The following is a 230,686-nucleotide window of genomic DNA, read 5'->3' as shown; positions in this document are numbered from 1 at the left end:
CAGGCTACAACATTAAAGAGCATTCAGATTACAAATTAAAATCATTTACTTATAAAGATATGACTTACAACTACCTGTCTAAAACATTTGACACAAAGAAAAAACTAAACAGCTATCTATCTCAAGTTTTCACAAAAGATGCCATTACTCACGGTTTAAAAGACTATCAGTTCATCGTTCATAAAGGAAAAATGGCTGTGCCAGTTGGTGACGGAGACAATATGCTTAATTGGGATAAGGCAACACCTAAACTCGTCTCTAAGAAAAGTACAATCCGCACATACGAATTCACAGTTCCAACACTTGATGGACGCAAAGTAAAACGTACTGTCACTTTCGAGAAAGTACAAAACGATTGGAAAGTAACAAAAATTGACGCTGTGATCTAAATAAAAACCAGGCCGTTTACTAGGCCTGGTTTTTATATGGATGAAAATTCAGTCATACGATCTAAAGCGTGAGCAAGTGATGAAGCCGTTTGAAATTCATTAAAAGGAAGTCCAAGCTGTACAGCCGTTTGAGCAATTTCTGGTCTAATCCCTGAAATGGTCGTATCAACCCCAATTAATCGAAGTGACGTGACAAGATCAAAGATTTGATGTGCTACCATCGTATCAATGATGACGACACCTGATAAATCAATACATAAATGTTGAACACCTTTTTGCGAACACTGTTTTAATGTATTTTCTAAGATAATCTTTGCTCGCGCAGTGTCAATATCTCCAACTAAAGGCAATAAGGCAACATGACTTTTTAACACAATGACTGGAGAACTCAGCTCATAAATCATGTCTCTTTGTGCAACGAGTTTTTTGGTGGTATTTTTCACATATTGCTGAATAAAGACATGAATTGAAATGTTAAATGCCTCAGATATCAAATCATACCAATAAAATATTCGATCAATGTCAATATCACCTTGATGCTGTTTTATAAACTCTTTTAAGTAATGAAGAACCACTCTTTGATTGGACATATATTCTCTCACGACGTAATCTAATGGCGTGTTCAAGTGCTTCGGATCACTTGCTAAGTCTTCAGACCATTTTTTAAATTTCGTATGTAAATACGTCTTGTCTTCAATAAGTGCGCGGATAAAATGCTGATAATAATCTTGATTTTGCCGTTTAAGCTCTGCTATGATGCTAGAATCTGTTGAACGATAAATGGATTCTGGATCATCATCCTCAATTGATTCATACCATGTTTCAGTCAGTTTCTCTGCATGTTGCATGAAAAAATCGTATAATGCACGGTTCTTTTCCATAAGCATATGTCCCTTCACATTTTCTACTTGTCAGTCTTTGTACCTGATGGATTGATTGTACCATTGAATCTTTTGTACCTGCTAGCTCGAATACGCTCCTGTTGAACAAAAAGAGCCCCTCTCAAGGAGCCTCTTGTCTATGTTTATTTAACAATAAATAAAATTCGTTTCCCGTCAGGATACCCGCTGATTTGATGCCCGACCCATGAACCAGCGCCTCTATTATCTGATGGACTGACATATTGAACGCTTGCCCCCTTTCCTCCTTCAAGACACACCGCCATCGGCCATTCATCCCGGTCAAAACCAGGTTTTGTGGGAATTCCTTTTAATGATTCTTGCCTGCGGGCATCTGCCCCATTTCGGTCAATGGTACACACGTCTGAGTGCCCTTTTCGAATAGCTTCTTGAATATGACTGCCTGTTTCAGGATACCGTTCCTTAGGAAATTGAATCACATGATCATAACGATCTGCTCCTTTTGCGGAACGATCCTCTCCAAAACCACCTAATAACGCACCCATCCAAATGACAAAACAAAGAACGACAACAGCGATCCAGCCTTTTCTCATCTTCAAAAGCTCGTGACCTCCTCATACTTTTGATGAAATGATGTTGACTTGAAGGGAATGAGTCATTTTTAATGTATGAGTGGCTGAGTGATGACATGTGAAAAACATGAGCTGAATCTTCCTGGATACTGATCCATAAGAAAAAACGAATGATCTCTTCATCATTCGCCTTGTTCTACTTAAGATATTTCATCTACTCTATATAATGTTTCGTTTTGTGAAGACATCTCGGATGGCATCCCCTCTTCAGCTGATGTGGATCGTTTATATTCTTCAGATGAGATGACTGTACCATGTGATTTAATCCAGCTAACCAATTTGCTGTTAGCTGATGACTGATTGTCTGGTAATAAAAAGTATTTCACCTTTCCTTGTTGAATAAGTGCTTTTAATTTGTTGACAGTCAAAATAGGATCTGTCCCATTAAAACCGCCTAAAGCCATGACATTCTCATCTTCATCAATGATATATGGCGCTGCGGTAACAGTCGTAAGCGTTGCAAATAAATACGTTTCACCTGTTTGATGAGCCTTTAAATAAGTGAGTAAGCCTTGATCGACACTAGATGTAAACATGTTCCCACCTCGTGAACTAGCCAGCTGTACACCTGCCTCTGGAAGAACAGCATTTCCACCATATATGATTGGGGTGGCGGACCAAAAGCCTGGAAACAGTAACAGCGTTGTCAAAGCCGTGATGAGCAGTCGTTTCATGATCAATTGTTTTTCTCTGTACATCAACAATAGGATAGCGATACTTGTTCCCGCAATGGCAATGGCATACATCCAAATACTACTGATTTGAGTCGTATAGTTACTCAAAATATACCCTTGGAAGATGCCTGTAACAGCGATTGCTGCTGGAAGCAAATACGCAGATACTCCTTTGTTTGCCTTAAATAACTCTCCCATCTTCTTAGCTCCTATGCCACATAGTGCTGCAATAGGCGGGGCAAGCATAATGAGATAGTAATGGTGAAAGAAACCCGCAATACTAAAGAATCCGGCAGCAGGAATCAGCCATGCTGTCCAAAACATCGTTTGTTTCCATTCATTTAATTGAGCTTTTCTCTCCTTCCACCAGCTGATGATCATCCCTAAAAGCCCAAACAAAGCAAACGGCAGCATCCAACTGATTTGACCTGACAATGCAGATTGAAATAAACGAAATATACCGGGATTCCCAGTGCCATACATATTCATACTTTGTTGACCTACAGCACTTCCAGGCGGAGAACCACCACCTGGACCATGTTGAGGTGGCATCATTTGATTTTGGGATGGAGGCGGCTGATTTCTGTTTGACTGATCCTCTGACGAATTCCCTAATCCAGAATTGTCTGGCATCATCATACCTGCTTGCTGGTTCATGTCACCAAAAGATTTCCCTGTCGTCTGACCAAGCAGCCGTTCCGTGCCGTTATACCCAAAGGCAAGTTCTAACACTGAATTTGTTTGGCTGCTTCCCACATAAGGGCGCTCACTTTCAGCTGTCATATCTACAGCAACTGCCCACGATAGAGATAAGCAGACTAATACGACGATCGAGCATAAAAGAGAGAAAATTTTCTTTTTTAACGGTACGCGAGCAGCAATGAAATAGTAGAAAATAAATGCTGGAACGACCATAAACGCTTGCAGCATCTTCATATTAAATCCTACCGCTACCAAAGCGAATGCAATAAGAAGCCAGCTCAACTTCCCTCTTTTTACAGCACGCATCAAGAAATACGTACCCGCAAGTAATGTGAAGACGAGCATACTGTCGATATTGTTCGTTCTACTTACAGCTGCGGCAATTGGTGTGAGAGCCATAACGGCCGCTGACACCCTTGCAGCACCTTGACCGAAAGCCGGTTTTATCATGAGATAAAGAAGAAGAACAGACCCCACTCCAGCAAGTGCCTGCGGCAATATCACACTCCATGTATGAAAGCCAAAAATAAGTGCACTGATGGTTTGAATCCATAAAACGACGGGTGGTTTATCAATTGATACGAATCCAGCTGCATCAAATGAGGCATAAAAAAAGTGATGGAAGCTTTTGGACATACTTTTGACTGCAGCTAAATAATATTGATTGGCACTGTCATTCTGCCAAATTTGATAAGTGTAGAGAAAAGCTGCAATCAATAAAATCAACAACAATATCATATCTATTTTTTTATTTTTCACTCATATCTCTTCTTTCTTTTTCATTTATTTCATTCAGCATAGCTTGTAAATATGAAATAGTGATGAACAAAAAAAGAAACTTTTCTGCATTTGACGATAAAAAAAGCCTGTCCCCTGTAAAGGAAACAAGCTGATTGCTCTATTTTTTATTGCGCCTTCGCATAGTTGATAAATTCAACAAAGGCAGCAGTCGCTTTTGGTCCGCCGTTGATCGTTCCGTTTGAATAACCCGCATTATGGACCCCGACAATTTGTTGGTTCTGATCTAGCATCGCAGAGCCAGAGTTTCCGCTAAATGTATCGATCGTATAGTATGCGAGATTCGTATCTTCTCTCGTGACTGGACCTGACATTTCCCATTGTGACACTTTGCCAGTCGATCTCATTTTATCACCTGGATATCCAGAAATTTTAATCGTTGTACCTGTTAGATTTGTCACTTGACGAATAGAGCGGTAGCCGACCGTATTCCCGATGTTCGTATCTGTTTTAATGACGGCAAAATCATATTGACTCGCCCCCGTGTTGATATATCCGCTTGGTACATAGAATTCGGTCATGTTTGCTGAGCCGTTCACAGCCGTGCTGTCATTCATGCCTGGGTAGACAGACCCTTTTGCACTATAGCTTCTTGTGGCTGTATTGTAGACGCAGTGTCCGTTTGTCAATATTTTGTTTGGAGCAATGAGTGTTCCGGTGCAGCTAGATCCACCAAATGTAATATAAGCAATAGAATTATAGGGTGCTACTCTTGTATTCGTCACTTTTGTTCTACCATCGTCTCCAATGACTACTTTTGTTTGAAAGTCTTTTAAATATTTTGTGAGTGGTTTTACTTTTTCGCCAATAGTAGAAGAGAGATCATCCACTTTGTCAAAGGATGAGGGGGTTTTCATATCGTTGTGGAAGTCAGCTGAAGAAATCACCTTTCCGTCAGAAGTCACCATGTCATAATCAGACGTAAGTACTGAATCAGATGCTGCATGGGCAAAACTAGGCACACTTAAAGCACCAAAAACGAGTAGAGAAGGGATTAATTTTTTCACCTTTTTCATCATATTCCTCCTTTATGTCCTATATCAAAAATGATACGATTGTTTCATATTGGAGTAAATGAGAGAATATTCTTATTTTTTACAAAATATTTCATTTGTAAATTAGGTGTTTTGTATCTTCCAAATATTTATTCTAGCGATCTCTCTATGAAAAAAGAAAAAACCGCCATTTTGGCGGTTTCAAGATTGTTGACGAAGGGCTAAAATGAACTTTATTTTAGCCCTTTGACTTCTTTTCAACATGATCAGCTCCATACATCTTTTACATATCTGTTGTCATTGGCTAGAGATGTCAGCCATTGTTCAGCTGTTTCTTTCGCACACTGTTTCTCAGTCTGATACAGTTCAATAAGTGTTGCCTCGACATCTGGTGCCATGACCTTTCCATCCCCGCAAATATACAGGTAGGCGCCTTTGTCGAGCAATTCAATGAGCTTGGCTCCATCATTTTTAATGAAGTGCTGGACATACACTTTTTGCTCCTCGTAGCGAGAGTAAGCACGGTGGATGGTGACGACTCCTTTTTCTTGTGCAAGCTGCATTTCGTCATAATACAGATCATCTTCATGCGGGTGGCGGCAGCCAAAATAAAGATGGGCTTCACCTAACGGCTTCCCTTCATTTTGCCATGCTTCCCTTGCCTGAATGAACCCTCTAAACGGGGCGATACCTGTTCCTGGTCCAATCATGATCATTGGTATTTCAGGAGAAGGCGGCAATTCGAATCCTGCTTGAGCTTCATGAAGGAAGCAGGCCACTTCATCTCCTTCTTGCAGTCCGCATAAATAGTTTGATGCGACGCCTGCGTATTCACCGCGTCCGCTCCATGATTTTCCTTTCACAACAGCTACTGTGATACTAAGCCTCTTTTCATCCACCTTTGGCGAACTGGAGATCGAGTAATAACGAGGCTTCAATCCTGGTAAAAGGGCTAAAAAATGATCAAATGGCAGTTCACATGCTTCGTACTGTTCTAGTAAATCAAGCATGGTCACACGCTTCTTTAATACAGCTTCTTGATAAATTTCTCCCGCCATTTGTTCAAGTTCAATACGATGAGGTGGGCATACCGTATATTTTGCAAGATCTCTTAGCTGAGTACGTGTCACAGGCTCTTGCAGCTCTACATGTGACGCCAGCAATTCTCCGACTTGAATTGGCTGATTTAATGGTAAATGACTTGCTTCTTTTTCCGAAGAGAGTATCATGTGCTGCTCTGGATCCAGCTTAAAACGATCGGTCACTCGCTGAACGAGTGTTGCACTATTTTTTGGCACGATTCCGATATGATCTCCTTCTTTATAGTGCTTGCCTTCAGGTAATTGAAGTTCGATATGCCTTGTTTGTCGGGTACTTTTTTCAGATTGTAATTCTTGATTTTTCAATACAACAGCTGAAAAGGCACCGTATGTTTTAGCAACAGGACGTTCCACTAGCTCATTCGTATATGCAATGGATAGGTTTGGCTTTTCTTGACGTTTCTCCTGCAAGGTTAATTTGAATTCTTTTGCAAGCTCATTGAAGACTGTCTTCTGGAATGTTTCTTTATCTTCATCCATATCACCGCCCGCATCGCCTTCACCAATATCCGTTACACGCTTCGCCCCTTTTCTTTCAAGTGCTTCATCAATCAGACGAGGAATACGCTGATACGTGCTCGCCCAATTTCGATCCCCACACCCAAAGACTGCAAATGTCACGTTTGATAGATCCTGCTCCTCATCCTGCGTCACCCAATCCACAAACTGTTTCGCATGGTCAGGCGGATGACCGTTGTATGAAGCCGTTACAATTAAAACTGCGCCTGACTCTGGTAACTTTCGAGTATAATCATCAAGCGGTGCCGTTGTCACGTCAAACCCTTTTGCTTTCCCGTCTTCAGCAAATTCGTTTGCCATCTGTTTTGCTGTGCCCAGATTTGATCCGTACAAGACCAATAGCGGTGTTTCATGACTCGCTATTTTCACTTCAGCAGATGCCGTGCTTTTTGTTGGTTCTTCTTTCGGAGGCGCCATAAAGAATTGCTGCTTTCTTGGCCGCACTTTGATTTTAAAATCATTCGGCTTAATCGTCAGAGATTCTTTTAAATCCAGTTCATACGACGTATGGTCAATCAGTTCAAGGTTGTGCAGAACCATCGCCAGAACCATCGTGGCTTCATGAAGGGCAAATTGCATCCCAATACACGCACGCTGTCCATTTCCGAACGGTTTATAGGCATGCTGTGGAATCTTTTCAGGATGCATAAAACGTTCAGGCTTGAATTCTTCTGCATCCTCCCCCCAAACCGCTTGATCCCGATGTATTTTAGGAAGTAGCACACTGACACTTTGGTTTTTTTTGATCGGATATTTCCCTCCAATGACTGTATCCTCTTTCGCATAAAGAGAGAACGTAGGCGCCGTCGGCCAGAGGCGAAGTGCTTCGTTTAAGACCATACGCGTATAACTTAGTTTTTGAACCTGCTTAAATGTCGGCAGTCCGCCTTGTAGTACGTCGTCTGCTTCTTGTACGGCTTTTTTTAATTTGTCTGGATTCTTTAGTAAAAAATAAATCGCAAATGACAACAATCCACTTGTTGTTTCATGACCTGCTATTAAGAAGGTAATGATTTGATAACGGATATTTTCATCTGACAGGCGTTCACCTGTTTCAGGATCCTTTGCATGTAGCATGAGAGAAAGTAAATCATTGCCCGTTTTATCTTGTTTTTTCCGTTCTTGAATAATGTCATCTACTAATTGCTTCATAAAATCAACATTTTGTTCAAATTCTTTTCTTCTTTTGATCATTAATTTATCTGCGACCGGCAATCTACTTGCTTGATCCATCGCTTCATTTAAGCCATTCAGCATGCTTTCAATAAATGGATGTTGATTTTCTTTGTAAAAGCTGTTAAATCGAAAATCAAAACCGCATAGCCCGATCGTATCTAAAGTGAGCTTTGTCATATCCTCTGCTACTTCAATTTCTTCATCACGGCCCGTTCTTTGCCATTTTTGTACAAGCTGTGTGGCAATATCGAGCATCATCTCATGATAGCCCTTCATGGCCTGCTGGCTAAACGCCGGCATCAAGATGTGATGAGCCTTTCTCCAATTCGGCTCTTCTGTCCAACTTGTGAATAACCCATCCCCTGAAAATGTTCTCACTTTATTGAGACTGCTTCCAATGAATTTATCAAAACGCCTCTCATCAAATACTTCTTTGGCCAGTTCATGGCTGGAAACAAAAATACTTGTTGCTTTTGAAAATTCAAACTGAAAGATCGGCCCTAATTCATCTGCCAGCCGCCAAAAGGTTTGAGAAAGCTCTCCTTTTTTGATATGAGGAATATTTTTAAAAGGTCCGTATGTTTTTGGTTTTGGAATGATTGATGTTTGTTGCATGTGCCCACTCCCTTTATTTCTTTATGATGCAACGCTAATGGCACGCCATAAGCATTGCTCAATATCTTCTAAAAATTCAATCGTTGGCTCAATTTCCTCTGCTAAAATCTGTTTATGAAGCTGAACGAACGCTCCAAATACAATGGATAAAATCGTTCTCCCTGAAAGATTTGGATGAATTCCATCCTTTTTGCCTTCTTCAAAAATATGAAATAGCTCATTTAATAGCTGCTGCATCTTCTCTTTACTTGTCTCATCTAAATAGTGTGAGCGTTTGTCAATTTCTAAGAAGTACAGACCACTTGGATTCTCTTTTGTAAAGAGCACTAAGCAGTAAAAGACATGTTTGAAATAAGCCCTGATACTTGCTTTAGGGTCTGGACTGTTTGTATTCACCTTGTCGATAAATGCAATCAGGCTTCGCTGGTATAAAATGTTCACAAGAGCCTCTTTACTATCAAAATAACGATAAATGGTTCCTGCTCCAACATTGGCTCTTTTCGAAATCATCGGCATCGTTGTACCGTCAAAACCCCGTTCAATAAATAAGTCCAGAGAAGCCTTCATAATCTGCTCCTGTTTATCAGTAGTTGCTGCGGGCATTTCATCCTCTCCTTTCGTTTAAATAGGAATGAATGTTCATTCCGCTTGATGTATATTATATTGATATTTTAAATTCTTCTATTTATACTTAAACATACTTATTTTTCTCCGTCACTACATTTTCTGAAAATAATAATAATTGAGAAATGATACCTAGATAGATGACATCCAAACGACTTATAAATATTGGCAGTTCTGTGACGCGTGGGTGTCGTCTGAACTATATGTTCATTCTTGGTCAATTGGAGAATGGATGTGATCGTCATATGTATCAATATATAAACTGCCATTACTTGAACGAACCGCATAAACAATGTCTTTTAAAGACAGTTGCCTTTTTTGAAGTTCTTCATAGATCCACTGCTCCGTTAATTGGTTTTCATGAAGGTTTTTCAAAATGAGCTTTCCGTCCATAATGACTTCAATGGGCATGTAACGCTCTGCCTGCACCCACAGGTTAAGATCTTTTCGCGTGACATAATCAAATGAAGGGTATTTTTTCACTGACATATGCCCATCTGTTTCAATCATTGCAAATTCAACTTCACTAATGTCAAACACATTCTTTTCTCTGAGCTGTTGATTTAAATAATCAAGTGTATACCTCATTCCTTTCATATTCTCTTCAAGGATTTTGCCATTTTGAATCACAAGCGTTGGTTTACCGGCCATAAATCCTCTCATCTTCCGGCTTCTTAAAGCAAGCAAAGAAATGACATAAATGATGATCACAAGTGACACAAAAGATATGGTTGTGTGATGAAGCGGAAGCGTAGTATTAAAAGCCAGGTTCGCCGCAATTGAACCTAGACTGATCGCTGCAATGAAATCAAAAATATTCATTTGCGCAATGGTTTGCTTTCCAAGAAGACGGGCACCGCCGAATAAAATAGCAAAAGCAAATATGGTTCGAAGAATGACTTCAATATGATCTGGCATTTCAGCTTCCACCTTTCGATTTCATGAAAAAAAGCCTTTTCTTTAGAAAAGACTCTTTGTTAGACTATGCATTTATTCCGTCATTATTCAAATGGCCCGCTTCCGTTTGCTCAAATTGTGAACGCAGCTCAATGATTGAGCAGTTTCTCACGTTTACTGGATCTTGCTCGAGCAGCCATGTATAAAATCTTGCTTGCTCTGCTGTTTGCAAAGCCTGCATATATTTTTGGGTGGAGCGCTTATCTGCAACACGCTGTTTAATGGATCGCATTTGCTTCCAAAATTGATAATAAGGAAGCTTTAACTTGGTCATAAAGCCGCTGTTATCCTCAATGACATAGCCTTCTTCTTTGATTGTGTCATCATATGATACAGATTGATACCATTTATAGAAAGAGGTCCAATCATGAAACACTGCCACTTGCTGTTTGCACCGCATGCCAAGCTGTTCACTGAGCCTTTTCACTTCAGCAAATGGTTCTTTTTCATAGCTCAGCTGACGCTTCACGATATCAAGTAAAATGAGTTGATCATGATCATATGTGATAATATGCGGGTCTTTCTCTGACAAAATGACTTCAAATACAAGGGATACATGGTTGTCGCGTACATATGATTTGATGTAATCGACCTGCACATCGTCAAAGGTCGCATAAAATAGCTCTTCGACCCAAGCAGCATGCTGATTTTGCTTCACATGTGACGTATACGATTTGGACGTAAACACCAGTTCATCTTTTATGTCGTTAAACCCAACCGTACCTAAGTATCCATTTGCTTTATCATAGACCGTCACAGGAAATTGAAGATGATTCACTAGATGCTGCATTCTGGTTTCAGGACGTTCATCAATATTAAAGAACTTATTATAACTTCTAGACACAATCTGTTTTGAAGTCATATTGATAAACAACCCTCTTGCTTTGACATTTATTTCATCCCATTGTCTTTCACTAAATGCTTTTTTGGTGAAATTAAAAGATGAAATATCGTGTGGCAGCTTTAATTCCTGTACATATTCATGCTGATCTAAATGGGCTAAAAAATCATCCAGCGTCAAATTGGGCTGAACAAAGACCGGTTGCTTGTTTTCAGAAGCTCTGTAGACAGGATTGTCAATTTCATGTGTCTCAATCCCGCCTGCTGTGATTTTTAACACACGCAGCTGTCCGCCAAATTCAACCTGACCTTCGAGATTATAAGATCTATCCGCCGCTTGGATAGGCAGTCTATATAAATTGCGATGACCATGAATTTGAATGATATCTAATCCAGAAGTGTTTTGGACAAATAAGTGGTCAATGTCATCTGAATATTCACCTACTCCGTGAATAAGCTGCTGCGATGAGACATGCAGAAGCTCTTCTGGCAAATGAGCAAGCCCACCATGGGTGACAAGAAATGTCTGACCATGATACGTAAAATAGGTGAGCTGATGAAATGTTCTGACAAACTTCCTTAATTCTTTTAGGTCAAAACCTGCTTCCGCAATTTCAGGCGCAGTATGACGGTTAAACATATTACTTCTCACTTTTTCTTCATGTGCATATTTGTAAAGATGCTGATCATGATTTCCTTCAATGACGATCACATTGCGGCATTCTCTATGTGCCAGCATCCATTCTAAAACTTCCTTGTTTTCTATTCCTCTATCAAGCAAATCACCTGCAAAGATATAAAGCTCGTTTTCTTTCAAGTCTCCTTGCAAATAAGTATTTAGAGCTGTGTAACAGCCGTGAATATCACCGAATACGTGAATGGCCTCATACTGATCAAAAGATCTGGGCTGATAAGTCATAATGGCTGGATATTCCTCAGGCGTCAAAACGGTTACCCATGAAGGCACCTTCTCTGTCTTTAACCGTTCATTCATTTGATATAACACAGATTCCTTCACTACTTTGTGCGGCTCTCGACCGCGATTTTGCAGCAGGGATGTTTCAAGAGGCACTTGCGTAAAATCGACGACATACACTCTATAGCGGTATGAAGTAGCTAATGATTTATACTGCGAAATGGACTTACTTGTGACATGTGTTGCATCAATGACAGTAAAGTCTCCTCGTTCCATTCGGGCTGTGAGGAGTTCAAATAATAAAGACCAGACTTTATGATCATGTTTGCTTGAAATTTCCGGTTTCCCATTGACTGATAACTGCGGAGGCTGGGTTAACAGACGGATTTGATCCGCTGATAATGTATATGGTTCTAAGCCTTGTTCTTTGATCCAAGTTGATTTACCTGCACCTGGGAGACCTCGTAAAAGGACTAAAGTTCTCATAATGGTTCTCCTTTAATGAGTGATATTTTACCTATTATAGATAAATTATGGATAAATCTCAATCTTTTATTGATTATGGTAATATATAGATATAAGGAGGGTTACACATGCCTAATGAAGCGAATACTGCATTCAACATTGGGGATATCGTATTCCAAGTATTTTCTCTTCTATTCATTGCATTGATCGTGACCATCGTTGTCATCACGATTCGAATGATAAGAAGAAAACAAGTGGAATTGAAGAAAGTCGAGGCTAGATTAAACAAAGTAATTGAAAAAAATCATTTAAAAGAGTAAAAAAATCCGGGAGTTAACCGGATTTTTTTGTTTTCATCACGATTCCTTGTCGCTGCTGCATCAAAAAGAAAAAGACACCTAAAAGGACAAGAAGACCACCGAACATTTGCAGCAGCGTGACTTTCTCTCCAAGCAGTAAAACAGCGAGTATCGTTGCCCCAACAGGTTCGCCTAGAATACTCATTGAAATAGTTGTCGCATTCACATAGGTTAACAGCCAGTTGTTAATGACATGGGACATGGTAGGGATAATGGCGAGCAGTAAGAAAATCCCCCATTCTTTACCCGAATAGCCTACAAAAGGCGTTTGCTGTATAAGGTTAAATAAAATTAAAAAAAGGCCGGCAAAACCAAATACACAAAAACTATAAATCCAATGAGATATCTTTCTCACAGCTTGTTGACCGATTAATAAATAACAAACAACAGCGATTACACTGAAAAAGGATAAAATGTCTCCTATAATGGCGTCTTGACTATGGCCGACATCCCCCCATCCGATCATGAGCGCACCAACAATCGCCGCACACATTGTGAAAATGGCTGACTTCGTTGTTCGTTCACGAAAAATGAGAAATCCGCCTAATAATGACACCATCGGCTGAAGTGCAATGATGATTGTAGAGCTCGCCACTGTGGTGAGCTTCAATGAGCCGAACCACAAAACAAAATGGAGCCCTAAAAAGAAACCTGACATACATAAGAAAAACCAGTCTCTCCGCTTTAACGAGACAAGCTCTTTTTGACGCGGCAGAATAAACGGAAGCATCAAAACCGCCGCAAATATCATTCGATACATACTTAAAATAGCAGCAGGCGCACTTGACCACTTCACAATAATGGCCGAAAACGAAATCGCAATGATGGAGATCACAAGCGGCACCGCAATCGACTTCTTTGGAGCATTTGTCTTCATTTCCATTAGCAGCTTCCTTTACATCAGCAGTAGATGAGCTTCTCATCTTGTATGACGTCATCTTACTATGACTATTCGCCTAGAGGCAAGATGAATTTTAAGAATGTTTACATAAAAAAGGCTTTCTTCACGAAAGCCCTCATTCATCATCTATTAATACATACACAGCCCGCACCGGCCCATGAACACCAACGACTAAATTCATTTCAATATCGGCAGAATTACTTGGACCTGATATAAAATGAATGGCGCCTTTCGTCTGCTCTCCTTCTTCTACTAAGCGATGAAGAGCTGAAGCAGCATGAATCATCCGCGGGACAATTGTGCTTTTTTCAATACATACGATATACATCATCGGTAAAAAATGAAGTGCTCTCCCTTGACCTTGATGGGAGGAAAGAACAACCGTTCCGGATTCTGCAAGTGTGTAATCACTGAATACCACTGCATATTTCGCTTGTTCTGCCTGCCTTATATTTTCTTCTCTTGATGTATCTGCATTCCAGCTAGTGACTGAGATTCCTTCTTTCTGCAAAGCTTGAAACATAGGATGACATTCATATTGTGCAAAACGTCTATCGCTCGAAGTCATCACAGGACCTTCTCCATACTCTTTCATCAATAATCGTAACGTTGAGGGTGCTTCTTTTGGCGTTGTTTCTACCACTCTCGTATGAATTTGCTGACATTGCACCTTCAATTGCTCTACCAACTCTTCTTTCGACAGACCTTCATTTGTTTCCCAATTGACTCGATGCTTCCAAACCGGACGCCGAATAGATGCAGGCTTGGAGGAGCTTTTGCCTAATTGTTGCTGGATATGTGCTAAAAATGGATCCCGATGAGAAATGGTTCCTTTCATTGCCGCTCCTCCTTTTGTTTCTTTTTAAACCAATCACGAAACCTTTCTTTGCTTGGCGCTGGGAGGTCACGAATTTCTGTCCAATTCTTTAAAGGACCCGCACCTTTTGAAATCTGTCCGTTTGAAGCCATATGTTTCAAGAGCACAGGGGCTGCTTTTGTTCCAAATCGATACATTCTAGGAGTGGATGCGCCCATTCCGAACATTTTCATTGCCATCATTTCCGCTTTAGGCGCTCTCCCCTCTTTTTCAACGATGGCTTGTCGATGTTTGATTAATAATTCGTGAAGTGGAATTTTCACTGGACAAGCATCTGTACAGGCTGCGCATAAACTTGAGGCGAAAGGAAGCTCTTGGTAGTCGTCATATCCTCCAAGTAGCGGCGAAAGAACAGCGCCAATCGGACCCGGGTAAATTGATCCGTACGAATGACCGCCAACATGCCGGTAAACGGGGCACACATTAATACAGGCTGCACACCGAATACATTGCAAAACTGGCTGAAATTCCGTCCCTAATATATTTGACCGTCCGTTATCCACAATGACCAAATGAAACTCTTCTGGTCCATCGACCTCTCCTTCTCCTTTTGGTCCCACGACAGAGATATAGCTTGTTAACTTTTGACCGACTGCGCTTCTGCACAATAGACCGACAAGGACATCGAGCTCCTCCATCGTTGGTACAAGCCGCTCCATTCCCATGACTGCGATATGTGTCTTTGGAATGGACGTGACAAGATCCGCATTCCCTTCATTCGTCACAAGACAAATCGATCCTGTGTCAGCCACAGCAAAGTTACAGCCCGTCACACCAATATCTGCTTCAAGAAATTTTTCTCGTAACAAAGCTCTTACAAATTTGGTCATTTCTTCAGGAGTCTCTGACATATCATATCCAAGCTTTTCGTGAAAAACTTCCCGTATTTGTTCTTTCGTCATATGAAGGGCTGGTGCCACGATATGTGAAGGTGGTTCATGGTCATCAACTTGAAGAATATATTCTCCAAGATCGCTTTCAACTACCTCGCAGCCAATCTCTTCTAGCGCTTCATTCATTTCAATTTCTTCTGTGACCATTGATTTTGATTTCACGATTTTTTTTGCTGCTTTTTTTTGTGCTACATCTTGAATGTACGCCGATGCCTCTTCCTTTGTTTTTGCAAAAAACACATGACCTCCACGTCTACTCACGTTCTCACTTAATTGATATAAGTAGTCATCAAGATGGGCAAGTGTATGCTGCCTGATGTCCTCTCCAAGTTCACGCCACTTTTCCCAGTTTCCAAGCTCTTCACTTGCGGTCATCCGCCTTTTATACAGACGCTCCTGTGCTGAGGAAACAGCTCCTCTCATCACAGCGTCTTCTAATCCTTCGCCGATCCGCTCTTTAAAAGCCTTCTCTCCAATTTTCATACTCATGTGCCGTTCCCCCTCTTAGCTTCAGCGGCTATTCAACACTTCTGCGATATGCATTACTTTAACTGGCTTATGAAGACGATTCAGCCTTCCTCCGATATTGAGCAGACATCCACAGTCAGCACCGATGATATATTCAGCGCCTGCCTCCTCTATGCTTTGTACTTTTTCATCAACCATCTGCTCAGAAATGGGTGTCATTTTGATTGAAAAAGTTCCTCCAAATCCGCAGCAATTTTCAGCGCGAGGCAATGGTTCCATCACCAAATCTTTGACATTTGACAACAGTGTGAAAGGCGCTTCCTTAATTCTAAGCAGTCTCGTCATATGGCAGGAGGTATGATAGGTGGCTTTTCCTTTCAAACTCGCTCCTACATCTGTTACATGTAATATATCAACAATAAATTCCGTTAATTCATATGTTTTCGCAGCAAGTGCCTGAGCACGGGCGAACCACGCTCGGTCTTCTTTAAAAAGGTGCGGATATTCTAAAAACATGGCCTTACAAGAACCTGATGGTGTGACGACATATTCAGCTGATTCAAAGGCTTTCATCATATTTTTGGCCGCTTTGATTGTTTCTTTTGTATAGCCGCTGTTAAAGGCAGGCTGCCCGCAACACACTTGTGCTTCAGGGAATTCTACTTCAACACCGAGCCGCTCTAATACCTCAACAGTCGCCTTTCCTACATGTGGCTGCATCGTGTCAATTAAACAGGTGACAAATAAACTGACTCTCATCGGCGAACTTCCTTTCTTTTGCTGCACCTTGATTTATATCTGGTCATCTGATGACTAAATAATGGACCTTCATTTCATTTTAATCCCAAATTTCTGAAATTTCAACGAACGGATTTGTTTAAAATTTGGATATCGTGCTTGTGAAGGTACATGAAAAAAACGCCCTTTTTACAGGGCGTTTGGCGTTTGAGAACATTCATGTTTTTATTTCTTCATACTACCGAAGGAAGTGTCGTCATTCACACAAACCGCCTTCACTTCATGATTTTCTTTATGTGATGAATTCGTTTTTCAAAAGAAGGATGACTTTCACGCCATTCAGATTTTCTTTCATCATCTCCATCTTCTTCAATCAAATGACTTAATTTTATCAAAGTATTGAGATATAGAGTTTGATTCTCAAGATGGTGAACAGCAAAGCGATCCGCCTGAATCTCAAATAACCGACTCATTTTCTTTGGCAGCCACTCCGTCATAAATATCATGATCAATATCCCTGCTGGGAACAACAAAATATATTGCCACCAACCATTGGCAAGCATCACCTGTCTGGCATAATACATACTGATTCCCATAAGTAAGGTGACAATCATAGTGAGGTAAATGGTGAAATGCGCATGTTTTAATTTTACATGTCCCATTTCATGGAATAAGATCGCACGAATTTCCTCTGTATCAAACTTATCTAATAACCCTTCCGTCACATATAGATTGACTTTTCTTCTAAATGGAAGTTGAAATGAATATATCCAGGCATTCACATCATGTCGTGAGTCTTTTTTTACCCATATTTTTACCTTTTGGTTCGTTTGATGCTCAATATCTGTGCAAATATTTATGAATTCGTCCGTCCGTAAGACTTCATACTTATTTATCATTTTTTGAATGAATGAGTAACCCATAATAAATAAGATGACTAGGGCGAAATACCAAGCACAAAATAGAAAAAGATGATCCATAACCTTCGCTTGAAACGCCAAAGGCATGACTAAATAAGAGCCGAAATATATCAAGGATAATGTGATAGCACCAAATAAAACGGCTTGCTCCCTAACGTTCAGGAAGAATGAATTTCCTAAAGTGTCTTCATTTTCTCCTAAAACATCAGAAGAATCTTTTGTCATAAACTCAAATGAATAAGCTGTCAATAAGACTGACAGGAAACTAGGCACAAGTATAGAGAGAATCATACTCAACACATAAGATCCTGTAACTGATAGTACATATCCCATTAAAAAATAATAATTTAATCCCAAGGGAAGAAAAATGGCTAGAACAAAGGGAATGAATAATGTGAATAGGTTTTTCATCGATTCATGAAGGTTAAAAAGGAAAAATAACAAAGCGGGCAAAAGAATTCCCATTAAAGTCATGAATGTAACAAATGTGATGCTATACTTAAAGTTTGTGTTGATCTTAGTTGTTTCTGTTAGATTCGTTAGATTGTATGTAGAAAAGAAGGGATTTTGCGTTTCCTGTTCCATCATGATCGTATCATCATGGATAGGTACAAAACCTTTTCTTAGAAAAACCAATGCCTTATCATTCATTATTTTGTCTGTTTCAATCATACTGATTCCATTCGCAGATGGGATCTGTGTGAGATTTATGTTCTTTCCACTTAATTGAAGGGATGCTTCTGAAGGGCCATTGAAAGAACCGTCTTGATAGGTTAATAAAACGTCACCCTGATATAGCGAATGAGCAACGAATACTTTTGGGTTGCTCTCTTTGTTCGAATCAAGTAAAACAAATGGTGAAACAACGGCTGAACGAAAACCGAGTTCAATCATAATGACGATGATTGTGATCATACTGGCAGTCAAATAAGAGAGGAAGGCTTTGCGTAACATGTCATCACATCCTGCTGTTTAATAGGATTAAAACAAAATGAATATCTTGAATAATGTATTTCATAATAAAGTAAGCATCATTCATTTGCTGGAATCATCTCATAAAATTCTAACATCTACATACAAGAATATGTACGACAAAATGGACATTACACCTATTTTTTCAAAATAACGGATCAACAAGGATAGAAAAAACGCCCTTTTACAGGGCGTTTTTAATTGTTTAGTTTGATATCATTTCTCGTATTCTATCTTCAATAGGTGTTAAAGAACGGCCTAATAGTTTTTCGAAATCATGGCTTTCGACTGCTAATGCCCCATCGCGAATTCCGCTTTGCATCGCTTTGACAAATGGAACAGCTTCTTTCGGTACACCATTTGACGCTAAAAATTCTCCAAATGTTTCTACATCCATGTGTTCTACTTTGATTTCTTTCCCGCTCACTTTGCTGACCATTTGTGCAAGTTCAGTGTGTGTGCGAAGCGGTCCTGACAATTCATAGATTTCCTGATCATGTGCCGGCAGTGTTAACGCATTTGCTGCTGCTTCTGCATAGTCATTTCTTGTTGCCCAGCCGACTTTACCTTCACCAATTGGGCTAATAAACGGCGCTCCGTTGACTGATGCCAAAATCGTATCTTTTTCATTTTCCACATACCAATTGTTTCTTAAAAAAACATGAGGAATGCCAGAAGCCAAAATCGCTTCTTCTGTTTTTGCATGGTCATGTGCTAGGTTAAGCTGACTTTCTCTTGCATTGACAACACTTGTATAAGCAATAAATGACACATTCGCTGCTTTCGCTGCTTCGATGGCATTGATATGCTGCTTCACGCGGTCTCCATCCCCGGACGAAATGATCAAAAGGCGATCAACCCCTTGAAACGCTGTTTGAAGTGTATCCGGCTGTGTGAAGTCTCCCTTGCGCACATCCACCCCAGCTTCCTTTAGATGTACTGCTTTTTGCGGATCTCGAACACTGACCGCCAATTGTTCAGCTGGTACTTTTGCGAGCAAATGTTTGACGACGAGCGATCCAAGTTGTCCTGTTGCACCTGTCACTAATAATGTCATTGATTTGACCTCCTCATTTTTCGTTCAACGGTGATGTTTCATGTATGAAGCAGCTAGTTTCTTACATTAGATCATTCGTTATAATCAAAATGGTTACAACGAAGGGGTAAAAAAAGCTCTATGTATGAGCTTTTTCTACTCCGCCTCTATTAATAATTGCTTAATTGTCACTTGTTTAAGGTGATGCTCAAGTGCGGACTGTGCTTCTTTAAGTTCTTGCCGCAGTCTCGTATCCATGGCTTGACCAATTGGACATGCAATGACTGGTTGATGAAAGTTAAATAACTCTTCATCTGCGCTTACATCCACAGCCCGGTACACATCTAGTAGAGTAATGTCCTCTGCCGGCCTTTTTAAGGAAGCACCGCCAACTCCTCGGCGAATCTCAATGAGATCCGCCTTTTTGAGCATAGCCATCATTTTTCTGATAATGACTGGATTTGAATTGACACTTTCTGCAATAAAATCTCCTGTGCACTCTTTTGAAACACCCGCAATAAAAGATAAGATATGAACAGCAATGGTATACCTGCTGCTAATTTGTTTCACATTCCTTCACCACCGTTGTAATCAATATAGTTACAATGAATGGATTTGTCAATCAATAAACGGATTTTTCTTTCTTTCCCAATCTTCAAATGTCATCATCTCATGATGTTCTGCTGCATCAATTTCTAGCGGTGCAATACATTCAAGCAGATTCCCATCGGGATCAAGAAAATAAATGGCGGCATGAAATTGTGGTGGATTATCAAGTACTAAAGGCTGTTGCTCTTCCGAAAAACCAAACATCGGATGAATGCTGATCCCTTTTTCTATCAGCCATTCTTTGATCTGGTCAATGCTGGATGTTTCTATTTGGAAGGCCACATGTCGCGTCGCTGGGTGATATGGAACAGTGGACATATCAACCTTCCAAAGGCCGATCCAGCTCTTTCCTTTCTCAATCCATAAAAAGGCCACTCGTTCATTTTCATGAGCAAGCGTTAATTCCAATTTTTCAAAAAAAGAAATGGATGCCTTCAAATCACTCACAGGTAAATGTGCTTCATACAAGCCTTTCATCATCATTTCAATCACTCCTTTACTATCTTCTATTGTGCAGGAATTGAAAACATTCTTCCTCAGCAAAACGATGTATTTCAACCAAGCCATTGGATTGAGATGGTTAAATGTTTGATCCATTGCATATGGGGGAAGGTGTTCAAATAAAAGAAAGGAGCGTTCAATATGCCTTGGACAATGGAAGATTATCCAGCTTCATTCCAATCGCTAGACAAAGTCATTCGAAAAAAAGCACTTGAGATTGCCAACAAAATGGTGCAGGAAGGCTATGAAGAAGGTAGAGCGATTCCAATTGCGATCAATCAAGCAAAAAAGTGGAAAAAGAATGCGACGGAAAAAGAAATGGAGGACTTTCACTCTCATGGTTCTGTGACTCCTTCTAAGAAAAGCAGCTCTGCACGACCTGAGCTCATGGATCATGCGCAGCATGTCGTGAAACATGATGAAGGCTGGGCGGTTCAAACTGAAAAAGCGAAGCGTGCAAGTGAGGTAAAAGAAACGAAACAGGAAGCCATCGACCGCGCGAAAGAGATTTCATCTAAAAAAGGAACAGCAGTTGTCATCCACCGAACAGACGGGACGATTCAGGATGTGGTGAAGCCAAAATAAGACCGCCCTTTGGCGAGCGGTCTTTTCTTTATGCATTCTTTTCTTTTTTAGCGGGTGCTTTTCTTTTCTTAGGTGCTGCTTTTTTCGTTTTTTCTGGTTTTGATCGATCGATAGAAGCCTGCAAAGCGGCCATCAAATCGGTGACATTGGATGAAGCCTCTTTTTTACCTGTCGTTGCTGGTTGAACGGTATGTTCTCCAGAGATTTTGTCTCCAATTACATTCATCAGCTGCTCTCTGTATTCATCGCGATAAGCGGCTGGATCGAATGTGGTGGTCAGCTGCTCAATTAAAAGGAGTGCCGTATCTAACTCTTTCTTCACGATGTTTTCCTCTTGCGGGATATTCGGGACGTCTGATACTTGCCTAATTTCGTCAGGGAAATGAATGGTTTCCATTAGTAAAATATGTTCGTAGCACCTAACAATCGCTAATTGCTCCTTTGAGCGAATCATGATCTTGGCTACACCGATTTTCCCTGATTCTTGTAACGCTTTTCTTAATAATGAATAAGCCTTTGCTCCGCCGGTATCTGGAGATAGAAAATAACTTCTTTCATAATAGATGGGGTCGATCTCTTCTATCTTCACAAAATCAATAATTTCGACGGCTTTTTCTTCATTTTCTTTTCTCAACCTCTCGAGTTCTTCCTCATCCAATTCAATGAATTTATTTTTGGCATACTCGTACGCTTTTACAATTTGCTCTGGCGCTACCTCCTCGCCGCAGTTAGCACAAACCTTTTTGTAGTTAATCGGCGTATGGCATTCTTTATGAAGCTGTCTTAATTTAATATCTTTGTTTTCTGTAGCGGTAAACAGCTTGACTGGAATATTCACCAGTCCGAAGCTAATGCCACCCTTCCATACTGTATGCATCGTAACGCCTCCGTTCTTTTCTCCTTACTATGTAATGTTTTCATCTGAGTTATGTATGTTTATGAAAATTTCATCCCACTCTAAGAACACATGATGTAAGGAAGTGAAAAACACAATGAAACCGATGCGTTTAACGTCTGCACATGATATTCCTGTTGGAGCAGACTGGCTGTATGAATTAAAATATGACGGCTTCAGGGCCATTCTTATTTGGGAAAAAGACACCATCCATTTAGAGAGCAGAGCCGGAAAGCGATTAAATGAACAATTTCCTGAAGTCATTGATCAGTGCCAGCAACTAACAAAGCAGCTTGCACCTTTTTTACCGCTGACCCTAGATGGAGAATTGGTCTTTTTACTGAGTGAACAAGAAAGCGACTTTACAAAGGTTCAGCAAAGAGGCCGCCTGAAAAACAAAGAAACCATTCAACGCCAGGCTAAGCGGTTTCCATGTCATTTGATTGCATTTGATCTATTGAGATGCAAAGGGAAATCCCTCGTTGATTTACCGTTGATTGAGAGAAAAGATGAGCTGCATGAGGTATTCCAAGCAGCAAACCTTCCTCCCTCCGTTCAGCTGAATCACCCCTCTCTTCTTCAAATCATCCAAACCGATAGCAGCCCTGATGACATGAAAAAAATCATGACGACATATTTAGCGGAAGGATTAGTTGCTAAAAAGAAGATGAGTAAATGGCAGGAGCATACCCGCTCGAAAGAATGGCTCAAAATCAAAAATTGGCGGTATGTATCTGTCATCGTGACTCGTTTTGATAAAGACAATGGCTATTTTCAAGGATGTCTTTATCAAGAAACGAATCTCATAGAGGTTGTCCAATTTAAGCATGGTTTTTCTAAAGAAGAAGAACAAACCCTGCGCACCTTATTTCTAACCAAAGGTCAAATGACTGGAGCATCACATTATGAAATCCCACCATCCATTGTCGCAAAGATTGCCTGTATCTCTTTTGATGGATCAGCCTTACGAGAGCCCCGGTTTTCTTCGTTTTTATTCGATGCAGATCCAGCAACGTGTACCTTTCAACACATGCTCAAACAACTTTATCCGCTCCCAGCTATGATTGACGTCACCCACCCAGAGAAACCGGTTGTACCTGCCCTTCATATCACAAAGGCAGATTACTTACTTTATTTGAGGCAAGCCGCTCCCTATTTATTACCCTTTTTACGTGAAAGACGTCTTACGTTAATACGCTTTCCTCATGGCACTGGTGGAGAATCTTTTTATCAAAAGGCAACGCCCGATTATGCGCCTGATTTTGTTGAGACAGATCAAGCGCACGATATTTCTTACACAATCTGTAATGATCCTGACACGTTGCTTTGGCTTGGTAACCAGCTGGCGATGGAATTTCATATTCCTTTTGAAACGAGAGATACAGATCGGCCTGTAGAAATTGTATTTGATTTAGATCCGCCCTCTGTTAAAGAGTTTCACCTAGCAATAGAAGCAGCCATACGAATCAAGGCCATTTTAGATGGACTCTTTCTCACCGCATTTATTAAAACAAGTGGTGGGAAAGGGCTACAAGTTTATATCCCATTGAAGAAAAATGCCTTCACATATGAGCAAACTAGACAATTCACTGCGTTCATCTGCCAATTTTTATGTGAACAAGCACCCGAGCTGTTTACGCTAGAGCGTCTAAAGAAAAACCGCGGCAACCGTTTATATTTAGACTACCTTCAACATGATGCTGGAAAAACAATCATCTCCCCGTATTCCCCGAGAGGAAACGAGCTCGGACTTGTTGCAACACCGATTGAATGGGAAGAATTAAATAGCGAAGAATGTCACCCTTCTTTATTTACGATGCCGGCTGTTATGAAACGTCTAAAGGAAAAAGGCGACCCATTCCGGCAAATGAGGCACTATGTGAATGATGATTCTTTTCGACAAGTTTTATATCAGTTGCAGGACATGTTACCAGCTCATAAAATGGACATACGCGGTCATTAAGCGTTACACTTATTCATTAGAGAGAAAGAAAGGGATGACCATTTTGACCGCACACTCAATACGAAACATTGCCCTGATGTTCTTATGTCTTACCGCAGGAATAGTGGATGTTATTGGCTATTTAAGCTTAGGGCATGTGTTTACAGCAAATATGACGGGAAATATTGTACTGCTTGGCATTGCAGCAGGCAGTTCATTGCAGTTAACTGCTCTTCATTCCATCACGGCACTGAGCGGATTTGTTCTAGGTGTTTTACTAGCTGTTGTCATAGGTGGAAAACAAGAAAAAACATTTTGGCCAAAAGCCGTTACACGCATCTTTATCATAGAAGTCATCATCTTGCTTCTATTTGCTCTTATGACCATTTTTCCTTATACGCAAGGTGCTTATTTTATGCTGATTATCCTTTTAAGTATGGCGATGGGCATGCAAACGGCGGCCGCACGCAAATTAAATGTCGCTGGCATTTCTACAACAGTTTTAACGAGTACACTTGCTAACTTATTTGAAGATTTGGCGCAGCGCTTATCAAATCGGGAAAAAAGAAAAGCTCCTATTCAACATGTGAGCTTGCTGCGAATCGGTTCTATTGTCTTTTACTGCCTAGGAGCTGCTTTAGCTGCATATACAGATGCTTACGATCCGTTTATCATCATTTGGCTGCCTATTTGCATCCTAGGGGTTATTGTGATCACAGCTACATTTAAGCACTTTCACCAATTGAAATAGCCAATCTTAGATGGCTATTTCAATCACTGTGATGAAACATTAATAACTTCTTACATAAAAACCAGGAGGACGCCCCATAATGAATGTGGAGCCATATGGAGAATATCCAGAAAACGTCCCGAACCCCCCATATCCAGGGTAACCTCCTAAGCCTGAGAACACGCCAGGGCTCACATAATACCCGCCAAAGCCAATATGAGGTCCCACTGCTCCGCCGCTAAAACCGCCGCCATGAAAGCCTCCATACACCCGAGGATCCATACAATCACCTGCCTTCAACTTACACCTCATCTCATCATATGCGTGACAAATGGAGCGGTGTTCCCTCTTTTGTAAAAATTTCTATGTACAATAGACCAATTTGATGAAATTTGAATGAAAAGTCCTGCAAAAAATTAAATTAAGCAAAGAAAGGTGACCTTTTTAACTTGTTGCTCTGCCCTATGTTTATTTAGAATAATGGAGCAGGTAACAAATTTGCACACCCCCTTTGTTGCGAATTCTTCTTATTAAACGTTCTTGCAGCGTTTAATAAGAAGAGCCTATTTTCACCCATATAAAAAACCCTTGCTGATCATCATCAACAAGGGCGAGATATGATTGGGTGATTAACCACCAATGATTTTTTCTGCTACTTCGAAAGAACCCGCTACATTTTCAGTTAAAACAGCCGCAGCGACCGCTAAACCTACAACGAATAATACTTTTAATCCTGTTTTCATCTTATATCAACCCCATTCTTTTCATATGTAAATCCGCTTCTAAACTTTTATTCAAGTAAAAAACAGACTGCTCATAAAGTGCTTGCTTTTCACAATACTTTGCAGCAAAGTGAGAAAGCTCTTTCACTTCATGATATTCATTCTTTTCTTCTAACTTTCTTAATTTCTCATTAATTTGCTGAAATCTTTGTGGCACATTCGTTAAGTAAAGATCATGTACGATGCCTATTTTGAGCTGAAACACTTCATGAGAAGCTTCTTTCATTCGGGCATATGCAGCCTCTATATACTGACTTGCACGCTGCTTTTCACCAATCACACAGAGTTCCCGGCTGATCAGATACGTAGAATGGAAAAAGAAATCTGAATCATAATACTCTTGATGAGACAATGCTTTTTCAAGATGTCGTATAGATTCTTTCGGTTTATTCCAAAATGAATATAAAATGGCCACATTATGGTGGTGCTGAGCCAGCATAAAATCATCCTGTTCGCTAGTCAACACCTCTTCCGCTAAACGATAATTCTCAAGCGCTTCTTCGTACCTGCCAATCTCTGTAAGGTTGGCTGCAATAAGAGAATATGAAAGTGCAGTTCTTCTTTCATAGTGCTTGTGACGTTTATAGACGTGTAGAGCCCTACGAATATAACTTAATGAAAGCATAATATGACTCAGGCGATAGTAAAGCCACGCGACCTTAAAATCAAAATCAGCGCGTTCGATTTCACTTGGAATTTTATCTAAGAGCTTTTCCGCACTTTGATACATCTGTAATGCAACCTCATAATTCCCCTGATGCTGTTCATACACACCCTCATAAAAATCAAAATAATAAGCAAGACGATTAGACAAATCATCATCTTTTTTCCCATAATGGCCTTCTATACTTTTCGTTGAAACATTGCCTTTTTGCCCTCTTAAATTGTACATCAGAATATGATGCCTTTTCTCTAGAAGAGAATAATACATGAGGATGTCATTATCATCAATTTCCTCTACTGCCTGTTTCGCTTTAGCAAATAGCCGTTCTGCCTCATCTGCATGATCTTTTTTGATTTCCATGTTCCAGTCATTTAATAGTGATGCCAATTCCGCCACAGGAACTTTGCTCATTCTACACCCCCAATCACCTTCAGCTACACCACATGATTTCACTAAATATGGAACTTCTATTAGCAATTGCTAATTCGGCCATTTGACATCATTTTAATATGAATCACTTGAATCTTCAATAACCGATTCCTTTGTTATTGCGTTTCTTTCTCCTAGTCAATGATGTATACACTAAAAATTCCGTCTTTTTTCTATTAAAGGACACGGTTGAATTGAAAAAAAGCCCTTATTGGGCTTTTTGGATTTATTCCAATCTGATAATGGTTAATGCCGCTCCAACAGATCCCCCGCCAAGTAATACTACGGTTGCGACTAAACCGAATATTTGAAGAGAAATTTGATTCCCTGCTGCAAGTGTTGTAATGAGAGATACATTGTAGGTAGATGTAGATAAAGCAGGTGTTAAAATAGACCCTGCTATGGGTGTTCCGTTGTTAATCACCCTTGTTCCTGCCAGAAGTGCAGCGCTTGTATTTACTTGATACGTGATAAAATACCGCCCTGAAACAGGTACAGTAAACACCGTATTACCACCACTTACGGTAAATCCATCTAAACTTTGGTTATTAGGCAGCGTCACTGCCGTTCCGCCTAAAACAACCAGCACCGTACTTCCCGACGTATTGGATGCGTACATCGAGTTAGTTGTTAAACTAGTACCGGTTGGACCTGTGTCACCTGTTGCTCCGGTTGAGCCAGTTACTCCCGTTGGACCTGTGGCTCCCGTTGGGCCAGTTACTCCTGTTGAACCTGTGGCTCCCGTTGGGCCAGTTACTCCAGTTGAACCCGTGGCTCCCGTTGGACCAGTTACTCCTGTTGAGCCAGTTACTCCCGTTGGACCAGTGGCTCCAGTTGCACCGGTCGCGCCAGTTACTCCCGTTGGACCAGTGGCTCCAGTCGGGCCGGTTATTCCTCCACACATATTAAGTTGGGCGCACATGTCTCTCACTACTTTCAAACTGTGGAATCTTCAAGACATACACACTAATACTGATAATTGAGAGAAAACGAAACGACAATACTTCCAGTCGAGGTTCCACCAGTAGCTAAAATCCCAATCGAGTTCAGATCACTGAGCGTAATGGATCGACTCTCTCCTGGAGGTACCGTGAAATCAGGAACAGCTGTACCGTTTACCTCTAAAGCCACAGTAGGTGCTACAGCCACAATCCCATTGTTTTCCACCATGATGGTTCCGTTTATGACATAAGGTGTTCCATCTGTCCAGACGACAACTGCATCAGCTGCTGCTGCTAAATCAAGTGTGAAGCATACTGCATCATTTACAAAGCCCGCTTGTTCATTACTACATCCGCCTAAAATAGCCATTTTAACCCTCCTTCAACCTAGTCTTGATAGACTATGATCCATTGATATTGGATGATTGTGCGATTATCACAGCTTCAAAGCTTTATTTTTCTTCTTTGCACCATGTTGATTTGCATGTCTAATCGTGCTTGCACATTTTCAGTTGATGGAGATTTCAAGATAAATTTCACATCTTTCACAGTAATCGCACGACTTTCTCCTTTTTGGACAAGAAGATCATAACAAAATGTACCAGTGTGAATCCTAATTGCGACTGGTACATCCTGATGATCTTGATGATGCAACACAACAGTTGCCGTATTGAGAAATTTTGTTCCATTCCGCCATACTTCCACCGAACTGGGCGTTGTGGAAAAACAAAGAAAGATGTGGTGAGATTCTATGTTTTTTAAAATAAGCGCATCATATACAGGAAGCTCTACTTCAATGATTCCACATAAAAAAGAAAGATCTACAAGAATTTTCGAACTGGATCGATACAAAACTTTTTGACAGCATGTTGATCTATTGCAACACGGTACAAGAAGTTCCAACACCACACAATTCTGCTTTTCATTGATAGAACTCAAAGAAAAATAGCAAGTCTTAAACACACTTCTTTCAAAAAACACCCATGAGTAAAAAGGTTCCCCATCTTCCATGGTGAGCAAAAAGGGAGAACTCATCGAACGTTTGTGAGTAAAGCCTTCTAATTTTGTTTGATTGTTTATCTCTTTTAGTTTACTCATCAACAGGTTTGTCACTTACAATCAGCCCAATTCCATGCTGTATACATAACTATATGGTCTTTTATCATATGTGCCTTTGACTATTTTGTGCGATTGGATTAGATGATGAGCATAGCTTTTCATTTTTCAAGTTTCTCTATATAATATGAACAAGAACTTTCCGTGCCTCAGTAGCTCTAGAAGGGAAGAGCGCCGTAAAACAATTGTAGCTAGCGGGTCGCAAGGCAAGGGTTTCAGAAGCACCGAAAAGCAAATGAGCTGAGACAGGTGAAACTCCTGTCGGTGAAATTCCGTAGGGAAGCGTGTTGCCCCCTAGCCTATGCTTACGAAAGGAGTGCGGGTTCGAATCCCGTCTGAGGCTTGATGAATATGGAGGGTGAAAACAATGCAGGTTTTTGAAGAATATGTAAGCAATATCGGTCATCCAGAGCTGAAACAGCGCATGCAAGACATCTTACAATGGATTTCAGACACATTCCCTCAATTAGAGCCAAGAATTGCTTGGAATCAGCCCATGTTCACAGATCATGGCACATTTATTATCGGATTTAGCGTCGCAAAACACCACATTTCTGTCGCACCAGAAGGAAAAGGGATTGATCACTTTTCAGCAGATATTGTACAAGCTGGTTATGACCATGGAAAAAAGATGTTTCGGATGAAAGAAAGCTTACCGATTGACTATCCTCTGCTAAAAAAAATCATCGAATTTAACATTGAAGACAAAGCAGATTGTACTACATTTTGGCGAAAGTAATAAACACCCCGATCTGATGTCATAACAGATTGGGGTGTTTTTTCGTGGGATTTACATTCTATTTGGTTCTCTCTCCTGCCCATTTCTGCTCCACCCATTCATAGCACGACAGAAGCAGGCTAACGCCCTTTTGGAATAGCGGCAAATAAACAACGGTTACCGCCGTTAAACAGGCGATCATAGCACCTACCAACACATCAAATGGATAATGAACACCTACCCAAATCCTTGAAAAGCCTACAGCGCAGGCAATGAAAAGCCAATAAATACGACGCTTGTGGAAAAGCCAAAAGACTATACAAATGGAAAAAATAAAAATGGTGTGATCACTCGGAAAAGAGTTGTTCACTTCCTTTTCGATTAAAAGATTGACTTGATTCAATTCTGCAAAGGGCTGTTGATTGGAATAAAAGAGCCCAGCGACTTTCCCTAACATCTCTGCCAAGATAAAGGTCAACCCAGCAGATATCATCATCCATCTGTTTCTTCTGCTCCGATTTTGAAACCACATGATCAAAAACATGATCGCAATGAACATCACTGAATATTCAGCCAATCCAATAAGAACTGGATTTAAGATATCGTGATTCATACTAAGTTGATTAATCGACCGAAATACCCGTTCATTAAACTCCTGCATCTCATTTCATTCCTTTTGCTTCGTTTAGGAAAAGGATAAATGAAAAAAGAAGCCCGTGACATCGATCGAGCGAACAAAATAAAGGGATCATCTCACATTTTTGTCACTTCGTTGTCATCCGGATACAAAGAAACAAAGCACTATTTAGAATGAAACTGCTCCCATTCTTTTTTCAGCAAAGCATATTGATAGGTGTTGTCATATTTAGGGGTGCCATCCTCATTTGTAGTAAATGAAACAAACTCAAGAAAGAGGCCTTCTTTCCTCATGCCTAAACGCTCACATAATGTTTGAGATCGATCATTGTCATCTTCTACATATGCATATAAGCGCCTTGCTCCTTGATTGACAAATAGATATGACAAGAGAGCTTCTGCACTTTCACGGGCATATCCCTTCCCTTCATATAACGCATGAAAATTCCAGCCAATTGAATACGTGTCAGGCTCATCTTTTAAATGAAACAGTTCACCGATAATCAACTGACTTTCTTTTAAACAAATCGCCATATAAGAGTGATCTGCTTTTCTTTTTTGCACCTTAGCGACCGCTTCTTCTAATGTAGAGATTTGATCATCCAGAAAACAATTTACTCTTGGATGAGATAAGTATGCAAGCATTCCAGGTGCATCTTCATCGCGAAATGGTCTAAGAATTAACCGTTTTGTTTCTATTTTATCCATAAGGGTCTCCTTACTATTTCTTCTTTATCTTTCACTATTTTAGATGTCATGGACTGTTTTTGATCATTTGATCGCATGGACGTATCCATTTTTTAAACTCCAAGCGCTTTTTGTAATGAAATAATGTCATCAAAACCGATATAATAGAACATAAGTTTGCATTTTATTGAAAAGGGATGACTTGAAATGATCAAAACGGTAGAAGGCAATATCTTAGACGCAGAAGAAGATATCATCTGTCACCAAGTGAATTGTAAGGGTGTCATGGGAGCAGGATTAGCAAAGCAAATCAAAAGCAAATACCCAAATGTGTATAAAGACTATAAACGTTTATGTGCAGAACAAGGAGATGACTTATTAAGCTCCGTCCAGTTCATCACAACGAGCGACGGAAAAACCATTGCCAACTTATTCGCCCAAGTTGGATACGGAAGAAAAACAAAACAAACAGATGACGACGCATTACGCAGCTGCTTTGAACATCTAAAACAGACAGTAACAAACCCAAATGAAGAGAACTCCCTTCATTCTATCGCCATTCCTTATGGGATCGGCTGCGGCTTGGCAGGTGGCGATTGGACGGTTGTTCGAGAGATGATGGAAGAGGTCCTTGGTGAGTGTGAAGTGACGGTTTATCGGTTTAAATAAGTAGAGCGATAATTCTTATGAAACAAGTATTACAAAAACCCTCCTTCATTCATTTGGAGGGTCATTTACTATTTGTTATTTGCTATTTTCTTCTTTATTTTTCAAATAATTTAGCACAGCTTCTTTATCTTTCTCGTCTTCTGGTAAAAACCCGAACGTTTTATACTCCCATACGGCTCTTCTCTGGATACCATAAAGCCCTATAGATAAAATATCTTCATAGCCATAATCAATCGAGAGTTTCCCTGTTTTATCTAATTGTAGGGTAGCTGTTGTCCAAGCACCTAAATCATTTTGTATATATGCTTTTTTCAATTCTTCAAAAGTTTTACTTAGTTCGTATAATAAATGAATGTATGTTGATTTACTTACATTATATTTAAGTGGAATTTCATGTCCATAAACATACTCTTCACTATTAGTCTCGTTGAAACAAAATGTAATTCCAGCCGAATCATCAAGGATTTCTGCATACATCCAAACTTTATCCCACTCATATGGTATTAACTCATTAATTGATTCTGCTATCTTTTTATAATAGTGTTCTATTGATTCCATTATCATTAACCTCCAGGTTGATTCTTGATAAATTCTTGAACATAACTTTTTCCTACTTTATATTCCACAAAAAAACTATCAGGTCTTAGCAAATCACCTTGATAAATAGGTTCAATACTTACCTCTACATGTTTAGGTGGAATCTCTTTGAGTGCAGCCAACCATTCCTGCTCCATGTTATACCATTTCCCGCCACTACGATTAATCTGTGAATTCATCGGAAGTAGGTTATCAATATCCCCAGACCCTTTAAAAATAGATGCAATTAAATGCCCTCCATCATCATCCAGTAATCGATCCGGCTTTCCTGAATTAGATTGAGCATATTGGTTTCTTTTCATCTCTCCATATTTTAAATCACTTGCTTCGACTTTGACAATGCGGCCATAGTGATCTGTTGTGTAGGTGTAACCTTGCTTTGTTGAATAAACGACATTCGGTTTTAATACCTTTTTGCGTTTCCAGCGCACATAGTGCTCTCCGTAACTGACAACGGTCGGTGGTGATTTGGGTGCTGGTAATCTTCTGCCTGTCTGAGAGATTCCGTATCCTGAGTTGTTGTCTAGACGCTTTGCCATGGAGAGGAGTTTATTTTTGAGATTTTCTCCGTCAAACACGTTATAAGGGAGTTTCCCTCCACCTGCTAGTTGAAACTTTGGTGAATATGGCAATAGATTCGGAATAGAGACTCTATCTAATGATTTTGCCCCTTGTTCAAGCCCTTTCTTCACTGTTGTTTTGGCAGCTGTTGTGCCTGTTTTTGTGATGGCTCCTGCACCTTTAGAACCAAAGACAATTTCTGCAAGTGAACCAGTCGCATAGGCGAACCAGTGTGACCGCGAATACGCGTCACCATTTATGACTTCTTTTTGGAATGAGTCTGAAATCGATTTTCCAATCGCTTTCGACGTTTCAATTGGATGAGAAACAGCCGTTACGACCGATTCAACGGCACCTCCAGGATCTGTCACAAGATCGTAGATACCAACTACTGTATCTTTTGCTACATCATATAGACCCACTGCAGCACCTTTTACACTATCAACGAATACCTCCGATGCTTCTTCCTGTGCTTTGATTTGGAGAAGCTGGCTGTAATACATTTTTTGATCATATGTGAGATTCTCATAACCGATCTCATCTACAATCTCAAAGTACTTCGCTTCTGATAGACACGAAGGATCATTGAGCTTTTCTTTCAGTTCTTTGATTCTTCGTTTTTCTTTTTCATCTTTTTTCACCTTTAAATAGGCTTTCACTTGAGCATCAATCTGATCATGGTCCTTGTACACGTCTGTCTTATGAAATGCTTTTGCATCATAATACATTGGCTGCGCATTCTTTCCTTTTCCAGTAGCAGCCATCATCTTTGCATAAAAAGTGTTGAGGTGGTTCTCAACCGCTTCTGACTTTGCGTATTCCGTTTTTAAATCATTGTCTATTTGATGTAAAACTTCAATGGTCTCTTTTCTTTTTTTGTTCGCATCGTCTAAATGTTCATTGACCTCTTTACTTGAAAATGTATGTAATTCAATTAAATCACTAATATCATCAAAAATAGTGGAAAGTGCCTCTTTTTGTTCTTTGACCATATCTTTATTGTTCTGAATCCCTTGTTTCAATTGAGTGTCTAAAAAGTGCTCATCAATAAAAGTACTCCCGCCTAATGATTCATCATCAAGCTTTCCTTTGACTCCATCTAAAAAAGCCTTTTGCATATCGATAAAATCAAGATAAGCGTCTGTGTACAGCGCAAGGTCCTCATAAAAAGATTTGATATTGTCTGCACCTTTTCCAGTAAATTCATCACCTAACCCTGACACACTTTTTAATGCTTTTTTCACAAGTTTCATTTCTTCTTGAAGCTCATGATAGGCCTTTGATCTCTGTTCTACAGCTGATAGTAAAGATGGAGCATCTAATATTTTCATATAAAAAAGACTCCTTTTATGGAATATTCTTTTACCAGAATACCATAAGGAGCCTGACACTTTAATCCACTTTATCGTTTTTTAACCAATTAACCTCCAGAGCTACCTCTTGATGCAACTGTTTGGACATCTTCATGTAGAGGTTGAGTCAAACCGTTTGTAAAGAAAAGTGTACCTAGAGCTACCACAGCTAGTGAAAATGTAATAAAAACCGACTTCTTCAATTAATTCACTCCTTTTCCTACATACTGGCTTGCGAGTAAGGCTCTTTTATAGTAATTTAATGACTGTTTCAGCAAGCCCCTCCCCTCTAAATATTTCGCCACATCAACCAGAATTTCCTCTAAATCAACCCATACTCTTTTCTCTTCAAGCTCTAAACACAGATTGTTTATATTGTTCAATTGAGATTGATTTTTTTCATACAATAGTTCTTTTAACAATTTAAATTTTATTTGAAAAACGTTATGGTTGACTTGTTCTGATAAAGAAATGCCTAGATCAATCCATTCAATCGCGTCATTACTTTTACTGGAGATTTCTATTCTAGAAAGTTCATATAAACATCTCATCTTCAATAAATCTTGATTTTCGATCTCTTTATAACTCAACGTGCGCCTAAATAGTGCTGATGCTTCTTCTAAATTTTCTTTTTTGCTTTCTAGAAAACCCATATTGTAATATAGATGAATGATTAAATGATTGTCATTAATACTTTCGATCATATTCTCAGCTTCACTAAAAAGAGCTCTTGCTTTATCATATTCAAATTGATCAATTAAGTTTAACGCATGTAGCATCCTACAGTTAATCTGTCTTTTGATATATGTTTCATGCGCATTAAATGTGTCACACGCAATTTGTGCATGATATTTTGATAAAAAGGTCATTTTCAAATCATAAAATAGAACTGCGATTTTATAATGAAATTCAGCTTTTTCTATTTCATCATCAACATAAGCCAACTTTTTTTCAGCTATTCTGAAGTAACTTAATGCCTTATCATAATCTTGCAAGTAGTCATGATAGATCCCATTATAAAAGTAGAAGTAATATGACATGAGTTTATTTGTTTTTTCTTCTTTTTCGTCTGGAGCATTCCGCTGAAAGAATGGCTTATCTAAATTTCTGCTAATATTCTGAAGTTTCAGCTTAAGCCTAAAGCTCAAAAGTTGATAGTACAAAAGAATATCTTGATTTTCTTCCATTAAATCAATTGCCCTGTCTATGTCATCTTGCATTTCTATAGCTGCCGATAAATCCCCTTTTTGTATCGCAAGATTCCAAGTGTTTAACATGTTCCCTACCTCCTGAGAGGCAATTAATCCTGACATTCCTTTACCCCCTTCTAAACAAATCCCTAGTATAATTCTAACACGCATTTTACAACATATGTAAAGTGAATCTGCTCATAATAGAAATTTTCGGTATCCCGCAAATATGATAATAATTGAATGGTATGCAATTATAAGAGTTGGTTAAAAGAGAGAGTAGCCAGAAAGGACTTGATACTTATTTCTTTTATTGACCACCTTCATTTTTTAAAAAGAAATTCACAAAATATTGTTTTGAAATTGATATAAAAAGACCTGACTGAGTTTCAGCCAGGTTCACGAAGGGGTCAATCTAAATTATATTATAATGAAATCAAAACAGATAATTAAACATCCGTTCTCATTCACTCTTTGAAAATTCAACCTATACAGTATACTCTACATGCTCTAATTTTACCTTAATCTAAAAAATCAATATTAACAGCGAAATTTCCAGCTGTTACAGTTATCTGAGGAATTTTAGTTTTTTCAAAAATGTATACAATTTCAAATAATGTCTTTTTTATAATATCGTTACTTGGCATTGTATATACTCTTAATATAAGGATTGTTTCAATGCTTCTAGCTACTTCAAAAAGAACGTCTTCATCTTTAACAGATTCAATGTAACTTTTTATTCTTTTAAAGAACCACTCTACTTCTTCTAAATCTTGTAACGGATATTTAGTAATTTGATGAATATCGGCTGGATTAGCTGCTTCTTTCTCTAAGATCGCTTCAAGTTCTGCTTTAGTTATATATTCCTCCTCTTCTTCTTCGTATTCACCCTCTGCTGCTTCCTCATCAACACTGTACTCAGCTGTATAAAGCCCCTCAATGAATTCATCAAAGGAATCTGCTAACTTAAAGTCTTCTTCCATCTCAACATCAAAATAATGAATTACAGGATTCTCTTTCGTCTTTCGATAATCCATCGCTACCCAAGTATGGCCATCGCCGTTAATCAAAACAAGCCCTTCTGGCAGCTCCCACTCTTTTATTAAGTAGGCACTATCCATAATTCCTTCACCTTCGGCGATACCCATCAGGTGATTAAATTGAATATGATCCTCAGCCCATGAATTAGAGTAAGTGGTTGGAAAAGCATTATGAACGGTATAACCACCATTCTGTTTTAATATAAGCTTTTTATATGTATCTGGTAAAATGACTCCAAGTTTCTTTTCAGCTTTAGCTATTTCTGCTTCGTTGATCTTTTTTAACGTATAGTAACCTTCCTCGTCTATTTCCCAAAATAATTTCAAGGTGATGCCTCCTAGTAAAATATGCACATAAGTATACCATCTTGATGAGTATATTTGACAATTTAGTCAAAATAAAAGAAGAATATTTGTTACTTAGTCATTCGCAATGTCTATTTTTGTCGAAACGATAGTAAAAAGAAGGTACTTCATGTAAAATTTCCTTTGCACCTAAAAATCAGGAGGATCCAATATGAAGAAATTATCTATATTCATTTTTATTTGTTTAATGATGCTAACAGCTTGCAGAAGCGCAGCATCAAATGAAAAACAGCTCACGACAGCCAATATTATTGAAGCTTTTAAAAGTGCTGGGCTTGAAGCAGAAAAACCATCTGATCTTAAACAAAAAGAGTTTGGAAATATAAGAGAAGAAGGAAAAAGAATTCTTATTCCTTCCTTAGGTGAAAATGCTGGTGGAAGGATTTTTAAATTCGGAAATGAAACTGATTTACAGCAGGCGAAATCTTATTATGATGAGTTAGGCAATGCTGGATCTATGTTCTTCTCTCACACCTATTCAAAAGGAAACTTTTTATTACAAATGAACGGTGAAATGAAAGATTCTGAATTTGAAAAGTATAAGAAAGTAATGGATGAGGAAATAAAATAATTTCATATATTTTTAAAAGAAGGAAGGTCAATAAATGTCATCATTTTGGCTGCTAACAGTTATCCTTACGATTGTTATATTGGGTGTTTCTTTGATCTTTAAAAGAAAGAATGCACCTTTACAGTATGGAATACCATCGATTCTCATTCTCATCAGTATTATCTTATTATTAATAAGTTTTTTCGTAGGAAAGTGGGAAGGTTTAGGACTGGGTGCAATCAGTATATCTTTACTGATTGCATCTGTGATCACCTTAATTATTAATAGTACCTTGAGTTATTTTAGTCATAAATAACATAGAGCCACTTCTGCATAAGAAGTGGCTCTTTCGATTATTAAAAGTGAAATATGCATGAAAATATCACAAGACCAACTAATTAAATAAAAACCCCCTGAAGCCAATGGCTCCAAGGGGTTTTCTTTATTAATACTGAGACATATACTGATCGCGTTCCCATGGGTGTACTTGGGTTCTAAACATATCCCATTCGATTTCTTTTGATTCGATGAAGTGCTCGAATAAGTGATCGCCTAGTGCGTTGATCATGACTTCGTTTGACTTGAGCAGCTCAAGTGCTTCTGCAAGTGTTGCAGGTAAGTCAGCGATGCCGTTTTCAAGGCGCTCTTCTTTGTCCATGACATAGATGTTTCTGTCGATTGGCGCTGGTGCGTCTAGTTTGTTTTTGATTCCGTCTAGACCTGCTGCAAGTAATACGCTTAGTGCAAGGTATGGGTTTGCAGATGGGTCTACACTGCGTACTTCTACACGTGTGCTAATGCCGCGTGATGCTGGAATACGAATCAATGGGCTGCGGTTTTGTGCACTCCATGCTACGTAGCAAGGTGCTTCATAGCCAGGAACAAGACGTTTGTAAGAGTTCACCGTCGGGTTTGTGACCGCTGTGAAGCTTGTTGCGTGCTTCACAATACCTGCGATAAAGTGTCTAGCCGTCTCGCTTAATTGTAAGTCTGCTTTCTCATCAAAGAATGCGTTTTTACCATTTTTAAATAATGATAGGTTACAGTGCATACCAGATCCGTTTACACCGAACAATGGTTTTGGCATGAATGTCGCATGAAGTCCGTGCTTTCTAGCGATTGTTTTCACAACAAGCTTGAACGTTTGAATGTCATCACAAGAACGGATGGCGCCTGCATATTTGAAATCAATTTCATGCTGACCAGGTGCTACTTCATGGTGAGAAGCTTCAATTTCAAAGCCCATTTCTTCAAGCTCAAGCACGATGTCACGGCGGCAGTTTTCACCTAAATCTGTTGGTGCAAGGTCAAAGTATCCACCTTTATCGTTTAGTTCGAGCGTTGGCTCGCCTTTTTCGTCTAATTTAAATAAGAAGAATTCTGGCTCAGGTCCAAGGTTGAAATCACTAAATCCTAGTTCTTCCATTTCCTTTAAGATACGCTTTAAGTTGTTACGAGGGTCTCCATCAAATGGTGTTCCGTCTGGCTTATAAATGTCACAAATAAAGCGTGCAACTTTACCTTTTTCTGCTGTCCAAGGGAAAATAACAAACGTGTTTAGATCTGGATATAGGTACATATCTGATTCTTCAATACGTACAAACCCTTCAATAGATGAACCATCAAACATACATTTGTTATCGAGAGCTTTTTCTAACTGGCTCACAGGAATCTCAACATTTTTAATTGTTCCGAGAATGTCTGTAAATTGCAGACGGATGTACTTTACGTTTTCCTCATTTACTAATTTTACGATATCTTCTCTTGTGTACTTTGCCATTTCGTAAAACTCCTCCCCTACAAAAGGTAAAATGTGTATAGCAATGCTTTTGCTAATTGGTTAACGGAAGAACCTTGACATATCCCCCTGCCTAAAGGTCGTTCCTTGTTGGAAACGTCCAGCCTGAATGAGTTCCTTCTTCAGTAGCTTCCTGAGTTCATCATCTGTCAAGTTGTGCTTCGCTGTGGTTTGCTCCTCTGTCTTTGTTTCAGACGATGGATTTTCTGCCTCAGCTTTGGCAAAAAGTTTTTTGATTCCTGCCATGTTTACACCTTGTTCGATGAGGTTTTTGATTTCTAGTAATTTATCAACATCATGGAAAGAAAATAATCGGCGATTCCCATCACTTCTAGCTGGAAATACTAAACCATTTTCCTCATAATAGCGAATTTGTCTTGCAGATAATTCTGTTAGCTGCATGACAATCCCAATTGGGAATAAAGGCATTGAGCGGCGAATGTTATCACTCATCTCAACTGTCTCCTCCTCTTTGCTTAAATTTATTATATGTCATGTTATATTATGTGTCAACGAAATGTTAGGAATATTAACATGGATTTTTTTATCGAGCAGGCACTTCAATAAAACCTTGCTCTAGTAAGGCATCTACAGCACTGCAAATGGCATTTTTCACATGGGCGTACGTGAGACCACCCTGAACATAGGCTGTGTAAGGCGGTCTAATTGGACCATCAGCTGATAATTCAATGCTGGCTCCTTGGACAAATGTGCCCGCTGCCATAATAACATCGTCCTCGTATCCAGGCATATAGCTCGCATGAGGTGTGACATGACTGTTAATCGGTGATGCATATTGAATGGCCTGACAAAATGCAATCATTTTTTTAGGGTCTCCAAATTCTACAGATTGAATCAAGTCGGTTCTTTTCGCATTCCACGACGGGTTTGTTTGGAACCCGAGTTTTTCAAGAAAACGCGCTGTAAACACGGCACCTTTTAAACTTTGTGCAACAACATGCGGTGCTAAGAAAAATCCTTGATACATTTCCTGGAGCGCATACAGCGATGCACCCGCTTCACTGCCGATGCCTGGAGATGTCATTCGATAAGAACAAGCTTCTACCCATTTTTCTTTTCCAATAATGTAGCCGCCCGTTTTGGCAAGGCCGCCGCCTGGGTTTTTAATGAGCGAACCTGCCATAAGGTCTGCACCCACATGACACGGCTCTTGTAATTCAGTAAATTCACCATAACAGTTGTCAACAAATACAATGATGTCCTCATTGATGTCTTTCACAAATGAAATCATTTGTTCAATTTCTTCTATTGTAAAGGATGGTCTTGACGCATAGCCTTTAGAACGCTGAATCCCGATGACTTTTGTTTTTTGGGAAATAGATTCTTTGACTTTGTCGAAATCGACAGATCCATCTTGACGCAAATCAATGGCTTTGTAATCGATCTGAAAATCTTTTAATGAGCCTGTCCCTTCTTTGCCGCGAATCCCAACAATCTCTTCTAGGGTATCGTAAGGTTTCCCCGTCATGTAGATTAATTCATCACCAGGTCTTAGCACACCAAATAAGGCGATGGAAATGGCATGTGTTCCAGAAATGATCTGCGGGCGTACAAGAGCGCTTTCCCCTCCAAATACATCCGCATAGATCTTTTCTAACGTGTCTCTTCCCATATCATCGTAGCCATAACCAGTTGTCGGGTTAAAATGAGAGTCACTGACTTTATGTTTCCGGTAGCTTTCAAGAACCCGCCACTCATTTTGTTCGCTCTTTCGATCAATTTGCTGATGTATTTGTGAAATGTCTTGTTCTGCTTCTGCTGCTATTTTTTCTAAAATGGTGCCATGTTTTAAAGTGTGAAACATCGTGATTTAATTCCTTTCCTACAACATATACTTCTTGATTTGTCCTAATATGGTTTGCTCCTCACCACTAAATCCAGTGATGTCATAAAGCTCTGCTTCCTTTTGAAATTCCAGTGATTCCACCAAGGTTTCTGACTTTAAGGCAGATATGAGTTTCCCTTCATATGCCGGAATCCTTACATGATATGGCTTTAAAAAATCTTTTTTCAGTTCAGCCATGATATCCGCTTTTAACCGCTTCACATCTTCCTCGCGCCTAGCACTGATTAAAATGTGGCGCTGCTTTGAGGAAGGGATAAAATCCGGCCGGATTTGGTCTTTTTTGTTATAGACTGTCAGCATCGGAATACGGTCAGCTTCTAATTCTTCTAAAAGCTTATGAACCGTTCGTTCATGCCCTTCATAATCCTCATTCGAAGAATCGATCACATGAAGCAAATAGTCTGCTTCTTTTACTTCTTCAAGAGTGGAACGAAATGCTGCAATCAGTGTGGTTGGAAGGTCTTGAATAAAACCAACTGTATCGGAAATCAGTACACTGTAGCCAGATTCAAGTGTCATTTTACGCGTCATTGGGTCAAGTGTGGCAAACAGCAAATCTTCTTCATGGCTATCCGCTTCTGTTAACTGGTTAAACAATGTTGATTTCCCGGCATTTGTGTACCCGACAATAGCGATTTGGAATACGCCATTTTTCTTCCGTCGTTCCCGGTATCTCGTGCGATGTTCTTTGACTGCAGACAGTTGTCCGTGAATTTCGTGTATGCGGTTTCGAATATGACGTCTGTCTGTTTCAAGTTTTGTTTCACCTGGACCTCTTGCGCCAATTCCGCCGCCTTGTCTTGAAAGGCTGATCCCTTGTCCACTCAGTCTCGGCAAGGCATACTGAAGCTGGGCAAGCTCTATTTGCAGCTTCCCCTCTCTTGTACGGGCTCTTTTGGCAAAGATGTCTAGAATCAATTGCGTACGGTCAATAATTTTCACATCTAAGGCAGTCGCCAAAGCTTTTAACTGGCTAGGCGAAAGCTCGTCGTTAAAAATAATAACGTCACAGTCTAACTCGTCGGAAAGCACTTCAAGCTCTTCCACCTTCCCTTTCCCGATGTAAGTCGCGCTGTCTTGTCTATTTCTTTTTTGCGTCATGATGCTGACAGCTTCACCGCCAGCTGTTTTGGTTAAGGAAGCTAATTCTTCCATAGAATATTGAAAGCGTTCATCCGTTATATGCGGCAGTTGACAGCCGACAAGGATCGCTTTTTCGATCATTTCATGTTCATTCAACGTCAGTTGTTTCCTTTCTGTACTTAAGTTTCAGTAGTACCATCATACCAAACACACCACACGTATACCACCATTCGGAAGGTTTAATTTCTTGTCTCTTTACAAAAAGGATACGCCATTTCAAGAAGGCGTATCCTCTTTCATTTGCAGATCATGGCTTTTAATCGTAAGTAAGTCTTTTTTATCATAATGATCCACAAGAAGCAGCCTCATCGCCTGAGTTCGAATCGCTTTTTCAATGGTGTTTCGCACAAAACGGCCGTTGCTGAATTTAGCAGGACTCGTTGTGCTCTTGATGTGCATTAAATAGTCTCGCAGTTTCCATTCTGCCTCTTGGGTAAAGACATATTCCCGATCGGCCATCATTCGTTTTGCAATATCCATCAGCTGATCGACCGTATAATCAGGGAAGTTGATATTGATCGGAAATCTCGATTGCAGACCAGGATTTAGAGAAAGAAAATGATCCATTTCCTTGGAGTATCCAGCTAAGATGAGGATGAATTCATGCTGCTTATCCTCCATATGTTTTACAAGGGTATCAATCGCTTCTTTCCCGAAATCCTTCTCTCCTCCGCGGGCAAGAGAATAGGCTTCATCGATGAACAAAATGCCGCCTAGTGATTTTTTAATCAAATCTCTTGTTTTTTGAGCTGTATGTCCAATGTACTCTCCAACCAGATCTCCTCGTTCTGCTTCAATTAAGTGCCCCTTTGAAAGAACATTCATTTCAAAGAAAAGCTTCCCGACAAGCCGTGCAACCGTTGTCTTCCCTGTGCCAGGATTTCCTTTAAACATCATATGAAGCGCTTGTTTTCCTACTTTTAATCCTTGTTCTTGTCTTTTTTGATTGACAAAAATCCAAGCATAAATTTCTTTTATGTTTCGTTTCATTTCATCCATCCCGACAAGGCTGTTCATTTCTCGTTCTATTTCTCGTAAGATGCTGTGTTTGGCCTCATTTTTTTGCAAGGCCTCTAGGTATTCTGCCTCTGAATCTGCATCAACCAATACTTGCTTCTGTCCATTAAGTATAATGTTGATTTGGCCGTTATTTTTATATGTGACAGCTCGCTCCAACGTATTCACCTCTCGCTCTTCTCTCTTTAATCTATTCGGGTGGAGCTGTAATCGTGACAATCGCCCGCACTAGCATCGGTTTACTGTCAAAATGACCCGAGATACCGGTTATTGTAGGGGATTGTGCGGTTTCCCAGGAAATGATGTGCTATTTCCATTGTATTCATCCATTTCGGGCGGACAAACCAACAATTTGTTTTTTCTTAGAAAAATGGCGCTTTTTCATCACAAATTGTGCAGAAAAGAGTCTCAATGATTTCCGCATTTTGTACAGGCAATTTTTCTATTTCCTCATAAAATAAAGACGAGGTGATGAATAGATGGTGAAAATTTTTATTGATCCTGGCCACGGAGGAACAGATTCTGGAGCTGCTGCTAATGGACTTTTGGAGAAAAATATCACACTGCAAATTGCGCTTTTTCTGAGAGATATGTTGATTAGTGAATATGATGGGGTTTCCGTCCGCTTAAGTCGTTCAATTGACCAATCCGTCACGTTATCCCAGCGTACGAATGCGGCAAACAGCTGGGGAGCTGACTATTTCGTGTCTATTCATATTAATGCTGGCGGAGGCACAGGTTTTGAAAGTTATGTGTACCCTGGCGTTTCAGCACCAACCACCACGTATCGCAATGCCCTTCATGATGAGATTGTCCGCTCCGTTGATTTTGCCGACCGCGGCAAGAAAACGGCGAACTTCCACGTTCTGCGGGAAACTTCTATGTCTGCCATTTTAACTGAAAACGGTTTCATTGATACGGTAGCTGATGCAAATAAGCTCCGTAACGCTACTTTCCTTCAAGGGATCGCTCGTGCTCATGCCACTGGATTAGAAAAAGCCCTTCAATTGAAAAAAAAAGCAAGTAACCTATATAAAGTGCAAGCAGGGGCTTTCAAGGTCAAAGCCAATGCGGATGAACTAGCAGCTACACTCAGATCCAAAGGATTTGAAGCGCTGGTCGTACTGGATAGCGGCATGTACCGAGTCCAAGCTGGCGCTTTCCGTTCAAAGCAAAATGCAGATGACCTCGTCGCTCGATTAAAGCAGGCCGGTCACGACGCATTCGTTTTTCAATAATTTAAAAAACAAACCGGCTCAAGTCATCTTTAGAGCCGGTTTGTTGTCTATCCAATTATGCCAAAATGTTCACGACAAATTGAGACCATGTTTCAAGGCGATCGAAATACTCAGGCTTTTTCAAATCTGTTACTTTCATCCATTTACCTGAGATTTGATCTGTTTCTTTTACTTCTACATGAGCACCCGGCGATAATTCAAGGGCTGATAACAGTCCGATGTGCACACGGCCGACACTGTTGTCATCATCATTAATGAGTCCAAGGGTTTTCATCTCAAGTTTGTCTTCTTCTTGGATTGAAAGTTCCTCGTCCAGTTCACGATCGGTATTTTCTTTTAGAATCTCAGCAAATTTTTTTCCTTCAATGAAATTCATATGACCCCCAAAGCCAAGAGATAACTTATGATGTAAGCGCGTCTCTCCCCCGCCTTGAAGTCTTTCATATACATACACTTCGTCCTCACGCTTAATCACGACATAAGGTATCGGCTGTTTGAAGTCAGGATTTTCTTCTGCATCGCCTCTTCGCATCTGCTCGAAGTGCTCTTCGATTTCTTTCATAATGGTGCTGATTGTTTTCTCTTCACTATTCACACCATTAAACGCAAGTGTTTCATTTTGGAACACGCGTGCGCGCGGTGCAACTAAAATCATTTCGTCCATTTTTCCCATGTTCGGTAACCTCCAGTATGTAACACATTGTTAGAAATGGCAAAAAGCCAAAACGAGTGATGCGTTTTGACTTTTATGCTTTCCTTATGATTCATCTCCAAAGAAGAAATCGTCATCTTTTAACGGCTCAACTGTTGCCTTTTTGTAGCCGTTCCCTTTCATTGAGAAGAAGTCATGTGACTTTGTTTTTGTATTGAGTCCGTTCAATACAATTGGGTTGATCTCTTCTTCTTCAAAGTAAGGGGCAAATCCAAGGTTCATTAACGCTTTATTGGCATTGTAACGAATGAACTTTTTCACATCATGCGATAAATTGACTTGGTCATAAATATCCTCAGTGTAATGAAGTTCATTTTCATAAAGCTCATTAAGCAGATCGATAGAGAAATCATAAAGCTCTTTTTGCACGTCAGGTGTTTGTTTGTTATAAATTTCTTGTGCTAATAATCCAACATACACACCGTGAATCGCTTCATCGCGCAAAATCAAGTTAATGATTTCACCACTTTGCATGAGCTTTCCTTGACCGTAGAAATATAGCGGGTAGTAAAAGCCGCTATAGAATAGGAAGCTTTCTAAATACACTGAAGCAACCATTGCTTTAAATAAGGAAATTGGGTCATCCTTTTGAATGGAACGGTACAGACCTACAATCATATCTGCTTTCTTTTGCAAGAATTTATTTTTCTTGACCCATTCAAATACTTCACTAATCGTTTCAGTCGGTGCTAGCGTCATGAAGATATTTGAGTATGATTTTGCATGCACTGCATTTTCCATCATGGCCATAAAGTTTAACACGGCTTTACGCTGATGACCGTCCACATGTTCAGCCACTATCGGCATTCCTGTATTTCCTTGTTCTGTATCAAGTAACGTCAGTCCAGCCAGTACCTTCATGTACGTATCCTGCTCTTTTTCACCTAAATATTTCCATGTTAAGAGATCCCCGTTTAAGGAAATCTCCTCTGGAAGCCAGAATTGCTTGACGTTTTGGTTGTAAAACATTTGTGTAAAATCGTCTTCGTGTTTTGACCAGTTGGCTGCATCATAAATTTTTGTCACGTTAAACTCTCCTTTAATCAAACAACACAAGAAAGACAGCCTTCCTGCCCTGTATCCTTCGTTCTTGCATAATAAAGTGTCTTAATGCCTTTATGGTGTGCATAAAGATCGATGCGATTTAAGTCACGCGTTGTCATCGTATCTTTTAGGAATAATGTAAAGCTGATTCCTTGATCGACGTGCTGCTGAATGGTTGCGATCATATCGACCACTTTAAACATGTCCATATCGTATGCTTCTTTATAGAAGAACCAGTTTTGTGCTGAAAGTCCTGGCATTGGATAATACGTTTTGCTGTTTCCGTATGTTCTTTCTTCGATACGTTCCATAATTGGCATCACAGACGCTGTTGCCGATTGAACATACGAAATAGAACCTGTTGGCGCAATACATAATCGATAGCTATGATACATGCCATTTTCCGCTACAAAATCTTTAAGTGCTGCCCAATCTTCTTTTGTTGGAATGTGCATCCCTTCAAATAGCGCAGCAGCTTTTTCTGTTTTTGGAGTGAAATCATTTTCTACGTATTTATTGAAGTACTCACCTGTTGCATAACCAGAGCCCTCATAACGGTGGAATGTTTCCCCTTTTTCTTTTGCAAGCTCACTTGAACGCTTAATGGAGTAATAGTTCACCATCATAAAGAACGTATTAGCGAAATCTCTTGCTTCTTCACTTTCATAAGCGATTTGGTTTTGAGCTAAATACCCGTGAAGGTTCATCGCACCAAGTCCAATCGACTTCATCGCTTTGTTCGCTTTTCTAACAGCTGGTGCATTGCGGATATCTGTTGTTTCAGACACAAGTGTAAGTGAGTCCGTTGCAAGCTTGACTGTTTTTTCAATGGATTTGTTTTTCATCACGTTCATGATATTTAAAGAACCAAGGTTACAAGAAATATCAAGTCCGATCTCATCATCTTGATCATAGTCCGTGTAAGAAGAGACTTCTGAAGCTTGAAGTACTTCTGAGCAAAGGTTTGAGAATTTCACACGTGAAATATGGTTCAGAGCGTGCTCTCTATTCACATTATCTTGGAACATGATATATGGATAGCCTGATTCTGAGCGCAGAACAGCTAATTTTTCAAGAAGTTTTCTCGGATTGACTTTTTCTTTTTTGACTTTCGGGTTTTCTACAAGCTCGTCATACATTTCTTCCATATCCATCTCATCAAGGTGCTGTCCATAAGCTTTATAAACTGTATGAGGATAGAATGTGTAAGCTGTTTTATCTTCTCTAGCAAGCTCGATAAATTTATCTGGGATGACGACACCGATCGAAAGTGTTTTCACACGAACATCTTCATCCGCAGAGATTTTTTTCGTATCTAAGAAATCATTAATATCTCTGTGGAAAATATTCAGGTAGGCACTGCCTGAACCTTGTCTTTGTCCCATTTGATCTGCATATCGGAATGCATTATCAAGAAGTTTCATGACGCCTACGACACCTTTGGTCGCATTTTCAACATCTTTGATTGCTTCACCTTTCGCACGAAGCTTTGAAAGGTTCAAGCTGACGCCGCCGCCTAATTTAGACAGCTGCATGGAAATATCAATGGCTCTTGAGATATCGTTTAATGAGTCATTCACTTCAAGCAAGAAGCAGCTCACCAGCTCACCACGTCTTTTACGGCCTGCGTTTAAGAATGTTGGTGTACTTGGCTGATACTCTTGGTTGATCATCAGTTCCACAAACTCAAGTGCTTTCTTTTTGTCTCCGCCCGCAAAGAAAAGAGCCACAACTGAAATGCGGTCTTCATAGCGTTCAAGGATTTTCTTTTTGTCATTTGTTTTCAGTGCATAGTCATTGTAAAACTTAAACGCACTCATAAATGATGGGAATCTAAATTTCTTGGCATATGCAGCTTCAAATACTTCTTTAATATCTGACATGCTGTATTGTCTTAAAAATTCTTCCTCATAGTAGTCGTTTTCTATTAAGTAATCAATCTTCTCTTCTAGATTATGAAAGAAGACCGTGTTTTGATTAATATAATCTACGAAATAACTATGTACAGCTTCTTTGTCCTTGTCGAACTGAAACTTTCCTTCTTTTTGAATCATAATCTCGTTATTTAATTGTATCCACTTTGGAACCTGATTTTGTGACAATTCTTTCTACCTCCTGTGTAAACAATTCAACATCCCTTTTTGTTCCGCTTAGTTCAAAGGTGTGCAAAATAGGAACTTGATATTGTTTAGAAATCGTATCGGCGCTTTTGGCAAAGTTATCTCCCCACACTTTGTTCCCACTCACCGCTACACCTAGTAAAAGGTGCGCATTTTTCTCTAAAAATGACTGAGTGGTACCAGGGACTTGTCCAAATCCTGTCGTAAAGGTGACGAGAATAAACGGCGTATCCAAAAACTCTTCTCCAGTCAATTTTCGTTTGTCTGTAAAAGGGGTCTTGTCCAAAAAGCGTTGAACATTTCCTGTTTTTGAATCAAATACGATTTGAATCAATTCCATCACGACCTAGTTTTTAGTATTGTTGATCATTTCGTTATTCACTATATATAGTATACTATGTTTTTTCAAAACACAACATATAGATACTCGAAACGAAAAAAATCAACCAACCCGGCCGAACATTCATAGCCGAACTCGTACGTTCAAATAAATAGAGCAGAGCAGGTTCTAAAAATAGACTGCCCTACTCCCTATTCAACTGAAACCGAAATCTATCATAACACGAAAAAAAATCGCTTAGTAGACTAGACTTTTTGTTTTATTTTTTGTAGGCATCGCACTGTAAATCTTCTGACACTTCTGTTATTTCCACTTCAACACCTAATTCTTTGAGCACCGCTTCAAGCGCAGAGACGATCGAGGCTTCTCTTACTAACTCTTTCCCGTTTACAGAAACGCTTGTTCCATATTCGAAACAGGAGTCATCTTCACAAGTTTGTTCCCAATGATTAATTTTAATTTTGTGTGTCATGAACTCATCCTTTTCTGTCTAGATGTCTGATGCATGTTTATAGTGTAGCGACTTCACATTCATTTGTAAATTTACGTGCTTACTCTTCATCAAAGTCTTCACTATCACCATCATCTTCATCCCATTCCTCTATGTACTTTGTCGTAATGAGCGTCAGCTCTCCTTCTTTTTCATCAAACCGGTATACATGTACTTCATCATCTTTCACAACAGCAATGTGATTATTTTTTAGCGCAACAGATGATGGTAAAAGACCATCAACATGACTCCCATCATGCTCACCAGAATGGTTATGCCAACTTTCTTGTCTCGTTTCGATGTTCGAGATGGCGCATGATCCAAATAAGACAACGATTCCAATCAAAAGAAGGATCACTCGAATCCTTCTCAATTCAAGCTCTGCATTTTCCATATAAATCCCCTCACCTTTTAAATGTCCAATAAGGGATTTATACGCAACTTGGACAGAAAAGTTTCATGGCATACAAAATAGCCCCTCTGCACTGACAAAAAACGTAGCGGGTTTCGGCCGGTTTATTCGCAGCTGCATGGGGCTATTGGTGAAAACGGGTGTTTATTCTAATTCAAGATTTACATTTTTTTGAGGTGCAAATGTTGAAATCGCATGTTTATAAATAAGCTGCTGCTTCCCTTCTGTCTCAAGCAGCACCGTGAAATTGTCAAATCCCTTTACTTGACCGCGAAGCTGAAAGCCATTCAGTAAAAATACTGTGACAAATGTATTGTCTTTGCGGATCTGATTCAAAAATTGGTCCTGAATATTAATCGGTTTCATGTTTCGTCCTCCTTGATTCTGATAACTACAGTTTCGCTTTAAGTCCAAGCTTTCCTGCTATATATGCGAAAATTTCCTCTTTTTTGTCCGAAAAGTGGCAAGGTGGTGTCATATCAAACCAGGTGACATCCATTTTATTACGGAACCACGTAAACTGACGCTTCGCATATCTGCGGGAATTTTGTTTTAATTGCTGGATGGCTTCATCAAGTGAGCAGTCGCCTTGAAAATAGGCATACAACTCTTTATAACCAATCGCTTGAACAGACTGACAATCTTTCAAACCAGATTGATAAAGTGCGCTCACTTCTTCAATTAAGCCTTCATCTAACATCATATCAATTCTTTGATGAATGCGCTCGTACAAAAGCTCTCGGTCCATTTTCAGCCCAATGAAGGCAGTGTCATAAAGAGGAACTTCTTGATGCCCGTTTTGCATATCAGACATTTTCTGACCTGTTGTATGGATGATTTCAAGCGCCCTTATCACGCGGCGGACGTTATTCGGATGAATCGCTTTTGCAGCGTCAGGATCGGCTTCTTTTAGCTTTTCATACAGTTTGATCGGTCCATGCTGCTGCTCAAACAGCGTCATCTCTTCTCTAAAAGCAGGATCACTTTTCTCATCAGTAAACGTGTAATCATATAAAACAGACTGAATATATAGCCCAGTTCCACCAACAATCATGGGCGTTTTCCCTCTCGCAGCTATCTCTTTAATTTTTAAGCGGACAAGCTGCTGAAATTCAGCTGTAGAAAACGATTCATCCGGTTGTTTAATATCGATTAAATGGTGCGGTACGCCATTCATTTCTTCAGGGGTGATTTTCGCTGTTCCAATATCCATCCCTTTATAGATCTGCATGGAATCCCCGCTGATAATTTCTCCATTAAATGCTTTCGCTATATCAATGCTCAGCTTTGTTTTTCCGACAGCCGTCGGACCTACTAATACAATCACTGGTTGTTTTTTCATAACATCACTCTCTTTTACAAACTGCCTACAGTATAGCATAACTTCTCTTTCTCTCCTATATACTCCTTGTCACCAGCCAAGTGGTTCATTCCCGACCACTTCATATGTCTTTCCTTTTAAACGGTGCTTATGCGTTGGCCTTTCTTCATCTGGACTGTAAACGACTCCCCCATATGGAATCGGGACAGAGTCGGTATAGGCAGAAAACGTGACTTCCTCAATTTCATGGTAGTGCGTCCCGTCCACTCTTGGGATAGCAGGTCCAGTGACGCCATAATATCTATGAAAATGCCCTCTTTCAAATGACGTGATCCCCCGGTAATAATGAGTATGTCTGTCAGTACTGCTTCCATTCACAGGCTGAGAAATACCTTCTATTAAATGATAATGTTCTTCGGTTACATCCGTTCGCGCTTTATAAGCATGTGCATGAGGTGGACATTTAGCCCAATCAGACGGATACAGGCCCATTTTTTACATTCCTCCTTATTTTAGGCATTCACCCAAACACAAGTGGGCCACTCGAATACACTGATGTCAGTTACAGTGATTTTATGTGAAAGGAGTCTTTTTTTATGAATTATTTTGACGCACCGTTTGTTCAAGATGAGATGAGAAGACCTTTTGGATTTGGTCGCCCTGGATTTGGTTTTGGAAGACCTGGGTTTGGGTTTGGGCGCCCTGGTTTTGGCTATGGGAGACCTGGATTTTTTGGACCGCCATTTTTAGGTGGTTTTGCTGGAGGGCTTTTAGCTGGGTCGCTTCTTGCTCCAGGATATGGCTATGGTTATCCTTATCCACCGCCATACCCGCCATATGGACCATACCCTTATTATTAAATATGACGATTTAGTGAAAACATCCTCTTATAAAATGAATCGATTGACACATTTGTTTTTCATAGGTTAACATTTACTTTACCGACCGTTCAGTAAAGTAGGTGTTTTTTTTTATGTCTAAAACGAAAAAAGAACAAATTTTTGAGGCAGCAGCTCACACCATTCTAAAAGAAGGATTGAGTCAGCTCACCCTTCAGCAGGTGGCAGAACATGCAAATATGACCAAAGCCGGGCTACTGTATCATTTTTCGAGCAAGGAAGACCTGATCCAGCAAATGAATGAGCATGCGGTTGCCTCTTTTCGTCAGCAGCTTGACACGTATCAGGAAACATACAAAAACGAAAAGGCACCTTATGTACGTGCCTATATATTGGCCACATTAAATGACCTTGATAGACAAAACACCACACAGCTATGTACAAGCATGCTGGCTACCATGTCATTTGATGAAGCATTATTAAATCCTTGGCGTCATTTTTATGCGGAATTTAAAGAAAAAGCAACCGAGGAAATCAATGACCCTGCACTTAGCCAGCTGATCCGTCTTGCCTGTGATGGTATATGGTTTTCAGAAATGTTTCAGCTTGAACCATTGAATCGAGAGGAAAAAACCCTTTTACTTCATCGGATTTTACACATTTTAGAGGAGGGATGATGATGATCCTCGGATATCTTTTTTTGGCTATCGCCATTTTTTCAGAAGCAATCGGGGCAGCGATGCTGAAACTATCAAATGGTTTCACACGCTTTAAACCTAGCGCTGTCGTTGTCGCTGGCTACACACTTGCTTTTTACATGTTGTCATTGACCCTTAATATCATTCCACTTAGCATGTCTTACGCCACTTGGTCTGGGGTCGGTACCGTCCTCACGGCTTTTTTTGGCGTGCTCTTTTTCAAAGAAACCTTGAACCGTCAAGCACTTATTGGAATGGCGATGCTTGTTTCAGGGGTCGTACTATTAAATATGTCTTAAAGGATGTGAAGTGATATGAAAGGAATGCTTTATTTAACAGGAGCCATTTTGACAGAGGTTTTTGGCAGTACGATGCTGAAGCTTTCGCAAGGTTTTACACAGGTGCTGCCGAGTATGGGGGTGATGATCGGATTTGGATGCGCCTTTACCTTTCTCAGTTTGGCACTCAAAACAATTGATCTGTCATCTGCATATGCCACTTGGTCTGGGGTCGGTACAGCACTTACTGCTCTTGTGGGCCTCGTGCTATTTAACGAAACCATTCATATGAAAGGATTCATTGGTCTTGCACTTGTCATATGCGGCGTCATTGTCTTAAATCAATCCAAAAAACAAAAGGAAGAAAAGAAAGAACCATTCGATCAAACCGAATGGACGTCATAAAAAAAGTCATTTTCTCCATTAATCAAGAGAAAATGACTTTTTTGTCTTAATGACCAGCTTTGATGGTTTCTTCTAAGGAAATATGGACATTCCCTTGCACAGCTCTAGAGATCATACATGAGCTTTCCGCTTTATGTGCAAGCTTACGAGCTCGTTCTATGTCCTGTGCTGTAGCCGACTCTTTGAGAATGATGACAGGACGGTGAATGATTTTCTCATATGTAAACACACCGTTTGTCACATCGACAACTGCCTCAGAGCTCATCGATAAATCCTCTTTCTCTAATTGACTCCGCTCCATCATGGCTGCAAGTGTAATGATATAACATGTGGCCGCTGCACCTAGGAGCATCTCATCTGGATTTGTTCCAATACCCGGTCCATCCATTTCTTTTGGAATGGAAATCTCCGTCTTTAACTGTTCACATTCGATTGTCCCCACATCGTTACGCAGACCAGGCCAGCTTGCCTGAAGATGAAAATGATGACGCACCATATCTGTCTCTCCTTTTGTTATCACTTTTTATAGTGTAACAAGAATTCATCTTGCTGTCTTAAGATGTGCACCATCCTTACGTATATTCTTCATCCAGCACCGTTCGAATCGCCCTGACATACCGGTAGAACGTCTCGTTTTTTGTACTCGACCGTTGCCGAAAATCGAAACTGTCAAATAACGCTTCCCGTTGACTTCTACTAATCTCAAGCTGTACACTTTGCCCTGTTTTTGTAAGATTATTAATATTATGATTGCTCGTTCCGCTTAGGGTTGCGTGTGCAACTGCAAGTTCAGCAGAAAAACCGTTGCGCTCTAATGAGTTCACAATTTTTTCAGCACGGTCATAGTCTGTTCCGCCAACAAGGGTGTGGTCAATTCCCGGCTCCCCTTTATATCCATGAACAGCTAATACATAATCATGTGCTTTTGCCTGTGCGACTCCGATTGGTTCATCGAAGTTTGTACTTGTAATATGAAGTTCTGATGCATTTTCTCTCAAACCTTCAAATAAGTACGTAGAAAAATCGTTATCAAAAAAATGGACAATCTCACTAACGCCGCCTTCGATTCTCCCGCCATGAGGCGACATCACTAGAAGACGGCTGCCGGGCACTGGATTGGATGTAATTTGATAATGATCTGTTGATTCATTCTCTTCCAGTTCTTTAAAATTGCGATACATATCATTTGAACCGCTTTCGTCTTCTCCACCTGATGACACTGGCTCATCATGTTCCTGTGCTTGCATGGTATAATAGACGCCCCATCCGATGACAAGCAGGAGAAGCAAAGCAAAAAACTTCTTCATTCCCGTTCTCCTTTAACAGATTTCTAAGCCGTTTCTATGATTAATATTGAATCATCATTTCTTTTCATTTTTTCCACATTTTCTCTTCAAATTTGATCATAACACTCTAGATCATGAGATTCCTCAAAAATAAGATAATTGCATTTATATACACAGAAACGCCTCTCCTGATTGAAAACAGAGTTAGAATAGTATGACAAACAAATGAAGTTATGTTTAAAATGACCTAGTCCTACCCAGTCTGTTTTCTTTAATTCGTCTTTTTTTATGCGAATTTGATTTTTTTCATCTGGAATGAATCACATTTGTATGAGCATTGACCCTGTCTAGAACCCCCTTTTTTCTGCAGAATCCTCTGTTTTACTGGTTCTCTAAGAAGAACTCTCCCACCTATCATCGGCAGTTTTGATATGATTTCCACCTTTTTCTATTATTTTACAAAATGTAAGCGCTTTTCTTTTTAAAGGGAATGAGTCAGCCGCCAATATGAACAAAAGAAGGGACAAGAATCCGAACAAAGATGCTGTCATGTTCATAACGTAAGAGTGTACGAGAATGGATAGCTAGAATGGAGGGCATCACATGTTTGGATTTTCCATGGTACAAATGGTCAGAACACATGCTAGTAAATTGGATCAGCCTTTAAGAGAAACCGTCCTTCACCTCTATAAGCCTTTTAAGTGGACGCCTTGTTTTCTTCATCGTTTTTTTGAAGGAAGGTTAAAGAAGAGCAAGAAGCTTCGGGTCATCATTGAATTTAAAGAAGATGCAGTTGAAGCAGGTATTCAAAGCACAAAGCAGCTAATGAAAAAAAGCAGAAAAACAAACATCAAAAAACATTTTTCACATATTAACTGCTGCGCTGCTGATCTTACCCCTGCTGCTTTAGAGGAACTCTTAGCAAATGGGGAGCATATTCGCAAAATATATTTAGACAGACAGGTACATGCACTGCTGGATGTGGCGACACAATCAAGTCATGCGGATGAAGTCGTCCGAAATGGCACGACCTTAACCGGTGAAGGCATTACGGTTGCGGTCGTTGACACAGGCGTATACCCACATGAGGACTTAGATGGAAGAATTCGCGACTTTGTAGATTTAGTCAAACAAAAAACGAAACCTTATGATGATAACGGTCATGGAACGCATTGCGCTGGGGATGTGGCTGGAGACGGAGCTGCCTCAGACGGCTTATACAAAGGACCCGCTCCAAAAGCCAATATCATTGGGGTAAAAGTGTTAAATAAACAAGGCGCTGGATCACTTTCTACTATTATAGAAGGTGTTGAGTGGTGCATACAGTTCAACGAAGACCATCCTGATGACCCAATTCACATCATCAGTATGTCACTAGGCGGCGATGCACAGCGTTATGATGACGAACAAGACGATCCGATGGTGCGCGCTGTTAATGCAGCTTGGGATCAAGGGATTGTCGTATGCGTTGCTGCCGGGAACTCCGGTCCTAACAGTCAAACGATCGCAAGCCCTGCCGTGAGTCAAAAAGTCATTACAGTCGGAGCCTATGACGATCGAAATACGCCAGAATCAAGTGACGATGTCGTGGCACCATTTTCGAGCAGAGGTCCAACGGTCTACGGTGAAACAAAGCCCGACCTCCTCGCACCAGGAGTCAATATCGTCTCTCTTAGATCACCAAGATCATTCCTAGATAAACTAGATAAATCAAGTAGAGTCGATGATGATTATACGACGTTATCTGGCACTTCGATGGCGACACCCATTTGTGCCGGTATCTGCGCACTATTATTAGAGCATTCACCAGATTTAACACCTGATGAAGTCAAAGCCTTATTAAAAGAAAATACAAGCAAGTGGTCTGGAGAGGACCCAATGATTTACGGAGCAGGTGCCATCAACGCAGAAAAAGCAATCCAAGAATAAATAAAAAAGCCCTTTACGTTTTTCGTAAAGGGTGTTGTTTTGTCTGTTTTTATGTGTGAAGTCTTTCTTCTACTTGAGCAGCTGACATGTTATGCTTCGTTCTCATACATCTCATCTCCTTTTTGAATGTGCGTACGCGCTTCGATCACAATTTCAAAAAAAGTGGAAGATTCCTTGTACATGTCGCGTTCCTTATAATAATTAGCCGCATCAAGTGCCAATTCCTCTAAATCAGCAAACATTTTTTTGTTTCGTAGTCCCAAAAGGGCTGATCTCAATTGTTCAGAGCTGTCTGTTTCTATATAGAGTGCCTGTAAAAATTGGAATTTCAATTGATAAATTTCATCTCCCAATATAGAGGCCTGATTCATGCCTTCCTTTATAGCCTCACTCGCTCGCTCCATATCTTCGAGTTTAAAACAAGTAAGAGCCAGTGAAAACAATGATTTGATCATCGTTGCAGCTTGATCTTTTTGATAAAGTGAAATGGCTTGTTCAAAGAAGACAGTGGCTGTATGATAGGTTCCCATACTATAATGACAAGTTCCTAAGTTATTGAGGGCCATCGCCTTAAAATAAGATGTGCATTCTTTTCTTTCCATTGCTTCACACACTTTTAAAGCTTTTTCTAAATACGGGAGCGCTTTTTGATGCTGATTTACATCAATCCAATTACCTGCCATCACAAAATCGCATTGAATGCTTCTTTTTCCATAAAGCTGATGTTTCTTATAGATGTCTCTCGCTTTTTTCGCATAATGCATAGAAAAATAGGTTTGTTTCATATGATAGTATACTTCAGCAATTTTATAATAAAATTCCGCTTTTTCGATCTCATCTGTCACTAAGATCAGCTGATGTTCCGCATGCTTATAATAAGAAATGGCTTCGATATACCGGTGCTGGGTAAATGCATACATTCCATGGAAAAAATGAAAGTAATAGCCCAATAAACCCGTCATCTCATCTTCTGCCTCTTCAATTTCTTTTGGAAAAGAGACCGCTTGAAGCGATTCATTCCCTGCATGGACTGGCGTTAAGTGCTGAAGCATCATTTGATGGCGAAAATCCATGAGAGAATAATAGAGTAATAAATCTTGATCTTCTTCCATCTCATGAATGTCTTCTTCAACAAGGCGCTTCATATCGTTTGCCTGATCAACTTCAAATTTGCAAATATGTGTGTACCATTGATTGATTTTTACACCTACTTCGGAAGATGGTATTTTGTGTGCCATCCACTTCAGCCCCATTCTATCATATCAAACTGATAACTATTATTTTACATAATTTATGATTTTAAGGCAAATTGTCTTTTATTTCATATTTTATGTTGATTTTGCACATTTCTATCTTTTTTACCAAGTTTAAAGAGAGTACTTTTGCCCATCAAAACCTTTTTTCTACGAAGAAGGGTCGAATTCTCTAAGCACTTCTTTTAAACCACTGACATAGCGACTAAATGCTTTTTTCTTTCCTTTTCTCGTATCAAAGTTGTCAAAAAAGGCTTTTCTCTGCGCCGTACTAATTTCTAACTGGACACTTTCTCCACTTGCATTTTGATTATTAATGTTGTTTGGATCCGTTCCAGAGAGGCGCTCGCCTTTTTGCACGAGCTCTGCGGAGAAGCCCCGGTCTTTTAGTTCTCGCACAACCGCTTCTTGCATTTTTTCGTTTGTCCCGCCCACAAGTGTATGTCTTCTATCACTTTTATAGCCGTGAATGGATATAGAAAAGGGATATGTTTTAATCATTTGAACCAAAATCGGTTCATCGAATTTTGTACTAGTGATATGCAAGTCACGATTGTTGTCTTGTTTTGTCCCTTCAAATAAATACGTAGAGTACTTCTTTTCAAATGCTTCTACAATTTCACTTGTTCCTGGTTCAATTTCGCCGCCATGAGGAGAAAAGACAAGTAAGTCACTTCCCCCTTTTTCATGAAACTCTATCTCATATCCGTCTCTTTCATGCCGTATAAGCTGTTTAAAACTTTCATATTGATCCCCTTTTTTTCGCTCTTTCTTATACTTTTCTACTTCTTCATGATGTTGTTTTTGCTCTTTATTTTCTTGGATAGAATGGCTGCATTTCACCATTAAAAGAGCACACAGGATGAGAAAGATGAATCCACATATGAGTAGTCTTTTCATTTCACCGCTCCTTTTCATTCTCTTCGATGTCATCTTATCGCATTATTTTACTATCAATCGCTAAAAGAATTCAAAGAATGTCCGGCTCCTTTTCATGAATCAGGAGAACTTACCTGTTTTTTTATGTTGCCCTAGGTATTTTCGGCTTCTTTAAAACGGTTCATGTGCAAGTAAAAACTAAATCCTATGACCTCATTTTAGTTTTAGTCAAAAACACCTACAAAATTGGGAATTTTCATCTTTTTTCAAATAAAAAAGCTGTAAACAAAAGGAATATCTCCTTCTGTTTACAGCCAGTCTCTGTATATCCAGCATTAAACTCTTAATTCATTCTCTAATGCTGTCAGCACTTCATCTTGCGACATGCCTTGTGCCAGTGAAATTTCGCTCACTAACATGCCCCGTGCATCTTCAAGCATCTTCTTTTCACTAGAATTTAAGGCTTTTTTCTGATTACGTCTCATCAGATCTTTGACAACGTCTGCGCCATCTTCAATCGAACCTGTTTTTAGCTTTTTCAGATTTTCATCATATCTTTGCTTCCAAGTAAGCGTGTCGTCGTTTGTTTCTTCTGCAAAATTGTTCATCACAACTTTCAGCGTAGCTTGATCAGCTACCGGACGTATACCTAGTTGATTGATTCTGCCTTTTGGGACCATCATCTGCATATTCGGCATTTGAATCAGAAAATATTCCTGCGTCTTACCTAAAATCTCTTTTTCTTCCATTCCTTCAATCACACCGGCTCCATGCATTGGATAAACAATTTTATCACCTATTTGAAACAAATCCGCCACCTCCGAAAGTATTCACAATATCATTATAACACATTTCAGCAGAGGATAAAAATTTATATTTTATCATGTTAATTTAGCACTAGTCAATTCTTTTTATTTGAGTTTTTAAAGAATTAGCCTTTTTTTACAAAAGGAGCGCCACCATCCAGTCCTCGTACACCTTTCTTGCATATACTAGCATTGAGTCACATTTAGGAGGGATGACAATGTGCAAATGCAAGAGCAAACATTCCCACTCAAAATGCTATAAAAAGCATGACGATCATCACCATATTGATCCGTGTGAAAAAAAGAAGTTTTATCATAAAAAAGATGATTGGTTTGAGAGCGATTTTTGGGATACGTCAAGAAGCTACGATCCCCATTATTTTCCTAAAAGTGTCTGCAGCAGATGTAAGAAGCGTCGCAGAAAAAGACATAGCTTCTCATTTTAGTGTTTGACGCTGCACCTGCTTTTTGTTTTCCCGGCTGAAAAGCCGGTTTTTTTGTTACATGTCGTTCTTTTCTTTCATATGGATAGGCTCATGAAACAGGTGCAACTCATAAGATATGGCAACCTGAAAAAAAGGATGAGATACAAAATGAATAATATGAATAACCAAACCAACCATTACCATCAAGGAAACCCCTATCACACGTTTGAAAATGTGTATACAGCCAATCATGAGCATATGATCGCACCAAACATGCATGACCATATGAATATGCCAAATCATTATCATACCGGTAAAAAAGATGCTTATAGCGGACACCACCCGCATCATCATTCAGCCTATTCCCCTTTTACGAAGCAGTATGAACCCTATTCAAATGTACAGATGAACGATCACCATCACTTCGGTCACTACGGCGGTTATGGTATGGCTCCCTACCATCCATACGGCTATCATGATATGCAAATGATGATGCCTGCAAATCATCATATGACAGGAAATGCTTACGGAATGAACCAACCAAATGCATTCCTACCACGTTATTACTAAAAAACAAGCAAAATAAGGGTATAAAATACCATTTAATGACATATAGGAATATGGTAACCTTATAGGTAAATAATGGATGTAATCATCTATTATTTACCTATAATCAACCAAGGGGGAAGGAAGAAATGAAGAAAACATGGACAATGATTATGATGGGGATGCTTACATTGGTCATGGCACTCTCAGTACCGCTAGCCGCATCAGCTGAAGGGGCTAAAACAGAGGAAAGCAAAGCTTCAACGAATGCAAGGCCAGCTGCCCTTTATGCAAAAATCACAGGAGCAAGTAAACAAGAATGGTCTTTTTCTGACATTGACCTGACTTACCGTCCAAATTCTGTTCTAAGTATTGGTGCAGTTGAATTTACTTTACCAGCAGGTTTTCAAGCCACAACAAAGGATATTATCAATGGAAAAGCTTTAAAAGACAGTTACATCTTGAACAATGGAAAAACTGTCCGCATTCCAGCTCGTTTCGATTTATTCGGAAGTTCCCAATATACATTACAACTTTCTCATAAAGTACTTCCTGCTGCAGGTACATATACGTTCCGCGCAGAAAATCGTGCGATCAGCATCGGTTCCACATTTTATGCAGAGGATACGATTGATATTAATAAACGGCCAGTTGTCGTCACACCGCCAAATCCTTGCGGATGCTAAACAAAAAAGCGCTCTTAGAGCGCTCAGGCTGTCGAGAAAATCTCGACAGCTTTATTTTTTTCCTTAAAATTTACATCTCCTCATTTTATAATAGAGAAAAGCCCACTAAAGGAAGGTGTTTTTCTCATGTTCCACACTAGAAATTCTTCTCAGCACGAAGCTGAATTTGTATTGCTAGATCAACTGGTCGAAGAGGATCACCTGCTTCGTAAAATTGATCAGTACATTGATTTTTCATTTATCGTAGATAAAGTAAGACCGTATTATAGCGAGAATAAAGGTCGTCCTTCTCTTGATCCACTTATTTTGTTCAAAATGATGTTTATCGGATACCTGTACGGTATCCGTTCTGAAAGACAACTTGAAAAAGAAATTTACTATAACATGGCGTATAGATGGTTTTTAGGTTTGAACATCAATGACCCCGTTCCTCATCACTCGACCATTAGCTGGAATCGTCGTACTCGATTCAAAGATACAACGATTTTTCAAGACATTTTCGACGAGATTGTGCTTCAAGCTATCAATCATGATATGGTAGGAGGCCGCGTTCTTTTTACTGATTCAACTCATCTTAAAGCCAATGCCAATAAACATAAATATATGAGAAAAACGATTGAACAAGATACCCAGAACTATATAAATGATTTAGAAGAAGCGATCCAAGAAGATCGGGTGGCACACGGAAAAAAGCCCTTAAAGGTAAAAGAGGAGGTGAAAACGGAAAAAGACATTCGTCAAAGTACGACTGATCCTGAAAGTGGCTATCTTTATCGTGAAAACAAACCGGAAGGCTTTTTCTACCTAGACCACCGTACAACGGATATGAAGTACAATATCATCACGGATGCCCACATCACGCCCGGTAATGTCCATGATTCTGTTCCGTATCTTGATCGGTTGGATCACCAAATCGCACGATTTGGTTTTCAAGTAGAAGCTGTTGCCCTTGATTCTGGTTATTTGACGACCCCAATCTGTAAAGGTTTATCAGATCGCCGTATTTTTGGTGTCATCGCACATAGACGCTTTCATCCAACAAGAGGTTTATTTGAGAAGTGGAAATTCAAGTATGACTCTGAACATGATCATTACATATGCCCAAATGGTGAGAAGCTATTATATACAACAACTGATCGAAAGGGTTATCGATTCTACAAATCAGATCCTAAAAAATGTGCATCGTGTTCTTTCCTTGAAAGATGCACAAGGTCGAAAAATCATCAAAAAGTCATCTCAAGACACATATGGGAAGAACATAAAGAAAAGATCAGACAAAATCGTCTATCTGTCTCTGGAAAAGAGCTATATAAAAAAAGAAAAGAAAAAATAGAGCGAAGCTTTGCAGATTCAAAACAACTGCACGGGCTTCGCTACTGCCGGTTGAGGGGAAAACAAAATGTGAGTGAGCAAGTTCTTCTCACAGCTGCCTGTCAGAACATGAAGAAGATTGCCACACATCTAGCGAAGCTAGGTTAGGTGTGTGGGAGGCCTTTTTCATTCAATCTCATCCATCATCATTACGATGAAAATAAAAAAGATTGTAGAAAAACATGAGTTTCTCTACAATCTGAGCGCTCTTAGAGCGCTTTTTCTCATTTATCACAACTATCGCCGCTGTGTTTACTGCATTTTATATAATTGTTACACCATATCTCATGATGGTCTGTCATCATTTATTTGGCAAAACCACATATGGCGTTTTTTATTATTATTTTTGCTCTTTTAGTTTTTTAAAAATCACAAATTGATATACGCCAAATAGTAAGGTTACGATCATAATTGCGGTAAATAGTTGATCGACTGGAAGCAAAAAATATACGACAAAAAAAGATAAAAGCAAAACAAAGTAACCTATATTGAACGCTTTTTTAAATGTCATCATATTCCCTCCTTTTTACATTCATATCACGCTTCACTTAATCGTATAACCAAATAACAAAAACCCCTATCCATTTGAGGAAAGGGGTTATCCTTACAACATGACAGCGGATGTTTATCTTCACATCACAACAACACGAAACAGACTATCGGGTTAAAAAATTAATTAGTGGGCAAACCGATTCACCCACCAGCTAAAATCCTGCTACATCACCCGTTTAAACATCTTCTCCATTTCATATGTGGAATGATGAATTATAATCGGCCGGCCATGCGGACATGTAAATGGGTCTTGTGTTTGCCGGAGTTCATCTAATAAGGCTTTGATTTCATCGTGACGCAAATGACGATTTGCTTTAATCGAGCCTTTACAGCTCATCATAATCGCCGCTTCTTCTCTCAGTTTCTTGATATCCACACGCTTTTCATCAAGTACTTGCTGAATGATTTCTTCGATGAGTTCAGCCTCTTCTCCTTTAGGAAACCACTGCGGATGCGATCGAACGATATAGCTGCCTGATCCGAATGGCTCTAAGAAGACCCCTACTTTTGCTAAAATATCGATATGCTCTTCAATAATCAACATATCGTTTTTTGAGTAGTGAAAAGTTAATGGAACAAGCATTTCTTGCACTTCCTGTTCAATGTCTCCTACCTTTTCACGAAAGTACTCATACTTGATTCGCTCTTGGGCAGCGTGCTGATCGATGATATAAAGACCGCGTTCATTTTGAGCCAAAATATACGTTCCGTGCATTTGTCCAATCGGATACATCACAGGGACACGTTCACTTTCAGCCTGATGCTGGGCTGCACTGTCTTCCAGTATCACTTCGTCATGTTGTTCATGCGAAGCTGCAGATTCCTCTACATATACATGATCAAACGTTTCTTCAGACGATGCTGGTAAAGTCGCTTCCGTACTTTCCGGTTCACGCACCCCGTATGTGTCGTTCTGACTGGTCTCGTATACAGCCGATTCGAGCGAGTCCGGCTCATAGGAAACAGGTGTTTCCATTCGGCTTTTCATTGTTTGTTTAGAATCAAAAGATAAAGACTGCTGCTCATTTTTTACTGCTGGCATTGGTGCTTTTTTTGGCACTGAAGCACTTGGAATAAGCTGCTGCTTTTGAAAGACGTCCTTAATCCCTTGTTTGATCAACTCATGAAGTTCTTGCTCTTTACTTAGTCTTACTTCAAGTTTAGAAGGATGTACGTTCACATCCACTAAAATTGGGTCCATCTTCATCTCAATAAATGTAATCGGATGGCGTCCGATCGGGAGCAGTGTATGGTATCCTTCATGAATGGCTTTCACCAGCGGGAAATGCTTGACATATCTACCGTTGACAACAGAAGACATATAATTACGTGATGCCCTTGTCACTTCTGGTAAGGAAATATAGCCTTTCACTTCAAAATCAAGTGATTGTACATGTAGTGGCAGCATTTTTTTGGCCACTGCCGTTCCATAAATGGCCGCAAGCACATGCCGCACATCCCCGTTTCCATTTGTTTGAAGCAGCACTTTTCCTTGATGTCGCAAACGAATCGACACTTCTGGATGAGCAAGTGCAATTCGGTTCACAACATCAGAAATGTTGCCAAGCTCCGTATGAACAGTTTTCATGTATTTTAGACGAGCTGGCGTATTATAAAATAAATTGGTGACCACAATTTCGGTGCCGCGACGGCCAGAGGTTTTTTTCTCCGAAATGATCTTCCCGCCTTGGAGAGCTAAGTGTGTTCCAGCACCTTCACCGGTACTTGTCTTCATTTCTAAGTGAGAGACGGAGGCAATACTTGGGAGCGCCTCCCCCCTGAAACCGAGCGTCCTGACACGAAACAGATCATTTTCATCTTTGATTTTACTCGTCGCATGACGCTGAAAGGCGAGCTTACAATCTTCAGCATCGATTCCCACCCCATTATCAATAATTCTAATAGAAGAAAGTCCTGCTTCTTCTACATCGATTTCAATGACAGTACTACTAGCATCGATTGCATTTTCCACGAGCTCCTTCACAACAGAAGCCGGACGTTCGACCACTTCACCAGCTGCAATTTTATTTGATAGGTCATCGGATAACTGAATAATCTTTGCCATTTCTTGCTCACCTCACCTTACATTATAATTTCTTTTGCAATTCATATAGCTTTGTCATCGCTTCAAGCGGTGTCATATCCATTAAATTAAATGACTTCAATTCTTCGATCACTGCTTGATCTTTGTTTTTCAGCACAGGTTTTGTTTGCGGTTTTTCTTCCACATCAAAGAAAGATAGCTGCTGTTTTTCCTCAGCCACTTCTTTTTTCGGGGCTTTAGAGACGCGCGGAATCACTTCATGTGATCCGCTCTCAAGCTCCGTTAAGATGGTCTGGGCTCGATCAATGATCGCATCAGGCAGTTCAGCAAGCTGCGCTACATGGATGCCATAGCTTTTATCCGCTGCTCCTTCTTTGATTTGATGTAAAAAAACAACTGTCCCTTCATGTTCTTCAGCTCGTACGTGGACATTTTTCAGTTCGCTTAATTGGGATTCAAGTACCGTCAGTTCATGATAATGAGTGGAGAAAAGGGTTTTGGCACCAATATGATCATGCACAAATTCAATGATTGCCTGTGCAAGAGCCATTCCATCATAAGTGCTTGTCCCGCGTCCAATTTCATCAAATAAAATCAAGCTGTTCTTTGTCGCATGTACCATCGCATTTTTTGCTTCGAGCATCTCTACCATAAAAGTACTTTGACCAGAAATCAAATCATCTGCCGCCCCAATACGTGTAAAGATTTGATCAAAAATCGGAAGGGTTGCCTTTGATGCTGGCACAAAACAGCCAATTTGCGCAAGAATCGAGATCAATGCCATTTGTCTCATATATGTGCTTTTCCCTGACATATTCGGACCAGTAATGAGCAAGGTTTGTCTCCCTTTGCCCATTTGGCAGTCATTCGGCACATACTCTTGATGATCCATCACTTTTTCAACAACAGGATGACGACCATCAATGACTTCCACTTCATCTTGTGAAAATTCAGGGCGGACATAACGCCGCTTTTCACTCACAGTCGCAAAGCATTGCAGCGCATCAAGCTCACTCATTTGTTTTGCGAGCAACTGTAATCTAGGAATATACGCTTTTACTTGTTCCCGAAGCGCAGAAAATATTTCATATTCCAATTCACTAATATTTGATTCCGCCTCAAGAATAAGGGCTTCTTTTTCTTTCAATTCAGGTGTAATATACCGCTCTGCATTGGCAAGGGTTTGTTTTCTTTCATAACGGCCTTCTTCTAATAAATGCGTATTTGCACGGGTCACTTCGATATAGTAGCCAAACACTTTATTAAAGCCGACTTTCAACGATCGAATGCCTGTATATTCTCTTTCTTGCTGTTCAAGACGAGCGATCCAATCTTTCCCGTTCCGGCTCGCATCACGATATTCATCTAATTTTGCATTGTAGCCGTCTTTAATCACATTGCCTTCTTTTAACGTCATCGGCGGATTCTCATAAAGAGCATCTTCTAATAAATCAAGTAAATCACCGCATGGGTCAATGTCATTTGCTCTAGATTTCGCCATATCCTCTGGGAGAGAATGGACAAGCTCTTTAATAGCCGGCACTTGCTTGAGAGATTCTTTCAATTGAATAAGATCACGGGCATTCACATTTCCAAATGCCACACGGCCTGCTAGACGTTCAAGATCATACACTTGCTTTAAACGTTCTCGCAGATCCTCTCGCTCAAAGAAATGTTCCATCAAAATTTGCACCATTTCCTGGCGTTCTTTGATTTGTGAAAGGCGGATGAGCGGACGATCGATCCATTGCTTCAGCAATCTTCCACCCATTGCCGTTTTTGTTTCATCTAAGAGCCATAACAAAGAACCCTTCTTGCTTTTTGAACGGATGGTTTCTGTTAATTCAAGGTTTCTTTTTGAGTAAAGATCAATTTTCATCGTTTGTTCAAGCTGAAACACTTGAACTTGCTGAAGATGATCAAGACTCCTTTTTTGCGTTCTTCTTAAGTATGCATAGAGTGTTAAAAATGCTATTTTCAGATGTTCGTCAAGGTGAGCAACGAGTCGTTCAGCTTCATCTATTAATTCAGCGCTATCTTCGTATGAGATGGTCGCTTGGCAGCGTTCCTTCAGGGTTTTCACCGTTTCTTCATCGAGCTGCTTTGATACCACAATCTCTTTTGCACCGACAGAATAAATTTCAGACACAACTTCATCTAACCGTTCAATGAAAGCCGCCATGTTTTCACCTGTTGATAAATCGGAAAGCGCAAGACCGTAGCCATTTTGAAAGCTGGAAACAGACGCGATAAAGTTATTTTCGTTTTCATTCAGTCCTTTGCCGTCCATGACCGTACCTGGTGTAATCAGTTGAACGACCTCTCTTTTGACCACACCTTTTGCTGTTTTAGGGTCTTCCACCTGCTCACAAATGGCGACTTTATAGCCTTTTTCAATCAGTTGTTCTATGTATGCAGACGCAGAATGATATGGAACACCACACATTGGAATCGTGCCGCCATCCCTGCTTGTTAACGTAATTTCTAATTCTTGTGCTGCTTCTTTTGCATCATCAAAAAACATTTCATAAAAATCGCCTAAGCGAAAAAATAAAAAGGCATCTTGGTAATCTGCCTTGATCTTTAAATATTGCTGTATCATGGGCGTATAACTTGCCATATTTCTAATCCCTCACTATATTACTTTCGAATTCATACCATCTTTCATTATAGCATAAAAATTCACCTTTTTTCCCTAGATCAAGGCACAAAAAAACTAGGGGGATATGCGCCCTAGTCATCAATTACTCTTCTGGATCACCTGCGAGGAATTCTGGATGAATATCTTCTAATTCCTCATCCACTTCTTCTTCCCATTCGTGATCATCTTTTTCTTTCCAGCTTGAATTGACTTCTACAACAATTTTGGTTTCCCCTACTACTTCAGCAATGAATTCACGCTCTGCTTGAACGACAATTTTATTGCCATTTGGAGAAATGGTGACTTCTAAACAATTGGGCTGCTGTAAGACTTTCGCAATCACTTCGTGCTCATCATCAAGGAAATTTTTATCTTTATATCTCAGTTTGATGATATCTACATATTTTACACGTTCTGTGACCACTTCGGTTTTCGTGTTGTCTGCGTAAGAATACCACACGTTAATATCAAATGTACCTTCAATCTCAACTGTTTTACCGACCTTTTCAGCATCATACTTATGATTAATGATCCAACCGCCTAGGATGCTGGTTGGTTTTTGCGATGGAGAAATGGTGTGTGTGCTTTGGGTAAATTTCCTCCCTTTTGCAACCACCGCTTTTGTAATAATTTCTCTGTATTCAGACATTCCGGCATGCCTCCTTGTTCTTGATCGTTTTATCTTATGCTGGGCATTCGTCTAGTGTGTCACGATTTTGAGTCTCATGTTCAATTAAATTCATTTCTGTTTCAGTGTATGCATGGTCGCCCATAAACTTGCCTTTAAAATTGGAAAAGTTGGAGAGTGAGAGATTGAGGTTGATGGAAGCTGAAAGATGTGATTTAATAATGAAGTCACAGTCCCTTTAGGAGTGGCTATATATAAAAATTAATATAAATTTTCGTTTAGAATTAAAGATTAAAATGAATATCAAAAAATTTTTACTTCTTTTAACTCGTATTAGGTATTTCATAAAGAAATAAACTAACCATATAAAATAAAATAGGGGCTGTGGCGTCAACAAATTGTTGATGTCACAGCCTTTAAACTACAAATAACAAATATAGATAAGAATACACAAACAAAAAACCCCGCATCTGCGGGGTTTTCTCATTTAATGGAGCAACTTGGGGATGAGTTTTTCACTTTTGAACCGGTTTCTCCTAATAAGAGGTCACCGCCGGTTGAAAGAATGATTTCATCCGTTACTTGATTAGAAATTGTGTGCGCTACAAGCTGAAGCAGGGAATTAACCTCTGTTTGTGATTCTTTGAATTCTTGAATCACTGGGATCTCATCCAGTTCTTCTTGCAGGGCATCAATTTTTTCTTCCACTTGTTTTAAGGCTTCATGTTTGCCATAATGCTTTAAATTCACAGCTTGCTTTTGAAGCGCCTTAATTTGATTAATGATCGCTGCAATTTTTGTATTTTCATTGATTTGCGCTTCTGCTTTTTTGAAGAAATCAACTTCTTCTGTTTCAGAAATCATTTTTGCGAGCTCTCTTGCGCGCTCGACAATCTCTTTCTTTGAATAAAGCGTCATTTTAATTCACCTCGATAGCTTCTCCAACCATTTCTCCGTCAAGAGACCAAGTTTTGGCTTGTGTGATTTTCACTTTGACGATGTTGCCAATCGCTTCTTTTGGTGCTTTAAAATTCACAAGCTTGCTTTTACTTGTATATCCGGCTAGGATCTCAGGGTTGTTTTTACTTTCACCCTCTACTAATACTTCGACAGTCTGCCCTTCATATTCCTTCATTTTTTTCGCAGAAATTTCATTTACGAGTGCATTCAGGCGCTGCAGACGTTCTTTTTTTACACGCATTGGCACGTTGTCTTTCATATTGGCTGCTGGTGTTCCTTCTCTTGGAGAGTAAATGAACGTATAAGCCGCATCAAACTCAACCTCACGATAGAGGGAAAGCGTCTCTTCAAACTGCTCATCTGTTTCATTTGGGAATCCAACGATAATGTCCGTTGTTAATGAAGCATTTGGCATTGCCTCTTTGATTTTGCGCACTAGGTCAAGGTAACGTTCACGGTCGTATTTTCTTGCCATGAGTTTCAGCACAGAAGAACTTCCTGATTGAACCGGCAAATGAATATGGTCGAGAAGGTTTCCGCCTTTGGCAAGCACTTCAATTAAGTGATCATCAAAGTCACGCGGGTGGCTTGTTGTAAAACGGATACGTGGAATATCGATTTTACGCAGCTCATCCATTAGGTGACCAAGACCATATTCCATGTCTTCAAAATCTTTTCCATACGCATTCACGTTTTGACCAAGTAGGGTAATTTCTTTATATCCTTCTGCTGCTAAACGTCTGACCTCTTGAATAATTTCATCCGGACGGCGGCTTCTTTCCTTACCGCGCGTGTAAGGGACGATACAGTATGTACAGAATTTATCACAACCGTACATAATATTCACCCAGCCCTTAATTTTTCCTTGGCGGGCTCTCGGAAGATTTTCAATCACATCGCCTTCTTTAGACCAAACCTCAATGACCATTTCTTTTGAAAGGTAGCATTCAGATAATAGCTCTGGCAGGCGGTGAATGTTGTGGGTACCGAAAATCAAGTCAACAAATGGGTGTTTCTTTAAAATACGGTTAACGACAGATTCTTCTTGCGACATGCATCCGCAGACGCCTAAGATTAAATCTGGCTTTTCACGCTTTAATGCTTTTAAATGACCAAGCTCTCCAAACACTTTGTTTTCTGCATTCTCACGAATGGCACAAGTGTTTAATAAGATGACATTCGCATCTTCAGTCGAATTTGTTGGTTCATAACCAAGCGCCATAAAAATACCAGCCATCACTTCTGTGTCATGCTCATTCATTTGACAGCCATATGTGCGAATATAAAACTTGCGGCCGTTCCCTAACCCTTGAAACCGCTCGTCAATTTGAAATTGATTGTATTCGACTTCTTCTTTACCCCGTTTTTTTGCATCTTTTAAGGAAGGCGGAATGTACACAGCTTCAAAATATTGGCTGTAGTCCTTCTCGGATTTTTTGTCCGATGAACTTACTTGTCCGCTCGCTTTTCTCTGCTCTTCATTCATGAATTTGTACTCCTTTCAAACCAAGCTCCACCCTACAGTATAGACTATTTTGTCGTGAATTGAAAATAAATTCATATGTGTTTTTTCTATGAAAAATGTCTATTCATCTGGACAGTCATCAATACTCTTGATCAAAAGAAAAGAGAGCCTCAGCTCTCTCAATCAAGTATATTCAGTTTTTTTGCTTCTTCTTCGATGATTGTCAGTGCACGGTCAAGCTCTTCTTTTGTGTGCTCTGCTGTGATGATGGCTCTAATTCTCGCTTTTCCTTTCGCTACAGTTGGAAAAGCAATGCCTTGAGCGAAAACGCCGCGCTCGATTAATGCTTTTGAAAAACGGAAAGTGAGTGCCTCGTCTCCAATCATCATCGGAATAATAGGCGTTTCTGTTGGTGCCACCTCAAATCCAAGACCGATGACTTTTTCTTTAAAATAGACCGCGTTCTCCCAAAGTGTTTCAATGCGCTCCGGTTCGTCTAACAGCACTTCAATGGCTTCTTCACAGGCTCTTGTGACAGCCGGCGGATGTGAGGTGCTGAATAAAAACGGTCTTGCTTTATGCTTTAAATAGTCGATTAAAACGGCAGAACCAGCGACGTAACCGCCTAGCACACCAACTGCCTTACTAAGTGTGCCAACTTGAATATGCACTCTGCCGTCAAGTTGAAAATGATTCACTGTTCCGCGCCCATTTTCACCAAGTACTCCAGACGCATGGGCATCGTCTACCATCACAAAGGCATCATATGCTTCTGCAAGTCTTACAATCTCAGGAAGCGGTGCAATATCTCCATCCATTGAGAACACACCATCTGTCACGATAAGACGGACGCGGTAATTCATCGATTTCTTTAAAATTTTCTCAAGCTCTTCCATATTAGAATGAGCATATACTTTTTTATCTGCCTTTGTTAAGCGAATCCCATCGATGATTGAGGCATGGTTCAGCTCATCTGAAATGACAATATCATCTTTTGTGAGAATACTGGATAAGACTCCTTGGTTGGTCGTAAAGCCTGATTGGAATACAAGGGCTGCCTCTGTCTTTTTAAAAGCTGCGAGCTTTTTTTCAAGCCGTTCATGCATTGTCATCGTTCCAGCAATGGTTCGTACAGATCCTGTTCCAGCACCGAATTCATCAATCGCCTCTTTTGCCGCTTTCATCAGCCTTGGATGTGAGGTGAGACCTAAGTAGTTATTTGAAGAGAGTTGTATGACGGATTGTTCATTTAATGTCACCGTGGAAGATTGTTTGGAATCGATTTCTTTCAGTGTTTGATGGGTGCCTTGCTGCTTCATTGTGTCCAATTCATCTTGTAAATACGTAAATTCTTTCATCATTTCGTCCCCCTTTGATATGATGGCATGATCAGTACGACCTTCCCGCACGTACCATTTCTCATGAGTTCAAATCCCTTTTCAAAATCTTCAAATGGCAGCGTATGGGTGACAACCGGCTGTACATCAATGGTATTCGTTCTTAAAAGTTCAGATACTTGACGCCACGTCTCAAACATTTTTCTCCCCGTGATCCCTTGCACGGTTAATCCCCTAAAAACAATTTGATTCGTAATGTCAATGGTTACTGGCCGCTCTGGCAAACTTAGTATATTCACTTTCCCTCCATTTGCACAAGCTTCGAGTGCTTGATTAATTGCAACGGGATGTCCTGACATCTCACACATCACGTCTGCCCCTTCCATCCGCGTGAGCTGCTTAATCATGGCAACAGGATCATCTTTTCCGATATCCACGATATGATCTGCACCCATTTTACGGGCAAGATCCAGTCTGTATTCATTTTTATCAACAGCGAACACTTGGACAGCCCCGGAGGCTTTTGCAACCGCAATCGCCATTAAACCAATGGGACCACAGCCAAAAATCGCCACTGACTTTCCTGAAACAGGTGTATGCAGAACTGTATGAACAGCATTTCCAAGCGGTTCTTGAATAGATGCAAGTTCCACTGGCATTTGAGCTGGATTATGCCACACATTTTGTTCTGGTACTTTGACATATTCAGCAAAACAGCCATCAATGTCTACCCCTAAAATTTTCGTTTCGCTGCACAAATGCTGCTGACCCGTTAAACACATATAACACTGATTACAGACAATATGCGTCTCAGCCGATACAAAATCCCCTACTTTTGCTCGTGAGACTTGGTTCCCCGTTTTGACAACTTCCCCTGTGAATTCATGACCAAAAATGTACGGTGCTTTGACTCTCCCCTTCGCCCAATCATCCCAATTATAAATATGCACATCCGTTCCGCATATCGATGTAGCCTTTACTTGGATGAGCACTTCATGATCACTTATTTCTGGAATCGGCATTTCCATCATCGCCGCTCCGTAAGCGCTTTCTTTTTTAACAATCGCTTTCATCGTTCCACACATGACGTACAACCCCTTTGTTAAAAAACTTCTCCCAATGAGATTTTATCATGCCTTTTTTCAATCGTAAATAGCACTGTCTATTGAGAGAAGACAAATGAGCACTCCACAAATTTTTTTGGATATTTTTCTAAAAAACAGTACTAATTCTAAAAAAACGAAAGAGAACCTCATAATGATTTGAAGTTCCCTAGTTACATTACAGTTCCATAAATTTAAGATTTAGTAGTACTTCTTTAAAAAGTCTAAAATATCATTGTTCATGTGTAACAGATGTTCTTTAGATGGGAAATGGCCCATATCGTACGCCTTAAATGCAATCAAATTCGGAATGATGTCACTAGCTACTTTCATTAATGTACTTTCAGGGAAAAAGATATCCTTTTTTCCTGCTATGATGAAAGTAGGAGAACGGTAGGATGTTAATTCTTCTTTCGTTGTTAACTTGGGCATTTCTTGTTCAAGTCTAATATATTTAAAAATATCACCAATCAATTTTTTATCCATTTCCTTCATGCTATTATCTGACATTGTATCAGTGATTTTATTGAGATATTTTTGTGAAGAAGTGGCTTTAAACAAGACTAAGGGGAGTAAAATATGTTGAATCATTTTAAACTTAGAGCCTAAACCTATGCCTGCAGGTGAGACCAAAACAGAACAGTCAATTTTTTCCGGCATAAAGGCAGCTAACCTCAAAATAATACCTGCCCCGTAAGACGGACCAACAAATGCACTTCGATCGATACTAAAGTAATCCATTAGTTCTTTGATCCACTCAGCAAAACTATTGTCCTTCGCTGACATTCTATTTTCACTGCTATATCCTGGATGACCAATTGTATCTGGAGCATATATTCTATATTTTTCCACAAGTGGCAAAAACCATGATAAAGTCATCAGGTTTATACAATTACCACCCTGAAATATAAAAATAGGTTTCCCTTCCGGTGGTCCTGCTATAAGTACATGCGTTTTTCCATAACTTGTATCAACATAAATCTGCTCAACATCAAAATCAAAAGACTTTAGATAATCATTATAATGTTGAGTAATAAGTTTTTTTCCTTCACTTTTATAAATGCTCCGTATTTCCAAAAAAGCCCCTCCCCTATTTAAGTAAGGTGTTATCAGTGGAATGATCAATCGTTTAAACGTAGTTCTAGATACTGACTGGTTTCATAATTGAAACGAGCTCAAATTTAGGCTTTTATTCCTATCATAACAAAGTTACTCCACATAAAAAAGCAAATCCCCGAATAGAAGGAGATTTGCTTTTTTCGTCAGCGTTTTTTTGAAACAGCTACATATAAAGCCGGCACAATCAGTAGTGTCAGAATCGTTGAGAAAAAGACACCTGATACGATGCAGATCGCTAGCGGCTTAAAGAGTGGGTCATTACTTAAAGCAACGGGCATAAGAGCGACAAGTGCTGTAAATGCTGTCAGCAAAATAGGTCTAATCCTTGCCCTCCCCGCTTCAATCACAGCTGCCTGTTGATCGAGACCTTGCTTGCGCCTCTGTTCAATAAATTCAAACAAAACGACCGCATTTCGGACAACAATACCTGCCAATGAGACAATCCCCATTGTGGCCATAAAGCTAAACGGCGTTTGAGTGACAAATAGTCCAATAATGGCTCCGGATATCGCTAAGTATACCGTTCCAAGAACTAAAAGCGGCAGCATGAGTGAATTGAACTGGAAAGCGATGGTCACATAAATGAGCAGCAGGACTACCCCAAATAAGAGACTAATTTCAATAAAGAATTGGGTTTGATCTTCATTTTCTCCGCCCTGAGAAATGGTCAAATTCTTCGTTGCATCGCTTTTCCCAACTTCATTTATGACTTCTGTCATATCGTCTTTAAACGTATCTGATGTGCCAGGATATGCCTTTAACGTGATCGTCGGCATCCCATTTTCATGCGGAATGCTTTCATACTGCTCTGTTTCTTTTTCCTTTACGTATCGGCTAAGCGGCTCAAGTTGAGGCATTCCCCCCTCATTTGTACTCACAGGCACCTTGATGTCTTTTAGCTTCAGTCCATTTTGATGTGTGCTCATGTCTTGTTTCACTACGAGGTCGATGTCATCTGTTCCTTGTTTAAAGGTGCCTAATGGAATTCCTTCTGTGACAAGACCAAGCTGTCTGCTGACAAACTGAGCAGTGAGCCCATCCTCTGCCATTCGGTCACGATTCAATTCAAATGAGATGGTTTTCACCGGTTGATTGACATCGTCTGTGATCAGACTTGCTCCGCTTTCTTTCATTTCTTTTGTGAGCTTCTCTTTCACATCCACGAGCTTTGAAAATTGTTCTCCTGCAATGGTTACGGTCACAGGCGCCCCCGTTGGCGGTCCTTGAACAATGGTTTTCATAAAGATATCAGCATCTTTAAATTTCTTTCGCAATGGCTCTGTCATACGATCGATCAATGCTTTGCTTGTCATCTGCTCATTGTCTACTCTGACAACAACCTGACCCGTATGATCACTTGCGTTTGAGATACTTTCATTAAACAAGTTCGGCACACCGCCGCCTGCAAAAATGGCCGTCTCTTCAATGCCTTTTTGCTGTTTGATCTCTTGTTCTATTTTCTCTAATGTGTCATTCGTTTTATCTAAGGTTGTTTCACTTGGCAGTGTCACAGTGACAACAACCTCTTTCTTATTCGCCGCAGGGAAAAACTCAAATGGTGTGGCGAAAATAAGCAAAAAGGCAAGTGTGGCAACGAGCAAACCACTTAATCCAATGAGAAGTGGTCGCTTCACGATGTTTGTCAGTACTCGATCTGCATAAAAATCAGCTAATCTTTTTAATGGTTTGCCTAAAAAGCCCGGTTCTTTTTGAATCTTCTTATTCTTTCTTTTTCGATTTGCTGTATATTGATACACTGGCACAAGTGTCAATGAAATGACCATTGACGCAAGTACAGTTGTGACTAGAACAGACGGTAACGCTCGAATAAATGAACCGTTCGCACCAGAAAGGAAAACAAGTGGCAAGAAAGCAAAGACAACAGCCAGCGTTGACGTCAAAATGGATCCAGCCACTTCTTTTACACCTGCAATTGTTCCTTTAAGCGGACTTTCGTATTTTTTCATCTGCCTTAAAATATTATCGTTGACGACAATGGCGTCATCTACAAGTATCCCTAACGCAATGATAAAGCCAATAATTGAAATTTGATTAAGGTCCACTTGTAAAAACGGCAGCGGGATGGTTCCGATCGTTATGGATAGCGGAATCGCAAGTGAAACGATAAACGCACCACCAATAGTTAGACCAAGTGTGGTGACGACAATGACGGCGATGACGGCCACGATCGCTTCTTTGATTAAATCGTTAAAAATGGCATCTACTTCACTTTTTTGTGAATAGTAGTCTATCCAATCCACACCATTTGGCAGCTCTTTCTCTTTTTCAATGACCGCACTGACTTTGTCATACATTTTAGGAATATCCAGTCCTGGCTTAATATTGACTGTAAATGAATAGGCTGGCTTTCCGTTATATGAAACGATATCACTTTTCTCTTTTTCTACTTCTTTTAAACGACCAAGCTCACCGATTGTAACAGGCTCTCGGCTCGTTTTTGAGAAAATCTCAATCTTTTTCATTTGATCTAAACGATCATAGGCATCAATGGACAGCTTGACCTTTTCTCCATCTGCCTGGACGTCACCTAGAGGGGATGTGTCAAATTCTTGATTGATGGCATTTGTGACATCGGTCACGTTTAACCCGTTATCCTCCAGTTTACTTGAATCCAAGTTCAATATGGCTTGTTTGTCATTGAACCCTTTGATGACGACACCATCAACACCTTTGATGTCCTCCACTTTTTCTTTTAATGCACGCAGCGATTCCTGACTTTTTGCTAAATCAGATGAGTTACTTGCTACAATCATATAAGAACCAACTGGCACATTGCCAAACTCATCCTTTACATCTGGCTCCATCACACCATCTGGAAAAGAAGAGGCGGCATTTGTGGTTTCACTCTTGATTTGACTTGCCACTTTTTGAAAATCGGCTTGATCATCAATTTCAAGCACAATATTTGAGAAACCAATAGCAGAAACAGAGCTTGTCTTCTCTACACCATTGATATCAGAAATGGCCGACTCGAGCTTATTGGTGACATCACTTTCTACCTGTTTTGCATCAGCACCAGGGAAAACAGTCGAAATGGTTACAATATTTGCTTGAAACTCTGGCAGTTCTCGTTTAGGAAGCTGTGTAAACAAATAACCTCCAGCAATGAGAACGATAAAAAATAAAATAAAAACAAGCTTTCCTCTTTTTAAAAAAGCTTCGATCATTATTTCACCTACTTAAATATTTATTTTTGATGAAGTATTTTCAACTTAATCTTAATTTATCATCATGGTGAAAAAATGCAAGCTCTAATATGTCATTTTCTATCTATTTTGTGAAAGAAATATGTTATATGAGAAATGTATAGCGGTAAACAAAAACAACCTGCTTACATGATGTAAGCAGGTTGAAAATAATAAAATTAGAATTATCGTGGTTCAACAATCAGTTTGATTGCTGTTCTTTCTTCTCCATCGATAAGAATGTCAGTAAAGGCTGGAATGCATATCAAATCCACTCCGCTAGGCGCAACAAATCCCCTTGCAATGGCGACAGCCTTGACCGCCTGATTCAGTGCTCCAGCGCCGATAGCCTGTATTTCCGCTGCACCGCGTTCACGTAAAACGCCGGCTAATGCTCCTGCTACTGAATTTGGATTTGACTTTGCTGAAACTTTTAAAATTTCCATTTTTGCTCCCCCTTAAATTTACAATGGATAAGTGAGTGTTCATTAGAACAATCTTTGTTAGATGTTGCTATTTTTTTGAAAATCCATCCCCAAAATGTTTTTCAAAAATAGCAGGCTACCTACCATTTTTACTATATTCACGATAGAGGGCGCATATTCCTTCTTTCTGATTAATATTTTTCTGAAATAAATATGTGAATATTTATTCAAAGAAAATATGGTCATCATTTATCAAAATTCGATCAATTTTGACAGCTTTTTTCGACGGTTCGTCAATTTCTACGATCACTGCACTTAATGTCGTGCGGCCTTCTGCAATTTCAAAACGGACAGGGAGGCTCGTTTTAAATCGTTTAATAATCGTTTCCCGATCAACACCTAAAATACCGTCATAAGGACCAGTCATGCCAACATCCGAAATATAAGCAGTTCCTTTTGGCAAGACACGGTTATCTGCTGTTTGAACATGTGTATGCGTTCCAACGACACATGATGCACGGCCATCTGTATACCAACCCATTGCTTGCTTTTCACTTGTGGCTTCACCATGAAAATCAATAAAAATAAACGGTGTACGTTTTGAAGCTTCTGCTATGAGCTCATCTACTTTTTGAAATGGGCAGTCAATCGGAGGTAAAAATGTGCGGCCTTGCAAGTTGATGACAGCTAGTTCTTTACCTTGTTTTTTAATAAAAGTGAGCCCTTTACCTGGTGTACCTTGCGGGAAGTTTGCCGGACGAACAATATGGGGTGCATCATCGATGAAATCGAAAATGTCTCTTTTATCCCATGTATGGTTCCCCATCGTGAGCACATCAGCCCCAGCTTGAAGCAGCTCGTGATAGATTTTTTCAGTAAGACCTTTCCCATGAGCCGCATTTTCTCCATTGACAATCGTAAAGTGTGGCTGGTATTTTTTCTTTAGCTTTGGCAAGTATTCTTTCAGTGTATCTCTGCCAGGTGAACCAACGATATCTCCAACAAATAATATTTTCATACGTTTTGAACCCTTTCTCTTATAAAATGATCTTCTTATCAGTGTTGCATATTTACACAAAAAAATAAAGCGGCGCTAAGCGCACCGCTCTATTTTGCATACTCTACTGCGCGAGTTTCTCGAATAACTGTCACTTTAATGTGACCAGGGTAATCGAGCTCGTCCTCAATCCGCTTACGAATATCCCTTGCTAGACGGTGAGCTTCAAGATCATTAATTGAATCTGGCTTCACCATAATACGCACTTCACGTCCAGCTTGTATCGCAAACGATTTTTCAACACCTTCATAAGATTCAGAGATGTCTTCTAATTTCTCAAGTCTCCGAATGTAATTTTCAAGCGTCTCACTTCTTGCACCAGGGCGTGCTGCAGATAATGCATCGGCTGCCGCAACAAGAACAGCGATAATAGATGTCGGTTCTTGGTCACCATGGTGAGATGCAATACTGTTGATGACAACAGGATGCTCTTTATATTTCGTCGCAAGCTCAACGCCAATTTCCACGTGGCTTCCTTCTACTTCATGATCAATGGCTTTTCCAATGTCATGCAGAAGACCTGCTCGTTTTGCAAGCTTTGCATCTTCTCCAAGCTCTGAAGCCATGAGACCTGCAAGATGTGCAACCTCAATTGAATGCTTCAGGACATTTTGTCCATAACTTGTACGGAATTTTAAGCGACCGAGAATTTTGATGAGATCCGGATGCAAACCGTGAACTCCGACTTCAAATGTCGTTTGCTCACCCATCTCGCGGATATAATCATCGACTTCACGGCGTGATTTTTCCACCATTTCTTCAATTCGTGCAGGATGAATACGTCCATCCTGGACTAGCTTGTCCAGAGCTATCCTCGCTGTTTCACGTCTTATCGGATCAAAGCCCGATAAGATAACAGCTTCAGGTGTATCATCAATGATCAGGTCAATACCTGTTAACGTTTCTAACGTACGGATATTTCGTCCCTCACGTCCGATAATACGACCTTTCATCTCATCATTTGGAAGATTGACTACAGATACTGTTGTTTCAGCTACATGATCAGCTGCACAACGCTGTAACGCAAGTGAAAGAATGTTTTTCGCTTTTTTATCAGCCTCTTCTTTCGCCCGGTTTTCAGATTCTTTCGTCATGACTGCAATGTCGTGGGAAAGCTCATTTTCAACTTGATCCAGAATGATTTGTTTCGCTTCATCTCGAGTTAGACTAGAAATACGCTCCAACTCAGCTTTCTGCAAACGAATCATATCATCCACTTTGCTTTCCATCTCTTCAATATGTTGTTGTCGTTCATTCAGAGAATGATCTCTCTTCTCCAACAGGGACTCCCGTTTATCTAAAGATTCGTCCTTGCGATCAAGGTTTTCCTCTTTTTGAAGTAAACGGTTTTCTTGTCTTTGAAGCTCATTACGTCTTTCACGAACTTCTTGCTCCGCCTCTACACGAAACGAATGAATTTCATCTTTCGCTTCTAAGAGCGCTTCTTTCTTCAATGCTTCCGCATCACGCTTTGCATCCTCAACAATTTGTTCGGCCATGTTTCTTGCGCCGGATATTTTTGCTTCTGCAATGGTTTTACGAACAAAGTAGCCAACAACTAAACAGATTAGGCTCAGCAAAATGGAGATGATCGTAAACATCGTAGGCGACATATTTTCACCTCCTCTTGCTATGAACTTGGTTTTACAAATAAAGTGTCGGCATGTACATTGTTTTGTGTCTCAACATACAGGGCCTTCACAGGGAATGAGATCCTCACTGCCCTTGTCAAGTTTAAATTAGTTATCAATCATGTTAAGAAAAACAAGTGATACATTCCCATTGTAATTGTGTCGGAAATACTTGTCAAGCTAGTCAGACTAAGGCGTAAGTCGTTATTTCAAGCAAAGACAGAACTTTTGACCCGCTAGCTGTTATGTAATTGTAAAAAAAAGACGCTTTTCAGCGTCTTTTTAGTCATTCAATTCCAATTCTTCTTGTCCTTCTTCGTCAGTTGATTTCACTCCGTTTGTATCCAAACCATAGTGCTCCCTGATCTGCTCCTGAATCATAAGAAGAATGTCTTTATTCTCTTTTAGGAATTGCTTCGCATTTTCACGTCCTTGTCCAAGACGTTCCTCTTGATAAGAATACCAAGCCCCGCTCTTTTGTACGATATCTAGTTCGCTTCCAAGGTCGATGATTTCTCCCTCTTTCGAGATACCTTCACCGTACATAATGTCTACTTCGGCAATACGGAATGGCGGTGCCACTTTGTTTTTCACAACTTTAATTCTCGTTTTGTTCCCCATGATGTCGTTCCCTTGTTTCAACTGTTCAGCACGGCGTACTTCTAAACGAACAGATGAATAGAACTTAAGTGCACGTCCACCAGGCGTTGTTTCAGGATTACCAAACATAACCCCTACTTTTTCACGAATTTGGTTAATAAAGATCGCAATTGTTTTTGATTTGTTGATAGCACCAGATAGTTTACGAAGTGCTTGAGACATCAAACGTGCTTGAAGACCAACGTGTGAATCTCCCATGTCTCCTTCGATCTCTGCTTTTGGTACAAGAGCAGCTACTGAGTCAATGACAACAATATCAACTGCACCACTACGAACAAGTGCTTCTGCAATTTCAAGTGCTTGTTCTCCTGTATCCGGCTGAGAAAGTAACAACTCATCAATATTGACACCTAATTTTTGAGCGTAAACTGGATCTAGCGCATGCTCCGCATCGATAAATGCAGCTTGTCCTCCCTGCTGCTGAACCTCAGCAATCGCATGAAGTGCTACTGTCGTTTTACCAGAACTCTCTGGACCATATACTTCAATAATACGGCCGCGAGGGTACCCACCTATTCCAAGCGCAGTATCAAGTGCTAACGAACCACTAGGTACTGTTGAAATACGTGTATCTGTTTGCTCTCCTAGTTTCATAATAGAGCCTTTACCAAACTGTTTTTCTATTTGTTTAAGAGCCATATCTAAGGCTGCTTGACGATCACTCATTCTATTGTTTCCTCCTTTATCAATTCCACTATCTATACTATACCTTGTTTTACGTCATTTGCCAAGAAAAAAACGAACACATATTCGATTTTTTCTTGGCAGATTATTTAAGAAAAGAGCTGTTTCTATTAGAAAAAACTCTCTTTTATAAAGGAGTAAACCTCATAAAAAAACAAAATTAACTATCTTTTAATAATTTGAGAAGGTGGTGCAAACCATATTTCACAGCACGCTTGCGAATGCCTGATCGACTGCCAGTAAACATCCATTCAAACACGTCTGTCTGGTCTTTTGTCGATAGCCCGATAAATACTTTTCCAACCGGCTGTCCTTCGTGTGGTTCAGGACCTGCCACACCTGTAAAGCTAATACCGATATCGCTTCCCGTCAGTTTTCTAACGCCTTCTGCGAGCTCTAACGCACACTCTTTGCTGACAGCACCATGAGAAGACAATGTTTCTTCACGGCAGCCCAGCACTTGCTGCTTGACTTGATTTGTGTAACAAACCACACTGCCGTTTAAAATGGATGATGCCCCTTCGAGATCTGTCAGCCACTCTGAAAACATACCACCAGTCAGGCTTTCAGCCGCTGCTACTGTTTTCCCGTGTTCATGCAAGGCCTTTGAAGCTTCAAAGGCAAGAGATGTATTACCATATCCGTAGAAGTACTCGCCGACCCGTTCTAAAATTTGTGCTTCTGTTTCTTTTAACAGACGCTCTGTTTCTTTTTCATCCTCATGCTTGGCTGTCAGCCTTAGCGTCACTTCCCCGTCAGCTGCAAGCGGTGCAATCGTTGGATTGGTCTGTGCATCAATTAAATCTTCAAGATCTGTTTCCAGCTGAGATTCACCGATGCCAAAGAAACGCAAGACAACAGACACGATTTTTTCCTTTAGGCCGAGTTTTTCAGAAATAAGCGGCTTCGCTTCGTTTTCAAACATCGGGTGCAATTCACTTGGCGGTCCAGGGAGCAGAATGTAAAACGTATCTCCCTCTTGTATAAACATACCAGGTGCCATTCCGAAACGGTTTACGAGCACATCAGATCCCTCTAGAACGAGCGCCTGTTTACGGTTGTTCGGCGACATATCGCGTCCGGTTTTACGGAAGTATTCTTGAATAGACTCAAATGCTTCTTCATTTAGCACAAGCTCTTTACCGAGCGTACTCGCAATGGTTTCTTTTGTTAAATCGTCTTTCGTTGGTCCAAGACCACCTGAGAAGATAATAAAATTCGATCTTTCCTGTGCCACTTGAATGGCCCTTTTTAAACGCTCTGGATTGTCACCAACTGCTGTGTGGTAATAAACATTCACACCAATTTCAGCTAGTTGTTTGCTGATGAATTGTGCATTCGTATTCGTAATTTGCCCTAGCAAAAGTTCGGAACCGACTGCAATAATTTCTGCTTTTCTCTCTGACTTCAAAGCGTACACGTCCTTTTTAGTTAGAATTCTTTAAGGCTTCCCAGTTTTTCGCAAAGTAATCCCATCCTGAGACAACAGTGAAGAACACCGCTACCCACATGGCAAGATCACCAAAAGGGAATGATACAAGTTCAAACGGCAGGTTATGCAAAAGAAGTGCCGAAATCGCAATGATTTGCGCCCACGTCTTCACTTTTCCAAGCATATTGGCTGCGACCACTTCACCGCCTCCAGCTAAGACAAGCCTTAGGCCCGTTACAGCAAATTCACGGCTAATGATCACAATTGCCATCCATGCCGGTGTGAGATTGTATTGAACAAGTATAATTAAAGCCGCTGAAACAAGCAATTTATCTGCAAGCGGATCTAAAAATTTACCAAAGTTTGTGACTAAATTGAGCTTACGTGCATAGTAACCATCAATCCAGTCGGTTGTCGAAGCGACAATAAACAAGATCGCTCCAACAAGGTGAGTGACTTCGATGCTGACGTCACCAAAGCGCGCGACACCCCAATCTAATGGAGCAAGCATAATCAACATAAACACAGGAATCAAGGCGATCCTAGAAAGAGTAATTTTATTCGGTAAGTTAAACATGAATTCCAATCCTCCAATAAAGCATTTTTTTATGTATATAATAGTAGGAACAAAAGAAAAGTCATCTACTTGCTTAAGATGACTTTTCCTTTCCTTTATTCACAATCACAATGTTTTGTGTCATGGTGTTTTTAGGGTCTAATTCGTACTTCAGCGTTTCGTCATTGACTTTGATATCGATTCCTGTTGCATTTCCTAAGCGGATATCGACTTGGGAAAGATCAGTTAAGTCTGTTTTAAACGATTCGCCATCTTTCAATTCACCCATCTTCAGCACTTTTCCAGATTCGTCTCTCACACGAAGCCATGAAGCTTGTGAGGCAGAAATGGTTAGCTCCATCTCTTCTGCACCTGATACTTCATACGTTGTCGTAGAACCCTCTGTATCCGTCGCCTTCAAAGAAACATCTTCATCGTCTTTAGATGAATCCTTTGAGGAATCGTCTTTTTCAGATGATTTTTCTTGATCATCTGACGAAGCTTTATCCTTTTTCTTTTGATCCTTTGCAAGCGATGAATCCTCAGACACTTCGTATTTTGATTCTGATTGCTGAGGAGCCGCCTGATTATTTTTTTGTCCGCTATCATGATTAACCGCTTGAACGATCACATAAATGATAGCGATCACCACAAGGATCCCTCCAATGATTAAAATCGTCGGAAGCAGCTCTAGTACCTTTGAGGCAGGCTTTGGCAGCTCTCTTTGCGGTTTAATATTTGATAATTTATCAGACACTTCATCGTTATACGTACTTGGTACATCTTTACGAAACTCTTCGAACAATTGTTCAGGATTCAGTCCAACGGCTTCGGCATATTGTTTAATAAACGCTCTGACGTAAAATTTACCTGGAATGATATCATAATTTCCTTGTTCTATTGCTAGCAAATAGCGCTTTTGGATTTTGGTAGCCGCCATCAGATCCTCCAGCGACATCCCTTTTTCCTCTCTGGCCTCAACGAGCCGTTTTCCCAATTCAGTCAAAACAAACACCTACCATTACCATATTAAAAATCGAAGCCAGAAAAACCAGAATGATCAAACACTTGTGGTTCTTCAGCGTGCTCGTATGTAATTTCTTCGTCTGCACTATTACGCAATTCAATGATGTAGTCGAAATCATCCATTGTATATTCTGAATTTTGAATAAAGATATCTGGATGCTCTACAACCTTTGTAGCAGGCAGTCTCATAATTTCTCTTAAAAGCTGCAAGTGCTTCTCAGAACCTCTTCTTGTCGACACAATCCCATCAATAATAAAGACGTTATCCGGGCTGTATTCATCTGCAATCAGCTGACTGCGAATGGTCTGTTTCAAAAGAGTCGACGATACAAACAGCCATCTCTTACTTGCACATACACTTGAAGCAACAATTGATTCTGTTTTTCCAACCCGCGGCATTCCGCGAATTCCAATCAATTTATGTCCTTCTTTTTTAAATAATTCAGCCATAAAATCAACAAGTAGACCAAGCTCGTCCCTTTCAAAACGGAACGTCTTTTTGTCATCCGCATCACGCTGAATGTATCTTCCATGACGAACAGCTAAACGGTCACGAAGTTTTGGCTGTCTTAGTTTCGTTACTTTTATCGTTTCCATTGTATTTAAAATTGATTCAAGGCGCTTAATTTGTTCTGTGTGGTCACAGCGAAGAAGCATGCCGCGTCTTGATACATCAACACCATTAATTGTCACAATATTAATTGAAAGCATCCCCATTAAAGAAGAAATGTCTCCTAAAAGTCCGGGACGGTTCACCTGTATCTCATATTCAAAATACCATTCGAGCTTTGCCAAATGATATTACCCCCTTCATTGTGGCAAATTTTTACCTTCCTTTATCATAAAGCATTTTCACATTTTTAGAAAGCACAATGTTGTGAAACAGTTAAAATAAAAAGAGAGGCACAAACGACCCCTCTTTTTGTTTAGTGCGAGCTATTATTTTCAACCAGTTTGACCATCATATTGGCAATTGCGCGCTGCTCATCTTCTGATGCGACGCTCCAAAGGTCAGCAAGTACTCTTTCTTGCTCATTCTTTGCTTCAACTTCATTAGCCAGGTATCCGCCAATTTCATACGCAAGGTTATTGATAGTATCATCTTTTAAGCCTTTATCCTGCGCATGATTTAAACGGTCTCCTAAAAAGTTTTTCCAATGGTCCCAGTTCTCAAGTACTGACATGTCGATTCCTCCATTCGAAAAGATGAATTACAGCCATAGCTTTTGTCATGGAGCGACGAATTATACACGTTTTTAACAGTACCAGCCGCCATTAACGGATAAAATTTGACCTGTCATATAACTTGACTGCTTTGAGGCGAGAAACCAAATGACATCGGCTATCTCTTCAGGTGCGGCAAGACGGCCGAGCGGAATCTCCTCTTCCATCATCGCAAGGTCTTCTTGTGTGAAGCTTTTCATCATATCAGTTTGAACAGCACCTGGTGAGACTGCATTTGCTCTAATTCCACTTGGGGCAAGCTCTTTGGCAAGCCCTTTAATGAAAGCATTTTGAGCACCCTTGACCATACTATACAGTACTTCACACGAGGCACCGGTTTCCCCCCATATTGAGCTAACTGCAATAATATGACCTGACTTTTTTTGAATCATGGCAGGCAAAATAGATTGGGTAAGCTCATATGGACTTGTCACATGAAGCTGCACCATGCTGGCTAGAACTTCTTTTTCAGTATCTGTCACTAAACCAACATGACTCTTTCCGCTATTTAAAACAACAATATCTGGATCAAGCGGCAGGCGGCTGACAAGTTCTGCTGCTCCGCCTGTTTTCGCTAAATCAGCTTGAACGACGTGCGTTTCTACTTGATATGTTTCTTGGAGATCAGCGGAAAGACGACTAGCCGCTTGTTCATTTTGATGATAATGGAGCATCAGATGGCAGCCTTCTTGGGCAAGCTTTTTGGCTGTCGCCTGCCCAATTCCGCCACTGGCACCAGTAATCAGTGCCCAACGACTCATACTTTGTTCCTACTTTCTTTATGGAATCCTTATTCTTTTCGTTTAAATGGGAACCAATTCGCTGATCCGAACAATTTGACCATCACAGGTACGAACAATGGTAGCACAACGAGTGCATACAATAAAAGCCCTGTGAGAACAAGTGTTGCAATCTGTAAGAGTGACAATACACCTGATGGCAGCATCGCTGCAAATGTTCCTGCCAAAATGACGGCAGCAGACATAATAACAGATCCCATATTTTTCATTGATTCAGTCATGGCAAACTGAATGTCTTTCGTTTTGTATTCATTGAACCGTTCCATTAAGAAAATCGAATAATCGACTCCAAGCGCCATTAAGATGACAAAGCCAAAGAATGGAACAGCCCAGTTGATACCCGGATATCCGAAGAAATGGGTGAAAATAAATTCTGTTACACCAATAGCGGTAAAGTACGTTAAAATCAGCGATCCAACTAAGTAAAGCGGCATCACGAGAGAACGGAAGAGAATCACTAGTATTAAGAAAATACCGATCATCATGTAAAAAACCGTCTTATTGAAGTCTTGGTCTGACAGCTGTTTTAAATCAGCGTTCATACTTGAAACACCAGATACGCCAAATGAAACATCTTTTAGGTTTGTTTCAGGAAGTGCACGTTTGACCGAAGCTTCTACTTGTTTAATTGTTTTCATGGCGTCGTTTCCATATGGATTGTCTTCTAAAATGACGTCAATCTTTGTCATTTTGCGGTCATCCGACATATAGGAATCGAACACTTGCTTGAAAGCTTTATTTTTTAGGACATCTTTTGGAATAAACCAACCGGCCATGTCTTGATCTGGTGCGTTTTTCAGTTCATCTAAGTAGTCTCCTGCACCCATTAAACCGTTTGAAATTTTCTCAAGTCCGTCGACACTTTTGTTTAGACCATCTGTCAGCTTGGTCAGATCGTCACCAAAGCCGCCAATTTTTTCTTTCATTTGTTTTTGACCATGAATGATGTCGCCGGCTCCATTTGCAAGTTTAGGCATACTATCAGCTAACTGCCCTTGGCCTTTAGACGTTTGATCTAGCCCGTTTTCAATGGCTTCTAAGCCAGCAATCAGCTCATCAATTTGATTTGTAAACACTTTTTGCTGCTCTGAAGCTTTTGCGATAAAAGCATCTGCTGCTTCAAGCTGTTTTTTTGCTTCTTTTGCTTGTTTTGCATAGCTGTCAGCCTGTTTGGCTCCTTCTTGCAAGGTAGTAGAAAGTTCCTTATATGAAGCTTTGATGGCTTGATATGATTGGTTTTCTTTCACTTGCGGAATTTGCTGCTCAAGTGTACTGAACTGTTTATTCGCTTGACTGATCAAAGCTTTCACATCCGCTGCGGCAGAGGATGACGTATCGACTTGTGCCAATGCTGCTTTTAATTCTTTGGAAATGCTTTTATACAGTGCCACTTGCTGATTCACTTGTGCGACTTGATCTGTTAATTCTTTTTTCGCACCCTTTATTCTTTCTTTAATTTCAGAAACACCTTTTTTGTTTTGATCAATTCCGTTTTGCAGATCTCTCATCGTTTTTTCGACGTTTTGAATACCTGATTTTACGGATTCGGTTCCAGAAATCAATTTGTTAATGCCTTTTCCAGATGCTTTAATTTGTGGTGTTTGATCCTCGATGGACTTACTCATGGTTGTAAGAGCATCTTGGATCTTTTTCAACCCTTCGTTACTTTTATCAAGCCCGCTATTTAGCTCTTTGGCTTGAGATTTCACGTACAGATCATTCAGTCCTTTTCCAACAGGACGTGTTGCACTTCTTACTTTACTCACGCCATCTGTTTGTTCAATCGCACGACTGAGTTTTTCAACAGCAATCAGACCTTCGTTATTGTCTAAAAGATCGGATGATTTCACGACAACGGTTGCTGGAAGGGCTTCACCTGGTCCAAATTTGTCAGAGATCGTATTAAATGCATTGACGGATTCGTATTTATTGCCGATTTCGTCTAGGTTGTTATATGAAAGTGTTCCTTTATACATAAGAATCGCTGGAAGGGTAATAATTGCAACGATTAGCAAGCTGAGAAGTGGTTTCTTAAATGAAAAACGACCGGCTGTTTCCCACATTTTCGATTGCGGGTGGGCAATATCGCCTTTGATCGGCCAAAATAACACTTTTCCTAAAACCGCCATAAAGAATGGAACGACAGTGAGCAGTGCCACAATTAACACGGCGACACCAACCGCCACGGCTACAGCTGATTTATACAGTTGGAATTCGGCTAAACCGATACATGTAAAACCAATGAGGACAGCAATTCCGCTGAATAAAACGGTTTTACCTGCCGTCTTATATGTTGTAATAATCGCCTCAATCTTATCTTTTCCGTGAGATAGTTCTTCTTTAAACCGGCTTAGCAACAGGATGCAGTAGTCGGTTCCAATCCCAAACATGATGGCGACCATAAAAATTTGGGTAAAGGTCGAGAGCGGAAAATCAACATACTTTACTAGGTAAGCCACAATGGATTGACTGACCAAATAGGAAAGCGCCACGGCCACTAAAGGAACGAACGGTGCCACTGCGGATCTAAAGACAAGCACAAGAACAATTAAAATAAACCCTATTGTAATGAATTCCGTTTTTTTCAGACCTTCTTGTGAGCTTGTGATGACATCATCGTCGATTAGCGGCTGCCCTGTCATTTCAAATTTCAGGTTCAGGCTCTTAAGCTTTTCATTGACTCTTTCTTTAAAATCGGATGCTTTGATTTTGTTCGAGTCGTATGTAACTGGAACAAGAAGTGTTGTTTGATCTTTAGAGAGCATCTGTTTTTTAATATCTTTGTTTGCATCAAAATAAGAAGTGATGTCTTCAACATGGAGATCTTGATCCTTTTCTAAAATCTCCATCGCTTTCTTTAAAGAGGCTTCTCTTTCTTTGACAATATCCTTTCCTTGAAAGACAATGACGATCGATTTTTCCGTATCCCCATTTTCAGACATGTTCTTTAATAATTGATCGGCGTAGGAAGAGGGATAACCATCTGGAACAGAAATCTGCCCTTTTTCTTTTGTTAATTGCGCCATATTAGGGGCGGTGATTAATAATACAGCCGCTAGTACGACCCAAAGGATCGTGATCAGCCATCTACCCTTTATGATTGCTCTCATTACTATGTTGTGCCTCCTCTTCGATGATAATTTGATAAATCTTTTCATATGTTTGAATAAATGATTCGATTTCTTTTTCATCAAATTTTTCTAAATATGACCGAACAAGATCCTGAAGCTGCTTTTCCATTCGGCTGACCACTTCTTTTCCTTCGGGTGTCACATAAAGATGAACGTTTCTTCGATCAGCTTGATCATGCTCTCGATAAATATAATCTTTATTAAAAAGACGATTGGTCATGGATGTCACAGCACTTTTGTTGACATTACATTCGATGGCAAGGTCTGTTGATGTACATCCTGGGTGTAAATTGATGTATCGAAGCGAGTAATATTGATCAAGTGTCAGTTCTTTATCGAGCTTTTCCGTGATCATACTCGATACTTTTTTTTCCATCATGAGATAGACGTCCGCATATCTCTGGATGAGCTGGGCAATTTTATTTTGTACCATATGCTGCTCCTTTAGTTTGATTGTTTAACTATTAAAGAGTTTAACTAATTACTGAAACAATTGTCAATCAATATCTTCGCATATAAAGCGCTTTCTTTAGCTGGACACAAAAAAGACAAACTCTTATACGTTGAGTTTGTCTTTTTTCGTTTTATTTTGTTTTCGGTACGACTTTAAAAACTGACATTCGTTCTTCATCAATTTCTTCGTCTAAGATTTGCTGAATATCTGTTAATTGGATTTGCTCCAGTACTGGCACGACATCAAATAAGCTCATTTCTAAGAATGCGTATCGAGTGAATTGATTGGCGATGTACTCCGGGGAGTTCATTGCTTTTAAAAAGCTGCCAATTTTTTTCTTGCGAGCAAGTTCAATCTTTTCTTCTGTGATCAGGCTTTTTGCTTGAAGAAGCGTTTCTTTTAATTCATCTGCGAGTTGATCAGGGTCATTTGTATCTCCACCAACTGAAGTGAAGCCAAAACCGCCTTCTTCCGTATAATCGTAGCTGAAGGTCTCATCAATTAAGCCTTTTTCATACATCTGTTCATATTGTAAGGAGCTTTTACCAAACAGCGTCTCTAAAATGAGATTCATTCCGAGCTCATGTTTTAACAGTTCATTGCCTTTTTTATGAGGATTCTTTGTTTTTAATCCAAACATACATTTTGAGCCTTGTACGTTCATTGGAAGTTCGTATTCTTTTCGGTACACACCTTCAGGCTCATTGATGTCTTTTCGTTTGATCTCTGGCTGGTCTGTAAATGGCTTTTTCGCCTGATTCGCTCGAACTTGATCTAATATTTGCTTCGGATCAACGGGACCGACAACAAATAGAAGCATATTGCTTGGGTGATAGAACGTTTCATAGCATTCATACAAATGATCTTTTGTAATCGGAGCGATGCTTTCTACTGTTCCAGCTATATCAATTCTCACAGGATGCTCTTGATATAGATTTTCAATCAAACCGAAGAATAAACGCCAGTCGGGATTGTCATCATACATGTTAATCTCTTGACCAATGATGCCCTTTTCTTTTTCGACTGTTTTTTCAGTAAAATAAGGTTCTTGCACAAAATCAATGAGTGTCTCAAGGTTTTGTTCGACATTTGAGGTGCTTGAGAATAAGTAAGCTGTTCTCGTAAATGTCGTAAAAGCATTTGCGGATGCTCCTTGTTTACTAAATGTATGAAACACATCTCCATCTTCTTTTTCAAACAGCTTGTGCTCTAAGAAATGGGCAATTCCATCAGGCACTCGGATCATGTCTTCTTTGCCAAGCGGCACAAATTCATTGTCGACAGAGCCGTATTTTGTTGTAAAGGTTGCATAGGTTTTGTTAAACCCTTGCTTTGGCAGTACATAGACGTCAAGTCCGCTCTCCATTTTTTCGTGATAGACCGTTTCTTGCAGCTGGTCGAATTGAATTGTTTTCACTGTCATGAAGCACCCTCCGTTCCTTTAAGAAAATAGGTCGTATCCCATTCGATTTTTTGACCCACTTTGATGATGTCCTCTTTTGTCACTCTGTCTAACGCTTCTAAAAAGGAATCGAGGCTCTCCCCTGTTGGCACGACGGCATGCTGATATAAGTATTCCGCTGTTCCATAAGACGTATCAATGGTTTCGAGTAGCTGATTTTTGACGACAGCCTTTGTCTGTTCAATTGCTTCATCAGAAAAATCGCCTTTTTGCATGGCATCAAATTGTTCTTTGATGATGTCTACTGCCTGCTGATAGTTGCCGACTTCAATTCCTGACATGACCATCATCAAACCTTTAAAGCTCTCAAGTCTAGAAACAGCATAGTACGCAAGACTTGCTTTTTCCCGCACATTGATAAATAGCTTTGAATGAGAGAAGCCGCCGAATATGCCATTAAACAAATGCAGCGCCGGATAATCTTCATCTGCTATCGTTGTATGTGTGCGAAAGCCAATGTTCAGCTTTCCTTGTTTTACGTCCTCTTCATCAATGACTTCTTTTGGCTCTATTTGTGATCTTGATGATTCGGTATTTTGTTTGACCGGCTCTCTTTCACTTGTTTTAAAGTATTGCGAGACCATTCGATTGATATCTTGTTCATCAACGTCTCCCACAACATAGAGATCCAGCTGGTTGGACTGAAGTGCATGCTCGTATGCTTTAAAGAGCGCTTCTGCCGTAATCGCTTCGACGTCTTCCATTTCACCATTGACGTGCAGTGCATATGGCTCACCTTTACACATTTCCTGTACAAGTCTTAAGTTTGAATAGCGCATTTTGTCATCATAAACGGCTTGAATGCGCTGTTTCAATGTTCGCTTTTCTTGCTCAACGTACAATTCATGAAATACTCCGTTTTCCACGTACGGGTGGAATAAAAGTTCAGAAAGTAAGGCAATCCCTTTTTCTAATAAAGGGGTTTGATCCTTTAAATATTTTTCATTCGCCATTTCTAGACGGAAGGTAATGATGTGATTTTCACCTTTTTTCGCCATGTCTGCGGAAACGGTCGCCCCATAGAGCTCGTCGAAATAAGCACGAAGCTCTCCCGTTTTCGGCATTTTTTCTGTTCCTCTTAAAAGCACATGCGGGAAAAGGGAACGCATGGTGACGTCATCTTTGGATAAAGGCGCAAGCATTTTAAAAAGGATCGTCACGGTTTTAAATTTTTCTGTTTTGACAATATGAGTATGAAGACCAGGTGTATCAAATGTCTTCTCTTGTAAGTACGTCATGAGAAACCTCCTTTGTTCATCCTATTTATTATGTATTAGAACATAGCTGATATATACGTGAAACAGCCATTTAATAGTCATTATATCAATCAGAGGAAAGGATAGGAAATAAAAACGCCTCTGCTAAAAGCAGAGACGCAGGTTGTTATTTCATTCTAAACGGCCACCAATTCCATTTTCCAAAGATGCGAACCATGACCGGGATAAAGAGTGGTAGAACAACAAAAGCATATAATAAAAGTCCAATGAGTACGACCGTTGCAATTTCAACTAATGATAATACACCCGATGGCAGCATCGCAGCAAAAGTACCCGCTAAAATAGCAACTGCTGAAATAATGACGGACCCCATATTTCTCATCGCTGATATCATGGATGCTTGAACATGCTCTCCCTTCCATTCATTAAAGCGATCCATCAGGAAGATCGAATAATCAATGCCAAGGGTCACAAGGATCACAAAGCTGAAAAATGGAACAGCCCAGCTGACACCATCGTAGCCAAAGAATGTTTTGAAAATCCATTCTGTTAAGCCAATGGATGTAAAATACGTTAATATGAGTGAAAGTGTTAAGTATATCGGCATGACGATTGACCTTAGTAATAAAACTAAAATAATAAAGATACCAATTAACATGAAAATAACCGTTCTGATAAAGTCACCGTCTGACGTTTCTTTTAAGTCAACATTTAAACTGGAGATACCAGATACACCGTAATTGGCATTTTTCAAACCACTTACAGGTAAATATTGATCAAGGGTTTCTTCGATTTTTGCTACACCTTTCATTGCTTCATTGCTGTATGGATTTACGTTTAATATCACTTCAAAGGTTGTTAATTTACGATCTGGGGACATATACGTATTAAATATTTTCTTAAACTCATGGCGTTTCAGTACTTCTTCTGGTATAAACCAGCCCGTTACTTCTTCATCTGGTGCTTCCTGAAGCTGTTTTAAGTAGCTGTCCGCCTCGGTAAAGCCGCTTTTTACTTGCTCAAGTCCGGAAATACTTTCATCTAATCCATCTGTTAATAGTGATAGTTTAGATGATAGCTGGTTAAACCCTTTTTTCACGGCTTTTTGGCCATCTGTCAGCTGATCTGCGCCATCTTCAATTTTAGGCATTTCTTTGATGAGCTGTTTTTGGCCTTTGTTCGTTTCATCAAGACCATCATAAATTTGATCTAGACCTGTCATCAGCGCCTTTACTTGTTGTTTGATTTCTTTTTGCTTGCTTGCGAACGTTTGAATGACTTGATCTGCTTTCTTGATCTTTTGTTTAAAGGCAGATGCTTCCTCTTCATAGACGCTCATTTGCTCTCCAGCTTGATCGAGCATTCCTTTTGTGTCTTTGAATACTTTTTTGATTTCTTTATATTCATTCATATCTTTGATTTCTGGAAGCCGGTTTTCAAGCCCTTCAAATGATACGTTTTCATAGGATTGTTTCACTTTTTTAATCGTTGTCATCAGCTGCTCATTTGATGTTGCGTGACCTTCCAGTGTGCTTACGACTCGTTCAAGATCTTGAATCATGGTTTCACTTCTGCGGTATTCTTGCTCTAATTCTTTTTTCGCTTGTTTGATTTCAGTGCGAATGGTTCCTACGCCCTCTTTACTGCGCCTCACACCATCCTCTAAAGAAATGAGTGATTTCCTCACTTCTCCGATACCGCCTTTGATGGCTTTTGTCCCATCAATCAATTGATCAATCCCTTTAGCGGATTCTTCAATTTTTGGTTTTTGTTTGAGAAGTGCGAAGTTTGTTTCGGTCAAGCCATCTGTAATTTTCCCGATGCCCTCGTGACCTTTCCCAAGCTCTCCTCCTAGTTCTTTCGCTTGAGAGGTAACGTAGAGCTGACTTAACCCATCTCCAACTGGGCGAGTGACACTGCGAACCGCTTTCACTTCCTCAATGTCATTTAACTTACGGGTCAGTTTTTCAATCATGACAATCTTTTCTTGATTATCGAGCTCATTGTCACTTTCGACAAGCACATTCAGCGGCAGCGCTTCACCAAAGCCAAATTGCTCAGATATCGTATTAAATGCAGACACTGACTCATACTTTGTCCCAATCTCATTTAAACTATTATAAGAAAGAGTGCCGTCATACATCAGAATCGGAGGAACAGTGATGAGTGCAACTACACCTAAGCTGATGAGCGGTCTTTTAAATGAAAAGCGCCCAGCCCATTCCCAAATCTTACTTTGTGGATGACGAATGTTTTCTCTTTTAGACGGCCAAAAAAGGGATTTTCCGAAAACCGACATAAAAAAAGGAACGATTGTGACAAGTGCAATGAGCAGGATGCCAACGCCTACGGCAACGCTGACGGCTGATTGGTACAATTGGAATTTTGCGAAACCAATACTTGAGAAGCCGACTAACACAGCTAAGCCGCTGAAAAAGACTGTTTTCCCTGCACATTGATACGTGATGATAATCGATTCTTTGACATCACGCCCCTGACCAATCTCCTCTTTAAAACGGCTTAAAAGTAATATACAATAATCCGTTCCTATACCGAACATAATAGCTACCATAAAAATCTGAGTGAAATTAGAAATAGGAAATGGTGTATATTCTACGAGAAAAGCCACAATACACCGGCTGACAGCATAAGAAATGCCAATCGTAATAAGCGGAACAACAGGTGCCAGTATCGATCTGAATACAATTATTAAAATAAAGAAAATAAAAATCATCGTGATAAGTTCAGTTTTCTTCAGACCTTGTTGAGAGCTTTTAATGACATCTGAGTCCACAAATTTTTGACCTGTCATTTCATATGAGACGTTGTAGGGCTTTAAAACTTCCTCAATTCGTTCTTTAACCTTCACAGCTTTTGTTTCGTAGTGGTCGAATTTGAATGGAACAAGAAGTGTACTTTTATCCTTTGATAAAAGTTGTTTTTGAATGTCACGATCTACATGAAAATACGAAGTAATTCCGTCAATGTGGAGTTCTGGGGCATGTGTCATGAGTGCAGCTAAAGCCTTTTTTAATTCCTGCTCTTTGGCAGGGAACAAATGTTGTTCGGAGAATACAATCACACCAGTATCTTTTTTCCCATTATGATCTGAAAGCTTATCCAATAAGTGAAGTGCCTCAGCTGTTGGTGTCCCCTCTGGAACCTTTAACTGCCCTTTTTCTCTTGTTAATTCCTCTAAATCGGGCGCAGTAATAAACAGAATCACAGCTGTTATCATCCACACCATTAATACAATCCATCTTGCTTTAATTATTTGCAACATAGCTGCTTCAAGCTCCTTCTAGTTCATCAATCAATTTGCTGTTTTTGAGCGTGTCTGAAGTGCTGACTTCGTCTCCTTCAACGTGCTAATGGCAGGATGACCTATTCAATTGTCCTTTCGTGTTGAAGAAACGCATATCCATCATCAGCCACGAGCTCAATTTCTGCCTTAAAACAAAGACAGAAAATGAATGTTTTTGAACACCTCCTATTTGGGATAATTTAAAAGATATTACTATACATTAGTTTAACTATCAAAATTTTACATGTCAATTTATAAAAAAGAAAAAAGATGGCAAAATACCGTCTTTTTTCTATGTTTAAACCGTTTTCAATTGTTCACTTTCATCCTTTTCATCTGGCTGGATGAAAAAGAGGACCAAAAATAATGAAATGAGACTACATATGGTCGATAGAATAAAAACGATGGCGTCTCCTTTATCCATAAGAAATGCGTAAATTGGAGGTCCTAAAGCAACACCGATAAAACGCATACTGCTATAAAATGACGTAATGGTTCCGCACTGCTCTTTTTCAATCCCTTCTGTTATCAACGCATCAAGTGCTGGAAGCACAATGCCAATTCCTACGCCGCCAATACTTAAGCAGACAAACAACACGTAAAAACTGTGATTCCACCATAAAAATATATACGAAAGTGATAAAAGAGCCATACCAACGATGAGAAATATCCTCATTTTCCCCTTTTCTTTCCCGATTGTTTTCCCCGCAATATACGAGCTGATTGATAAGAAAAGGAGCGGGATACTTAGCAGCAAGCCTTTTTTGACACCCGTTATTTGATACGCTGCCTCTAGGTTATCTGATAAATAAAAGAGCACGCCAAAAAGAAGAAACATAATAAAACCGCCAATAGCAAAAATGGCATAAAGCCAGCGTCCCTCATGTTTAAAAATCGTCTTTGTTGATTTTAAAAACTCTTTAAATGTAGGCGGATCTTCCTCTTTCTTTGCGGATTCAACCATCAACAGAACCATCACAAAACTGATGATTGAAAAGAATGGAATGAACCAAAACGGCACAAACCAAAACCAAGAAGCGAGAAGTGCCCCAATAATAGGACTGAGTACCTTTCCAGCTGTGTTAGAGGTTTCGATTGCTCCAAGTCCCGCACTTACCTCTTCATCATCGTGAAACAAATCGCCAATAAACGGCATGACGACAGGTGCTGCTCCAGCTGAACCAACACCTTGAAGGACCCTGCCAAATAGAATCCACATGTACGGTTCTTTCATGATGGTTGAGGCAACAGCTGCAACAGCTCCTCCAAGCCCTGCGATTAAAAGACATGGTAAAAGTACCTTTTTCCGCCCAATTCGGTCAGATAAATAACCGGCAATCGGAATACACAAAATCGCCACAACGGAGTATACCGTAATAATGAGTGACACTTGAAAGGAAGTGATGGAGAGTTTCTTTTCTATCTCTGGTAATACGGGTATTAGCATCGAGTTCCCAAGCGTCATGATTAGAGGCACTGATGATAATGCAATAATATTCTTTTTACTGACTGTTTTCTCGCCCAACATCATTCACCCAATTCTATATACTGTTACGTATTAGTGTGGCATGTTTCACAAGTTTTATGTATAGACAAACAAAAAGCAACCGCCTATGGAAGCGACTGCTTTGTTAAAATCGTTTACGTATGACATGGAAACTGAATTTATCCGCTCGAAAATAATTGAGCGAGTATAAGACCGGCTGATCATCTTGATCATAGTGCATTTGTTTCAGTAATAGTAACGCTGTTTCTGGGTCACATTCTAATATCGGTGAAACCTGATCGTGATAACCAATCGGTTCGATGTCTGCCACTGCATATTTAATTCCGCTGTGCGGTTCTCTGCCAAACAGCTCAAAAAGCGACTCTTCCTCGTGAGTAAAAGAAGCGGGAAGATGTTTAACCGGAATTTTATCTAAACAATAGACGACTGGCTGTCCATCTGCTGTTCGAACGCGTTCCATTGAAAAAACCTTCTCGGATTCATCACACTGAAAACGAATGACATCATTCTCCGTCGGCTCCCCTTCTTGTGAGGACAAAAAGATGGTACCTGGCGTCATATTGACCTGTTCAATCATTTTTGTAACACTTGTCAGCTGTTCAATGCCAGTAGAAAAAAGCGGTCTTGAGTTGACGAAAGTCCCCACACCATGCCTTCTTATTAAATATTTCTCTTCTTCTAATATACGAAGGGCTTCACGAAGTGTCGCTCTGCTCACGCCTAAAAGCTTTGAGAGCTCAAATTCAGAAGGCAGCTTTTCCTTTTCGGCATATACGCCTGTTTGAATATCTTCTTTAATACGGTCAATCACTTTCAAATATAAATGGCGATTGTCTGTTTTGGTCGACATGTTTTCCCTCCGTCTAATCAATGCAAATGATAAGATGAGAAATCTCTATTCCGAGATAAGATGAACATAACTATATCATGTTTTTGCAAATAAATAAATAGTCTGACATCCAGTTAACATAATCAATATATCGTTAACTTTTTGTTAGGAAAGCTCTCTTCGAATTATGAAGAGAGCTCGTCATGTTGTTCTTTTGAAAGGAGGACTTCTCTCGGTTTACTTCCTTCATATGGTCCGACAACCCCGCGCTCTTCCATTGCGTCAATAAGACGTGCAGCACGAGTATAACCGATGCGGAACCTCCTTTGTAGCATAGAAACAGAGGCCGTCTGCATACCAATGATCAGTTCAACTGCTTCATCATATAAGTCGTCGTCCACAGCCCCAAGCTGATCTTGCGTTTCTTCACTTGGGATCATTTCTTCTTGATATTGTGCTTTTTGCTGTGTGATGACATGATCAACGACATGTTCCACTTCTTCATCTGATAAAAAGGCACCTTGTACACGAACTGGTTTGTTCGCACCGACAGGTAAAAACAACATATCCCCTCTGCCCAACAATTTTTCTGCGCCTCCCATATCAAGAATGGTCCTTGAATCGGTTTGTGACGATACGCTAAATGCAATACGAGATGGAATATTGGCTTTAATGACACCAGTAATGACATCAACCGAAGGTCTCTGTGTGGCGATAATTAAATGAATCCCTGCAGCACGTGCCATTTGAGAAAGCCTTGTAATGGAATCTTCCACATCAGAGGAAGCAACCATCATTAAATCAGCAAGCTCGTCTACAATGACGACAATATAAGGGAGTTCTGGTTGCTTCGCTTCTTCTGATTGATTCATTCGTTTAATGTAATCATTGTACCCTTCAATATTTCTTGTACCCGTATGAGAAAACAATTCATAACGGCGCTCCATTTCACTCACCACTTTTTTAAGTGCCTGTGAGGCTTTTTTAGGATCGGTTACAACTGGAGCCAACAGATGCGGGATGCCGTTATAAACATTTAATTCAACCATTTTCGGGTCAATCATCATCATCTTCACTTCATGAGGTTTTGCTCTCATGAGAATACTTGTGATAATGCCATTGATACATACGCTTTTTCCGCTTCCTGTCGAGCCAGCCACAAGTAAATGCGGCATTTTGTTCATTTCAGCCAGCACAGCTTCACCAGAAATATTTCGGCCCAGTCCGATGAGCAGCTTGGCATTTGGGCGGTCATTTTGTTTCGATTCTAAAACCTCTTTTAAAGAAACCATCGCAATTTCTGCGTTGGGCACTTCAATTCCGATGGCGGATTTACCAGGAATCGGCGCCTCAATTCGAATGTCTTTTGCTGCTAATGCAAGGGCTAAATCATCACTCAAGTTGACGATCTTACTTACCTTCACGCCGACATCAGGGTATACTTCATATTTTGTGACGGCCGGACCTAAATGAACTTGTGTCACTTTTGCTTTTACACCGAAGCTTTGGAAGGTCTTTTCAAGCTTTCTTGCATTTTCATAAATATTCTTCTTATCTGTTTGCTGACCTGAATGCTGCGGCTCAGCTAAAATATCAAGCGATGGCAGCTCATAATCCTTATTTTCAAGCTCCGTAAACGTCATAGGCGGAGCTTCTTTCGGTTCATCCCCTGTATCATGAGACGGAGTGCCTTGTACAGTTTCTTGAAGAGGATCTGGCTCATTGACCGGCTGATCTTTTTGAACTTGCGGTGTGAGCATGTCATCTCGATCAGCAAAACTTGAAATAATCGGCTGACGATTGTCAGAAGCCTGCTCTTCTTCCTCGATCAAGATTTGATCATGATCTTCTTCGGCCTCTTCTTGCAAGCGTGAACGTTTTTTCTTTTCACTTGTTCTCTGCGCAGGTGCATTCTTTTTCGCCTGCCTTATGCCTTTCATATCTTCAATAAATGCTTTCCACTGCTTCACCAAAAATTGTGATACAGGCAGCGTCACTTTTTTGACCATTTCTTGCAGTGACCGGTTTGTGATCAGAACAATGCCGATCAGCATTAGCACAATGGCCATGATTTGCGACCCTGCTTGTGCAAACAAGAAATAGGAGGCCGCAAATAATACAGCACCGATCATACCGCCTCCTAAATCGGGCGAGCCTGTCTCACCTTTCATATCCATTAAGAATAACTCAAACGTATTTCTGATTACACTTTGAGAGCCTATCACGCCTGCAGCTGAAAGATGCTGAAAAAGCTTCACATGGGACAAAAGCAAGATACTCGCAATGATGCAGTATAAACCTGCTTTTCTTCTTGTCAGTAAATCAGGAATTTGTTTTTTCCAAAAGATCGTCACACCAAAAAGAAATAATCCGATAAGGCAGAGAATAAACCATTCACCTGCAAAGAATCGGAATAGATGTACAAAGGTTTGTCCAACTACACCTAGCTGTAAAATGGCAATGATCGCTATGGCAATACAGACTAACCCATTTAGTTCATATTTCAGTTTTAGCTGTTTATTTTGTTTTTTTCTTGTTTTACGTTTTCTCTTTTTCGCCATACTCATCACCTTACTACAAAAGAAAATATAACCTACGAAAAGATCAGAAAGAAAGCAGCCTGGTTTTGGCTGCATCTTGTTGTAAGTTTTCCCTTTATTATAGCATAGAATCATTCATATGAGTCGGTTTGATTGGTGCCTAAATGTAACTTCAATCGCTTACCTGGTGCAAGCTCCTGATTCAAAAAGTCCATTGGATTCGTACTCATTACTTGAACGATTTCCGCTTCATCTTCTTTCATTTCAACCATCACTGGCACGCCCTGAATGTTTACCTGCTGGAGTTTGCGTTCTCCTTGTTCCTCAGCGTAAATGGCTTCATAAGGCATAGGTGTATATAAAATCATTGGATCAGCCCCTCGTTTTGTGCTGCCCGTTCTCCAATAAGCTCGTTCAGCTTTTTAATCGCTTGTCCAACGCCGCCGACTTCATGCATCAGTCCGTATTCAGCCGCCTCATGGCCAACGACATTTGTCCCGATGTCTCTTGTTAGATTGCCTTTAGAGAACATAAGCTCTTTAAATTTCTCTTCTGTAATGTTTGAGTGACTCGTGACAAAGTTAATGACTCTTTCCTGCATTTTATCTAAGTATTCAAAGGTTTGTGGAACACCGATGACTAGACCGGTTAAGCGTACAGGGTGAATGGTCATCGTTGCTGTTTCGGCAATGTATGAATAATCACACGATACGGCGATTGGGACCCCAATAGAGTGGCCTCCGCCAAGCACAATGGATACAGTTGGTTTGGATAAAGAAGCGAGCATTTCCGCAATAGCTAGTCCTGCTTCTACGTCTCCGCCCACTGTATTTAAAATGATTAGAAGTCCTTCAATTTTTGGGTTTTGTTCAACTGCTACGATTTGTGGAATGACATGTTCGTATTTGGTTGTTTTATTTTGTGGCGGCAGCTGCATGTGCCCTTCAATTTGTCCAATAATAGTCAGGCAATGTATGTTTGTATCTTGTGACAACTGCGGGACGGCTGTTTCACCAAGCTGTTGTATTTTGCTCATAATGCTATCTTTTTCTTCTGGTTTTCGCTCAGGCTGCTGTTCATTCTGTTCGTCCATTTGTCTCCATCCTTTCCTAAAAACTCTCCTCCTATTATGAACAAGATCGCCACATTCCATCCGCATTCATCATGTCACATCAAAAAAGCCCAAAGAGCTTGTGCTCTTTGGACTTTTCTCATCACACTTCCATAATAATTGGAATGATCATTGGCTTACGTTTTGTTTTTTCATATAGGAATTGATTTAGTACATCGCGCATGGATTGTTTCAGTGTTGACCATTCAACAATTGAGTTTTCCGTTTGCTCTTTCACAATCCCTTTGACCATTTCTGTTGCTTTCACAATCAGCTCTTCGGATTCTCTTACATAAACAAATCCTCTTGTGATGATCTCAGGTCCAGAAATTAATTGTTTCTTTTGTTTATCGAGCGTAATGACCACTATTAAGATGCCATCTTGAGACAATAGTCGTCTATCACGTAAGACAATATTCCCGATATCACCAACACCAAGACCGTCGATCAAAATGTTCCCTTGATGCACTTTTTCACCGATCTTTACGTTTTGTCCTCTAAATTCCACAACATCCCCTTTATCAATTAAGAAAATGTCGCTTCGTTTCATTCCTACTTCTTCAGCAATACGAGAATGTGCTTTTTGCATGCGATATTCGCCGTTTACTGGAATTAAATACTTTGGCTTCAGTAAGTTCAGCATGAGCTTTAACTCTTCTTGACAGCCATGTCCAGATACATGCACACGTTTTTGAGCAAAAATCACTTGTGCTCCGCTTCTTGTAAGGAAATCCACCGTTTTTGAATAGGTGAGTTCTTGTCCTGGAAGAGGTGTAGACGCAATCACAACCGTGTCATCTTTTTCAATATGAAGCTGTTTGTGATTTTGTTTCGCCATTTTTGTTAAAGCAGCGAGAGGCTCACCGTGGCTTCCTGCTGTGAGAATGACCACACTGTTTTTCGCCATTTTTTTCACTTCTTGGACTGGAACAAATAATTCTTCGTCTGCTGTCACATAACCAAGTTTGATCGCAAGCTGAAGAGTTGTCATCATATTTTTCCCTGCTACTGCAAGCTTACGGCCATTTTGGTTTGTGGCATTAATGATTTGCTGTACACGGTTAATATTTGATGAAGATACAGCGACAATCACACGATTTTCAGCATTGTACATCGCATTTGAGATTTCGTCTTGGACGAGCGCCTCAGAAGGTGTATAGCCTGGTTTTTCAGCATTTGCACTGTCTGAAAGAAGTGCTAAAACGCCATTGTTTCCAATTTTCGCAATCTCTCCGATGTCACAGGCTTGGTTAAGCGCTGGGGTTTGATCAAATTTAAAATCACCTGTGCATACGATTGAACCAAGAGATGTTTTGAAGCTGATTCCGACTGAATCAGGAATACTGTGATTCGTTCTAAAGAATGATACCTTTGTTGTTTCAAATGTAATGACTGACTTTGCATGAACCTCTCGCAAATCAGCTTTTTGATTGAAGCCGTATTGCTTTAACTTTTCTCGAAGTAACGCAAGGGTCAGCTTCGTGCCGTAAACTGGTACAGACAATTTGCTTAAGCAATGGAATACGCCTCCGATTGCTTCATCATGTCCGTGGGTAAGAAAAATTGCTTTCACCCGATCAGCTCGTTCTGTTAAATAAGAGATATCAGGAATGACCACGTCAATGCCTAGCATTTCGTTTTCTGGATGCATGAGTCCTGCATCTACAACATATATGTCGGAATCAATCTCAATGACATATAAGTTTTTCCCGATTTCTCCAACGCCTCCCAGTGCAATAATTCTTACGTTCTCTGTATTTTTCTTTTTCAAAATTCTTATCCTCCTAGTCTCAAGCCCGTCCATCATCGCTTAATGCTATTATAACTGAATCTAATTTTAGAAAACAAGATGAAGTCACATTTTAAGAAAGTGTTTATGTATAAAAAACGGTCATACTCAGGGACATCTGAGAATGACCGCTTACGAATTTTTTTGTTTTGATCAGCTGTTTAATACGCTGCTTAGATTCAGTCTCTCTTCTTCTGATAAAGGTAAAAGCGGGAGTCGAACGGATCCGACATCTAATCCTTTCAGCTGAAGAGCTGTTTTGACAGGCGTTGGATTTGGCGCTGAGAACAGCTGGTTCATGATCGGCACCAGCTTTTGATGAATCAATGCCGCATTCGCTGTTTGTCCTGAAGCGTAGCTTTTTAGCATTTGCTGCATATCAAGGCCTACGATATGAGAAGCCACTGAGACGACTCCTTTTGCACCAACCGCAACCGCAGGAAGCGTTAAGCTGTCGTCACCAGAGTAAACGTCAAAATCTTCTGGTGTCTCTGCAATGATTTTTGTCATGGCATCTAGATCACCGCTTGCTTCTTTGATTGCGACAATGTTCGGTATTTGCGCAAGCTTAATCGTTGTTTCTGGTGCTAATGAAGCAACCGTTCTTCCTGGTACATTGTAAAGCATGACAGGAAGAGATGTAGACTCGGCAATTGCTTTAAAGTGTGCATACATGCCTTCCTGTGATGGCTTGTTGTAGTAAGGTACGACAAGCATCACTGCATCAACGCCCGCTTCTTCTGCTTTTTTCGTTAGTTTAATAGACGCATTTGTGTTATTACTGCCTGTTCCTGCAATGATTTTACAACGACCATTTGCTAATTTCACCGATTGCTGAAAAAGAGCGACTTTTTCTTCAGTCGATAAAGTTGGCGATTCGCCTGTTGTCCCTGCAACGACTAAAGAGTCACTGCCGTTTTTTAACAAGTAATCAATGAGAATTGATAGCTTTTGGAAATCAATGTTGCCCTTTTTATCAAAAGGTGTAATCATAGCTGTTGCGATATTTCCGAAATTCATTTTTTTCACCTCATCATGATTCAATCACATTTATCTTGAAAGTTCAAACACTTCATGAAGGGCATTAACAGCCGCTCTCATGTTTTCTTCGTTCACTAACACCCAAATCGTCGTATGACTGTCAGCGGACTGTAAGATCGGAATATTTTGCTCAGATAGTGCAGATACAATTTTAGATGTGACACCTGGTACACCCATAATGCCTGCTCCAACAGCTGATACCTTTGCACAGTTTGTCGTGACAATCGGCGTATAGCCCAGATCTTTTAGGATCGCCGTTGCCTTTTCAGTCATTGCACCTGTCACCGTATAGACGATTTCGCTCGGTGTAATGTTGAAGAAATCGACACTGATTTGGGCATTTGCCATTGCTTTAAAGACTTCTGTTTGTACGCTGTACTGTCCCTCTTTAGCTGGGACTTTGATTTGTGTGACATCATTGACATGTGCAATACCCGTAATCAGGCGGTCGTACACATCATGACTCATTTTATCTGAGTAGTGTGATGTCACGAGTGTGCCCTCATCATCAGAGTATGTTGAACGGACCCTCATTGGTACTTTTGCTTGCATGGCAATTTCAACAGCTCTAGGGTGAATGACTTTTGCCCCTTGGTATGCGAGGTTACAAATTTCTGTGTATGTCACGACTCTCAATGGTTTTGCATTTTCTACGATACGTGGATCTGCTGTCATGACCCCTTCTACATCTGTAAAAATATCGATGAAATCTGCCTGCAATGCAGCGCCTAACGCAGCAGCTGACGTATCACTGCCGCCTCGTCCGATTGTTGTCACGTCTCCATTTTTTGCAGCGCCTTGGAAACCAGCAACGACAACCACGTCATGCTCTGAAAGTGCCGCCTCAAGACGTTCACACTTCATGTCAATAATTTTCGCATTTGTATGTTCTTTATCTGTCACAAAGCCTGCCTGTGATCCTGTCATCGCAACAGCCTTTAGCCCGTTTTCATTCAGCATACTTGAAAAAACAACAGCTGAAATATTTTCTCCGCAAGACACGAGTAAATCTTTTTCTCGGTTTGTCATATGCTGCGCATTGCCGTAAAGCAGACCTAGCAGCGTATCTGTCGCATAAGGATCGCCTTTTCGTCCCATCGCAGACACGACAACGACCGATTTATAGCCTTTCTCTTTTGCAGATAGGATATGTGCAAGTGCCCTTTTTCTCCCTTGATCATCTTTGACAGATGTACCGCCAAATTTTTGGACAATTATTTTCACTGTTTTCACTCCAAGTTCATTCTGACGTAACAGAAGAGAGCAGGCGAAAGATGCCTAACTCTCTTCTATTCGTCCTCATCATCCATTGAATGTTAAACTAATTTTAATGCTCGTAAGCTTTCTGCAATTTGAACGGAGTTCCATGCAGCGCCTTTTAGCAGGTTATCAGATACAATCCACATATGGAAGCCATTTGGACGATCCAAATCCTTCCGAATGCGGCCGACAAATACGTCGTTTTTACCAACAGCATCTGCAGGCATTGGATAAATTTGCTGAGACGGATCATCTTGTAATGTGATGCCTGGTGCATCTTTTAGGATGGACTTGACGTCATCAACCGTTGCGTCATTTGATTCAAGTTCAACGTAAACCGATTCTGAATGACCCGTTTCAATTGGTAGTCTCACACATGTTGCCGCTACTTCTAGCTCTGGCAAGTGCATGATTTTTTTCGTTTCATTGATCATTTTCATTTCTTCAAATGTATAGCCATTGTCTTGGAATTTATCAATTTGCGGAATCGCATTAAAGGCAATTTGATAAGGCATGACTTCTGGTTTCACATCTTCTTTATTTAAAATGGCTTGCGACTGGCTGTACAGTTCGTCAATGGCTTCATGTCCTGCACCTGATACTGCTTGGTAAGTAGACACAATGACTTTTTTCATGCCATACGCTTGACGAAGCGGTTCTAGCGCCGCCACCATTTGAATCGTTGAACAGTTAGGGTTTGCAATGATCCCTTGATGGTCATGCAAATCTTTTTCGTTTACCTCTGGTACGACAAGAGGGGTATTTTCGTCCATACGAAAAGCACTTGTATTATCGACAACAATTGCACCTCGTTTGACCGCTTCAGGAGCTAGCGCTTTGGAAACATTTCCTCCCGCACTGAATAGTGCAATATTGACCCCTTCAAAACTTTCAGGTGTTGCTTCTTGAACGGTATACTCTTTACCTCTGAATGTCACTTTTGTTCCAGCAGAACGTTTTGAGGATAGTAGAGTAAGTGTATCCATTTCAAAATCTCTGTCAGCTAGTGTTTTTAACATTTGTTGACCGACAGCTCCAGTCGCTCCAACTACAGCTACATGCAATCCTCTTCCCATCAGTAAAACTCCTTCCGACCCATCCATGATTCTTTTCTTTCGGATGGCCATCCTATGACTTTTTACATTTTATTTTACCATAGAAAAGCAAGGCTTGAAGTACCTTTTTTGAATCTTTCATGATTTTCTAGTGAATCTATTATTCGTTTGATCCAATTAAAATGGGCTGAATTTGTCTATGCTGGAGCGCCTCTTCTACTGTTTTCGTCAGTAGATCCATATGCGCTACCATGGAAGTCGGTTTTTTGAATGGATCATCTTGGCCGAATGGAATAAAGAAAATGTTCTTTGTCGACATGAGTCTCATGAGATTTGTACCATTTAAACCTAATGCATCATTGGTGGAAATGCCTAAAACGACAGGGCGATGATTACGAATGGTCGCCTTAGCAGCCATTAAGACTGGACTGTCTGTCAGTGCATTTGCAAATTTCGCCATTGAATTGCCTGTTAAAGGCGCAATGACCATACAATCAAGTGGAAGTTTAGGTCCAAGCGGCTCTGCTTTGACGATTGAGTCAATCGCTTGAAATCCTGTCAGCTTCTCAATCCGCTCAATCCAGTCCGCTCCTTCTCCGAATCTCGTATTCGTATTTTGCACCGTATATGACACGACAGGACGCACTTCTGCCCCTTCTTTCACGAGTGATTCGATTTGCGGAAAAACGGCTTCGTACGTGCAGTGAGAACCTGTTAAACCAAAGCCGATTCTTTTCCCTTTTAGTGTAGTCATGATTCCATCCCCCTTTTTTCCTCCGCAAGTTCACATAAGAGCCCAGATAGCACTTTTGCAATGATCTGCCCGGCTGTCTTTGGTGCCACAATCCCTGGAAGTCCTGGTGCAAGAAGTGCCTTCACTCCATGCTTTTGTGCAAAATCAAAGTCTGTTCCACCTGGGCGGGAGGCGATATCCAAAATGAGTGTCTTTGGTGTCATGCTGACGATGACAGATGAATCTAATACTAAGCTTGGAATCGTATTGATGATGATGTCGACATCCGTTACTTCATCTTTTAAACGGTCCATTGAAAATGGATCAAGTCCCATCTCAAAGGCTCGCGCTAAATGGGCTGTATCCGCAGCACCAACTTTCACTTCCGCACCTAGCGCCCGAAATGTGCGGGCAATGGTGAGCCCTGTTCGACCAAGTCCGAGAACAGCGACATGTGACCCATGAATCGTATAGTCCGTTTGCTGAATGGCCATCATGATAATCCCTTCAACTGTTGGAATAGAGTTATATATGGCAATATCATCTCGCTCAAACAGCTTCACAAGCTTCCGGTTCACCTGCTTTGCCATATTGTCTAAGTACATATTAGAAATACCTGAGTACAAGGTACAATGTGCAGGGGTTCTTTCTAAATATTTAGCTTCTAGCACGACCTTCTCATTTGAAAAAACGGTGGCAACGACCCCTTCGTCTGTAGCACCTGATACCGGAAGGATCATACTATCCACTTGTTCAAAAGGAAGCTCTGACATTTTCAGCTTTTCAGCACCAATAAATCCATGATCCAGCTGATCAAATCCGACCAAAAACACTTTGGCATGCTGCTGTGACAGCTTGCGAATGATTTCAAGCTGCCTAGCATCTCCCCCGATCACCGCAACCGTTAAACCGCTCAACATACTGACCGTTCACCTTCTTTATTTAAAAAAGTCTGTAATATTTTCCGAATCTCCCTTTCAGCATATGAGGAGAGGATTCAGCCTGTGAACAAATCGGAGAGAGAAAAGAAAAAGAGCACCCTTTTATGATGGGTGCTCTTTTTCTCCGTGCGGCTGAAGTTCTTCAGGCACATCGAGAATGATCATATCTGATCCTATTTTTTGAATGTGATTCCACGGAACGCGGATGTCATTTCCTTGTTTTCGAAAGCCAAACCATTTGACGGAAGGTATGATGAGTGCTGTAATTTGACCGTCCTGTTCATTTATTTCAAGGTCGGTTTGTCCAAGCACGCCAAGCCGCTCCGCTCTTTTAATATCGACGATCTCTTTTCCTGACAGCTCACTCAGCCTCAAAATCGCATCACTCCCCTTCCATATCATATATGCAGCAGGGAGGGGGAATAGACCGTCCCGTTCTACACGTCACGAATGAAGCCAATCTGTATACCAAACTGGCGTCAGTTGAGTAAAACGCTTATGGTCTGTCAGCATTCTCTCCACTCGATTCACCATGTCTTTTACATGCCCCGGGTCATAGGATAACGTCCAAACAATAGAAGAAAAACAGCTCATGGCTGTATAGATGGAAAAAAGAAGCCAAAAATCATGTGTTGTCTGCGTACTTAAATAGGCATCCAATTGCCCGGCTGAAAATGGAATGCTTCTTTCTCGACTAAATAAAGACAGTTTATAAAAGTCATGAATCGGATCGCCCCAGTCGGATTGATCAAAGTCGATCGCCCCAGCATATTGATGACGCTGTATAATGATATTCCCTAAATGAAAATCATCATGCTGGAACTGGTTTGGCCTCCCTTTTACCGCATCAGCATGTGACTGAATAAAATCTAATACGAACTGATCATGGGAAAAGGTCACTCCGCTTGATTGATAGGCATGTACATACCGTTCATGTTTCGCTAATACCTTCTTATCCCAGGGGGCTGCATAAAAAGGGGCATCGCATGTATGCATGATACTCAAGTCTCTGCCTGCCCGCCTTCCGATTTCATACTGCTCTTCTTCTGTGAGCAGATGAATGGATGCTCTAGCAATCTCTCCTTCGATAAATGGAAAAATACGAAAGGTACAGTTTTGTTCAGCACTCACTCCGACCTCCATCACTTCAGAACAAATAACGCCTCGATTTTTTAACTTCTGCTGAATGGACGCTTTCTTTTTCAAACTGGAATATTTCTGAATGTCTGATAGCTTGAGTACTAGCTTTTCACTAGGCGTTATGACCAAAAAGGTGCGGTCTCCCGAAAATCCAGATGTCATCGGCTGGAAAGAGATGGCTTGTTTAAGAAGCGGAGATAGCTGTTTCAGTTTTTCGTGTTTCATGAACGCAGAGCCCCTTTCTTCTTGGTATACAATAAACGGCAGACCTCTTGAGAAGTCTGCCGTGTTGTTTACATTATGATGGCTGATCACCCGTTGGACTAATAAGCGAGAGGGCATAATCTTCTGTAAAGATTCTTTTCGATAAATTGTTCACGCCGTCTAATGAGACGCGATTGATTTCATCAATAATTTCATCAAGCGTACGATGTTTGCCAAGGAGTAATTCATTTTTACCATTTCGGCTCATCTTGCTGTTTGTGCTTTCAAGACTAAGCATGAGGTTGCCTTTCATTTGCTCCTTAGAGTTTTCAAGTTCTTTCTGCGTAATTCCCTCACGTTTTAAGACGTCTAATGTTTGTAAGATGGTTTCAGATAGCAGATTCAGCTGTTTCGCTCCAGTTCCACCATAGATCGTCAGCATTCCGTTATCTGCAAATGAACTATGATAGCTGAATACAGAATACGCAAGTCCTTTATCTTCTCTTACATCTTGGAACAACCGGCTGCTCATGCTACCGCCTAGAACATTATTTAAGACGATTAAGTCATAGATGCCCTGATCTCCAGCAGGAAGTCCGTTAAAGCCCATGCAAAGATGCGCCTGTTCTGTTTCCTTTTTGCGTGTCAGTTTGTCATAGTGGAATTGCGGTGCTTCGACAGGCTGCTTTTTCCCCTTTCCTTCGTACGAGCCAAATAATGTTTCGACCTCACGAATGAAGGTGTCATCGACGTTCCCTGCAACAGAGATGACGACGCGATCCGGCGTATAGAATTCGTCCATATATTTTCGAAGGGAATCACCGTTAAAAGTAGAGAGTGTTTCCTCTGTCCCTAAAATCGGATAACCTAATGAATGATCACCGTAAATGGCTTTGCTTAACAAATCATGAACGATGTCATCAGGAGTATCTTCATACATTTTAATTTCTTCATAGACCACATTTTTTTCTTTCTTCAGCTCTTCTTCGTCAAAAGCAGAGTTGAAAAACATGTCACTCAACACATCGAGGGCATACCCAGCATGTGAATCAAGTACCTTTGCATAATAGCAAGTATATTCTTTTGACGTAAAGGCATTCACTTGACCACCAATGCGGTCAAAGGATTCTGCGATATCACGTGCAGATCTCGTCTTTGTTCCTTTAAAGAACATATGCTCTAAAAAGTGTGAGATCCCATTTACTTCTGGTGTCTCATGTCTAGAACCTGTTCCAATCCAGACGCCAATTGCGACAGACCTTACAGTGGGATTGTTTTCAAGTACAATTCTTACTCCGTTTTGGCATGTATACGTTTTGACCAAGTTTTGCTCCTCCTATTCAACAAACAGATCGCATCACGGATGTCTTTTTTCACTTAGGAGGTCAGAAACCGTTCCTAATTCATATCCTCTTTCTTTGATTTGAGTGATAAGTGCGTCAAGACTTCTCGCTGTTGCGTCTGTTGGATGCATTAATATCATCGCCCCATTGTGAATTTTCCCAAGCACTCGTTTTTGTAATACAGCTGGTGATGGTTTTTGCCAGTCGATCGTGTCTACTGTCCACATAATGGTTTCCATTCCTTCTTGTTTCGCAAGCTTTACTGTTTCTTCTTTAAAGCTGCCACTTGGAGGCGCAAACCATATCGGTTTTTTCCCAAGGGATTCTTCAATTTGGCGATTTGTTTTAATCATCTGCTCTAATGCTCGTTCTCTTGTCAGTGTGCGCATATCCGGGTGATTGTATGAATGATTTCCAATTTCATGACCATCTGCCACGATTTTTTTAGCAAGGTCTGGACTGTTTTTCACCCATTTGCCTTCTAAGAAAAAGGTTGCCTTCACTTGATGCTTTTCTAGTGTATTCAACATCTTTGTTAAATGCTCGTCGCCCCAAGCTACATTGATCAGGAATGCATTCATCTTTTTGTCTGGATGTCCCTTATAGATAGGTTCAGCACCAAGTTCATGTAAATGGACAGATGGTTTTGTTTCTTTAAAAACAAGCAGCTTTTCATCGAAAGAGCCCTGTTTTTTCATTTTTTCGTAAGAAGCATCGATATCGACTGTCTGTCCATTTAAACCAGGCATCTTTTTCCACACTTTATCAATCTTAGCATTTTGCGGCTTCTCTTCATAGTCAGAAGACTTCGATTCGATCTCTTGATACAGAATATCTTTTGAAACAGATGCTACCTCGGCGTGCTCTTTCATTGAATTCATATATGTAACAGCAGCCGGCTGCTTCATCGTTTGATATGACACGAGCAGTAAAAATACAAACACAAAGAATGGTATCGTTTTTTTCAATGGTTGTCCCTCCCCTTTACCACAAATTATGATAGGGAGAAACAAGCTAGAACTATTGTTACGCACAAGAAAAGAAAGAAGCCTGGCACGGATACCTGGCTTCTAACACATTTTATTTGTTCTCATTAAGACTGCTTTTCTTCTTTTTCCTTTTCTTCACGTAAAACAGCTTTACGAGAAAGGTTCACACGGCCTTGTTTATCGATCTCAGTGACTTTAACGAGTAGCTCGTCACCAATCTTCACGACATCTTCTACTTTGCCAACACGTTCAAGTGCAAGCTCAGAAATATGAACAAGTCCATCTTTGCCGCTGAAGATTTCAAGGAAGGCACCGAATTTTTCAATACGTTTTACTTTACCTAAGTAAAGTTGGCCAACTTCAACTTCTCTGACAAGATCTTCAATGATTTTCTTCGCTTTTTGGTTCATGTCTTCTTCAGTAGAAGAGATAAAGATTGTACCGTCTTGTTCAATATCAATTTTCACACCGGTATCTTCAATGATTTTATTGATTTGTTTACCGCTTGGTCCAATGACATCGCGGATTTTATCTGGATTGATTGTCATCGTTAAGATTTTTGGTGCATAACGTGACAATTCTCCTCTAGAAGCTGGAATCGTTGACAGCATGCTATCTAAAATTTCCATTCTTCCTTTTTTCGCTTGTTGAAGTGCTTCTTCTAAAATGTCTTTTGATAGACCATCGATTTTAATGTCCATTTGAAGCGCTGTTACACCTTTAGATGTACCTGCTACTTTAAAGTCCATATCTCCAAGTGCATCTTCCATTCCTTGAATGTCTGTCAGCACTGTGTAGTATTCACCAGATTTAACAAGTCCCATTGCAATCCCTGCAACTGGTGCTTTAATTGGAACACCTGCATCCATCATCGCAAGTGTGCTCGCACAAATACTTGCTTGTGAAGTAGAACCATTTGATTCTAACACCTCAGACACAAGACGAACCGTATAAGGGAAATCTTTTTCAGATGGAATGACTGGCTCTAATGCACGTTCGCCTAGCGCACCATGTCCAATCTCACGACGGCCTGGACCACGCATTGGGCCGGTCTCACCAACACTGAATTGCGGGAAGTTATAATGGTGCATGAATCGCTTAGACTCTTCAACACCAAGACCATCAAGAATCTGTACATCACCAAGTGCACCTAATGTACAAATACTGAGTGCCTGTGTTTGGCCTCTTGTAAACAATCCTGAACCGTGCGTTCTTGGAAGAAGACCTACTTCTGAAGAAAGTGGACGGATTTGATCGACGCCGCGTCCATCTGGACGTACTTTCTCTTCAGTAATAAGGCGGCGAACTTCGTTTTTCACAAGCTTATTTAAGACATCCTTCGCTTGTTTAATCGTTGCTTCGTCACGCTCTTCTTCTTCAAATTTTTGAACAACAGCTTTTTTCACAGCACTGATGGCATCTTCACGAGCATGCTTCTCATGTACTTGAATCGCTTTCAGTAGATCCGCTTCAGCAAGTTGTTTTACTTCCTCTGCTAATGCTTGATCGACTTCATATAAAGGAATATCGATTTTTTCTTTACCGACAGCTTTCACAATTTCTTCTTGGAATTCGATTAAGCGTTTGATCTCTTGATGGCCGTACATGATGGCTTCAAGCATTGTTTCTTCTGGTACTTCATCAGCACCAGCCTCTACCATGTTGATTGCATCTTTTGTTCCAGCTACAACAAGGTTGATATCACTTTGTTCAAGCTGCTCAACATTTGGGTTGATGATGAGTTTTCCATCTACTCGTCCTACTGTCACGCCAGCGATTGGTCCCTCAAATGGAATGTCAGACACACATAAAGCTAAAGATGAGCCAAACATTGCAGCCATTTCAGATGAACAATCTTGATCCACACTCATGACAATACTAATGACTTGTACTTCATTTCTAAATCCGTCTGCAAATAGTGGACGGATCGGTCTGTCAATTAAGCGGCTCGCAAGGATTGCTTTTTCACTTGGGCGGCCTTCTCTTTTAATGAAACCACCAGGAATTTTACCAACTGCATATAATCTTTCTTCGTAGTTTACAGTGAGCGGGAAAAAATCAAGTGGTTTTGGTTCTTTAGAAGCTGTTGCTGAGCTAAGCACAGCCGTATCTCCGTAGCGTACGAGAACCGCTCCGTTTGCTTGCTTTGCAAGCTGGCCAGTTTCAACTGTCAGTTGACGTCCAGCCCAGTCTATGGTGAAGACTTGTTTCTCTTGTCCCATTCTGAGATAAACTCCTCTCTTGTCGTAAAGTTTTTAGGTTATTTCTTATTATGAACAAAATGATTTTCACATATCAATGTGAAAGCTGTATGTAGAAGGGTTTTTGCCATTCTTTCAACATTTTAACCATAAAATATTAGTGATTATACGATAAAAAAGCGGGAATCCTCCCGCTTTTTACGATTATCGACGTAAGCCTAGTTTGTTAATTAACTCACGGTAACGAGTTACGTCTTTATTACGTAGATACGTAAGAAGATTACGACGTCTACCTACCATTTTCAAAAGACCGCGACGTGAGTGGTGATCTTTCTTATGAGTACGTAAATGCTCGTTCAAGTTGTTAATTGATTCTGTTAGGACAGCGATCTGAACTTCTGGAGATCCAGTATCAGATTCGTGTGTTTTGAACTCATTAATTAATTGAGTTTTACGCTCTTGAGTAATAGCCATCCTGTTTCACCTCCAAATCATGTTAGCCCCATCTACCTCGCAACCGTCGGTGAAGTCGGCCTGCCAAGTAAGTGGTTTTAAAGCTACAGGAATTATCATACTAAAAATATGCCGATTTTGCAAATGATAGAGCGGTTTTTCTGCGATTTTTTTGTTTAATGAAGATGATCTTGAAAAAACTGAATCGCTTCTTCTTTATCTTGACTAATTTGAGCCGTTAATTCTTGGATACCGTTAAATTTTTGTTCACTGCGAATCCGTTTGTACCACTGTAATTTAATCGGTTCACCATAAATTTCTTCGTTAAAATCAAAAAGGTTCACTTCAATCGCAGGCTGATCAGGACGTTTTTCATAAAATGTTGGTTTGTAGCCAACGTTACAAACACCGTCATACACCTTGCCTTTCACTTCCGCTCTCACTGCATATACGCCTGTTGGCGGGATGATGTATTCAGCAGATAAACCAACATTGGCGGTTGGGAAGCCAATCGTGCGTCCTCGTTTATCTCCATGAATCACAATGCCGCGCAGCTGATACGGTTTCCCTAAAAGCTCACTCACATATTCAACGTCTCCATTTTTCAATGCGGAACGTATAAGGGTCGAGCTGACTTTCCGGTCTTGGTTGGAAAGCTTAGGTACAATGGTCGCAGCAATCCGCCCTTTCCCGTATTCGTCAAACGTTTCCATTGTGCCTGCACCAAACCGGCCGAAGGTAAAATCGAAACCAGCGACTGCATGCTTCACATTCAGTTCGTCCAAATATTGATCGACAAACTCTTGAGGAGACAGTGCTGCAAAGCTTTCGCTGAATTGCACAATGTATAAGTAGTCAGCACCTAATTGTTCGATAAAATCAATCTTATCCTCAAGCGGTGTGATTAAGTCTTTTGGTTCACGTGCTTTTTGCAGAACATGTGATGGATGCGGATGAAAAGTCATGACAGCTAGAGCTAAACCCTCTTTTTCCGCAATGTTTTTCGCTGCATCAATCACTTTTTGGTGTCCGAGGTGAACACCGTCAAAATACCCTAAAGCCATCACAGACGGGACTTGATCCTTTTGATTCAATGTATGTGGGTGTGAAATATGTATAGTCTTCACGAGATGGTCACCTTTTCTTTAAGATTGCTTGTCCTGTGATAAAATCTTCGCCGGCTTCATCAGGTTCTGTTTGGTCGGGTGCTTCATATAAATCGCCATACAACGGCCTGAAGGAGCAAAGACAGCGACACGATCTTCCTCTGCAAAATGAGCAAATTCATCAGGCATAGGTAGGACTGCACCGTTTTCCACTTTACTTGCTAATGTATCATTTATCTCCCATTTCGGCAAATGATTGAGCGCACGCTCGATCGGCACAAGATGTTCCTCAACCGTTCCTTCCTCGCTGATCTCCCGCAACTCATCAAGAGTGATACATTCATCTAACGTAAAGTCACCAGATCCTATGCGAATGAGGTGAGACATGTGGGCTGGAAACCCAAGTTTTTTTCCAATATCGACGGCTAACGTTCTCACATATGTGCCTTTTGAACACAGGACGGTGAATCTAAAGGATACCTTTCCATTTTCAAATGTGACAGGTGTTGTCCGCTCGATACGATGAATGGTAATTTCACGGCTTGGACGTTCAATTTCAATGCCTTGCCTTGCATATTCATAGAGCTTTTTTCCGCCAATTTTCACAGCAGAAAACATGGGGGGGATCTGTTCAATGGTTCCTTCAAATTGTTTCAACGCAGCATCAATGTCATCTTCTGACATCGGTACCGGCACCTTTTTTTCTTCTACTACTTCACCTGTTTGGTCTTCTGTCGTTGTAGAAAATCCAATGGTGATTTCCGCATCATACGTTTTCGATTTATCTGTTAAGTACTCCACAATTTTTGTCGCTCGTCCAATACAAATAGGCAGAACACCTGAAACCTCTGGATCGAGTGTCCCTGTATGTCCCACTTTTTTTGTGTGTAAAATCTTTCTCACTTTAAACACACAGTCGTGAGAGGTCATGCCTCTTTCTTTATGTAATAAAAGAACACCGTTTTGCACCTGCGTTCTCTCCTTTCATAAACGATGAAAAAGGACAGACGATCATCGCCTATCCTTATTTCAACGTCTTATTCGTGATCTTTTGTGTTTAGTTCAGCAATCAGGCTTTCAATTCGGTTACCGTAATCTACAGACTCATCGAATTCAAAGTGAAGCTCTGGTGTTTTGCGAAGTCTAATTCGATTGCCAATTTCAGAGCGGATATACCCTTTCGCCTTTGCAAGGCCTTTTAAGGTTTCCTCTCTTTTCTTCTCGTCGCCAAGAACAGAAATGTAGACTTTGGCAATTTGCAAATCACCGGATACTTCAACATCCGTTACAGTCAAAAAGCCGATTCTTGGATCTTTTAGCTTTCTGCCAAGGATGTCGCCTAATTCTTTTTTCATTTGCTCACCCACACGGGTTGCTCTCATACTCATGATCTTATCACCTCTAGTTAAAACCACTCAGTTTTCGTGATCGTTCGTTCAATTTCCGGAAAAGAATCAATAAAGCTTAACACACGCTGAAGTTCCTTTTCCACTTGAACCCGGGAGGAGGAAATAACGGCGATTCCGATCGAAGTACGCTGCCATGTATCCTGATAGTCCATTTCAGCAATGGTCACATTGAATTTATGGCGCGTTCTTGTCATGATACGCTGCAGAACCGCACGTTTTTCCTTCAGTGAGGATGCATCATAGATCATACACTCACACTCGGTATAACCGATCATTTTCTTTCGATTTCTTGCATAACGAATGATTCCATGACATCACCTTCACGGATATCATTGTATTTCTTAATGGTAATACCACATTCGTAGCCTTGTGAAACTTCTTTCACATCGTCTTTGAATCGTTTTAATACGTCGACTTCACCTTCAAAGATGACAACGCCATCACGAATTAAGCGGATACCACTGTCTCTAGTAATGGTACCTTCAGTGACATAGCCACCAGCAATTGTACCGATTTTAGATACTTTGAACGTTTGACGAACTTCAACTTGACCGATGACTTTTTCTTCATATTCAGGGTCAAGCATCCCTTTCATCGCAGCTTCAATTTCATCGATGACTTTGTAGATGATGCGGTGTAAGCGGATATCTACGTTTTCTGTTTCAGCTGTGCTCTTCGCATTGCCATCAGGACGTACGTTAAATCCAATCACAATCGCATTAGAAGCACTTGCTAAAATGATATCAGATTCTGTAATCGCTCCAACACCCGTATGGATGATTTTCACTTTGACGCCTTCTACTTCAATTTTTTGAAGAGCTGCCGTCAGTGCTTCAGCAGAACCTTGTACGTCTGCTTTTACGATTAAGTTGATATCTTTCACATCACCTTGTTTGATTTGCTCAAATAGGTCATCGAGAGATAATTTCGCTTTGTCTGAACGCTGTTCATCAAGTTGTTTAGATGCACGCGCCTCACCAACTTGACGAGCTGTTTTTTCATCTTTGAATACGAGGAACTGATCCCCTGCATGCGGTACATCATTTAAACCAGTGATTTCAACAGGTGTAGATGGTCCTGCAGTTTTCACGCGGCGTCCGATGTCATTGACCATTGCACGTACACGGCCAAATGTATTTCCGACAACGATTGGGTCACCTACTTGAAGTGTACCAGTTTGAACGAGAAGGGTTGCAACAGAACCTCTTCCTTTATCAAGCTCAGCCTCGATCACAGTTCCTTTTGCCGCACGATTTGGGTTGGCTTTTAGTTCTGCTACTTCGCTGACAAGAAGGATCATTTCGATCAATTCGTCAATGCCTTCACCTGTTTTCGCAGATAGTGGAACGAAAATCGTTTCGCCGCCCCAAGCTTCTGGTACAAGACCATGCTCAGTTAACTCCTGCATCACACGATCAGGGTTCGCTGTTGGTTTGTCAATTTTATTGACAGCCACAATGATTGGCACCTCTGCCGCTTTTGCGTGGTTGATTGCTTCAATCGTTTGCGGCATGACACCGTCATCTGCTGCAACGACCAAGATCGTCGTATCTGTTACTTCAGCACCACGTGCTCGCATCGTAGTGAAAGCTGCGTGTCCTGGTGTATCAAGGAACGTGATTTTCTTGCCGTTTTCTTCAATTTGGTATGCACCAATATGCTGCGTAATTCCACCCGCTTCGCCTTCAACAACTTTCGTTTTACGAATGCTGTCAAGAAGCGTTGTTTTCCCGTGGTCAACGTGTCCCATGATCGTTACTACTGGAGGGCGTACTTGCATATCTTCTTCTTTATCTTCAACTTCATACTTTTCAAGTTCAGTTTCTTCTAAAATGATCACTTCTTCTACTGGAACACCATATTCAGAAGCAATTAATTCGACTGTATCTTTGTCGAGCTCTTGGTTGATCGTAGCCATGACACCAAGCATCATCAGTTTTTTGATGATTTCAGCAGTTTCTTTGCCAAGCTCGTCAGCAAGCTGGCCGACTGTCATTGAATTTGTAAATTCAATTTTTTCAGGAAGCTCTTTTTTCGGCTTCACAGGTCTTGCTTGCTGATGCTGCGCCTTGTTGTTGCCGCCACGTTTATTTTTGTTTTTGTTTTGGTTGTTGTTTTTTTTGTTTTTATTAAATTGATTATTCTGCACGTCATTCTTCTTTCTATCATTGTTTTTGTTAGATGATTGTTTTTTTTGTTCTGCGGGTTTCTCGTTAGCTGTCTCTTTTGCTTTGGCTTTTTTATAGATAGCGTCTAGCTTTTTCACAGTGTCGTCTTCAAGCGTCGCCATGTGGTTGTTCACTTCCACGTTCATATCCTTAAGCGCTGCTATAATATCTTTACTTGAAACATCTATGGCTTTTGCGTATTCATATACTCTCACTTTAGCCATTCGTTCACCCCCAAATAAATTAATCGAGCAAGCTTATGAGCTTCTTAGCGAAGCCTTGGTCAGTGACAGCGACAACTACGCGAGCTTCCTTCCCAATAGAACGTCCGAGAACGGAACGGTCTTCAACTTTTCTAACCGGAACATTGTAAAATTTGCATTTGTCAGATACCTTTTTCTCTGTGTTGGATGAGGCATCTGCTGCAAGAAGAACCAGCTTAGCACGCGCATGTCTAATTTCTTTGATCACCAGATCTTCTCCTGACACGACTTTACGAGCTCGATTTGCTAGACCAAGCAAAGGATACCATTCAGATTCAGTCATTAGGTTTTTTCACCTTTTCAGCTAGTTCTAGTAATTCTTCAAAAATGTGTTCGTCAATCTGTGTCTGAAATTGCTGCTGTAAACTACGTTTGTTCTTCGCCGCAAGAATGGTTTCTTTATCGAGAGAAAGGTAAGCGCCGCGCCCGTTCATTTTTCCGGTTGCGTCAACAGACACTTCACCTTCTTTTGAACGAACAACGCGAATCAGTTCTTTCTTTGGTTTCATTTCTCCCGTCACGACGCATTTTCTAAGCGGGATTTTTTTTCGGCTTTTCACCTTTTATATCACCTCTTATTCGTCAGATTCCTCAGCTACTGGTTCAGCCTCTAAGAAAAGAGATTCAGAGTCTTCAGTTCTTGGGAAAATACCGAGTTCTCTTGCATCTGTTTCGCTTTTAATGTCAATCTTCCAGCTCGTTAGTTTCGCTGCAAGACGCGCATTTTGACCTCTTTTGCCAATGGCTAATGACAGCTGATAATCAGGGACAATGACAGTTGTCGCCTTATCTTCTTCATTTACAATGACATCAAGAACTTTTGATGGACTTAACGCATTGGCAACAAATTCAACCGGGTCATTAGACCAATGGACAATGTCAATTTTTTCGCCTTTCAGCTCATTGACAATTGCTTGTACACGCTGACCTTTAGGTCCAACACAAGAACCAACTGGATCAACATCAGGATCATCTGTACGAACAGATATTTTAGAACGGTCCCCAGCTTCTCTAGCGACAGATTTAAGCTCTACAGTACCATCATAAATTTCTGGGACTTCGATTTCAAATAAACGCTTTAAAAGACCTGGGTGTGTTCTTGATACATAAATTTGTGGTCCTTTTGTTGTTTTTTCTACTTTCGTAATGAACACTTTAATGCGGTCATGTGGTTTGTAGTCCTCATTTGGCATTTGTTCATTGACCGGAAGAAGGGCTTCGATTTTGCCAAGTGACACGTAAATGAATTTACTGTCAATTCGCTGAACGATTCCCGTCATGATGTCTTCCTCACGATCGATAAACTCAGTGTAAATCACACCTCGCTCTGCTTCTCTCACTCGCTGCGTCACGACTTGTTTCGCTGTCTGAGCTGCAATGCGTCCGAAATCTTTTGGTGTGACTTCAATTTCAACCACGTCACCAACCATGTAATTCGGGTTGATATTTGCTGCATCATCTACAGAGATTTCAAGGCGAGAATCATACACTTCATCTACAACATCTTTTCTTGCGAATACGCGAATCGTTCCCGTTTCACGGTTTAAATCAACACGCACATTTTGTGCTTGGTTAAAATTACGCTTGTATGCAGAAATGAGTGCAGCTTCTATCGCTTCAATAATAATTTCTTTACTAATGCCCTTCTCTTTCTCAAGAACAGTCAGGGCATCTAACAACTCACTACTCATTTTTATGGTTCCCCCTTATATCAATGAAAAGGTTAATTGAACGAAACTGCTAATCTTGCGTTAGCAATTTTTTCGTATGGAATATTGATCTCTTTCTTTCTTGTCTTGATCTTCACTGTCACTGTTGCAATCTCACCATCAAAGCTTGTAAGCTCACCTTCAAATGCCTTTTCACCATCAATTGGTTCGTATGTTTTCATGAAAACATTTTTTCCAAGTGCTTTTTCAAAATCAGCTTTTTTCTTTAATGGGCGCTCCGCTCCAGGAGAGGACACTTCAAGAAAGTAGTTTTGGCTAATTGGATCTGCCTCATCAAGCTTTTCGCTCAAGGCTTCGCTCACTTTGGCACACTCCTCGATATCGACGCCTTTGTCAGAGTCAATAAATACGCGAAGGAACCAGTTTTGACCCTCTTTGACAAATTCAACATCAACGAGTTCAAGCTGTAAGCCATCTAAAATTGGCTGTACCATGTCGCTTACGATGTCCACTACTTTTTTGCTCATTCTCTTCCTCCTTGTGCTTTCGATAAACGCTCTTATCAATCATTCTGCATAAAAACCCTGCTTTATTGTGAGCAGGGGGAGCAGAAAACGGATGAATAATGTCGAGACAAAAATTGCCTGTTCAATACAAAAGAGCGGGTTTCCCCACTCTTGTCTCGGTAATCGTTAGCATTTCCATAAAAACTATACCATATCCAATTTTTTTATGCAAATGAAGTTCCTTATAAACAGGCATTCTTCATCAGTTCTTTTCATTCATTCTTTTGGCGTGTTCACGAATGATTCCTGCCTCCCGGCTCTCCTTTAAAACTCGAAAACCGTCATAATCCGGGTAGAGGGAATCATCGTCTTGAATGCTTGTTAAAATCCAAAATTGGCTACCTGCGCCTCCGAGCTGTTCAATTGTCTTCAGCCAGCTATCATATACATCAGGACGGGCTGCTTGATTTTGATAGCCAAACTCTTCTAATACAACAGGTTTGCCAATTGCGTTTCCTCGGGTGATATGATCTTTTATCCATTTCACTCCCCATGCAGCAGACTGATTCCAGTGATCAGGGTATAAATGATAGGTTCCATAATCAATATGAGGGAGAGCAGTCAAACGATCCCAATCAACACCTTCTCCCCCACTGTAAAACCAATCGTCATGACCTGTCATGCGAAAGAACCCTTCGTCTCCTACTGCAACAAGGTGATTCGAGTCAATTGATTTGATCCATGCACTCATTTCATCTGCCCAGTTTACTAGTATATCTCCCGAAGGGTCTGACTGAGCGCGCGGCTCATTGGCGAGCTCCCATGTCATAATAGCAGGATCATCTTTATATTGAACACCTGAGTACGTATTGGTTCTCTCTAATACATAGCGCACATAGTTTTTGTAAGCTGTTTTAATCCGAGAATCTGTATAAAAGTGATCATGTGATCCTGCCTGAAACCACTTCACATATTGATTCATCCCGCCAAAGTCATCCCAATTGTTCACGAGCGGGATGACCAGCTTGATTCCTTCCTGCCCTGCTTTATAAATCGCATAGTCTAGTTTTTGAAAACCGGATTCTTCATAAACACCTGGACGAGATTGTAAGACTGAGTTTTCTTGAGGGGTACCATCGTGAAATCCCCAAATACGAATAACTTTTAAATCCATTGCCTTCATATCGTCAAAAACAGCATCTACCATCTTTTTTGATTTGTAATGGAAATAATAATTATTTGTGCCAGCAAAGTAAAATGGGTGGTTGTTCAATACAAAATGTGTACCAGATGTTTGCACATAGGAGGAGGCCTTTACAGTCAGAGTGAACCAACCCGCCCATAAAGTGATCAGCAGCATAAAACAAGCCACCCGTTGAACCCATTTTTTCATTCCATTCTCCTCCTCACAATCTCTTATTCTACTGGTACGATGATATCTAGTTGAAGCGGTGTTTGTTTAGTTGAATCAAGTTCAATCGTCTGCTGCTGCAACATTTTACTTTCTTCACCAATTCGAACCTCATACGTCCCGTGAAACGCTGGACATGTCACTTGGCCATTCGCATCTGTTTTTTCCACTCTTTGTGTCGTCCACTCCTGTAGAAGCTTTTCATAACGCCTGCCTGCTTCATTTAACGACCAATCATGATTCACGATGGCTGCGTGCTCACCTCTCCAATGAGCACCCGCCCAAAATCCCCACATCAGCACACCTTTTACGGCTGGATGACTAAAGGCAACCCGATATAAAGCTTCTAAGTTATCCGCTCGTCTATTGGCATCCGGATGAACAGAGTCATACTCTGTCACCCATATCGGTAGACCAAGCTCAGCAAGCACATCTAGTCTTTGTTTTACAACGACTGGATCCACTCGATCTTCAAAGTGACCTTGAACTCCAATGGCCTCAACTGGTGCCCCCAACTGACGAAGTTCATTGATATGTGCTTTATATGCGTGATGTTCGCCGTATGAGATTACATTATAATCATTGACAAACAGCAAGGCTTGAGGATCAATTTTTTTCGTTTCTTCATACATCCATTTCCAAATCTGTTTCCCAAACCGGTCTTTAAAAAATGAACCATGCATCATTTCGTTGTTTACATCCCAATGACGGAATTTCCCTTTGAAATGATTGCCTGCATGCTCAAGCCGCCTTTTCATGGCTTCATATACTTCATGATTCGGTAATGATTTCAGCCAGTTTGGATTGGCATCCTCTACCTCCCAAAATAAGGCGTGCCCCCTCACTGGAATTTGGTGTCTATTGGCAAAATTCAGCATGGCATCTGCTTTTTCGTAGGTTATTTTCCCTCTTTCAGGCTCATTTGCATACCATTTTGCCTCATTTTCAAACACAGCCCAATTAAAATGTTGAACAAAAAAATCAGCATACGTTTGATTGAATAGTACTTGGTCATTCATTGCTGAACCAAATGCAAATTCATGTCTGATTTGTTTTATTTCTACCTCTATTCCTGCAACTGGCTTTTGTTCCTTATTGATGACGTTTATGACAAGCTCTCTTTGTCTATGTTGTAAGATTCGATTATTTGCTTCTTTTCTCCAGCTTTGATTTTCTTGTTCCTGTGATCCGCCATTCGATGAATGATTCATAAATTCTTTCTTATTAACCATGATGACATCACCTTTGCTTTCATTTCATTTATCTTATTAGGAAACCGCCGGCTAAAAAAGCCGGCAGCTGCACTAGGTTCTATTCGTTTATGAGACGATGGTATTCTGCATAAGCGGTAGCCATATCAACTTGCGACCAGAAACGATGATAGGTGAAACTTGGCGCTCCGTTTTCCCATTTACCTGTCGCTTCATTAAAAGATGCTTGATATTTACTCTCCAGGGCTGACCAAGCTGGGTCTTGCTTGATTTTAGGACGAAGATCTGCAAAGCTCGTATACACTCCGTTACCTCCTCGCTGCGGGTCAGAAGGAATGGTGCTGGAACCAGGAATCTGATTTCCTTGACCAAATGTTCCATTCCAGCCATTTGGGAAGTACACTTCTTTTTTAAAGAAACGGTGGTAGTCTTCTCTGTCTTCCTCTGTCACAATCCCTACACCATCATTGTAATTCCAAGCGACCTCAAGGAGCTGTGCCGCTGTCTCTTTTGCTCTTATGCCAAGTGCTGTGTAGTTTCCTGTCTCTTTCTTTGTTGCAGCAGCAAAGAATGTGAGTGCTTTGATTAGACTGCCCAGTACACCAGTATCTTGAGTAGGATCTTTTGTAACTGCCGTTAAATTTGGATTACCTGTTGCAGATTGGAACCCGCTCCAAGTGTCAGGCTGGCCGCTCCATTCTATATTCCCAGGAATCCAAAACTCTCCAGGTGCACTCGTCGTAGCAACAGCAACATTTGTCCCCCCTAGAATCCTTTGACCCTGACCATCTAAAAAATACCCATCTTGATCCGACACAGGACGCGTGCCAATAAAAATATAATCTAGTGAATAGTTGACCCATTTTGTGATGACAGATTTGGCCATTTGGAAATTTTCAGATGTTTTGTCGCCATCTTTTGCAAAGATATAATAAAGCTCTGCTACACGCTCAATCGGCCATGCTTGCATTCCAAACCAATTATTGGACGGAGGATCATGGTAAACAGGCGCATCTTCATAAGCCATATCATAAAATGTGCTTCTTCCTGCTGGATAAGCGCTATAGTCTCCATTCCAGCTGTTGGTAGCACCTCCTGCAATCGCTCCCTCTTTTGATTGAAGCCAGACGTAAAATTCAAGCTGTCTCTTTAACGTCTTTTCCCAATCACTTGCAGCAGTCGGTGACGATGGCTTTAAGCCTCCCTTATCTGAGGATAAAGCGTAGGCAGCGACTGGGTTTTGATACCCTTGATGACAATGGCTCGCTCCGATACGCCATGACCAATTCGCATATTCTCCAAGTCCCCCGCCCCAAGAGGTGTACCATGCCATTAAGTGATGACATGCACTTTTTCCATTTCCAGGATACGGATTACCTTGCTTGCCGCTTCCAATTGTTTGAAAATATTTATCGTACATTCCGTAACGAAGGAAATCACCCATCTTTTTCGCTTTATCAAGATAGACTGACCCATTATAGCCAAGTTCCTTTGCCCAATACATCGCCTGTATTGCACGCGCATCAGCATCCGTCGCATTTGTATAGCGCCACTGGGCGGCTGGCGCTTGATTTTCTTTTGTGAACAAGCTCATGAAACCTTCATTAGGCTTTCCGGCTGTTTTATCATCTTGTGATGGATGAGGGATGGCCTCCCATACGGATTCTTGCGGACCCCGCTGAAATGTGTTTACATACGCGGCTGTATGTGATGGGTTGAGCAAATTCCCATATTCATACCAGTTGTCTACATCAAGAAGCCAGTGCATTAAATACGTTTCATTCGTTCCGTAAGTTGACCTCAGTTCATGATCAATTGGATCTTGACCAGCAGGGCGAGCACCCGTCAACTGGCTCGGATATTGATCTGGATATGGTTTTTCTGAAGCGTATGTGGCTGGGCTGGATGGATTGTAAGAACTCATATGCGGCTGTTCGTCATGTCCATCTTCGTTTACTGGAATGATAAACTTCTCCATATTATCCCAAGCCGCTTCTAGTTTGCTCCAATCGCCTGTGTAGTGACCATACAATGCTTCAAGCCATAACCAATAGCTGTAAGCTTCTGAAGTTGTCATATGCCCGTAATCAGGTGCCTCACAAATGAGTGTCTCAACGGAATGATACGGAATGCCTTCTTTTGAAAAATATCCATTCGTCTCGTTTTTCATTTGATGATAAAGTGTTAAAAACCGTTCTTTATTTGTCATGTCCTCACCCTTTATATTTATTTATTCGGAAGCGTACCAAATACTAAATCACCTTGATCAAAAACAGGAATTCTCGCTGTTTTTTGCATATTGGATGTTAATCCTTGAAAGGAATAATCATTTGAGGCATCCCATATATTCGCACCATTTGGCGCAGATAACCGGAACTGTATTTCCTTCTTATGAAGCGATTCGCCTCCTGGAAAAATAGCTACGCCAGTAAAATCGATTTCTGTAAAATAGATATGGGATGATGCGTCATACACCGTTAACGGAGATAAGGAAGCGCCTTCATTGTAGACAGCTGTCACTTGAATATCTTTATCAGTGAATCCCTTCGCAAATATCTCGCTCAGATTGACATAATATCTAAAAGAAAGTGATTGACTACTTCTGGCCGGCCAGCCTGATCGATTGTATAGAATGGCTTTGATCTGAGTAGATGTTGTATCGTTACTCATGACAGCTGCCTCTACAAAAAACTCATCTTCCACTTTTTCTTTAGGCGGAAAATTCGGCAGCTTTGACTGCCCCTGACCAAACAGCTGCACCATTTTGGCTACATTTCCAGTAAAGGCGGCATTATAGTCTGTTGCTACCTCGTTTGATACATAGTCAGAGATGTCATCGGTATACTGATCCTGTGCATTAGGCCCCCCAACAAGCGCTCCATAAAGCGTGTGCCGATGAGAAGAAGGAGTTGTCAACTGATTAGACCATGAGCCATGCGCAGTTCGATGGTGTGGATGCATCGGCGGATTTTTGCCAAACCCAACGACATAGCTTCTATTTTGCGGATTATCCCCTAACATATAGTGTGTTTGCCTGATCGCAAACGTTTGGTATCGATTCTTTTTTTCTTGATCAGAGACCCAATCTGCGTACACAAACGCTAAAAATGCAGCATTTGCTGTATAACGAAGTGAACCCCATTGATCTAACCACGCTAGTCCGCCAGGCGTATAAGTGATTCTTTCTACTTTTCCATTTTGAACAAAACCCGTCGACCAGTAATCGAGATTACGCTCCGTCGATTCGATAAACCTTTTCTCCTTTGTGATTCTCGCAAGTAAAATTTGCGAAGCAAAAAAGGTATTGTCCCACGACATCGTAAACGTATAGTCCCAATCCTTCGGCCATTCTTCTACTGCTTTTAGTGCTTTGTTTAAATAGGTCTGGTCATTTGTCGCCAAGTACAGCCATATTCCACCCCAAATGAGCTCATCAATATAGCCGCTCCAAGAGTTATAAAATGGCTGCGCATTGGTGACACAATCTGTATACTCACCGCGATATTGGTCAGCAAATGCATAAAGCTGTTTTGCATGGGTGAGAAGCTTTGCTGCATAAGGCGCATCAGTTTCTTTAAAAATAATTGAACCTGCTGCTAAAGCGGCTGCGGTTTGGGCGGCTACTTCTGTTCCTGGACAATGTTCATCAATTTTAAATGCCGGCCGGTTCATCGGCATCACTTCTGCTGGACCCCACCAGCCATGATCCGCATTCCCATCGCCTACTTGTGCCCAAAATTCATTTGGACCTGTATGGGCTTTCAAAAAATAATCGGTTGCCCACTTGATTTGATCTAACATATCATCAAGCAGCTCTGCCTCTTCGTAAGCTTCTCGGTACTCATAGACTGTCCATGCAAGCACGGCTGCAGAGTAAGCCATCGGAAGCCCGAACTTCACATGATCACCAGCATCGTACCAGCCGCCTGTTAAATCATGACCAACATCTTTCCCATCCTCTAGTCCAGAATCCCCTCGCCAGTTAAGACGATTGCTTTCAGGAAGCTTTCCGGAACGCTGGGCTTCGTAAAACAAAATGGATTTTTGAAGCACCTCTACATAGTTGTAATCTGACATGTACCTACTTCTCACCCCTTCTTTTTTCTTAAACGTGAAACATTGAACAAGAAATGACCACCTCCTTGTTATTCCGTTCGTGTTTTGTACAGTGTTGAAAAGAATCAAGCATGTTTCAAAAATGTGCATAGTAAACAGCCATCAGCTTGACGCTCACCGAGGGTGGTTTTCTCCTGATTCTTCATGTGACTGTACCCAAAATGATCATATGTCGTATGAGAACATTTCAGACGGCTAAATTCTCTTTTTTGCTCTATTTGGGTAGAAAGAATGACATACAATCTCTTCTCTCAAAACACGACGTTAAATCAAGATATATGAACCAACAAGAAAATAATTCCAGTTAAAATATTTAGTTAACATAATAATATTATTGTATATATAAAAAAGAACGCCCTTTAAGGGCGCTCTTCATTTTTCACATTAGAACAAAGAAAGCTGGTTTTGATCAGGAAGTGCTTCTAAGCAGCCTTGACGATCCAAATACTCAAGGATGGTCTTAGACACTTTTCCTCGTTTTTGTAAATCTTCTTTTGAAAGGAATTCACCATCTTGGCGTGCGCGTACAATATTTAACGCAACGTTTGTTCCGAGTCCAGGGATGGAGTTGAATGGCGGGATTAGCCCGTCTCCATCAATGATAAACTCAGTGGCACTTGATCGGTATAGGTCTACTTTTTTAAAGTGATAGCCTCTTTCACACATTTCAAGTGCAAGCTCTAGTACAGTTAATAGGTTCTTCTCTTTCGGTGATGCATCAAGACCTTTTGAGTTAATATCGTCCATGACCGCTCGAATCGCATTCGATCCTTTTGTCATCGTTTCGATATCAAAATCATCAGCACGAACGGTAAAATAAGCCGCATAGTACAGAAGTGCATGGTGCACCTTGAAATAAGCAATCCGAACGGCCATTAATACATAAGCAGCCGCGTGGGCTTTAGGGAACATGTATTTAATCTTTTTACAAGAATCAATGTACCAGTTCGGTACGTTATTATTCTTCATTTCTTCTTCCCATTCAGGAGGGAGTCCCTTCCCTTTACGAACAGATTCCATGATTTTAAAGGCAAGTGACGGCTCTAAACCTTGATAAATCAGATATACCATAATATCATCACGACAGCCAATCACTTCGCTTAGTTCACACGTTTTATTATGAATCAGCTCTTGGGCGTTGCCGAGCCATACATCTGTACCGTGAGATAGACCAGAGATCTGAACAAGCTCCGAGAAGGTGGTCGGTTTTGTATCCTCAAGCATCTGACGAACAAACCTTGTGCCAAACTCTGGGATCCCAAGTGTTCCCGTTTTACATCCAATTTGTTCTTCTGTGACACCGAGAGGTTCCGTTCCTTGGAAGATTTTCATGACCTCAGGATCATCTGTCGGAATCGTTTTTGGATCAATTCCGCTCAAGTCCTGAAGCATCCGAATGACCGTTGGATCATCGTGTCCAAGAATATCTAGTTTCAGCAAGTTATCATGGATTGAATGGAAATCAAAATGCGTCGTTTTCCAATCAGAACCTGTCGCATCTGCTGGATATTGTATTGGTGAGAAATCGTAAATGTCCATATAATCCGGCACTACGATAATACCGCCTGGATGTTGGCCTGTTGTCCGTTTGACGCCCGTACAGCCCTGTACGAGCCGGTCAATTTCAGCACCTCTCATATGAAGGTTATGATCTCCTGCGTAGCCTTTCACATAACCATATGCCGTTTTTTCTGCAACGGTACCGATTGTACCTGCACGGTATACATACTCTTCACCAAACAGCTCTTTTGTATAGTTATGGGCAATCGGCTGATATTCTCCTGAGAAGTTCAAGTCGATATCAGGCACTTTATCTCCTTTAAAACCTAAGAACGTTTCAAACGGAATATCGTGTCCGTCTTTTTTATACGGCGTCCCGCATTCAGGACAGTCTTTATCAGGAAGGTCAAATCCTGAGCCAACCGATCCGTCATTAAAGAACTCAGAGTGCTTGCAACTTGGACATACATAGTGCGGCGCAAGCGGGTTTACTTCTGTAATCTCTGTTAATGTCGCAACGAGAGATGAACCAACTGATCCCCTTGAACCAACTAGATATCCATCATCAAGTGATTTCTTAACAAGCTTATGAGAAATTAAATAAATAACAGCGAAACCGTGACCAATAATACTCTTTAATTCTTTCTCAATCCGGTCTTCTACAAGTTTCGGTAAATCGTCACCGTAGATGCTGCGAGCCATGTTATAGCTCATTTCCCGAATTTCTTCATCTGCACCTTCGATTTTTGGTGTATAAAGATCGTCTTTGATTGGTTTAATACTTTCGACCATCTCAGATACTTTTTGCGTATTCGTCACGACAATCTCTTTCGCCTTCTCGTCTCCAAGGAAAGAGAATGCTTCTAGCATTTCATCAGTTGTTCTAAAATGAACTTTTGGCAGTTCATGACGATTAAGTGGATTCGCCCCGCCTTGTGATGAAATTAAGATTTTGCGATAAATTTTGTCTTCTGGATGCAGGTAGTGCACATTTCCAGTCGCCACGACTGGTTTATTCAGTTTTTCACCAAGTTTCACAATGTTTGTGATGATCTCTTTTAATGCACGTTCATCCCGAACAAGCTCCAGCTGGAGTAAATGCTGATACACTTCTGGCGGATGAACTTCTAAATAGTCGTAAAATGCGGCAATGTCTTCTACCTCATCAGGTGACTTCTGCATCATCCCTTCAAACACTTCACCCTTATCACAAGCAGACCCAACAATTAAACCTTCTCGATATTTCTCAAGCTGTGAGCGAGGGATACGCGGCACGCGGTAGAAATAATGAATATGAGAAAGTGAAACAAGCTTAAATAAATTCTTTAGACCCGTCTCATTTTGTGCAATCACGGTTGCATGGTAAGGACGTGAGCGCTGATACGCATTGGACTGTCCCATGTTTTCATTCAATTGATCGTGGTAAGCAATCTCTTTTTCAGCCGCATCTTTTAGCATCTTCAGCATGAGGTAACCAGTTGCTTCTGCATCATAAATCGCCCGGTGATGCTGCGTGAGTTCAATATCGAACTTTTTACACAGCGTGTTCAGCCGGTGATTTTTAAATTCAGGATAAAGGAATCGGCCGAGTTCTAGTGTATCAATGACAGGGTTTGACGCTTTATCTGTTTTTAACAGTCGCTTATATGCTGCATTTAAAAAGCCCATATCAAAGCTCGCATTGTGAGCAACAAGGATATCTTGTCCAATCCACTCTTTGAAATCCCGAACAACATCGACCACATCTGGTGCATCTCTCACCATGTCGTCCGTGATACCGGTTAGTTCAATGGTTGTTGCTGATAACGGATGATGAGGGTTTGCAAATGCCTCAAAGCGGTCAATGATTTCTCCGCCTTTGATTTTCACGGCTGCAAGCTCAATGATCGTATCATACACAGCAGAGAGTCCCGTTGTCTCAACATCAAATACGACAAACGTCGCATCTTCTAACAAGCGGTGCTCTGGATTATACGCAATCGGTACCCCGTCATCGACTAAATTGATTTCCACCCCGTACATCATTTTGATGCCATGCTTTTTACTTGCTGCATACGCATCTGGAAAGGATTGGACAACGGCGTGATCTGTCAGGGCAATGGCCTCATGCCCCCATTTTTTTGCTTGTTCAACAAGTCTACCGATGCCAGTGATAGCATCCATCTGGCTCATTGGCGAATGCAAATGAAGCTCAACACGCTTTTCTCCCTCTGGTGCAGTATCTTCTTTCAGCTGAGGTTTCATTTCATTGACGTCATTTGCGATCATGACAAGATCTCTCACAAACGTATCGTTTTGAATGCTTCCTCTTGCTTTGACCCACATCCCTTTTTTCAAGGATTTCATGAGCTGGGCATCTTCTTTTTCTCTCGCAAACATTTTGATCAAAATACTATTCGTATAATCGGTAATTTTAAAGATACAAAGGGTTCTGCCGCTTTTTAGTTCGCGCGTTTCTGCATCAAACACGTATCCTTGGACGGTGATTCGTCTTTCTTCGTCCATAATACTATCAAGCGTACGTATTTCTTCATTGTCTTTGATTTGATAGCCAATCATCAGTGGGCCAGAAGGAGTTTCCTCTTGATCCTCACTTTCCTTCTTCTCCATCTCAACAAGGGCTTGCATGGCTCTTTCTTGATCTTCAGCAAGTTTTTGTTCTCTGAACTTCTGAATCTCTTGATCTGATACAAAAATTTCTGTATCAAATTGAAGTTCTGGAAAACCAACTTGTTTAAATGCAGCCTGAAGCATTGGGCTATATTTCTTCTTGATGGCCAAAGCCTCAGTTTCGCTTTTTGTTTTGATGATGATCTTATGTCCAGACAGCGCTGGTTTTTGCTGTTGAAGCAAGCTGATGATTGGGGGAGAAATTCCTTGAAGCTCTTCCACACAATGTGACCAATACGATTGAACGAGCTCTTCAGATATGTGCGGATCATTGACTTCAATCGTACAAGTGACTTGTGCGATATGAGAAAATGCATTTGTCAGCCTGCTTAAAAACATTGCATATACTTTGTAAGGCAAAAGTGCCTTAAATTTAAAAAGGAAATGCCACGTTTTTGCCGCCTTATGCACCGTCAATTTGACGATCTCGCCTTCTTCAAAGTAACGGCTGAGGTCATCATCTGTCATTTGAATCTGATTGAGTAATATATGAAATTGCCGCCGGGTAATCGGTAATTGTTCATCCAAGACAGGACCCTCCTTTTGCAAATCAGAAAGGTACCTCTTTTTTGCAGGAGGTACCTTCATTTTTTTGTTCGTTTCTTATGCTTGGCGTATAAATGAAATCAGTTCATCAACAGATACTTCGTGTGATTCACCTGATTTTCTGAATTTCACTTCGACAATACCTTCTTCTGAACGTTTCCCGCAGCTAATGCGAATTGGCAGTCCAATTAAGTCACTGTCGGCAAATTTGACGCCTGCACGCTCTTGGCGGTCATCGAAAAGGACTTCATAGCCCTCTTCCTGTAAACGCTCATACAGCGTTTCAGCCAGTTCCTTTTGTGCATCGTTTTTCATATTTAAAGCAAGTAGATGAAGATCATATGGCGCAACTGTTTCTGGCCAAATAATCCCCTTGTCATCATGATGTTGTTCAACAATCGCAGAAAGGGTTCTAGAAATTCCGATGCCATAGCAGCCCATGATCATTGGCTGCGCACGTCCATTTTCATCGAGGTATGTTGCATCCATTGCCTCTGAATAACGTGTGCCTAGCTTAAAGACTTGTCCTACTTCAATTCCTTTTGCGAACTGGATTGTGCCTTCACCATCTGGAGAAACGTCTCCTTCTTGAATCAAGCGAAGATCTGTGTATTCCTTCACTGACAGATCACGAGCAGGATTAACATTGACATAGTGATAATCCGATTCATTTGCACCTGCAACTGCATTTGTCATTCCTTTTACAGCATGGTCTGCATAAATCGTTACTTCCGCTTCAAGTTTCACTGGTCCAACAAATCCTGGTTCTGTTCCGATCACGTCTAGTACTTCCTCACGTGAAGCAAGCTCTACAAGCTGTGCTCCAACTAAGTTTTTCACTTTCACATCATTTACTTCATGATCGCCTCTTGTCAGGACAAGTACATACGCATCGTCCGCTTTAAACAAGACAGATTTGATACATGTAGAAGGAGCCACTTCTAAGAATGACGCAACATCTTGTATCGTCTTCACCTGCGGCGTGTGTACTTTCTCAAGTTCTTTGAAGTCCGCAGGGTTTGCTTCTTCTCCGTGATACACAGCCTCAGCCATTTCAATGTTCGCAGCGTAGGAAGATGTGTCAGAGTATGCGATTGTATCTTCTCCTACTTCTGACAGTGCCATAAACTCATGTGTATCTTTTCCTCCCATTGCCCCAGAATCGGCAATGACGGGTCTAAAGTTAAGACCTACTTTTGAAAAGACATTCGAGTAAGCTGTAAACATTTTGTTGTATGTGTCATCAAGGCTCTCTGGTGAAGAGTGGAATGAATAGGCGTCCTTCATAATAAATTCACGTCCGCGCAATAACCCGAAGCGAGGTCTTTGTTCATCACGGAATTTAGATTGGATTTGATACAGTGTCAAAGGAAGCTTTTTATACGATTTGACTTCACTGCGTACGAGTGATGTGATCACTTCTTCGTGTGTTGGGCCAAGTGCAAACTCGCGGCCGTGGCGATCTTTCATACGCATGAGTTCTGGACCGTATGTATACCATCTTCCTGACTCTTGCCACATTTCTGCTTGCTGCAGCACTGGCATTAACAGCTCAGCTGCTCCCGCCTTTTCCATTTCCTTGCGAACAATGGCTTGAATGTGCTGAATCACTTTATGTGCTAACGGCAGGTAATGATAAATACCGCTCGTGTTTTGTCTAATAAATCCAGCTCTTACTAATAGCTGATGACTTTTTGCCTCAGCATCTGCCGGCACCTCTCGAAGAGTTGGAATGAAAGTCAAGGATTGTCTCATGTCGTTACACCTCATTTAAGAAATAGGACTTCTCACAAAAACTCTTGTTTCCCAGAATGAGAAACAAGAGACATTGGTTTTTATAAAAATAATCGCTGGATGTCATTCCATGTCACTACTAGCATTAATAGCATGAGGAACGCAACACCAATGAAGACAACAAGTGCCTCTTTCTCACGATTAATTGGTTTGCCGCGAATGGCTTCAACGAATAGGAAAAGTAATCTTCCTCCGTCTAATGCAGGAATCGGTAATAAATTCACGATCCCTAAGTTGATACTAAGAAACGCAGCAAACTGCATTAATGTTAACACACCTTGTTTCGCTACTTCTCCTGTCATATCATATATTCCAACAGGACCTGCAAGCATATCTAATGAAAATTGTCCTGTGACAATCTTTTGCAAGTTCGTTAAGATGAGACCTGCTGTTGATATCACTGTCGTTCCTGAGGATGAGATGACTTTGAGAAAGCCATTTTCTGTTGGCGGGTAAGAGCCAAAACGGCCAATGGTTTTTCCTTCGGCCTTCACAGCTTCCGGTACAACTTGAATGGTGCTTTCTTTGCCATCTCGGTCAATGACGACATTCATTTTTTTATCTGGGTTCTTTTGAACCGTTTGAACAACGTCTGTCCAAGAATTCATTTTATCCCCGTTAATTGAAACGATATGATCTCCCTGCATAAGCCCGGCTTGCGCTGCCCGGCCGTCTTTTGTCAGCTTACCAAGTACAGGATCATCCACGGTTACACCTTGAATAAATCCTAAAGCCACTAGAATCACATATGCCAGGATAAAGTTCATAATCGGTCCAGCTGCAATGGCTTTAATACGCTGCCATACTGTTTTTGAACCAAACTGACGGTTGTATGGCGCAATTTGAATTTCTTCACCATCTGCAATATAGAAGCTTGTTTGGCTTACATTGTAGCCAGTCAGAATGTCTTCATTTCCAGCCTCATATCCTGAAATTCTCATCGCATGATCTAAATCAATTTGTTCAACTTCAATGACAAGTGCATCAGGATATTTTTCTTTATCATTTAAAATGATTTTTTCTACTTCATTTTGCTCATTGAATAAGAGCCCCACTGTATGACCCGGTTTAATTTCAATGACTTCAGGGTCTTCTCCAGCCATTTTAACAAATCCGCCGATTGGCAGAAGTCTGATGGTATAGACGGTTTCTTTTCGTTTAAAGGAGAAAATCTTCGGTCCAAAACCAATTGCGAACTCGCGGCATAAAATGCCTGCGCGCTGCGCCATAATTAAATGGCCAAGCTCGTGGAAAAAAACGAGCGTTCCAAAAATAATAATAAACGCAATCACTGTATTCACGAACATACCACCTTATGCGAGGATTGATTGAACAAAGTCTCGTGTATCTTTGTCCACTTCATGGATATCTTGCAAACTAGGCGTTGAAATCACATGATGTCTGTTCAGTGCCTTTTCAATCAATTCTTCAATTTGCAGGAACGTTACTTTGCCTTTTAAAAATGCATCAACAGCTATTTCATTGGCTGCATTAAGCACAGTAGGCATTGTCCCTCCTATTTTACCTGATTCATAAGCAAAATGTAAGCAGCGATACCTGTCAAAATCCGCTTTTTGGAAATTTAATTGTCCAATCTCCCAAAGGTTTAATGATTTCGCTTCTTTTAATGGCGCTCTATCAGGATAAGTGAGCGCGTATTGAATCGGAACCCTCATGTCAGGTGTACCTAACTGAGCCATGACACTTTTGTCATGGAATTCCACCATGGAATGGATGATGCTCTCTTTATGTAACAGCACATCAATTTGATCGTATGGGATATCAAACAGCCAATGCGCCTCAATCACCTCAAGCCCCTTATTCATCATGGTCGCTGAATCGATCGTGATTTTTGCGCCCATGGACCAGTTCGGATGATTCAGCGCTTCTTCAACCGTTACACCTTCAAGCTCCGTGCGTTTTTTATCTCGGAAACTGCCGCCTGAAGCTGTGACGATTAAGCGTTCAATGTTTTTAGCTTGTTCACCTTGCAGGGATTGAAAAATAGCGGAGTGTTCACTATCGACAGGAAGTAAAGGCACGTCATACTTTTTGGCGTACTCTTTTACTATATGACCAGCTGTCACAAGTGTTTCCTTATTTGCAAGTGCGATCGTCTTTTTTTGTTCAATGGCTTTTAATGTCGGCACAAGTCCGACACTTCCTACCAGTGCATTGACCACAACATCCACTGCATCATAGGTCGCTGCTTCGATGTTCGCTTCATCACCCGCAGCCATTTTGACATCGTATTGAAATGAATGACCTTTTAACGTGCGATAGGTCGCTTCGTCTACACATCCAACAAATTCAGGCTGAAATTGTTCAATGATAGGGATGGCCTTGTCTATATTTCTGCCAAACGTCATCGCTTTCAACTTGAATTTATCTGGATGCTGCCTGATCACATCTAATGTTTGTTCTCCAATTGATCCTGTTGCGCCTAATAGCGAAATATATTTCAAATTGCCACTCCTTCTCTCGTTCAATTAGTTTCTATGAGGTTAGCTAGCAAACGTGGCCAGCAATAAATATAAAAACGGCAGAACGAATAAAAAGCTGTCAAACCTGTCCAAAATTCCGCCATGACCTGGGAGTATTGTCCCTGAATCCTTCACATGGTAATGACGCTTTAAAGCAGATTCCACAAGGTCGCCAAGCTGTCCAAAAATACTGAGCAAAAGAGTAATAAACATAACAAGCAGATATGATGGCAAAAATCCTGTAACCGCCTGGAACACAAGTGACAGCACGACCGCTGTGACGATTCCACCGATAAATCCTTCTACTGTTTTGTTTGGGCTGATCTCTGGCCAAAGCTTTCGTTTCCCCATAGATTTCCCAATAAAATAGGCACCTGAGTCAGTGGACCAAATAATCACCGCTGCGAAGAAGATCGCACTCATGCCATACAAGCCTCTAATTTGAATAAAATAATAGAAACTAACGCCAATATATAATGTGGCTAATATAACAAAAGCAACCTCATCGAATGTGAAAGAGTTTTTGCTCAGAACTGTATAAGTTAAAAGGATTAAGACTGCAAATAAAGCAATCTGCATTTTTGATGCGTCTACGTTCGGGAAGAAGCTATTTTCTCCGCCCATTAAAAGCCAAAGCAATATTAAGCTGACAATGCCAGGAAAGCTGAAAATCGAAATCTTTTTCATTCTAAGAAGCTCAAAGAGAGCGACACTTCCCATTAAATAAATCAGCAGGGTAAATGGCATTTGTCCATAAATCACTGCAAGTAAAAACACTGCAGCTGCCAGAACACCCGTCAAAATTCTTTGTTTCATCTGCACCACCCTCTAAATTCCACCGAACCTCCGGCCGCGGCGCTGGTACTCTCCGATAGCGCCTATGAGATGCTCATCAGAAAAGTCAGGCCAAAGCACATCCGTAAAGACAAACTCGCTGTATGCAATTTGCCAAAGCATAAAGTTGCTTAATCTAATTTCTCCACTCGTACGAATAAGCAAATCCGGATCTTGAAGAGATTCTGTCATTAAATACGCTGAAAACATCTCTTCTGTGATGTCTTCTGCTCGAAGCTTGCCTTCTTTGACTTTTTCAGAAATTTGTCTGCATGCAGAAATAATTTCTGTCCGTCCTCCATAATTGAGCGCAAAATTTAAAATGAGTCCGTCATTATTCGCCGTACTCTTCACTGCGTTCTCTACCGCTTTTTTCGTATGCTGCGGGAGGCCGTCTGGATCACCTGTTAAACGTACACGGACATTTTCCTCGATGAGTTCAGGCAGATAGATGTTTAGAAACTCTTCAGGAAGCTTCATTAAAAAGTCTACTTCTAGTTTTGGACGTTTCCAATTTTCTGTAGAGAAAGCATACAAAGTCAGCACTTTGACATTCAGCTCATTTGCAAGCTTGGTCATGCGCTTGACAACTTTCATTCCTTCATGATGTCCTGCTACCCGTGGAAGCGCACGTTTTTTCGCCCATCTTCCATTCCCATCCATGATAATGGCGATATGTTCAGGAATTTCTCCATTTAATATGTCTTCTTTTGTCAGGCTTTCTAAGTTGGAAGCTGCTGTTTGCTGATTCTTCCAATTTTTGAGTATATTGAGCATGAGATTCCTCCATCACCCAAAAAGGTTGCGTTCCCGCTAATAATATAGTCCTCAACAGTATTAACAAAAAAACCCCCTGTAAACATGAAGAGGGTCTTTTCACTATTATCTATTGTACATAGTTTTTTCTTAAACTTCCATGATTTCTTTTTCTTTATCTTTTGTCACTTCATCAATTTTAGCGACATATTCATCTGTCAATTTTTGAACATCCTCTGTAGATGATCTTAATTCATCTTCAGTGATCTCCCCATTTTTCTCTAGCTTTTTCAATTCATCGTTTGCATCACGACGAACGTTACGAACAGCTACTTTTGCTTCTTCTGAGTATTTTCTCACAACTTTTACAAGTTCTTTACGTCTTTCTTCTGTTAGTGCTGGGATCGCAATACGGATCACGTTTCCGTCACTTGTTGGTGTGATACCAAGATCAGACTTTTGGATCGCCTTTTCGATATCACCGATCGCTGTTTTATCGTAAGGTGTGATAATCAGCATACGTGCTTCTGGCACTGTAATTGACGCAATTTGGTTTAGTGGTGTTTGCGCACCATAGTAATCCACTGTTACTTTGTCTAAAAGGGAAGCATTAGCTCTGCCCGCACGGACAGTTGCTAGTTCACGTCCGTATGCTTGAACGGCTTTTTCCATTTTTTCTTTTGTTTGGTTCAACACTTCTTTTGACACGTTATTTCCCCCTCACGATCGTTCCGATTGATTCGCCATTGACGGCACGTTTAATATTTCCTTCTTCCATAATAGAGAAGACGATTAATGGAATGTCATTGTCCATACATAATGAGGACGCAGTAGAATCCATTACAGCAAGCCCTTCTTTTAGTACATCAAGATATGAAAGCTTATCATATTTTACTGCATCCGCATCTGTACGAGGATCAGCACTGTAGACACCGTCTACATTGTTTTTCGCCATTAAAATGACATCTGCTTCAATTTCAGCTGCACGAAGTGCTGCTGTTGTATCAGTAGAGAAATAAGGGTTACCAGTACCTGCAGCAAAAATCACGACACGTTTCTTCTCAAGGTGACGGATCGCTTTTCTTCTTATGTATGGCTCTGCAACCTGTCTCATTTCGATAGAGGTTTGTACTCTAGACTGAATGCCAAGCGTTTCTAGGCTGTCTTGTAATGCCAATGAATTCATCACTGTTGCAAGCATTCCCATATAGTCTGCTGTTGCCCGGTCCATTCCTAAGTCACTGCCTGTCTTACCACGCCAAAGGTTTCCTCCGCCTACAACGACTGCAACTTCAACATCAAGTTCTGCAATTTCTTTTACTTGCTTTGCAATTGATTGAATGACAGTTGGGTTAATTCCATTTCCAGCATCACCAGCTAGTGCTTCTCCACTTAGCTTCAGTACAATGCGATTATATTTCGGTTTGCTCATGATAACCTCCAAGTGTAAACTATACCGTCTCTTATTATGCGTAAGAAACCGTCTTTTGTAAATCAATATCCTCTAAAAAATAGGGAACACAGTGCTTGTGCTCCCTAAAAAAGCCCCAGAGAGCTTTTCAAACATTATTTTTTCACTTGGCTCATGACTTCTTCAGCAAAGTTGTCTTGACGTTTTTCGATACCTTCGCCCACTTCATAGCGAACATAAGTTTGAACAGTTGCGTTTTTCGCACCTACAACTTGTTTCACTTTTTCATCTGGGTTTTTAACGAATGCTTGGTCAAGTAAGCAAATTTCTTCGAAGAATTTGTTTAGACGGCCTTCTACCATTTTAGCAACGATATTTTCAGGCTTTCCTTCTTGAAGCGCTTGTTGTGTTAATACTTCACGCTCACGGTTCGCTTCTTCTTCAGACACTTGGTCACGAGAAATGTATTTAGGGTTTACAGCAGCAACGTGCATTGCGATGTCTCTCGCAAGCTCTTCATCAGTTGTTCCGTTAAGAACCGCTAATACACCGATGCGTCCGCCCATGTGTAAGTAAGAACCGAATGCAGCGTTATCTTCTTTTGTGATGACTGAGAAACGGCGCAGCGTAATTTTTTCTCCGATTTTCGCAATTGCAGAAGTAATATGTTCTTCAACTGTTGAACCATTTTCCATTTTAGAAGCATGTGCTTCTTCAATTGTTGCAGGTTTCGCAGCAAGTAAATGATCAGCAAGTTCGTTAAGAAGATTTTGGAATCCTTCGTTTTTCGCAACGAAATCAGTCTCAGAGTTCACTTCTAGGATAACGCCAGTGTTGCCGTCAGTTTTAATAAGAGTTAATCCTTCTGCCGCAATACGGTCTGCTTTTTTCGCAGCTTTTGCGATCCCTTTTTCTCTTAGAAGATCGATTGCTTTGTCGATGTCACCATCAGTTTCTGTTAACGCTTTTTTACAGTCCATCATACCTGCACCAGTTTTTTGACGCAGTTCTTTTACTAATTGAGCAGTAATTGCCATTTTACATTTCCTCCTTCTATGTTAAAACACGGATTACTAGGTGAAAAAAAGGTGATAAAAGGCAGTTCCCTCTTATCACCTTTTGAATAGGTTACGCAGTTGTTGTTTCTGTTTCTGTCGTTTCTTCTACAACAGCTTCTTCTTCGCCTTGTTTAGACTCAAGAATCGCATCTGCCATTTTAGCAGTTAGAAGTTTTACAGCACGGATTGCATCATCGTTTGCAGGGATCACAACATCAATTTCGTCTGGATCACAGTTTGTGTCAACGATACCGATAATTGGGATATTCAATTTACGAGCTTCTGCAACTGCAATACGCTCTTTACGAGGGTCGATAATGAAAAGTGCATCTGGAAGACCCTTCATGTCTTTGATTCCGCCTAGGAATTTTTCAAGACGTTCTAATTCTTTTTTCAGTTGAACGACTTCTTTCTTAGGAAGAACTTCGAACGTACCGTTTTCTTGCATTTTTTCGATATCTTTTAAACGTTTGATACGTTTTTGGATTGTTTCAAAGTTTGTTAACGTTCCACCAAGCCAGCGTTGGTTTACATAGAACATACCAGAACGGATTGCTTCTTCTTTCACTGAATCTTGTGCTTGCTTTTTCGTACCAACGAAAAGGATTTTTCCTCCGTCAGCAGCAAGGTTTTTCGTGAAGTTGTAAGCTTCCTCTACTTTTTTCACCGTTTTTTGAAGATCGATGATGTAGATACCGTTACGCTCTGTAAAGATGTAACGCTTCATTTTTGGGTTCCAACGGCGTGTTTGGTGACCGAAGTGAACACCAGCTTCTAGCAATTGTTTCATAGAAATAACTGACATGTTGTTGCCTCCTAATATAATGGTTTTTTTTCCTCCGCTTAAGTCATGTTCACATAAAACTGCGCCACGGCAGCACCTTCATACGAATCATTAAGCGTGTGTATTTAACACCAAGAAATAATATAACACATGATGGACTGACAATCAAGAATCCTTTACAGCTTTCCGCTAAATTTTAATAAAAGCTCGATTTCTGTCTTGCCCGTTTTTAATTCTTTCGCTATTTCTTCTAATGATAGCCCTTGATCATATAAGGCCTTTACTTGATCCTCGAATGTTTCTTCTTTTTCACTTTCAGAAGGCGCAGAAGCTTCTGTTTCGAGACTTGAAACGGGTTCGTTTACCTTCTCTTCCTGCACCTCAACTTCGCTAAGGAGAGCCGACAGGTGCTCTGGAACTGGATCTTCACTTTCTACCGATTGCTGGGATTCAATTGGTGGTTGTGGCTGCTTTGGTGTCTGAAGATCCGATTTCAGCTCTTCAGCAGAAAAATCAGGGGAAGTGGCTGCAGCTTTTGATAGTTTTTCATTCTCTTCTTTGACTTCCATCAAAAATGCAGCCAGGGTATTTTCCGTTTCTTCTAAAAGCTCTCGCTGCTTTTGTTCTGTTGCCTTCAGCGAATTCATTCTCGTGTATAAAATGATCACAAAATAAATAAGTGCAGCATGAAGCATAAAGCTAATCAGCCATAGCATATTTTTTCACTCACTAACTCTTTAAGATTGAATGGCTTTATCAAGCAGATGCTTAAGCTTGAACAATGCCTTTGAATGAATTTGCGAAATGCGGGAGGTCGATAAATTAAGCACTTGACCAATTTCCGTTAACGTCAATTCCTCTTTATAGAAAAGACTAATCACAAGCTTTTCTTTTTCCGAAAGCTCTGTCATTTTTTCGGCAAGCTGTTCAATTAATTCATCTTTCAGCATTTTTTCTTCAGGTGTCACAGTCTTTTCGTCGCGAATCATGACTTGAACGTTTTCTCCGTCTTCTTGATCATGCAGCTTCTCATCAATCGAGAGCAAATTCGCAAAGAACCCTTCATTCATCGTTGTGACCACATCTTGTTCACTCATGCCGAGTTCTTCAGCAACCTCTGTTGGTGTCACATTTCGTAAATATCGCTGTTCAAGCTTTTCAATTGCCGCTTCTACTTTTTTTGTTTTTTCTCTTGATGTACGAGGCAGCCAGTCCTCTTTACGAAGACCGTCGATGATGGCCCCGCGAATTCTGAAGGATGCATATGTATCAAACTTCAGATCTCTTCCGGGGTCAAATTTTTCAAGGGCATCATATAAACCGAGCATCCCTAGACTGATCAAGTCTTCTTTGTGCACTGACTTCGGGAGACCGATGGAAATTCTTCCAACATGATATGTGACGAGCGGCATATAGCGGCGCATAAGATCATCTCCAGCAGCTGGGTCCTTCCACTCTTTCCATCTAGCCCATAGCGCCTGATCTTCGTAATTTAAGGATTGCATCTTTCTCCCCCTATACTTCCTTAGTTATATCTTCATAATGCCTTGTTTCACAGTGCGGATCTCAAGTTCTGTTGTAAGCGGATCGAATTCAATCGTGCGTCCATTGTTTCCGCCCGTGTCCTCACTAATGATCGGGATATGATGAAGAGACAGATGTTCTTTCACAGCTGATACATTCCTAGGTCCAATTCTCATGAGATCATTGGTTGACTTAAATTTAAACATTTCTGCGCCGCCAGCAAGCTTCGCTTTTAGCGCATGTTTGCGCGCTCCTTCTTTTAAGAGCAGATCAATTGTATGCTTGACACCTGTATCTGCATACTTAGCCAAGTTCTCTACCGCTCCTTTTGAAAGAGAGGAGTCTGGAAGCATGACATGGACAAGTCCTGCCAGTTTTTTTTCTTGGTCAAAAAGGACAAGTCCTACGCAAGAACCGAGACCGGATGTCCGTATACGGTCCGGTGTTTTCACAAGCTGAACATCCGCTATACCAACCTTTACAACTGCCGGAATCTGCACGTTCATTATAGGTTACCTAATGCTTTGAACAGTTTTTCAAACGATTCAAAGTCTGGTAATAGAAACATATTTCCTTTCAGCTCTTGCTGATTTTGATCATCAAAAATCGATGTATCAATCACAATCGCCTGATCGCCGAGCGGGCTAAACTGCATTAATCCTTCACTAATGACAGCCCCGAACATGTCGAGCGTGACATCTGGAACACTTGGATGAAGCTGCAGTTTTGTTAAATCGGCAAGTGCTGATAAATAAGAGCCTGCTAAAATATTTCCTAGCTCATGAAGCGCTGATGTTCCTAGCATGTGTTCATGAATCGTATCAATATCAAATGCTGGGTCCTGAACAAGCTCTCTTACAAATTGTTCAGCTTGTTCAAACGGCATAATGAAAAAGATTGAACCGGTAAGATCACCCTCCATTCGCAAAAAGATACTGGCAACTGGAAGGTCTGCTCCACCAAAGAAATCCATTAAATCTTCAAACGAGAGAACTTTGACAAAAGGAACAGCCATATCAATTTTGCGATTCAATAGGCTGGCAAGAGCAGACGCTGCATGGCCTGCTCCGATATTCCCAACCTCACTTAATATATCTAGCTGTTCATCTTTAATTTCATTGAAAATGCTCATCTCACATCCCCCTTAATGAACAGGTGCATCTTGCACGCTCTTGTCGAGGACCGCACCAGCATGAATGATATTGAATAGACGCTGATCATGCTTAATAATTCCTGTCACCCATGACAGTCCTTCTTTTTCAGCTGAATCAGTAGAAGATTCTACCTCTTCCTGATGAACAGTAATGACATCATTTGCTTCATCAACAATCCAGCCGACTTCAATGTCACCAACTTGTACAATAATCATTCTTGTTTCGTCTGTAATCTCGTTGTCAGTTGATCCAAGTCTCACTCTAAGGTCAATGACAGGTGTCACGACGCCACGTAGATTAATGACACCGCATATATAAGGGGCAACGCCAGGAACTCTTGTCGGCTGCTGCCATTTTTCAATGGACTTTACTTCTGATACTGAAATGGCGTATTCTTTTTTGTTTACGATAAACACAATCATCTTTTCGCCAGTTTTGATATCTGTACTCATTTCAGACCGCTCCTCTATTGTTTTTTACTTAATCAGTGCATTACAGTCAACGATGAGTGCAACCTGACCGTCACCTAAGATTGTTGCGCCTGATATCGCAAATACGTTTGGTAGGTAATCTCCAAGTGATTTCAATACAACCTCTTGCTGACCGATAAACGAATCGACCACAAATGCTGTTAGCTTGTCTCCTTTACGGACAACAATAATGTGCAGTTCTTCTTCTAAATCATTCGCATTTGGTACGTTGAACTGTTTCTTCAAGTACACAACCGGTACGATAAATCCACGGAAATCAATGACTTCACGATCATGCGTTTGAAGGATGTCACTCTTCTTAATGACAGCCGTTTCTATAATAGAAGAAATCGGAATAGCAAATGTTTCTTCCTCTAGTTTCACAAGAAGTACGGAAATGATCGATAATGTGAGTGGAAGCTGAATTGAGAACAGTGAGCCTTGACCTTCTGTTGAGTTAATACTCACAGAACCACCTAATGATTCCAGCTTGTTTTTCACAACGTCAAGACCTACACCTCGGCCCGAGATATCAGAAATCGTATCAGCTGTAGAGAACCCTGCTGCAAAGATCAATGAATCAATTTGGTGATCTTCAAGTGTTTCCGCTTCTCTTTCTGTAATAACCCCGCGCTCTAATGCTTTTTCAAGGACCTTTTTACGGTTAATCCCGCCGCCATCATCTTCGACTTCAATGAAGACATGGTTTCCGCTATGATATGCTTTTAAAAGAACAGTTCCTTTTTCTGGTTTGCCTTTTTTCACACGTTCTTCTGGTGATTCAATCCCGTGATCGAGACTGTTTCTAAGTAAGTGTAATAGCGGATCGCCAATTTCATCGATCACTGTTCGATCAAGCTCTGTCTCAGCACCTTCAATGATCAGTTCAATTTTCTTATTGAGCTCTTTCGTCAATTGACGAATCATACGTGGGAATCTGTTAAACACCGTTTCTACAGGCACCATTCTCATGTTCAAGATGATCGATTGCAGGTCTCCAGAAATACGGGACATTCTTTCCACTGTATCCGTGAGTTCGTTGTTTTCAAGTTCTTTAGCAATCTGTTCTAAACGTCCTCTATCAATGACAAGCTCTTCAAACAGGTTCATAAGTGAATCTAGACGATCGATGTTGACACGGATCGTTTTCGTTCCGCCGGCAGCTGCACCGTTATTGCCATTTGCTTTTGGCGCATCGTTTGCTGGCGCTTTAGCAGCAGGAGCTGCGACTTCTTCATTTTTCTGCTCAGGTTTCTCTGCTTTTGTTTCAGCCGGAGCCACTTCTTCAAAGGCAGAGACTTCAGAAATCTCCACTTGTTCAACCTCTGAGATCGCTGTCACGATTTTTTTCACTTCTTCCATCGGCTGTTTCGATAAGTAAGAAATGCTGAATTCAGATTCAAAATCTTCTGATTCTAAAAGTTCTGCATTCGGAACCGTTTTGACAACTTCTCCTGCTTCGTTCAGTCTTTCAAAAATCATATAGACACGAACGGCTTTTAATAAGCATGCGTCACTTAATGTCACGTTCAGCTCATAACATTTAAAGCCTTGTTCTCTCGCTTCATCAAGAACTGTTCGTTCAAATTCGTTATAGTCTAGGTCGCTTGCAGCTGATGATGCTTCAGCAGTCTCAACGGCAGATGCTGTTTCTGCATGGCTTCCTGTCACATCTAGTTTTTTACTAATCTCTGTGACATCACGTTTTCCATCCCCGCCCTCTGCAATCGATTGAACCATTGCTTCAAGGTGATCGAGTGCTTCAAACATCGTATCCATTGATTCAGGAGTGACAATCATTTGTTCGTTTCTGATGGCATCAAACATGTTTTCTAAATGATGTGTTAATTGAGCCATATCATCAAAGCCCATCGTTGCACTCATGCCTTTCAGTGTATGAGCGGCTCTGAATATATCATTCACTAGCTGCAAGTCTGTTGGGTTCTTTTCTAATTCAAGAAGTTTTTCATTACAAGTTTGTAAGTGTTCTCTGCTTTCATCTAAAAAGATATCTAAGTATTGGTTTACATCCAACGTGTTCACGCCCTCTCTTTTTTCATGGAGCTTATAATTGCATGTGCGATGTCATCCACATGCCTTGTTTCATGTGCAAGGCCTGCTTTAATGACTGATTTAGGCATTCCGAAAACAACACATGATTCTTCTTTTTCTGCAATGACTTTTGTATGACCGCTTGCGACCATTTTTTTGACACCTTCTGTGCCATCACTACCCATTCCTGTCATAATGACAGCGATTTTCTCGTAACCTTTTATGTTGCTGATGGATTCAAATAAATAGTTAACAGAAGGTTTGTGACGGCTGTCAGTGTCTTCTGGGGACAGCCTGATCACTAAAGCTGCCCCTTGTTCATGAAGTGACATATTCAATCCACCAGGAGCTATGTAAGCCACTCCATTTTTAGCGATGTCTCCATCTTGAGCTTCTTTGATCGTAATATGTGATAAATGATCTAATCTAGTAGCCAGCGATGCCGTAAATCCTGCCGGCATATGCTGCACAATCAAAATCGGCGCCTCTATGTCTTTTGGCAGCTTCGTGACGACTCGTTGAAGCGCCCTAGGCCCTCCCGTAGAAGTTCCGATTGAAATAATCTTTCGGAGTGATGAACCGCTTCTTACTTCTTGCAGGCGGGGAGCGACCGCTGGAATTGGACTTGGCGGCTTCATGAACGGCTTAGGAGAAACTTGTTTCTCAGTACGTTTTCTCGACAGGCCTGCCGCAAGTACCCGCTCTACAATTTGACCTCTTACTTTGTGTAAATCGAGCGAAATACTTCCTGAAGGCTTTGTCACAAAGTCAAAAGCACCGAGTTCTAAGCAATGGATGGTTAATTCCTTCCCTTGCTTCGTCTGGCTTGACACCATAATCACAGCAAGGTCGTGTTCAGCCAGAATTTGTTTTAATGCTTCTGTTCCATTTAGAACAGGCATTTCCACATCAAGTGTGACAACATCTGGATTCAATTCCTTAATCCGCTTTAAGGCATCTTCTCCATTTCGCGCCGTTCCGACGACTTCAATTTCTTGCTCGGCACTTAGGAAATCACTGATGAGTTTTCTCATAAAAGCCGAGTCATCTACTACAAGCACTCTAATCATGAGTCCACCTTCCTCCTTTTAAAAAAAGAGGACAACTTATCTATAAACGTATGCTGCTCTCTCCGTGCCTCTCTTATCTGCTGATGATACAGTGTTTCAGCCAGCATTTTAATGGTTTTACTTAGCCTTGAATGAGGCTGCTTCATATAAAATGGCATTTGTTCAGTGACTGCTTTAGGAACAGCAGGATCATCAGGCACCGCCCCAGCAAACACAAGCTTTCGGTGTAGAAAGGACGTCACCACTCCTGCTAATTTCCGGTACGTTTCAGACCCTTCTGACGGGGTTTTACACCGGTTGACGATGATTTGAACAGACTGTTCAAACTGATGAATGGCTAAGTGCTTAATTGCGCTGTAGGCATCCATGATGGATGTTGGTTCTGGCGTTGTCACAACGACCACCTCTCCTGCCGATAAGACAAAGGGGAGTTGATCTTTTGACAAGCCTGCACCCATATCAAAGAATATACAATCAAAGTCATTCAATATTTTCTCCATCTCTTCTAAAAAGAACGACCATTGATCTTTGTCTAAAGAAAACAGCTGCTCAAGCCCGCTTCCGCCAGAAATGTAATACAGATTGTCCGTTCCTTTTGTCATAGCCGCTTGGAAGGATTTTTTTCTAACAAGCACGTCTAATATAGAGCTGGTCGATGTTTTCCCTAGTAAAATATCAATATTCCCCATGCCAAAGTCGAGGTCGATGATGAGCACTTGCTTGCCCGTACTTGCGATAGACAGTGCCATATTCAGCGTCAAATTCGATTTACCTACTCCGCCTTTACCGCTCATGACAGCAATGGTTTTCGCCTGTCCATTCGCATGAAGAGAGTTCGGTACAATCAGTTGATTCTGCTGAACAAGCTTTCTTAAACCTTCGGCTTGGTCAGGCTTCATCATTGTAAGACCATCCTTGTCAAATCAAGGGGGGAACTCTCAAGAATATCCTCAGGTACATTTTGACCATTTGTTAAAAACCCGAGCCCGATTTGAGATTCTGCAATGATTTGAAAGATCGTTCCCATCGTGTCTGTTTCATCAACTTTTGTAAAAATAAATTGATCGATTGGAACGTGTTCAAAACGTTTGACCATGGCTTTCATATCTTGATATTTCGATGTCGCACTCATGACAAGAAAACTTTGAATGCTTTCATCAAATGGAATGATATCTGTCAGCTCTTTGATGTACGCCTCTTCTTTAAAGTTACGGCCTGCTGTATCGATGAAAATATGATCATAGTCTTTAAAGGTCTGCTGTGCTTTCACAAAGTCCTCTCTTGAATAACAAACTTCAAGAGGTGCATTCAGCAGTTCAGCATATGTTTTTAGTTGTTCAATCGCTGCAATCCGGTACGTATCTGTTGTGATAAAAGCAATTTTCTTTTGCTGCTGAATAGCCGTTTTCGCAGCAAGCTTTGCAATCGTTGTCGTTTTACCAGCACCAGTTGAACCAAACAGCACAATGCATTTCGAACGAATCATCGGCTCATCAGAAGTGTGAGCCGGCAGCATCCCTGTGAGTAGTTTTTCAAGTTCTTTTTCAATCTGCTCTTCTTTCACAGCACCTTTTGTTAAAAGACCCTTTAAGCACTCATCTCGAATCTCATCATCAAGACCTTGATCCTTTAGCTTTTGATCCATTTTCATGAGAGAATCCGGCAAGATCCCGGCATGGCGTTCGTTTCTTGCATATTCTATAGGCTGAGAATGAGAAGGCGCTGCTTTGACTGCTTGAGCAGCAGCCGAAAGCTCTTGTGTAAGGTGTTGAGTCTGCTCCTTTTTCGGTAACACCGGGATAGGCGCAGCTGCTGGTTGTAATCCTTTACCGGCTCTTTCTTCAAAATCTTGATCCAGCACTGCAATCACTTCGACCATTTGCTGTTTCTTTAAACCGAACAGCTTTCGTTTGACAACGGTTTTCGAATTTAATATGACGGCATCTTTCCCAAGCTGCTGCCTGATTTGAATCGTTGCCTCCTGCATAGAATTCGCTGTGATTTTTTTCATTTTCATTAGATATCCACCACTCCGATGCTCTGTACTTCCACATTTGCTTCTAGTTCGTTATAAGATAGTACCGGTAAATCTGGGAAATATCTTTCTAACAACTGTTTGACGTACATTCTTATAGGAGGTGAGCATAATAGAACCGGCGTTTCCTGACGAAGCGAAAGCTGTTCAATTTCTCTCGCCACTGATTGAATCACACTTTCAGAGGATTCTGGATCTAACGATAAGTAGTTCCCATGCTCTGTTTGCTGCACGCTGTCTGCAATCACCTTTTCGACTCGGCCTGAGCATGTCACGACTTTCAGTGATTCATTTTCTCTTGCATACTGTGCAGTAATCTGTCTTGCAAGTGCCTGTCTAACATACTCTGTTAGCAAGTCTGTATCAGTCGTTAATTTTCCGTAGTCTGCAAGGGTCTCAAAAATGGTCACAAGGTTTCGAATGGAGACCTTTTCTTTCAGAAGTTTTGCAAGTACTTTTTGGATATCTCCGACTGCTAGTGGATTCGGTGTTACCTCATCTACTAGAACTGGATAACTTTCTTTCAGATGATCGATTAATTGCTTCGTTTCTTGGCGTCCAAGCAGTTCATGGGTGTTTTGTCTAATCTTCTCTGTGATGTGGGTAGACACAACAGATGCTGGATCGACCACTGTATACCCAAGCATTTCAGCCTGATCTTTTTCTGCTTCTGATATCCATTTTGCCGGCAGACCAAAGGATGGTTCGATTGTTTCAATTCCTTCAATCGGATCATCATCAGGCGTTGGAGACATCGCTAAGTAATGATCGAGCAGCAGCTCTCCTTTTGCCACTTCGTTCCCTTTTATTTTGAGCCTGTATTCATTCGGGTTCAGCGCAATGTTGTCTCGAATACGGACAACTGGAATGACAAGACCTAGTTCAAGAGCAAGCTGCCTTCTGATCATGACAATTCGGTCTAACAGGTCTCCGCCTTGATTGGCATCTGCAAGCGGGATCAACCCGTAGCCAAATTCAAATTCAATGGCATCCATTTGCAGGAGATGAATGACGCTTTCTGGACTTTTCATCTCTTCTACCTCTGCCTGTTCTTCCAGTACTTCTTCAATCTCTTCTTGATCCTGTTTGTTTTTCGACATCATGTACGCACCGAGTGCAAGTAAACCTGCGATCGGCCCTGTCAAAAGTACGCCAATTGGCGTAAACAATCCAAGCAGGAAGATCGTGCCTGCTGTGACGTAAAGCATGGCAGGGAAAGCAAAGAGCTGACCCGTAATGTCTGAACCAAGGTTTCCGTTAGAAGCCGCTCTCGTGACAACAATCCCTGTCGCTGTTGAAATAAGAAGTGCAGGGATCTGCGACACAATTCCGTCCCCTACTGTTAAAAGAGTAAAGTGGGAAGCTGATTCTTGAATTGACATTCCTTGCTGAATCATCCCAATAATGATGCCAAAAATAATATTGATAATAACGATGATAATACCTGCGATGGCATCCCCTTTAACGAACTTACTTGCACCATCCATCGCACCATAAAAGTCTGCTTCTCTTGCTACTTTTTCACGGCGGTTTCTAGCTTCACTTTCTGTCAGCATTCCTGCATTCAAATCTGCGTCAATACTCATCTGTTTACCTGGCATCGCATCGAGTGTAAATCTGGCCGCAACCTCTGATACACGCTCTGCTCCTTTGGTGATGACAATAAACTGAATGATGATCAGAATAAGGAAGACAACCAGACCAACGAGTATATTGCCCCCAACAACAAATGATCCAAACGTTTCTACAACCTTACCAGCATCGCCAGTTGATAAAATAGAACGGGTTGTAGAGATGTTAAGCCCTAAACGAAACAGTGTTAAGAGCAAAAGCAAAGATGGAAAAATGGAAAATTGCAGTGGTTCTTGCATGTTCATTGTGGTGAGAAGCACGATAAGCGCAAGAGAAATATTAATAATGATTAAAATACTTAATAGGATGGGCGGAAACGGTATGACCAGCATCGCCACGATTAGAATAACACTGAATAAAACAGATAAATCTCTTGCTGACATGCCTGTTCGCTCCTTTTAAAACCAAAAATTCATAAAATCTTTTGTTTCGTTTTATATACGTAAGCCAAAATTTCTGCGATCGCCTTAAAATATTCTTCCGGCACCGCTTGGTCGATATCCACTTGATCATAGAGGGCGCGGGCGAGTGGCCGGTTCTCTACAGTCATGACATCATGTTCTTTCGCAATTGTTCTAATTTTCAAAGCCAAAATATCTGTTCCCTTTGCTACAACATAGGGCGCGTCCATCTTTTCTTCGTCATATTTCAAGGCAATTGCGTAGTGGGTCGGGTTTGTAATGATGACGTCCGCTTTTGGGACTTCCTGCATCATCCGTCTCATGGCCATTTCCCTTTGCCGCTGTTTAATTTTTGATTTTATGAGCGGGTCACCCTCTGATTTTTTATACTCATCTTTGATGTCTTGTTTAGACATCCGTAAGTTTTTTTCATAATCAAATTTCTGATACATGTAATCAAGCCCTGCTAAGATCATGAGAGCACCTGCTGCATATAGACCCATAATCAAGGTCATATTTGCCACGAAATGAAGAGTTTCCTCTGCTGTTAATAAAGGAAGCCTCAGGATATCGTCAAAGTGCATCCAAAGTGCAATAAATGTCGCAAAACCAATTAAACCAATTTTCAAAATGGATTTTAATAGCTCTACGAGGGCTCGAATACTGTATATTCGTTTAAACCCTTTGATTGGATCGAGTTTTTCTAATTTCGGTTTGATTACTTCTGTCGAAAAGAGAAAGCCAACCTGCAAATAGTTACTAATGATCCCTGCCAGCATACCAACACCAAGGATTGGCATGAGGAGGAGTGCTGTTTCCTGAAGCAATTCCACAAATAGTTGATGAATATTAGATGTGCTAACCTTCATTAGCATCGTTGTTGAATAAAAACGTTCAATGAGCGCAATAATACGCTCTTTCATAAAAGGCCCAATAAAAAAGAATGATAAAAAGATTAGTAGAAATGAGATGGCTGTATTGACGTCGGTACTTTTGGCAACCTGCCCTTTTTTACGTGAATCCCGTCTCTTTTTCGGTGTTGCTTTTTCTGTTTTTTCACCTGCGAAAAATTGCAAGTCGAGTCTAAGTCTTGTCGTCATGACGAACCACCGACCAATGCTAAGAAATTCCTCATGGTGAGCACAATCGTTTCAAATGTATTTTGGACGACCCCGAAGATGACACCCATACAAATGATGATCATAATAAAACTCACGCCCATTTTAATGGGCAGTCCAACGACAAATACGTTCATTTGCGGAACTGTACGTGCCACAATTCCTAATGCCAAATCGACTAAAAACAAACTAGCCACAACAGGTGCTGAGATTTGAAAGGCTATGATGAACATTTGGTTGAAACTCTTTGCAATAAAGTAAGCAAAGGATTCACTGCCGAAGTTCAGCGCATACTGATCAACTTGAATATATTGAAAACTGTAATAGATTCCATCAAGCAGCAAATGATGTGCATTTGTTGCCAGCATCAGTAGCAAGGTAACCGTATAAAAAAACTGCCCCATCAGCGGCGTTTGCGCCCCTGTTTGTGGATCAATAATATTGGCAATCGCAAAACCCATTTGAAAATCGATGAATGAGCCGGCAATTTGAACTGCGGACACCATGATATATGCAATCAGTCCAAGCAGAAGTCCGACCATTGCTTCTTTCACGGCAAGCATCATGTAAAGACCGTCGATATCGAGTGCTGGCGGTTCTTTAATGGTGCTAAAACTAATGACAGCCAAAAACAGTGAAAAACCAACTCTGTGAACTGCTGGTATCGTTCGATGCGCTAATAGCGGCACTGTCACGAAAAAAGCGGTGATCCGAATGAAAACGAGAAGAAAGGCAGGAAATAATTCTATGATTGACATCTCTGATTAACCTGCAAATCGATCTAAATTCGAGAACAGCTCTGTTGTAAATGACACAATTGTTGAAAGCATCCACGGACCAAACACAACAAGTCCAATGAGCACTGCAACAATTTTTGGAATGAACGCAAGCGTCTGTTCTTGGATTTGGGTTGTCGCCTGAAACACACTGACAATTAGTCCCACGATTAGTGCGAGCGCTAGAAGCGGCCCGCTGACAAGTAATACAACATACACTGATCTTTCAGCCATCGTAATGACAAATTCTGAACTCATGTTTTAAGCACCTACTCTAAAAGCTTTGCAGCAAAGATTTAACAATCAAATACCATCCATCAACTAATACAAATAACAATATTTTGAAAGGGAGCGATATCATAACCGGCGGAAGCATCATCATCCCCATCGACATCAGGACACTTGCGACCACCATGTCAATAATTAAAAATGGAATAAAAATCATAAAACCAATTTGAAATGCCGTCTTTAATTCTGAAATTGCAAACGCTGGTACCATCGCCGTTAAGGGAATATCTTTAATCGATTCAGGGGTATCCATTTTTGCGTAACTAAGAAATAAAGCCAAATCTTTCTGTCTCGTATGTTTACTCATAAACTCTTTAATTGGCACTTCGGCTTTTTCATAGGCCTGATTTAACGTAATATCATCATTTAAAAGCGGCGTGAGTGCCTCTTTATTAATCTCTGAGAACGTGGGTGCCATAATAAAAAATGTGAGAAACAAAGCAAGTCCTACAAGCACTTGGTTTGGCGGCATTGAGTTGGTTGCAAGTGATGTTCTGACAAACGAAAGAACAATCACAATCCGTGTAAAACAGGTCATTAAAATAAGAATGCCTGGTGCAACTGAAAATACAGTTAACAATAAAAGAAGACGGACAGATGTGCTAATATTCCCTGCGCCACTGGAATTAAATAAATCGATAAACTCATTCATTTTGTTTCGGGCCTTTCTTTCTGACTTCTGATTGGGTCTTTTTCAATTCGGCTAGCTGCGCCTTTAAATTGGCTGAAAAAGAAGAAGTGGTCGGCTGATCGTGTTTCTTCACTTGCGATGTTAGTTTTTGCATCATTTTCGGTAAGTCAGTCTTACTTTCCATCGCTTCTTCGTATTGTTTCACAATCGCTTCGCATTCTTGTTCATCATCGATTTCTTTTAGCAGCTGGATTGAGTCTGCTACGCCGACAACTAATACTCGTTTGCCCACTTTGATCAGCTGAACTGAACGATTTTGACCAACCGTCGTTCCGCCAATATTTTCAACATAGCGAAATGGCTTGAGTAAGCGGTTTTGCTTTCCAACAAATCTCACCAATCCGTAAATGAGCAGGATGACAAAAAGTAAGGCACCAATCATTTTGACAAAATCCATAATGGAGACAGAAGAAGAGGGAACTTCTTCTGCCGGATTCGTTTGATTGTCAGTGGTTTTCTTTTCTGTATCCTTTTTGCTTTCTTTCTCATCTTTGATCCAGTCATTCACCATGCCATTTTCAGGATCTTTTGTTTCAGCAAACAGTGAGGCTGGCTGCGCTGTCAAGAAAAGCATAAAACTGATCATTGCTATACATATCAAACGTTTTTTCAACAAGTCTTACACCCTTTTTTAGCCTAACGTTTTATTAATTGCTTCAAGTACACGGTCTGCCTGGAATGGCTTCACGATAAAGTCTTTTGCACCTGCTTGAATGGCATCAATAACCATTGATTGTTGTCCCATCGCTGAGCACATAATGATTTTTGCAGAAGCATCGATTTGTTTAATTTCTTTTAATGCTGTGATCCCGTCCATTTCTGGCATTGTGATATCCATTGTGACTAGATCAGGAGATGTTTCTTTATATTTTTCAACAGCTTGTGCGCCGTTTTCTGCTTCTCCTACTACATCAAATCCGTTTTTTACAAGAATATCCTTAATCATCATTCTCATGAATGCTGCATCATCTACGATTAATACCTTAGTAGCCATTTACTTATTCTCTCCCTATATGTTTGTTTATTTTAAATTAGAAAGTCTTTCAGACTGACTTAAAATGTCAGTCACACGTACACCAAAGTTCTCATCAATGACAACAACTTCTCCTTTGGCGACGATTCGTTTGTTGACCAGAATGTCGACTGGCTCACCTGCAAGTTTGTCCAGTTCAATGATACTTCCAGCGGAAAGTTCAAGTACTTCTTTCACACTGCGCTGCGTTCTTCCAAGCTCCACTGTAATGGAAAGTGGAATATCCATCAGCATATCAAGATTACCGAGCTGACTTGTTGTATGCTGAGGCTCACTAAATGCCTCAAATTCAACTGGCGCCACATTGACTGGTTCTGCCGGCTTTGGCTTCGCCTGTCTTTTCGGCGGTGCCGATTGCTGCATAGGAGCAGATTGTGCTTGCGGAGCAGCCTGCTGTGGTTCAGGTGCACTCTGAGGTGCTTCTTGAACCGGCTCTTCTTCCGCTGGGTCTGTTAATTCTGCAATCAAATCTTTCGCAAACGTAATAGGGTAAAGCTGCATAATATTTGAATCTATGAGTTCACCTATTGTTAATCTAAAGGACACTTTGACAAGCATCTCTTCAGCTGGAATGCGGTCTGTGCCTTCTCCTTCTTTCACATCAAGCAACTCAACGCGAGGCGGAGAAATATCAATCTTTTTATTAAAGACTGTTGACATGGACGTCGCTGCTGAACCCATCATTTGGTTCATCGCTTCTTGTACTGCACTTAAGTGAATTTCACTTAACGACGGGTCAGCATTTGTTCCATCTCCGCCCATCATTAAATCCGCAATGACTGCCGCATCGGTTTGCTGGATGACAAGCAGGTTACTAGCGCTGAAGCCTTCCGTATAATTCACTTCAATCGCGACATACGGATGAGGAAATTCCTCATTCAGCTTGCTTTTTTGAATCACTGTGACAGTTGGAGTTGTAATCTCCACTTTTTGACTTAATAGGGTTGAAAGTGCTGTTGCAGAGCTTCCAAATGATATATTTCCGATTTCCCCAATGGCATCTTGTTCCATTGCAGAAAGGAGTGTATCAGGCTCTATATCGTCATTGCTGCCTCCTTTAAGGAGCGCATCGATTTCATCTTGTGATAATTTACTTCCGTTATTCTCCATCTTCTTCACCTCTTATGTCGTGATCTAGAATTTGAATCGCCTGTTTCCGATTCACGCGGCCGGCCTGTCCCAAGAATTTCGGTTTATTTCCGACCATAACAGTAAGAGGCGCATTTACTGGTTTGTCCAAGGCAATACAATCACCAATTTCCAAATTCAAAAACTCTTCCACCGTCATTTCCGATTGTCCAAGCTCTGCGACTACCGGTATTTTCGCCGTCATAATCCGTTTTTCAATGGCCTTTGTTTCTTCTTGTTTTGGTTCATTTCGTTCAGATTGCATCCAGTAGTGTACAGACAGCTTCGGAATAATGGGCTCTAATACTACGTGAGGAATACAGAGGTTAATAACCCCGCTGACCTCACCAATTTGTGTATTAAGAGAAATGACGACAACTGTTTCGTTTGGTGACACCATTTGAACAAACTGGGGATTTACCTCGAAATCTGCCATTTCTGGCTCGATGTCGGTTATGGACTGCCACGCTTCTCTGTAGTTTTCCAAAGCTCCCTCAAACATGTTTGAGATAATCTTTGTTTCGATTTCTGTCAGTGATTCTGTCTTATTATGACTAATGCCAATCCCGCCCATCAGCCTATCCATCATGGCATAGCCAATCGTTGGGTTCACTTCAAGCATGATTCTTCCTTCAAGCGGGCTGACATAAAATAAGTTTAATAATGTCATATTAGGAATCGAACGAATAAATTCTTCATATGGCACTTGGTCAACCGAGCTGACAGAAATTTGAATATATGATCTTAGCTGCGCTGAAAAGTGTGTGGTAAGCAGTCTAGCGAAGTTATCATGAATTCTTGTTAAACTTCGAATCTGGTCTTTTGAAAAGCGCAGTGCACGTTTAAAGTCGTACACTTTCACTTTTTTCGTCGTTTCTTCTTTTTTCAGCTCTTCTGCATCCATTTCGCCTGTTGATATGGCGGATAATAATGCGTCGATCTCATTCTGGGAAAGCACTTCTCCTGACATTTCTTCACCTCCATCGTGTCAATTAATCGCCTCTATTGCAGATTAAAGGAGGTTATATAAACTTCTTTCACCTTGCCATCTTGCAAATAGTTATTCACTTTGTTTTTGACCTGTGTTTTAAAATGTTCTCTGCCTTTTTTGCCATCAAGTTCATCTGCATTCGTGTCTGATAAAATGTCAATCACGGCATCTTTCACTTGGAAGCTTCTTTTTTCAAGCTCTTCTTTGGCTTTTTCTGAATCAGTTTCAATATTTAGTACAAGTTTAACCGCATTTCCTTCAGATTTTAAATTGGTCACAATCTCAGGAATTTCAACAGAAGCTTTTACGACTTCATCTGCTGTTGGCTCTTTTTCTGCTTTTGCTTCGTCTGACCCATTCACCAGAAAGACAATACCTGCTCCAATTCCGACGATAGCAATAATCATGATTAGCATTACTACGACTAATTTCTTCTTCATTCAAACTCCTCTATTCCTTGATTCAATGAAATGACTTGGATTTTTCTATAGAAAGAAATGATTTTCTCCTGAAGCTGCTCTTCATCTTCTTTCACAACGAATTTCTTTCCATTGGCGAGTGTAATGGTCGTGTCTGGAAAGCTTTCGATTTGCTCGATATGGAGAGCGTTGAGCATAAATCCTTTGCCATTTAATCTTGTCACTTCAATCATATTAAGCAGAGAAGCGATAAACCGCTCCCCCTACCTCCTATCGTTTCAGATTCACAAGTTCTTGCAGAATTTCATCAGATGTTGTGATCGTCTTTGCATTCGATTGGAATCCACGCTGTGCGATAATCATTTCTGTAAACTCGTCTGTTAAATCAACGTTTGACATTTCAAGTTTACCTGTTTGGACCACGCCCGTTCCTTGTTCACCTGGTACGATTGGATTACTTGGAGCACCTGAGCTTAACGTTTGGCGGTAAAGGTTGTCACCAACTTTGTCTAGCCCTCCTGCGTTACGGAAAGATACGAGTGATATTTGACCAACGGTTCTTGATACATTGTTTTCAACAACCGAAATCGTTCCATCTGGACCAACACTTACACTTGAAACACCGTCTGGAATCGTTATCTTTTGTCCATTCATTCCAAGTAGATAATTTCCATCAGGGGTGACTAAGCTTCCCTCTGAATCAGTGTCGAAATTTCCTGTTCTTGTATAAAGAACTTCTCCTTGAACTTCAATACGGAAAAACCCATCTCCATTGATATAGAAGTCGTAAGGTTCATTTGTATTTTGAGAAGATCCCGCTGACATGATTTTATCGATTGAAGATAAAGATGACCCTAAACCAATTTGCTTTGAGTTGATTGAACCAGAGTTGTTCGTTGGCCCACCAGAACTTCCAATGGTTTGGCTGACCATATCTTTAAAAGTGATACGGCTTTTTTTGTATCCGTGTGTGTTGACGTTGGCTACGTTGTTGGCTACAACATCTAATTTTGTTTGGAAGTTTTTCATTCCGCTAATTCCTGAGTAAAGTGAGCGTAACATTTATTTTCCTCCTCGATTTGCTTACGATTTTTCTCCAACAGTTGTAACATCCCATGGGCTGATTTTCGTTCCATCTTCTAAATATAGGAAGTATTCATTGTTTATGTTTTTCACAGACTTCACAGTGCCAGATATGTCTTTATCATCTTGTTTGCCCGCTACTTCTTTACCAATCCAGCCTACATATGTCGTAAATGGATCTTGGTGTGCAACAAATGTAGACATGATCTGATTCATTTGAGTGATAGATTCGTTCATATTCATTTGCTGTTCTAAAGAAGAAAATGTTGCAAGCTGTGTGACAAACTCACGGTCATCAATCGGGTTTGTCGGATCTTGGTTTTGAAGCTGCGTAAGCAAGATTTTCAAGAACTGATCTCGGCCAAGTGTATCTGTTTTCTTTGCTGCGTTTGAAGAAGTGTCCGCTTGTGCGGCTGTTCTATTCGTCGCATCAACAGTTGCCATTAGATCTCCTCCTCTTCTTCTTCTGATCCAACAAGCGCATCTAGTACATCTTGGAATTCAGCTTCCTGTTCATCAGGCTGCTGGAAACTTTGTCCTTTTGATGGCTGCTGCTTGCCTTCCTCATTAAATTGTCCAAAAGACGGCTGCTCATTTGACTGAAGCGGTATATGGAAACGGTCAACTTGAACCGACATATTCGGTAGCGCCTGCTTGAGCTGCGGCAGATGATGCTCGAGCAGCTCTTTTGCTGCTTGCGTTGAAGCTGTAATTTTACTCGCATACATCCCGTTTTGTTTCGTTAGCTGGATGGTAATAAACCCTAGATTTTCTGGATTTAATCGTACGGTAAACCGTCCGCTTGAATTGCCAAATGGTGTGAACTTCATTTGTTTCCACGTATTTAAAATCTGCTGATCAACCGTGCCTGGCTTTTCGTCAGTTGTTTGCGTCTGCTGCACAGGAGCAGCTGATTGCAGTTGGAAGAACTGTTTATGCCCTGGAAGCAGCGTATGGGTGATTGTTTTTTCAGAAGCAGGTGCCGTAGTGCCTTGACCTTTGGTGACTTCTTTTTTCAGAAGCCATTCAAGTGAGGCAACACCTTTTGCTGGAGATGAGAAGGAAGATTCTTGCCTTGGAGCAACCATTTCTTTTAACTCTCCTAAGGAAATTTTCCACTCTTTATCTGACCCTTTCGCATTCGCCATCATATGATCGATTAACTGATTAAAGTGTTTCAGCTCGCTTTGTGACATATTATTCAGCTTAGGTGCCGATCCTTGCGAGAAGAACTGCTCTTTTACTTGTTGAATGAGCTTTTCATCTGCTCCGTTTTTCGTTAGAAACTTGATGAACTCTTCACCTTTTGCTTGAATATCCTGTACAAATTTTGCATCAAAGCTCACCGGCTGCTGATTCAGTATTTGATATAAGAAAAAGTGGACTTGTATGAGCTGTTCACTATGTTCAGCAACTGGCTTCTTATCCTGATCGCCATAGATCACCGATTCCATCTTTTGAAATAGCTCTTCAAGTGACTTTAAGTCAGCCCCTTCAAGCTTTTGCCCTTGCAGCGCCTGAAGTGCCGCAAGAAGATCTCCATCTATTCCTTCTTCAGGTGATTGCATCCATTTTTCAATGATTTGCATCGCATCATTCATGGATAGATTGGTTTCCGCTGGCTGAGAAATAGCTGGACCACTTTGAATACCTGCGCCATTTAACAATTGTTTAAACAGGCCGCGAGCAGATACTGCCCCCTCTCCCTTTAGTCCCGAGAGACCTTGGGAAGATTGCTGTAAGGCTCCAATGTCCAATAGCTTCACTTATTGTCCACCTCCATTTTCACTTTCTTCTTTTTTGGCAAGCTCCTTCGTGAACGTTGCTGCCTTCTGAGGTGTCAGTTTTGCTAATATGTCCGTCAGCTTATTTTTACTCAGCTCTTCAAGGATCTTCAAAGCCTCTTTATCACTTAGCTCTGATAGAATTTTGGCAGATTTTCCTGCATCCATGCTTTCATAAATGCTGGCGACCTTTCCTTTTGATTGCTGATTAGAAGATGCTGACGAATCAGTTGAAGATCCTGATCCGTTATTACTTGATGATGTACTGTTTGATGAACTGTCACTTGCTGACGTGTTCTCTTTATCAGATGTTTTTTCAAGTGAATTGATTTTTTGATTCAATCGTTTAATCTCTTCATCACTTGTCTTCAAGTCTTTTTGAGCAATTTCAAGTTCATTCTCTTGTTCTTTAATCGTCTTTTTCAACGCTTTCAACTCTGTATCACGTTGATCGTTATTTGAAGATGACGTTTTTGATGTGTCATCTGATCCAACCAAGCTGCTAATCCCCGGAATGTTTTGGAGCGGTTTCTTTAGATCATAACCTGCCATATAAAGGATTGTGCCCGTTACAATCACAAGCACAACCAATGGGATAATGACAATAAACAAGATCCATTGAAATTTACCGCCGCCGCTTGATTCCTTTGTTTTTTCCTTCTTAGGCATTCATCTCGACTCCTAATGTCCTTGAAACATGAATTGGCTGATAGAGATATCATCCATTTCTTTCATTTCAATTGCCTTATGTTCAAGGGAGAACTTTTCAAATTGCTTTTCTTTCATTTTTTCAAACTTTTTAAACTCAATATTTTTTTCAGTTAAATCAGATTGTTTTTCATTCATTTGATGGCGTTTCATGATCACAAGCTGCTGATAATGATGAATGGTGTTATCTAAATTCGTCACAAATTGCTGATAATGACGCATTTCTTGAACACTCATCCCACTTCTCAGCTTTTCTTCTTTGCTCTTTTCCATTAGCTCTTTTTTACTCATATTTTCATAGAGTTTTTCAGCGGCTTGCTCAAATGCCGAAACGGATTGTTGATACGCTGCGAGTGATTTGTCTTTTTCACTTTCTTTCAATTCTAAGAGCTTTTGAAATTTGTATTGATATCTCACTGTTTTTGTCAATCCTCTCTATTCATCAAACTGAGCAATATCCTCACGCTGTCTTCAATCGATACAGCCTCTTCAACATCCTGCTTCAAAAATGAAATCAGTTGTGGGTAAGCTTGCATGGCCTCATCAATATCTTTAGAGGAGCCTTTTTTATATGCTCCAATGTTAATGAGGTCTTCAGCGTTTTGATATGTGGATAAAAGCTGGCGGAACCGGTTAGCCGCTTCCTTGTGATCATGACTTGCGATATTACTCATGACACGACTGATACTTTTCAGAATATTGACAGCTGGAAACTGTCCTTTGTTGGCCAGTGCACGATCAAGTACTATGTGGCCATCTAAAATCCCCCGCACTGTATCAGCGATCGGCTCATTCATATCGTCACCATCAACAAGCACTGTGTAAAACGCTGTGATGGAACCAAGTTGATTTGTACCAGTTCGTTCTAGCAATTTTGGCAGTATAGCGAACACTGAAGGCGTATATCCTTTTGTTGTTGGCGGTTCACCGGTTGCAAGTCCTATTTCCCGCTGTGCCATGGCGACCCTTGTGACAGAATCCATCATAAACATGACATTTTTGCCTCTGTCTCTGAAATATTCGGCAATAGCTGTTGCAGTATAGGCTGCTTTTAATCTTGTCAGTGCGGGCTGATCTGAAGTTGCGACAACAACAATCGAACGCTTCAGTCCTTCAGCTCCTAAATCTTTTTCGATAAACTCGCGAACTTCACGTCCACGCTCTCCAACAAGTGCAATGACATTGAGATCCGCTTCTGTCTGCTTGGCAATCATCCCCATCAAGGTACTTTTACCAACACCGCTTCCCGCGAATATGCCAATTCTTTGACCAGTGCCGACTGTGAGCAAGCTGTCAATCACTCTGACACCAACGCCCATTTTTTCACGAATAGGCGGTCTGTCCATCGGGTTTGGAGGAGATTGTTCTGTTGAGACAGGTGCAAGTCCTTTAGGAAGCATGCTGCCGTCCAGTGGATCACCGAAGGCATCAACAACCTGACCGATTAAACCAGTTCCTACTTTGACCTTTAACGACTCACCTGTTGCTTCAACAAGACTGCCTGGTGAGATGTTAGAGGCTTCTACGTAGGGCATGAGCAAAATGTTTTCATCTTTAAAGCCAACGACTTCTGCTTTGATTGGATGATTCTTACTCCCTTTTTTGTGAATAAGACATACATCACCGATTGAGCTTTCTGGCCCCTTGGACTCAATCATCAGTCCAACAACTCGATTGACTTTACCAAAACGTTTGTAAGGATCGGCGGTTTCAATCGTTTCTTTTAGCACATCTATGTTCATTTGTGATCACCTGAATCAATGACTTCTAATAACTTTTCTTTTAACTGATTCATTTGGGTATCAACACTCGCTTCCACTTTTCCAAAGCTTGTTTCGACGTAACAAGTACCTTTTGGTGCTTTTTCATCCGAGTAAATGGCAAGATGTGTATTCTTTTGAAGGATTCTATTTAATTCGTCTTTATATTCCATCACATGTTCGTAATGTGCAGGGTCGACATAGATGGAAATATCGTCATATTCCTTCACTTCTGAAACGACCTGCTTCACTAGCGTTAAAAATTGTTCTTTTGTGTCCTCAGCTGCATTCCATACTCGTTTAGCGAGCTCAAACGCAAGTTCGACAATTTCTTCAGCAGAGCTTTCGATTTTTGCTTCATAGTCCTGCTTTGCAAGGCTGACAATGTCATTCGCTTGATCAAGAATCGATTGATACTGTAAATTCGCATCTGCTTCGCCTTTTTGAAAACCATCTTGATATCCTGTTTGTTTCGCTTCTTCAATGAGCTGTACTCTTTCTGCTTCAAAATCAGCTCGCCGCTGATTGATTTCAGCCATTGTTTGTTCCAGCTCACGATTTGCTTGTTCTAAAATACGGCTTGCTTCATCTTGTGCATCACTTAATACAAGCTGAGATGCTTCTGTCTCGTTGACAAGCTCTTCTTCGTGATGTTCTCTTTTGAATTCCACTTGCTGCAAGGGAATGGTTTGACGGCCTTGTTCAGGAATAACAGATGTTTCATGTTTGATAATCCTAGACAATGATATCGTCTCCTCCACCTCGAGCTATGACGATTTCTCCAGCCTCTTCAAGTCGTCTTACGATGCTGACAATACGAGTCTGTGCTTCCTCGACATCTCTAAGCCGGACAGGTCCCATAAACTCCATTTCTTCTTTGAACGTTTCGACCATACGTTGCGACATGTTGCGGAAGACAATTTCTTTGACTTCTTCGCTTGCCACTTTGAGTGCAAGTAGTAAATCGTCATTTTCAACATCTCGAATCACGCGCTGAATGGCTCTGCTATCAAGAGTAACAATGTCTTCAAAGACAAACATACGTTTCTTAATTTCATCAGCAAGCTCAGGATCTTGAATTTCCAGTGTATCTAAAATGGTTTTCTCCGTTGCACGGTCTACACCATTCAGTACTTCGACTACCGCTTCGACTCCGCCCGTTTGGGTATAATCTTGCGTAAAGGTTGAAGAAAGCTTTTGTTCAAGAATACGTTCCACCTCATTGATGATCTCTGGAGATGTGCGATCCATTAAAGCAATTCTTCTTGCAACCTCAGTTTGTACTTCCTCGCCTAACTCAGATAAAATCTGTCCAGCCTGTACTGGATCTAAGTAGGAAAGAATGAGCGCAATGGTTTGTGGATGCTCGTGCTGGATAAAGTTTAAAATTTGCTCTGGGTCAGCCTTTCTAGCAAAATCAAATGGTTTCACTTGAAGTGAGGATGTTAAGCGATTTAAGATGCTGTCCGCTTTGTCCTCACCAAGCGCTTTTTCAAGCACTTGTCTTGCGTACATAAGGCCGCCTTGTGATATGTAGTCCTGCGCGATGGCAATGCTGTGAAATTCTTCGATGATCTCATCTTTTTTAGCAGTATCTACACTTCTTACATTTGAAATTTCTAATGTTAATTTTTCTATTTCGTCTTCAGACAGATGTTTGTATACAGATGCTGACACGTCTAGCCCTAAGGAAATCATTAGGATTGCTGCTTTTTGTCTGCCTGTTAGTCGATTTGGATCTTTTCTCGACATGTGTATTCCTCCTAATCCTCGGACAGCCAGCTGCGTAGCAATTTAGCAAAGTCTTCTGGTTTATCTTTTGCCATTTTTTCAAGCTGATTTTTTCTCACCATTTCTTCTGTTTCTGGCTCAGTATCGATATCAGGAACATGAATTGGTGTACGTTCATCAAACTCAAACTCTTCTTCCTCATCTTTTCTTCGCTTACGTACGAGAAGGATAATGAGAGCGATAATGGCAAGTAGTAGCACACCGCCAACAATATAAACCCAAATTGGAATATTGTTTGAAGGGTTTTCTGCTGCCGTTTGCTGTTTACCGTCTAATTTTGATACAGATAAAACGATTTTGTTATCTAAGTCAGCTTGAGTGAGCGCTTGACCGTTTGTGTATTCTTTATCAATCGATGTACTGATGATGGTTGAAAGAATTTTTTTGATATCATCCTGCCTTTCAGCAGTTAATGAGTTCGGATCGTTTGCAGTAGGTGGTTCAACCAGTGCCTGAATGCCAACGTCTCTGATTTTATAAGGACTTTCTTTGATATCTTTATGAATGCGGTTGACTTCATAATTGATACGATCTTCGCTCTTTTCGTAATCTCCGCTTCCATTCGTTCCATCGGCACCTTGATAATTTGTGACATCATCGTCACCTGTTCCAGCGGTGCCTCCAGCTGCTGCACCATTGCCTGAATAAGTTTCAGCAATCTTTTCAGCGCTGACAGCAATTCCTTGCATGTTTTCTTGATCAACTGGTTCGACAAGATCTTCTTTTCTTTTTTCTTCAGTAAAATCAATGTCTGTAGTGACCGATACGGCAACTTTCTCTTGACCCATCATCGTTCCAAGTAGCTGTTGAATTTTTCGTTGAAGATTCTTTTCAATCTCCTCTTTTTTCTGCTGCTGTGCATCCATTCCACTTGCATAGGAATCTGAGCTGCTGTTTAAGTCATAGTAGTTGGAATCTTGGTCCATAATGACAATGTTTTCTGTTTTTAAATTCGGCACACTTTTTGAAATAAGATGATAAAGGCCTTTTACTTGTTGCTGAGTAAGCGTGTAGCCTGGTTGAACTTGCAGCACAATTGATGCTGATGCATTACTTTGCTCTTCTCCAACAAAAACGGAATCTTTTGGCAGATTAATCATAACCTTTGAATCTTTAATCCCATCAATCGTGTTGATCAGATTGGATAGTTCTGTCTGAGTTGCGTCTACTTTCAGAACATCAAATTCATTATCTGTTAAACCGAAGCCGGAATTGTTCGCAAAGAAGGAGTAATCAATATTCCCCGTTTTAGGAAGTCCTTCTGATGCAAGTGTTACTTTTAAAGTGTCTGCTTGCTTTTCTGGAACTAAAATCGTCGTTCCGTTATTTGCAAGTTCCGATTTAACGTTTTTGCCATCCAGTTCCTGTTTGATTTGTCCTGCTTCTGCCTCAGACAAATCTCTAAACAACGGAACCATTTTTTCAGAAGAAGCAAAGATGCTAACAACCGTAATAATGATTGCTAGGGCAGCTACGCCGCCAATCATGAGTATTTTTTGTAATTTTGATCGATTTCGCCAAAACTCAACTGTTTTTGTTCTTAATTGCATTAAAGTACGATTCATCTTAACCCCCGGTCATTCCATTCAGTCTATTTTTTGTCCACCAGCACCTCCTACATCTGCATTCTCATAATCTCTTGGTACGCTTCGACTGCTTTATTCCGAAACTCGGTTGCAGCTGTGAGTGTCACACTCGCTTTTTGTGAAGCAATCATGACTTCATCGAGATTGACATCTTTCCCTTGTGCGAGAGCATTCGTATACTGGTCTGATTTCAGCTGTGATTGATTTAATGCCTCAATGGAATTCTTCAGCACATCAGAGAAATTCGTTTGACTTTTAGGTGCAGCCGCCTGCACAGACGATGCATTCGTCAATTCACTTGCTTGCTGAGCGGTTTGAAGCTGGAAAGGAGATATTGCGTTAACCAATTCTTTTCACCTTACTTTCCTATTTCTAAAGCTTTCATCAGCATGCTTTTATTCGCATTCAGCGCAGTCACGTTTGCTTCATATGACCTTGAGCTGCTGATGAGATCAACCATTTCCTTTAATGGATCAACGTTTGGTGTTTGAACATATCCATTTTCATTGGCATCGGGATTTGTAGGATCATATTGAAGGTTGAATGGAGTTTCGTCTTCAGTAATTTTTGTTACTTTGACGCCGTTTCCTAATTTGCCGCTCGAATTCATGCTTGAGTTCAATATAGATGAAAATGATTCACCTGACGGCTGTAATGTGACGAGCTTGCGTCTATAAGGCTCCCACTTGCCATCAACCTGTTTAGCTCTTGTTGTATCCATATTCGCAAGGTTAGAGGATACAACGTCCATTCTGAGCCTCTGTGCTGTTAATGCTGAGGCCGAAGCGTTCACGCCTGAAAAAATCGACATCACTTACCTCCTGTCAAAACTGTTTTAAGAGAATTGAACTTTCCGCTCATTCTTTCAACCAACGCATTATACTGAATTTGGTTTTTAGCGAGTTCACTCATCTCTTGATCAATATCGACATTATTTCCGTTTTCTTGATAAGAAGTACGGTTACTCGAAACAACTGAATAATTAGACCCTGTTTTAGAGAAATCAATGTGACCTTGGTATGTTTTTTTAGCATCTAATTTGATTGACGCATCATTTAGCATGTCGTGGAATGCAACTTTTTTAGACTTGTAGTTCGGTGTGTCTATATTCGCGATATTATTGCTTATGACTTTTTGCTTAACGTTCGCTCTGCCCAAGGCATTCTCAAGGTTGCTTATCGTTCCAGAAAATATATCCAAAACCATATACCTCCAATCATATGTATTTCATTCCATTTAATCATGTCGAGATTTGTAAAACCATATGTTCATTGTAAGAAATAATAGGATTAAAGTCTATGATGTAATTGTAAAAAAAACTCGTAATATATATCTATTTTACGAATAGGTATAAAGACCTAGATTCAAAGCACTACAGAATTGTAAGGGGTTTCTTGGAAAAAAGAGTGTCATTTTTCGGACAAATCCTCATTTTTTATACAAAAAAACCCTTTTCAGCGTTTATTTCGGCCGAAAAGGGTTTTTTTTGATTAGTGAGATTTTAAATTTTCAAGTTCAATTAAAAATTTGTTGTTTAACACTTTGATGTATGTTCCCTTCATTCCAAGAGAACGAGATTCAATAACGCCTGCACTTTCTAATTTACGAAGTGCGTTTACGATCACTGAACGAGTGATTCCTACACGGTCAGCAATCTTACTTGCCACAAGCAGCCCTTCGTTTCCATCAAGTTCTTCAAAGATATGCTCAATCGCTTCAAGCTCACTATATGAAAGAGAGCTGATTGCCATTTGAACAACCGCTTTACTTCTTGCTTCTTCTTCAATTTCTTCCGCTTTCTCGCGAAGAATCTCCATTCCAACAACTGTTGCGCCGTATTCAGCAAGAATTAAATCATCATCTGTGAATGTATCTTGCAAACGAGAAAGGATTAACGTCCCTAAGCGGTCTCCGCCTCCGATGATTGGTACAATCGTTGTCAAACCTGATTGGAATAAATCACGGTTCTCAATCGGGAAAGCTGTGTACTCACTGTTGATGTCAAGGTTTGAAGATGTTTCAGGGACATTGAATAAGCTTTTTGTATATTCTTCAGGGAACTGACGATCTTCCAGCATTTTTTTCATACGTGCATTTTCAATCTGCTGGTTAATGGAGTAGCCAAGAAGCTTCCCTCTTCTGCTTAATACGAAAATGTTTGAATCAATGACATCTCTCAATGTTTCTGCCATTTCTTTAAAATTAACCGGCTTCCCCGCTGCATCTTGCAGCATCGAGTTAATAATCCTTGTTTTTTGTAGTAACGCCATAATAATGATCCTCCTAGATTACTTTATTCATTTGTTAAAGTATAAATTGACTTAAGTCTTTATTATTTGCAATCTTTCCTAGCTTCTCTTCTACATACTGAGGGGTAATGGTCACTGTTTCCATTGTAATATCAGGCGCCTCAAATGAGAGCTCTTCTAGCAGCTTCTCAAGTATGGTGTGAAGCCTTCTTGCACCGATGTTATCCGTCTCCTGATTGACGTGATAAGCCACTTCGGCAATCTTATGAATAGCATCGTCAGAAAATTCAAGAGATATACCTTCTGTTTCAAGTAGAGCCTTATATTGCTTTAATAACGCGTTATCTGGTTCCGTTAAGATTTTCACAAAGTCTTCTATACTTAATTTATCTAATTCTACACGGATTGGGAAGCGTCCTTGAAGCTCTGGAATCAAATCCGAGGGTTTCGCCATATGAAAAGCGCCTGCTGCTACAAATAGAACATGATCTGTTTTCACAGCCCCATACTTCGTCATCACAGTGGAACCTTCTACAATCGGTAAAATATCACGTTGAACCCCTTCACGAGAAACATCTGCAGACGATGCACCACCGCTTTTGGCAATTTTATCGATCTCATCGATAAAGATTATTCCTTGCTGCTCTGCTTTTTGCACGGCTTCCTGACCGACTTCATCCATATCAATCAGTTTTGAAGCTTCCTCAGCAGTTAACGCTTTTCTCGCTTCTCTGACGGTCAGCTTTCTGCGTTTTTTCTTTTTAGGCATGAGATTGCTAAGCGCATCCTGCATGTTCATACCCATTTGCTCCATACCCGAGCCTTGAAGCATATCAAACATGGAAGGCTGCTGCTCTTCGACTTCAATCGTGACGTAATGGTCTTCAAGTTCACCCATCGCCAGCTGGTGCGCAATGCGTTTTCTCGTCGACTCAAGCTCTACTTCTTCACTTGAGTGATCTCGATCACTTTCATCAGCATCAGAACCACCAAACAGCATCTCAAAAGGATTTTTCACAGACTGACTTTTTTTCTTTCCAGGAACAAGTAAATGAACAAGCCGTTTGTTTGCTTGTTTTTCCGCTTCTTCTTGAACATCCTTCATTTTTTCTTCTTTGACTAGTCTGATTGCTGTTTCCACTAAATCTCTGACCATTGATTCTACGTCACGTCCGACATATCCAACTTCAGTAAACTTCGTCGCTTCCACTTTAATGAAAGGTGCACCAGAAATCCTTGCAATTCTGCGGGCAATTTCTGTTTTCCCCACACCTGTCGGACCAATCATTAAGATGTTTTTAGGAACGACTTCATCCTTTAGCTTATCATGTAAAAGACTTCTTCTGTAACGGTTTCTTAAAGCCACCGCCACTGCTTTTTTCGCATCAAGCTGACCAATAATGTACTGATCGAGCTTTTCAACTATCTCTCTTGGGGTGAACGGCTTTTTCTCCATACGTCTCATGTCCTTTCTATTCAAGCTCTTCTAAAGTGATTTGATCGTTCGTGTAGACACAGATTTCTCCGGCCGTTTCAAGAGCCGCCTTTGCAATCTCTCGAGCTGAGAGATGGTCACCTGCATGTTTTTTGAGTGCTCTCCCGGCGCTAAGCGCATAATTACCGCCTGACCCGATAGCCAAAATGCCATCGTCTGGCTCGATGACCTCTCCTGTTCCAGATACGAGCAGGATGCTTTCTTTATTCATGACGATCAGCATGGCCTCAAGCTGTCTGAGCATCTTGTCACTTCGCCATTCTTTCGCCAGTTCTACAGCTGCTCGTTTTAGGTTACCACCGTATTCTTCAAGCTTCGTTTCAAACTTCTCAAAGAGTGTAAATGCATCTGCAACTGAACCAGCAAAACCTGCGAGTACTTTGCCTCCGAAAAGACGGCGCACTTTTTTTGCTGTGTGTTTCATGACGACAGCCTGCCCAAAAGTGACTTGACCGTCTCCAGCCATCGCACTTTTTCCTTTATGTTGAACGGCAAAGATTGTGGTTGCATGAAATGATGACATGAAAAAACCTCCTTTTAGGATCGTTTAAAAGCCCTTGGGTGATGAGACATGTACGTTTTTCTTAAAGAATCTTTTGATACATGTGTGTACACCTGTGTTGATGATAAATTTGAGTGACCGAGAAGTTCTTGAACACTTCTTAAATCCGCTCCCTCGTTTAAAAGATGCGTAGCAAAGGTGTGCCTTAACATGTGAGGATGGATATGTAATGTGCCAGACGCCTTTTTCATTAATTCAGTCAGAATGAATCGAACGCCTCTGTCTGTAAGAGGAGCTCCGCGCTGATTCAAAAACACATGTGAATCAGCACGATCCTTTCCCTTCACTTTCAGCTTCTGCCTTCCATCCTCTAAATATGTGGAGAGCGCTTCATGTGCATAAGAGCCGAAAGGTACATACCGTTGTTTGCTGCCTTTCCCATGAACAAGCACTGTATCCATCGATAAATCAAGATCAGATTCTTTTAATGAACATAACTCACTGACCCTCATACCTGTTGCATAAAGAAGTTCTAAAATGGCTTGATTTCTTTGACCAAGCGGTGTATTTACATCAGAAACTGTAAATAGCTCTTTTAGCTCCTCTTCATACAAAAATGAAGGAATTCGCTTATCCTGCTTTGGTAAGCTAACGAGTAAAAAAGGATTTTCTTTCACAAGCTGTTCTCTTAATAAAAATTTATAAAAGCTGCGAAGTGCAGAGACTTTCTTACTAATCGTTCTTCTTGTAAGGCCTTTTTCATAAGCTTCTGTTAAATAAATTCTCGTATCTTGATAGGATACCTCTTCAAAACCGTCTATTCCTTGAATGTTCATAAATCTGACAAACTCTTCAATCGCCTCAGTATAACCCGAGATCGTTAAAGCTGAATAGTTCTTTTCAATCTGCAAATATTCAATGAATAAGTGGACAAGACGCTGTTTATCTGTCATTTTTACACCTCTTTAAGGCTTTTAAATGGTATCACATATCTTGCTTCCCGTGCAATGTTTTACTACAGAGATTTCGAAATAGTTTGAATAGTTTCGATTGCGCGTTTAGCGTACTCTGCATAGCGCTCTTGTTTGTTTTTAATTCGAACGCCAAGATCTTTCAGCAAGCCAAAGTTTGCATTCATCGGCTGGAAGCTTTTCTTGTTTGTTGATGTGATGTAGTAAGCCATACTGCCAATCGCTGTTTCTTCTGGAAGTGTCACAAGCTCTTCTCCTTTAACAAAACGAGCTGCGTTGATTCCAGCCACTAGTCCTGAAGCCGCGGACTCAACATATCCTTCAACACCAGTCATTTGTCCGGCAAAGAATAAGTCGTCTCTATTTTTAAATTGATATGTCGGTTTTAGAAGGCTTGGCGAGTTAATAAATGTATTACGGTGCATCACACCATAGCGAACAATCTCTGCCTCTTCAAGACCTGGGATCAAACGGAATACTTCCTTTTGATCGCCCCATTTTAGATGTGTTTGGAAACCAACAATATTATATAAAGTACCTGCTGCATCATCCTGTCTTAATTGAACAACAGCGTAAGGTCTTTTCCCTGTTTTTGGATCTTCAAGTCCAACTGGTTTCATCGGGCCAAACAACATGGTTTTTTTCCCTCTTTTGGCCATGACTTCAATGGGCATACAGCCTTCGAAGAAGATTTCTTTTTCGAACTCTTTTAACGGCACAGTTTCAGCAGAAATGAGCGCCTCATAAAAACGATCGAATTCTTCTTCTGTCATCGGACAGTTTAAATAAGCCGCTTCCCCTTTATCATAACGTGATTTCAAGTACACTTTATCCATATCGATGCTGTCTTTCTCGAGGATCGGCGCTGCTGCATCGTAGAAATATAAATACTCTTCACCTGTTAAGGATTTTAATTCTTTTGAAAGTGCTTCTGATGTTAGAGGACCCGTTGCGATAATCGTCGGACCTTCTGGAATGCTTTGCACTTCTTCTTGAAAGACCGTCACATTCGGGTGATTTTTCACGCGGTCTGTGACGTTAGCTGCAAATTCATGACGATCTACTGCAAGCGCTCCACCAGCAGGAACCGAGCTTTCATCTGCTGCTGCGATGATTGCTGAGTCTAAATGACGCATTTCTTCCTTTAGTACACCTACTGCGTTTGTTAAAGCGTTCGCACGCAATGAGTTACTGCATACGAGCTCCGCAAATTTATCAGTGTGGTGAGCTGGTGTTTGTTTAACAGGTCTCATTTCATACAGATGAACTTTAATTCCGCGCTTGGCAATTTGCCATGCCGCTTCACTTCCTGCTAAACCTGCTCCGATCACATTTACAAATTGACTCATTGTACAACTCTCCTATTTCGTAAGTTCTATTTGATGACATAAAAAAGCAGGTGAACAAGGCTGCTCACCGCTATTTTTGTTGTTCCTCTTTATAATCACAGTTCACACATTGAACTTGAATGCCTTTTTTCAGCTTTTTCTCTACAAGCATATTTTCGCATTTTGGACACTTTCTTTCAATTGGTTTGTCCCAAGAGACGAATTCACACTCTGGAAAACGATCGCAACCGTAAAAAATGCGGCGCTTCTTAGATTTCCGTTCAACGATATTTCCTTCGTGACAAGTCGGGCATTTGACACCAATATCTTTGACAATTGGTTTTGTGTTACGGCAGTCAGGGAAATTAGAGCATGCCATGAACTTACCGTATCTCCCCATTTTGTACACCATTGGATGACCACACTCTTCGCAATCAACTCCGGCGTATTCAGGCTCGATCTCAACTTCCTGCATCTCTGCTTCTGCTTTTTCTACCCGTTTTGCAAAATCTTGATAGAAACTGTCGATAATACGTACCCATTCAATCGTACCTTCTTCAACGCTATCAAGTTCTTTTTCCATTTTCGCAGTAAATTCTACGTTAATGATTTCAGGGAAGAATTCAATAATTAAGTTGAGCACAATCTCTCCAAGCTCTGTTGGAATAAACCGTTTGTTATCAAGTGCCACGTAGCCGCGCTTTTGAATGGTATCTAATGTTGGTGCATACGTCGATGGGCGGCCGATACCTAGCTCTTCAAGGGTTTTGACAAGTCTTGCCTCAGTGTAGCGTGGAGGCGGCTGCGTAAAGTGCTGCTCTGGTTCAATATCTTTTGAAAGAACGGTGTCTCCCTCTTTCAGATCAGGAAGCATTTTGTCCTTTTCTTCTAACTGGTCGTCCTTCCCTTCAACATATACTTTCATAAATCCAGGGAATTTCACCTTACTTCCATTTGCACGGAAAGTAAGCCCGTTATTTTCAAGATCCACACTCATTGTATCAAGAACAGCTGGTGCCATTTGGCTTGCCACAAAACGTTCCCAAATCAATTTATAAAGACGAAGCTGATCTCTGCTTAGCACGTGTTTGACATCTGCTGGTTTTCTTAGCGTAGAAGTCGGACGGATGGCTTCGTGAGCATCCTGTGCATTTTCGTTCTTTTTGGCAGTACGTTTTGTTGTATTCAAGAAATTCTTGCCGTACGTTTGATCAATGAAAGCAGATACTTCTTCAATTGCCGTATTGGAAATACGTGTTGAGTCCGTTCTCATATATGTAATGAGACCTACTGTACCTTCTTTACCAAGATCAATTCCTTCATATAATTGCTGTGCAATCATCATCGTTTTCTTCGCACGGAAGTTTAGTTTTCTCGCTGCCTCTTGTTGTAGGGTAGATGTTGTAAACGGAACAGCTGGGTTGCGTTTACGTTCTTTTTTCGTCACTTTTTCAACAGAAAACTTGCTTCCTTTTAATTTCGAAAGGATTTCTTTTACATCTTCTTTTGTTTTTAGCGGATGTTTTTTGCCATTTACGCCAAAGAAACTCGCTTCAAAGCTTTCTTTCCCTTTTAGGAAGGTGCCATCAATTGTCCAGTATTCTTCTGGTTTGAATTCATTAATTTCATTCTCGCGGTCAATAATCAGGCGGAGTGCAACTGATTGAACACGACCGGCGCTTAAGCCCTTTTTGACTTTCTTCCATAAAATTGGGCTGATTTTATATCCAACGAGACGATCTAAGATTCGTCTTGCCTGCTGTGCATCAACCAAGTCCATATCGATCATACGTGGATGTTTAAAGGAATCTTTAATTGCATCTTTTGTAATCTCGTTAAAGACAACGCGGCAATCTGAAGAGAGGTCAAGGTCAAGGCTGTGGGCTAAATGCCAAGCAATCGCTTCTCCCTCTCTGTCGGGGTCAGCTGCGAGATATACTTTTTTTGCTTTTTTCGCTGCTGTTTTTAATTCTTTTAAGACTGGACCTTTTCCTCGAATCGTAATATATCTCGGTTCGAAGTCATGCTCAGTGTCAACACCAAGCTGACTTTTCGGTAAATCCCTTACGTGCCCCATTGAAGCCTTTACTTTATACTTTTTTCCTAAATAACGCTCAATCGTTTTCGCCTTTGCTGGCGACTCAACGATGACTAAATAATCAGCCATACTCAAAATCCCCCTTAAGAGGTGTTCTCTCTTTATCCATTTCACAAATTTATATTTATGTTAATTGCACCTATCTAACAGGCAATCGTTAAAAATTCTTTATGATGAACATCATTATAAACACGAAAAACAAAGTGTAAACTTAAATCCTCACTATTATTAAATATTCCGATGTCTTTTGTCAAACGATATTTTTATGGGAGTTCAGTATATTGAACACCACTCAAGGAGAATTCCTCTAAAATATCCTTCGTTGAATGAACAAGCTTGGCACCTTGCTGAATCAGTCTAGCTGGACCTATAGAATTAGAATCAAAGATCGATCCTGCAACAGCAAACACTTCTTTTCCTTGCTCTAATGCCTGGTAGGCTGTAATAAGCGAACCGCTCTTTTCTTTGCACTGGACCACGATGGTTCCTCTTGTCAGGGCACTAATTAATCGGTTTCTCATTGGAAAATGCCATTTTTCTGGTTTGATATAAGGCGGATGCTCTGACAACAGTAAATGATGTTCTCCCATATATTGAGCCATTTGCACATGTTCTTTTGGATATACATGTTGAAAGCCGCCAGCTACAACACCAATCGTTTTTCCTTTTTTTCTTATGCACTCTTTGTGTGCAAGTCCATCAATTCCTTTTGCTAAACCACTCACAATCATCCAATCTTCCTCTACAAGTTCTCCAACAATTTTCTTCACGCACGCTTCTCCATAAGAGGATGGCACTCGTGTACCTACTACACCTAAACTTTTTTCTTCATTTAAATAGGTAACGTTTCCTTTTAGGAATAATACTGGGGGAGGATCATAAATGTGTTTTAGTGAGCTGGGATATAAAGGTGATGTGATGGGAATCATGTGAATATTTTGCTTTAAATAGGCTTGAACGATGTGTTGAAAAATGGGGAATTCATTTTCTTCAGCTTGTTGTAAGCGGGTAAAGTCGATCTTTTGTAATGATCGATCCTGTTTGAAATGATGTGTTTCTTCATTTATATATAGCTCAGGATCGACTTTCCACCATTTTGTTAACAAAGAGGGTGAGATGAGGCCTTTTAAGCGGTGAAAAATCATTCTTTCGGACACGTTGTACATACCATTCCTCCAGTTTAAGATAGAAAGAAGAAGACTTGTCAAAGAACAAGTCTTCTTGTGTCATTAATGCGTTTTACAAGCTTCGAAGAGATTCTTCTCTTTTAACACTTTAATTAAGGTTTCTCCCATGACAGATGGTGTCTCTGCCACTTCAATTCCACATTCACGCATTGTTTTTACTTTTTCATCAGCAGTTCCTTTACCACCAGAAATAATGGCACCAGCATGTCCCATACGTTTTCCTGGAGGCGCTGTTTTACCGCCAATAAAGCCAACAACCGGCTTGGTCATATTTGCTTTTACCCATTCAGCTGCTTCTTCTTCAGCAGTACCACCGATTTCACCAATCATGATCACAGCATGCGTTTCAGGATCTTCATTGAAGGCTTTTAATACATCAATAAAGTTCGTGCCATTGACAGGGTCTCCGCCAATTCCTACAGCTGTTGATTGACCAACACCAGCCTCTGAAAGCTGATGTACCGCTTCATATGTAAGCGTTCCAGAACGAGACACAACACCAACATGACCTTTTTTATGAATGTAGCCAGGCATGATGCCAATTTTACATTCTTCAGGTGTAATCACGCCAGGACAGTTCGGTCCAACAAGTCTTGTCTTCTTACCTTCCATATAGCGTTTCACTTTAACCATATCCAGAACTGGAATGTGTTCTGTGATACAAATCACTAGATCCACTTCTGCATCAACAGCCTCTAAAATGGCGTCTGCTGCAAATGGTGCTGGTACATAGATAACAGAAGCATTTGCTCCAGTTGTCTGTACTGCTTCAGATACAGTATTAAATACAGGAACTCCCTCTACTTCAGTTCCACCTTTTCCAGGTGTGACACCGCCAACGATATTTGTTCCATACTCAATCATTTGTTTTGTATGGAATAATGCGGTTGAACCGGTAATCCCCTGAACAATTACTCTCGTATTTTTATTAATAAATACACTCATTTAGGTTCCCTGCCTTTCTGCTCTACTTGACTAAAGATACGATCTTTTCTGCCCCGTCAGCCATAGACTCAGCAGAAGTGATATTTAAGCCTGAATCACTTAGGATTTTCTTCCCTAATTCAACGTTTGTTCCTTCAAGACGTACAACGAGTGGTAATGTTAAGCCGACTTGTTTCGTCGCTTCAACAACACCTTCTGCGATGACATCACATTTCATGATGCCGCCAAAAATGTTCACGAAAATCCCTTTGACATTTTGATCAGATAAGATGATTTTAAATGCTTCCGTTACTTTTTCAGCAGTTGCACCGCCGCCAACATCAAGGAAGTTTGCAGGGTCCCCGCCGTAATGCTTGATGATATCCATTGTAGACATCGCAAGGCCTGCTCCATTCACCATACAGCCAATATTCCCATCTAGAGAAATGTAGCTTAGGTCATATTTAGATGCTTCAATCTCTTTTGGATCTTCTTCATCAAGGTCACGGTATTCTAATATATCTTTTTGTCTATATAAGGCATTGCTATCAAAGTTTAATTTTGCATCAAGTGCCATGACTTTTCCATCACCTGTTACAACAAGAGGATTAATCTCGGCAATTGAACAATCCTTTTCAATAAACGCATTGTAAAGGCTTGTCATAAACTTAACAGCTTGACCAACTAATTTTGTTGGAATATTAATTTTAAACGCAACTTCTCTCGCCTGATAGGCTTGAAGACCAATCGCTGGGTCGATGACCACTTTCACGATTTTTTCTGGCGTTTTTTCTGCTACTTCTTCAATTTCAGTACCGCCTTCTTCAGAAGCCATCAAAACAATTCTTGATGTCGCTCTATCCAAAACGAGTCCTACATAGTACTCTTTTTGAATATCGCAGCCTTCTTCAATAAGTAAGCGTTTTATTTCGCGCCCTTCAGGCCCAGTTTGATGTGTGACAAGTGTCTTGCCGAGCAATTCCTCTGCAAACCCTTTCACTTCATCTTTTGTTTTTGCAATTTTTACCCCACCTGCTTTACCACGGCCGCCTGCATGAATCTGTGCTTTTACGACATATACAGAGCTTCCTAGCTCTTCTGATGCTTTCACTGCTTCATCAGGTGTAAATGCTACTTTACCATTTGGAACTGAAACCCCATATTTTCTTAGGATTTCTTTTCCTTGGTACTCATGGATATTCATTTCCCATCCTCCCAACATATGTAGAAACAAAAATTATAAAATAGACTGCGCTTTCATTTTAAAGAATAAAAAAGAGAATGTCTAGGGTTCTATGTAAAATCGTAAAATCCTTCTAAACATTCAAACTTTTATTTTATTAAAAATATAAATTTTTCAGTCAAAACACTTATTTTACCTTATTTTTTCATTTTTTGATCCAACCGATAGACAAATGAAAATATTTCTGCTACAGTATCGTATAACGCTTCTGGGATTTCCTCATCGAGCGTTAAGTGGCGCATCAGTTCTACTAAATTACGGTCTTCTTGGATAGGGACGCCAGCTTTTTGAGCTTCTTCAATAATATGATCAGCCACATAGCCGCTGCCTGTTGCAACGACTTTTGGCGCTTTTTGTTTTTCTTCATCATAGTGTAGAGCGACCGCTCTTCTAAGCGGTTTTGAATCTTTCATACTCGTAAGTCCAGCCCTTTCTCGCTGATTTTATGAAAGTGTTCATCTAGAAAGTGAGACGGATCAATTGGCTCTTCTCTCTTTTTCGCTGTAATCCCCGTTAAACTATACCCTAGGGCATTTAAATTCTCTCGAACAGCTGGAATCATTGGATTAATGGTCCCTTGCAGTTCGTGAGCCGTCTCGACTGTAATTGACATCACTTTTTGCTGAATCGTACAGTCTATTAACGTTTCTTCTAAGTTCTCCATGTTTAAATAAAACATTAAACGGCACTGAGAAATATCAATAGAGCCATCTTTTTTCTTATGCCCTTTTAGAATAAAGGTTAAATCTTGAACACTATGTTTTGAGAAAAGAGGGTAAGAAACCATCATTTGACTAACTGTTTGGTTTTCCTGATGCACTAGTAACTGCCCATTTAATCTATGGAATAATTGATCCATTTCTTTTTTTACGGGTTCCGGAACATCAGCTTGCCTTGCATCATTTAAAACCATCTTTAATTGGTGAAGCTCTTGGCTTTTGACATCTTGGCTGCCCTTTTCCAGTAATTTCAGCATCCCAATTTCATCTCGTACACCTATCGCTTTTTTCATCGTCATCAGTAAATCGAGTACATCGGTTTTATTGCTTAATGCTGGTTCAGTCTGCTGAATGACCTTTACCAATGCGTTCGCCTCTGTTTTTGAAAGAAACGGAAATTCCTTTTGAAGCACGGCTGCCTTTGCGTCAGCCTGTGGCCCTGCCTGCTGGACTGCTTGAACCAGTGATGTGAGTTGTTTTACATCAAGCTGCTGCTGTCCGTCTGTGCCTTGCTTTGTGATGCTTGTCAGAATGCGTTCTATTTGCTGAAGCGGGAGCTGTTTTGGACTTAATAATTGCTGCACGCTGTTCTGATTCACTGTATCCACCTGCCGCCCTTGTATAGCGGCGGGCTGGCTCTGCTTTGTTTGCTGAACCGGATTGACATGAGGCTGCACCTGCTGCAAGCTTTCTCCTTGCTTCGTTTGACCTTCTTTTACTCCTAGAAGCACCGATAAGAGCTTTTCTGCATGAACAGTTGTCTCAGCATTTACAACCGTACGAACGGCCTGTGTAAGAGCCTGTGTGGCTTCTGTTTGCTTCGGAAGCTGTGTTAATCGATCTAGCAGTGCTGTCACATCCTGATGAAGTGCAGAGGGGGATTTCATCGCTAATATTGATTGGAGCACTCCTTGCTGAATCGGCAAATCTTTCTTTAAAGCAAAAAGAAGTGCTTGCAGACCTTTTTTGATATCCGCGCCTTGAAGTTGTTCAATCCATTTTACTGCCGTTTTTAACTCTGCTTCGTTGATGACCGGTTTTTCTTTTAAAAAGGCTGTAGCTGTTAACATTTGTTCAAGTCCATTTTTAAGCGACAGACCTTCTAGTAGTTTAGCTGCGGCATCCTTTAATGTTTTAGGATCTTGGTCAAATTGCTGAACAGGTCTTAATTTACTCAGACTGCCTCCACCTTCTTGTTCTAATTGGAACCAGTAGAAAGAATCGGCTTTGAGCTGAGCCGCTAGCTGCGCTTTGATTTTGGTCGAACCTAATTGAACAAGTGCTGTATCATCACCAAGCATTTTCAGTACTTTGCCGAGAATGAGCCGGTGAATATTTTCCTTTCCTTCCGTGTTAAACGGAACAGATTCTGCCGTATTCAGCCGACTATTCAGTGCAGTATGTATATCTTCAACTCTTGTCATCACAGGCAGCCTCCTTGTGTCAAAATATTTATGAAATAACAGATTTCACTGGTGCAAATGATAACCGGTGGATAGGTGTGGCGCCATGTGTTTGAATGGCAGCCAGGTGCTCTTTCGTTCCATACCCTTTATGTTTTTCAAATTGATACTCAGGGTACTGGCGTCCATACTCTTCCATCATTTGGTCCCTTGTCACTTTGGCAATACATGCACCAGCTGCGATGGATGCGCTTTTAGCATCTCCTTTGATGATATTCTCCTGTTGAGTAGGAAGCGGGAGCGTCATCGCATCTATGAGTAGATAATCAGGTGTGTGAGTGAGCTGCTTTACAGCCTTCACCATCGCCAGTCTTGATGCTTCGTATATATTCATTTCGTCAATCGTTGCCGCATCAACAATGCCGATGCCGATGTCGAGTGCTTCCTTTTGAATGAGCTCATAATAGGTCATTCTTTTTTTCTCAGATAGCTGTTTTGAATCATTTAAACCGAGTAGGACGGTATCTTCTTTTAATATCACAGCTGCCGCAACAACTGGGCCAGCCAGTGGTCCTCTTCCTGCTTCATCTATGCCTGCAATACAAGTGTATCCTAGCGCTCTTGCTTTGGTTTCAAATTGCAGCATTTGCTTCCATGCTGCACGTAGTTCTTGCTGCTTTTCTCTCTCTTTGTTCCATTTGTCCATCAGTTTCTGGACACTTTTTCTTGTATCGTCTTTCAATAGTTCACGAATGTATGACTCGTCGTCAGCATGTTGTTCTATTAATTCTTTTATTTGTTTGACCGTGTACATTGGCTTTTCCGCAGCCTCCTTCTTTATATCGGCAGTTTTTCGCAAAAAATAAAGACCCGCATGAGCTGCGTGTCTTTTAGCTTTCAGGCTTCTCAAAAGTGAGGGGACCAAATTTTTCCGTTCGAATATCCCGAATAATGATTTCAGTCGTTTTGTCGTAATTAATGAATCCTCCACTCATCAGACAGCCGCGTTTTGTGCCAATGGCATCAAACAGCTCAACTGTATCTTCAGGTATTTCTGCTAAATCATAGCGTTTTTTTAACCGCTCTGGATAGTGCTCTTCTAAAAAGCGGAGCGCATACACTGCGACATCCTGCAAGTTGATGATAGAGTCTTTAATCGCTCCAGTGACGGCCAGCCTAAGACCTACTTGTTCATCTTCAAATTTCGGCCAGAGAATTCCGGGGGTATCGAGCAGTTCAAGTTCTTTTCCTACCTTCACCCATTGCTGTGACGTCGTAATACCAGGTCGATCTCCTGTTTTCGCAATATTTTTCTTTGCCAACCGATTGATCAGCGTTGATTTGCCGACATTGGGAATTCCGATAATCAAAGCTCGAATGGCACGCGGCTTAACACCTTTTGCTTTCATTCGATCGAACTTTTCTTTTAAGATTTCTTTTGATGTCGTTATGATTTGATTTAACCCTTGTCCATCGACAGAATTAATGGCAAGTGACCGTACACCTTGCGCTTCAAAGTGTGCCTGCCACTCTTTTGTCATACGAGGATCTGCTTTATCTGCTTTGTTCAAAAGCATAATTTTCGGTTTGTTTTGGAGGATTTCTTCAATCATTGGGTTTCTAGAGGACATCGGAATTCTTGCATCGGTTAATTCAAATACGATGTCGATGAGCTTTAATTTTTCTGTGACTTCCCGTCTTGCTTTTGCCATATGGCCTGGAAACCATTGAATTGTCATATGTGCACCTTCTCTCTTCTAACGGTTGTCTCTATACATTGTACAAAAAAAGAGCCTGTTACAGGTAACAAGCTCTTTCTTTTGATATCATTATCGTCTGATTTCTTTGATACGAGCCGCTTTACCGCGAAGTTCACGTAGGTAGTAAAGTTTCGCACGACGTACCTTACCGTGACGTACAACTTCGATCTTAGCGATTTTTGGTGTGTGTACAGGGAATGTACGCTCAACGCCTACACCGTAAGAGATCTTACGAACTGTGAAAGTTTCGCTGATTCCACCACCACGACGCTTAATTACAACACCTTCAAAGATCTGGATACGCTCACGAGTACCCTCGACAACTTTCACGTGTACACGTAAAGTGTCACCAGGACGGAACGCAGGAAGATCAGTGCGTAATTGTTCTTTTGTGATTTCTTCAATCAATTGTTGCATCGTTTTCAACTCCTTCCAACAGATGCTCATGTCCTCTTTCTTCATTGCAGCGGAACATCGTTTTCAAACTTGAATCGGCAAGCCGTCCAAGTCACAAGTAGTATCATACCACACCTGTATACCTTGTGCAATACAATCTAGTCATTATGAAGCTGCCAAAGCCATCTTTTTTCTTCATCCGTTAATGTTTTGCAAGAATCGATCAAATCTGGCCGTCTTGTATAGGTTCGCTTCAACGATTCTTTACGCCGCCACTCTTCAATTTTGGCATGATTTCCAGAGAGAAGCACATCTGGTACTTTCAATCCTTTATAATCAGCTGGTCTTGTATAGTGCGGATGCTCAAGCAGACCTGTACTAAATGAATCTTCGATATGAGACGCTTCTTTTCCAAGCACATGAGGCAAAAGCCTGACCACACTGTCTGCAATCATCATCGCCGGCAGCTCTCCGCCTGTGAGAACGAAATCCCCGATTGAGATTTCATCTGTGACAAGATGCTCCCTGATGCGCTCATCGTAGCCTTCATAGTGGCCGCAAATGAACATAAGATGCTCTTCTTTTGCAAGCTCTTCTGCTTTCTTTTGTGTATATCTTTCTCCTTGAGGACAGACAAGAATAATGCGGGGCTTCTTGTTTGCTTTTTTCGTTAAATCTTCTACCGCATCAAATACAGGCTGTGCTTTCAGAACCATGCCAGCACCGCCGCCATACGGATAGTCATCCACTGTTTTATGTTTATGATCGGAATACTCCCTAAAATTTACGACATCAAATGAGACCGCATCTTTTTCCTGAGCTTTTTTTAAGATCGATGAGTGAAGCACTCCTTCAAACATTTCAGGAAACAGTGTTAAAAAGTCAATTTTCATTCGTCAATGAGTCCTTCCATCACTTCAATGTGTACTTTCTTGGATGAAATATCAACTGTTTTGACGACAGATGGAATATAAGGGATGAGGGCATCTTTTTTGCCTTTTCTGCCAACCACCCATACATCATTTGCCCCTGGCGTTAAAATCTCTTTGATTTGACCAATCAGTTTGTCCTCTTCATCATATACTTCACAGCCGATGATTTCGTGGAAATAGAATTCCCCTTCATCTAATGAACCAAGATGTTCTTTTTCTACTTTTAAAATCGACTCTTTAAATTGCTCAGCTTCATTTAATGAACCGACTTCTTCAAATGTCAGTAAATCAAATTGTTTGTGCTGTCTATGTGATGCGACAGTCACTTTTAGCGGTTCTTTTTGATTTTGTTTGAAAATATAAAGGACGCTGCCTTTTTTGTAGCGTTCTTCTGGGAAATCAGTCTTTGACACAACACGTACTTCTCCGCGCACTCCATGTGTATTGACGATCTTTCCGACATTCAACCATTCTAGTTCCATGTTCTATAATCACCCCTGACGTATTTCCACAATGGTGCCGTCTTTCACGACGATGACATTGTCTTGCATTTTGTCATCCCATTTATCACCTATTTTTACTTCAATCAGCGCATCCACTTCTGTTTCTTTCATTTCACTGCCAAGAGGCAAGATATGCAGCTGCTCGACTTGAAAGTCAATTTGCCTCATTTTCTCTTGTCTTTTTTCAATGGCTTTTTGAAATTGAGGGATGGCTTCTTGCTGATGTGGTTCTTTTTCATGCTTTTTGAGTTGAAAATATAGTTGATTGCACTCACGTTCTAGTCTTTCTTTTTTCTCCAAAAAAGTCGTTAACAGTTTGTCCTTACTGCTTTCAGTTAATACTTGCATGACGGTGACATGTTGAATGATCTGCATCTTCCTTTTTGTCCCCCTATCCGAAGGCATTTGTCCTCTACAGTATAACGAAAAATAGATTTAAACGTGTAAAAAAAGGGGAGGTCCTAAGCCCTCTCCCTTTTTAGTCAGCAATCTCAAGTTGAACTTTCTTAGAAGACTCTGCACTTGCTGCAAACATGACTGTTCGTATCGCTTTAGCTGTACGTCCCTGCTTTCCGATCACTTTTCCGGTATCTTCAGCATTGACAGACAGTGTGTAAATGACCTGCTCATCTTTTTCTAATGAAGATACGTGAATATCTTCAGGGAAATCAACAAGTGGCTCGACGATGGACACAATCAATTCTTCCAAGGACAGCTCATTCATTATTTGCTGTTTTTCGCATTATGAAATTTTTCAAGAATTCCTTGGCTTGAGAAAAGGTTACGAACTGTATCAGATGGTTTCGCACCATTTTGAAGCCATTTAAGCGCTAATTCTTCGTTGATTTTCACCTCAGCTGGTGATACCACTGGGTTGTAAGTTCCAACTGTTTCGATGAAACGACCGTCACGTGGTGAACGAGAATCTGCTACAACAATACGATAGAAAGGAGATTTTTTTGCTCCCATACGTTTTAAACGAATTTTTACTGCCATTTTACTAGCACCTCCGAAAATATTTCAACAAGATAGTATATTAACAATGATAAAAGGGTTTGTAAAGTGTTTTTTCTTAACAACGGTTTTATCATGTATAACCAATTACATAAATGGTAATTTAAAGCCGCCTTTTTTCTTTCCTTTGGACATATTGGTCATTTGCTTCATCATCTTTTTCATTTCGTCAAATTGTTTTAAAAGGCGATTGACTTCCTGTACAGATGTTCCGCTTCCTTTTGCAATCCGTTTTCTTCGGCTTGCATTGATGACCTCTGGCTGTTCTTTTTCTTCAGTCGTCATTGATTTAATGATCGCTTCGATGTGATTCAGCTGCTTTTCGTCTACTTGGACGTTTTTGAGCCCTTTCATTTTACCGGCTCCCGGCATCATTTGGATCAGTTCATCAAGTGGACCCATGTTGCGAACCTGCCCAAGCTGCTCGAGGAAATCATCGAGCGTGAAGCTCATTGTCCGCATTTTTTGTTCAAGCTCTTTCGCTTTATCTTGGTCAACGTTTGCTTGTGCTTTTTCAATAAGCGTGAGCACATCTCCCATGCCAAGAATTCTCGATGCCATCCGCTCTGGATGGAATGGTTCAATTGCATCAAGCTTTTCACCTAGTGCGGCGAATTTAATCGGCGTATTTGTGACTGCACGAATTGACAATGCTGCCCCGCCTCGCGTATCACCGTCTAGTTTTGTCAGAACGACACCTGTTAAACCAAGCTGTTCATTAAAGCTTTTTGCGACATTGACAGCATCTTGACCAGTCATCGAGTCAACAACGAGGAAAATCTCTTCTGGATTTGCGACTTCTTTTACTTTCTGAAGTTCATCCATTAAGTCTTCATCAATATGAAGACGTCCTGCTGTATCTAAAATGACATAATCATGATGTTCTTCTTTCGCTTTTTCAATTGCCTGTTTGGCAATTTCGACAGGACTAACTTGATCACCTAATGAGAATACGGGCATATCAAGCTGTTTCCCAAGCGTTTGAAGCTGCTGGATCGCTGCTGGTCTGTAAATATCAGCGGCCACCATCATCGGCTTGCGATTATGTTTTTTGCGAAGTAAGTTGGCAAGCTTTCCAGTTGTGGTCGTTTTACCTGCCCCTTGAAGACCAACCATCATAATGACAGTTGGAGACTTTTTCGCTACAGCGATTTTACTCTCTTCCCCGCCCATTAATTCAGTGAGTTCTTCTTTTACAACTTTAATGACCTGTTGTCCTGGGGTAAGACTTTGCATGACCTCTTGTCCAACTGCCCGCTCGCTTACTTTTTTCACAAAGTCTTTGACTACTTTAAAATTGACGTCAGCTTCAAGAAGGGCAAGGCGCACCTCGCGCATCATTTCTTTTACATCTTGCTCTGACACTTTTCCTTTGCCGCGGATTTTTGAAATCGTCTGCTGCAGTCGGTCGGCTAATCCTTCAAATGCCATACTGTGCCGCCTCCTAATCTAATTTCTCAAGCGATTCAATTAAAGCTTCTGCTTCTTCCTTTTGCGCGGAATCTGCTACAAGCTCTCTCATTTTTGTGAGAAGTTCTTTACGCTCTTTAAATTTCTTAAACAAGAGCAGCTTTTCTTCATATTGTTCAAGCATCGCTTCAGTCCGTTTAATATTATCATAAACAGCCTGTCTTGATACTTCATATTCATCCGCAATTTCACCGAGGGAAAAATCGTCTAGGTAGTAAAGCGACATGTAGCTCTTTTGTTTTGCGGTCAACAACGATTGATAGAAATCAAACAAGTAGTTCATTCTCGTTGTCTTTTCAAGCGTCATGGGCTCTCTCCCCTTTGTTAAGTTCATTCCCTTTACAACAACTAAGTTTACACGGTTCTGATCTATGTGTCAAGTTTTTATCTTGTCACTTCCTGCGGCGATATTTAAATAAAAAAGCCGGCAGTTTTGCCGGCATTTTGATTAGTCTTCTTGATCAATCATGTCTGAGAATAATCCGTACACATACGATTCAGCATCGAACTCTTGCAGATCGTCTACTTTTTCACCTAATCCGACAAGTTTTACAGGGATGTTGAGCTCATTGCGAATGGCAAGAACAATCCCGCCTTTTGCAGTACCGTCAAGCTTTGTTAAAGCGATACCTGTCACGTTTGTCGCTTTAGAAAATTCCTTCGCTTGCGCCATCGCATTTTGACCCGTTGTCGCATCAAGGGCAAGCAGTACTTCGTGCGGTGCATCGGGCACTTCGCGCTCAATGACTCTCTTGACCTTCTCTAGCTCTTTCATCAAGTTGACTTTGTTTTGCAGTCTGCCTGCTGTATCACAGATCAAGACATCTGCTTTTTTGGCTTTAGCTGATTGAACGGCATCATAGATGACCGCTGCCGGGTCAGAGCCTGCTGTTTGTTTAACGACAGGAACACCAGAGCGCTCGCCCCATACTTCAAGCTGCTCAATCGCCCCCGCACGGAACGTATCACCTGCTGCTAAAATGACGGATTTCCCTTCATTTTTCAGCTTGTTTGCCAGCTTACCAATGGTTGTGGTTTTACCGACACCGTTCACGCCTACAAATAAAATAATATTTAAACGGCCGTCTTCAAGGTTCAGTTCAGAGATTTGTTCCTCACCGCTATTGTAAATCTCCACAAGTTTTTCAGAGATGACTGCTTGTACTTCACTTGGGTCTTGAATGTTTCTTAATTTCACTTCTTTTTTCAGCTCATCAATCAGTTCCATCACAGTCGTGAAACCAACATCCGCACCGATTAACACTTCTTCTAGTTCTTCAAAAAAGTCTTCATCCACTTTACGATAGCGAGAAATGAGTTCATTTACTTTTCCCTGAAACGAATTTCTCGTTTTTTCAAGTCCATCTTTAAACTTTTCTGATACTGAATCGGTTTGCTGCGTAAATTTTTCTTTTAATTTCTTAAAAAAGCTCATTGGTTCAAAAACCTCCTTTAATTACTGGACAAGCTCTTTCGTTTCCTCTAGTTTGACAGATACCAGTTTTGAGACACCTGACTCCTGCATCGTGACACCGTACAGAACATCTGCTTCTTCCATGGTTCCTTTTCGATGTGTAATCACAATGAACTGTGTTTCTTGGCTGTATTTCTTTAAATACTGGGCAAAGCGGAACACATTCGCTTCATCAAGTGCCGCTTCTACCTCATCTAGCACACAGAATGGAACTGGTCTCACTTTTAAGATCGAGAATAATAAAGCGATGGCTGTTAATGCTCTTTCTCCGCCTGAAAGCAGGCTTAGATTTTGCAGCTTTTTCCCCGGCGGCTGCGCCACAATATCGACACCTGAGTTTAGTAAATCGTTTGGATCTGTCAACTTAAGGTCTGCTCTTCCTCCGCCAAATAATGCTTGGAAAACAGATTCAAAATGCCCGCGGATTTGAGAGAATGTCTCAGAGAAACGTTTCGTCATCTCCTGATCCATTTCTTCAATGACTTGGAATAACGTATTTTTCGCTTCTGTCAGATCATTGCGCTGTTCAGTTAAGAAGAGAAAACGTTCATTCACACGTTCATACTCGTCAATGCTGCCTAAGTTCACTGTTCCAAGCTCTTCAATGGCTAGTTTGATCAATTTCACGCGTTTTCTTGCTTCATCCGGCGATAGCGTCAGATGATACATTTCTTTTGCTCCTTCAAACGAAAGGGCATACTCTTCGTTTAAATAGGCGATGAGGTTATCAAGTTCAACTTCCATGCGGCCAAGCTTGATTTCTTCATCTTTTAAGCTTGTCGTGAGCTGTTTATACAGGCGTTTTTGCTCTTTCAGTTCACGTTCAGCGAATTCTAATGTTTCAGAAAGAGCCAGGCGCTGTTTGCGTCGCTCTGAGATAAGCGCTGTCGTTTTGTTTTTATGTTCCAGTTTCTCTTTTGCCGCTTCTTCCAGTTGTTCGGCGCCGCTTGAGCTGGATGACATTTCACTTGTTAAGAGGGACAAATCTTCTTTTGTTTCCGTCAGCGTCTTTTCAGCCTCTTCTAATTCAGCCGTTAAGCTCGACAGTTTTTCTTGTTCATTTGCTAAAGACTGCTCTTTTTTGGCAAGCGAGATTTTCAGCTCTGTTAATTCGGAAAAAATGGTTTCTTTCGTTGAGCTTTGGGTCTGCTTCCGTTTTGTTAACGTGTTGATCTCTTCGTCAAGAGAGGTCAGTTTCTCACCTATAGATGTTTCAAGGGCTGCCTGCTCTTTATCCTTGCTCGCAAGTTCGCTAGAGCGCTGCTGCAACTCTGCTTTTTCTTGATCATAGAGCTCTAGATGAGCGTTAATATTTTTTTCAGCTACTTGCAGTTCATATAATGTCCCTTTTAACTCTTGCTGCTTTTCTCGAAGCATTTCGCCGCGCTGACGCAATTCATTTAATTGGACTTCGCTTTCGGCAATCGATTGCTTCGTTTCTTTTGTTTCTTTTTCAAGGATCGTTGTTTTTTCTTCCATTTCAACGAGCTGCTTTGTTAATGTTTCAATCTCTCTGTTTCTGGAGAGGAGGGAATTGTTCTTTTTCTTTACGCCTCCCCCAGTCATTGAACCGCCTGGGTTCACGACGTCCCCATCAAGGGTCACGATACGATAACGATGTCCAAGCATTTTCGCTAGCTCGTTGGCACCTTTTAAGTCTTTCACGATTAGGACTGTTCCAAGCAAATTCCGAATGACTTTTTCATACTTTTCATCAAAGGAAACGAGCTGACTCGCTACGCCGATAAATGCGTCATGCTGCTCAGCTGTTTGAATATCTCTGAACTGAATGGTTCGTTCTTTGATGACGTTCATCGGCAGGAAGGTCGCACGCCCAAAGGAATGCTGCTTTAAGTATCCAATGGCCTGTCTGGCAGCCGCTTCATTTTCAGTAACGACATGCTGCGTGGCTGCGCCAAGTGCAATTTCAATCGCTGTTTCATGTTGCTGCTCTGTTTGAATCAGCTCTGCAATCGCCCCGTGAATACCGCCTAACCGGTCCTTTGCCTTTAAAACCTCTTTCACTCCTTGGAAAAATCCTGAGAAGTCTTCCTGCATGGATTCAAGCATTTCTTTTTTAGATTTTGCCTGCTGTACATATTGATAGGCTTGGTAAAGAGCCGTTTCTTTTTTCTCGTATTGACGTTTCATCTGCTCTAGCTTTTGTTCCGCTTCTCTAAAGCGTTTCACCTGAGCCAAAATGTCTTCTTCTCGTTCTGAAAGTTGCTTCTCGGCTTCTGTTTTCTTTTCCTTCACAGATACCCGTTCTTCGATATGTTTCTGATTATTTTGCGTTAACCGCTCTAGCTGCAAGGCTGCTTGGCGCTGCTGTTCTTCTAGTAATGTACGTTCGTTTCGGATAGAAGCTTGCTCGTTTAATAAGTCAAAATAATCGCTTTTCAACTGTTCAATTTGCCCTTCCACATCTTCACTATGAAGAGACAGCTGATGCTGTTTTGTTTTCACTTCATCTTTTAGCTGCTGCACTTCTGTTTGCAGGCTGTCACGTGTGACTTTCTGCTGTTCAATCTTTTCCGTTAACAACGCCTGTTTTTCGGTTAAACGCACAAGCGTGTCTTCTAGCTGCCCTTGGTTAGCGGCCGCATTTTTTTTCCGTTCTTTTAGAACTTCTTTTTTTCCTTCAAGTTTTTCTAGTTCTTCACTTGTGAAAAGGAGGACTTCTTGAAGGTCATGAATCGAATCGTCAAGTGCCTGAATACGGTCTCTCGATTCTTCGATTTTGGCTTCCTTCGCTTGAATGTCTGTGGACTGCTTCATTTCATCTTGTTTGAACCGCTCGACAGCTTCACCAAGTGTTGTCCATTTTTTGTGCAGTGCTTCAATATCATGGACGGTGAGAGCAATTTCTACATTTTCAAGTTCTTCTTTCTTTTGCAGATAGTCTTTTGCAATAGATGCCTGCATTCTTAGTGGTTCTACTTGATCTTCTAGTTCATGCAGAATATCTTCTACCCGGTTTAAGTTGTCCTGCGTTTCAAACAGTTTATTCTCGGCTTTTTTCTTTCTTGTTTTATATTTCAGGACACCAGCTGCTTCTTCAAAGATGCTGCGTCTTTCTTCAGCTTTACTCGATAGAATCTCTTCTACCTTACCTTGACTGATGATCGAAAAAGCTTCTTTTCCAAGACCTGAATCCATGAAAAGATCAATAATATCCTTTAAGCGGACAGACTGATTGTTAATGAGAAATTCACTTTCTCCAGAACGATAGACTCTTCTTGTCACACTGACTTCGTGAAAATCGATCGGCAAAAAGTGATCTTCGTTATCGAGCGTTAATGTCACTTCTGCTAAGTTGACTCGTTTTCTTGAGTCACTTCCTGCAAAAATGATGTCTTCCATTTTTCCTCCGCGGAGGCTTTTTGCTGATTGCTCTCCAAGTACCCAGCGGATCGCATCAGTAATATTACTTTTGCCGCTTCCGTTTGGTCCAACAACAGCTGTAACCCCTTTGACAAAGTCTACAGTCACCCGTTGTGCGAAAGATTTGAATCCTATCACGTCTAAACGTTTGAGGAACATGAGAGTGATCCTCCTTATGTATTTAAAGTACTATTATCTTACCATATGAACTGAAAAAAGATGATGGAAAACAGAGTGAAATCCCCCTGAATCACGAGGGGGATTTTATTGGTTCATATGATGTTTCTGTAATTTAGCAAGTGCTTCCTGTGCAGCATGCTGTTCCGCTTCTTTTTTTGAACGGCCATTTCCAATTCCGAGCACTTCTCCTCTAAGGGATACATTGGCTTCAAATTCCCGGTTATGTGCTGGGCCTTTTTCATGCAGGATTCGGTATTCAAGTACACCTTTTCCATCTCGCTGAACAAATTCTTGAAGCTGGCTTTTAAAGTCCATAACATGTGAGAATGCCCCGTCATTAATTTTCGGGTACACATAGGCTTCTAGGAATCGTTCAACAGGCTCAAGTCCTTGATCTAAATAAAGCGCTCCGATAAACGCCTCAAATACATCTGCTAAGAGTGCCGGACGCTTTCTGCCGCCTGTCATTTCTTCCCCTTTTCCTAAAAGAACAAGGTCTCCGAAGGACAGCTCATGTGCTAATGACACAAGTGATGGCTCACATACGATCGCCGCTCTCAGTTTTGTTAAATCTCCCTCGCTCATGGCTGGATACTTTGCAAATAAGAACTGTGAGATCGTCAATTCTAAAACAGCGTCCCCTAAAAATTCAAGTCTTTCATTATCCTCATAAGGTTTTTTCCGATGCTCATTCACATAAGAGGAATGTGTAAAGGCTTGATAGAGTAGTTTTTCATTTTTAAAGTGTACAGAAATGCGCTGCTGAAATTCTCTGAATTGCTCTAGTTTTTTGCTCTGTTTCTGTTTGTCTTTATAGTGTTTTGGCATAGCAACCTCCAGGTAGGCGTCATCGCCTTTAAGGATACTGATTATATGGAGTCTCTCTTTCTACATGCAAGGAAACCGTGCTCCTTAGCATCTGAAAAAGGCTGACAATTGATCAGCTGAATATGTTGAAACTAACATAAATTTTCAAAGTCCCGCCATGAAAATAGACGGGACTTTGTTACGCTTATTGCTGGCTATTTATGTAGTTCACAGCGTCACCGACTGTTGCAATTTTTTCAGCATCTTCGTCAGAAATTTCCATATCGAACTCATCTTCAAGTTCCATAACTAGCTCAACTACATCAAGGGAATCAGCGCCTAAATCTTCTTTAAATGAAGCTTCCATTTTCACGTCAGCCTCATCAACGCCAAGGCGGTCTACAATAATTTTTGATACACGCTCTAATACGTCTGCCATTGCCTTTCACCTCCCCTCAAAGTATTATAGTTGATTCGTTTTTAAAAAACTAGAGAAAACGTAACGAAATTTTGATATTTCTTAGGACATAACCATTCCGCCATCCACTTGGATGGTTTGGCCTGTAATATAACCTGCTCCTTCTGAAGCTAAAAAGACAACAACGTTGCTTATATCTTCAGGCGCACCAAAGCGTGCGAGCGGGATTTGCTTCAGCATTTCTGTTTGAACATTCTCATCAAGCTTGTCAGTCATATCAGTAGAAATAAAGCCTGGTGCTACGGCATTGACTGTAATATGACGGCTTGCCAGCTCTTTCGCTGTTGTTTTCGTTAAACCGATCACACCAGCTTTTGCTGCAACGTAGTTTGCTTGTCCAGGGTTTCCGCAAACGCCGACAACAGATGCTACATTGATGATTCTTCCGCTGCGCTGTTTCATCATTTGACGTGTCACAGCTTTTGTACAGTTGAAGACACCTTTTAAGTTTATGTTAATGACATCATCCCATTCATTTTCTTTCATTCTCATGAGCAGGTTGTCCTTTGTAATTCCAGCATTATTCACAAGAATGTCGATTGAACCAAATGTATCAACGGCTTGTTTCATTAATGCCTGTACTTCTTCTGCATTTGACACATCCGCTTTGACAGCAAAAGCCTGCTGGCCAAGTGCTTTGATCTCATCTACGACTTCATTTGCTTTTGCTTCGTTGCCTGAATAGTTCACCACAACATTGGCACCTTTTTTCGCCAAATCGATCGCAATCGAACGACCAATACCGCGAGATGCACCTGTGACAACAGCTGTTTTATTTGTAAGCATCAAGAATCCCCCTTGAGTGTTTGAATGGCTGCTTCAATTGTTTCTTGATCTGATACGGAAATGGTCGTCAGGCGGCGATTGACTTTTTTCACAAGACCTGAGAGCACTTTACCAGGACCAATTTCAATAAATGTTGTCACACCTAAGTCAATCAGGCGTTCTACACTTTCTTCAAATCGAACAGGAGAATACAATTGTTCAATCAGCTTCGTTTCAATTTCATTACGTGATGTCACGATGTCTGCTGTTACGTTTGAAATCACTGGCGTCGCGGCATCAGAAATGTCTAATTTAGATAATACATCTGTGAATTTTTCAGCTGCTGGTTTCATTAATGCAGAATGGAAAGGTCCACTCACTTCAAGTGGAATTGCACGTTTTGCGCCCTTTTCTTTCGCTTTCTCTGATGCAAGTTCCACACCTTTTGCTGTACCAGAGATGACGATTTGGCCCGGACAGTTTAAGTTCGCAAGTTCTACAAGATGACCGCTTTCTGTCACTTCTTTTGTCACTTCTACAAGCGCTGCTTGGTCTAAGCCAAGAATCGCCGCCATTGCGCCTTCTCCTGCTGGAACGGCTTCATTCATTAATTCGCCGCGCTTTCTCACTGCGAAAACGGCATCTTTAAACGAAAGAGCTCCCGCTGCAACAAGGGCTGTATATTCACCCAGACTGTGCCCTGCTGCATAATCTGCTTTGATTCCGCTCTCTTCAAACTTCTTTAAGATCGCGATGCTTGTCGTTAAAAGAGCTGGCTGTGCATTATATGTCAGCGTCAGTTCTTCTGCATCTCCTTCAAAAATCATTGAAGATAAATCAAAACCAAGGGTCTGATCTGCTTCTTCAAACACAGCTTTAGATGCTGCTTCTTGGTCAAATAAATCTTTTCCCATGCCAATTTTTTGAGAGCCTTGGCCTGGGAATAAAAAAGCAATTTTACTCATGCTGCTCTACCTCCATTACGACTCATTCGTGTCTTCTTTTTGAACTTCTTGATGAATGATAGCTGAAACGTCTTTTTTAACGATGTCGCGCGCCTGACGAATGGCATGAAAAATCGCATTTTCATCAGAGGAACCATGCGCTTTAATAACGGGTGCTTTTAAACCAAATAATGCGGCACCACCATATTCGGAGTAATCCATTTTAGATTTCATCTGCATTAATTTTGGCTTCATCATACCTGCTGCTATTTTAGCTGTGAAACTGGATGTTAAGGTTTCTTTCAGCATTTTAAAAACAGAAAGGGCTGTGCCTTCGATCGTTTTAAGGGCGATATTCCCCGTGAAACCATCTGTGACAACGACATCAGCTACACCCTCTAATAAATCACGCGATTCTACATTTCCTACGAAATTCAAATTTGATGCTTTTAATAATTCAAAGGTTTTTTTCGTTAAATCGTTGCCTTTTTTATCTTCTGTCCCGACATTTAAAAGTCCAACGCGTGGATTGCTCTTCGGGAAGACATGCTCTGCATAAATAGATCCCATCATGGCATATTGCACAAGATGCTCTGGCTTTGCATCAACGTTTGCGCCGACATCCAATAATAAGAACCCGCTGCCATCAAGTGTTGGCAACGTCGGAGCAAGTGCTGGTCTGTCAATGCCATCAATTCTGCCTACGATAAACAGGCCTGCTGTCATGAGTGCCCCAGTATTTCCAGCTGAAATACAGGCATCTGCTCTTCCTTCTGAAACTTCCTGCGCCATTTTCACCATAGAAGAATCCTTTTTACGTCTCACTGCACGCACTGGTTCATCCGTTGGTTCAATGACTTCTTTTGCATCTAAGATCGTGATGCGTTCATGATTTGTTATGTATGATTTGATCTTGCTTTCATCGCCGACTAGTGTAATCTCGATATCTGAAAATGCTTCTAAGCTTTTTTGCACACCGTCAATAATGGCTTTAGGGGCATGATCTCCCCCCATTGCATCGACTGCAATTCTCATGTTATGTGCCACCTTTTACTTTTGTTTTGAGCGATACATGACGAAATCGCCTGAGAAGACAACTTCCTCACCTACATAGCTGTTTACTTCAACTACGGTTCTGCCTTTTTCTTTATCATGTGAGGCAACTTTGGCTTTTGAGACGACTCTTTCGCCTTGTTTGACCTGCCTTGTAAACTTAATATTTGCTTTTGCTGTCAAAGCCAGTTCATCGTCGATGACGGCTACTGCCAGCGAATTTGCCTGGGCAAAAAGATGATGTCCCCTGGCAATTTGGTTACGGCTGAATACATGCTCTTTTCTTACTTCAAAAATGGAAATCGCTTGATCATCAAGCTCTACATCAATCATTTCTCCAATAACTTCATCCAGCGGAAGAGACTTCACTTCATCCTCTAATGTCTTTTCGGCCACGTGCTTAATTCGTTCGCGTAATTCAGGGATTGACAGCTCCAAACGGTCAAGACGAACTGTTTGAATGCTTACACCGAACTTACTTGCCAATTCTTCATCAGTAATGAACGGAGTCGAGCTGATCGTTTGCTGGAGAAGCCTTTGTCGTTCTTTTTTATTTAGTTTCATATGCAGACACCATCCGTACATTTATGACTAGGTACTAATAGTAGTATATAATCTCATAGATGATAAATCAATCCTTGTTTCAAAAAGACAAGAAAATTCCTCCAGCACTTGATCAGCTCAATTTATCTCCGCCTAGCACACCGCTGTCTACGAGTGTTTGCCTAAGTTCTTTGTATTCAGGTTCTGTCCAAAAGGCTTCAGACTGCACGAGCTCTGCCGCATCTTTTCTAGCGGTTTCAAGCGCTCTATAGTCATGAACCATGTCTGCCACTTTAAATTCAGGCATTCCGCTTTGTTTCTTGCCAAAGAAGTCGCCAGGGCCTCTTAGTTCTAAGTCCTTTTCAGACAGTTCAAAGCCATCCGTTGTTTCAGACATGATCCGCATGCGCTCTTTACCGGTCTCTGATTTAGGGTCCGCCATTAAAATACAAAAAGATTGATGCTCTCCGCGTCCGACCCGGCCTCTTAACTGATGAAGCTGTGACAGTCCAAAACGGTCCGCATCATAAATGACCATGATGGTCGCATTTGGCACGTTGACTCCAACTTCAACAACTGTCGTTGACACAAGGATTTGCACTTCATTGGAAGTGAAATCTCTCATCACTTGATCTTTTTCATCACTTGCAAGTTTCCCGTGCATTAAGCCGATCGACCATTTTCCGCGATACGCCTCTGTCAGCATGCTGTGAACATCAATCGCATTTTGGACATCCAGTTTGTCTGATTCTTCTATAAGTGGACAAATAATATACGCTTGTCTACCTTTTCTCAGCTCTTTATCAACAAAAGCAAGAATCCGCTCAAGCATGTCATGCTTCACCCAATACGTTTCAATCTGCTTTCGGCCGGCTGGTAGCTCATCAATGACAGAAACGTCCATTTCTCCAAATACTGTGATGGCAAGCGTTCTTGGAATCGGCGTTGCGGTCATAAACAAAACATCTGGGTCCTGCCCTTTGCTTCGCAGTTTTTTCCGCTGTTCCACGCCGAACCTGTGCTGTTCATCTGTAATAACAAGACCAAGCTGCTGAAATTCCACTTCGTCCTGGATAAGGGCATGCGTGCCGACTAAAATATCAATATCTCCCTCTTTCAGACGTTCAAGCAGTTCTCTGCGGCGCTTTCCTTTCACTGAACTCGTCAAAAGAGCAATATTTAGCCCCCATTTTTCAAATAGCTGATACAGTGAATCGGCATGCTGTTCAGCCAAGATTTCAGTTGGCACCATCAGCGCACCTTGAAAGCCGGATAAATGAGCGGCATAAAGGGCAATTGCCGCTACAGCTGTTTTCCCCGATCCAACATCCCCTTGAAGAAGCCGGTTCATCCGGTACGGGGATGCCATATCTGACATAATTTCATCCAGCACTCTTGATTGTGCTTTTGTCAGCGGGAACGGCAGGCTATGAACAAACTCAAAGACCGCCTCTTTTGAGAACGGATGCTGGATGCCTGATGTTTTTTCTCTTTCTTTTTTTCTGATCGCCTGCATCTTCAGCTGAAAGATGAGAAATTCCTCGTACACGAAGCGTCGTCTTGCTTGCTTGAGCGAGTCTCTCGTTTCAGGGAGATGAATGGTCTTTAGTGCTTCTTGATAAGACATGAGTTTATAAGCAGCTACAAGCTGTTTTGGCAGTGGATCTTCTGCATGGTCTACATAGAGTGACAACGCTTGTTTTACAAATCGTCTCATCATCTTCACGGTTACATTTTCTTTGACTGAATAAACAGGTTCTATACTGCCATCTTGTTCGTGTGTTCCTTTTTTAAATTCCTGAACCATAATGGATTGACGGTTTTTATCCCACTTCCCTGTGACGGATACCGTATCGCCTAAAACAAGACTTCGTTTTAAATAAGGGCGATTGAAGCATATGGCTGTTATCAAAAAACGACCGACAAGCAGCCTGAATGTCAGCCTGCTTCGTTTTTTTCCATAATAGGTGAGAACGGGCTCACTGTGCACTTTTCCTTCAACTGTGACACGTTCGTCATGCCTGACTTCTTCTAAGTTGCGAAGCTCATAGTCGTCATATCGATAAGGAAAGTAGCCGAGTAAATCGGCTACTGTGTAGATTCCAAGTTCATTTAGTGTTTTTTCTGTTTCTTCTCCAATCCCTTTCAAGGCAGAGATCTTATCTTGCAATTTCTGTATCACGAGATGAGGTCACACCTCCGAAAATCTTCTTTTCAAGCTCTCTTGCTGTCGGTGTTGCAGCAAGTCCGCCTTGTGCAGTCTCACGAAGAGCGGTTGGCATCGTTTGACCAATTTTGTACATCGCATCAATGACTTCATCACAAGGGATGCGGCTTGTAATGCCGGCAAGTGCCATATCTGCTGCAATCATCGCATTAGAAGCGCCCATTGCGTTGCGTTTCACACATGGCACTTCCACAAGTCCTGCGACTGGATCGCAAACAAGACCTAGCATATTTTTTAGGGTGATGGCCATGGCTTCAGCGGATTGCTGCGGCGTACCGCCTGCCATTTCTACAATGGCTGCTGCTGCCATACCTGATGCAGATCCTACTTCTGCCTGACAGCCGCCTGCTGCACCAGAGATACTTGCGTTATTGGCGACAACAAAACCAAATGCACCAGATGTAAATAGGAATCTGACCATTTGTTCCTTTGTTGGCTTTAATGTTTCTTTCACCGCAAAGAGCGTTCCTGGCACAACACCTGCTGAGCCAGCTGTAGGCGTTGCACAGATCGTTCCCATTGCTGCGTTCACTTCATTTGTTGCCACTGCCTTACTGACAGCATCTAAAATGGTATGACCAGACAATGTTTTGCCTGATGCGATATATGCTTGAAGTTTCACCGCATCCCCGCCTGTTAAACCAGATAATGATTTCACACCTTTCAGTCCGTTTTCAACGGCCTGTTCCATCACTTCTAGGTTGCGGTACATCTGCGAGAAAATGTCTTCACGTGACTTCCCTGTCACTTCCATTTCTTGAGTAATCATAATTTCTGAAATGGAGGTATTCCGTTCTTCTGTTAGCTGCACGAGTTCTTTGACGTTTTTAAACATCATACATAACCTCCTTGTTGTTACTCTGCAATTTGTGTGACTTGAATAATGTTTGGCAGCGTCTCAAGCTCTGTTAAAACCGCTGGGTCAATATTCTGATCCACTTCAATCGTCATGAGTGCTTCTTGCCCGACCTCTTTACGTGCCACTTCCATATGACCAATGTTGATGGCGAATTTCGCTAACACATTGGCAACTGCTGCAATCGTCCCGTAACGGTCGTTATGAACCACAAGAATGGCTGGGTGATTCCCTGAGAGTCTCAGTTCAAAGCCATTTAATTCTGTGATTTCAATTTTACCTCCGCCAATGGAAATCCCGATTAATTCAAGGCTTCCATTCGCATCTGAAATTTCTACTTTTGCTGTATTTGGATGCGCTGGTACCGCATCTTCTTCTTTAAACTCAATGTCGATTTCTTTGCTTTTTGCAATATCGATCGCTGTTTTAATTCGTTCATCAAATGTATCAAAGTCAAGAACACCGCCGATAATGGCTACATCTGTCCCGTGTCCTTTATACGTATCTTTAAAAGAGCCATAAAACGATACAGTAATTCGTTTCGGTTCTCTTCCGAACAAGCTGCGAGCCACTCTTCCAATACGAGCCGCACCCGCCGTGTGCGAACTTGATGGACCTATCATGACGGGCCCAATAATATCAAACACACTTCTAAATTTCATAGGTCTTCCCCTCTCATCACCAATCACAGATTGGTTTGTTACTCCCTTTAGACTAATGGATTCATTCGATTCCCGCAACTCATTTCACCGATGAACACATAGTAAAAAAATGCAAAAGAAGAAGAAGGGCTTCATGTGCCCTTCTTTCTTTATTCAACAGCCAAAATATATGAATAAAGCGGCTGTTTTCCATCGTGGACTTCAACTTCTACATCTTCAAATGTTTCTTCAATATATGCTTCTAAAGCTTCCATCTCATCAGATGATGCATCTTCCCCTTTGATGATTGTGACAATCTCATCATCTTCTGTCACCATTTGGGTCAAAAGCTCTTTTGCTGCATCTAATTGATTTTTAGCTGTTAAGGTGATTTTTCCATTGTATAGGCCCATATAATCCCCTTTGGCAATGTCGATCCCATCAATTTGGGTATCTCTCACTGCAAAGGTAATTTGGCCGCTTTTCACATGATCAATCGCTTCTAACATCGCTGCTTCATTGTCTTCATTTGAAGCTGCTTCATTTAGAGAAAGAAGTGCCGACATTCCTTGAGGAACGGTCTTTGTCGGAATAACAACGACCTCACGACTTGAGACAGTTGCCGCCTGTTTAGCTGCCATGACAATATTAGAATTATTAGGTAAGATAAAGACGGTTTCGGCATGAATGCTATCAATTGCTTTGACAATGTCTTCTGTGCTCGGATTCATTGTCTGTCCGCCTTCAATGACGACGGATGCTCCGATACTTTTAAACAAGTCAGCAATCCCTTCTCCCATTGCGACACTCACTACTCCAAAACGCTGTTTTTCAGCAGCTGTTGCTTTTGGTGCAGCAGGCGAGTGATCTTTTTCTTCATTGACGATCGAGCTATGCTGCTCTCTCATGTTTTCAATTTTCATATTAATCAAGCTGCCGTAGCGTTGTGCATATGATAAGACATCTCCTGGCTGCTCTGCATGAATATGAACTTTTGCAAGCGTATCATCAGATACCACAAGAAGTGAATCTCCGAATTCGCTTAATTCTTCTCTGAAGGCATTTTCGTCAAAGGACTGTTTGTCTTCTTCAAATTTCACCATAAATTCTGTACAATAGCCAAATTCAATATCTTCTGTGTTCATATGGCTTTGTGCACTTTTATGATGCTCTGCACTCACTAATTCTTTTAATGTTGGCAAAGAGGCCGTTTTAGGAGGAAGCTCTTCTCCTCTTAATGAAGCAAGGAAACCTTCATATACACAAAGAAGTCCTTTACCGCCGCTATCTACAACGCCGACTTCTTTTAAAACAGGAAGGAGATCTGGTGTGCGGTCTAGTGATGCTCTTGCTTCCTCAATCGTTAATTCAAGCACACGATCGATTTGGTCTTCTGTTGCTGAAACAGCAACCGCTTTCTTTGCTGCGTCTTTTGCAACCGTTAAGATGGTTCCTTCAATCGGTTTCATGACGGCTTTATATGCTGTATCAACACCGGCCTGCAAGGCAAGCGCAAATTCTTTTGCATCAATTGTTTCTTTTTGTTCTATATTTTTGCTAAAACCTCTGAAGAGCTGAGACAGGATCACACCTGAGTTTCCTCTTGCCCCCATTAACAGCCCTTTTGACAGAGCCACCCCGACCTTACCAATGTGATCGGTATTTGTTTCTTCAACTGCTTTTGCCCCTGAAGTCATTGACAAATTCATATTTGTCCCCGTGTCTCCGTCTGGCACTGGAAAAACATTTAACGCATCAACAATTTGTGCGTTTTGAGAAAGATGGTGAGCACCTGCAAGAATCATTTTTGCAAATGAGCGGCCACCCAGATTTCTAATAGACAATATATTTCCTCCTTACTACGGGTTCGTAACTTTTACTCCTTGTACATAAATGTTGACTGAGTCAACTGAAAGTCCAATCGTGTGATGAATCGTATATTTGACTTTCGTTTGAACATTATGTGCGACTTCTGATATTTTTGTACCGTAGCTGACGATGATGTACATATCAATATGAATGCGATCTTCTTTTTGACGCACAAGAACACCCCGGCTGAAGTTCTCTTTGCGGAGAATATCCGTCAAGCCGTCCTTTATTTGATTTTTGGACGCCATGCCAACAATACCATAGCAATCGATCGCAGCGCCTCCTGCCACCATTGCAATGACTTCATTTGATATATCAATTTGTCCGTATTTCGTTCTAAGTTCAATGGACACATTGGTTCCCCCTTTTTGAGAAATTGCCCTGAGTTATCACTATTTTACTATAAGACCCTTCTTTTTAAAAGAAATCATTCAATCCGACCCAATCCTACTTATACTATAGCCTTGATTTTTTATCAAGATGTCAAGGTATTTTTCTTGAAAGAGGAGTAAACAATCCTTGCAAACCCCTTGAAGCTGTGGTAAATTATTAAAGTATCTTGAGGCATCTCTAAGTACGTATATGAAGAATATGATGATGTTTTCGCAGTTAGGAGGGAAACAAATGGCACGTAAATGCGTTATTACAGGCAGAAAAACAAAAGCTGGGAACAACCGTTCTCACGCAATGAACTCTACAAAACGTACATGGGGCGCGAACCTTCAAAAAGTTCGTATTCTAGTGGACGGTAAGCCTAAAAGAGTATATGTATCAGCTCGAGCTTTGAAATCTGGTAAAGTTGAGCGTGTATAAGCAAGAGTAAACGCCTGCTACATTTAACTGTAGCAGGCGTTTTTATGTGGAAATAAAGGAGATTACTCATTAATCTTTCTTAAATGAACCAAGCATCGCACGGACAATGCCGCCAAGAAATCTAGGCAGTTTGATTGTATAAAATTTCATTTTGTCCCCCTCCTAAAAGTACCGCTTGCAGCACAATTGAGCTTAATCAGCCATCCACATTGATAGGTTGGTCAATCTTTGCTTCTTACCATTATTAATATGCCTTCATGAAAAGAAAAAGTACCATTTGAGTGGATGAGTTCGTTACTAATACATAGTGTGGAACCAGGCTCAATATGACAATTTTTCAGAGGATATTTGAAACCTTTTAATGTCAGCTTTTCAACCGATGTACCGAAGGGCAAAAACGACACATATTTTTTATCCGGGTCTTGTTTGATTTCGTATGTACCAGGTCCAAACATTTGAATGATATTTTGTTTATCTACAAGGGTCATGCTCTGTTTGTGCTGAATGCCTTTGTAAAGGAGATGGATATTCCCAAGAAAATGATCTGCTCTTCCGCCTGTGATGCCGTAAATTTGAATATGTGCTGAATTCTGACGCAAAGACCAGTTCAGCGCAAGTTCTAAATCCGTTTCATCTTTCTCTGCCTGAAATAGATTGAGTGCAGGCAATTTCTTTTTCAGTTCATGAAGCTCTTCTTCTGTCACACTATCAAAATCACCAAATGCTCTGTCAGGTACAATGCCATGCTCTAGTAAGAAAAGGGTTCCCCGATCTACGCCGACCCAGAGAATGTCCTCCTCAGATGCTCCATGATCAAGCGGCGGGATGTACGCAAAAGGACCGCCGGCTACGATATGTATGTGCATGATTACGCTCCTCTCCATTGAAAAAGAACCAAAGATCACAATGACTTTGGTTCTTTTTCTTATGCTTCTCGAATGGCCTGAATGGCCGCCGCGCGGTCGTCTTTCCCATATACCGCTGAGCCGGCAACAAGTAGATTAGCGCCTGCTTCTTTGCAGCTCTTTGCTGTCTCTACATTGACACCGCCATCTATTTCAATGAGTAAATCAGTTAAGCCTTTTTGTTCACTAAGTGTCTTTACTTCTTTTACCTTTGAGAGAACAGAAGGAATAAACGCCTGTCCTCCAAAACCAGGGTTCACCGTCATGAATAAGACAAGGTCAACATCCTCTAATACATGCGCGATTTGAGAAACGGGTGTGTGCGGGTTTAAAACGACCCCTGCTTTGACACCTTGTTCTTTTATATGCTGAATCGTGCGATGTAAGTGTGGACACGCCTCAACATGAACAGAAATAATATCAGCGCCCGCTTTTGCAAATGCAGGGATATACTGGTCTGGCTGCTCAATCATTAAGTGAACATCGAGCGGCAGCTTTGTATGCGGCCTGATCGCCTCCACTACATTTGGTCCAAATGTCATATTCGGCACAAAATGACCGTCCATCACATCAATATGAATATAATCCGCTCCACCTTGTTCCACATCACGGATATCTTTCTCCAGATTGGCAAAATCGGCTGATAAAATGGATGGGGCAATATAAACCATGATTTAGTACCTCGGCTTTCTGTCTTTAATTTCAGTTAAAAACTCTAAATAATGCTGATAGCGATACTCTCTGATGCGATCGTGTTCTACCGCCTCTTTTACCGCACATCCAGGCTCTTTTACGTGCAAACAGCCCCTGAATTTACATTCTGCACTCTTCTCTCTGATTTCTAAGAAATAGAGCCCTAAATCTTCCGCTTCGATACCTGTAAATTCAAGCGAGCTAAATCCTGGTGTATCGGCAATGAGCCCTTCAGCCGTTTGAATGAGTTCCACATGTCTTGTTGTATGTTTCCCCCTGCCAAGATGGGAGGAAATATCATTTGTTTTCAGTGCTAAATCAGGACTCATCGCATTTAAGAGAGAAGACTTCCCTACACCTGATTGACCTGCAAATACAGTAATCTTGTGATGGAAATGCGGGGTCAGCTTTTCAATTCCATCTCCTTCGATCGTCGATGTTAAATGAACGTCGTATCCAATTTGGCGATAGTCTTCTGCATAGGCTTGAATCGTTTCTCGCTCCTGCTCTGTTTTCAGCAAGTCCATTTTTGTGATGCAGATAATCGGTTCAATCTGACTCTCTTCAACAAGCACTAGGAATCTGTCTAACAGCGATGTACTAAAGGTCGGCTCTGCTGCTGAGAAAACGAGCACCGCTTGATCAACGTTGCTAATAGGCGGGCGAATCAGCTCATTGGTCCGCTCTTTTACTTCCAGCAAATAGCCTTCCTTATCGTTATCTGCTTGATAGACGACATAATCTCCAACAAGCGGGGTTATTTTGTTTTTACGAAAAATCCCTCTTGCTCTACACTGAATTACTTTGCCACTTTCTAGAGACTCATCCAGCACATAATAAAATCCGCTTAATGCTTTAATAATTTTGCCCTCAGGCATAAAGTCCCTCCTTTATTCATCATCAGGGTATTCAATCGTTTTGGAGCTTACTACTTTATCATCCACTGTCACCTGATAGTATCCTTTTTGACCAGGTTCTATCTTAAATTTAATCGTTCGCTCAGTGGGCGCAGTGATTTTAAAGGTTTCATATAAATCAGAAATGCTATGTTCTGCGTCATCAATAGATATTTGAACATTCATTTCTTGTCCTTCTGTTTCTGGTTCATACGGGATCGCAATCTTTTCAGTCACCGTTTTAGCCGGTTTCTCTTTTGGGCCAAGAGAGAACGTAATTTTAACCGTATCACCAGGTTTAACAGCTGTCCCCGCTCCCGGTTCCTGCTTCATGACCTCACCTTTTGGCACATCGTCAGAATATGCTTCTTTTTCATCTAGCTTTAGTCCATTATCCTCTAGATAATTTGATGCGGCCTGTTTACTATACGTCGTTAAATCCCGTAAGGTAATATCGGCAGGGCCTATACTGACGGTCAATGTGACTTCTTCATCTGCTGCGACAAGTTCTGTATTCGCAGAAGGTTTCTGTTCCATGACAATGCCTGATTCTGTGTCATTATCATTCACTTCCTCTACAACAACCTGTTTAAACCCTTTTTTCTCTAATAGTTCTTTTGCTTTCTCGACCTTTTCACCTGTTACATCAGGTAATTCGGTTTTTTCTTTACCTGTACTTTGATAAAGTTGAATTTCTGTCCCTTCTTTTACCTTTGTTCCGATTTTAGGGTCTGTTTTGACAACCAGCCCTTTTTCAATCTTCTCGTCGGCAATATCAATGGGTTCAGAAGCGACGGTAAATCCGGCTTTCTTCAAGGTATCTTCCGCTTTTTCAACCGTCATGCCAGAAACATCGGTCACCTCTACATCCTTTGGAAAGAGTAATCCTGGGAAGACCGTGATCGCTAAAATGGTCGCAGCCGTCAAAACAAATAAGATCGACGCTACAATCCACGGCCATTTTTTCCGTTTTTTCTTCGGTTTTTGTTTCTCTTTTTTCTTTGGTTTTTGAACCGGGTGGACGGCTGTTTTTTCATTGTCTTGATCGACTTGATGGTCTTTTATAATAGGAATGGCTTTTGTTGCTTCATGATCTTCTTCAATGACAAAGCGCTTTTCTTTTAGTCTTGCAGGGTCAAAAGCCGTTTTTAAGTCTTTTTGCATTTCAGATGCATCTTCGTATCGATAGAATGGATCTTTGGCCATCGCCTTTAAGATGATGTTCTCCACGCTTTGTGGTACAGAAGGATTCCACCTTCTCACAGATGGCGGCTCTGATTGCAAATGCTTAAGTGCGACACTGACAGCGGATTCTCCTTCAAATGGCATGCGTCCTGAAATCAGCTCATAAAGAACAATACCAAGTGAATAAATGTCTGACTTTTTCGTTGCAAGACCGCCGCGCGCTTGCTCTGGGGACAAATAATGCACGGAGCCAAGAACAGAATTCGTATGGGTAATGGTCGCTGAGCTAAGCGCCATGGCAATACCAAAATCAGTGACTTTGATATTCCCCAAGTTGTCTATTAATATATTGTGAGGCTTAATGTCTCGATGGACGAGCTGTTTCGCATGGGCTTCTTCCATCGCCGCAACGACTTGCTCCATGATGCGAACGGCTTCTTTTGGATGAAGCGGTCCATTGGCGTGTATGTATTCTTTCAGCGTCATCCCTTCGACATATTCCATGACAATATAATAAATGTCATCTTCTTCTCCTACATCGTAGATACTGACAATATTCGGATGATCTAAGCTGGCTGCTGATTGCGCTTCTCTCCGGAACCGTCTAATAAAATCATCATCGCTTGCAAAGTCAAACCGTAAAATTTTAATCGCCACTTCGCGATCTAAAATCATATCCTCCGCCAAATAAACGTTGGCCATTCCGCCTCCGCCTATGGCGCGAAGAATTTGATAACGGCCGCTGATCCTTTTTCCGATCAACACTTGCTGTCACCCTCCTCTGTTTGGGAGGAGATTTCTAACAGTACTGCTGTAATGTTATCTTCACCGCCGTTGTCATTCGCTGTTTGAACTAACTCTGTTACTTTTTCATCTGGTGCGGTTGTTTGCGATAAAATCTGAATCAAATGTTCTTCTTCTACTTTATTCGATAATCCGTCTGAGCAAAGCAAAATTTGATCTCCTGGATCCACTTCAAAAGTTCGTGCATCAATTTGAACGTGTTTATCTGTTCCTAACGCTTTGGTCAGCACATTTTTTCTTGGATGATATTCTGCATCCGCTTTTGAAATTTCTCCTGTTTTCACTAACTCATTCACTAGTGAGTGATCATCTGTTAATTGGGTCAGCGCGCCTTCTCTTAGCAAGTAGCAGCGGCTGTCACCAATATGGGCAATTGTGACCGTTTGCAAATGAACGAGCGCACAAACGATGGTCGTCCCCATTCCTTGGCATTCCTCATTGTTTCTCGCATGTTCGTATACTTGGTCATTAATGTCGCTAATTTTTGAGATTAACCAATTTTCTTGATCGGCTGGTTTATTTGGAATTGAAGATGTTTCCTGCCAGTATTCTTTTAAAGAAGAAACTGCCATCTTGCTGGCTACATCACCAGCAAGATGACCTCCCATTCCATCTGCTACAACAGCTAGAAGTGTGTCTTCTTTTGCTTCAAAAATACCTGCATCATCTTCATTATGCTGACGGACTTTTCCTGTATCGGTTTGAAAGGCTGCCCTTATCAACATTCGTCACCTCGTCTCTTCCTGACGCTCCTTCGCTCTTAGCTGACCGCAAGCAGCATCAATATCATGGCCTTGCTCTCGTCTAATCGTTACGTTTACGCCTCGTTCTTTCAGCGTTTTTTCAAATAGGAAGATTTGTTCTCTTGGTGTTCTCACGTAATCTCTTTCTGGTACATAGTTCACCGGGATGAGGTTTACATGGCATTTGATTCCTTTTAATAAATCAGCAAGTTCTTCTGCGTGATGGACTTGATCATTGACTCCGCCAAACAGACCGTATTCAAAGCTCACGCGTCTGCCTGTTTTTTGAATGTAGTATTCAATAGCTTCCATTAATTTTGGCAGCTTGTATGCCTTATTGATTGGCATGAGGCGGCTTCGAATTTCAGTATTTGGTGCGTGCAGGGAGACAGCAAAGTTGATTTGCATTTGCTCATCCGCAAATTGATAAATCTTTGGAATGATCCCGCTCGTCGAAACCGTAATATGACGTGCTCCAATATTTAAGCCGTTATCATGGTTAATGATTTTAAGGAATGCAAGCATTTCATCAAAGTTATCAAACGGTTCGCCAATTCCCATGATGACAACTGAGCTGACGCGTTCATCTGTTTCATCAAGCGCCTGTTGTACTTTCAATACTTGGGCCACTATTTCTCCCGCCTCAAGGTTACGTTTCAAACCACCAAGTGTAGATGCACAGAATGTACAACCAATCCGGCAGCCTACCTGTGTTGTGACGCAGACAGAGTTGCCGTATTCGTGGCGCATTAGCACGGTTTCAATGGTATAGCCATCGTGTAATTCAAATAAGAACTTGATCGTTCCATCTTGAGATGTTTGTTTGATCACTGTTTTTAAAGTCGTGATGGCGAATTGATCTTTTAATTTTTCTCTTAATTCCTTTGAAAGGTTAGACATTTCATCAAAGGATGTGACGCGTTTTTCATAAAGCCACTCGAAAATTTGTGTTGCACGGAAAGGCTTTTCGCCTTGTTCCTTTAACCAGTCTTTGATTTCATTTAGCTCAAATGAGTAAATCGACGGCATGTCTGTTTTCAGTTCTTTTCTTACTTTTTGTTTTTGTTCTGTCATTTTTTATCCCTTCTTTCTCATGCTGCAAATAAAGAAACCATCTGTTCCGAAATAATGAGGAAGTATTTGTACACTTCCGTTTTGAACAAACGGAGCAACCTGCTCAGGCAGCCGTTCATTAAGAGATAGATCGGGTTCGAAGTCTTGGTGTTCTTGTAAAAACGCATGAATCACTTGTTGATTTTCTGTTGGATCCATTGTACATGTACTGTATACAAGGGTTCCGCCTGGCTTTAGCAGCTGGGCTGTTTCATGCAAGATCGATTGCTGAATTGTCGCAAGTCTTGCTGAGTCTTCCGAGGACTTTGTATATTTCATATCTGGTTTTCGTCTGATGACGCCAAAACCTGAACATGGTGCATCAATGAGAATACGGTCAAACGAAGCATCATCATAATGGTCGGATGCTTTTCTTGCATCAAGTGCTTTTGCCTCAATATGCGTTAAGTTTAGACGCTTTGCCGCCTGTTTGATCAGTTTTACTTTGTGCTCATGTAAATCAAGAGACACAATGTTCCCCTCATCGTTCATTCGCTCTGCGATATGTGTTGATTTACCACCAGGGGCGGCACAGGCATCAAGCACCATTTCTCCCGGCTGAGGGTCCAGCGCTCTTGCGACAAGCATGGAGCTTTCATCTTGGATCGTGACAAAGCCCTCTTGAAAGAAAGGAGTGGATACGATAGATCCTTTCATGAGTTTGAGTGCATCCTCAGATAGGTCGCCGAGCTCTGTCTCAATTCCTGCATCCATGAGTTCTTGCTGCAGTGCAGTGCGGTTTTTTTTCATTTGATTGACACGCAATGTCTGCTTTGGCGGGACTAAATGAATACGGCACATGCTTTCTGCTGCTTCAAAACCGTACGCCTCCACCCATTCTTGTACGAGCCACAATGGATGGCTTGTCTCTATTGAGAGCCTTTTTACCGGATCTTTGATCGCATCAAATGATGGCACGCCTTCTCTTTGCACAGAACGAAGAACGCCGTTGACTAGTGAAGAAATACCTTTATGTCCGCGCTTTTTCGTTAGTTCCACTGCTTCATGGATGGCTGCACGATCTGGAATTTTTTCAAGATAAACCATCTGATAAAGAGACATCCGCAAAAGCTGCATCACCCAAGGAGCCACTTTTTGCGGTTTTTTCACAAAGGGTGTGAGCATATAATCAAGTGCCAGCTTGTTTTGCAGTGTACCGTATACAAGTTCTGTTAATAGCGGTTTGTCTTGATCGGAGAGTTCTTTCTCTTTCATCACTGACTGCAAAAGCAAGTTACTGTAGGCTTGATTTTGTTCGAGTTTGATCAAAGCGTCTAGTGCTACTTCTCTCACATTACTTTTCTTCATTGATTAGCCCTAATTTCTGTCCAATTTCGATATTTGCGCCTCTTAAGAAGTCTTCACCGCTCATTTTTTTCTTTCCAGCGGGCTGTACACTCGTTAATAAAAGGCCTTGCTGATTTCCTGTTCCAACGACTGGTCCTTCTTTTTGAAGCTCAATCACTTTCCCAGGTTCTTCTGGTGTTTGAAGCGGAACTTTTTTCGCTTCCCATACTTTTAAGTTAGCACCGTTCCATTCAGTATAGGCAACTGGCCATGGATTTAAGCCGCGAACTTGGTTGTAAAGCTCTTCTCCTGGCTTGGTCCAGTCTAACCTTTCCTGCTCCCGCTTAATATTTGGTGCATACGTTGCTGCCTCTTCATTTTGCGGAATTGGCGAGATAGACCTGCTTAACACATTTGGAACTGTGTCTTTTAATAAGGCCGCACCAGCCACACTTAATTTATCGTGCAGTGTTCCGACGTTGTCTAATTCATCAATTTCTACTTCTACTTTGCTAATCATGTCACCTGCATCAAGCTTTTCTACCATATACATGATCGTCACGCCTGTTTTCTTTTTGCCTTGCAGGATCGCATAATGGATCGGTGCACCGCCTCTTAGTTCTGGCAGCAGTGAGGCATGAACGTTGATACAGCCAAATTCAGGTTCATCAAGTAATCTTTTTGGCAAAATTTGTCCGAACGCTGCTGTTACGATCAAATCTGGCTTTAACGCAAGCACTTTATCAATTTCTTCATCAAGACGTACCTTTTCAGGCTGTAAAACTGGAATGCCGTGTTTTAAGGCTTCTACTTTTACAGGAGGCGGCGTGAGCACTCGTTTTCTGCCTTTCGGGCGATCTGGCTGTGTGACGACCCCGACAACTTCGTATCCTTCTGTTATAAGTGTTTGCAGCACAGGTACTGAGAAATCAGGGGTTCCCATAAATACGATACGTGCCATTTTCTTCACCCTTCCATTTCCGCAAGTTCTTTTTCTGTATAGGTTTGAATGATCTTCGACGTGAATAATACGCCGTCTAAGTGATCAATTTCATGCAATAAAGCTCTTGCTAAAAATCCTTCTGCTTCTATTGTAAATGGTTTGCCTTTCTTATCAAAGGCTTTCACCTTCACATAATTTGGTCTTTCAACCGTTCCGTACAAAGATGGAAAGCTCAGGCAGCCTTCAATGTCTGTCTGGCTCCCTTCCACATCAAGAATCTCAGGATTTACTAAGTCAATCCTCCCAGAATCTTCTCCGATATCGACCACGGCGATTCTTTTTGAGATGCCGATTTGTGGTGCGGCTAGGCCGACTCCATCTAGTTCAAGCATTGTATCATACATATCATCCAGCAGTTTTTTCAGTTTTTTATCGAATGTATCAACAAGCTCTGTTTGTTGTTCAAGCACGTCTGCAGGATGTAAGACTATCGGTTTGATTGCCACGAAAAGACCTCCGTTTTACATCATCATATATGGATTCATATCGATTGATATCATCAACTGTTTTTGTTCCATTTCTTTTTGATAATGATCTTGTATTTTTCGTAATAAACTTGCCAGTTCATTTTCCCTTTTGTATTTTATCACGCATTGATATCGATATCTATCTTTGATCTTAGCGATCGGAGAAGCAGCAGGACCGAGAATTCTTGTATTCGGTGCACAATTCATTTTCAGGAACTGAACAATTTTGTCTGTGACATGCGCTGCCTTTGTCACTTCTTCATGTGATACAGTCACCATCGCCAAAAAATAAAATGGCGGATAGGACTGATGACGACGGTGCAACATCTCCTGCTCATAAAAGGCTTCATAATCATGCTGTTTGGTTAATTCAATACTATAATGCGAAGGTGTATATGATTGAATAATGACTGACCCCGCTTTTTCATGACGTCCCGCACGTCCGCTTACTTGTGTAAGAAGCTGAAACGTTTTTTCACTTGAACGAAAATCAGGGATGTGAAGAGACGTATCCGCACTAAGGACACCGACAAGTGTAACATCTGGAAAGTCTAATCCTTTTGCAATCATTTGCGTCCCAAGCAGAATGTCTGCTTCTTTATTACCAAAGGACGTGAGAAGCTTTTCGTGCGCACCTTTCCGAGAGGTTGTATCTACATCCATTCGGATGACCCTTGCTTCTGGCAATACCTTCGTCAGCTCTTCTTCCACACGCTGCGTGCCTGTACCAAAATAGCGAATATGCTCACTATGGCATTCTGGACATTCTGCAGGTACAGGAGCTTCGTGACCGCAGTAATGGCACTTCAGCCGTTTTTGAAAGCGGTGATAAGTGAGAGAGATCTCACAATGAGGACATTGTTCCACATATCCGCAATCCCGGCACATCACAAAGGATGAATAACCTCTTTTATTGAGAAATAAAACCGCCTGCTCTTTCCTTTCAAGTACTTCTTTTAACCTGAGCATTAATTCTTCTGAGAACATGGAGCGGTTGCCGTTTCTTAATTCTTCTCTCATATCAATTAAAGAAACGTGCGGCAGCTGCTGCTGATTGACGCGCCGTTTGAGCGTCAGCAGTGTATACACACCCTTTTTCGCACGCGCATATGACTCAAGTGAAGGCGTTGCACTGCCTAATACAACCGGACATTGGTGCCGCCCTGCTCGTTCAATGGCCACATCTTTCGCATGATACCGAGGCATTTCTTCTTGTTTATATGAAGATTCGTGTTCTTCATCTATAATGATCATTCCTAAATTCTCAAACGGGGCAAAAACAGCCGATCTTGCGCCAACGACAAGTTTGACTTCCTTGCGGTGGATTTTCCGCCATTCATCGTATTTTTCCCCAGTCGATAAGCCGCTATGAAGGACAGCCACATTGGAGCCGAAGCGCTCTTTAAAACGCTGGACCATTTGAGGCGTTAATGAAATTTCAGGAACTAGGACGATCGCTTCTTTTCCCTTTTGGAGGACATGATCAATCGTCTGTAAATAAATTTCGGTTTTACCGCTTCCTGTGACCCCGTGCAGTAAAAACGTTTCATGTTTTTCATCGCTCACTGCTTGATGAATGGGTTTTGCCGCTTCTGCTTGCTCTGTTGTGAGATCAAGAGGAGTAGATGGTGTAAACTCCCTATCCCGATAAGGATCTCGATAAATCTCTTCATAGCTTTCTGTTAACAGGCCTTCTTGAATCAAAGCTTTTATCGTTTGAGAACTAGCACCTGTTTGCTGCTGCAAATCTTTTGCTAAAAACGTCGTTTCATTCGCTTGAAATAAAAAGGTAAGCAGCGCCTTCTGTTTCACCGCATTTTTCTTTAACTGCTTCTGTTTTTCTTCAAGTTTTTCTTTCGTAACTGCTACCTGAAGTGTCCGCACCTTTTTCTTTCCGGATTTTTGTGAGACGTGATATCTGACTTCTAGATGGCCTTTTTGGACATGCTTTTGAATAGGCTTCAGCTGTTCAGGCGGAATGTCAGCGTAAAGGATGCTCTCTTGCTGACCGAAAAGCTCTTTCAATGACTGCGGAAGTTCCTCAGCTGATAACACCTGAATTTCTTTTTCATATTTGGCTTTCATCGCTGCTGGAAGCATCGATTGAAGCGCCGTAATATGATAGGACAATGTTTTTTCCGTCAGCCAGTGGGAAAGCTCCAATAGCTCATCTGTCAGAACAGGAGATAAATCAAATAAATCGACAATGTCCTTGATGTTTCCTGACTGTACGTCTGTTTCTTCTTTGATTTTTGTCACAAACCCTTGAATCTTCCTTGGGCCAAAAGGAACCACTACCCTCATACCAGCCTTGACAAGGCCTTTAAAGCGGTCTGGCACACGATAGTCAAATGGCCTGTCAATGGCTTTCGTTGTGACATCGACGATCACTTCAGCAATCATGCTCGATCACGCTCTTTTGGCAGCAGCTGCTTTGCCTCCTGTAAGATTTCAAAGGCAAGATCTTTTTTGCTCATCATTGGCAGCTCTTTTTTTGTTCCGTCTGCTTTGATCAATGCTGCGACATTTGTATCTGTGCCAAAGCCTGCGCCCTCTGCTGCAACATTGTTCGCGACAATCATATCTAAATGCTTGGATTCGATTTTCTTTTTCGCATAGTATTCAACATCCTGCGTCTCAGCTGCAAAGCCGACTAGCACCTGATGTTCTTTTCTTTTCCCAAGCTCTTTTAAAATATCTTTCGTCCGCTTAAATTCAACCGCTAGTTCACCGTCTTGTTTTTTCATTTTATGAGAATACGTCGTGACAGGCGTATAATCGGCAACGGCTGCTGATTTAATCACTATATCTGCTTTCTCGTACACCTCTAACGCTGCTTGATACATCTCCTCAGCCGATTCCACTTGCACCACATTCACATGCTCAGGCGCAGTTAACGAAACAGGTCCTGAAATGAGCGTGACATCAGCCCCCATTTGCTCGGCAGCTTCTGCAATGGCATAGCCCATTTTCCCAGAAGATCGATTTGAAAGGAAACGAACAGGGTCGATCACTTCTCGTGTAGGGCCAGCTGTGACCACGACTTTTTTGCCTGAAAGCGGCAAGCTGGTTGGCTCATCAAAAAACGCACGGATGTGTTCAACAATTTTTTCAGGCTCCTCTAAGCGTCCTTTTCCAATGTAGCCGCATGCTAAATAGCCTTCACTTGGCTCTATAAACCGGTAGCCGTCTTCATATAAAGTGCGGATGTTCCGCTTGACAGCTGGATGGTCATACATGTGCACATTCATAGCCGGTGCAACCCATACAGGAGCTGTTGAAGCAAGCAAGGTCGTTGTGAGCATATCATCAGCAAGTCCTGCGGCCATTTTACCAATGGTATGTGCTGTTGCAGGGGCAACAAGAATGAGATCGGCCCAGTCAGCTACATCAATATGCGCTATGACTTTTGGATTATTTTCTTTAAATGTATCCACATACACCTCATGCCGAGATAGGGCTTGAAAGGTGAGCGGAGACACAAACTCACGGGCAGATTCTGTCATAATCACTCTTACGTTTGCGCCTGCCTGTACGAGTTTACTAGTGAGTGCAGCTGCTTTATATACGGCGATTCCTCCGCTGACGCCGAGTAAAATATTTTTTGACTGTAACATTTGTTTGTCCCCCTTAACGGCCTTTTTCACAAATTCGTCTACAATTCAAAAAAGTCAAAACCAATCATAGTTTTGACTTTTTTGAACGTATCGTATCTGCATAGCAGAAGCGATGTTATTCTTGCTCTTCTTTTTCAAATGTCAAAAGACCAGCATCGATTTCTTCAAGAGCTTTCCCTACAAATTTATAGGATTTTGTGTTTTCGATTTGTTGATCTTGATGGATTTGCATTTCACGTGCACGGCGTGCAGACACTGTGACAAGTGTATATTTTGAGTCAAGTTTGTTCATCAATGAGTCAATTGAAGGATCTAACATGGTTTATTCTACCCCCAGCATTTTTTTATATCTTGGTGCGACTCTGTCTCTTCGCAGGTGCTCTGCAAGGACGATCGCTTTAATTCTTTCACATGCAAGCTCGACATCGTCGTTTTCAACGACATAGTCATAAGCATCCATCATTTCAATTTCTTCTTTTGCAGCAGCCATTCGGTTACGGATGAGATCCTCAGATTCTGTCCCGCGTGTAATAATGCGGTTTTGAAGTTCTGAAAGACTTGGCGGTGCAAGGAAAATAAAGAGACCTTCCGGGAATGCTTCTCTTACTTGAAGTGCACCTTGCACTTCGATTTCAAGGAAAACATCTTTTCCTTCGCTCAATGTTTGTTCTACATAGTCAACAGGCGTGCCGTAGTAATTCCCGACATATTCTGCCCATTCTAACAGCTTTTTGTTTTCAATCATATGTTCAAATTCTTCCCTGGTTTTAAAGAAATAATCAACACCATTTCTTTCACCTTCACGCGGTTTGCGGGTTGTCACAGAAATAGAGTATTCAAATTTCGTATCTTCCTGGGAGAAAATGGCTTGTCTGACCGTTCCTTTTCCAACTCCCGAAGGTCCAGAGAGAACGATTAAAAGTCCTCTTTCTTTCATAATGGCGTATTACCCCTGCCCTTCATCTATGATTTCTTCTTTTACAGAAAGTCTTTGCGCGACAGTCTCAGGCTGAACGGCAGATAAGATGACATGGTCACTGTCCATAATGACAACAGCACGGGTTCTTCTTCCGTATGTCGCATCAATGAGCATGCCTCGATCTCTTGCGTCTTGTATCATTCGTTTAATCGGTGCTGATTCCGGACTGACGATCGAAATCATCCGATTCGCTGAAATGATGTTTCCAAATCCGATATTGATCAACTTTATGGTCATCTTCTTTCGTCCCCCTGTAATATAAACGTCTCTAGTCTCGCCGAAAGAGACGCACTGTAAACAGCATACACAATGACTATTCTATATTTTGCACTTGTTCTTTTATTTTTTCAATAGCGCTTTTCATTTCAACCACCAGCTTTGTTAAATGGTGATGGTTTGCTTTTGATCCAATCGTGTTCACTTCACGGTTGAGCTCCTGTACAAGAAAGTCAAGTTTTCGTCCGGCAGCGCCGCCTTGCGTCAAAATTTGCTGGAACTGCTGAAAATGACTTTTCAGCCTGGTAATCTCTTCTGTAATGTCACAGCGATCAGCAAAGATGGCCGCCTCTGTGGTCAGCCTGCTCTCTTCAAGCGCCTCTCCGATCCATTCTTGTAATCTTTGATTCAATCGTTCTTTGTACTGACTCACAACCTCTGGTGCAAACACTTTGATTTCTTCTGTAAATGCCTCGAGTTCTGACAGCCTGAGTTCACAGTCTTTTTGAAGCGATGTTCCCTCCTGCTCTCTCATGAAGCAAAGCTCCTTGACAGCTTCTTCACAAGTGTCTATCAGCAAATGCTCCAGCTGCTCATTTCGGCTGACTGACTCTTCCACCTGAACAGCCTGTTCCAGCTTCAGTAAGTCATGTGCATGCTGAATACCTGAAATATGATAGCGGTCCTCAAGGTCTTTTGCGGCTTTCATATATTCATCAAGCAGCGGCCAGTCAATCTGTAAAGACCGGCTTGCAAGTTTACCGCCTTCAATCGTAACAAACAGCTCAATTCGACCGCGCTGCACGTGACGAAGAATGATTTTTTTTAATGTATCTTCGAAATATAAAAGCGGCCTCGGCAAACGGGCATGAACCTCTTTAAAACGGTGATTGACCGATTTTAGCTCAACTGACACTGTCAGTTCTCCATCCGTTTTACTCGCTTGGCCGAATCCCGTCATACTGCGTATCATGTGAAAACACCCAATTCTTTCATATTAATAAAATGAAAAAGGTAATAGCAGACACTATTACCTCAAAATTATACCATAACCAATTATTTTTTTCTTGTCAAAAGTGATCCTGCCAGTAAAAAAGTTGGCAATGCAGACATACCGATGATCAGAAGCCAATCGACTGGTGCGACCGCCACCGTTTTGAAAATTGGCTGAAGCGGCGGATAATAAATGACCACAAGCATCAGCAGCAGGGAAGACACAACAGCGCCGATCAAGTACATATTCCCGAATGGATTGCGTTCAAAAATAGACCGTTCACTGCGGCAGTCAAACACATGAATGAGCTGCGCCAAAACGAGTGTGCTGAATGCAACCGTCTGCGCATATTGAAGATTGTTCGGATCACGGTGATACACAAACATAAAGGCTAACAAAGTGGCAATCCCGATCAGAAACCCTCTTGATATGACCTTCCAACCAAGCCCTCTTGCAAAAATCCCCTCTTTCATGTTCCTCGGCTTTCTCTTCATGACATCGCCTTCTGGTTTATCCATTCCAAGTGCCATAGCCGGCAAGCCGTCTGTGACAAGGTTTACCCACAAAATTTGAATTGGAACGAGAGGCAATGGAAGCGCAAGAAGCATCGCAAACAGCATGACCAAAATCTCTCCCACATTCGATGCCAGCAAATAGCGGACAAATTTGCGAATGTTTTCATAAATATTCCGGCCCTCTTTAATAGCGGATTTAATGGTCGCAAAGTTGTCATCAAGCAAAATAAGAGAAGAAGCTTCTTTGGCAACGTCTGTTCCGGTAATCCCCATGGATATGCCGATATCCGCCTGTTTAATCGCTGGCGCATCATTCACACCATCACCTGTCATCGCGACAATATGGCCATTTTTTTGATAGGCCTTCACAATTCTCAGTTTATGCTCAGGTGATACACGGGCAAAGACGTACACATCTTCTGCTGTTTGCTCCAGCTCTTTGTCACTTAGCTGATCCAGAGCTTTTCCATCAAGCACCTTTCCTTGCTTCGGTAAGAGACTTAAATCTTTAGCGATCGCTTTAGCCGTTTCTACGTGATCGCCTGTAATCATCACTGTTTTAATGCCAGCATCCCGGCATTCTTTAATCGCTCGTCTCACTTCAGGGCGAGGTGGATCAATCATGCCCTCTAGACCGATAAATGTGAGGCCAGTTTCTGCCTCCTGAACAGAGGTGATTTTTTCTGTCAGGCTTACTTTTTTATATGCAATCGCAATGGTTCTAAGCGCTTGTCTTGCTAAACCTTGAATGGCAGCTTCTGTTTCTTGCCGGTGGGCCTTTGAAAATGAGGCGGTGCGTCCGCCGTGCATCATATGACTTGAACGGTTCATCAGCACATCTGGCGCCCCTTTGGCAATGACATACCGCTCCTTCTGATTCGTTTCCACGACGACTGACATCATTTTTCTTTCAGAGTCAAAAGGGAATTCCTCCACCACACGAAATCCCGCTTCGATGAATTGCTCAGTAAAACCCGCTTTACGCGCAGCGGTTAGAAGTGCTCCTTCTGTCGGATCACCATCAAGTCTCATCTCTCCGTCTTTTTCAACGATGGTCGATGTATTACAAAGTGCTCCGTATAATAGCACCTTTTGCAGGCTTGGATGTTTGTCTACATGGACAAGTTCTCCGTTTAAGGTAAAATCACCTGAGGGCTCGTACCCAGTGCCAGAAATATTCCATGTTTTCCCCTCTGCCCATACATGTGTCACTGTCATTTTATTTTGTGTCATTGTGCCTGTTTTATCTGAGCAAATAATCGAGGCGCAGCCGAGTGTTTCCACAGCCGGCAGCTTTCTGACAATGGATTTTTGTTTAATCATCCGCTGTACACCTAGGGAAAGTGCGACAGTGACGATCGCCGGCAGTCCTTCTGGAATCGCAGCAACAGCGAGAGATACACCCGCTAAGAACATATGATACAAATCATGACCTTGCACCACACCAAGAACAACCACAAGAACAGTTAAAAATAATGCAGCAACAATTAAAATTTTCCCCAGCTGCTCAAGGCGTCTTTGCAGCGGTGTTTCCATATTACCTGCTGAATCCAGCATACCGGCAATTTGTCCCATCGCCGTATTCATCCCTGTACCAATGACAACCCCTACACCGCTTCCTCTTGTGACAAGCGTCCCCATAAAGGCCATGTTCGTCAAATCTCCAAGCGAGACATGATCTCGCGAGAGCGGACTCGCATGTTTGACCGCTGGGATGGACTCTCCAGTGAGGGCAGATTCTTCAATTTCCAAACTCTTTGTTTCTAGTAATCTGATATCTGCCCCAATTCGGTCCCCGCTTGAAAACTTCACAATATCTCCCGGCACGAGGTGCTTGGATGGGATCTTGACCCATTCATTGTTTCTCCTTACATAGACATGCGGCGTTGATAATTCCTTTAGTGCTTGGAGGGACTTTTCCGCACGGCGTTCCTGATAAAAGCCAAGCACACCATTTATCAGCACAATCGCCACAATCGCCACAGCATCAATGTATTCACCTAAAAAAGCAGAAATAATCGTTGCCGCAAGCAGGATTAACACCATAAAGTCTTTAAATTGCGCCAAAAAAATAACGAACGCCGACACCTTTTTCCCTTCCTGTAATTCATTTGGCCCATGCTTTTCAAGCCGCTTTTTCACATCTTTTTCTGACAGTCCGTCACCTATCGATGTATTCATTGTTTTTAATAAATCGGTTTGGTTCAGTTCATGCCAATTCATTTGACCTCGTCCACTCCTCTTTTGTTCTCTCTCTTATGCAGTGTTCTATAAGCCAGTTTATTCAGACTCGTCCTAAATCATGCTATAATAATAAGACTGCCTAAAGAACGAGAAAACGTAAGGTTCTTTCAGTAGATTTGTGTGAAAGAAGAGGGTGTATCCAACATGTCATTTGACGGCATTTTTACATACGGTATGACAAATGAATTGCAAGAAACATTAACTGGCGGAAGAATTTCGAAAATACATCAGCCATACAAGCATGAGCTGATTTTTCATATCCGGTCAAAGGGGAAGAATCATAAGCTTCTTTTATCCGCTCACCCGAGCTATGCAAGGGTACAGCTCACTGAGCACCATGATGATAATCCGAGCGAACCGCCAATGTTTTGTATGCTCCTCAGAAAACATCTTGAGGGTGGGTTCATTGAACGTTTTGAACAAATTGGGTTAGATCGGGTGATCGTGCTGCACGTGCGAAGCCGAAATGAAATTGGCGATGAACAAACCCGTAAGCTATATATTGAAATTATGGGCCGGCACAGCAACTTAATTCTCGTGGAGGACGAAACGGAGCAGATCATTGACGGACTGAAACATCTTTCTCCATCTGTGAACAGCTATCGAACGGTGCTACCAGGACATCAATATCTTCTGCCGCCGGCACAGCAAAAGCTGAATCCTTTTGACGTGACGAAGGAAGATATTTTAAAGCATTTACGTTTTCAAGAAGGGAAAATCGCCAATCAAATTGTCGATACATTCTCTGGGGTTTCTCCGCTGTTTGCTAAGGAAGCTGTCCACAGGGCCGGTCTTGCCAATCAGGAAACGATTCCAAGTACATTGCTCGAGATGTTTCAGCTCATTCAGGCGCATTCTTTTACCCCTCAGCTCACGAGAAAAGACGGGAAAGAGTATTTTTATTTATTAGAACTTCAGCACGTCGATGGTGACATGAAGACGTTTGATTCTCTTCGTGAGCTACTTGACCGTTTTTATTTCGGAAAAGCTGAAAGAGACAGAGTCAAACAGCAGGCGGCTGACCTTGAACGTTTTGTTGCCAATGAAAAAAAGAAAAATGAAAACAAGCTGAAAAAACTAACAAGAACACTTGAAGAATCTCAAAATGCGCATAAGTATCAGCTTTATGGTGAATTGCTTACTGCCAATATATATGCGATTAAAAAAGGGGATAAAGAAGCGACTGTCATCAATTATTATGATGAAGAAGGCGGAGAGATCACGATCCCGCTCAAAACAAACAAAACCCCTTCTGAAAATGCACAAGCGTATTTTACAAAATACCAAAAGGCAAAAAATGCAGTAGAGGCCGTAAATGAACAAATCAAGCGAACACATGAAGAAATTGTTTATTTTGACGAGCTGATCCAGCAGCTGTCCTCTGCCTCACCAAAAGATTTAGAGGAAATAAGAGAAGAACTGGTGGAAGGAAAATATTTGCGTCCCAAACAAAAACGCAACGCCAAAAAGAAAAAACCATCGGCCATTCAGCTTGAAGCATATGAATCTTCTCAAGGTGTTCCGATTCTCGTTGGAAAAAACAACAAGCAAAACGAATATTTGACCACAAAGGCGGCAGCTCGTGATGACATTTGGCTGCACACAAAGGATATTCCTGGATCACATGTTGTCATTCGTCACAAAGCGCCTGATGAACAAACCTTGCTTGAAGCGGCACAAATTGCTGCCTACTTCTCGAAGGCAAAAGAATCAAGCTCCGTCCCTGTCGATTATACGAAAATCCGGCATGTGAAAAAACCAAACGGAGCAAAACCGGGCTTTGTCACATATGATCAACAGCAAACATTATTTGTGACGCCTGATGAGGATGTTGTCCTAAAGCTGAGAAAATAAAAAAGAGCCGATTAAATCTTTAGATGAGATTTTATCGGCTTTTTCTTTGTCTTTTTTTTCTTTCTATATAGAGCTCATCCAGTGCATCTACATCCTCTTGTTCAAGCAAGGCCTCAATGGCCGCAGCCAGCTGTTTAGTGCGGGCTGGGCTTGCACCACTCGTAGATATGGAGATTGTCACTTTTCCTGCCCTTACAACCTTTGGCACAATCACATTGCCTAGCTCTGACTGGCTCACACAGTTGACGAGCTGATGCGGAAGCGCTGATTGCGTCATCCACTCGTTTACTGAAGGATCATCTGTAGCAGCGACAATTAAAAATGCATCCTTTACATCTTCCGCATCCACTTTCTTTTTCTTCCAAGTCAGCTGATATGTCTCAATGAGATTCGCCATTTCATCACAAATGTCAGGGCTCACAATGGTTATGTTGCATGGCTCCATGCATAGCGCACTCGTCCTTCTAGCCGCAACCCTTCCACCGCCGGCAATTAACACGTGTTTATTGGTTAGATCAAGATGAACTGGAAGCATGGCTTTCTCCTTGAAAACGAAACGCATCCTCTTTGTTTAAGATGGTTTCCTGCACACGTTCAATATAAGCTGCTTTTACATGGGGATGAAACCCAATATATCGGCAGACACGGATATCTCGCAGCCGCTCTCTCGCCTGATTTGCTTCACTCTCAATCTCTTTCATTAAAATGCCGGTAAATAAAAGATAAGGCACGAGATAGACAGGCGTATCATCATCTACTGTTAACTGTGCTAAGACATCACGATAATTCGGTTCACACGCTGTAATAAAACACGGAAAAACCTCTGCACAAGGCAACATGCTTCGGACATCATCTGCAATGCCAAACACATCCCGCTTTACATCTGGATCAGAGCTTCCACGGCCAATTAAGAGAATTTTTGCACGCTCTCCCTTGTATCCAGCTTCTTCAATCCTTGCGATAACCGCTTTCGTGACTTCTTGGTTCACGCCTATAGGTCTTCCATATGTCACCTTCACTTGTGGGAAACGTTTTTGTACTTTCACAATCTCATCTGGAATATCTGATTTGGCATGCATGGCAGTTAAAAGGAGGAGCGGGACGATCGCAATGTGGGTTGCTCCTTTTTGTACACAAGTCTCAAACCCTTCTTCGATTGAAGGGTCCGTCAACTCTAAAAAACAAATTTCTTGGATATCTGCTTCGACTAACGGCATACAGCTTTTCATAAAAGAAATGGCTTTATCCTGTGCTTCTTTTACCCTGCTTCCATGCCCAACATAAAGGACAGCTTGTTTCATTTGACTCCTCCTTGCGACCTTAGTTTTATTCAGACGAAAAGACACGATGTCTACACGTGTCTTTTCACCTTTGTTCTCATTTCTCAATTAGTGCTGGTTCAAACCAGTTCAACTTTTGATGAAAGTGAACGACATCTCCTACCACGATTAAACTTGGGTGCTCGATCCCTTCTTTTTCAACCGTTTCAGATAGTGTCGCCACCGTGCAGCAAGTCGTCTTTTGCCTTGTGGTCGTTCCCCAGTGAATAAACGCAGCTGGGGTTTCAGGATTCCGCCCATTTTTCAAAAGCAGCCGCTGGACTCTTTCCACGTTTTTGACGCCCATGTAAATGACAAGGGTATCAATCCCCGTCGCCAGCGCTTCCCACTTTTCTTCAAAATGTTCATCCTTTTGATAATGCCCTGTCACAAACGCAACATTTGAGCTGAATTCTCGGTGCGTGACTGGAATGCCTGCATAAGCAGCCGCTGCAATGCCAGAAGTAATCCCCGGGACAACTTCATACGGAATACCATGCTCAGCTAAGCATTCGATTTCTTCACCGCCACGGCCAAATACAAAGGGATCACCGCCTTTTAGACGAACGACTATGTTCCCTTCCTTCGCATGAGCAACAAGTGCTTCGTTAATCGCTTCCTGTCTCATCGTATGATGATTCGGCAGTTTGCCGCAATAGATCAACTCCGCCTCCGGTTTGGCATGGGCAAGAATCTCTTGATTGACAAGACGATCATATAAAATGACATCTGCCTGCTGTATTGCCTTATGGGCCTTTAGCGTAATTAAGTCTGGGTCACCCGGTCCGGCACCAACAATGTATACTTTCCCCATCTTGCTTTCTCCCCCTGCCATCAGGCGATTATTTCGTTTTATCCTTTACATAATCAACAAGGCGCTGTTTTGACTCCTCGCGTGATAATTCACCTGTATCTAGGACGAGCTCAGGCGCAGCTGGCTCTTCGTATGGTGAATCGATTCCCGTGAAAAATGGAATTTCGCCGTTTCTTGCTTTTTTATATAATCCCTTTGGATCACGCTCTTCACACACGTTCAGATCACATTTCACAAACACTTCATGAAATTCTCCGTCTTCGACTAACTGTCTTACGATTTGGCGGTCTTCTTGAAATGGTGAAATAAAAGCAGTAATAACAATCGTTCCTTGCTCAACAAATAATTTCGCCACTTCACCGATGCGCCGAATGTTCTCTTTTCTGTCGTCATCTGAAAAGCCTAAGTCTTTATTGAGTCCATGGCGTACGTTATCGCCATCAAGAACTGTCACTTGGTACCCCTGTTCAAACAGCTCTCGAGCCGCTGCGTTGGCGATCGTCGATTTACCTGAACCGCTTAGACCTGTCAGCCAAATGATCCCGCTTGTATGGTTGTTTTTCTGTTGATATTCTTTTTTAGTAATAGATGAATCATGCCACACGATATGTTCGTTGCTCATGTCATTATCCTCCTTTAAGATACCGTCGTTTTTAATCCTTCGATTAATGTTTCAATGACTTCTTTTCGGCTGAACGTGCTCGGTGGTAATTCACCATTTCTCAGCATCGTTCTGACCTTTGTACCTGAGAGAATGACATGTTCGCTTTTATCATGTGGGCATGTTTTTGGTGTTGCCATGGCTTCACATGTATTACAGTAAAAGCTGTGCTCAAATTTTAATGGTGTGATCCCAATTTCTTCGCTTGTAAATTGTTCAAATAGCTCCTGCGCTTCGTATGTGCCGTAATAATCACCAACACCCGCATGATCTCTGCCGACAATAAAATGTGTACAGCCATAATTTTTACGCACAAGCGCATGAAAAATGGCTTCTTTTGGTCCAGCATAACGCATGGCAGCAGGAAAAACACCTAAAAAGACGCGGTCTTTCGGGTAATAACCGTTCAGTAACACTTGATAGCTTTTCATTCTTACATCTGCTGGAATATCATCAGATTTTGTTTCACCAACAAGTGGATTTAGAAATAGACCATCCACTGTTTCCAGTGCTGTCTTTTGAATGTATTCATGCGCACGATGGACTGGGTTTCTCGTTTGGAAACCGACGATGGTTTTCCAGCCGTTTTCTTTAAACTGTTTTCTTGTTTCTTCTGGCTCATACGTAAATTGCGGGAAAGGTTTTTCACTGCGTTTCGTCAGTGTAATTTTACCACCAATATACGTATCACCGCGTTCAAATAATTTTTTCACGCCTGGGTGATTGCGGTCATCTGTTTTATACACATTCACTGCTTCTTTTTCCTTATCAGGTGTGTATTGATCTTCCACCTCAATGACCCCGTATACTGTTCCATTATACGATAGACGAACAATGTCACCTTGATTGATCTCCGCTGCTTTTTCCTTTGTGACAGGCAAAGTAATCGGAAGAGACCAAACGACACCACTTGCTAGTCGCATACTGCTGACAACTGCTTCATAATCAGCTTTCGTTAAAAACCCTTCAATCGGACTATACCCGCCAATTGCGATGAGTTCAAGGTCTGCAAAAGAGATGGCATCCAGCTCAATTTCTTTCGCAGCTGTGCTTAGATCAAATTCTTCATTTACTCGATTAATTAATACGCCACCATGTGGTGTTAAACTCATTTGTTCATCTTCCTCTCAATGTTCATATTTATTAGATGTTAATAGTCGGATTTATATTTAAATCCCGCCGCCCTGTTCATGAATCGAGCTGCTCTCATTTTTAACTGCCTTCATAAGACTCAGTGCACCTAGTGAAGCAAGCAGTACACTCATCATGATAAAGATAGAGTAATAGTCTCCTTTTAAGAAAAGGCTTACCAACAAATAAGATAGACTAAGTGATAAGAAAGGTGACACAACCCATACCTTCAGCATTTTTTTCACAACATGTTTATGAAAAATGTTCGGTCCACCCTTTGCCATACCAAGCCCAATAATGGACGAGGAGGTAATTTGAGTAAGGGGAACAGGGAGTCCGAATATAGAGCTGACGATGACAAGTCCTGCACCGGTGCTCGATAATAGAATGCCTTCACCCGTTTGATAGCGTGTAATTTTCTTTCCGTTTGTTTCTAGTACCCTTCTTCCTAGAAGCAGTGCCCCAATGGCCACAAAGATTCCGCCGTAAAGGGTTCCTTGCCCGACTGATAAAACACCTGATGCGACAAGCGGGCCGACCGCATTGGCGACATTGTTCATGCCGGCTGAAAATGCTTCTAAAAACCCACTAATAATCAAAACAACAGATAAGATCAATGTACCTTTTTTGGATAACGTCCGTTTAGGGAACAATCTGATGATTTTGACAACAGCAAAGGTAAAAACAAAGGCAACAATCGGAATAATCACCCAAAAAGAGACAATGACTAAGATCGATTTCACATACAGCACTTTATATGCGGCTGCCACACCGACCACAGCTCCTACTGTGACCTCACTTGTGGATAAAGGAATGGCCAAGAGATTCGCTATGAAAAGTGATAATGCGGCCGAGCCAATGATGATACACACAATTTCAAGTGTGATGACAGATTCAGGCATAATCCCGGAGCTGATCGTTTTGACGACCTCACCGCCGCCAATCACTGAACCTGCTAATATTCCAACTGCACAAACGCTGAGCGCGTATATTGGCTTTTTGATCGCACCTGAACCATATGCGATGCCCATCGAAGCGGCTGCTCCGCTTGCGCCAATATTTAAAGCAAAGAATAAGCTAAATAAAATTGCGGCGATTTCCATACATTATGCTCCCTTACTCATGTAATCCGCACTCAGTCTTTGCTGTCCCTGACCATCTTCCAGAACGCAAATCATCAGCAGTAAATGCCGGCTGTGTACAAGGTGCACACCCGATGCTTGGATACCCTTGGTCATGCAGCGGATTATAAGTAAGATCCTCTCTAGACGCATATCTCCATATGTCCTTCCACGTCCAGTGGATGAGCGGACATACTTTGACTGATTGGAATTTTTCATCCTTATTTAAGAAGTTCGTACCTGCTCGTTTAGGCGACTGCTCTCTTCTTAAACCAGACAGCCATGCCGGATAGCCAGATAGTGCCTCTTGCAATGGAATGACCTTTCTCATATGACAGCAGCTTTGAGGATTCGTTTCCCATAATTTATCACCATGCTGCTCATTCTGCTCTTCCACCGTCAGCTCAGGTGTTTTCAGCACGATGTCTAACCCAGGATATCTTTCCTTAACTGCATCAATGGTGTCGTATGTTTCCTTGAAATGCAGACCTGTATCTAAAAAGACAATTCTTGCATCTTTTTTTACTTTCGCAATAAGATCGATCAGGACAATGCCTTCAATGCCAAAACTGCATGCATAAACGAGCTGATCACCATAGTGGCCGTACGCCCATTTCAGCACAGATAGGGCCCCTTTATACAAATCGTCCTCTTGAAATGTAATGGACGGCTCTTGCCAATTTTCATAAGTTAACATTGTTTCTCCCCTTCCGGAGTACTGCTTCTATTGCTATTCTCCGCACTACTTTAATCTGATTTTTTCATTTTTTTCCACTTGAATCACTTGACCGTCCTGAACGATCAACGTAATTGAACCGAATTTCATATCCCCAATCAGCTCTTGCATATGCTTCACTAAGTCCTCATCCTGGTTTTGTTTCAGTTCCATCTCCTCTTCCTCCTCACCGTTAAAATAAAAAAACTTTCTTTCAGTCCGAAAGAAAGATGAGGAAGCTCACGATTTCCTTATCTTTCAAAATAGAATCATTTTGCAGGAAGTAGCACCTTGCAAATCGCAGGTTGCCGGGCTTCATCGGGCCAGTCCCTCCACCTCTCTGGATAAGAGTTTTAATTTGTATTAAATATTAACACAATTCAAACAAAAGTCAACCCGACTTTATTGATAGGATTAGTTTTTATTTAAATTTGAGTCTATTTTACTATTTTTAACCAAATAAAAAACTGTGCAGTGCAGCACAGTTTTTTTAAAACAGACAAGCTTTTTAGACCGTTTCTTCCATCCAAGATTCAGACGAAGGATCCTGTCTCCAGCGTTTTAGTTTATTCATAGCAGAAGGCTCAATTGCTTTTAGCTCAAGTGCCACTTCTGTCAGTGTGTCATAGTCTGTCAGCGTGACATAGGGAATGTTTTTCTCTTGAAAAGCCGCAGCTGCTTTTGGCAGTCCATAAGTGAAGATTGCAACAACTCCGAGTACGTCACAGCCTTCTTCTTCTAGCGCAGCCACAACTTCAAGAACGCTGCCTCCCGTTGAGATAAGGTCTTCTACGACAACCACCTTTTGTCCAGGTGATACGGCTCCTTCAATTTGATTTCCTTTTCCGT

The 230,686-nt window shown here is 41.1% G+C and carries 224 protein-coding genes and 1 riboswitch (2 of these 225 running past the window's edge); of the genes, 20 read left to right on the top strand and 204 right to left on the bottom strand.

From position 1 onward, the window contains the following. Window positions 1-389: the 3' portion of an IseA DL-endopeptidase inhibitor family protein gene (locus tag MHI20_RS02620; RefSeq protein WP_007499353.1), read on the top strand. It extends 154 nt beyond the left edge of the window; 389 of the gene's 543 nt are visible here — the last part of the coding sequence; its start codon lies beyond the left edge, outside the window; the stop codon is at window positions 387-389. A 32-nt stretch (window positions 390-421) separates the two neighbouring features. Here MHI20_RS02620 and MHI20_RS02615 read toward each other — a convergent pair whose 3' ends face one another. The 8 genes from MHI20_RS02615 to MHI20_RS02580 form a co-directional block, all read right to left on the bottom strand. Further along, complete coding sequence (locus MHI20_RS02615; protein ID WP_017359585.1) at window positions 422-1,270, bottom strand: STAS domain-containing protein; 849 nt, start codon at window positions 1,268-1,270, stop codon at window positions 422-424. Between the two features lie 143 nt (window positions 1,271-1,413). Then, complete coding sequence (locus MHI20_RS02610) at window positions 1,414-1,794, bottom strand: NucA/NucB deoxyribonuclease domain-containing protein (protein ID WP_224559893.1); 381 nt, start codon at window positions 1,792-1,794, stop codon at window positions 1,414-1,416. 227 nt (window positions 1,795-2,021) lie between these two features. Next, window positions 2,022-4,016 (bottom strand): glycosyltransferase family 39 protein, encoded by a 1,995-nt coding sequence (locus MHI20_RS02605; RefSeq protein WP_251210699.1) that lies wholly within the window; start codon window positions 4,014-4,016, stop codon window positions 2,022-2,024. Window positions 4,017-4,162: 146 nt separating this feature from the next. After that, complete coding sequence (locus tag MHI20_RS02600; protein WP_008343827.1) at window positions 4,163-5,071, bottom strand: trypsin-like serine peptidase; 909 nt, start codon at window positions 5,069-5,071, stop codon at window positions 4,163-4,165. A 245-nt stretch (window positions 5,072-5,316) separates the two neighbouring features. Beyond that, a complete protein-coding gene (locus MHI20_RS02595) occupies window positions 5,317-8,460 on the bottom strand; it encodes a bifunctional cytochrome P450/NADPH--P450 reductase (RefSeq protein ID WP_340936560.1) in 3,144 nt (1,047 codons plus the stop codon). A 21-nt stretch (window positions 8,461-8,481) separates the two neighbouring features. After that, window positions 8,482-9,063: a TetR/AcrR family transcriptional regulator gene (locus MHI20_RS02590; RefSeq protein ID WP_058213736.1), complete on the bottom strand. Its 582-nt coding sequence runs from the start codon at window positions 9,061-9,063 to the stop codon at window positions 8,482-8,484. Window positions 9,064-9,291: 228 nt separating this feature from the next. After that, complete coding sequence (locus MHI20_RS02585) at window positions 9,292-10,002, bottom strand: DUF421 domain-containing protein (RefSeq protein WP_058337585.1); 711 nt, start codon at window positions 10,000-10,002, stop codon at window positions 9,292-9,294. Between the two features lie 64 nt (window positions 10,003-10,066). Continuing rightward, window positions 10,067-12,283 (bottom strand): RNA ligase, encoded by a 2,217-nt coding sequence (locus tag MHI20_RS02580; protein WP_340936554.1) that lies wholly within the window; start codon window positions 12,281-12,283, stop codon window positions 10,067-10,069. Window positions 12,284-12,390: 107 nt separating this feature from the next. Here MHI20_RS02580 and MHI20_RS02575 point away from each other — a divergent pair, with 107 nt between their 5' ends. Then, entirely contained in the window at window positions 12,391-12,582 is a 192-nt protein-coding gene (locus tag MHI20_RS02575; protein WP_138278556.1) for a hypothetical protein, read from the top strand. A 13-nt stretch (window positions 12,583-12,595) separates the two neighbouring features. On the opposite strand, the gene MHI20_RS02570 is transcribed toward MHI20_RS02575, so the two are convergent. The 8 genes from MHI20_RS02570 to MHI20_RS02535 all read right to left on the bottom strand — a co-directional run bounded on the left by MHI20_RS02570 (window position 12,596) and on the right by MHI20_RS02535 (window position 20,518). Next, a complete protein-coding gene (locus MHI20_RS02570; protein ID WP_058213739.1) occupies window positions 12,596-13,504 on the bottom strand; it encodes a DMT family transporter in 909 nt (302 codons plus the stop codon). Window positions 13,505-13,637: 133 nt separating this feature from the next. Beyond that, entirely contained in the window at window positions 13,638-14,360 is a 723-nt protein-coding gene (locus MHI20_RS02565) for a LutC/YkgG family protein (protein WP_340936547.1), read from the bottom strand. Further along, entirely contained in the window at window positions 14,357-15,781 is a 1,425-nt protein-coding gene (locus tag MHI20_RS02560) for a LutB/LldF family L-lactate oxidation iron-sulfur protein (RefSeq protein ID WP_173408028.1), read from the bottom strand. Before MHI20_RS02560 ends, MHI20_RS02565 begins: the two co-directional genes overlap by 4 nt. 21 nt (window positions 15,782-15,802) lie before the next feature. Continuing rightward, a complete protein-coding gene (locus tag MHI20_RS02555) occupies window positions 15,803-16,519 on the bottom strand; it encodes a (Fe-S)-binding protein (protein ID WP_007499377.1) in 717 nt (238 codons plus the stop codon). A gap of 254 nt (window positions 16,520-16,773) precedes the next feature. After that, window positions 16,774-18,333, bottom strand: coding sequence for a M48 family metalloprotease (locus tag MHI20_RS02550; RefSeq protein WP_235123202.1), 1,560 nt, complete (start codon window positions 18,331-18,333; stop codon window positions 16,774-16,776). Window positions 18,334-18,595: 262 nt separating this feature from the next. Further along, window positions 18,596-19,447 (bottom strand): SDR family oxidoreductase, encoded by an 852-nt coding sequence (locus MHI20_RS02545; RefSeq protein WP_024719102.1) that lies wholly within the window; start codon window positions 19,445-19,447, stop codon window positions 18,596-18,598. Between the two features lie 135 nt (window positions 19,448-19,582). Next, entirely contained in the window at window positions 19,583-19,996 is a 414-nt protein-coding gene (locus MHI20_RS02540) for an Rrf2 family transcriptional regulator (RefSeq protein ID WP_008343943.1), read from the bottom strand. 48 nt (window positions 19,997-20,044) lie between these two features. Next, entirely contained in the window at window positions 20,045-20,518 is a 474-nt protein-coding gene (locus MHI20_RS02535) for a VOC family protein (RefSeq protein ID WP_096881455.1), read from the bottom strand. Between the two features lie 159 nt (window positions 20,519-20,677). On the opposite strand from MHI20_RS02535, the gene MHI20_RS02530 reads away from it, so the two are divergent. Next, window positions 20,678-21,121 (top strand): DUF2188 domain-containing protein, encoded by a 444-nt coding sequence (locus MHI20_RS02530; protein ID WP_340936536.1) that lies wholly within the window; start codon window positions 20,678-20,680, stop codon window positions 21,119-21,121. Window positions 21,122-21,149: 28 nt separating this feature from the next. Here MHI20_RS02530 and ku read toward each other — a convergent pair whose 3' ends face one another. Next, window positions 21,150-21,998, bottom strand: coding sequence for a non-homologous end joining protein Ku (gene ku, locus MHI20_RS02525; RefSeq protein ID WP_007499384.1), 849 nt, complete (start codon window positions 21,996-21,998; stop codon window positions 21,150-21,152). A gap of 115 nt (window positions 21,999-22,113) precedes the next feature. Here ku and MHI20_RS02520 point away from each other — a divergent pair, with 115 nt between their 5' ends. Together MHI20_RS02520 and MHI20_RS02515 are read left to right on the top strand one after the other, a co-directional pair. Beyond that, the gene (locus MHI20_RS02520; RefSeq protein WP_326111855.1) at window positions 22,114-23,979 is read left to right on the top strand and encodes a DNA ligase D; all 1,866 of its coding nucleotides are present in this window, start codon (window positions 22,114-22,116) and stop codon (window positions 23,977-23,979) included. Between the two features lie 34 nt (window positions 23,980-24,013). After that, the gene (locus MHI20_RS02515) at window positions 24,014-24,709 is read left to right on the top strand and encodes a YoaK family protein (RefSeq protein WP_008343947.1); all 696 of its coding nucleotides are present in this window, start codon (window positions 24,014-24,016) and stop codon (window positions 24,707-24,709) included. 39 nt (window positions 24,710-24,748) lie between these two features. On the opposite strand, the gene MHI20_RS02510 is transcribed toward MHI20_RS02515, so the two are convergent. The 5 genes from MHI20_RS02510 to MHI20_RS02490 form a co-directional block, all read right to left on the bottom strand. After that, window positions 24,749-24,970, bottom strand: a complete 222-nt coding sequence (locus tag MHI20_RS02510) for a hypothetical protein (RefSeq protein WP_008343948.1) — start codon at window positions 24,968-24,970, stop codon at window positions 24,749-24,751. Window positions 24,971-25,432: 462 nt separating this feature from the next. Further along, complete coding sequence (locus MHI20_RS02505; RefSeq protein WP_160757661.1) at window positions 25,433-26,545, bottom strand: response regulator aspartate phosphatase; 1,113 nt, start codon at window positions 26,543-26,545, stop codon at window positions 25,433-25,435. A gap of 244 nt (window positions 26,546-26,789) precedes the next feature. Further along, window positions 26,790-27,485, bottom strand: coding sequence for a BclA C-terminal domain-containing protein (locus tag MHI20_RS02500; RefSeq protein ID WP_340936532.1), 696 nt, complete (start codon window positions 27,483-27,485; stop codon window positions 26,790-26,792). A 44-nt stretch (window positions 27,486-27,529) separates the two neighbouring features. After that, window positions 27,530-27,874, bottom strand: coding sequence for a DUF3992 domain-containing protein (locus tag MHI20_RS02495; RefSeq protein WP_008343952.1), 345 nt, complete (start codon window positions 27,872-27,874; stop codon window positions 27,530-27,532). A gap of 74 nt (window positions 27,875-27,948) precedes the next feature. After that, complete coding sequence (locus tag MHI20_RS02490) at window positions 27,949-28,602, bottom strand: CotZ-related putative spore coat protein (protein WP_024720419.1); 654 nt, start codon at window positions 28,600-28,602, stop codon at window positions 27,949-27,951. Window positions 28,603-28,987: 385 nt separating this feature from the next. On the opposite strand from MHI20_RS02490, the gene MHI20_RS02485 reads away from it, so the two are divergent. Next, window positions 28,988-29,359 carry an iron chaperone gene (locus MHI20_RS02485; protein ID WP_017357912.1) on the top strand — a complete coding sequence of 124 codons (372 nt, stop codon included), beginning with the start codon at window positions 28,988-28,990 and terminating at the stop codon, window positions 29,357-29,359. Window positions 29,360-29,417: 58 nt separating this feature from the next. Here the strand turns inward: MHI20_RS02485 and MHI20_RS02480 are convergent, their stop codons facing one another. Continuing rightward, a complete protein-coding gene (locus tag MHI20_RS02480) occupies window positions 29,418-29,999 on the bottom strand; it encodes an undecaprenyl-diphosphatase (protein ID WP_340936530.1) in 582 nt (193 codons plus the stop codon). A 140-nt stretch (window positions 30,000-30,139) separates the two neighbouring features. Then, window positions 30,140-30,682, bottom strand: a complete 543-nt coding sequence (locus tag MHI20_RS02475; RefSeq protein WP_024720416.1) for a GNAT family N-acetyltransferase — start codon at window positions 30,680-30,682, stop codon at window positions 30,140-30,142. 186 nt (window positions 30,683-30,868) lie between these two features. Between MHI20_RS02475 and MHI20_RS02470 the strand changes: the two genes are divergently transcribed. Further along, on the top strand, window positions 30,869-31,330 hold the full coding sequence (locus MHI20_RS02470) for a macro domain-containing protein (RefSeq protein ID WP_340936529.1): 462 nt from the start codon (window positions 30,869-30,871) through the stop codon (window positions 31,328-31,330). A 75-nt stretch (window positions 31,331-31,405) separates the two neighbouring features. On the opposite strand, the gene MHI20_RS02465 is transcribed toward MHI20_RS02470, so the two are convergent. From MHI20_RS02465 to MHI20_RS02450, 4 genes are all read right to left on the bottom strand, one after another. Next, window positions 31,406-31,888 (bottom strand): TIGR01741 family protein, encoded by a 483-nt coding sequence (locus MHI20_RS02465; protein ID WP_340936528.1) that lies wholly within the window; start codon window positions 31,886-31,888, stop codon window positions 31,406-31,408. Between the two features lie 5 nt (window positions 31,889-31,893). Then, complete coding sequence (locus tag MHI20_RS02460) at window positions 31,894-33,819, bottom strand: T7SS effector LXG polymorphic toxin (RefSeq protein WP_340936527.1); 1,926 nt, start codon at window positions 33,817-33,819, stop codon at window positions 31,894-31,896. Between the two features lie 224 nt (window positions 33,820-34,043). Continuing rightward, the gene (locus MHI20_RS02455) at window positions 34,044-35,153 is read right to left on the bottom strand and encodes a response regulator aspartate phosphatase (protein WP_039166523.1); all 1,110 of its coding nucleotides are present in this window, start codon (window positions 35,151-35,153) and stop codon (window positions 34,044-34,046) included. 398 nt (window positions 35,154-35,551) lie between these two features. Further along, window positions 35,552-36,397 carry an SMI1/KNR4 family protein gene (locus tag MHI20_RS02450; RefSeq protein WP_340936525.1) on the bottom strand — a complete coding sequence of 282 codons (846 nt, stop codon included), beginning with the start codon at window positions 36,395-36,397 and terminating at the stop codon, window positions 35,552-35,554. Window positions 36,398-36,587: 190 nt separating this feature from the next. Between MHI20_RS02450 and MHI20_RS02445 the strand changes: the two genes are divergently transcribed. Both MHI20_RS02445 and MHI20_RS02440 read left to right on the top strand, forming a co-directional pair. Further along, a complete protein-coding gene (locus MHI20_RS02445) occupies window positions 36,588-37,007 on the top strand; it encodes a stress protein (protein ID WP_340936523.1) in 420 nt (139 codons plus the stop codon). A gap of 34 nt (window positions 37,008-37,041) precedes the next feature. Then, complete coding sequence (locus MHI20_RS02440; RefSeq protein WP_024720407.1) at window positions 37,042-37,302, top strand: YesK family protein; 261 nt, start codon at window positions 37,042-37,044, stop codon at window positions 37,300-37,302. Window positions 37,303-37,431: 129 nt separating this feature from the next. Here the strand turns inward: MHI20_RS02440 and glnA are convergent, their stop codons facing one another. From glnA to spoVK, 5 genes are all read right to left on the bottom strand, one after another. Then, window positions 37,432-38,766, bottom strand: a complete 1,335-nt coding sequence (gene glnA / locus MHI20_RS02435; protein ID WP_007499421.1) for a type I glutamate--ammonia ligase — start codon at window positions 38,764-38,766, stop codon at window positions 37,432-37,434. Window positions 38,767-38,826: 60 nt separating this feature from the next. Further along, on the bottom strand, window positions 38,827-39,237 hold the full coding sequence (locus MHI20_RS02430) for a MerR family transcriptional regulator (protein WP_282901008.1): 411 nt from the start codon (window positions 39,235-39,237) through the stop codon (window positions 38,827-38,829). A 91-nt stretch (window positions 39,238-39,328) separates the two neighbouring features. Next, window positions 39,329-40,609: a methionine gamma-lyase family protein gene (locus MHI20_RS02425; protein WP_282901009.1), complete on the bottom strand. Its 1,281-nt coding sequence runs from the start codon at window positions 40,607-40,609 to the stop codon at window positions 39,329-39,331. A gap of 18 nt (window positions 40,610-40,627) precedes the next feature. Next, on the bottom strand, window positions 40,628-41,890 hold the full coding sequence (gene hflX / locus MHI20_RS02420; RefSeq protein WP_041507246.1) for a GTPase HflX: 1,263 nt from the start codon (window positions 41,888-41,890) through the stop codon (window positions 40,628-40,630). 120 nt (window positions 41,891-42,010) lie between these two features. Further along, window positions 42,011-42,970, bottom strand: coding sequence for a stage V sporulation protein K (gene spoVK, locus MHI20_RS02415; protein WP_008344008.1), 960 nt, complete (start codon window positions 42,968-42,970; stop codon window positions 42,011-42,013). Between the two features lie 320 nt (window positions 42,971-43,290). On the opposite strand from spoVK, the gene MHI20_RS02410 reads away from it, so the two are divergent. Next, window positions 43,291-44,049, top strand: coding sequence for an N-acetylmuramoyl-L-alanine amidase (locus tag MHI20_RS02410; RefSeq protein ID WP_008344009.1), 759 nt, complete (start codon window positions 43,291-43,293; stop codon window positions 44,047-44,049). A 55-nt stretch (window positions 44,050-44,104) separates the two neighbouring features. Here the strand turns inward: MHI20_RS02410 and MHI20_RS02405 are convergent, their stop codons facing one another. The 9 genes from MHI20_RS02405 to MHI20_RS02365 all read right to left on the bottom strand — a co-directional run bounded on the left by MHI20_RS02405 (window position 44,105) and on the right by MHI20_RS02365 (window position 50,980). Beyond that, entirely contained in the window at window positions 44,105-44,722 is a 618-nt protein-coding gene (locus MHI20_RS02405) for a hypothetical protein (RefSeq protein ID WP_007499431.1), read from the bottom strand. 84 nt (window positions 44,723-44,806) lie between these two features. Continuing rightward, window positions 44,807-45,787 carry a class 1b ribonucleoside-diphosphate reductase subunit beta gene (nrdF, locus tag MHI20_RS02400; RefSeq protein ID WP_024720404.1) on the bottom strand — a complete coding sequence of 327 codons (981 nt, stop codon included), beginning with the start codon at window positions 45,785-45,787 and terminating at the stop codon, window positions 44,807-44,809. A 17-nt stretch (window positions 45,788-45,804) separates the two neighbouring features. Further along, a complete protein-coding gene (gene nrdE, locus MHI20_RS02395; RefSeq protein WP_017359033.1) occupies window positions 45,805-47,907 on the bottom strand; it encodes a class 1b ribonucleoside-diphosphate reductase subunit alpha in 2,103 nt (700 codons plus the stop codon). After that, the gene (gene nrdI, locus MHI20_RS02390; RefSeq protein WP_017359034.1) at window positions 47,867-48,259 is read right to left on the bottom strand and encodes a class Ib ribonucleoside-diphosphate reductase assembly flavoprotein NrdI; all 393 of its coding nucleotides are present in this window, start codon (window positions 48,257-48,259) and stop codon (window positions 47,867-47,869) included. The genes nrdE and nrdI overlap by 41 nt, the downstream gene beginning before the upstream one ends. Before the next feature lie 265 nt (window positions 48,260-48,524). After that, the gene (locus MHI20_RS02385; protein WP_003212415.1) at window positions 48,525-48,737 is read right to left on the bottom strand and encodes a hypothetical protein; all 213 of its coding nucleotides are present in this window, start codon (window positions 48,735-48,737) and stop codon (window positions 48,525-48,527) included. Between the two features lie 79 nt (window positions 48,738-48,816). Further along, window positions 48,817-49,149, bottom strand: coding sequence for a YmzC family protein (locus MHI20_RS02380; protein ID WP_100325023.1), 333 nt, complete (start codon window positions 49,147-49,149; stop codon window positions 48,817-48,819). 162 nt (window positions 49,150-49,311) lie between these two features. Continuing rightward, window positions 49,312-49,533, bottom strand: a complete 222-nt coding sequence (hfq, locus tag MHI20_RS02375; protein ID WP_003211269.1) for an RNA chaperone Hfq — start codon at window positions 49,531-49,533, stop codon at window positions 49,312-49,314. Window positions 49,534-49,558: 25 nt separating this feature from the next. Then, window positions 49,559-50,509 (bottom strand): tRNA (adenosine(37)-N6)-dimethylallyltransferase MiaA, encoded by a 951-nt coding sequence (miaA, locus tag MHI20_RS02370; RefSeq protein ID WP_019743851.1) that lies wholly within the window; start codon window positions 50,507-50,509, stop codon window positions 49,559-49,561. A 69-nt stretch (window positions 50,510-50,578) separates the two neighbouring features. Beyond that, window positions 50,579-50,980, bottom strand: coding sequence for a YmaF family protein (locus MHI20_RS02365; protein ID WP_007499437.1), 402 nt, complete (start codon window positions 50,978-50,980; stop codon window positions 50,579-50,581). A gap of 104 nt (window positions 50,981-51,084) precedes the next feature. On the opposite strand from MHI20_RS02365, the gene MHI20_RS02360 reads away from it, so the two are divergent. The 4 genes from MHI20_RS02360 (at window position 51,085) to erbB (ending at window position 52,708) form a co-directional block, all read left to right on the top strand. Beyond that, on the top strand, window positions 51,085-51,348 hold the full coding sequence (locus MHI20_RS02360; protein ID WP_017359036.1) for a hypothetical protein: 264 nt from the start codon (window positions 51,085-51,087) through the stop codon (window positions 51,346-51,348). Between the two features lie 113 nt (window positions 51,349-51,461). After that, complete coding sequence (locus tag MHI20_RS02355) at window positions 51,462-52,004, top strand: TetR/AcrR family transcriptional regulator (RefSeq protein WP_041507251.1); 543 nt, start codon at window positions 51,462-51,464, stop codon at window positions 52,002-52,004. A 2-nt stretch (window positions 52,005-52,006) separates the two neighbouring features. Further along, window positions 52,007-52,324, top strand: coding sequence for an SMR family multidrug efflux transporter EbrA (gene erbA, locus MHI20_RS02350; RefSeq protein ID WP_017367286.1), 318 nt, complete (start codon window positions 52,007-52,009; stop codon window positions 52,322-52,324). A 15-nt stretch (window positions 52,325-52,339) separates the two neighbouring features. Next, window positions 52,340-52,708 (top strand): SMR family multidrug efflux transporter EbrB, encoded by a 369-nt coding sequence (gene erbB / locus MHI20_RS02345; RefSeq protein ID WP_024720399.1) that lies wholly within the window; start codon window positions 52,340-52,342, stop codon window positions 52,706-52,708. Between the two features lie 46 nt (window positions 52,709-52,754). On the opposite strand, the gene MHI20_RS02340 is transcribed toward erbB, so the two are convergent. Further along, window positions 52,755-53,204: an OsmC family protein gene (locus tag MHI20_RS02340; RefSeq protein WP_041507252.1), complete on the bottom strand. Its 450-nt coding sequence runs from the start codon at window positions 53,202-53,204 to the stop codon at window positions 52,755-52,757. A gap of 76 nt (window positions 53,205-53,280) precedes the next feature. Next, window positions 53,281-54,015: a poly-gamma-glutamate hydrolase family protein gene (locus MHI20_RS02335; protein ID WP_056704769.1), complete on the bottom strand. Its 735-nt coding sequence runs from the start codon at window positions 54,013-54,015 to the stop codon at window positions 53,281-53,283. Between the two features lie 582 nt (window positions 54,016-54,597). Here MHI20_RS02335 and MHI20_RS02330 point away from each other — a divergent pair. Beyond that, window positions 54,598-55,923: a S8 family peptidase gene (locus MHI20_RS02330; RefSeq protein WP_340936508.1), complete on the top strand. Its 1,326-nt coding sequence runs from the start codon at window positions 54,598-54,600 to the stop codon at window positions 55,921-55,923. Between the two features lie 89 nt (window positions 55,924-56,012). On the opposite strand, the gene MHI20_RS02325 is transcribed toward MHI20_RS02330, so the two are convergent. The 3 genes from MHI20_RS02325 to MHI20_RS02315 all read right to left on the bottom strand — a co-directional run bounded on the left by MHI20_RS02325 (window position 56,013) and on the right by MHI20_RS02315 (window position 58,864). Then, window positions 56,013-57,161, bottom strand: coding sequence for a Rap family tetratricopeptide repeat protein (locus tag MHI20_RS02325; RefSeq protein WP_056704766.1), 1,149 nt, complete (start codon window positions 57,159-57,161; stop codon window positions 56,013-56,015). 165 nt (window positions 57,162-57,326) lie between these two features. Then, the gene (locus MHI20_RS02320) at window positions 57,327-58,076 is read right to left on the bottom strand and encodes a poly-gamma-glutamate hydrolase family protein (RefSeq protein WP_056704764.1); all 750 of its coding nucleotides are present in this window, start codon (window positions 58,074-58,076) and stop codon (window positions 57,327-57,329) included. Between the two features lie 314 nt (window positions 58,077-58,390). Further along, a complete protein-coding gene (locus MHI20_RS02315) occupies window positions 58,391-58,864 on the bottom strand; it encodes a CarD family transcriptional regulator (RefSeq protein WP_007499456.1) in 474 nt (157 codons plus the stop codon). 590 nt (window positions 58,865-59,454) lie between these two features. Here MHI20_RS02315 and MHI20_RS02310 point away from each other — a divergent pair. The 3 genes from MHI20_RS02310 (at window position 59,455) to MHI20_RS02300 (ending at window position 61,997) form a co-directional block, all read left to right on the top strand. Continuing rightward, a complete protein-coding gene (locus MHI20_RS02310) occupies window positions 59,455-59,856 on the top strand; it encodes a hypothetical protein (protein WP_186316899.1) in 402 nt (133 codons plus the stop codon). Between the two features lie 125 nt (window positions 59,857-59,981). Then, complete coding sequence (bslA, locus tag MHI20_RS02305) at window positions 59,982-60,518, top strand: biofilm surface layer hydrophobin BslA (protein ID WP_024720390.1); 537 nt, start codon at window positions 59,982-59,984, stop codon at window positions 60,516-60,518. Between the two features lie 126 nt (window positions 60,519-60,644). Beyond that, window positions 60,645-61,997: an IS1182 family transposase gene (locus MHI20_RS02300; protein WP_096880954.1), complete on the top strand. Its 1,353-nt coding sequence runs from the start codon at window positions 60,645-60,647 to the stop codon at window positions 61,995-61,997. A gap of 232 nt (window positions 61,998-62,229) precedes the next feature. Here the strand turns inward: MHI20_RS02300 and MHI20_RS02295 are convergent, their stop codons facing one another. From MHI20_RS02295 to MHI20_RS01645, 131 genes are all read right to left on the bottom strand, one after another. After that, entirely contained in the window at window positions 62,230-62,400 is a 171-nt protein-coding gene (locus tag MHI20_RS02295; protein WP_335352733.1) for a hypothetical protein, read from the bottom strand. Between the two features lie 204 nt (window positions 62,401-62,604). Further along, the gene (mutL, locus tag MHI20_RS02290) at window positions 62,605-64,506 is read right to left on the bottom strand and encodes a DNA mismatch repair endonuclease MutL (protein WP_203144344.1); all 1,902 of its coding nucleotides are present in this window, start codon (window positions 64,504-64,506) and stop codon (window positions 62,605-62,607) included. Between the two features lie 22 nt (window positions 64,507-64,528). After that, window positions 64,529-67,105 carry a DNA mismatch repair protein MutS gene (gene mutS, locus MHI20_RS02285; RefSeq protein WP_340936494.1) on the bottom strand — a complete coding sequence of 859 codons (2,577 nt, stop codon included), beginning with the start codon at window positions 67,103-67,105 and terminating at the stop codon, window positions 64,529-64,531. Between the two features lie 124 nt (window positions 67,106-67,229). Continuing rightward, window positions 67,230-67,775: an outer spore coat protein CotE gene (cotE, locus tag MHI20_RS02280; RefSeq protein ID WP_007499466.1), complete on the bottom strand. Its 546-nt coding sequence runs from the start codon at window positions 67,773-67,775 to the stop codon at window positions 67,230-67,232. A gap of 462 nt (window positions 67,776-68,237) precedes the next feature. Then, entirely contained in the window at window positions 68,238-68,672 is a 435-nt protein-coding gene (locus MHI20_RS02275; RefSeq protein WP_008344661.1) for a RicAFT regulatory complex protein RicA family protein, read from the bottom strand. A 1-nt stretch (window position 68,673) separates the two neighbouring features. Beyond that, a complete protein-coding gene (gene miaB, locus MHI20_RS02270; RefSeq protein WP_007499471.1) occupies window positions 68,674-70,200 on the bottom strand; it encodes a tRNA (N6-isopentenyl adenosine(37)-C2)-methylthiotransferase MiaB in 1,527 nt (508 codons plus the stop codon). Window positions 70,201-70,358: 158 nt separating this feature from the next. Then, complete coding sequence (locus tag MHI20_RS02265; protein ID WP_249855854.1) at window positions 70,359-71,537, bottom strand: glycine C-acetyltransferase; 1,179 nt, start codon at window positions 71,535-71,537, stop codon at window positions 70,359-70,361. Beyond that, complete coding sequence (gene tdh / locus MHI20_RS02260) at window positions 71,537-72,601, bottom strand: L-threonine 3-dehydrogenase (RefSeq protein WP_335350584.1); 1,065 nt, start codon at window positions 72,599-72,601, stop codon at window positions 71,537-71,539. The genes MHI20_RS02265 and tdh overlap by 1 nt, the downstream gene beginning before the upstream one ends. A 219-nt stretch (window positions 72,602-72,820) precedes the next feature. Beyond that, entirely contained in the window at window positions 72,821-73,696 is an 876-nt protein-coding gene (locus tag MHI20_RS02255) for an alpha/beta fold hydrolase (protein ID WP_282901010.1), read from the bottom strand. Window positions 73,697-73,881: 185 nt separating this feature from the next. Next, window positions 73,882-76,926, bottom strand: coding sequence for an efflux RND transporter permease subunit (locus tag MHI20_RS02250; RefSeq protein WP_041090433.1), 3,045 nt, complete (start codon window positions 76,924-76,926; stop codon window positions 73,882-73,884). A 203-nt stretch (window positions 76,927-77,129) separates the two neighbouring features. Next, window positions 77,130-77,390: a stage V sporulation protein SpoVS gene (gene spoVS, locus MHI20_RS02245; protein WP_003211281.1), complete on the bottom strand. Its 261-nt coding sequence runs from the start codon at window positions 77,388-77,390 to the stop codon at window positions 77,130-77,132. A gap of 202 nt (window positions 77,391-77,592) precedes the next feature. After that, window positions 77,593-78,387, bottom strand: a complete 795-nt coding sequence (locus MHI20_RS02240; protein WP_019744184.1) for a TIGR00282 family metallophosphoesterase — start codon at window positions 78,385-78,387, stop codon at window positions 77,593-77,595. Between the two features lie 89 nt (window positions 78,388-78,476). Continuing rightward, entirely contained in the window at window positions 78,477-80,039 is a 1,563-nt protein-coding gene (gene rny, locus MHI20_RS02235; protein ID WP_003211958.1) for a ribonuclease Y, read from the bottom strand. Window positions 80,040-80,339: 300 nt separating this feature from the next. Then, entirely contained in the window at window positions 80,340-81,383 is a 1,044-nt protein-coding gene (gene recA, locus MHI20_RS02230; protein WP_007499478.1) for a recombinase RecA, read from the bottom strand. Between the two features lie 178 nt (window positions 81,384-81,561). Then, window positions 81,562-82,812, bottom strand: a complete 1,251-nt coding sequence (locus MHI20_RS02225) for a competence/damage-inducible protein A (protein WP_100325017.1) — start codon at window positions 82,810-82,812, stop codon at window positions 81,562-81,564. Between the two features lie 16 nt (window positions 82,813-82,828). Further along, window positions 82,829-83,410 (bottom strand): CDP-diacylglycerol--glycerol-3-phosphate 3-phosphatidyltransferase, encoded by a 582-nt coding sequence (gene pgsA, locus MHI20_RS02220; protein ID WP_008344688.1) that lies wholly within the window; start codon window positions 83,408-83,410, stop codon window positions 82,829-82,831. A gap of 73 nt (window positions 83,411-83,483) precedes the next feature. Beyond that, window positions 83,484-84,395 carry a helix-turn-helix domain-containing protein gene (locus MHI20_RS02215; RefSeq protein WP_039166616.1) on the bottom strand — a complete coding sequence of 304 codons (912 nt, stop codon included), beginning with the start codon at window positions 84,393-84,395 and terminating at the stop codon, window positions 83,484-83,486. Between the two features lie 23 nt (window positions 84,396-84,418). Then, window positions 84,419-85,210 carry a DUF3388 domain-containing protein gene (locus MHI20_RS02210; protein ID WP_039166619.1) on the bottom strand — a complete coding sequence of 264 codons (792 nt, stop codon included), beginning with the start codon at window positions 85,208-85,210 and terminating at the stop codon, window positions 84,419-84,421. A gap of 131 nt (window positions 85,211-85,341) precedes the next feature. Next, a complete protein-coding gene (locus MHI20_RS02205) occupies window positions 85,342-85,599 on the bottom strand; it encodes a DUF3243 domain-containing protein (RefSeq protein ID WP_003211590.1) in 258 nt (85 codons plus the stop codon). 72 nt (window positions 85,600-85,671) lie between these two features. Then, on the bottom strand, window positions 85,672-86,400 hold the full coding sequence (ymfI, locus tag MHI20_RS02200) for an elongation factor P 5-aminopentanone reductase (protein WP_100325016.1): 729 nt from the start codon (window positions 86,398-86,400) through the stop codon (window positions 85,672-85,674). 29 nt (window positions 86,401-86,429) lie between these two features. Next, window positions 86,430-89,549, bottom strand: coding sequence for an MMPL family transporter (locus MHI20_RS02195; protein WP_340936479.1), 3,120 nt, complete (start codon window positions 89,547-89,549; stop codon window positions 86,430-86,432). After that, complete coding sequence (locus tag MHI20_RS02190; protein ID WP_024720380.1) at window positions 89,527-90,003, bottom strand: MarR family winged helix-turn-helix transcriptional regulator; 477 nt, start codon at window positions 90,001-90,003, stop codon at window positions 89,527-89,529. Before MHI20_RS02190 ends, MHI20_RS02195 begins: the two co-directional genes overlap by 23 nt. Before the next feature lie 151 nt (window positions 90,004-90,154). Further along, on the bottom strand, window positions 90,155-91,447 hold the full coding sequence (gene yfmH, locus MHI20_RS02185; protein WP_039166628.1) for an EF-P 5-aminopentanol modification-associated protein YfmH: 1,293 nt from the start codon (window positions 91,445-91,447) through the stop codon (window positions 90,155-90,157). Beyond that, window positions 91,444-92,724: an EF-P 5-aminopentanol modification-associated protein YfmF gene (gene yfmF / locus MHI20_RS02180; protein ID WP_024720378.1), complete on the bottom strand. Its 1,281-nt coding sequence runs from the start codon at window positions 92,722-92,724 to the stop codon at window positions 91,444-91,446. Before yfmF ends, yfmH begins: the two co-directional genes overlap by 4 nt. Window positions 92,725-92,869: 145 nt before the next feature. After that, window positions 92,870-95,986 (bottom strand): MMPL family transporter, encoded by a 3,117-nt coding sequence (locus MHI20_RS02175; protein WP_340936476.1) that lies wholly within the window; start codon window positions 95,984-95,986, stop codon window positions 92,870-92,872. 319 nt (window positions 95,987-96,305) lie between these two features. Further along, window positions 96,306-97,535 carry an MFS transporter gene (locus MHI20_RS02170; protein ID WP_234712492.1) on the bottom strand — a complete coding sequence of 410 codons (1,230 nt, stop codon included), beginning with the start codon at window positions 97,533-97,535 and terminating at the stop codon, window positions 96,306-96,308. A gap of 103 nt (window positions 97,536-97,638) precedes the next feature. Continuing rightward, window positions 97,639-98,364, bottom strand: a complete 726-nt coding sequence (locus MHI20_RS02165) for a GntR family transcriptional regulator (protein WP_008344706.1) — start codon at window positions 98,362-98,364, stop codon at window positions 97,639-97,641. 164 nt (window positions 98,365-98,528) lie between these two features. Then, window positions 98,529-100,904 (bottom strand): FtsK/SpoIIIE family DNA translocase, encoded by a 2,376-nt coding sequence (locus MHI20_RS02160; RefSeq protein ID WP_100325012.1) that lies wholly within the window; start codon window positions 100,902-100,904, stop codon window positions 98,529-98,531. Window positions 100,905-101,014: 110 nt separating this feature from the next. Beyond that, window positions 101,015-101,251: a YlzJ-like family protein gene (locus MHI20_RS02155; RefSeq protein ID WP_008344712.1), complete on the bottom strand. Its 237-nt coding sequence runs from the start codon at window positions 101,249-101,251 to the stop codon at window positions 101,015-101,017. Then, complete coding sequence (locus MHI20_RS02150) at window positions 101,248-101,976, bottom strand: ClpP family protease (RefSeq protein ID WP_008344713.1); 729 nt, start codon at window positions 101,974-101,976, stop codon at window positions 101,248-101,250. The genes MHI20_RS02155 and MHI20_RS02150 overlap by 4 nt, the downstream gene beginning before the upstream one ends. A gap of 121 nt (window positions 101,977-102,097) precedes the next feature. After that, a complete protein-coding gene (rnjB, locus tag MHI20_RS02145; protein WP_008344715.1) occupies window positions 102,098-103,765 on the bottom strand; it encodes a ribonuclease J2 in 1,668 nt (555 codons plus the stop codon). Window positions 103,766-103,936: 171 nt separating this feature from the next. Further along, complete coding sequence (gene dapA, locus MHI20_RS02140; RefSeq protein WP_008344717.1) at window positions 103,937-104,803, bottom strand: 4-hydroxy-tetrahydrodipicolinate synthase; 867 nt, start codon at window positions 104,801-104,803, stop codon at window positions 103,937-103,939. A gap of 30 nt (window positions 104,804-104,833) precedes the next feature. Beyond that, window positions 104,834-106,048, bottom strand: coding sequence for an aspartate kinase (gene dapG, locus MHI20_RS02135; protein ID WP_019744173.1), 1,215 nt, complete (start codon window positions 106,046-106,048; stop codon window positions 104,834-104,836). A gap of 92 nt (window positions 106,049-106,140) precedes the next feature. Then, complete coding sequence (gene asd, locus MHI20_RS02130; RefSeq protein ID WP_256689257.1) at window positions 106,141-107,160, bottom strand: aspartate-semialdehyde dehydrogenase; 1,020 nt, start codon at window positions 107,158-107,160, stop codon at window positions 106,141-106,143. Between the two features lie 139 nt (window positions 107,161-107,299). Beyond that, a complete protein-coding gene (gene dpaB / locus MHI20_RS02125) occupies window positions 107,300-107,893 on the bottom strand; it encodes a dipicolinate synthase subunit B (RefSeq protein ID WP_017359064.1) in 594 nt (197 codons plus the stop codon). Next, complete coding sequence (dpaA, locus tag MHI20_RS02120; RefSeq protein ID WP_017359065.1) at window positions 107,890-108,792, bottom strand: dipicolinic acid synthetase subunit A; 903 nt, start codon at window positions 108,790-108,792, stop codon at window positions 107,890-107,892. The genes dpaB and dpaA overlap by 4 nt, the downstream gene beginning before the upstream one ends. Window positions 108,793-108,915: 123 nt before the next feature. Further along, on the bottom strand, window positions 108,916-109,188 hold the full coding sequence (locus MHI20_RS02115) for a YlmC/YmxH family sporulation protein (RefSeq protein WP_008344726.1): 273 nt from the start codon (window positions 109,186-109,188) through the stop codon (window positions 108,916-108,918). A gap of 69 nt (window positions 109,189-109,257) precedes the next feature. Further along, a complete protein-coding gene (locus MHI20_RS02110; protein ID WP_024720373.1) occupies window positions 109,258-110,178 on the bottom strand; it encodes an aminoglycoside phosphotransferase family protein in 921 nt (306 codons plus the stop codon). Between the two features lie 73 nt (window positions 110,179-110,251). Next, entirely contained in the window at window positions 110,252-111,481 is a 1,230-nt protein-coding gene (locus tag MHI20_RS02105; protein WP_007499520.1) for a M16 family metallopeptidase, read from the bottom strand. A gap of 33 nt (window positions 111,482-111,514) precedes the next feature. Further along, window positions 111,515-112,468 (bottom strand): polysaccharide deacetylase family protein, encoded by a 954-nt coding sequence (locus MHI20_RS02100; protein ID WP_017359068.1) that lies wholly within the window; start codon window positions 112,466-112,468, stop codon window positions 111,515-111,517. Window positions 112,469-112,593: 125 nt separating this feature from the next. Then, window positions 112,594-114,711, bottom strand: a complete 2,118-nt coding sequence (gene pnp, locus MHI20_RS02095; protein WP_007499522.1) for a polyribonucleotide nucleotidyltransferase — start codon at window positions 114,709-114,711, stop codon at window positions 112,594-112,596. Window positions 114,712-114,894: 183 nt separating this feature from the next. Further along, a complete protein-coding gene (gene rpsO / locus MHI20_RS02090) occupies window positions 114,895-115,164 on the bottom strand; it encodes a 30S ribosomal protein S15 (protein WP_008354438.1) in 270 nt (89 codons plus the stop codon). A 155-nt stretch (window positions 115,165-115,319) separates the two neighbouring features. Next, the gene (ribF, locus tag MHI20_RS02085; RefSeq protein WP_017359069.1) at window positions 115,320-116,270 is read right to left on the bottom strand and encodes a bifunctional riboflavin kinase/FAD synthetase; all 951 of its coding nucleotides are present in this window, start codon (window positions 116,268-116,270) and stop codon (window positions 115,320-115,322) included. A gap of 18 nt (window positions 116,271-116,288) precedes the next feature. Then, window positions 116,289-117,218 (bottom strand): tRNA pseudouridine(55) synthase TruB, encoded by a 930-nt coding sequence (gene truB, locus MHI20_RS02080; RefSeq protein WP_024720372.1) that lies wholly within the window; start codon window positions 117,216-117,218, stop codon window positions 116,289-116,291. A 68-nt stretch (window positions 117,219-117,286) separates the two neighbouring features. After that, window positions 117,287-117,637 carry a 30S ribosome-binding factor RbfA gene (gene rbfA / locus MHI20_RS02075; protein WP_007499525.1) on the bottom strand — a complete coding sequence of 117 codons (351 nt, stop codon included), beginning with the start codon at window positions 117,635-117,637 and terminating at the stop codon, window positions 117,287-117,289. Window positions 117,638-117,654: 17 nt separating this feature from the next. Beyond that, window positions 117,655-117,933 carry a DUF503 domain-containing protein gene (locus tag MHI20_RS02070; RefSeq protein WP_017359071.1) on the bottom strand — a complete coding sequence of 93 codons (279 nt, stop codon included), beginning with the start codon at window positions 117,931-117,933 and terminating at the stop codon, window positions 117,655-117,657. Then, window positions 117,930-120,050, bottom strand: a complete 2,121-nt coding sequence (gene infB, locus MHI20_RS02065; RefSeq protein WP_007499526.1) for a translation initiation factor IF-2 — start codon at window positions 120,048-120,050, stop codon at window positions 117,930-117,932. Before infB ends, MHI20_RS02070 begins: the two co-directional genes overlap by 4 nt. Window positions 120,051-120,069: 19 nt before the next feature. Next, window positions 120,070-120,372: a YlxQ family RNA-binding protein gene (locus MHI20_RS02060; RefSeq protein WP_007499528.1), complete on the bottom strand. Its 303-nt coding sequence runs from the start codon at window positions 120,370-120,372 to the stop codon at window positions 120,070-120,072. Next, the gene (rnpM, locus tag MHI20_RS02055) at window positions 120,365-120,649 is read right to left on the bottom strand and encodes an RNase P modulator RnpM (RefSeq protein ID WP_008344742.1); all 285 of its coding nucleotides are present in this window, start codon (window positions 120,647-120,649) and stop codon (window positions 120,365-120,367) included. The genes MHI20_RS02060 and rnpM overlap by 8 nt, the downstream gene beginning before the upstream one ends. A 15-nt stretch (window positions 120,650-120,664) precedes the next feature. Continuing rightward, complete coding sequence (gene nusA / locus MHI20_RS02050; protein ID WP_007499530.1) at window positions 120,665-121,780, bottom strand: transcription termination factor NusA; 1,116 nt, start codon at window positions 121,778-121,780, stop codon at window positions 120,665-120,667. A gap of 32 nt (window positions 121,781-121,812) precedes the next feature. Beyond that, a complete protein-coding gene (gene rimP, locus MHI20_RS02045) occupies window positions 121,813-122,286 on the bottom strand; it encodes a ribosome maturation factor RimP (protein ID WP_008344744.1) in 474 nt (157 codons plus the stop codon). A 241-nt stretch (window positions 122,287-122,527) separates the two neighbouring features. Beyond that, complete coding sequence (locus MHI20_RS02040) at window positions 122,528-123,658, bottom strand: glycoside hydrolase 5 family protein (RefSeq protein ID WP_168948683.1); 1,131 nt, start codon at window positions 123,656-123,658, stop codon at window positions 122,528-122,530. 23 nt (window positions 123,659-123,681) lie between these two features. Further along, on the bottom strand, window positions 123,682-124,908 hold the full coding sequence (locus MHI20_RS02035) for an endo-1,4-beta-xylanase (RefSeq protein ID WP_041507294.1): 1,227 nt from the start codon (window positions 124,906-124,908) through the stop codon (window positions 123,682-123,684). Between the two features lie 79 nt (window positions 124,909-124,987). Further along, on the bottom strand, window positions 124,988-127,096 hold the full coding sequence (locus MHI20_RS02030; protein ID WP_340936461.1) for a glycoside hydrolase family 48 protein: 2,109 nt from the start codon (window positions 127,094-127,096) through the stop codon (window positions 124,988-124,990). Window positions 127,097-127,113: 17 nt separating this feature from the next. Beyond that, the gene (locus MHI20_RS02025; protein WP_035392050.1) at window positions 127,114-128,964 is read right to left on the bottom strand and encodes a glycoside hydrolase family 9 protein; all 1,851 of its coding nucleotides are present in this window, start codon (window positions 128,962-128,964) and stop codon (window positions 127,114-127,116) included. A gap of 423 nt (window positions 128,965-129,387) precedes the next feature. Next, a complete protein-coding gene (locus tag MHI20_RS02020; protein ID WP_414642602.1) occupies window positions 129,388-133,701 on the bottom strand; it encodes a PolC-type DNA polymerase III in 4,314 nt (1,437 codons plus the stop codon). A gap of 75 nt (window positions 133,702-133,776) precedes the next feature. Further along, on the bottom strand, window positions 133,777-135,474 hold the full coding sequence (locus MHI20_RS02015; protein WP_024720366.1) for a proline--tRNA ligase: 1,698 nt from the start codon (window positions 135,472-135,474) through the stop codon (window positions 133,777-133,779). Window positions 135,475-135,554: 80 nt separating this feature from the next. Further along, window positions 135,555-136,820: an RIP metalloprotease RseP gene (rseP, locus tag MHI20_RS02010; RefSeq protein WP_007499546.1), complete on the bottom strand. Its 1,266-nt coding sequence runs from the start codon at window positions 136,818-136,820 to the stop codon at window positions 135,555-135,557. A gap of 6 nt (window positions 136,821-136,826) precedes the next feature. Next, on the bottom strand, window positions 136,827-137,978 hold the full coding sequence (gene dxr / locus MHI20_RS02005) for a 1-deoxy-D-xylulose-5-phosphate reductoisomerase (protein ID WP_017359078.1): 1,152 nt from the start codon (window positions 137,976-137,978) through the stop codon (window positions 136,827-136,829). A 39-nt stretch (window positions 137,979-138,017) separates the two neighbouring features. Next, window positions 138,018-138,812, bottom strand: a complete 795-nt coding sequence (locus MHI20_RS02000; RefSeq protein ID WP_007499550.1) for a phosphatidate cytidylyltransferase — start codon at window positions 138,810-138,812, stop codon at window positions 138,018-138,020. A 12-nt stretch (window positions 138,813-138,824) separates the two neighbouring features. Beyond that, complete coding sequence (locus tag MHI20_RS01995) at window positions 138,825-139,607, bottom strand: isoprenyl transferase (protein ID WP_007499552.1); 783 nt, start codon at window positions 139,605-139,607, stop codon at window positions 138,825-138,827. Window positions 139,608-139,736: 129 nt separating this feature from the next. Further along, window positions 139,737-140,294 (bottom strand): ribosome recycling factor, encoded by a 558-nt coding sequence (frr, locus tag MHI20_RS01990; RefSeq protein WP_008344764.1) that lies wholly within the window; start codon window positions 140,292-140,294, stop codon window positions 139,737-139,739. 1 nt (window position 140,295) lies between these two features. Then, window positions 140,296-141,018: a UMP kinase gene (gene pyrH / locus MHI20_RS01985; RefSeq protein WP_008344767.1), complete on the bottom strand. Its 723-nt coding sequence runs from the start codon at window positions 141,016-141,018 to the stop codon at window positions 140,296-140,298. A 134-nt stretch (window positions 141,019-141,152) separates the two neighbouring features. Then, entirely contained in the window at window positions 141,153-142,034 is an 882-nt protein-coding gene (gene tsf / locus MHI20_RS01980) for a translation elongation factor Ts (RefSeq protein WP_007499558.1), read from the bottom strand. Window positions 142,035-142,125: 91 nt separating this feature from the next. Next, window positions 142,126-142,860 carry a 30S ribosomal protein S2 gene (gene rpsB, locus MHI20_RS01975; RefSeq protein ID WP_007499561.1) on the bottom strand — a complete coding sequence of 245 codons (735 nt, stop codon included), beginning with the start codon at window positions 142,858-142,860 and terminating at the stop codon, window positions 142,126-142,128. Window positions 142,861-143,015: 155 nt separating this feature from the next. Continuing rightward, complete coding sequence (locus MHI20_RS01970; RefSeq protein WP_047945912.1) at window positions 143,016-143,555, bottom strand: hypothetical protein; 540 nt, start codon at window positions 143,553-143,555, stop codon at window positions 143,016-143,018. A gap of 21 nt (window positions 143,556-143,576) precedes the next feature. After that, window positions 143,577-144,344, bottom strand: a complete 768-nt coding sequence (locus tag MHI20_RS01965; RefSeq protein ID WP_007499565.1) for a FliA/WhiG family RNA polymerase sigma factor — start codon at window positions 144,342-144,344, stop codon at window positions 143,577-143,579. A 24-nt stretch (window positions 144,345-144,368) separates the two neighbouring features. Further along, a complete protein-coding gene (locus MHI20_RS01960; protein ID WP_007499566.1) occupies window positions 144,369-144,869 on the bottom strand; it encodes a chemotaxis protein CheD in 501 nt (166 codons plus the stop codon). Further along, the gene (locus MHI20_RS01955; protein WP_007499567.1) at window positions 144,869-145,495 is read right to left on the bottom strand and encodes a chemotaxis protein CheC; all 627 of its coding nucleotides are present in this window, start codon (window positions 145,493-145,495) and stop codon (window positions 144,869-144,871) included. The genes MHI20_RS01960 and MHI20_RS01955 overlap by 1 nt, the downstream gene beginning before the upstream one ends. Before the next feature lie 12 nt (window positions 145,496-145,507). Next, the gene (locus MHI20_RS01950) at window positions 145,508-145,969 is read right to left on the bottom strand and encodes a chemotaxis protein CheW (protein WP_008344771.1); all 462 of its coding nucleotides are present in this window, start codon (window positions 145,967-145,969) and stop codon (window positions 145,508-145,510) included. A 24-nt stretch (window positions 145,970-145,993) separates the two neighbouring features. Further along, window positions 145,994-148,021, bottom strand: a complete 2,028-nt coding sequence (locus tag MHI20_RS01945; RefSeq protein ID WP_039166663.1) for a chemotaxis protein CheA — start codon at window positions 148,019-148,021, stop codon at window positions 145,994-145,996. A 5-nt stretch (window positions 148,022-148,026) separates the two neighbouring features. Further along, on the bottom strand, window positions 148,027-149,109 hold the full coding sequence (locus MHI20_RS01940; RefSeq protein ID WP_327855525.1) for a protein-glutamate methylesterase/protein-glutamine glutaminase: 1,083 nt from the start codon (window positions 149,107-149,109) through the stop codon (window positions 148,027-148,029). Then, the gene (locus MHI20_RS01935; RefSeq protein WP_045034264.1) at window positions 149,106-150,011 is read right to left on the bottom strand and encodes a MinD/ParA family protein; all 906 of its coding nucleotides are present in this window, start codon (window positions 150,009-150,011) and stop codon (window positions 149,106-149,108) included. The genes MHI20_RS01940 and MHI20_RS01935 overlap by 4 nt, the downstream gene beginning before the upstream one ends. Further along, on the bottom strand, window positions 150,008-151,126 hold the full coding sequence (gene flhF / locus MHI20_RS01930) for a flagellar biosynthesis protein FlhF (protein ID WP_327855524.1): 1,119 nt from the start codon (window positions 151,124-151,126) through the stop codon (window positions 150,008-150,010). Before flhF ends, MHI20_RS01935 begins: the two co-directional genes overlap by 4 nt. Continuing rightward, the gene (gene flhA, locus MHI20_RS01925; protein ID WP_008344782.1) at window positions 151,126-153,159 is read right to left on the bottom strand and encodes a flagellar biosynthesis protein FlhA; all 2,034 of its coding nucleotides are present in this window, start codon (window positions 153,157-153,159) and stop codon (window positions 151,126-151,128) included. Before flhA ends, flhF begins: the two co-directional genes overlap by 1 nt. Window positions 153,160-153,188: 29 nt before the next feature. Beyond that, window positions 153,189-154,277, bottom strand: coding sequence for a flagellar biosynthesis protein FlhB (flhB, locus tag MHI20_RS01920; protein WP_024720358.1), 1,089 nt, complete (start codon window positions 154,275-154,277; stop codon window positions 153,189-153,191). After that, a complete protein-coding gene (gene fliR / locus MHI20_RS01915) occupies window positions 154,274-155,053 on the bottom strand; it encodes a flagellar biosynthetic protein FliR (protein WP_007499578.1) in 780 nt (259 codons plus the stop codon). Before fliR ends, flhB begins: the two co-directional genes overlap by 4 nt. 6 nt (window positions 155,054-155,059) lie before the next feature. Continuing rightward, window positions 155,060-155,329: a flagellar biosynthesis protein FliQ gene (gene fliQ / locus MHI20_RS01910; RefSeq protein WP_003211206.1), complete on the bottom strand. Its 270-nt coding sequence runs from the start codon at window positions 155,327-155,329 to the stop codon at window positions 155,060-155,062. A gap of 16 nt (window positions 155,330-155,345) precedes the next feature. After that, window positions 155,346-156,011 carry a flagellar type III secretion system pore protein FliP gene (fliP, locus tag MHI20_RS01905; protein WP_007499580.1) on the bottom strand — a complete coding sequence of 222 codons (666 nt, stop codon included), beginning with the start codon at window positions 156,009-156,011 and terminating at the stop codon, window positions 155,346-155,348. After that, window positions 156,004-156,663, bottom strand: a complete 660-nt coding sequence (gene fliZ, locus MHI20_RS01900; RefSeq protein WP_041090515.1) for a flagella biosynthesis regulatory protein FliZ — start codon at window positions 156,661-156,663, stop codon at window positions 156,004-156,006. Before fliZ ends, fliP begins: the two co-directional genes overlap by 8 nt. Window positions 156,664-156,681: 18 nt before the next feature. Then, the gene (locus tag MHI20_RS01895) at window positions 156,682-157,044 is read right to left on the bottom strand and encodes a response regulator (protein WP_007499584.1); all 363 of its coding nucleotides are present in this window, start codon (window positions 157,042-157,044) and stop codon (window positions 156,682-156,684) included. Window positions 157,045-157,071: 27 nt separating this feature from the next. After that, a complete protein-coding gene (gene fliY / locus MHI20_RS01890) occupies window positions 157,072-158,193 on the bottom strand; it encodes a flagellar motor switch phosphatase FliY (protein WP_007499588.1) in 1,122 nt (373 codons plus the stop codon). Then, window positions 158,183-159,181, bottom strand: a complete 999-nt coding sequence (gene fliM / locus MHI20_RS01885) for a flagellar motor switch protein FliM (protein ID WP_008354483.1) — start codon at window positions 159,179-159,181, stop codon at window positions 158,183-158,185. Before fliM ends, fliY begins: the two co-directional genes overlap by 11 nt. 32 nt (window positions 159,182-159,213) lie before the next feature. Continuing rightward, window positions 159,214-159,642, bottom strand: coding sequence for a flagellar basal body-associated protein FliL (gene fliL / locus MHI20_RS01880; RefSeq protein ID WP_007499592.1), 429 nt, complete (start codon window positions 159,640-159,642; stop codon window positions 159,214-159,216). Continuing rightward, entirely contained in the window at window positions 159,639-159,854 is a 216-nt protein-coding gene (locus MHI20_RS01875) for a flagellar FlbD family protein (RefSeq protein ID WP_008344794.1), read from the bottom strand. Before MHI20_RS01875 ends, fliL begins: the two co-directional genes overlap by 4 nt. Before the next feature lie 37 nt (window positions 159,855-159,891). Further along, on the bottom strand, window positions 159,892-160,683 hold the full coding sequence (gene flgG / locus MHI20_RS01870) for a flagellar basal body rod protein FlgG (RefSeq protein ID WP_330546903.1): 792 nt from the start codon (window positions 160,681-160,683) through the stop codon (window positions 159,892-159,894). A 21-nt stretch (window positions 160,684-160,704) separates the two neighbouring features. Then, window positions 160,705-161,148, bottom strand: coding sequence for a flagellar hook assembly protein FlgD (gene flgD / locus MHI20_RS01865; RefSeq protein ID WP_041507305.1), 444 nt, complete (start codon window positions 161,146-161,148; stop codon window positions 160,705-160,707). Beyond that, a complete protein-coding gene (gene fliK, locus MHI20_RS01860; RefSeq protein ID WP_340936439.1) occupies window positions 161,148-162,470 on the bottom strand; it encodes a flagellar hook-length control protein FliK in 1,323 nt (440 codons plus the stop codon). Before fliK ends, flgD begins: the two co-directional genes overlap by 1 nt. Then, window positions 162,471-163,157 carry a MotE family protein gene (locus MHI20_RS01855; protein ID WP_024720353.1) on the bottom strand — a complete coding sequence of 229 codons (687 nt, stop codon included), beginning with the start codon at window positions 163,155-163,157 and terminating at the stop codon, window positions 162,471-162,473. 12 nt (window positions 163,158-163,169) lie between these two features. Then, window positions 163,170-163,613, bottom strand: coding sequence for a flagellar export protein FliJ (gene fliJ / locus MHI20_RS01850; protein ID WP_024720352.1), 444 nt, complete (start codon window positions 163,611-163,613; stop codon window positions 163,170-163,172). A gap of 8 nt (window positions 163,614-163,621) precedes the next feature. Then, a complete protein-coding gene (gene fliI, locus MHI20_RS01845) occupies window positions 163,622-164,938 on the bottom strand; it encodes a flagellar protein export ATPase FliI (RefSeq protein WP_008344803.1) in 1,317 nt (438 codons plus the stop codon). Continuing rightward, window positions 164,935-165,699, bottom strand: a complete 765-nt coding sequence (fliH, locus tag MHI20_RS01840) for a flagellar assembly protein FliH (RefSeq protein ID WP_024720351.1) — start codon at window positions 165,697-165,699, stop codon at window positions 164,935-164,937. Before fliH ends, fliI begins: the two co-directional genes overlap by 4 nt. Beyond that, the gene (gene fliG / locus MHI20_RS01835; RefSeq protein WP_008344808.1) at window positions 165,692-166,708 is read right to left on the bottom strand and encodes a flagellar motor switch protein FliG; all 1,017 of its coding nucleotides are present in this window, start codon (window positions 166,706-166,708) and stop codon (window positions 165,692-165,694) included. Before fliG ends, fliH begins: the two co-directional genes overlap by 8 nt. An 11-nt stretch (window positions 166,709-166,719) precedes the next feature. Then, window positions 166,720-168,312 (bottom strand): flagellar basal-body MS-ring/collar protein FliF, encoded by a 1,593-nt coding sequence (gene fliF, locus MHI20_RS01830; protein WP_024720350.1) that lies wholly within the window; start codon window positions 168,310-168,312, stop codon window positions 166,720-166,722. Window positions 168,313-168,362: 50 nt separating this feature from the next. After that, the gene (gene fliE / locus MHI20_RS01825) at window positions 168,363-168,680 is read right to left on the bottom strand and encodes a flagellar hook-basal body complex protein FliE (protein ID WP_007499609.1); all 318 of its coding nucleotides are present in this window, start codon (window positions 168,678-168,680) and stop codon (window positions 168,363-168,365) included. 11 nt (window positions 168,681-168,691) lie between these two features. Continuing rightward, window positions 168,692-169,144: a flagellar basal body rod protein FlgC gene (flgC, locus tag MHI20_RS01820; protein ID WP_007499610.1), complete on the bottom strand. Its 453-nt coding sequence runs from the start codon at window positions 169,142-169,144 to the stop codon at window positions 168,692-168,694. Further along, entirely contained in the window at window positions 169,144-169,533 is a 390-nt protein-coding gene (gene flgB, locus MHI20_RS01815; protein ID WP_017359092.1) for a flagellar basal body rod protein FlgB, read from the bottom strand. The genes flgC and flgB overlap by 1 nt, the downstream gene beginning before the upstream one ends. A 290-nt stretch (window positions 169,534-169,823) precedes the next feature. Further along, window positions 169,824-170,603, bottom strand: coding sequence for a GTP-sensing pleiotropic transcriptional regulator CodY (gene codY, locus MHI20_RS01810; RefSeq protein WP_007499612.1), 780 nt, complete (start codon window positions 170,601-170,603; stop codon window positions 169,824-169,826). 34 nt (window positions 170,604-170,637) lie between these two features. Further along, window positions 170,638-172,038 (bottom strand): HslU--HslV peptidase ATPase subunit, encoded by a 1,401-nt coding sequence (gene hslU / locus MHI20_RS01805; RefSeq protein WP_008344818.1) that lies wholly within the window; start codon window positions 172,036-172,038, stop codon window positions 170,638-170,640. A gap of 16 nt (window positions 172,039-172,054) precedes the next feature. Continuing rightward, window positions 172,055-172,600, bottom strand: coding sequence for an ATP-dependent protease subunit HslV (gene hslV / locus MHI20_RS01800; RefSeq protein ID WP_007499614.1), 546 nt, complete (start codon window positions 172,598-172,600; stop codon window positions 172,055-172,057). 14 nt (window positions 172,601-172,614) lie between these two features. Then, complete coding sequence (gene xerC / locus MHI20_RS01795) at window positions 172,615-173,532, bottom strand: tyrosine recombinase XerC (protein WP_007499616.1); 918 nt, start codon at window positions 173,530-173,532, stop codon at window positions 172,615-172,617. A gap of 62 nt (window positions 173,533-173,594) precedes the next feature. Next, window positions 173,595-174,899, bottom strand: coding sequence for an FADH(2)-oxidizing methylenetetrahydrofolate--tRNA-(uracil(54)-C(5))-methyltransferase TrmFO (gene trmFO, locus MHI20_RS01790; protein ID WP_007499618.1), 1,305 nt, complete (start codon window positions 174,897-174,899; stop codon window positions 173,595-173,597). A gap of 70 nt (window positions 174,900-174,969) precedes the next feature. Next, window positions 174,970-177,045, bottom strand: a complete 2,076-nt coding sequence (gene topA / locus MHI20_RS01785) for a type I DNA topoisomerase (protein WP_008344821.1) — start codon at window positions 177,043-177,045, stop codon at window positions 174,970-174,972. A 194-nt stretch (window positions 177,046-177,239) separates the two neighbouring features. Beyond that, window positions 177,240-178,142: a DNA-processing protein DprA gene (gene dprA, locus MHI20_RS01780; RefSeq protein WP_041090524.1), complete on the bottom strand. Its 903-nt coding sequence runs from the start codon at window positions 178,140-178,142 to the stop codon at window positions 177,240-177,242. A gap of 63 nt (window positions 178,143-178,205) precedes the next feature. Beyond that, window positions 178,206-179,108, bottom strand: a complete 903-nt coding sequence (gene sucD, locus MHI20_RS01775; protein WP_007499624.1) for a succinate--CoA ligase subunit alpha — start codon at window positions 179,106-179,108, stop codon at window positions 178,206-178,208. Between the two features lie 22 nt (window positions 179,109-179,130). Further along, window positions 179,131-180,291: an ADP-forming succinate--CoA ligase subunit beta gene (gene sucC, locus MHI20_RS01770; RefSeq protein ID WP_008344824.1), complete on the bottom strand. Its 1,161-nt coding sequence runs from the start codon at window positions 180,289-180,291 to the stop codon at window positions 179,131-179,133. 176 nt (window positions 180,292-180,467) lie between these two features. After that, a complete protein-coding gene (locus MHI20_RS01765; RefSeq protein ID WP_144665394.1) occupies window positions 180,468-180,743 on the bottom strand; it encodes a FlhB-like flagellar biosynthesis protein in 276 nt (91 codons plus the stop codon). Beyond that, window positions 180,740-182,473 (bottom strand): glycosyltransferase, encoded by a 1,734-nt coding sequence (locus MHI20_RS01760; RefSeq protein ID WP_144665392.1) that lies wholly within the window; start codon window positions 182,471-182,473, stop codon window positions 180,740-180,742. The genes MHI20_RS01765 and MHI20_RS01760 overlap by 4 nt, the downstream gene beginning before the upstream one ends. Window positions 182,474-182,501: 28 nt before the next feature. Further along, window positions 182,502-183,266: a ribonuclease HII gene (locus MHI20_RS01755; RefSeq protein ID WP_072367271.1), complete on the bottom strand. Its 765-nt coding sequence runs from the start codon at window positions 183,264-183,266 to the stop codon at window positions 182,502-182,504. Between the two features lie 76 nt (window positions 183,267-183,342). Continuing rightward, window positions 183,343-184,191: a ribosome biogenesis GTPase YlqF gene (gene ylqF / locus MHI20_RS01750; RefSeq protein ID WP_007499632.1), complete on the bottom strand. Its 849-nt coding sequence runs from the start codon at window positions 184,189-184,191 to the stop codon at window positions 183,343-183,345. Window positions 184,192-184,281: 90 nt separating this feature from the next. Beyond that, window positions 184,282-184,629, bottom strand: a complete 348-nt coding sequence (rplS, locus tag MHI20_RS01745; protein ID WP_008344834.1) for a 50S ribosomal protein L19 — start codon at window positions 184,627-184,629, stop codon at window positions 184,282-184,284. A 137-nt stretch (window positions 184,630-184,766) separates the two neighbouring features. Then, window positions 184,767-185,501 (bottom strand): tRNA (guanosine(37)-N1)-methyltransferase TrmD, encoded by a 735-nt coding sequence (trmD, locus tag MHI20_RS01740; RefSeq protein WP_007499635.1) that lies wholly within the window; start codon window positions 185,499-185,501, stop codon window positions 184,767-184,769. Beyond that, window positions 185,498-186,022, bottom strand: a complete 525-nt coding sequence (gene rimM / locus MHI20_RS01735) for a ribosome maturation factor RimM (protein ID WP_340936427.1) — start codon at window positions 186,020-186,022, stop codon at window positions 185,498-185,500. Before rimM ends, trmD begins: the two co-directional genes overlap by 4 nt. A 9-nt stretch (window positions 186,023-186,031) precedes the next feature. After that, window positions 186,032-186,418: a YlqD family protein gene (locus tag MHI20_RS01730; RefSeq protein WP_008344839.1), complete on the bottom strand. Its 387-nt coding sequence runs from the start codon at window positions 186,416-186,418 to the stop codon at window positions 186,032-186,034. A gap of 103 nt (window positions 186,419-186,521) precedes the next feature. Beyond that, on the bottom strand, window positions 186,522-186,767 hold the full coding sequence (locus tag MHI20_RS01725) for a KH domain-containing protein (RefSeq protein ID WP_012009937.1): 246 nt from the start codon (window positions 186,765-186,767) through the stop codon (window positions 186,522-186,524). Beyond that, on the bottom strand, window positions 186,767-187,039 hold the full coding sequence (gene rpsP, locus MHI20_RS01720) for a 30S ribosomal protein S16 (protein WP_008344841.1): 273 nt from the start codon (window positions 187,037-187,039) through the stop codon (window positions 186,767-186,769). The genes MHI20_RS01725 and rpsP overlap by 1 nt, the downstream gene beginning before the upstream one ends. A gap of 105 nt (window positions 187,040-187,144) precedes the next feature. Continuing rightward, window positions 187,145-188,488 carry a signal recognition particle protein gene (gene ffh, locus MHI20_RS01715; protein ID WP_008344842.1) on the bottom strand — a complete coding sequence of 448 codons (1,344 nt, stop codon included), beginning with the start codon at window positions 188,486-188,488 and terminating at the stop codon, window positions 187,145-187,147. 13 nt (window positions 188,489-188,501) lie between these two features. Continuing rightward, a complete protein-coding gene (locus MHI20_RS01710) occupies window positions 188,502-188,834 on the bottom strand; it encodes a putative DNA-binding protein (protein WP_008344844.1) in 333 nt (110 codons plus the stop codon). Window positions 188,835-188,975: 141 nt separating this feature from the next. Then, on the bottom strand, window positions 188,976-189,962 hold the full coding sequence (ftsY, locus tag MHI20_RS01705) for a signal recognition particle-docking protein FtsY (protein ID WP_144665388.1): 987 nt from the start codon (window positions 189,960-189,962) through the stop codon (window positions 188,976-188,978). A 21-nt stretch (window positions 189,963-189,983) separates the two neighbouring features. After that, a complete protein-coding gene (smc, locus tag MHI20_RS01700) occupies window positions 189,984-193,544 on the bottom strand; it encodes a chromosome segregation protein SMC (RefSeq protein ID WP_340936422.1) in 3,561 nt (1,186 codons plus the stop codon). Between the two features lie 105 nt (window positions 193,545-193,649). Beyond that, a complete protein-coding gene (gene rnc, locus MHI20_RS01695) occupies window positions 193,650-194,393 on the bottom strand; it encodes a ribonuclease III (protein ID WP_017367233.1) in 744 nt (247 codons plus the stop codon). 184 nt (window positions 194,394-194,577) lie between these two features. Next, complete coding sequence (acpP, locus tag MHI20_RS01690; protein ID WP_003212028.1) at window positions 194,578-194,811, bottom strand: acyl carrier protein; 234 nt, start codon at window positions 194,809-194,811, stop codon at window positions 194,578-194,580. Between the two features lie 81 nt (window positions 194,812-194,892). Beyond that, window positions 194,893-195,636: a 3-oxoacyl-[acyl-carrier-protein] reductase gene (gene fabG / locus MHI20_RS01685; protein WP_008344855.1), complete on the bottom strand. Its 744-nt coding sequence runs from the start codon at window positions 195,634-195,636 to the stop codon at window positions 194,893-194,895. After that, window positions 195,636-196,580 (bottom strand): ACP S-malonyltransferase, encoded by a 945-nt coding sequence (gene fabD / locus MHI20_RS01680; protein ID WP_046343522.1) that lies wholly within the window; start codon window positions 196,578-196,580, stop codon window positions 195,636-195,638. Before fabD ends, fabG begins: the two co-directional genes overlap by 1 nt. 15 nt (window positions 196,581-196,595) lie before the next feature. Continuing rightward, window positions 196,596-197,594, bottom strand: a complete 999-nt coding sequence (gene plsX, locus MHI20_RS01675) for a phosphate acyltransferase PlsX (RefSeq protein ID WP_100324972.1) — start codon at window positions 197,592-197,594, stop codon at window positions 196,596-196,598. Between the two features lie 15 nt (window positions 197,595-197,609). Further along, window positions 197,610-198,176 (bottom strand): transcription factor FapR, encoded by a 567-nt coding sequence (fapR, locus tag MHI20_RS01670; protein WP_008344859.1) that lies wholly within the window; start codon window positions 198,174-198,176, stop codon window positions 197,610-197,612. A gap of 112 nt (window positions 198,177-198,288) precedes the next feature. After that, a complete protein-coding gene (gene recG, locus MHI20_RS01665; RefSeq protein ID WP_072367275.1) occupies window positions 198,289-200,337 on the bottom strand; it encodes an ATP-dependent DNA helicase RecG in 2,049 nt (682 codons plus the stop codon). Then, the gene (gene sdaAA / locus MHI20_RS01660; RefSeq protein ID WP_024720342.1) at window positions 200,315-201,217 is read right to left on the bottom strand and encodes an L-serine ammonia-lyase, iron-sulfur-dependent, subunit alpha; all 903 of its coding nucleotides are present in this window, start codon (window positions 201,215-201,217) and stop codon (window positions 200,315-200,317) included. The genes recG and sdaAA overlap by 23 nt, the downstream gene beginning before the upstream one ends. Window positions 201,218-201,237: 20 nt before the next feature. Beyond that, window positions 201,238-201,900 carry an L-serine ammonia-lyase, iron-sulfur-dependent subunit beta gene (sdaAB, locus tag MHI20_RS01655; protein ID WP_017367229.1) on the bottom strand — a complete coding sequence of 221 codons (663 nt, stop codon included), beginning with the start codon at window positions 201,898-201,900 and terminating at the stop codon, window positions 201,238-201,240. A gap of 149 nt (window positions 201,901-202,049) precedes the next feature. Further along, on the bottom strand, window positions 202,050-203,723 hold the full coding sequence (locus MHI20_RS01650; protein ID WP_017367228.1) for a DAK2 domain-containing protein: 1,674 nt from the start codon (window positions 203,721-203,723) through the stop codon (window positions 202,050-202,052). 15 nt (window positions 203,724-203,738) lie between these two features. After that, window positions 203,739-204,101, bottom strand: a complete 363-nt coding sequence (locus MHI20_RS01645) for an Asp23/Gls24 family envelope stress response protein (protein ID WP_008344871.1) — start codon at window positions 204,099-204,101, stop codon at window positions 203,739-203,741. Window positions 204,102-204,372: 271 nt separating this feature from the next. On the opposite strand from MHI20_RS01645, the gene rpmB reads away from it, so the two are divergent. Next, a complete protein-coding gene (gene rpmB / locus MHI20_RS01640) occupies window positions 204,373-204,561 on the top strand; it encodes a 50S ribosomal protein L28 (protein WP_003212514.1) in 189 nt (62 codons plus the stop codon). Between the two features lie 69 nt (window positions 204,562-204,630). Here the strand turns inward: rpmB and spoVM are convergent, their stop codons facing one another. The 17 genes from spoVM to MHI20_RS01555 all read right to left on the bottom strand — a co-directional run bounded on the left by spoVM (window position 204,631) and on the right by MHI20_RS01555 (window position 222,201). Beyond that, window positions 204,631-204,711: a stage V sporulation protein SpoVM gene (gene spoVM / locus MHI20_RS01635; RefSeq protein WP_008354550.1), complete on the bottom strand. Its 81-nt coding sequence runs from the start codon at window positions 204,709-204,711 to the stop codon at window positions 204,631-204,633. Between the two features lie 71 nt (window positions 204,712-204,782). Continuing rightward, window positions 204,783-205,427, bottom strand: a complete 645-nt coding sequence (locus MHI20_RS01630; RefSeq protein ID WP_268355688.1) for a thiamine diphosphokinase — start codon at window positions 205,425-205,427, stop codon at window positions 204,783-204,785. 59 nt (window positions 205,428-205,486) lie between these two features. Beyond that, a complete protein-coding gene (rpe, locus tag MHI20_RS01625; protein WP_017367226.1) occupies window positions 205,487-206,137 on the bottom strand; it encodes a ribulose-phosphate 3-epimerase in 651 nt (216 codons plus the stop codon). Between the two features lie 3 nt (window positions 206,138-206,140). Further along, window positions 206,141-207,037 (bottom strand): ribosome small subunit-dependent GTPase A, encoded by an 897-nt coding sequence (gene rsgA / locus MHI20_RS01620; RefSeq protein ID WP_340936413.1) that lies wholly within the window; start codon window positions 207,035-207,037, stop codon window positions 206,141-206,143. Between the two features lie 12 nt (window positions 207,038-207,049). Beyond that, window positions 207,050-209,005 carry a Stk1 family PASTA domain-containing Ser/Thr kinase gene (gene pknB, locus MHI20_RS01615; protein ID WP_025207318.1) on the bottom strand — a complete coding sequence of 652 codons (1,956 nt, stop codon included), beginning with the start codon at window positions 209,003-209,005 and terminating at the stop codon, window positions 207,050-207,052. Continuing rightward, window positions 208,999-209,769 (bottom strand): Stp1/IreP family PP2C-type Ser/Thr phosphatase, encoded by a 771-nt coding sequence (locus MHI20_RS01610; RefSeq protein ID WP_058337362.1) that lies wholly within the window; start codon window positions 209,767-209,769, stop codon window positions 208,999-209,001. The genes pknB and MHI20_RS01610 overlap by 7 nt, the downstream gene beginning before the upstream one ends. 3 nt (window positions 209,770-209,772) lie before the next feature. After that, complete coding sequence (rlmN, locus tag MHI20_RS01605) at window positions 209,773-210,861, bottom strand: 23S rRNA (adenine(2503)-C(2))-methyltransferase RlmN (protein ID WP_024720337.1); 1,089 nt, start codon at window positions 210,859-210,861, stop codon at window positions 209,773-209,775. 3 nt (window positions 210,862-210,864) lie between these two features. After that, window positions 210,865-212,208 carry a 16S rRNA (cytosine(967)-C(5))-methyltransferase RsmB gene (rsmB, locus tag MHI20_RS01600; protein ID WP_057079566.1) on the bottom strand — a complete coding sequence of 448 codons (1,344 nt, stop codon included), beginning with the start codon at window positions 212,206-212,208 and terminating at the stop codon, window positions 210,865-210,867. After that, window positions 212,195-213,148, bottom strand: a complete 954-nt coding sequence (gene fmt, locus MHI20_RS01595; protein WP_039166735.1) for a methionyl-tRNA formyltransferase — start codon at window positions 213,146-213,148, stop codon at window positions 212,195-212,197. Before fmt ends, rsmB begins: the two co-directional genes overlap by 14 nt. A 5-nt stretch (window positions 213,149-213,153) precedes the next feature. After that, window positions 213,154-213,636 (bottom strand): peptide deformylase, encoded by a 483-nt coding sequence (def, locus tag MHI20_RS01590; RefSeq protein ID WP_008344891.1) that lies wholly within the window; start codon window positions 213,634-213,636, stop codon window positions 213,154-213,156. Between the two features lie 15 nt (window positions 213,637-213,651). After that, window positions 213,652-216,060 carry a primosomal protein N' gene (priA, locus tag MHI20_RS01585; protein ID WP_047947053.1) on the bottom strand — a complete coding sequence of 803 codons (2,409 nt, stop codon included), beginning with the start codon at window positions 216,058-216,060 and terminating at the stop codon, window positions 213,652-213,654. Then, a complete protein-coding gene (gene coaBC / locus MHI20_RS01580; RefSeq protein ID WP_041090556.1) occupies window positions 216,057-217,274 on the bottom strand; it encodes a bifunctional phosphopantothenoylcysteine decarboxylase/phosphopantothenate--cysteine ligase CoaBC in 1,218 nt (405 codons plus the stop codon). The genes priA and coaBC overlap by 4 nt, the downstream gene beginning before the upstream one ends. Before the next feature lie 115 nt (window positions 217,275-217,389). Next, complete coding sequence (gene rpoZ / locus MHI20_RS01575) at window positions 217,390-217,593, bottom strand: DNA-directed RNA polymerase subunit omega (protein ID WP_008344896.1); 204 nt, start codon at window positions 217,591-217,593, stop codon at window positions 217,390-217,392. Window positions 217,594-217,596: 3 nt separating this feature from the next. Then, on the bottom strand, window positions 217,597-218,211 hold the full coding sequence (gene gmk, locus MHI20_RS01570; protein WP_007499680.1) for a guanylate kinase: 615 nt from the start codon (window positions 218,209-218,211) through the stop codon (window positions 217,597-217,599). 9 nt (window positions 218,212-218,220) lie between these two features. After that, on the bottom strand, window positions 218,221-218,490 hold the full coding sequence (gene remA / locus MHI20_RS01565) for an extracellular matrix/biofilm regulator RemA (protein WP_008344898.1): 270 nt from the start codon (window positions 218,488-218,490) through the stop codon (window positions 218,221-218,223). A 76-nt stretch (window positions 218,491-218,566) separates the two neighbouring features. Beyond that, window positions 218,567-219,442 (bottom strand): YicC/YloC family endoribonuclease, encoded by an 876-nt coding sequence (locus MHI20_RS01560; protein ID WP_007499682.1) that lies wholly within the window; start codon window positions 219,440-219,442, stop codon window positions 218,567-218,569. An 83-nt stretch (window positions 219,443-219,525) separates the two neighbouring features. After that, window positions 219,526-222,201, bottom strand: a complete 2,676-nt coding sequence (locus MHI20_RS01555; RefSeq protein ID WP_282900932.1) for a calcium-translocating P-type ATPase, SERCA-type — start codon at window positions 222,199-222,201, stop codon at window positions 219,526-219,528. A gap of 165 nt (window positions 222,202-222,366) precedes the next feature. Between MHI20_RS01555 and MHI20_RS01550 the strand changes: the two genes are divergently transcribed. Continuing rightward, entirely contained in the window at window positions 222,367-224,076 is a 1,710-nt protein-coding gene (locus MHI20_RS01550; protein WP_282900933.1) for an Rqc2 family fibronectin-binding protein, read from the top strand. A gap of 31 nt (window positions 224,077-224,107) precedes the next feature. On the opposite strand, the gene MHI20_RS01545 is transcribed toward MHI20_RS01550, so the two are convergent. The 9 genes from MHI20_RS01545 to pyrE all read right to left on the bottom strand — a co-directional run. Next, window positions 224,108-224,611, bottom strand: coding sequence for an NAD(P)-dependent oxidoreductase (locus MHI20_RS01545; protein ID WP_282900934.1), 504 nt, complete (start codon window positions 224,609-224,611; stop codon window positions 224,108-224,110). Further along, entirely contained in the window at window positions 224,592-225,377 is a 786-nt protein-coding gene (locus MHI20_RS01540; RefSeq protein ID WP_282900935.1) for a sirohydrochlorin chelatase, read from the bottom strand. The genes MHI20_RS01545 and MHI20_RS01540 overlap by 20 nt, the downstream gene beginning before the upstream one ends. A gap of 76 nt (window positions 225,378-225,453) precedes the next feature. After that, window positions 225,454-226,209, bottom strand: a complete 756-nt coding sequence (gene cobA / locus MHI20_RS01535) for a uroporphyrinogen-III C-methyltransferase (RefSeq protein ID WP_035700704.1) — start codon at window positions 226,207-226,209, stop codon at window positions 225,454-225,456. A 28-nt stretch (window positions 226,210-226,237) separates the two neighbouring features. Next, window positions 226,238-226,831: an adenylyl-sulfate kinase gene (gene cysC / locus MHI20_RS01530; RefSeq protein ID WP_008344911.1), complete on the bottom strand. Its 594-nt coding sequence runs from the start codon at window positions 226,829-226,831 to the stop codon at window positions 226,238-226,240. A gap of 14 nt (window positions 226,832-226,845) precedes the next feature. After that, entirely contained in the window at window positions 226,846-227,982 is a 1,137-nt protein-coding gene (gene sat, locus MHI20_RS01525; RefSeq protein ID WP_045034247.1) for a sulfate adenylyltransferase, read from the bottom strand. A 57-nt stretch (window positions 227,983-228,039) separates the two neighbouring features. Next, a complete protein-coding gene (locus MHI20_RS01520; protein ID WP_008344915.1) occupies window positions 228,040-229,104 on the bottom strand; it encodes an inorganic phosphate transporter in 1,065 nt (354 codons plus the stop codon). A gap of 13 nt (window positions 229,105-229,117) precedes the next feature. Next, window positions 229,118-229,819 (bottom strand): phosphoadenylyl-sulfate reductase, encoded by a 702-nt coding sequence (locus tag MHI20_RS01515; RefSeq protein WP_008344917.1) that lies wholly within the window; start codon window positions 229,817-229,819, stop codon window positions 229,118-229,120. A gap of 45 nt (window positions 229,820-229,864) precedes the next feature. Beyond that, window positions 229,865-230,011: a YezD family protein gene (locus MHI20_RS01510; protein WP_008344920.1), complete on the bottom strand. Its 147-nt coding sequence runs from the start codon at window positions 230,009-230,011 to the stop codon at window positions 229,865-229,867. Window positions 230,012-230,085: 74 nt separating this feature from the next. Continuing rightward, window positions 230,086-230,188: riboswitch (SAM riboswitch) on the bottom strand. A gap of 157 nt (window positions 230,189-230,345) precedes the next feature. Continuing rightward, window positions 230,346-230,686: the 3' portion of an orotate phosphoribosyltransferase gene (gene pyrE, locus MHI20_RS01505; RefSeq protein WP_017359346.1), read on the bottom strand. Its footprint extends 298 nt past the window's final position; the window shows 341 of its 639 coding nt (coding positions 299-639); its start codon lies beyond the right edge, outside the window; the stop codon is at window positions 230,346-230,348.

The organism is Bacillus sp. FSL K6-1106, from assembly GCF_038005245.1.
Taxonomy (GTDB): domain Bacteria; phylum Bacillota; class Bacilli; order Bacillales; family Bacillaceae; genus Bacillus; species Bacillus altitudinis.
Note: the sequence above shows the minus strand (reverse complement) of the source record. Positions and strands in the feature narration are given on the sequence as shown.

Bases quoted from the DNA above. Each gene is read 5' to 3' on its own strand.
- MHI20_RS02615 (WP_017359585.1), bottom strand. From the start codon at position 1,270: ATGGAAAAGAACCGTGCATTATACGATTTTTTCATGCAACATGCAGAG.
- MHI20_RS02610 (WP_224559893.1), bottom strand. From the start codon at position 1,794: ATGGGTGCGTTATTAGGTGGTTTTGGAGAGGATCGTTCCGCAAAAGGA.
- MHI20_RS02600 (WP_008343827.1), bottom strand. From the start codon at position 5,071: ATGAAAAAGGTGAAAAAATTAATCCCTTCTCTACTCGTTTTTGGTGCT.
- MHI20_RS02595 (WP_340936560.1), bottom strand. From the start codon at position 8,460: ATGCAACAAACATCAATCATTCCAAAACCAAAAACATACGGACCTTTT.
- MHI20_RS02590 (WP_058213736.1), bottom strand. From the start codon at position 9,063: ATGCCCGCAGCAACTACTGATAAACAGGAGCAGATTATGAAGGCTTCT.
- MHI20_RS02585 (WP_058337585.1), bottom strand. From the start codon at position 10,002: ATGCCAGATCATATTGAAGTCATTCTTCGAACCATATTTGCTTTTGCT.
- MHI20_RS02580 (WP_340936554.1), bottom strand. From the start codon at position 12,283: ATGAGAACTTTAGTCCTTTTACGAGGTCTCCCAGGTGCAGGTAAATCA.
- MHI20_RS02575 (WP_138278556.1), top strand. From the start codon at position 12,391: ATGCCTAATGAAGCGAATACTGCATTCAACATTGGGGATATCGTATTC.
- MHI20_RS02570 (WP_058213739.1), bottom strand. From the start codon at position 13,504: ATGGAAATGAAGACAAATGCTCCAAAGAAGTCGATTGCGGTGCCGCTT.
- MHI20_RS02565 (WP_340936547.1), bottom strand. From the start codon at position 14,360: ATGAAAGGAACCATTTCTCATCGGGATCCATTTTTAGCACATATCCAG.
- MHI20_RS02560 (WP_173408028.1), bottom strand. From the start codon at position 15,781: ATGAGTATGAAAATTGGAGAGAAGGCTTTTAAAGAGCGGATCGGCGAA.
- MHI20_RS02555 (WP_007499377.1), bottom strand. From the start codon at position 16,519: ATGAGAGTCAGTTTATTTGTCACCTGTTTAATTGACACGATGCAGCCA.
- MHI20_RS02550 (WP_235123202.1), bottom strand. From the start codon at position 18,333: ATGATCACAATCATCGTCATTATGATTGAACTCGGTTTTCGTTCAGCC.
- MHI20_RS02545 (WP_024719102.1), bottom strand. From the start codon at position 19,447: ATGACATTATTAGTGACAGGTGCAACAGGACAACTTGGATCGCTCGTC.
- MHI20_RS02535 (WP_096881455.1), bottom strand. From the start codon at position 20,518: ATGATGATGAAAGGCTTGTATGAAGCACATTTACCTGTGAGTGATTTG.
- MHI20_RS02530 (WP_340936536.1), top strand. From the start codon at position 20,678: ATGCCTTGGACAATGGAAGATTATCCAGCTTCATTCCAATCGCTAGAC.
- ku (WP_007499384.1), bottom strand. From the start codon at position 21,998: ATGCATACAGTATGGAAGGGTGGCATTAGCTTCGGACTGGTGAATATT.
- MHI20_RS02520 (WP_326111855.1), top strand. From the start codon at position 22,114: ATGAAACCGATGCGTTTAACGTCTGCACATGATATTCCTGTTGGAGCA.
- MHI20_RS02515 (WP_008343947.1), top strand. From the start codon at position 24,014: ATGACCATTTTGACCGCACACTCAATACGAAACATTGCCCTGATGTTC.
- MHI20_RS02510 (WP_008343948.1), bottom strand. From the start codon at position 24,970: ATGGATCCTCGGGTGTATGGAGGCTTTCATGGCGGCGGTTTTAGCGGC.
- MHI20_RS02505 (WP_160757661.1), bottom strand. From the start codon at position 26,545: ATGAGCAAAGTTCCTGTGGCGGAATTGGCATCACTATTAAATGACTGG.
- MHI20_RS02500 (WP_340936532.1), bottom strand. From the start codon at position 27,485: ATGTGCGCCCAACTTAATATGTGTGGAGGAATAACCGGCCCGACTGGA.
- MHI20_RS02495 (WP_008343952.1), bottom strand. From the start codon at position 27,874: ATGGCTATTTTAGGCGGATGTAGTAATGAACAAGCGGGCTTTGTAAAT.
- MHI20_RS02490 (WP_024720419.1), bottom strand. From the start codon at position 28,602: ATGAGTAAACTAAAAGAGATAAACAATCAAACAAAATTAGAAGGCTTT.
- MHI20_RS02485 (WP_017357912.1), top strand. From the start codon at position 28,988: ATGCAGGTTTTTGAAGAATATGTAAGCAATATCGGTCATCCAGAGCTG.
- MHI20_RS02480 (WP_340936530.1), bottom strand. From the start codon at position 29,999: ATGCAGGAGTTTAATGAACGGGTATTTCGGTCGATTAATCAACTTAGT.
- MHI20_RS02475 (WP_024720416.1), bottom strand. From the start codon at position 30,682: ATGGATAAAATAGAAACAAAACGGTTAATTCTTAGACCATTTCGCGAT.
- MHI20_RS02470 (WP_340936529.1), top strand. From the start codon at position 30,869: ATGATCAAAACGGTAGAAGGCAATATCTTAGACGCAGAAGAAGATATC.
- MHI20_RS02465 (WP_340936528.1), bottom strand. From the start codon at position 31,888: ATGGAATCAATAGAACACTATTATAAAAAGATAGCAGAATCAATTAAT.
- MHI20_RS02460 (WP_340936527.1), bottom strand. From the start codon at position 33,819: ATGAAAATATTAGATGCTCCATCTTTACTATCAGCTGTAGAACAGAGA.
- MHI20_RS02455 (WP_039166523.1), bottom strand. From the start codon at position 35,153: ATGTCAGGATTAATTGCCTCTCAGGAGGTAGGGAACATGTTAAACACT.
- MHI20_RS02445 (WP_340936523.1), top strand. From the start codon at position 36,588: ATGAAGAAATTATCTATATTCATTTTTATTTGTTTAATGATGCTAACA.
- MHI20_RS02440 (WP_024720407.1), top strand. From the start codon at position 37,042: ATGTCATCATTTTGGCTGCTAACAGTTATCCTTACGATTGTTATATTG.
- glnA (WP_007499421.1), bottom strand. From the start codon at position 38,766: ATGGCAAAGTACACAAGAGAAGATATCGTAAAATTAGTAAATGAGGAA.
- MHI20_RS02430 (WP_282901008.1), bottom strand. From the start codon at position 39,237: ATGAGTGATAACATTCGCCGCTCAATGCCTTTATTCCCAATTGGGATT.
- MHI20_RS02425 (WP_282901009.1), bottom strand. From the start codon at position 40,609: ATGTTTCACACTTTAAAACATGGCACCATTTTAGAAAAAATAGCAGCA.
- MHI20_RS02410 (WP_008344009.1), top strand. From the start codon at position 43,291: ATGGTGAAAATTTTTATTGATCCTGGCCACGGAGGAACAGATTCTGGA.
- MHI20_RS02405 (WP_007499431.1), bottom strand. From the start codon at position 44,722: ATGGGAAAAATGGACGAAATGATTTTAGTTGCACCGCGCGCACGCGTG.
- MHI20_RS02385 (WP_003212415.1), bottom strand. From the start codon at position 48,737: ATGACACACAAAATTAAAATTAATCATTGGGAACAAACTTGTGAAGAT.
- MHI20_RS02380 (WP_100325023.1), bottom strand. From the start codon at position 49,149: ATGGAAAATGCAGAGCTTGAATTGAGAAGGATTCGAGTGATCCTTCTT.
- hfq (WP_003211269.1), bottom strand. From the start codon at position 49,533: ATGAAACCGATTAATATTCAGGACCAATTTTTGAATCAGATCCGCAAA.
- miaA (WP_019743851.1), bottom strand. From the start codon at position 50,509: ATGAAAAAACAACCAGTGATTGTATTAGTAGGTCCGACGGCTGTCGGA.
- MHI20_RS02365 (WP_007499437.1), bottom strand. From the start codon at position 50,980: ATGGGCCTGTATCCGTCTGATTGGGCTAAATGTCCACCTCATGCACAT.
- MHI20_RS02360 (WP_017359036.1), top strand. From the start codon at position 51,085: ATGAATTATTTTGACGCACCGTTTGTTCAAGATGAGATGAGAAGACCT.
- MHI20_RS02355 (WP_041507251.1), top strand. From the start codon at position 51,462: ATGTCTAAAACGAAAAAAGAACAAATTTTTGAGGCAGCAGCTCACACC.
- erbA (WP_017367286.1), top strand. From the start codon at position 52,007: ATGATCCTCGGATATCTTTTTTTGGCTATCGCCATTTTTTCAGAAGCA.
- erbB (WP_024720399.1), top strand. From the start codon at position 52,340: ATGAAAGGAATGCTTTATTTAACAGGAGCCATTTTGACAGAGGTTTTT.
- MHI20_RS02340 (WP_041507252.1), bottom strand. From the start codon at position 53,204: ATGGTGCGTCATCATTTTCATCTTCAGGCAAGCTGGCCTGGTCTGCGT.
- MHI20_RS02335 (WP_056704769.1), bottom strand. From the start codon at position 54,015: ATGAAGAAGTTTTTTGCTTTGCTTCTCCTGCTTGTCATCGGATGGGGC.
- MHI20_RS02330 (WP_340936508.1), top strand. From the start codon at position 54,598: ATGTTTGGATTTTCCATGGTACAAATGGTCAGAACACATGCTAGTAAA.
- MHI20_RS02325 (WP_056704766.1), bottom strand. From the start codon at position 57,161: ATGGCACACAAAATACCATCTTCCGAAGTAGGTGTAAAAATCAATCAA.
- MHI20_RS02320 (WP_056704764.1), bottom strand. From the start codon at position 58,076: ATGAAAAGACTACTCATATGTGGATTCATCTTTCTCATCCTGTGTGCT.
- MHI20_RS02310 (WP_186316899.1), top strand. From the start codon at position 59,455: ATGAATAATATGAATAACCAAACCAACCATTACCATCAAGGAAACCCC.
- bslA (WP_024720390.1), top strand. From the start codon at position 59,982: ATGAAGAAAACATGGACAATGATTATGATGGGGATGCTTACATTGGTC.
- MHI20_RS02300 (WP_096880954.1), top strand. From the start codon at position 60,645: ATGTTCCACACTAGAAATTCTTCTCAGCACGAAGCTGAATTTGTATTG.
- MHI20_RS02295 (WP_335352733.1), bottom strand. From the start codon at position 62,400: ATGACATTTAAAAAAGCGTTCAATATAGGTTACTTTGTTTTGCTTTTA.
- mutL (WP_203144344.1), bottom strand. From the start codon at position 64,506: ATGGCAAAGATTATTCAGTTATCCGATGACCTATCAAATAAAATTGCA.
- mutS (WP_340936494.1), bottom strand. From the start codon at position 67,105: ATGGCAAGTTATACGCCCATGATACAGCAATATTTAAAGATCAAGGCA.
- cotE (WP_007499466.1), bottom strand. From the start codon at position 67,775: ATGTCTGAATACAGAGAAATTATTACAAAAGCGGTGGTTGCAAAAGGG.
- MHI20_RS02275 (WP_008344661.1), bottom strand. From the start codon at position 68,672: ATGACGCTTTATTCAAAGAAAGAGATTGTCGAGCGCGCAAGAGAGCTC.
- miaB (WP_007499471.1), bottom strand. From the start codon at position 70,200: ATGAATGAAGAGCAGAGAAAAGCGAGCGGACAAGTAAGTTCATCGGAC.
- MHI20_RS02265 (WP_249855854.1), bottom strand. From the start codon at position 71,537: ATGAAAGAATTTACGTATTTACAAGATGAATTGGACACAATGAAGCAG.
- tdh (WP_335350584.1), bottom strand. From the start codon at position 72,601: ATGTGTGGAACGATGAAAGCGATTGTTAAAAAAGAAAGCGCTTACGGA.
- MHI20_RS02250 (WP_041090433.1), bottom strand. From the start codon at position 76,926: ATGATCGAAGCTTTTTTAAAAAGAGGAAAGCTTGTTTTTATTTTATTT.
- spoVS (WP_003211281.1), bottom strand. From the start codon at position 77,390: ATGGAAATTTTAAAAGTTTCAGCAAAGTCAAATCCAAATTCAGTAGCA.
- MHI20_RS02240 (WP_019744184.1), bottom strand. From the start codon at position 78,387: ATGAAAATATTATTTGTTGGAGATATCGTTGGTTCACCTGGCAGAGAT.
- rny (WP_003211958.1), bottom strand. From the start codon at position 80,039: ATGTCGCCTACGATGTTTACGATCATCTCCATTTTGCTGAGCCTAATC.
- recA (WP_007499478.1), bottom strand. From the start codon at position 81,383: ATGAGTGATCGTCAAGCAGCCTTAGATATGGCTCTTAAACAAATAGAA.
- pgsA (WP_008344688.1), bottom strand. From the start codon at position 83,410: ATGTTTAACTTACCGAATAAAATTACTCTTTCTAGGATCGCCTTGATT.
- MHI20_RS02205 (WP_003211590.1), bottom strand. From the start codon at position 85,599: ATGTCAGTACTTGAGAACTGGGACCATTGGAAAAACTTTTTAGGAGAC.
- ymfI (WP_100325016.1), bottom strand. From the start codon at position 86,400: ATGAGTCGTTGGGCACTGATTACTGGTGCCAGTGGCGGAATTGGGCAG.
- MHI20_RS02195 (WP_340936479.1), bottom strand. From the start codon at position 89,549: ATGAGAGCAATCATAAAGGGTAGATGGCTGATCACGATCCTTTGGGTC.
- MHI20_RS02190 (WP_024720380.1), bottom strand. From the start codon at position 90,003: ATGGTACAAAATAAAATTGCCCAGCTCATCCAGAGATATGCGGACGTC.
- yfmH (WP_039166628.1), bottom strand. From the start codon at position 91,447: ATGACAGTGAAAACAATTCAATTCGACCAGCTGCAAGAAACGGTCTAT.
- yfmF (WP_024720378.1), bottom strand. From the start codon at position 92,724: ATGACGTACTTACAAGAGAAGACATTTGATACACCTGGTCTTCATACT.
- MHI20_RS02175 (WP_340936476.1), bottom strand. From the start codon at position 95,986: ATGTTGCAAATAATTAAAGCAAGATGGATTGTATTAATGGTGTGGATG.
- MHI20_RS02170 (WP_234712492.1), bottom strand. From the start codon at position 97,535: ATGTTGGGCGAGAAAACAGTCAGTAAAAAGAATATTATTGCATTATCA.
- MHI20_RS02165 (WP_008344706.1), bottom strand. From the start codon at position 98,364: ATGTCGACCAAAACAGACAATCGCCATTTATATTTGAAAGTGATTGAC.
- MHI20_RS02160 (WP_100325012.1), bottom strand. From the start codon at position 100,904: ATGGCGAAAAAGAGAAAACGTAAAACAAGAAAAAAACAAAATAAACAG.
- MHI20_RS02155 (WP_008344712.1), bottom strand. From the start codon at position 101,251: ATGATTTTATATACACCTATGCCTTATGAAGCCATTTACGCTGAGGAA.
- MHI20_RS02150 (WP_008344713.1), bottom strand. From the start codon at position 101,976: ATGGACGAACAGAATGAACAGCAGCCTGAGCGAAAACCAGAAGAAAAA.
- dapA (WP_008344717.1), bottom strand. From the start codon at position 104,803: ATGAATTTCGGAAATATCGCAACAGCTATGATTACACCTTTTGATAAA.
- asd (WP_256689257.1), bottom strand. From the start codon at position 107,160: ATGGGAAGAGGATTGCATGTAGCTGTAGTTGGAGCGACTGGAGCTGTC.
- dpaB (WP_017359064.1), bottom strand. From the start codon at position 107,893: ATGACTACACTAAAAGGGAAAAGAATCGGCTTTGGTTTAACAGGTTCT.
- dpaA (WP_017359065.1), bottom strand. From the start codon at position 108,792: ATGTTGAGCGGTTTAACGGTTGCGGTGATCGGGGGAGATGCTAGGCAG.
- MHI20_RS02110 (WP_024720373.1), bottom strand. From the start codon at position 110,178: ATGAAACACGAAAAACTGAAACAGCTATCTCCGCTTCTTAAACAAGCC.
- pnp (WP_007499522.1), bottom strand. From the start codon at position 114,711: ATGGGACAAGAGAAACAAGTCTTCACCATAGACTGGGCTGGACGTCAA.
- rpsO (WP_008354438.1), bottom strand. From the start codon at position 115,164: ATGGCTATTACTCAAGAGCGTAAAACTCAATTAATTAATGAGTTCAAA.
- rbfA (WP_007499525.1), bottom strand. From the start codon at position 117,637: ATGAGTATGAGAGCAACCCGTGTGGGTGAGCAAATGAAAAAAGAATTA.
- MHI20_RS02070 (WP_017359071.1), bottom strand. From the start codon at position 117,933: ATGATCGGTTATACCGAGTGTGAGTGTATGATCTATGATGCATCCTCA.
- infB (WP_007499526.1), bottom strand. From the start codon at position 120,050: ATGGCTAAAGTGAGAGTATATGAATACGCAAAAGCCATAGATGTTTCA.
- MHI20_RS02060 (WP_007499528.1), bottom strand. From the start codon at position 120,372: ATGACTGAATCTGAATGGTATCCTTTGCTTGGTCTAGCAAATCGAGCT.
- nusA (WP_007499530.1), bottom strand. From the start codon at position 121,780: ATGAGTAGTGAGTTGTTAGATGCCCTGACTGTTCTTGAGAAAGAGAAG.
- rimP (WP_008344744.1), bottom strand. From the start codon at position 122,286: ATGAGCAAAAAAGTAGTGGACATCGTAAGCGACATGGTACAGCCAATT.
- MHI20_RS02040 (WP_168948683.1), bottom strand. From the start codon at position 123,658: ATGAAAAAATGGGTTCAACGGGTGGCTTGTTTTATGCTGCTGATCACT.
- MHI20_RS02035 (WP_041507294.1), bottom strand. From the start codon at position 124,908: ATGGTTAATAAGAAAGAATTTATGAATCATTCATCGAATGGCGGATCA.
- MHI20_RS02030 (WP_340936461.1), bottom strand. From the start codon at position 127,096: ATGACAAATAAAGAACGGTTTTTAACACTTTATCATCAAATGAAAAAC.
- MHI20_RS02025 (WP_035392050.1), bottom strand. From the start codon at position 128,964: ATGTCAGATTACAACTATGTAGAGGTGCTTCAAAAATCCATTTTGTTT.
- MHI20_RS02015 (WP_024720366.1), bottom strand. From the start codon at position 135,474: ATGAGACAATCCTTGACTTTCATTCCAACTCTTCGAGAGGTGCCGGCA.
- rseP (WP_007499546.1), bottom strand. From the start codon at position 136,820: ATGTTCGTGAATACAGTGATTGCGTTTATTATTATTTTTGGAACGCTC.
- MHI20_RS02000 (WP_007499550.1), bottom strand. From the start codon at position 138,812: ATGAAACAAAGAATTTTGACGGGTGTTCTGGCAGCTGCAGTGTTTTTA.
- MHI20_RS01995 (WP_007499552.1), bottom strand. From the start codon at position 139,607: ATGCTCAATATACTCAAAAATTGGAAGAATCAGCAAACAGCAGCTTCC.
- pyrH (WP_008344767.1), bottom strand. From the start codon at position 141,018: ATGAGCAAACCGAAATATAATCGCATTGTACTGAAGCTAAGTGGAGAA.
- tsf (WP_007499558.1), bottom strand. From the start codon at position 142,034: ATGGCAATTACTGCTCAATTAGTAAAAGAACTGCGTCAAAAAACTGGT.
- rpsB (WP_007499561.1), bottom strand. From the start codon at position 142,860: ATGTCAGTTATTTCTATGAAACAATTGCTAGAAGCTGGTGTTCACTTC.
- MHI20_RS01970 (WP_047945912.1), bottom strand. From the start codon at position 143,555: ATGCTATGGCTGATTAGCTTTATGCTTCATGCTGCACTTATTTATTTT.
- MHI20_RS01965 (WP_007499565.1), bottom strand. From the start codon at position 144,344: ATGCAATCCTTAAATTACGAAGATCAGGCGCTATGGGCTAGATGGAAA.
- MHI20_RS01960 (WP_007499566.1), bottom strand. From the start codon at position 144,869: ATGAACGTGCAGATTCCGGCAGTTGTAAAGGTTGGTATAGCGGATGTT.
- MHI20_RS01955 (WP_007499567.1), bottom strand. From the start codon at position 145,495: ATGAGCATTTTCAATGAAATTAAAGATGAACAGCTAGATATATTAAGT.
- MHI20_RS01950 (WP_008344771.1), bottom strand. From the start codon at position 145,969: ATGAGTACAGATATCAAAACTGGCGAAAAGATGATTGTGTTTATCGTA.
- MHI20_RS01940 (WP_327855525.1), bottom strand. From the start codon at position 149,109: ATGATTAGAGTGCTTGTAGTAGATGACTCGGCTTTTATGAGAAAACTC.
- MHI20_RS01935 (WP_045034264.1), bottom strand. From the start codon at position 150,011: ATGATGAAGCCTGACCAAGCCGAAGGTTTAAGAAAGCTTGTTCAGCAG.
- flhF (WP_327855524.1), bottom strand. From the start codon at position 151,126: ATGAAAATGAAAAAAATCACAGCGAATTCTATGCAGGAGGCAACGATT.
- flhA (WP_008344782.1), bottom strand. From the start codon at position 153,159: ATGTCAGCAAGAGATTTATCTGTTTTATTCAGTGTTATTCTAATCGTG.
- flhB (WP_024720358.1), bottom strand. From the start codon at position 154,277: ATGACGACAAGACTTAGACTCGACTTGCAATTTTTCGCAGGTGAAAAA.
- fliR (WP_007499578.1), bottom strand. From the start codon at position 155,053: ATGTCAATCATAGAATTATTTCCTGCCTTTCTTCTCGTTTTCATTCGG.
- fliQ (WP_003211206.1), bottom strand. From the start codon at position 155,329: ATGAGTTCAGAATTTGTCATTACGATGGCTGAAAGATCAGTGTATGTT.
- fliP (WP_007499580.1), bottom strand. From the start codon at position 156,011: ATGAATGAGTTTATCGATTTATTTAATTCCAGTGGCGCAGGGAATATT.
- MHI20_RS01895 (WP_007499584.1), bottom strand. From the start codon at position 157,044: ATGGCTACTAAGGTATTAATCGTAGATGATGCAGCATTCATGAGAATG.
- fliY (WP_007499588.1), bottom strand. From the start codon at position 158,193: ATGGAGAATAACGGAAGTAAATTATCACAAGATGAAATCGATGCGCTC.
- fliM (WP_008354483.1), bottom strand. From the start codon at position 159,181: ATGTCAGGAGAAGTGCTTTCCCAGAATGAGATCGACGCATTATTATCC.
- fliL (WP_007499592.1), bottom strand. From the start codon at position 159,642: ATGAAGAAGAAATTAGTCGTAGTAATGCTAATCATGATTATTGCTATC.
- MHI20_RS01875 (WP_008344794.1), bottom strand. From the start codon at position 159,854: ATGATTGAAGTGACAAGATTAAATGGCAAAGGATTTATGCTCAACGCT.
- flgG (WP_330546903.1), bottom strand. From the start codon at position 160,683: ATGTTACGCTCACTTTACTCAGGAATTAGCGGAATGAAAAACTTCCAA.
- flgD (WP_041507305.1), bottom strand. From the start codon at position 161,148: ATGGCAACTGTTGATGCGACGAATAGAACAGCCGCACAAGCGGACACT.
- MHI20_RS01855 (WP_024720353.1), bottom strand. From the start codon at position 163,157: ATGCCTAAGAAGGAAAAAACAAAGGAATCAAGCGGCGGCGGTAAATTT.
- fliI (WP_008344803.1), bottom strand. From the start codon at position 164,938: ATGAACATAGATGTGCTAAAAGAAACGATTGAAACCGCCGATCCTTAC.
- fliG (WP_008344808.1), bottom strand. From the start codon at position 166,708: ATGTCGAGAAAAGATCCAAATCGACTAACAGGCAGACAAAAAGCAGCA.
- fliF (WP_024720350.1), bottom strand. From the start codon at position 168,312: ATGAATCGTACTTTAATGCAATTAAGAACAAAAACAGTTGAGTTTTGG.
- flgC (WP_007499610.1), bottom strand. From the start codon at position 169,144: ATGTCGATTTTTTCAGGCGTGAACGCTTCGGCCTCAGCATTAACAGCA.
- codY (WP_007499612.1), bottom strand. From the start codon at position 170,603: ATGGCGTTACTACAAAAAACAAGGATTATTAACTCGATGCTGCAAGAT.
- hslU (WP_008344818.1), bottom strand. From the start codon at position 172,038: ATGGAGAAAAAGCCGTTCACCCCAAGAGAGATAGTTGAAAAGCTCGAT.
- hslV (WP_007499614.1), bottom strand. From the start codon at position 172,600: ATGTCATCATTTCATGCAACCACAATCTTTGCCGTTCAACATAAAGGA.
- xerC (WP_007499616.1), bottom strand. From the start codon at position 173,532: ATGACAGATAAACAGCGTCTTGTCCACTTATTCATTGAATATTTGCAG.
- trmFO (WP_007499618.1), bottom strand. From the start codon at position 174,899: ATGAGTCAATTTGTAAATGTGATCGGAGCAGGTTTAGCAGGAAGTGAA.
- topA (WP_008344821.1), bottom strand. From the start codon at position 177,045: ATGGCTGATTATTTAGTCATCGTTGAGTCGCCAGCAAAGGCGAAAACG.
- dprA (WP_041090524.1), bottom strand. From the start codon at position 178,142: ATGTACAACGTGTCCGAAAGAATGATTTTTCACCGCTTAAAAGGCCTC.
- sucD (WP_007499624.1), bottom strand. From the start codon at position 179,108: ATGAGTGTATTTATTAATAAAAATACGAGAGTAATTGTTCAGGGGATT.
- sucC (WP_008344824.1), bottom strand. From the start codon at position 180,291: ATGAATATCCATGAGTACCAAGGAAAAGAAATCCTAAGAAAATATGGG.
- MHI20_RS01765 (WP_144665394.1), bottom strand. From the start codon at position 180,743: ATGAAAGATTCAAAACCGCTTAGAAGAGCGGTCGCTCTACACTATGAT.
- MHI20_RS01760 (WP_144665392.1), bottom strand. From the start codon at position 182,473: ATGACAAGAGTTGAAGATATACATACTGCACTGAATAGTCGGCTGAAT.
- MHI20_RS01755 (WP_072367271.1), bottom strand. From the start codon at position 183,266: ATGTACACGGTCAAACAAATAAAAGAATTAATAGAACAACATGCTGAC.
- ylqF (WP_007499632.1), bottom strand. From the start codon at position 184,191: ATGACAATTCAATGGTTTCCAGGCCATATGGCAAAAGCAAGACGGGAA.
- rplS (WP_008344834.1), bottom strand. From the start codon at position 184,629: ATGCAACAATTGATTGAAGAAATCACAAAAGAACAATTACGCACTGAT.
- trmD (WP_007499635.1), bottom strand. From the start codon at position 185,501: ATGAAAATTGACTTTTTAACACTGTTTCCTGAAATGTTTGAAGGAGTG.
- rimM (WP_340936427.1), bottom strand. From the start codon at position 186,022: ATGGAACTAGAATGGTTGAATGTCGGAAAGATCGTCAATACACATGGA.
- MHI20_RS01730 (WP_008344839.1), bottom strand. From the start codon at position 186,418: ATGCAGATCATTCAACATGTCACCGTCATGCAAGTATTAACTGAAAGC.
- MHI20_RS01725 (WP_012009937.1), bottom strand. From the start codon at position 186,767: ATGAATGAGCTGTCCTTGGAAGAATTGATTGTGTCCATCGTCGAGCCA.
- rpsP (WP_008344841.1), bottom strand. From the start codon at position 187,039: ATGGCAGTAAAAATTCGTTTAAAACGTATGGGAGCAAAAAAATCTCCT.
- ffh (WP_008344842.1), bottom strand. From the start codon at position 188,488: ATGGCATTTGAAGGATTAGCCGACCGACTGCAGCAGACGATTTCAAAA.
- MHI20_RS01710 (WP_008344844.1), bottom strand. From the start codon at position 188,834: ATGACGCTTGAAAAGACAACGAGAATGAACTACTTGTTTGATTTCTAT.
- ftsY (WP_144665388.1), bottom strand. From the start codon at position 189,962: ATGAGCTTTTTTAAGAAATTAAAAGAAAAATTTACGCAGCAAACCGAT.
- smc (WP_340936422.1), bottom strand. From the start codon at position 193,544: ATGTTCCTCAAACGTTTAGACGTGATAGGATTCAAATCTTTCGCACAA.
- rnc (WP_017367233.1), bottom strand. From the start codon at position 194,393: ATGCCAAAACACTATAAAGACAAACAGAAACAGAGCAAAAAACTAGAG.
- acpP (WP_003212028.1), bottom strand. From the start codon at position 194,811: ATGGCAGACGTATTAGAGCGTGTATCAAAAATTATTGTAGACCGCCTT.
- fabG (WP_008344855.1), bottom strand. From the start codon at position 195,636: ATGCTTACAAATAAAACAGCTGTTGTCACAGGTGCATCTCGCGGTATT.
- fabD (WP_046343522.1), bottom strand. From the start codon at position 196,580: ATGAGTAAAATTGCTTTTTTATTCCCAGGCCAAGGCTCTCAAAAAATT.
- plsX (WP_100324972.1), bottom strand. From the start codon at position 197,594: ATGAGAATTGCAGTCGATGCAATGGGGGGAGATCATGCCCCTAAAGCC.
- fapR (WP_008344859.1), bottom strand. From the start codon at position 198,176: ATGAAACTAAATAAAAAAGAACGACAAAGGCTTCTCCAGCAAACGATC.
- sdaAA (WP_024720342.1), bottom strand. From the start codon at position 201,217: ATGTTTAAAAACGTCAAAGAACTCGTGCAGCTAACAGAAGAACGGAAT.
- sdaAB (WP_017367229.1), bottom strand. From the start codon at position 201,900: ATGAAATTTAGAAGTGTGTTTGATATTATTGGGCCCGTCATGATAGGT.
- rpmB (WP_003212514.1), top strand. From the start codon at position 204,373: ATGGCACGTAAATGCGTTATTACAGGCAGAAAAACAAAAGCTGGGAAC.
- spoVM (WP_008354550.1), bottom strand. From the start codon at position 204,711: ATGAAATTTTATACAATCAAACTGCCTAGATTTCTTGGCGGCATTGTC.
- MHI20_RS01630 (WP_268355688.1), bottom strand. From the start codon at position 205,427: ATGCACATACATATCGTAGCCGGCGGTCCTTTTGCGTACATCCCGCCG.
- rpe (WP_017367226.1), bottom strand. From the start codon at position 206,137: ATGGTTTATATTGCCCCATCCATTTTATCAGCCGATTTTGCCAATCTG.
- rsgA (WP_340936413.1), bottom strand. From the start codon at position 207,037: ATGCCTGAGGGCAAAATTATTAAAGCATTAAGCGGATTTTATTATGTG.
- MHI20_RS01610 (WP_058337362.1), bottom strand. From the start codon at position 209,769: ATGTTGATAAGGGCAGCCTTTCAAACCGATACAGGAAAAGTCCGTCAG.
- rlmN (WP_024720337.1), bottom strand. From the start codon at position 210,861: ATGACAGAACAAAAACAAAAAGTAAGAAAAGAACTGAAAACAGACATG.
- rsmB (WP_057079566.1), bottom strand. From the start codon at position 212,208: ATGAAGAAAAGTAATGTGAGAGAAGTAGCACTAGACGCTTTGATCAAA.
- fmt (WP_039166735.1), bottom strand. From the start codon at position 213,148: ATGGCACGTATCGTATTTATGGGAACCCCTGATTTCTCAGTACCTGTG.
- priA (WP_047947053.1), bottom strand. From the start codon at position 216,060: ATGATTGCTGAAGTGATCGTCGATGTCACAACGAAAGCCATTGACAGG.
- coaBC (WP_041090556.1), bottom strand. From the start codon at position 217,274: ATGTTACAGTCAAAAAATATTTTACTCGGCGTCAGCGGAGGAATCGCC.
- rpoZ (WP_008344896.1), bottom strand. From the start codon at position 217,593: ATGTTAGATCCTTCAATTGACTCATTGATGAACAAACTTGACTCAAAA.
- gmk (WP_007499680.1), bottom strand. From the start codon at position 218,211: ATGAAAGAAAGAGGACTTTTAATCGTTCTCTCTGGACCTTCGGGAGTT.
- remA (WP_008344898.1), bottom strand. From the start codon at position 218,490: ATGACCATAAAGTTGATCAATATCGGATTTGGAAACATCATTTCAGCG.
- MHI20_RS01560 (WP_007499682.1), bottom strand. From the start codon at position 219,442: ATGATACGCAGTATGACGGGATTCGGCCAAGCGAGTAAAACGGATGGA.
- MHI20_RS01555 (WP_282900932.1), bottom strand. From the start codon at position 222,201: ATGAATTGGCATGAACTGAACCAAACCGATTTATTAAAAACAATGAAT.
- MHI20_RS01550 (WP_282900933.1), top strand. From the start codon at position 222,367: ATGTCATTTGACGGCATTTTTACATACGGTATGACAAATGAATTGCAA.
- MHI20_RS01545 (WP_282900934.1), bottom strand. From the start codon at position 224,611: ATGCTTCCAGTTCATCTTGATCTAACCAATAAACACGTGTTAATTGCC.
- MHI20_RS01540 (WP_282900935.1), bottom strand. From the start codon at position 225,377: ATGAAACAAGCTGTCCTTTATGTTGGGCATGGAAGCAGGGTAAAAGAA.
- cobA (WP_035700704.1), bottom strand. From the start codon at position 226,209: ATGGGGAAAGTATACATTGTTGGTGCCGGACCGGGTGACCCAGACTTA.
- cysC (WP_008344911.1), bottom strand. From the start codon at position 226,831: ATGAGCAACGAACATATCGTGTGGCATGATTCATCTATTACTAAAAAA.
- sat (WP_045034247.1), bottom strand. From the start codon at position 227,982: ATGAGTTTAACACCACATGGTGGCGTATTAATTAATCGAGTAAATGAA.
- MHI20_RS01520 (WP_008344915.1), bottom strand. From the start codon at position 229,104: ATGGAAATCGCCGCAATTTTATTTAGCTTATTCTTTGCTTTAAATATT.
- MHI20_RS01515 (WP_008344917.1), bottom strand. From the start codon at position 229,819: ATGTTAACTTATGAAAATTGGCAAGAGCCGTCCATTACATTTCAAGAG.
- MHI20_RS01510 (WP_008344920.1), bottom strand. From the start codon at position 230,011: ATGGAACTGAAACAAAACCAGGATGAGGACTTAGTGAAGCATATGCAA.